Annotated in this window: 178 protein-coding genes (1 of these 178 cut by a window edge); 92 read left to right on the forward strand and 86 right to left on the reverse strand. The window is 66.8% G+C overall.

Annotated elements, in window-relative coordinates; translation table 11 throughout:
- The 8 genes from AC56LU_RS01265 to AC56LU_RS01300 all read left to right on the forward strand — a co-directional run.
- Positions 1-1,590, forward strand: partial view of an IlvD/Edd family dehydratase gene (locus AC56LU_RS01265; RefSeq protein ID WP_497173773.1) — the 3' portion only. Its footprint begins 153 nt before the window's first position; only the last 1,590 of its 1,743 coding nucleotides appear in the window; its start codon lies off the left edge, out of view; the stop codon is at positions 1,588-1,590.
- A 151-nt stretch (positions 1,591-1,741) separates the two neighbouring features.
- Positions 1,742-2,734, forward strand: a complete 993-nt coding sequence (gene araD1 / locus AC56LU_RS01270; protein ID WP_497173774.1) for an AraD1 family protein — start codon at positions 1,742-1,744, stop codon at positions 2,732-2,734.
- Positions 2,731-4,302: an aldehyde dehydrogenase (NADP(+)) gene (locus AC56LU_RS01275; RefSeq protein WP_497173775.1), complete on the forward strand. Its 1,572-nt coding sequence runs from the start codon at positions 2,731-2,733 to the stop codon at positions 4,300-4,302. The genes araD1 and AC56LU_RS01275 overlap by 4 nt, the downstream gene beginning before the upstream one ends.
- Before the next feature lie 34 nt (positions 4,303-4,336).
- A complete protein-coding gene (locus tag AC56LU_RS01280) occupies positions 4,337-5,119 on the forward strand; it encodes an SDR family NAD(P)-dependent oxidoreductase (RefSeq protein ID WP_497173776.1) in 783 nt (260 codons plus the stop codon).
- A 97-nt stretch (positions 5,120-5,216) separates the two neighbouring features.
- Positions 5,217-7,136 carry a glycoside hydrolase family 97 protein gene (locus tag AC56LU_RS01285; RefSeq protein ID WP_497173777.1) on the forward strand — a complete coding sequence of 640 codons (1,920 nt, stop codon included), beginning with the start codon at positions 5,217-5,219 and terminating at the stop codon, positions 7,134-7,136.
- A gap of 39 nt (positions 7,137-7,175) precedes the next feature.
- The gene (locus AC56LU_RS01290; RefSeq protein ID WP_497173778.1) at positions 7,176-8,723 is read left to right on the forward strand and encodes an alpha-N-arabinofuranosidase; all 1,548 of its coding nucleotides are present in this window, start codon (positions 7,176-7,178) and stop codon (positions 8,721-8,723) included.
- Between the two features lie 170 nt (positions 8,724-8,893).
- Positions 8,894-9,910, forward strand: coding sequence for an arabinan endo-1,5-alpha-L-arabinosidase (locus AC56LU_RS01295; protein WP_497173779.1), 1,017 nt, complete (start codon positions 8,894-8,896; stop codon positions 9,908-9,910).
- Complete coding sequence (locus tag AC56LU_RS01300) at positions 9,907-12,264, forward strand: beta-L-arabinofuranosidase domain-containing protein (protein WP_497173780.1); 2,358 nt, start codon at positions 9,907-9,909, stop codon at positions 12,262-12,264. The genes AC56LU_RS01295 and AC56LU_RS01300 overlap by 4 nt, the downstream gene beginning before the upstream one ends.
- Here AC56LU_RS01300 and AC56LU_RS01305 read toward each other — a convergent pair.
- Positions 12,261-13,163 (reverse strand): restriction endonuclease, encoded by a 903-nt coding sequence (locus AC56LU_RS01305; RefSeq protein ID WP_497173781.1) that lies wholly within the window; start codon positions 13,161-13,163, stop codon positions 12,261-12,263. The two genes, AC56LU_RS01300 and AC56LU_RS01305, sit on opposite strands and share 4 nt — an antisense overlap.
- Before the next feature lie 252 nt (positions 13,164-13,415).
- On the opposite strand from AC56LU_RS01305, the gene AC56LU_RS01310 reads away from it, so the two are divergent.
- The 8 genes from AC56LU_RS01310 (at position 13,416) to AC56LU_RS01345 (ending at position 23,289) form a co-directional block, all read left to right on the forward strand.
- On the forward strand, positions 13,416-14,378 hold the full coding sequence (locus AC56LU_RS01310; RefSeq protein ID WP_497173782.1) for an ABC transporter substrate-binding protein: 963 nt from the start codon (positions 13,416-13,418) through the stop codon (positions 14,376-14,378).
- A 7-nt stretch (positions 14,379-14,385) separates the two neighbouring features.
- Positions 14,386-15,909 carry a sugar ABC transporter ATP-binding protein gene (locus tag AC56LU_RS01315; protein ID WP_497173783.1) on the forward strand — a complete coding sequence of 508 codons (1,524 nt, stop codon included), beginning with the start codon at positions 14,386-14,388 and terminating at the stop codon, positions 15,907-15,909.
- Entirely contained in the window at positions 15,906-16,970 is a 1,065-nt protein-coding gene (locus tag AC56LU_RS01320) for an ABC transporter permease (protein ID WP_497173784.1), read from the forward strand. The genes AC56LU_RS01315 and AC56LU_RS01320 overlap by 4 nt, the downstream gene beginning before the upstream one ends.
- Positions 16,967-17,932: a galactofuranose ABC transporter, permease protein YjfF gene (yjfF, locus tag AC56LU_RS01325; RefSeq protein WP_497173785.1), complete on the forward strand. Its 966-nt coding sequence runs from the start codon at positions 16,967-16,969 to the stop codon at positions 17,930-17,932. Before AC56LU_RS01320 ends, yjfF begins: the two co-directional genes overlap by 4 nt.
- Positions 17,933-17,961: 29 nt before the next feature.
- Positions 17,962-18,918, forward strand: a complete 957-nt coding sequence (locus AC56LU_RS01330; protein ID WP_497173786.1) for a glycoside hydrolase family 43 protein — start codon at positions 17,962-17,964, stop codon at positions 18,916-18,918.
- 55 nt (positions 18,919-18,973) lie between these two features.
- Positions 18,974-19,915, forward strand: a complete 942-nt coding sequence (locus AC56LU_RS01335; RefSeq protein ID WP_497173787.1) for a LysR family transcriptional regulator — start codon at positions 18,974-18,976, stop codon at positions 19,913-19,915.
- Positions 19,916-19,931: 16 nt separating this feature from the next.
- The gene (locus tag AC56LU_RS01340; RefSeq protein ID WP_497173788.1) at positions 19,932-20,966 is read left to right on the forward strand and encodes a glycoside hydrolase family 43 protein; all 1,035 of its coding nucleotides are present in this window, start codon (positions 19,932-19,934) and stop codon (positions 20,964-20,966) included.
- Between the two features lie 118 nt (positions 20,967-21,084).
- A complete protein-coding gene (locus AC56LU_RS01345; protein ID WP_497173789.1) occupies positions 21,085-23,289 on the forward strand; it encodes an OsmC domain/YcaO domain-containing protein in 2,205 nt (734 codons plus the stop codon).
- 23 nt (positions 23,290-23,312) lie between these two features.
- On the opposite strand, the gene AC56LU_RS01350 is transcribed toward AC56LU_RS01345, so the two are convergent.
- From AC56LU_RS01350 to AC56LU_RS01360, 3 genes are all read right to left on the reverse strand, one after another.
- On the reverse strand, positions 23,313-24,071 hold the full coding sequence (locus AC56LU_RS01350) for a 3-keto-disaccharide hydrolase (RefSeq protein WP_497173790.1): 759 nt from the start codon (positions 24,069-24,071) through the stop codon (positions 23,313-23,315).
- A gap of 74 nt (positions 24,072-24,145) precedes the next feature.
- Positions 24,146-24,862, reverse strand: coding sequence for an EAL domain-containing protein (locus tag AC56LU_RS01355; protein WP_497174202.1), 717 nt, complete (start codon positions 24,860-24,862; stop codon positions 24,146-24,148).
- Positions 24,759-25,943, reverse strand: a complete 1,185-nt coding sequence (locus tag AC56LU_RS01360; RefSeq protein WP_497173791.1) for a diguanylate cyclase domain-containing protein — start codon at positions 25,941-25,943, stop codon at positions 24,759-24,761. The genes AC56LU_RS01355 and AC56LU_RS01360 overlap by 104 nt, the downstream gene beginning before the upstream one ends.
- Before the next feature lie 209 nt (positions 25,944-26,152).
- Here AC56LU_RS01360 and AC56LU_RS01365 point away from each other — a divergent pair, with 209 nt between their 5' ends.
- From AC56LU_RS01365 to AC56LU_RS01375, 3 genes are read left to right on the forward strand one after another with little or no spacing between them, the layout of a single operon-like run.
- Complete coding sequence (locus tag AC56LU_RS01365; protein ID WP_497173792.1) at positions 26,153-27,745, forward strand: glycoside hydrolase family 43 protein; 1,593 nt, start codon at positions 26,153-26,155, stop codon at positions 27,743-27,745.
- A gap of 40 nt (positions 27,746-27,785) precedes the next feature.
- Positions 27,786-30,065, forward strand: coding sequence for a glycoside hydrolase family 3 C-terminal domain-containing protein (locus tag AC56LU_RS01370; RefSeq protein WP_497173793.1), 2,280 nt, complete (start codon positions 27,786-27,788; stop codon positions 30,063-30,065).
- An 11-nt stretch (positions 30,066-30,076) separates the two neighbouring features.
- Positions 30,077-32,011 carry a hypothetical protein gene (locus tag AC56LU_RS01375; protein ID WP_497173794.1) on the forward strand — a complete coding sequence of 645 codons (1,935 nt, stop codon included), beginning with the start codon at positions 30,077-30,079 and terminating at the stop codon, positions 32,009-32,011.
- A gap of 244 nt (positions 32,012-32,255) precedes the next feature.
- Here the strand turns inward: AC56LU_RS01375 and AC56LU_RS01380 are convergent, their stop codons facing one another.
- Genes AC56LU_RS01380 through AC56LU_RS01390 form a run of 3 tightly spaced genes read right to left on the reverse strand, consistent with a single transcriptional unit; the run spans position 32,256 to position 36,012 of the window.
- A complete protein-coding gene (locus tag AC56LU_RS01380) occupies positions 32,256-33,614 on the reverse strand; it encodes an MFS transporter (RefSeq protein WP_497173795.1) in 1,359 nt (452 codons plus the stop codon).
- Positions 33,601-34,641 (reverse strand): glucokinase, encoded by a 1,041-nt coding sequence (locus AC56LU_RS01385; protein ID WP_497173796.1) that lies wholly within the window; start codon positions 34,639-34,641, stop codon positions 33,601-33,603. The genes AC56LU_RS01380 and AC56LU_RS01385 overlap by 14 nt, the downstream gene beginning before the upstream one ends.
- A gap of 36 nt (positions 34,642-34,677) precedes the next feature.
- Positions 34,678-36,012, reverse strand: coding sequence for a GH1 family beta-glucosidase (locus AC56LU_RS01390; RefSeq protein WP_497173797.1), 1,335 nt, complete (start codon positions 36,010-36,012; stop codon positions 34,678-34,680).
- 228 nt (positions 36,013-36,240) lie between these two features.
- Here AC56LU_RS01390 and AC56LU_RS01395 point away from each other — a divergent pair, with 228 nt between their 5' ends.
- Complete coding sequence (locus AC56LU_RS01395; protein ID WP_497173798.1) at positions 36,241-37,254, forward strand: LacI family DNA-binding transcriptional regulator; 1,014 nt, start codon at positions 36,241-36,243, stop codon at positions 37,252-37,254.
- 1 nt (position 37,255) lies between these two features.
- Here AC56LU_RS01395 and AC56LU_RS01400 read toward each other — a convergent pair whose 3' ends face one another.
- Positions 37,256-38,413 (reverse strand): endo-1,4-beta-xylanase, encoded by a 1,158-nt coding sequence (locus AC56LU_RS01400; protein ID WP_497173799.1) that lies wholly within the window; start codon positions 38,411-38,413, stop codon positions 37,256-37,258.
- Positions 38,414-38,624: 211 nt separating this feature from the next.
- Here AC56LU_RS01400 and AC56LU_RS01405 point away from each other — a divergent pair, with 211 nt between their 5' ends.
- From AC56LU_RS01405 to AC56LU_RS01445, 9 genes are all read left to right on the forward strand, one after another.
- On the forward strand, positions 38,625-39,758 hold the full coding sequence (locus AC56LU_RS01405; protein ID WP_497173800.1) for a LacI family DNA-binding transcriptional regulator: 1,134 nt from the start codon (positions 38,625-38,627) through the stop codon (positions 39,756-39,758).
- A 272-nt stretch (positions 39,759-40,030) separates the two neighbouring features.
- Complete coding sequence (locus tag AC56LU_RS01410) at positions 40,031-42,451, forward strand: glycoside hydrolase family 3 N-terminal domain-containing protein (RefSeq protein ID WP_497173801.1); 2,421 nt, start codon at positions 40,031-40,033, stop codon at positions 42,449-42,451.
- A gap of 14 nt (positions 42,452-42,465) precedes the next feature.
- Entirely contained in the window at positions 42,466-43,650 is a 1,185-nt protein-coding gene (locus tag AC56LU_RS01415; RefSeq protein WP_497173802.1) for a fumarylacetoacetate hydrolase family protein, read from the forward strand.
- Positions 43,651-43,675: 25 nt separating this feature from the next.
- Positions 43,676-44,467, forward strand: a complete 792-nt coding sequence (gene xylB, locus AC56LU_RS01420; RefSeq protein WP_497173803.1) for a D-xylose 1-dehydrogenase — start codon at positions 43,676-43,678, stop codon at positions 44,465-44,467.
- Positions 44,468-44,472: 5 nt separating this feature from the next.
- A complete protein-coding gene (locus AC56LU_RS01425) occupies positions 44,473-45,348 on the forward strand; it encodes an SMP-30/gluconolactonase/LRE family protein (protein WP_497174203.1) in 876 nt (291 codons plus the stop codon).
- 1 nt (position 45,349) lies between these two features.
- Entirely contained in the window at positions 45,350-47,137 is a 1,788-nt protein-coding gene (locus tag AC56LU_RS01430) for an IlvD/Edd family dehydratase (protein WP_497173804.1), read from the forward strand.
- A 32-nt stretch (positions 47,138-47,169) separates the two neighbouring features.
- A complete protein-coding gene (xylF, locus tag AC56LU_RS01435) occupies positions 47,170-48,180 on the forward strand; it encodes a D-xylose ABC transporter substrate-binding protein (RefSeq protein ID WP_497173805.1) in 1,011 nt (336 codons plus the stop codon).
- Between the two features lie 71 nt (positions 48,181-48,251).
- Positions 48,252-49,778, forward strand: a complete 1,527-nt coding sequence (gene xylG, locus AC56LU_RS01440; RefSeq protein WP_497173806.1) for a D-xylose ABC transporter ATP-binding protein — start codon at positions 48,252-48,254, stop codon at positions 49,776-49,778.
- Positions 49,775-50,989, forward strand: coding sequence for a sugar ABC transporter permease (locus AC56LU_RS01445; protein WP_497173807.1), 1,215 nt, complete (start codon positions 49,775-49,777; stop codon positions 50,987-50,989). The genes xylG and AC56LU_RS01445 overlap by 4 nt, the downstream gene beginning before the upstream one ends.
- Positions 50,990-51,069: 80 nt before the next feature.
- Here the strand turns inward: AC56LU_RS01445 and AC56LU_RS01450 are convergent, their stop codons facing one another.
- Together AC56LU_RS01450 and AC56LU_RS01455 are read right to left on the reverse strand one after the other, a co-directional pair.
- Positions 51,070-52,659, reverse strand: coding sequence for an aldehyde dehydrogenase (NADP(+)) (locus tag AC56LU_RS01450; protein ID WP_497173808.1), 1,590 nt, complete (start codon positions 52,657-52,659; stop codon positions 51,070-51,072).
- 117 nt (positions 52,660-52,776) lie between these two features.
- Complete coding sequence (locus AC56LU_RS01455; protein ID WP_497173809.1) at positions 52,777-55,845, reverse strand: TonB-dependent receptor; 3,069 nt, start codon at positions 55,843-55,845, stop codon at positions 52,777-52,779.
- Positions 55,846-56,313: 468 nt separating this feature from the next.
- On the opposite strand from AC56LU_RS01455, the gene AC56LU_RS01460 reads away from it, so the two are divergent.
- Genes AC56LU_RS01460 through AC56LU_RS01470 form a run of 3 tightly spaced genes read left to right on the forward strand, consistent with a single transcriptional unit; the run spans position 56,314 to position 61,979 of the window.
- Positions 56,314-57,981, forward strand: a complete 1,668-nt coding sequence (locus AC56LU_RS01460) for a DUF5597 domain-containing protein (protein WP_497173810.1) — start codon at positions 56,314-56,316, stop codon at positions 57,979-57,981.
- Between the two features lie 31 nt (positions 57,982-58,012).
- A complete protein-coding gene (locus AC56LU_RS01465; protein WP_497173811.1) occupies positions 58,013-60,892 on the forward strand; it encodes a glycoside hydrolase family 31 protein in 2,880 nt (959 codons plus the stop codon).
- Between the two features lie 7 nt (positions 60,893-60,899).
- Positions 60,900-61,979 (forward strand): SGNH/GDSL hydrolase family protein, encoded by a 1,080-nt coding sequence (locus AC56LU_RS01470; RefSeq protein WP_497173812.1) that lies wholly within the window; start codon positions 60,900-60,902, stop codon positions 61,977-61,979.
- 13 nt (positions 61,980-61,992) lie between these two features.
- On the opposite strand, the gene AC56LU_RS01475 is transcribed toward AC56LU_RS01470, so the two are convergent.
- Both AC56LU_RS01475 and AC56LU_RS01480 read right to left on the reverse strand, forming a co-directional pair.
- Positions 61,993-63,525 (reverse strand): tryptophan halogenase family protein, encoded by a 1,533-nt coding sequence (locus tag AC56LU_RS01475; RefSeq protein WP_497173813.1) that lies wholly within the window; start codon positions 63,523-63,525, stop codon positions 61,993-61,995.
- A 130-nt stretch (positions 63,526-63,655) separates the two neighbouring features.
- Positions 63,656-65,428, reverse strand: coding sequence for a glycoside hydrolase family 9 protein (locus tag AC56LU_RS01480; protein WP_497173814.1), 1,773 nt, complete (start codon positions 65,426-65,428; stop codon positions 63,656-63,658).
- 211 nt (positions 65,429-65,639) lie between these two features.
- Here AC56LU_RS01480 and AC56LU_RS01485 point away from each other — a divergent pair, with 211 nt between their 5' ends.
- The 4 genes from AC56LU_RS01485 to AC56LU_RS01500 all read left to right on the forward strand — a co-directional run bounded on the left by AC56LU_RS01485 (position 65,640) and on the right by AC56LU_RS01500 (position 68,526).
- Positions 65,640-65,840 carry a hypothetical protein gene (locus AC56LU_RS01485; protein WP_497173815.1) on the forward strand — a complete coding sequence of 67 codons (201 nt, stop codon included), beginning with the start codon at positions 65,640-65,642 and terminating at the stop codon, positions 65,838-65,840.
- A gap of 133 nt (positions 65,841-65,973) precedes the next feature.
- A complete protein-coding gene (locus tag AC56LU_RS01490) occupies positions 65,974-66,471 on the forward strand; it encodes a GNAT family N-acetyltransferase (protein WP_497173816.1) in 498 nt (165 codons plus the stop codon).
- 187 nt (positions 66,472-66,658) lie between these two features.
- The gene (locus tag AC56LU_RS01495) at positions 66,659-66,811 is read left to right on the forward strand and encodes a hypothetical protein (RefSeq protein WP_497173817.1); all 153 of its coding nucleotides are present in this window, start codon (positions 66,659-66,661) and stop codon (positions 66,809-66,811) included.
- Positions 66,812-66,903: 92 nt separating this feature from the next.
- Positions 66,904-68,526 (forward strand): phytoene desaturase family protein, encoded by a 1,623-nt coding sequence (locus AC56LU_RS01500; RefSeq protein WP_497173818.1) that lies wholly within the window; start codon positions 66,904-66,906, stop codon positions 68,524-68,526.
- On the opposite strand, the gene AC56LU_RS01505 is transcribed toward AC56LU_RS01500, so the two are convergent.
- The 4 genes from AC56LU_RS01505 to pelA all read right to left on the reverse strand — a co-directional run bounded on the left by AC56LU_RS01505 (position 68,523) and on the right by pelA (position 74,847).
- Positions 68,523-70,661, reverse strand: a complete 2,139-nt coding sequence (locus AC56LU_RS01505; RefSeq protein ID WP_497173819.1) for a hypothetical protein — start codon at positions 70,659-70,661, stop codon at positions 68,523-68,525. The two genes, AC56LU_RS01500 and AC56LU_RS01505, sit on opposite strands and share 4 nt — an antisense overlap.
- 73 nt (positions 70,662-70,734) lie before the next feature.
- Positions 70,735-72,093: an oligogalacturonate lyase family protein gene (locus tag AC56LU_RS01510; RefSeq protein WP_497173820.1), complete on the reverse strand. Its 1,359-nt coding sequence runs from the start codon at positions 72,091-72,093 to the stop codon at positions 70,735-70,737.
- Positions 72,090-73,508, reverse strand: coding sequence for a glycoside hydrolase family 88/105 protein (locus AC56LU_RS01515; RefSeq protein ID WP_497173821.1), 1,419 nt, complete (start codon positions 73,506-73,508; stop codon positions 72,090-72,092). Before AC56LU_RS01515 ends, AC56LU_RS01510 begins: the two co-directional genes overlap by 4 nt.
- Before the next feature lie 19 nt (positions 73,509-73,527).
- Positions 73,528-74,847 (reverse strand): pectate lyase, encoded by a 1,320-nt coding sequence (gene pelA / locus AC56LU_RS01520; protein ID WP_497173822.1) that lies wholly within the window; start codon positions 74,845-74,847, stop codon positions 73,528-73,530.
- Positions 74,848-75,057: 210 nt separating this feature from the next.
- Between pelA and AC56LU_RS01525 the strand changes: the two genes are divergently transcribed.
- Positions 75,058-77,349 (forward strand): hypothetical protein, encoded by a 2,292-nt coding sequence (locus AC56LU_RS01525; RefSeq protein WP_497173823.1) that lies wholly within the window; start codon positions 75,058-75,060, stop codon positions 77,347-77,349.
- 247 nt (positions 77,350-77,596) lie between these two features.
- On the opposite strand, the gene AC56LU_RS01530 is transcribed toward AC56LU_RS01525, so the two are convergent.
- The 3 genes from AC56LU_RS01530 to AC56LU_RS01540 all read right to left on the reverse strand — a co-directional run bounded on the left by AC56LU_RS01530 (position 77,597) and on the right by AC56LU_RS01540 (position 83,421).
- Positions 77,597-81,586, reverse strand: a complete 3,990-nt coding sequence (locus AC56LU_RS01530; RefSeq protein ID WP_497173824.1) for a TonB-dependent receptor — start codon at positions 81,584-81,586, stop codon at positions 77,597-77,599.
- Positions 81,587-81,842: 256 nt separating this feature from the next.
- A complete protein-coding gene (locus AC56LU_RS01535) occupies positions 81,843-82,838 on the reverse strand; it encodes a FecR family protein (protein WP_497173825.1) in 996 nt (331 codons plus the stop codon).
- Positions 82,825-83,421, reverse strand: coding sequence for an RNA polymerase sigma factor (locus AC56LU_RS01540; RefSeq protein WP_497173826.1), 597 nt, complete (start codon positions 83,419-83,421; stop codon positions 82,825-82,827). Before AC56LU_RS01540 ends, AC56LU_RS01535 begins: the two co-directional genes overlap by 14 nt.
- 189 nt (positions 83,422-83,610) lie before the next feature.
- Between AC56LU_RS01540 and AC56LU_RS01545 the strand changes: the two genes are divergently transcribed.
- The 7 genes from AC56LU_RS01545 (at position 83,611) to AC56LU_RS01575 (ending at position 93,640) form a co-directional block, all read left to right on the forward strand.
- On the forward strand, positions 83,611-86,979 hold the full coding sequence (locus AC56LU_RS01545) for a DUF4450 domain-containing protein (protein WP_497173827.1): 3,369 nt from the start codon (positions 83,611-83,613) through the stop codon (positions 86,977-86,979).
- Positions 86,980-87,092: 113 nt separating this feature from the next.
- A complete protein-coding gene (locus tag AC56LU_RS01550) occupies positions 87,093-87,461 on the forward strand; it encodes a DUF4398 domain-containing protein (protein ID WP_497173828.1) in 369 nt (122 codons plus the stop codon).
- A gap of 24 nt (positions 87,462-87,485) precedes the next feature.
- A complete protein-coding gene (locus AC56LU_RS01555; RefSeq protein ID WP_497173829.1) occupies positions 87,486-88,343 on the forward strand; it encodes an OmpA family protein in 858 nt (285 codons plus the stop codon).
- A 29-nt stretch (positions 88,344-88,372) separates the two neighbouring features.
- Complete coding sequence (locus tag AC56LU_RS01560; protein WP_497173830.1) at positions 88,373-89,251, forward strand: SMP-30/gluconolactonase/LRE family protein; 879 nt, start codon at positions 88,373-88,375, stop codon at positions 89,249-89,251.
- Between the two features lie 86 nt (positions 89,252-89,337).
- Positions 89,338-90,783 carry an NAD-dependent succinate-semialdehyde dehydrogenase gene (locus AC56LU_RS01565; RefSeq protein WP_497173831.1) on the forward strand — a complete coding sequence of 482 codons (1,446 nt, stop codon included), beginning with the start codon at positions 89,338-89,340 and terminating at the stop codon, positions 90,781-90,783.
- Positions 90,784-90,858: 75 nt separating this feature from the next.
- Positions 90,859-92,229 (forward strand): MBL fold metallo-hydrolase, encoded by a 1,371-nt coding sequence (locus AC56LU_RS01570; RefSeq protein ID WP_497173832.1) that lies wholly within the window; start codon positions 90,859-90,861, stop codon positions 92,227-92,229.
- Positions 92,230-92,323: 94 nt separating this feature from the next.
- Positions 92,324-93,640 (forward strand): MFS transporter, encoded by a 1,317-nt coding sequence (locus tag AC56LU_RS01575; RefSeq protein WP_497173833.1) that lies wholly within the window; start codon positions 92,324-92,326, stop codon positions 93,638-93,640.
- A gap of 17 nt (positions 93,641-93,657) precedes the next feature.
- On the opposite strand, the gene AC56LU_RS01580 is transcribed toward AC56LU_RS01575, so the two are convergent.
- Both AC56LU_RS01580 and AC56LU_RS01585 read right to left on the reverse strand, forming a co-directional pair.
- Positions 93,658-94,317: a trimeric intracellular cation channel family protein gene (locus AC56LU_RS01580; RefSeq protein ID WP_497173834.1), complete on the reverse strand. Its 660-nt coding sequence runs from the start codon at positions 94,315-94,317 to the stop codon at positions 93,658-93,660.
- 172 nt (positions 94,318-94,489) lie between these two features.
- Positions 94,490-95,608, reverse strand: coding sequence for an alpha/beta fold hydrolase (locus tag AC56LU_RS01585; RefSeq protein ID WP_497173835.1), 1,119 nt, complete (start codon positions 95,606-95,608; stop codon positions 94,490-94,492).
- Between the two features lie 146 nt (positions 95,609-95,754).
- On the opposite strand from AC56LU_RS01585, the gene AC56LU_RS01590 reads away from it, so the two are divergent.
- Positions 95,755-96,123 (forward strand): DUF2784 domain-containing protein, encoded by a 369-nt coding sequence (locus AC56LU_RS01590; RefSeq protein WP_497173836.1) that lies wholly within the window; start codon positions 95,755-95,757, stop codon positions 96,121-96,123.
- Positions 96,124-96,175: 52 nt separating this feature from the next.
- Here AC56LU_RS01590 and zwf read toward each other — a convergent pair whose 3' ends face one another.
- Positions 96,176-97,642 (reverse strand): glucose-6-phosphate dehydrogenase, encoded by a 1,467-nt coding sequence (gene zwf, locus AC56LU_RS01595; protein ID WP_497173837.1) that lies wholly within the window; start codon positions 97,640-97,642, stop codon positions 96,176-96,178.
- 457 nt (positions 97,643-98,099) lie between these two features.
- Between zwf and AC56LU_RS01600 the strand changes: the two genes are divergently transcribed.
- Complete coding sequence (locus tag AC56LU_RS01600) at positions 98,100-99,239, forward strand: MBL fold metallo-hydrolase (RefSeq protein ID WP_497173838.1); 1,140 nt, start codon at positions 98,100-98,102, stop codon at positions 99,237-99,239.
- Positions 99,240-99,257: 18 nt separating this feature from the next.
- Here AC56LU_RS01600 and AC56LU_RS01605 read toward each other — a convergent pair whose 3' ends face one another.
- From AC56LU_RS01605 to AC56LU_RS01615, 3 genes are all read right to left on the reverse strand, one after another.
- Positions 99,258-99,845 carry an SAM-dependent methyltransferase gene (locus tag AC56LU_RS01605; protein ID WP_497173839.1) on the reverse strand — a complete coding sequence of 196 codons (588 nt, stop codon included), beginning with the start codon at positions 99,843-99,845 and terminating at the stop codon, positions 99,258-99,260.
- Between the two features lie 29 nt (positions 99,846-99,874).
- Positions 99,875-101,278, reverse strand: a complete 1,404-nt coding sequence (locus tag AC56LU_RS01610; protein WP_497173840.1) for an APC family permease — start codon at positions 101,276-101,278, stop codon at positions 99,875-99,877.
- A 191-nt stretch (positions 101,279-101,469) separates the two neighbouring features.
- Entirely contained in the window at positions 101,470-102,366 is an 897-nt protein-coding gene (locus AC56LU_RS01615) for an alpha/beta fold hydrolase (protein WP_497173841.1), read from the reverse strand.
- Between the two features lie 197 nt (positions 102,367-102,563).
- Here AC56LU_RS01615 and AC56LU_RS01620 point away from each other — a divergent pair, with 197 nt between their 5' ends.
- Entirely contained in the window at positions 102,564-105,068 is a 2,505-nt protein-coding gene (locus AC56LU_RS01620) for a TonB-dependent receptor plug domain-containing protein (RefSeq protein WP_497173842.1), read from the forward strand.
- Positions 105,069-105,196: 128 nt separating this feature from the next.
- Here the strand turns inward: AC56LU_RS01620 and AC56LU_RS01625 are convergent, their stop codons facing one another.
- Genes AC56LU_RS01625 through AC56LU_RS01635 form a run of 3 tightly spaced genes read right to left on the reverse strand, consistent with a single transcriptional unit; the run spans position 105,197 to position 107,820 of the window.
- Positions 105,197-106,000, reverse strand: a complete 804-nt coding sequence (locus AC56LU_RS01625) for a hypothetical protein (protein WP_497173843.1) — start codon at positions 105,998-106,000, stop codon at positions 105,197-105,199.
- Between the two features lie 3 nt (positions 106,001-106,003).
- Positions 106,004-106,660: a hypothetical protein gene (locus AC56LU_RS01630; RefSeq protein WP_497173844.1), complete on the reverse strand. Its 657-nt coding sequence runs from the start codon at positions 106,658-106,660 to the stop codon at positions 106,004-106,006.
- Positions 106,657-107,820 (reverse strand): exo-alpha-sialidase, encoded by a 1,164-nt coding sequence (locus AC56LU_RS01635; RefSeq protein WP_497173845.1) that lies wholly within the window; start codon positions 107,818-107,820, stop codon positions 106,657-106,659. The genes AC56LU_RS01630 and AC56LU_RS01635 overlap by 4 nt, the downstream gene beginning before the upstream one ends.
- A gap of 267 nt (positions 107,821-108,087) precedes the next feature.
- Between AC56LU_RS01635 and AC56LU_RS01640 the strand changes: the two genes are divergently transcribed.
- The 3 genes from AC56LU_RS01640 (at position 108,088) to AC56LU_RS01650 (ending at position 112,134) form a co-directional block, all read left to right on the forward strand.
- On the forward strand, positions 108,088-109,227 hold the full coding sequence (locus AC56LU_RS01640) for a sensor histidine kinase (protein ID WP_497173846.1): 1,140 nt from the start codon (positions 108,088-108,090) through the stop codon (positions 109,225-109,227).
- A complete protein-coding gene (locus AC56LU_RS01645; RefSeq protein ID WP_497173847.1) occupies positions 109,224-110,015 on the forward strand; it encodes a LytR/AlgR family response regulator transcription factor in 792 nt (263 codons plus the stop codon). The genes AC56LU_RS01640 and AC56LU_RS01645 overlap by 4 nt, the downstream gene beginning before the upstream one ends.
- Positions 110,016-110,181: 166 nt before the next feature.
- Positions 110,182-112,134: a metallophosphoesterase family protein gene (locus AC56LU_RS01650; protein ID WP_497174204.1), complete on the forward strand. Its 1,953-nt coding sequence runs from the start codon at positions 110,182-110,184 to the stop codon at positions 112,132-112,134.
- A gap of 13 nt (positions 112,135-112,147) precedes the next feature.
- Here the strand turns inward: AC56LU_RS01650 and AC56LU_RS01655 are convergent, their stop codons facing one another.
- From AC56LU_RS01655 to AC56LU_RS01665, 3 genes are all read right to left on the reverse strand, one after another.
- A complete protein-coding gene (locus AC56LU_RS01655) occupies positions 112,148-112,711 on the reverse strand; it encodes a hypothetical protein (RefSeq protein ID WP_497173848.1) in 564 nt (187 codons plus the stop codon).
- Between the two features lie 134 nt (positions 112,712-112,845).
- Positions 112,846-113,403, reverse strand: coding sequence for a cysteine hydrolase family protein (locus AC56LU_RS01660; RefSeq protein WP_497173849.1), 558 nt, complete (start codon positions 113,401-113,403; stop codon positions 112,846-112,848).
- Positions 113,404-113,880: 477 nt separating this feature from the next.
- Entirely contained in the window at positions 113,881-114,582 is a 702-nt protein-coding gene (locus AC56LU_RS01665; protein WP_497173850.1) for a hypothetical protein, read from the reverse strand.
- A 236-nt stretch (positions 114,583-114,818) separates the two neighbouring features.
- Here AC56LU_RS01665 and AC56LU_RS01670 point away from each other — a divergent pair, with 236 nt between their 5' ends.
- Positions 114,819-115,619, forward strand: a complete 801-nt coding sequence (locus AC56LU_RS01670; RefSeq protein WP_497173851.1) for a ferritin-like domain-containing protein — start codon at positions 114,819-114,821, stop codon at positions 115,617-115,619.
- 7 nt (positions 115,620-115,626) lie between these two features.
- Entirely contained in the window at positions 115,627-118,014 is a 2,388-nt protein-coding gene (locus tag AC56LU_RS01675; protein ID WP_497173852.1) for a DNA polymerase II, read from the forward strand.
- A gap of 53 nt (positions 118,015-118,067) precedes the next feature.
- Here the strand turns inward: AC56LU_RS01675 and AC56LU_RS01680 are convergent, their stop codons facing one another.
- The 14 genes from AC56LU_RS01680 to AC56LU_RS01745 all read right to left on the reverse strand — a co-directional run bounded on the left by AC56LU_RS01680 (position 118,068) and on the right by AC56LU_RS01745 (position 132,689).
- Positions 118,068-119,573 (reverse strand): tripartite tricarboxylate transporter permease, encoded by a 1,506-nt coding sequence (locus AC56LU_RS01680; RefSeq protein WP_497173853.1) that lies wholly within the window; start codon positions 119,571-119,573, stop codon positions 118,068-118,070.
- A 3-nt stretch (positions 119,574-119,576) separates the two neighbouring features.
- Positions 119,577-120,053 (reverse strand): tripartite tricarboxylate transporter TctB family protein, encoded by a 477-nt coding sequence (locus AC56LU_RS01685; protein ID WP_497173854.1) that lies wholly within the window; start codon positions 120,051-120,053, stop codon positions 119,577-119,579.
- A 109-nt stretch (positions 120,054-120,162) separates the two neighbouring features.
- Complete coding sequence (locus AC56LU_RS01690; protein ID WP_497173855.1) at positions 120,163-121,149, reverse strand: tripartite tricarboxylate transporter substrate binding protein BugD; 987 nt, start codon at positions 121,147-121,149, stop codon at positions 120,163-120,165.
- Positions 121,150-121,448: 299 nt separating this feature from the next.
- Positions 121,449-123,770, reverse strand: coding sequence for a xanthine dehydrogenase family protein molybdopterin-binding subunit (locus AC56LU_RS01695; RefSeq protein ID WP_497173856.1), 2,322 nt, complete (start codon positions 123,768-123,770; stop codon positions 121,449-121,451).
- The gene (locus tag AC56LU_RS01700; protein ID WP_497173857.1) at positions 123,767-124,777 is read right to left on the reverse strand and encodes an FAD binding domain-containing protein; all 1,011 of its coding nucleotides are present in this window, start codon (positions 124,775-124,777) and stop codon (positions 123,767-123,769) included. The genes AC56LU_RS01695 and AC56LU_RS01700 overlap by 4 nt, the downstream gene beginning before the upstream one ends.
- Entirely contained in the window at positions 124,774-125,301 is a 528-nt protein-coding gene (locus AC56LU_RS01705; protein WP_497173858.1) for a (2Fe-2S)-binding protein, read from the reverse strand. Before AC56LU_RS01705 ends, AC56LU_RS01700 begins: the two co-directional genes overlap by 4 nt.
- Before the next feature lie 97 nt (positions 125,302-125,398).
- Positions 125,399-126,187 carry a DUF2145 domain-containing protein gene (locus AC56LU_RS01710; RefSeq protein ID WP_497173859.1) on the reverse strand — a complete coding sequence of 263 codons (789 nt, stop codon included), beginning with the start codon at positions 126,185-126,187 and terminating at the stop codon, positions 125,399-125,401.
- The gene (locus AC56LU_RS01715) at positions 126,187-126,600 is read right to left on the reverse strand and encodes a hypothetical protein (protein WP_497173860.1); all 414 of its coding nucleotides are present in this window, start codon (positions 126,598-126,600) and stop codon (positions 126,187-126,189) included. The genes AC56LU_RS01710 and AC56LU_RS01715 overlap by 1 nt, the downstream gene beginning before the upstream one ends.
- 121 nt (positions 126,601-126,721) lie before the next feature.
- Positions 126,722-127,858, reverse strand: a complete 1,137-nt coding sequence (locus AC56LU_RS01720; RefSeq protein ID WP_497173861.1) for a GGDEF domain-containing protein — start codon at positions 127,856-127,858, stop codon at positions 126,722-126,724.
- A 108-nt stretch (positions 127,859-127,966) separates the two neighbouring features.
- Positions 127,967-128,875: a formyltetrahydrofolate deformylase gene (purU, locus tag AC56LU_RS01725; RefSeq protein WP_497173862.1), complete on the reverse strand. Its 909-nt coding sequence runs from the start codon at positions 128,873-128,875 to the stop codon at positions 127,967-127,969.
- A gap of 271 nt (positions 128,876-129,146) precedes the next feature.
- Positions 129,147-129,386, reverse strand: coding sequence for a hypothetical protein (locus tag AC56LU_RS01730; RefSeq protein ID WP_497173863.1), 240 nt, complete (start codon positions 129,384-129,386; stop codon positions 129,147-129,149).
- 622 nt (positions 129,387-130,008) lie between these two features.
- Positions 130,009-130,440 carry a hypothetical protein gene (locus AC56LU_RS01735; protein WP_497173864.1) on the reverse strand — a complete coding sequence of 144 codons (432 nt, stop codon included), beginning with the start codon at positions 130,438-130,440 and terminating at the stop codon, positions 130,009-130,011.
- A 303-nt stretch (positions 130,441-130,743) separates the two neighbouring features.
- A complete protein-coding gene (locus AC56LU_RS01740; RefSeq protein ID WP_497173865.1) occupies positions 130,744-131,490 on the reverse strand; it encodes a LytR/AlgR family response regulator transcription factor in 747 nt (248 codons plus the stop codon).
- Entirely contained in the window at positions 131,487-132,689 is a 1,203-nt protein-coding gene (locus tag AC56LU_RS01745; RefSeq protein ID WP_497173866.1) for a sensor histidine kinase, read from the reverse strand. The genes AC56LU_RS01740 and AC56LU_RS01745 overlap by 4 nt, the downstream gene beginning before the upstream one ends.
- Positions 132,690-132,845: 156 nt before the next feature.
- Here AC56LU_RS01745 and AC56LU_RS01750 point away from each other — a divergent pair, with 156 nt between their 5' ends.
- Positions 132,846-133,382 carry a GNAT family N-acetyltransferase gene (locus AC56LU_RS01750; protein WP_497173867.1) on the forward strand — a complete coding sequence of 179 codons (537 nt, stop codon included), beginning with the start codon at positions 132,846-132,848 and terminating at the stop codon, positions 133,380-133,382.
- On the opposite strand, the gene AC56LU_RS01755 is transcribed toward AC56LU_RS01750, so the two are convergent.
- From AC56LU_RS01755 to AC56LU_RS01765, 3 genes are all read right to left on the reverse strand, one after another.
- Positions 133,348-133,812 (reverse strand): hypothetical protein, encoded by a 465-nt coding sequence (locus tag AC56LU_RS01755; protein ID WP_497173868.1) that lies wholly within the window; start codon positions 133,810-133,812, stop codon positions 133,348-133,350. The two genes, AC56LU_RS01750 and AC56LU_RS01755, sit on opposite strands and share 35 nt — an antisense overlap.
- A gap of 41 nt (positions 133,813-133,853) precedes the next feature.
- Positions 133,854-135,743 carry a putative bifunctional diguanylate cyclase/phosphodiesterase gene (locus tag AC56LU_RS01760; RefSeq protein WP_497173869.1) on the reverse strand — a complete coding sequence of 630 codons (1,890 nt, stop codon included), beginning with the start codon at positions 135,741-135,743 and terminating at the stop codon, positions 133,854-133,856.
- A gap of 115 nt (positions 135,744-135,858) precedes the next feature.
- Positions 135,859-136,380 (reverse strand): ankyrin repeat domain-containing protein, encoded by a 522-nt coding sequence (locus AC56LU_RS01765; protein ID WP_497173870.1) that lies wholly within the window; start codon positions 136,378-136,380, stop codon positions 135,859-135,861.
- A gap of 237 nt (positions 136,381-136,617) precedes the next feature.
- On the opposite strand from AC56LU_RS01765, the gene AC56LU_RS01770 reads away from it, so the two are divergent.
- The 3 genes from AC56LU_RS01770 (at position 136,618) to AC56LU_RS01780 (ending at position 138,747) form a co-directional block, all read left to right on the forward strand.
- Positions 136,618-137,319, forward strand: a complete 702-nt coding sequence (locus AC56LU_RS01770; protein ID WP_497173871.1) for a pirin family protein — start codon at positions 136,618-136,620, stop codon at positions 137,317-137,319.
- A 16-nt stretch (positions 137,320-137,335) separates the two neighbouring features.
- A complete protein-coding gene (locus AC56LU_RS01775) occupies positions 137,336-137,719 on the forward strand; it encodes an OsmC family protein (RefSeq protein WP_497173872.1) in 384 nt (127 codons plus the stop codon).
- A gap of 86 nt (positions 137,720-137,805) precedes the next feature.
- Positions 137,806-138,747 carry a class I SAM-dependent methyltransferase gene (locus AC56LU_RS01780; protein WP_497173873.1) on the forward strand — a complete coding sequence of 314 codons (942 nt, stop codon included), beginning with the start codon at positions 137,806-137,808 and terminating at the stop codon, positions 138,745-138,747.
- On the opposite strand, the gene AC56LU_RS01785 is transcribed toward AC56LU_RS01780, so the two are convergent.
- The gene (locus tag AC56LU_RS01785) at positions 138,726-139,694 is read right to left on the reverse strand and encodes a LysR substrate-binding domain-containing protein (protein WP_497173874.1); all 969 of its coding nucleotides are present in this window, start codon (positions 139,692-139,694) and stop codon (positions 138,726-138,728) included. The two genes, AC56LU_RS01780 and AC56LU_RS01785, sit on opposite strands and share 22 nt — an antisense overlap.
- Before the next feature lie 160 nt (positions 139,695-139,854).
- Between AC56LU_RS01785 and AC56LU_RS01790 the strand changes: the two genes are divergently transcribed.
- Both AC56LU_RS01790 and AC56LU_RS01795 read left to right on the forward strand, forming a co-directional pair.
- Positions 139,855-140,457: a DedA family protein gene (locus AC56LU_RS01790; protein WP_497173875.1), complete on the forward strand. Its 603-nt coding sequence runs from the start codon at positions 139,855-139,857 to the stop codon at positions 140,455-140,457.
- 99 nt (positions 140,458-140,556) lie between these two features.
- On the forward strand, positions 140,557-141,660 hold the full coding sequence (locus AC56LU_RS01795) for a hypothetical protein (protein ID WP_497173876.1): 1,104 nt from the start codon (positions 140,557-140,559) through the stop codon (positions 141,658-141,660).
- A gap of 12 nt (positions 141,661-141,672) precedes the next feature.
- On the opposite strand, the gene AC56LU_RS01800 is transcribed toward AC56LU_RS01795, so the two are convergent.
- From AC56LU_RS01800 to AC56LU_RS01820, 5 genes are all read right to left on the reverse strand, one after another.
- Complete coding sequence (locus AC56LU_RS01800) at positions 141,673-144,741, reverse strand: hybrid sensor histidine kinase/response regulator (protein WP_497173877.1); 3,069 nt, start codon at positions 144,739-144,741, stop codon at positions 141,673-141,675.
- Positions 144,742-144,807: 66 nt separating this feature from the next.
- Entirely contained in the window at positions 144,808-145,764 is a 957-nt protein-coding gene (locus tag AC56LU_RS01805) for a diguanylate cyclase (protein WP_497173878.1), read from the reverse strand.
- On the reverse strand, positions 145,761-149,318 hold the full coding sequence (locus AC56LU_RS01810) for a hybrid sensor histidine kinase/response regulator family protein (RefSeq protein WP_497173879.1): 3,558 nt from the start codon (positions 149,316-149,318) through the stop codon (positions 145,761-145,763). Before AC56LU_RS01810 ends, AC56LU_RS01805 begins: the two co-directional genes overlap by 4 nt.
- Positions 149,315-150,703: an oxygenase MpaB family protein gene (locus tag AC56LU_RS01815; RefSeq protein ID WP_497173880.1), complete on the reverse strand. Its 1,389-nt coding sequence runs from the start codon at positions 150,701-150,703 to the stop codon at positions 149,315-149,317. The genes AC56LU_RS01810 and AC56LU_RS01815 overlap by 4 nt, the downstream gene beginning before the upstream one ends.
- Positions 150,704-150,769: 66 nt before the next feature.
- Complete coding sequence (locus AC56LU_RS01820; RefSeq protein ID WP_497173881.1) at positions 150,770-153,070, reverse strand: TonB-dependent receptor; 2,301 nt, start codon at positions 153,068-153,070, stop codon at positions 150,770-150,772.
- A 282-nt stretch (positions 153,071-153,352) separates the two neighbouring features.
- Between AC56LU_RS01820 and AC56LU_RS01825 the strand changes: the two genes are divergently transcribed.
- The 5 genes from AC56LU_RS01825 to AC56LU_RS01845 all read left to right on the forward strand — a co-directional run bounded on the left by AC56LU_RS01825 (position 153,353) and on the right by AC56LU_RS01845 (position 158,607).
- A complete protein-coding gene (locus AC56LU_RS01825) occupies positions 153,353-154,660 on the forward strand; it encodes an extracellular solute-binding protein (RefSeq protein ID WP_497173882.1) in 1,308 nt (435 codons plus the stop codon).
- 9 nt (positions 154,661-154,669) lie between these two features.
- Positions 154,670-155,551, forward strand: coding sequence for a carbohydrate ABC transporter permease (locus AC56LU_RS01830; protein ID WP_497173883.1), 882 nt, complete (start codon positions 154,670-154,672; stop codon positions 155,549-155,551).
- Entirely contained in the window at positions 155,548-156,381 is an 834-nt protein-coding gene (locus tag AC56LU_RS01835; protein ID WP_497173884.1) for a carbohydrate ABC transporter permease, read from the forward strand. The genes AC56LU_RS01830 and AC56LU_RS01835 overlap by 4 nt, the downstream gene beginning before the upstream one ends.
- 25 nt (positions 156,382-156,406) lie before the next feature.
- A complete protein-coding gene (locus AC56LU_RS01840) occupies positions 156,407-157,522 on the forward strand; it encodes an ABC transporter ATP-binding protein (protein WP_497173885.1) in 1,116 nt (371 codons plus the stop codon).
- A gap of 110 nt (positions 157,523-157,632) precedes the next feature.
- Positions 157,633-158,607, forward strand: coding sequence for a glycoside hydrolase family 43 protein (locus AC56LU_RS01845; protein ID WP_497173886.1), 975 nt, complete (start codon positions 157,633-157,635; stop codon positions 158,605-158,607).
- Here the strand turns inward: AC56LU_RS01845 and AC56LU_RS01850 are convergent.
- The 5 genes from AC56LU_RS01850 to AC56LU_RS01870 are packed head-to-tail and all read right to left on the reverse strand — an operon-like array spanning position 158,570 to position 166,170.
- A complete protein-coding gene (locus tag AC56LU_RS01850) occupies positions 158,570-160,456 on the reverse strand; it encodes a sensor histidine kinase (protein ID WP_497173887.1) in 1,887 nt (628 codons plus the stop codon). The two genes, AC56LU_RS01845 and AC56LU_RS01850, sit on opposite strands and share 38 nt — an antisense overlap.
- Before the next feature lie 51 nt (positions 160,457-160,507).
- A complete protein-coding gene (locus AC56LU_RS01855) occupies positions 160,508-163,000 on the reverse strand; it encodes a sensor domain-containing protein (protein WP_497173888.1) in 2,493 nt (830 codons plus the stop codon).
- Positions 163,001-163,057: 57 nt separating this feature from the next.
- Positions 163,058-163,723 (reverse strand): uridine kinase, encoded by a 666-nt coding sequence (gene udk, locus AC56LU_RS01860; protein ID WP_497173889.1) that lies wholly within the window; start codon positions 163,721-163,723, stop codon positions 163,058-163,060.
- Between the two features lie 52 nt (positions 163,724-163,775).
- Positions 163,776-165,575 carry a glutathione-regulated potassium-efflux system protein KefC gene (gene kefC / locus AC56LU_RS01865; RefSeq protein WP_497173890.1) on the reverse strand — a complete coding sequence of 600 codons (1,800 nt, stop codon included), beginning with the start codon at positions 165,573-165,575 and terminating at the stop codon, positions 163,776-163,778.
- Positions 165,565-166,170 carry an NAD(P)H-dependent oxidoreductase gene (locus tag AC56LU_RS01870; RefSeq protein ID WP_497173891.1) on the reverse strand — a complete coding sequence of 202 codons (606 nt, stop codon included), beginning with the start codon at positions 166,168-166,170 and terminating at the stop codon, positions 165,565-165,567. The genes kefC and AC56LU_RS01870 overlap by 11 nt, the downstream gene beginning before the upstream one ends.
- 158 nt (positions 166,171-166,328) lie before the next feature.
- Here AC56LU_RS01870 and AC56LU_RS01875 point away from each other — a divergent pair, with 158 nt between their 5' ends.
- The 3 genes from AC56LU_RS01875 (at position 166,329) to AC56LU_RS01885 (ending at position 170,486) form a co-directional block, all read left to right on the forward strand.
- Positions 166,329-169,205 carry a PAS domain-containing hybrid sensor histidine kinase/response regulator family protein gene (locus AC56LU_RS01875; RefSeq protein WP_497173892.1) on the forward strand — a complete coding sequence of 959 codons (2,877 nt, stop codon included), beginning with the start codon at positions 166,329-166,331 and terminating at the stop codon, positions 169,203-169,205.
- Positions 169,206-169,323: 118 nt separating this feature from the next.
- A complete protein-coding gene (locus AC56LU_RS01880) occupies positions 169,324-169,713 on the forward strand; it encodes a hypothetical protein (RefSeq protein ID WP_497173893.1) in 390 nt (129 codons plus the stop codon).
- 113 nt (positions 169,714-169,826) lie between these two features.
- The gene (locus tag AC56LU_RS01885; protein ID WP_497173894.1) at positions 169,827-170,486 is read left to right on the forward strand and encodes a TetR/AcrR family transcriptional regulator; all 660 of its coding nucleotides are present in this window, start codon (positions 169,827-169,829) and stop codon (positions 170,484-170,486) included.
- On the opposite strand, the gene AC56LU_RS01890 is transcribed toward AC56LU_RS01885, so the two are convergent.
- From AC56LU_RS01890 to AC56LU_RS01910, 5 genes are all read right to left on the reverse strand, one after another.
- The gene (locus tag AC56LU_RS01890; protein ID WP_497173895.1) at positions 170,483-170,989 is read right to left on the reverse strand and encodes an outer membrane beta-barrel protein; all 507 of its coding nucleotides are present in this window, start codon (positions 170,987-170,989) and stop codon (positions 170,483-170,485) included. The genes AC56LU_RS01885 and AC56LU_RS01890 overlap by 4 nt on opposite strands.
- A 395-nt stretch (positions 170,990-171,384) precedes the next feature.
- Positions 171,385-172,809 carry a dihydrolipoyl dehydrogenase gene (gene lpdA / locus AC56LU_RS01895; protein WP_497173896.1) on the reverse strand — a complete coding sequence of 475 codons (1,425 nt, stop codon included), beginning with the start codon at positions 172,807-172,809 and terminating at the stop codon, positions 171,385-171,387.
- Between the two features lie 4 nt (positions 172,810-172,813).
- The gene (locus AC56LU_RS01900; RefSeq protein WP_497173897.1) at positions 172,814-174,166 is read right to left on the reverse strand and encodes a dihydrolipoamide acetyltransferase family protein; all 1,353 of its coding nucleotides are present in this window, start codon (positions 174,164-174,166) and stop codon (positions 172,814-172,816) included.
- Between the two features lies 1 nt (position 174,167).
- Entirely contained in the window at positions 174,168-175,181 is a 1,014-nt protein-coding gene (locus tag AC56LU_RS01905; protein WP_497174205.1) for an alpha-ketoacid dehydrogenase subunit beta, read from the reverse strand.
- Between the two features lie 44 nt (positions 175,182-175,225).
- Positions 175,226-176,458, reverse strand: coding sequence for a 3-methyl-2-oxobutanoate dehydrogenase (2-methylpropanoyl-transferring) subunit alpha (locus AC56LU_RS01910; RefSeq protein ID WP_497173898.1), 1,233 nt, complete (start codon positions 176,456-176,458; stop codon positions 175,226-175,228).
- Between the two features lie 196 nt (positions 176,459-176,654).
- Here AC56LU_RS01910 and AC56LU_RS01915 point away from each other — a divergent pair, with 196 nt between their 5' ends.
- Positions 176,655-178,247 (forward strand): EAL domain-containing protein, encoded by a 1,593-nt coding sequence (locus AC56LU_RS01915; RefSeq protein ID WP_497173899.1) that lies wholly within the window; start codon positions 176,655-176,657, stop codon positions 178,245-178,247.
- 66 nt (positions 178,248-178,313) lie between these two features.
- On the opposite strand, the gene AC56LU_RS01920 is transcribed toward AC56LU_RS01915, so the two are convergent.
- The 5 genes from AC56LU_RS01920 to AC56LU_RS01940 form a co-directional block, all read right to left on the reverse strand.
- Entirely contained in the window at positions 178,314-180,209 is a 1,896-nt protein-coding gene (locus tag AC56LU_RS01920) for a CocE/NonD family hydrolase (protein ID WP_497173900.1), read from the reverse strand.
- A 149-nt stretch (positions 180,210-180,358) separates the two neighbouring features.
- Positions 180,359-181,741: an amino acid permease gene (locus AC56LU_RS01925; RefSeq protein WP_497173901.1), complete on the reverse strand. Its 1,383-nt coding sequence runs from the start codon at positions 181,739-181,741 to the stop codon at positions 180,359-180,361.
- Between the two features lie 415 nt (positions 181,742-182,156).
- A complete protein-coding gene (locus tag AC56LU_RS01930; RefSeq protein ID WP_497173902.1) occupies positions 182,157-184,994 on the reverse strand; it encodes a M16 family metallopeptidase in 2,838 nt (945 codons plus the stop codon).
- Positions 184,995-185,099: 105 nt separating this feature from the next.
- The gene (locus AC56LU_RS01935; RefSeq protein ID WP_497173903.1) at positions 185,100-185,465 is read right to left on the reverse strand and encodes a hypothetical protein; all 366 of its coding nucleotides are present in this window, start codon (positions 185,463-185,465) and stop codon (positions 185,100-185,102) included.
- Between the two features lie 98 nt (positions 185,466-185,563).
- Positions 185,564-186,733 carry a DUF3616 domain-containing protein gene (locus tag AC56LU_RS01940; protein WP_497173904.1) on the reverse strand — a complete coding sequence of 390 codons (1,170 nt, stop codon included), beginning with the start codon at positions 186,731-186,733 and terminating at the stop codon, positions 185,564-185,566.
- A gap of 161 nt (positions 186,734-186,894) precedes the next feature.
- Between AC56LU_RS01940 and AC56LU_RS01945 the strand changes: the two genes are divergently transcribed.
- Genes AC56LU_RS01945 through AC56LU_RS01955 form a run of 3 tightly spaced genes read left to right on the forward strand, consistent with a single transcriptional unit; the run spans position 186,895 to position 192,151 of the window.
- Positions 186,895-189,606 (forward strand): TonB-dependent receptor, encoded by a 2,712-nt coding sequence (locus tag AC56LU_RS01945; protein ID WP_497173905.1) that lies wholly within the window; start codon positions 186,895-186,897, stop codon positions 189,604-189,606.
- A 35-nt stretch (positions 189,607-189,641) separates the two neighbouring features.
- Positions 189,642-190,346 carry a PepSY domain-containing protein gene (locus AC56LU_RS01950; RefSeq protein WP_497173906.1) on the forward strand — a complete coding sequence of 235 codons (705 nt, stop codon included), beginning with the start codon at positions 189,642-189,644 and terminating at the stop codon, positions 190,344-190,346.
- A complete protein-coding gene (locus AC56LU_RS01955; protein ID WP_497173907.1) occupies positions 190,331-192,151 on the forward strand; it encodes a 2Fe-2S iron-sulfur cluster-binding protein in 1,821 nt (606 codons plus the stop codon). Before AC56LU_RS01950 ends, AC56LU_RS01955 begins: the two co-directional genes overlap by 16 nt.
- 32 nt (positions 192,152-192,183) lie before the next feature.
- Here the strand turns inward: AC56LU_RS01955 and AC56LU_RS01960 are convergent, their stop codons facing one another.
- The 12 genes from AC56LU_RS01960 to hmgA all read right to left on the reverse strand — a co-directional run bounded on the left by AC56LU_RS01960 (position 192,184) and on the right by hmgA (position 204,792).
- The gene (locus AC56LU_RS01960) at positions 192,184-192,546 is read right to left on the reverse strand and encodes a copper-binding protein (RefSeq protein ID WP_497173908.1); all 363 of its coding nucleotides are present in this window, start codon (positions 192,544-192,546) and stop codon (positions 192,184-192,186) included.
- A 55-nt stretch (positions 192,547-192,601) separates the two neighbouring features.
- Positions 192,602-193,993, reverse strand: a complete 1,392-nt coding sequence (locus tag AC56LU_RS01965) for a multicopper oxidase family protein (protein WP_497173909.1) — start codon at positions 193,991-193,993, stop codon at positions 192,602-192,604.
- 15 nt (positions 193,994-194,008) lie between these two features.
- Positions 194,009-195,442, reverse strand: coding sequence for a TolC family protein (locus AC56LU_RS01970; protein ID WP_497173910.1), 1,434 nt, complete (start codon positions 195,440-195,442; stop codon positions 194,009-194,011).
- Positions 195,443-195,456: 14 nt separating this feature from the next.
- Positions 195,457-195,780 (reverse strand): hypothetical protein, encoded by a 324-nt coding sequence (locus AC56LU_RS01975; protein ID WP_497173911.1) that lies wholly within the window; start codon positions 195,778-195,780, stop codon positions 195,457-195,459.
- Between the two features lie 106 nt (positions 195,781-195,886).
- On the reverse strand, positions 195,887-196,303 hold the full coding sequence (locus AC56LU_RS01980) for a hypothetical protein (RefSeq protein ID WP_497173912.1): 417 nt from the start codon (positions 196,301-196,303) through the stop codon (positions 195,887-195,889).
- 106 nt (positions 196,304-196,409) lie between these two features.
- A complete protein-coding gene (locus AC56LU_RS01985) occupies positions 196,410-197,432 on the reverse strand; it encodes an amidohydrolase family protein (protein ID WP_497173913.1) in 1,023 nt (340 codons plus the stop codon).
- A 188-nt stretch (positions 197,433-197,620) separates the two neighbouring features.
- Positions 197,621-198,031, reverse strand: a complete 411-nt coding sequence (locus tag AC56LU_RS01990; RefSeq protein WP_497173914.1) for a secondary thiamine-phosphate synthase enzyme YjbQ — start codon at positions 198,029-198,031, stop codon at positions 197,621-197,623.
- 21 nt (positions 198,032-198,052) lie between these two features.
- Positions 198,053-200,356, reverse strand: coding sequence for a putative bifunctional diguanylate cyclase/phosphodiesterase (locus tag AC56LU_RS01995; RefSeq protein ID WP_497173915.1), 2,304 nt, complete (start codon positions 200,354-200,356; stop codon positions 198,053-198,055).
- A gap of 117 nt (positions 200,357-200,473) precedes the next feature.
- Positions 200,474-201,175: an MBL fold metallo-hydrolase gene (locus AC56LU_RS02000; protein ID WP_497173916.1), complete on the reverse strand. Its 702-nt coding sequence runs from the start codon at positions 201,173-201,175 to the stop codon at positions 200,474-200,476.
- 40 nt (positions 201,176-201,215) lie between these two features.
- The gene (locus tag AC56LU_RS02005) at positions 201,216-202,025 is read right to left on the reverse strand and encodes a redoxin family protein (protein WP_497173917.1); all 810 of its coding nucleotides are present in this window, start codon (positions 202,023-202,025) and stop codon (positions 201,216-201,218) included.
- Entirely contained in the window at positions 202,025-203,353 is a 1,329-nt protein-coding gene (locus AC56LU_RS02010; RefSeq protein WP_497173918.1) for a hemolysin family protein, read from the reverse strand. The genes AC56LU_RS02005 and AC56LU_RS02010 overlap by 1 nt, the downstream gene beginning before the upstream one ends.
- Before the next feature lie 131 nt (positions 203,354-203,484).
- Positions 203,485-204,792 (reverse strand): homogentisate 1,2-dioxygenase, encoded by a 1,308-nt coding sequence (hmgA, locus tag AC56LU_RS02015; protein WP_497173919.1) that lies wholly within the window; start codon positions 204,790-204,792, stop codon positions 203,485-203,487.
- A gap of 139 nt (positions 204,793-204,931) precedes the next feature.
- Between hmgA and AC56LU_RS02020 the strand changes: the two genes are divergently transcribed.
- The 4 genes from AC56LU_RS02020 to AC56LU_RS02035 all read left to right on the forward strand — a co-directional run bounded on the left by AC56LU_RS02020 (position 204,932) and on the right by AC56LU_RS02035 (position 208,163).
- A complete protein-coding gene (locus AC56LU_RS02020; RefSeq protein WP_497173920.1) occupies positions 204,932-205,849 on the forward strand; it encodes a LysR family transcriptional regulator in 918 nt (305 codons plus the stop codon).
- A 74-nt stretch (positions 205,850-205,923) separates the two neighbouring features.
- Positions 205,924-207,012 (forward strand): 4-hydroxyphenylpyruvate dioxygenase, encoded by a 1,089-nt coding sequence (gene hppD / locus AC56LU_RS02025; protein ID WP_497173921.1) that lies wholly within the window; start codon positions 205,924-205,926, stop codon positions 207,010-207,012.
- Positions 207,013-207,085: 73 nt separating this feature from the next.
- Positions 207,086-207,433, forward strand: a complete 348-nt coding sequence (locus tag AC56LU_RS02030; protein ID WP_497173922.1) for a CidA/LrgA family protein — start codon at positions 207,086-207,088, stop codon at positions 207,431-207,433.
- Complete coding sequence (locus tag AC56LU_RS02035; protein ID WP_497173923.1) at positions 207,426-208,163, forward strand: LrgB family protein; 738 nt, start codon at positions 207,426-207,428, stop codon at positions 208,161-208,163. Before AC56LU_RS02030 ends, AC56LU_RS02035 begins: the two co-directional genes overlap by 8 nt.
- A 72-nt stretch (positions 208,164-208,235) precedes the next feature.
- Here AC56LU_RS02035 and AC56LU_RS02040 read toward each other — a convergent pair whose 3' ends face one another.
- The gene (locus AC56LU_RS02040; protein ID WP_497173924.1) at positions 208,236-208,832 is read right to left on the reverse strand and encodes a hemerythrin domain-containing protein; all 597 of its coding nucleotides are present in this window, start codon (positions 208,830-208,832) and stop codon (positions 208,236-208,238) included.
- 352 nt (positions 208,833-209,184) lie between these two features.
- On the opposite strand from AC56LU_RS02040, the gene AC56LU_RS02045 reads away from it, so the two are divergent.
- From AC56LU_RS02045 to AC56LU_RS02060, 4 genes are all read left to right on the forward strand, one after another.
- On the forward strand, positions 209,185-210,219 hold the full coding sequence (locus tag AC56LU_RS02045) for a manganese catalase family protein (protein WP_497173925.1): 1,035 nt from the start codon (positions 209,185-209,187) through the stop codon (positions 210,217-210,219).
- A gap of 63 nt (positions 210,220-210,282) precedes the next feature.
- On the forward strand, positions 210,283-211,206 hold the full coding sequence (locus tag AC56LU_RS02050; protein WP_497173926.1) for a ZIP family metal transporter: 924 nt from the start codon (positions 210,283-210,285) through the stop codon (positions 211,204-211,206).
- A 79-nt stretch (positions 211,207-211,285) separates the two neighbouring features.
- Positions 211,286-211,882: a TetR/AcrR family transcriptional regulator gene (locus tag AC56LU_RS02055; RefSeq protein ID WP_497173927.1), complete on the forward strand. Its 597-nt coding sequence runs from the start codon at positions 211,286-211,288 to the stop codon at positions 211,880-211,882.
- A gap of 102 nt (positions 211,883-211,984) precedes the next feature.
- Entirely contained in the window at positions 211,985-212,683 is a 699-nt protein-coding gene (locus AC56LU_RS02060; RefSeq protein WP_497173928.1) for an SDR family oxidoreductase, read from the forward strand.
- 74 nt (positions 212,684-212,757) lie between these two features.
- Here the strand turns inward: AC56LU_RS02060 and AC56LU_RS02065 are convergent, their stop codons facing one another.
- Positions 212,758-214,098, reverse strand: a complete 1,341-nt coding sequence (locus tag AC56LU_RS02065; RefSeq protein ID WP_497173929.1) for an MFS transporter — start codon at positions 214,096-214,098, stop codon at positions 212,758-212,760.
- A 181-nt stretch (positions 214,099-214,279) separates the two neighbouring features.
- On the opposite strand from AC56LU_RS02065, the gene cyoA reads away from it, so the two are divergent.
- Genes cyoA through AC56LU_RS02110 form a run of 9 tightly spaced genes read left to right on the forward strand, consistent with a single transcriptional unit; the run spans position 214,280 to position 222,187 of the window.
- Entirely contained in the window at positions 214,280-215,332 is a 1,053-nt protein-coding gene (gene cyoA, locus AC56LU_RS02070; protein ID WP_497173930.1) for a ubiquinol oxidase subunit II, read from the forward strand.
- 2 nt (positions 215,333-215,334) lie between these two features.
- Complete coding sequence (gene cyoB / locus AC56LU_RS02075; protein ID WP_497173931.1) at positions 215,335-217,338, forward strand: cytochrome o ubiquinol oxidase subunit I; 2,004 nt, start codon at positions 215,335-215,337, stop codon at positions 217,336-217,338.
- On the forward strand, positions 217,331-217,969 hold the full coding sequence (gene cyoC, locus AC56LU_RS02080) for a cytochrome o ubiquinol oxidase subunit III (protein ID WP_497173932.1): 639 nt from the start codon (positions 217,331-217,333) through the stop codon (positions 217,967-217,969). Before cyoB ends, cyoC begins: the two co-directional genes overlap by 8 nt.
- Complete coding sequence (gene cyoD, locus AC56LU_RS02085; protein WP_497173933.1) at positions 217,966-218,367, forward strand: cytochrome o ubiquinol oxidase subunit IV; 402 nt, start codon at positions 217,966-217,968, stop codon at positions 218,365-218,367. Before cyoC ends, cyoD begins: the two co-directional genes overlap by 4 nt.
- A gap of 20 nt (positions 218,368-218,387) precedes the next feature.
- The gene (locus AC56LU_RS02090; RefSeq protein ID WP_497173934.1) at positions 218,388-219,212 is read left to right on the forward strand and encodes an SURF1 family protein; all 825 of its coding nucleotides are present in this window, start codon (positions 218,388-218,390) and stop codon (positions 219,210-219,212) included.
- 15 nt (positions 219,213-219,227) lie between these two features.
- The gene (locus tag AC56LU_RS02095; RefSeq protein WP_497173935.1) at positions 219,228-220,568 is read left to right on the forward strand and encodes an ATP-binding protein; all 1,341 of its coding nucleotides are present in this window, start codon (positions 219,228-219,230) and stop codon (positions 220,566-220,568) included.
- On the forward strand, positions 220,565-221,119 hold the full coding sequence (locus AC56LU_RS02100; RefSeq protein ID WP_497173936.1) for a response regulator transcription factor: 555 nt from the start codon (positions 220,565-220,567) through the stop codon (positions 221,117-221,119). Before AC56LU_RS02095 ends, AC56LU_RS02100 begins: the two co-directional genes overlap by 4 nt.
- 11 nt (positions 221,120-221,130) lie before the next feature.
- Positions 221,131-221,526 (forward strand): c-type cytochrome, encoded by a 396-nt coding sequence (locus tag AC56LU_RS02105; protein WP_497173937.1) that lies wholly within the window; start codon positions 221,131-221,133, stop codon positions 221,524-221,526.
- A 4-nt stretch (positions 221,527-221,530) separates the two neighbouring features.
- Entirely contained in the window at positions 221,531-222,187 is a 657-nt protein-coding gene (locus tag AC56LU_RS02110; protein ID WP_497173938.1) for an MOSC domain-containing protein, read from the forward strand.
- 5 nt (positions 222,188-222,192) lie between these two features.
- On the opposite strand, the gene AC56LU_RS02115 is transcribed toward AC56LU_RS02110, so the two are convergent.
- Both AC56LU_RS02115 and AC56LU_RS02120 read right to left on the reverse strand, forming a co-directional pair.
- Positions 222,193-223,080, reverse strand: coding sequence for an RNA polymerase sigma-70 factor (locus tag AC56LU_RS02115; RefSeq protein WP_497173939.1), 888 nt, complete (start codon positions 223,078-223,080; stop codon positions 222,193-222,195).
- 29 nt (positions 223,081-223,109) lie between these two features.
- Entirely contained in the window at positions 223,110-223,574 is a 465-nt protein-coding gene (locus AC56LU_RS02120; protein ID WP_497173940.1) for a carboxymuconolactone decarboxylase family protein, read from the reverse strand.
- Positions 223,575-223,796: 222 nt separating this feature from the next.
- Here AC56LU_RS02120 and AC56LU_RS02125 point away from each other — a divergent pair, with 222 nt between their 5' ends.
- From AC56LU_RS02125 to AC56LU_RS02145, 5 genes are all read left to right on the forward strand, one after another.
- Positions 223,797-224,234: an acetyltransferase gene (locus AC56LU_RS02125; protein ID WP_497173941.1), complete on the forward strand. Its 438-nt coding sequence runs from the start codon at positions 223,797-223,799 to the stop codon at positions 224,232-224,234.
- A 312-nt stretch (positions 224,235-224,546) separates the two neighbouring features.
- The gene (locus AC56LU_RS02130; protein ID WP_497173942.1) at positions 224,547-225,656 is read left to right on the forward strand and encodes a hypothetical protein; all 1,110 of its coding nucleotides are present in this window, start codon (positions 224,547-224,549) and stop codon (positions 225,654-225,656) included.
- A complete protein-coding gene (locus AC56LU_RS02135) occupies positions 225,649-226,872 on the forward strand; it encodes a cation:proton antiporter domain-containing protein (RefSeq protein ID WP_497173943.1) in 1,224 nt (407 codons plus the stop codon). The genes AC56LU_RS02130 and AC56LU_RS02135 overlap by 8 nt, the downstream gene beginning before the upstream one ends.
- Positions 226,869-228,044, forward strand: coding sequence for a YbdK family carboxylate-amine ligase (locus tag AC56LU_RS02140; RefSeq protein ID WP_497173944.1), 1,176 nt, complete (start codon positions 226,869-226,871; stop codon positions 228,042-228,044). Before AC56LU_RS02135 ends, AC56LU_RS02140 begins: the two co-directional genes overlap by 4 nt.
- A gap of 126 nt (positions 228,045-228,170) precedes the next feature.
- Positions 228,171-230,099, forward strand: a complete 1,929-nt coding sequence (locus tag AC56LU_RS02145; protein WP_497173945.1) for a PAS domain-containing hybrid sensor histidine kinase/response regulator — start codon at positions 228,171-228,173, stop codon at positions 230,097-230,099.
- Between the two features lie 15 nt (positions 230,100-230,114).
- Here the strand turns inward: AC56LU_RS02145 and AC56LU_RS02150 are convergent, their stop codons facing one another.
- Positions 230,115-230,603, reverse strand: a complete 489-nt coding sequence (locus AC56LU_RS02150) for a MarR family winged helix-turn-helix transcriptional regulator (protein ID WP_497173946.1) — start codon at positions 230,601-230,603, stop codon at positions 230,115-230,117.
- Positions 230,604-230,686 lie beyond the last annotated feature (83 nt).

A 230,686-nucleotide genomic window follows, 5' to 3' on the forward strand; every position in this document is an offset into this window, starting at 1 on the left:
TGGTCCGAACTGACCCCCTGCAACGCCCACTTCCGCAAGCTGGCCGAACACGTCAAGCGCGGCATCCTGGAGGCCGGCGGTTTCCCGGTCGAGTTCCCAGTGTTCTCGAACGGCGAATCGAACCTGCGCCCGACCGCCATGCTGACCCGTAACCTGGCCAGCATGGACGTCGAAGAATCCATCCGCGGCAACCCGATGGACGCGGTGGTGCTGCTGGTGGGCTGCGACAAGACGACCCCGGCGCTCCTGATGGGCGCGGCCAGCGTCGACCTGCCGACCATTGTCGTCACCGGCGGTCCGATGCTCAACGGTAAACTGAACGGCAAGGACATCGGTTCCGGCACCGCCGTCTGGCAGCTGCACGAGCAGGCCAAGGGCGGCCAGATCACGATGCACGATTTTCTCGCCGCCGAAGCCGGCCACTCGCGCTCGGCCGGCACCTGCAACACCATGGGCACGGCCTCCACCATGGCCTGCATGGCCGAGTCGCTCGGCACCTCGCTGCCGCACAATGCCGCCATTCCCGCGGTCGATGCGCGCCGCTACGTGCTGGCCCATATGTCGGGCATCCGCATCGTCGAGATGGTGCACGAAGACCTGCGCCTGTCGAAAATCCTCAAGCGCGAGAATTTCGAGAACGCGATCCGCGTCAACGCCGCCATCGGCGGCTCGACCAACGCCGTGATCCACCTGAAGGCGATCGCCGGCCGCATGGGCGTGCCGCTCGAGCTGGAAGACTGGACCACGATCGGCAAGGGCACCCCGACCATCGTCGACCTGCTCCCGTCGGGCAAGTACCTGATGGAGGAGTTCTATTACGCGGGCGGCCTGCCGGGCGTGATCCGGCGCCTGGGCGAAGGTGGCCTGCTGGCCAACAAGGACGCGCTCACCGTCAACGGCAAGACCCTGTGGGAGAACTGCCAGGACGCGCCGATCTACAACGATGAAGTGATCCGCAAGCTCGACACCCCGCTGATCGCGGACGGCGGTATCCGCATCCTGCGCGGCAACCTGGCGCCGCGTGGCGCCGTGCTCAAGCCGTCGGCGGCGTCCCCGCACCTGATGCAGCACCGCGGCCGCGCAGTCGTGTTCGAGGACTTCGACCACTACAAGCAGCGCATCAACGACCCGGACCTGGACGTGGACGCCAATTCTATCCTGGTGATGAAGAACTGCGGCCCCAAGGGTTACCCGGGCATGGCCGAAGTCGGCAACATGGGCCTGCCGCCCAAGCTGCTGGCCCAGGGCATCACCGACATGGTGCGCATCTCGGACGCGCGCATGAGCGGCACCGCCTACGGCACCGTGGTGCTGCACGTGGCCCCGGAAGCGATGGCCGGCGGGCCGCTGGGCATCGTGCAGGATGGCGACTGGATCCAGCTCGACTGCGCCGGCGGCGGACTGAATCTCGAGCTGTCGGATGACGAGATCCGCGCCCGCCTGGCCGATCGCGCCGAGAAGACCAAGCCGGTACAGCATAGCGGTTACCAGCGGCTGTACCTGGACCATGTGCTGCAGGCGGACGAGGGCTGCGATTTCGATTTCCTGATCGGCTGCCGTGGGTCGGCGGTGCCGAAGCATTCGCATTGATTCATACGTGATTTGAACGCGTGGGCGGGGAACCCGCCCACCCTACCAATGCCACGATCCCGTAGGGTGGGCGGGTCTCCCGCCCACGCGTTCAATCGGTGCCTGAATACACGCACCGTCATTCGACTATAAATAATTGGGAGACCGGGCCATGCTGCTCGTACAATTCACCACCGAATCGCAAGAACGCCGCATCGGCATCCTGCACGACAACATCATCCGCGTCGTGAATGGCTACGCCACGACGCTCGACCTGGCGCGCGCCGCCATCGCCACCAAGTCCAGCCTGGCCCAGTTGGCCGACGCGGCCGCCGGCAGCGAACACCTCAACTACGACGACGTGGCGCAGGCCGGCCGCATCCTGGCGCCGCTCGACCACCCGGACGCCGCCCACTGCTACGTCACCGGCACCGGCCTGACCCACCTGGGCAGCGCCGACACGCGCGACGCCATGCACAAGAAGATCGGCGGCGACGTCGAGTCCCTGAGCGACTCGATGAAGATGTTCCGGATGGGCGTCGAAGGCGGCAAGCCGGCCCCGGGCACCCCCGGCGTGCAGCCGGAATGGTTCTACAAGGGCGACGGCTCGATCGTGCGCGCCACCGGCCAGGACATCGAGATGCCCGACTTCGCGCTCGACGGCGGCGAAGAGCCGGAGATCGCGGGCCTGTACCTGATCGGCGACGACGGCCAGCCCTACCGCCTCGGTTTCGCGATCGGCAACGAGTTTTCCGACCACGTCACCGAGCGTCAGAACTACCTCTACCTGGCCCACTCGAAACTGCGCAACTGCGGCCTCGGCCCGGCGCTGCTGGTGGGCGAACTCCCGAGCCACGTGGCGGGCACCTCGCGCATCCTCGACAAAGAGGGCAAGGTACGCTGGGAGAAGGCTTTTGTCAGCGGCGAGCAGAACATGTCGCACAGCATCGAGAATCTCGAATACCACCACTTCAAGTATGGCCTGTTCACCCGTCCGGGCGACGTCCACATCCACTTCTTCGGTACCGCCACCCTGAGCGTGGCCGACAATATCACGGTGGAGGCCGGCGAGAGCTTCGAAGTCGAGGCGCCGCAATTCGGCCCGGCGCTGCGCAACCGCCTGGCGGTCAACGCCACGTCGTTTGCGAAAGTGAAAGCGCTATGAGCATCACCGGCGAAGCCATCATCGGCGGCGTCCAGGAACGCGGCGCCGCAGGCTCTTTCAAGGCCTGGGACCCCACCAGGCGCGACTACCTGGAGCCGAGCTTCCACATGGTGGACGCGCGCCAGATCGACCGCGCGTGCACCCTCGCCGGCGAGGCCTTCGACATCTTCCGCAAGACCAGCGACCAGCAGCGCGCGCAGTTCCTCGACACGGTGGCCGAGCAGATCCTGGCGCTGGGCGACGAACTGGTCGAGCGCGCAATGGCGGAATCCGGCCTGCCGCGCGCCCGCCTGGAAGGCGAGCGCGGACGCACGGTCGGCCAGCTGCGCATGTTCGCCGAGCTGCTGCGCGAAGGCTCGTGGGTCGATGCGCGCCTCGACACGCCGCTGCCGGAGCGCACGCCGCCGCGCCCGGACCTGCGCTACTGCTTGACTGGCGTCGGCCCGGTGGCCGTGTTCGCCGCATCGAACTTTCCGCTGGCCTTCTCGGTGGCCGGCGGCGACACCGCATCCGCCTTTGCTGCCGGCTGCCCGGTGGTCCTGAAGGCCCACTCGGCCCATCCCGGCACCTCGGAACTGGTGGCGCGCGCCGTCGTCAAGGCGGTGCAGCAGTGCGCGCTGCCGCCTGGCGTGTTCGCGCTGCTGACCGGCACCGGCAACGGCATCGGCCAGACCCTGGTCGCCCACCCGGCCATCCAGGCGGTGGGTTTTACCGGATCGCGCTCGGGCGGCACCGCGCTCATGGCAGTAGCGGCGGCGCGCAAGCAGCCGATTCCTGTGTACGCGGAAATGAGCAGCATTAACCCGCTGTTCATCATGCCGCACGCGCTGGCCAAGCGCGGCGCCGAGATCGGCAAGGGCTTCGCCGCCTCGCTGACAATGGGCGTGGGCCAGTTCTGCACCAATCCCGGACTGGTGCTGGCAGTGGACGGCCCCGGGCTGGACGCATTCTGCAGCGCCGCCAGCGAAGCGCTGGCGGCCACCCAGGCGGCGGTCATGCTGTCCCAGGGCATCGCCGAGAGCTACCGCCAGAGCGTCGCGACGCTGCACGGCCACGAAGCGGTCACCACCCTGGCCCGCGTCGAGCACGGCGAAGGCAAGGGCGGCGCAGCCTTCTTCCGAACCAGCGCCGAGCACTTCCTGACGCGCCACGAGCTGCATGCCGAGGTCTTCGGCCCGGCCTCGGTGCTGGTGGTGTGCAAGGACGTCGGCCAGCTGCGCGAGGTCACCGAACTGCTGGAAGGCCAGCTCACCGCCACGCTGCAGATCGACCCGGACGACTACGATGCGGCCGAGGTCCTGCTGCCGGCGCTGGAGCGCAAGGTGGGCCGCATCCTGGCGAACGGTTTCCCGACCGGCGTCGAGGTGTCGAGCGCCATGGTCCATGGCGGGCCGTTCCCGGCCACCGCCGACGGCCGCAGCACCTCGGTGGGGACCGGCGCGGTTCAGCGCTTCCTGCGCCCGGTCTGCTACCAGAACCTGCCCCAGCGCCTCCTGCCCGAGCCGCTGCGCGACGGGAATCCGCTTGGCATATGGCGCCGCAAAGACGGCGCATTGACCAAGGAATAAGCGGGCATCACAATAAGAACGGATGGAGACAGGTATGAACCAGTTGGCGACGCATCAAAAGACGACCTATCCCAGCCTGCGGGGCAGGCGGGTATTCGTGACGGGCGGCGGCACCGGCATCGGCGAAGCGATCGTGCGCGCGTTCGTGGAGCAGGGCGCGGTGGTGGCCTTCGTCGACATTGCACGCGAAGCCAGCGAAGCGCTGTGCACCACCCTGGCCAATGCCGGCCACCAGGCGCCGGTGTTCCGCCATTGCGACATCACCGACATTCCCGCGCTGCAGCGCACGATGGCCGAGCTGGCCGAACAGCTGGGCGACTTCGAGGTGCTGGTCAATAACGCCGCCAACGACCAGCGCCATGACATCGCGGACGTCTCGCTCGACTACTGGAACGAGCGCATCGCCATCAACCAGCGTCCGATGTTCTTCACCGCGCAGGCGGTCCTGCCGGGCATGAAGAAACAGGGCGTCGGCTCGATCATCAACTTCTCGTCGATGTCCTGGCATGCCAAGGGCGCCGGCTACCCGGTCTACGCCACCACCAAGGCGGCCGTGATCGGCCTGACCCGCAGCCTGGCACGCGACCTCGGCCCCTTCGGCGTGCGCGTCAATACCGTCACGCCGGGCTGGGTCATGACCCAGCGCCAGATCGACTTGTGGGTGGACGAGGCGGCCGAGCTCGAGATCAAGAAGGCCCAATGCCTGCCGGGCAAGCTGATGCCGGAGGATATCGCGCAGATGGTGCTGTTCCTGGGCGCCGACGACAGCAAGATGTGCACGGCGCAGGATTTCGTTGTCGACGCGGGCTGGACCTGATCGGTAGCGGCTGGGTGCCGCGACCATCGTTTTGACCTCCACACTATGATCCGTCGTCCGGGCGCAGGCCGGGACGACGGAATAACGGGATCCTGTTATGACCGCCTTGACCCGCACCACCCTGGCGCTCGTCGCCATCTTCAGCACCCAGGCCCAGGCCGCCGCCTTGCGCAGCCCCGACGGCCACATCGCCGTCACCGTCAGCGCCAGCCCGTCCGGCACGCTCAGCTACGCGATCGCCCGCGACGGCAAGCCCGTCATCCTCCCGTCGCCCCTCGGTCTGCAACTGCAGGGCGCGAACCTCGCCACCGGCTTGAGGATCGCATCGGCCTCGCCGGTCAAGCCCGTGCGCGACAAGTACGAACTCCTCACCGGCAAGAAGCGCCACATCAGCTACGCCGCCAACGAGCAGGTCTACACCGTCCGCAACGCCCAGGGCCAGTCCATGGACCTGGCCTTCCGGGTATCGAACGACGGCGTCGCCTTCCGCTACCGGATAGCCGACGCCTCGCTGCCGCACAAGAAGTTCCTGTCCGAGGCGACCGGCTTCAGCTTCGACCAGTCCGCCAAGGCCTGGCTGCAGCCGATGGCGGTCGCCCAGACCGGCTGGTCGAACACCAACCCGTCCTACGAAGAGCACTACCAGCGTGAGATCGCGGTCGGCACCAGGTCGCCGCTGCCGGCCGGCTGGGTATTCCCGGCCCTGTTCCGCACCGGCGACACCTGGGTTGCGCTGACCGAGGCGAACATGGACGGCAGCTTCCACGCTTCGCGCCTCGACGCCGACTCAAGCGGAGGTCGCTACAAGCTTGCCCCGCCAGCCGCGGCCGAAGTCTTCACCAATGGCGGGCTGCTGGCGGAAAGCAAGGGCGAACTGCTGACGCCCTGGCGCGTCATCGCACTGGGTTCCTTGCGCACGCTCGTGGAATCCACGCTCGGCACCGACCTGGCCGCTCCCGCCATCGCTGTCGAGAAGGCGCGCATCCAGCCCGGCCATGCCTCGTGGAGCTGGGCGCTGCTGAAAGACGACGGCACCGTCTTCGACGTCCAGAAGAAGTTCATCGACTACGCCGCCGACATGCGCTGGGAGTACACCCTGGTGGATGCCGACTGGGACCGCAAGATCGGCGACGCGAAGATGCGCGAACTGGTCGCCTATGGCGCGAAGAAGAATATCGGCATCCTGGTCTGGTACAACTCCTCCGGCGACTGGAACAAGACGCCGTACAGCCCGAAGAGCGCCTTGCTCACGGTTGAGGCGCGCACGCGCGAATTCACGAAGCTGCGCGAGATGGGCGTCAAGGGCGTCAAGATCGACTTCTTCGCCGGCGACGGCCAGTCGATGATCGCCTATTACGTCGACCTGCTGAACGATGCCGCCAAGGCGGGCCTCCTGGTGAACTTCCACGGCGCCACGCTGCCGCGCGGCTGGTCGCGCACCTACCCGAACCTGATGACCGTCGAAGCGGTGCGCGGCTTCGAGTTCACCACTTTCGAGCAGGCCGACCAGGATGCCGTCGCGCCCCATGCCGCGATGCTGCCGTTCACGCGCAACCTGTTCGACCCGATGGACTTCACGCCGACGGTCTTTGGCGACATCCCGAAGATCCAGCGCAAGACCCGCAACGGCTTCGAACTGGCCGAGTCGGTGCTGTTCCTGTCCGGGATCCAGCACTTTGCCGAGACGCCGGAAGGCATGGCCACCGCGCCGGCCTATGTGAAAAGCTTCCTGCAGGACCTGCCGCGCAGCTGGGATGAAACCCGTTTCGTCGACGGCTATCCCGGCCGCTACGCCGTGATCGCGCGCAGGGCAGGGCAGACGTGGTATGTCGCAGGCCTGAACGCCGACGACACCGACAGGCCGCTCGAGCTCGACCTGTCCTTCGTGGGCAAGCGCAGCGGCACGCTCATTGCCGACGGCGAGGGCGAGCGCGCATTCGCCGAATCCGCACTCAAGGGCGGCAAGCACAGGATCAGCATCAAAGCAAAAGGCGGCTTCGTCGCCGTATTCAAATAATAGTCTAGCAAAAACAACAGTCAAACCAGGAGACAAGTAGTGAAAGCATTCAAGCCCACCATCCTCGCCCTCGGCCTCGCCCTGGCATCGAGCGCCGCCTTCGCCCAGGTGAACGTGACCATCGACGCCACCACACCCGGCCCGGTCATCAACAAGAACGTCTACGGCCAGTTCGCCGAACACCTCGGCACCGGCATCTACGAAGGCCTGTGGGTCGGTCCGGACTCGAAGATCCCGAACACGCGCGGCTGGCGCAACGACGTGGTCGGCGCCCTGAAGGAGCTGAAGGTGCCGCTGGTACGCTGGCCCGGCGGCTGCTTCGCCGACGAATACCACTGGCGCGACGGCATCGGCGCGCGCAACAAGCGCCCGGTGAAGGTCAACACCCACTGGGGCGGCGTGGCCGAGGACAATGCGGTCGGCACCCACGAGTTCTTCGACCTGGTCGATATCCTGGGTACCGAAGCCTACGTGAACGGCAACCTCGGCTCGGGCACTCCGCAGGAGATGGCCGAGTGGCTCGAGTACATGACTTCCGACACCAAGTCGACGCTGGCCGAGCAGCGCCGCAAGAACGGCCGCAAGGAGCCGTACAAAGTCGCCTTCTTCGGCATCGGCAACGAAGCCTGGGGCTGCGGCGGCAACATGAAGCCGGAGTACTACGCCAACCTGTACAACCACTACGCCACCTTCCTCAAGACCCCGCCGAATGCGCGTCCGAAGATGGTCGCCAGCGGCGGCCACAGCGACGACACCACCTGGACCGACGTCCTGAGCAAGGAAGCGGCCAAGGGTACCGACGGCATCAGCTTCCACTTCTACACGCTGCCGACCGGCGACTGGGACAAGAAGGGCGCCGCCATCGGCTTCAACGAATCCGAATGGTTCAAGACCCTGCAGCAGACCATGCGCATGGATGGCTTCATCCGCCGCAACGTCGCCGTCCTCGACAAGAACGATCCGCAGAAGAAGATCGGCTTCTACGTCGACGAATGGGGCACCTGGTACGACGTCGAGCCGGGCACCAACCCGGGCTTCCTGTTCCAGCGTAACACCCTGCGCGACGCGGTCGTGGCGGCGCTCAACTTCAACATCTTCCATGCCCACGCCGAGCGTGTGCGCATGACGATGATCGCGCAGATGGTCAACGTGCTGCAGGCGATGATCATCACCGACAAGGACAAGATGCTGCTGACCCCGACCTACCACGCGTACAAGATGTACATCCCGTTCCAGGACGCGACCTCGCTGCCGACCGCCGTCAACAACGACGTGGCCTACTCGATGGACAACAAGAGCATCCCGGGGATCAGCGCCTCGAGCGCGCGCGGCAAGGACGGCAAGGTCTATGTGGCCCTGGTGAACACCAACCCGCGCCAGGCCAGCGACGTGACGGTCGACCTGAAGGGCCAGGCCGCGACCGGCGCCACCGGCCAGGTCCTGACCGCCGAGGCGATGGATGCGCACAACACGTTCGAGAAGCCACAGGCCATCAAGCCGGCGCCGTACAGCGCCAAGGCCGTCAACGGCAAGCTGACGCTGAAGGTGCCGGCGAAGTCCGTAGTGGTCGTATCCGTCGAGGCATAAGGCTCTTCGTAGGGTGGGCGGGTCTCCCGCCCACGCGTTCAAAGCTCGGTCGCGGACCCGCGGGCATGTGGCGGCCTGCACATGACCGTCGAACGCGTGGGGTGATCCGGGCCAGTGGCCCGGATCACGAGCCGCCCACCCTACGGATCGCGACTATTCAGGAGCTCGCAATGTCCGTATTTTCCCGTTTTTCCGCCTGCGCGCTCGCGCTAGCGGCCGCTCTGCCATCCTTCGCCGCCCCCGTCGAAGTCCACGACCCCGTCATGGCCAAGGAAGGCAGCAAGTACTACCTCTTCAGCACCGGCCCCGGCATCACCTTCTACAGCTCGACCGACATGAAGTCGTGGAAACCGGAAGGCCGCGTCTTCCCCGGCGAGCCCACCTGGGCGAAAAAGGCCGCACCGACCTTCAACGACCACATCTGGGCGCCGGACATCTATCACCATAACGGCAAGTACTACCTCTACTACTCGGTCTCCGGCTTCGGCCTGAACACCTCCGGCATCGGCGTGACCACCAACATCACGCTCGACCCGCGCGCGCCCGGCTATCGGTGGGAAGACCAGGGCATGGTGCTGCAGTCGGTGCCCGGCCGCGACCTGTGGAACGCGATCGACTCGCACGTGATCGACGACGAGCAGGGCACGCCCTGGATGTCCTTCGGCTCCTTCTGGAGCGGGCTGAAACTGGTCAAGCTCGACGCCAGCCGCACGAAACTGGCCGAGCCGCAGGAATGGCACACCATCGCCCGCCGCGAGCGACCAGCCTTCACGCCCGACCTGCAAGGCGGCCCGGCCGCGATCGAGGCGCCTTTCATCATGCGCAAGAACGGCTGGTACTATCTGTTCGCCTCCTGGGACCTGTGCTGCAAGGGCAAGGACAGCACCTACAAGGTGGTGGTCGGCCGCGCGAAAGCCATCACCGGGCCCTACCTCGACCGCCAGGGCGTGGACATGGCCAAGGGCGGGGGCTCGCTCGTCATCCAGGGTGATCGCGATTGGAAGGGCCTGGGCCACAACAGCGCCTACACCTTCGACGGCAAGGACTATATGGTGCTGCACGCCTACGAGACCGCCGACAAGTACAAGCAGAAGCTGAAGGTACTGCCGATGAAGTGGGATGGGGACGGCTGGCCGCTCGTCGAGCAGGCTGAGCTCAACCGTTACCAGAGCGTGCGCCTGCCATGAAGCGTCAACTCGCCGCGCTCGCCTTGCTGGTCTCATCTGCCTGGGCGCAGGCGGCCGAGCTGTTTCCGCTGGCCGACGTCCGCCTCAAGCCCGGCCCCTTCCTCGACGCCCAGACCACCGACCTCAATTACATGATGGCGATGGAGCCGGACCGGCTGCTGGCGCCTTTCCTGCGCGAAGCCGGGTTGGAGCCACGCCGGCCCAGCTATGGCAATTGGGAATCGACGGGACTGGACGGCCACATGGGCGGCCACTATCTGTCGGCGCTGGCCCTCATGCATGCCGCGACCGGCGACCAGGAGACCCTGCGCCGCCTGAACTACTTCGTGGCGGAGCTCAAGCGCGCGCAGGCCGCCAACGGCGACGGCTACCTGGGCGGCATCCCCGGCGGCCGCCAGGCCTGGCGCGACATCGCGGACGGCAAGCTGGCGGCCGACAATTTCTCGGTCAACGGCAAGTGGGTCCCCTGGTACAACCTGCACAAGGTGTACGCGGGCCTGCGCGACGCTTACCGCTACGCCGGCAACGAGGATGCACGCGCGATGCTGATTGCCCTGTCCGACTGGGCGCTGCGCCTGACGTCCCACCTGAGCGACGAGCAGATGCAGCAGATGCTGCGCAGCGAGCATGGCGGCATGAACGAGATCCTGGCCGACGTGGCGCAGATGACGGGCGACGATAAATACCTCGAGCTGGCGCTGCGCTTCTCGCACCAGGCAGTGCTGCAGCCGCTGGCGCAAGGGCAGGACAAGCTCACCGGCCTGCATGCGAACACGCAGATCCCCAAGGTGATCGGCTTCAAGCGCATCGCCGACATGACTGGACGGCAGGACCTCGACCAGGCCGCCAGCTTCTTCTGGCAGACCGTGGTTGACCGCCGCTCGGTGGCCATTGGCGGCAACAGCGTCAAGGAGCACTTCCACGACACTGAGAACTTTGAGTCGATGGTGGGCGAGGTCGAGGGGCCGGAGACCTGCAACACTTACAATATGCTCAAGCTGACCGGCATGCTGTTCCAGTCAAGGCAGAAGGGCGGCTACGGCGACTACTACGAGCGCGCGCTGTACAACCACATCCTGTCCTCGCAGCGCCCGGGCGGCGGCTTCGTCTACTTCACGCCGATGCGGCCGAACCACTACCGCGTGTATTCGCAGGTGGACAAGGGCATGTGGTGCTGCGTCGGCTCGGGGATCGAGAGCCACGCCAAATACGGTGAATTCATCTATGCGCACGAGGGCGATGCGCTGTTCGTGAACCTGTTCATCCCGTCGACGCTGCACTGGCGTGAGAAGGGCGTGCGCATTAGCCAATCCACACGCTTCCCGGATGAGGGCAGTACGCGACTGACGGTCGATACGCCCGAAGGTAGGGCAACTGAGTTCACGATGAAAATCCGCTATCCGGGCTGGGTCGCCGCCGGGAAAATGACGGTCAAGGTCAACGGCAGGGCGGTGAAACTCGATGCCGCGCCCGGTGGCTACGTGAGCGTGGCGCGCGCCTGGAAGAAGGGCGACCGCGTGGACGTCCAGCTGCCGATGACGACGCGCCTCGAGCAGATGCCGGACAAGTCGAATTACTACGCCGTGCTGCACGGCCCGATCGTGCTGGCCGCAAAGACGCGCCTGTTCGGCGACGAGCAGCTGAACTTCCTGGCCGACGAGTCGCGCATGGGCCATATCGCGAGCGGGCCGGTGTGCCCGTTGGAGGCGGCGCCGATGCTGGTGAGTGACTCCCTTGACTTCCTGCGCCGCTTCAAGCCGGTGAAAGGCAAGCCGCTGACCTTCACGGCGCCGGGGCTGGTGCGCGGCGCCGCGGGTAGTGCTACCGAGTTCATCCCCTTCTTCCGCCTGCACGAGTCGCGCTACACGATGTACTGGCAGCATGCGACGCCGGCCAATTTCGAGCGCATGCGGGCCGAGAATGCTGCCCTCGAAGCGGACCGGCTGGCGCTGGATGCCCGTACCATCGACCAGGTGGCGCCGGGTGAGCAGCAGCCTGAGTCGGACCACTTCTTCAAGGGCGAGGGCATTGCCGCAGGCGTGAACGGGGGACGGCACTGGCGCCATGCCACAAAGTGGTTCAGCTATGAGCTGAAGGACCCGAAAGGGGAGGCGAAGCTGCTGCGGCTGACCTTTGCCAGGGCCGATGCCGGACGGCGCTTCGATATCGAGGTCAATGGCGTGCTGCTGGCCGAAGTGGCGCTGGCCGGCGATGCCGCCCAGGACTTCTACACGGTTGACTACCCCCTGCCGGCGGCCGTCGTCGCCTCGCAACCGTCCACGCTGTCGGTGCGCTTTGTTGCGAAGCCAGGCTCGCTGGCGGGCGGACTTTACGGGCTGCGCCTGCTGCGCTAGGCACGCATCGCCAAGGTGTTCTTGCAGCGCGGGTAGTGGACGCAGCCCCAGAAAGGCCCGCGCTTGCTGTCGCGCGCGAGCATCTTCACGCCGCAGGAAGCACAGGTCGGCGTACGGTAATCGCCCTCGAATGCAAAGTCGAGCAAGGCCTGTTGCTTCTCGGCCGGCAATTGGAGAATCTTGCCCGCGAATGCGTCGCCGTCGAGCAGCTGGATCGGGTTTGCCGTTCCGAATTGCAGGGCATCCGGCGAGTAGCTCCCGGTCGTGATGAAGATGCCCCGGCTGACCTTTTCGTGAACCATGACGCCGAGCAGTTCACGGATTTCCTTGACCCCAACCGCTTGGGTGTTCCAGGCCTTGCACTGGACAATCGCCAGCGGCCTGTCGGGATCGTGCTTGAACAGTTTGACGTCGATGCCGCCATCCGGGCCGGCCGCCAGGGTCCTTGCCTGGAAACCGACCGCCGCATAGTAGCGGGCGCACAGGAGTTCGAAGCGCTTCCATTCGAGCATGCGCAGCGCCTCGGTTGACCATGCCTGCGGCCGTGCCGCGGGGCCGTCACGCCGCGCCACGACCGGTAAGCTGTCCGTCACCGCCACTATAGGCAAAACCCGTGCGCGCGCATGTTGGCGGCCGGAGCGCAGCTTCCGCCCGTGTTCCGGTCGCTTGGTCGGTTTGCGCAGCGCCGCCATCAGCGCCGTGAAGCCCAGGGCGACGAGGACGATCCAGGAAACCGGTTCGCACAGCCCCTTCAAGCCCGCGAGCGGATTGCGGTCGGGAAGAAAGCCCGGCAGTACCCAGCGGACCCCGGCAAAGCCGCCTATGGCGAGCACTGCGCTGAACTGCCAGGGCAGCGCGACCAGGTCCTTTGCTAGCGCTTTGTTTCCAGGATTTCCCATCACAGGCCTTATGTTGTCACATGGCAATAATGCTAGCCGACCCTGGGGACAGTGTCGCTATAAAGCTGTGTAGAGCGGTATTCCCATGCGACATGCGTAAAAAGTGTCGCGCTGAGCCGACGTTGCCCGCGTTGACTCAACGCCGTTGAGCCAAGTGATATCGATCTGCATATTGCTTTCTTCAAAAATTTGATTGGATTAGCATCGCGCTTGGCATTAGCATTGTGCTACAACAATACCGGAGACAAGGTAATGACCCTCACCCGCAGAACCCTCCTGGGTACGGCCGCCGCCATGGCGCTGGCCGCCGCCATCCCCGCCCACGCCCAGAAACCCCTCACCATCGGCTTCTCCCAGGTCGGGGCCGAATCCGAATGGCGCACCGCCAACACCGCCTCGATCAAGAGTGCCGCCAAGGCCGCCGGCGTCAACCTGAAGTTCGCCGACGCCCAGCAGCGCCAGGAAAACCAGGTCAAGGCCATCCGCTCCTTCATCGCCCAGCGCGTCGACGTGATCGCCTTCTCGCCGGTCGTCGAATCCGGCTGGGACACCGTGCTGCGCGAGGCAAAGAATGCGAAGATCCCGGTCATCCTGACCGACCGCGCCGTCAAGGTCAGCGACCCGTCGCTCTACGTCAGCTTCATCGGTTCCGATTTCGTGGAAGAGGGCCGCCGCGCCGCGCGCTGGCTGGTCGAGCACCAGAAGAAGAACCCGAACCGCAGCTACAACATCGTCGAGCTGCAGGGCACGGTGGGCTCGGCGCCGGCCATCGACCGCAAGGCGGGCTTCGCCGAAGTCATCAAGGACTATCCGAAGCTGAAGATCATCCGTTCGCAGACCGGCGACTTCACCCGCGCCAAGGGCAAGGAGGTGATGGAAGCCTTCCTCAAGTCCGACCGCAAGAACATCAACGTGCTGTACGCGCACAACGACGACATGGCCATCGGTGCGATCCAGGCCATCGAGGAAGCGGGCCTCAAGCCCGGCAAGGACATCCTGGTGGTGTCGATCGATGGCGTGCGGGGCGCGTTCGAAGCCATGTTGCAGGGTAAGCTCAACGTCACCGTGGAGTGCAATCCGCTGCTCGGACCGCAGCTGATCCAGACCGCGCAGGCGGTCAAGGCGGGCAAGCCTGTGCCGAAGCGTATTACCGTGAACGAGGGTGTGTTCCCCGCTGAAGTCGCGGCCAAGGAATTCCCGAACCGTAAATACTGAGGCGCCCATGCTCGCCTCGACCACCGTGGCCCCGGTCCTGGAAGTGACCGGCATCCACAAGCAATTCCCGGGCGTGAAGGCACTGTCGGATGCGGGCCTGCGCCTGTTCCCCGGCGAAGTCCACACGCTGATGGGCCAGAACGGCGCCGGCAAGTCGACCCTCATCAAGGTCCTCACCGGCGTGTACACGCCCGAGCGCGGCAGCATCACGCTTAGCGGCCGCGCCATCGCGCCCACCTCCACCCAGGATGCGCAGCAGCTCGGCATCAGCACCGTGTACCAGGAGGTGAACCTGTGCCCGAACCTGTCGGTCGCCGAGAACATCTTCATCGGCCGCTATCCGCGCCGCTTTGGGATGATCGATTGGCGTGGCATGCGCCGCCAGGCCGTCGAATTGCTGAAGCGCCTCCAGATCGACGTCGACGTCGGCCAGCCGCTCTCGAACTATCCGCTCGCCATCCAGCAGATGGTGGCGATCGCGCGCGCGCTGAATATTTCAAGCAAGGTGCTGATCCTCGACGAACCCACCTCCAGCCTGGACGAAAACGAAGTCCAGCTGCTGTTCTCGGTGCTGCGTTCGCTGCGCGAGCAGGGCATGGCGATCCTGTTCGTTACCCACTTCCTCGACCAGACCTATGCCATTTCCGACCGCATTACCGTAATGCGCAACGGCGAGCGCGAAGGCGAGTACCTGTGCAGCGAGCTGTCGCGCCTGGCCCTGGTCAACAAGATGATCGGTGCGCCGGCGGAAGCGGCCGAGCATACCGGTAGCGAGTGTACCCCAGCAAGCGAGCAGTCCGAAACCCTGCTGCGCACGCAGGGACTGGCGCGCAAGGGCGTGCTGGCGCCGATCGACCTCGAGATCCGCAAGGGAGAATTGCTCGGCCTGGCCGGCCTGCTCGGTTCGGGACGGACCGAAACCGCACGCCTGCTGTTCGGCGCCGACAAGGCCGACAGCGGCGCCGTCGAGATCGGGGGGCGAAGCCGCAGCTTCGCCACCCCGCGCGATGCGATTGCCGAGGGCATCGGCTTCTGCTCCGAAGACCGCAAGCACGAAGGTGCGATCCTGGACCTGTCGGTACGCGAGAACCTGATCCTGGCGCTGCAGGCGCGCCAGGGCTTGCTGCGCGCGATTCCGATGCGGCGCCAGCAGGAACTCGCTACCCACTACGTGAAACAACTGGGGATCAAGACCGCCAGCATCGAGACGCCGATCGGCACCCTCTCGGGCGGCAACCAGCAGAAGGTCTTGCTGGCGCGCTGGCTGGCCACCGAGCCGAAGCTGATGATCCTCGACGAACCGACGCGCGGCATCGACGTGCGCGCCAAGCAGGAAATCATGGATTACGTTACTACCTTGTGCCGCAAGGGCATGTCGATTCTGTTCATCTCGTCCGAACTGCCCGAAGTGCTGCGCGTGAGCGACCGCATCGTGGTCATGCGCGACCGCAAGGCCTGCGGCGAGTACCGCCGCGGTGAGCTCGACGACAGCTCGGTGCTGCACGTGATCGCCGGGGAGGGCAGCGCATGAACGTCGCGGTCAAAGAGACGGTGCTGAAGCCGGCGGAGCCGGCCCGGCCTTCGATCTTCCAGCACGCGCTGTTCCGGCCGATGGCCGCGCTGCTGCTCCTGCTGCTGATCGACTTCGCCCTGATTCCCGGGTTCTTCCACCTGGAGATCAAGGACGGCCACCTGTACGGCAGCCTGGTCGACATCGTCAATCGCGCCGCGCCCCTGATGCTGGCCGCGATCGGCATGACCCTGGTGATCGCCACGCGCGGCATCGACATCTCGGTCGGCGCCGTGGTGGCGCTGTCCGGCACGGTCGCCTCGATGCTTATCGGCGGCACCATGGTGATCAACAACGGCGTGCCCGAATACGTGGCGCAGACGCCGATGGCACTGGCGCTGCTGGCCGCTCTTGGAGCAGCGCTCCTGTGCGGCCTGTGGAACGGCGCCCTGGTGGCGGGCCTTGGCCTGCAGCCGATCGTCGCCACCCTGATCCTGATGGTGGCGGGGCGCGGCCTGGCCCAGTTGCTGACCGACGGGCAGATCGTCACGGTCTACTACCAGCCCTTCTTCTTCCTGGGCAGCGGTTACCTGCTCGGGCTGCCGTTCGCGCTGTTCGTCGTGATCGCGGTGTTCGCGGTCACCAGCTTCCTGCTGCGCCACACCGCGCTCGGCCTGTTCATCCAGGCGGTCGGCGTGAATCCGGTGGCGGCGCGCCTGGCCGGTATCCGCACCGCGGCCCTGGTCGTGTTCGTGTACGTGTTCAGCGCGGTCTGCGCCGGCATGGCCGGACTGATGATCAGCTCCAACGTGAAAAGCGCGGACGCCAACAATGCCGGGCTGATGCTGGAGCTGGACGCCATCCTGGCGGTGACGCTGGGCGGCACCTCGCTCGCCGGCGGCAAGTTCTCGCTGGCGGGCAGCATCATCGGTGCGCTCATCATCCAGACGCTCACCTACACCATCTATTCGCTGGGCGTGCCGCCCGAGGTCAACATGGTCGTCAAGTCGGTCGTGGTCTTCCTGGTCTGTATTTCGCAGTCGGACCAGTTCAAGTCGCTGTGGAAGCGGAGGGCGGCATGAAGCACATCACTGCTGCGCCGTGGTTCACTTCCGCGGCAACGGTCGTGCTGCTGGTGGCGATGCTGCTGGCCGGCGGCCAGGCCTACGACGGCTTCCTGTCGCTGCAGGTGATGCTCAACCTGCTGATCGACAACGCTTTTCTGCTGGTGATCGCCATCGGCATGGGCTTCGTGATCCTCTCCGGCGGCATCGACCTGTCGGTGGGGGCGGTGCTCGCCCTTGCCACCATGGTTGCGGCCTGGCTGCTGCAGGTGGCGCACTGGCCGCCCGTGGCGGTGATCGCGACCGTGCTGCTGGGCGGCGCGCTGTTCGGCGGCGCGATGGGCGCCATCATCCATTTCTTCCGCCTGCAGCCTTTCATCGTCACGCTGGCCGGCATGTTCCTGGCGCGCGGCCTGTGCTACCTGATCAGCATCGAGTCGATCACCATCGAGGACCCGCTGTTCGTCGCAATGTCCCAGACCCAGTTGCCCTTCCTGGGCGGCTTCCTGTCGCCGGGCGCGCTGGTGGCGCTGGGGATGCTGGCGCTGGCGGTCTGGATCGCGCACTACTCGTCCTTCGGGCGCGCCGTGTACGCCGTCGGCGGCAACGAGCAGTCGGCCGCGATGATGGGCCTGGGCGTGGGCCGGACCAAAGTGGGGGTGTATGCCTTCAGCGGCTTCTGCGCGGCGCTGGCCGGCCTGCTGTTCTCGTTCTACATGCTGTCGGGGTACGGCCTGCACGCGCAGGGCACCGAGCTCGACGCCATCGCGGCGGTGGTCATCGGCGGCACCCTGCTTACCGGCGGCTATGGTTACGTGCTGGGCGCGCTGTCGGGCGTGCTGGTGCTCGGCACCATCCAGACCCTGATCGCCTTCGACGGCACCCTCAGTTCGTGGTGGACCAAGATCGTCATCGGCGCGCTGCTGTTCGTGTTCTGCGTAGTGCAGCGGCTGATGGGCTTCCGTCAGAAGCAAAGCTAATAAATCAATAAGATATATAAGGAGACGTGATGAATAAGTGCAAGGCGCTGGCGCTAGCATTGGCCGCAGGATTGAGCATGCCGGCCCTGGCGGCCAACCCCATCGTGAAAGACATCTTCACCGCCGACCCGGCCGCGCTGGTCGACAACGGCCGCGTCTACCTTTACGTGGGCAAGGACGAAGCCCCGGAGGGCGGCAAGGAGTACATCATGAACGAGTGGCGCGTGTACTCGAGCTGCGACATGAAGAAGTGGACCGACCACGGCTCGCCGCTGCGCTACAGCACCTTCAAGTGGGCGGGACGCGACGCCTGGGCCTCCGACATCGTCAAGCGCAACGGCAAGTACTACTTCTACTCCACGGTGGATCACGGCGCCCTCAAGAGCAAGGCCATCGGCGTGGCGGTGTCCAGCAGCCCCACCGGGCCCTTCGTCGATGCGCGCGGTACTGCCCTCATCACCAACGACATGACGAAGGAAACCGACATCCCCTGGGACGACATCGATCCGGCGGTCTTCATCGACGACGACGGCCAGGCCTATCTGTACTGGGGCAACACGGTGATGAAGTACGCCAGGCTCAAGCCCAATATGATCGAGCTCGATGGCCCGATCCACACCGTGGGCCTGGACAACTTCGTCGAGGCGGCCTACCTGCACAAGCACAAGGGCAGCTATTACCTCTCGTATTCGCGCAAGTTCCCGGAAGAGACCGTGGTCATGCGCGGCCCGACGGCCACCGGCCCCTGGTCCTTCGGCGGCGTGATCATGGAGAAGAACAGCAACGTCAACACCATCCACCAGGCCATCGTCGAATTCAACGGCAAGTCCTACATCTTCTACCACAACGGCAAGCTGCCGACCGGCGGCGAGTTCCGCCGTTCGGTCGCCGTGGAAGAGCTGCGCTATGCCCCGGACGGCAAGATCCTGCCGGTTGCCCAGACCGCCGAGGGGCCGGCTGCGAACCCGTCGCCGGGCTGCAAGTGATAAGCGCCCATCGGTATTCCTCTGGAATCGATATCGGAAATGATATGATTTCCTGATGGATACGACTAACCCGAACTGGTTCCTGAAAGCGCGTCTGAAGACGCGCCAGCTGCTGCTCCTGATCGCGCTGGACGACTACCGCAACATCCACCGCGCGGCCGAGGAACTCCACATGACGCAGCCGGCCGCGTCCAAGCAGATCAAGGACCTCGAAGAGATGCTCGACGTGCGCCTGTTCGAGCGGCTGCCGCGCGGGATGGAGCCGACCATCTACGGCGAGACCATGATCCGCCACGCGCGCATGGCGCTCACCAGCCTGGCGCTGGCGCACGACGACCTGCTGGCGCTGAAAGCCGGCCTGTCCGGCCAGGTGGAAGTGGGCGTCATCATGTCGCCCGCGATGGCGCTGCTGCCGCGGGCGATCGCGCGCATCAAGGAACAGGCGCCGCTGCTGCGCATCGGCGTGCACCTGGAACCCAGCAACGTCCTGCTCGACAAGCTCCAGCGCGGGACGCTCGACTTCATGATCGGCCGCATCCTGGAGAAGGAAGATTCGAGCGGCCTGGTGTACGAAGAGCTGACCGAGGAACCCGCCTGCGCGGTGGTGCGCCCCGGCCATGCGCTGCTCGAGGCCAGGGACCTGAGCTTGAAGGACATCGCCGACAAGCCCTGGATCCTGCCGCCGCCCGGCAGCATCCTGCGCCACCGCTTCGACATGATGTTCCGCCGCGCCGGCCTGCAGCCCCCGGCCAACGTGGTCGACACCACCGCGCTGCTGCTCATCACGGCGCTGCTGCAACAGACCGATTCGCTGCACGTGATGCCGCAGGAAGTGGCGCAGTACTACGCGTCGCTGAACGTGATGCGCATCCTGCCGATCGAGCTGCCCTGCACGATGGACGCCTTCGGCATCATCCGCCAGCAGGACCACCTGATGTCGCCGGGCGCGGACCTGCTGCTGCGGCAGGTGAGGCTGGCGGCATCCGAGATCTACTGAACAAAGGACCTCGAACATGATCACCGCCCGCCGGCTCACGCCCGCACTGTCGTTTGCACTGTCGTTCGCGCTGGCCTTGCCCGCCGCCGCTGCGACCCCGGAATTCGCCAACCCCCTGGTGCTGCAGCGCGCCGACCCGCACGTCAGCCTGCATACGGACGGCTATTACTACTACACGGCCACGGTGCCCGAGTACGACCGGATCGAACTGCGCCGCACCCGCACGCTGAACGAGCTGGGCAAGGCCGAGGCCAAGGTGGTCTGGCGCAAGCACGCCAGCGGCCCGATGAGCCGTCACATCTGGGCGCCGGAGCTGCACCACATCGACGGCAAGTGGTACCTGTATTTCACTGCCGGGCGCGAGGACGCGCCCTTCGACATCCGCCTGTACGTACTCGAAAACGCTTCCGCCAATCCGCTCGAGGGCGCGTGGGTCGAACGCGGGCAGCTCAAGACCGGCTGGGAATCCTTCGCCCTCGACGCCACGGTCTTCACGGTGAAAGGCCGGCGCTACCTGGCCTGGACCCAGCGCCCGCCCACGGCGACCAAGCACATGACGGCGGTGTACATCGCCGCCATGGACACGCCGCTGTCGATCCGCGGCCCGGCGACGATGCTGACCACGCCCGACTATCCATGGGAGAAGATGACGCACGAGGTCAACGAGGCGCCGGCGGTATTGGTGCGCAAGGGCCGCGTCTTCATGACCTATTCGGCCAGCGCGACCGACGCCAGCTACAGCCTGGGGATGCTGACCGCTCCCGAATCGGCCAACCTGCTGGATACGGCGGCATGGACGAAGTCCAGGCTGCCGGTGTTCCAGACCAGCGCGGCGACCGGACAGTATGGCCCCGGCCATAACTCGTTCACGACCACGCCGGACGGCAAGCACGACATCCTGGTCTACCACGCGCGCAACTACCGCGAGATCAAGGGCGATTCCCTGTTCGACCCGAACCGCCATACGCGGGCCCAGCCCATCATGTGGCGGCCGGACGGCACGCCCGATTTCGGGGTGCCCGTCGCAGACCAGGCCGTGGCGCAGCCCTGATCGCGGCTTTCCTTGCGAATTGCGGGCACGCATCGCGGTCTGCTGTTACACTCCCGTCGATCGATTTACCGAGCCCTGTCCTGACAGGGCTTTCTGTTTTGTATATTGGAATTCTCCCATGGAAATTAAAGTCAACTTCCTCGACAAGCTGCGCCTGGAAGCCAAGTTCGATGACTTCACGGTCATCGCCGACCAGCCCATCCGCTATAAAGGCGACGGCTCGGCGCCGGGCCCCTTCGATTACTTCCTGGCCTCGTCGGCCCTGTGCGCGGCGTATTTCGTGAAGTTGTACTGCAATACCCGTAATATTCCGACCGAAAATATTCGCCTGTCGCAGAATAATATCGTCGACCCGGAAAACCGCTACCAGCAGATCTTCAAGATCCAGGTCGAGCTGCCGGCGGATATTTCGGATAAAGACCGCCAGGGCATCCTGCGCTCGATCGAGCGCTGCACCGTGAAAAAAGTGGTACAGGCCGGGCCCGAGTTCGTGATCGAGGAAGTCGATAACCTCGACGCCGACGCCCAGGCGCTGCTGACCCTGCAGCCGGACGCGCATGCCGCCACCTACATCACCGGCAAGGACCTGCCGCTGGAGCAGACCATCGCGAACATGTCGGGCATGCTGGCGTCCTGGGGCATCAAGATCGAAATCGCGTCGTGGCGCAATATCGTGCCGAATGTCTGGTCGCTGCATATCCGCGATGCGCACTCGCCGATGTGTTTCACCAACGGCAAGGGCGCGACCAAGGAAAGCGCACTGGCCTCGGCCCTGGGCGAATACATCGAGCGCCTGAACAATAATCACTTCTATGCCGGCGCCTACTGGGGCGAGGACATCGCCAATGCGGACTTCGTGCATTATCCGAACGAGCGCTGGTTCAAGATCGGTGCGGACGATGCGGTGCCAAGCGGGGTCCTGGACGAGTACTGCCTGGACATCTACGATCCCGACGGCGAACTGCGCGGTTCGCACCTGGTCGATACCAATTCCGGAAATCGCGAGCGCGGCATCGTTTGCTTGCCCTTCGTGCGCGAGTCCGATGGGGAGACCGTGTATTTCCCGTCCAACCTGATCGAAAACCTGTACGCCAGTAACGGCATGAGCGCCGGGAACACCCTGGCCGAGGCCCAGGTGCAATGCCTGTCCGAGATCTTCGAGCGGGCCGTCAAGCGCGAGATCCTGGAAGGCGAAATGGCCTTGCCCGACGTGCCCCAGGAAGTGCTGGCGAAGTACCCGGGCATCCTGGCCGGCATCCAGGCCCTCGAAGAGCAGGGATTCCCGGTGCTGGTCAAGGATGCGTCGCTGGGCGGCACCTACCCGGTGATGTGCGTGACCCTGATGAATCCGCGCACCGGCGGCGTATTCGCCTCGTTCGGCGCGCACCCGAGCTTCGAGGTGGCGCTGGAACGCAGCCTCACCGAACTGCTGCAGGGCCGCAGCTTCGAAGGCCTGAACGACCTGCCGGCGCCCACCTTCGCCAGCGAGGCCGTCACCGAACCCTATAACTTCGTCGAGCACTTCATCGATTCCAGCGGGGTGGTGTCGTGGCGCTTCTTCAGCGCCAGGACCGACATCGAGTTCGTCGAGTGGGACTTTTCGGCGCAAGGCGAGAACGCCAATGCCGAGGAAGCCGCGACCCTGCTCGGGATCCTGGCGGAGCTGGGCAAGGACGTCTATACGGCCGTCTACGACCAGCTGGGCGCGGTGGCCTGCCGCATCCTGGTGCCGGGGTATTCCGAGGTGTATCCGGTGGAGGACCTGGTCTGGGACAACACCAACAAATCGCTGTTGTTCCGCGAAGATATCCTCAACCTGCACCGCCTCGACGACGCCGCCCTCGAGGCGCTGCTCGATCGGCTCGAGAACAATGAGCTGGACGAGTACTCCGACATCGCCAGCCTGATCGGCATCGAGTTCGACGAGAACACCGACTGGGGCCAGCTCACCGTGCTCGAGCTGCGGCTGCTGATCAACCTGGCCCTGCAGCGCTTCGAGGACGCGCACGAACTGGTCGGCGCCTTCCTGCAGTACAACGACAATACCGTCGAGCGCCGCCTGTTCTACCAGGCGATGAACGTGGTGCTGGAAGTGACGCTCGACGACGATCTGGAGCTCGGCGATTACGTCGCCAACTTCCGCCGCATGTATGGCGATGCGCGCATGGATGCGGTGCTCGGCTCGGTGGATGGCAGCGTGCGCTTCTATGGCCTCACGCCGACCAGCATGGGGCTGGAAGGACTGGACCGGCACCACCGTCTGCTGGACAGCTACAAGAAGCTGCATGCGGCGCGCGCCAGCGCCGCGGCGAAACTCCGCTGAAACTCAGCTGAAACTCAGCTAACTCAGAGCGGCCGCACCCAGATATTCCGGAAGCTGACCGGATCGCCGTGATCCTGCAGCTTGATCGGTGCGGCGCCGTGCTTGCGGTATGCGGGTTTGCCCGCATACACCGTCTCGCCCTGCATTGCGACATGGTGCTGCACCAGCACGCCGTTGTGCAGCGCGGTCACATACGCCGGCGAGAGCAGCGCGCCATCGGCGGCAAAACGCGGCGCGGTCCAGATAACGTCATAGGTCTGCCACTGGCCGGCCGCGGCGCAGGCGTTCACCAGGGGGATGTTCTGCTTGTAGATGCTCGCCGCCTGGCCGTTGGCATAGGTCTTGTTGGCGGCGCAGTCGAGGATCTGAATCTCGTAGCCGCTGCCGCTGCCGGTCGACGCGAGGAACAGGCCGCTGTTACCCCGGGCCTGGCCGCTGCCGGTCAGCGTTGCCGGCACCCGCCATTCGAGGTGAATCTGGTAGTCGGTGAACAGGCGCCTGGTCTGGATATCGCCACTGCCGCCACGCACGGTGAACACGCCGTCCGCCACGGTCCATCCGGCCGGCTGGTCGGGAGAGGCTGCCGACACCCACTCGCGCAGATCCTGTCCCGCGAACAGCACGATCGCGTCCGAGGGCGCGCCCGCTGGGGAGCCGGGCATCACGCGCCTGGGCTCCGGCGCCCATATTTCCGTGTCTTTGGGTTCCGCCTTGGGCGCGTCCTGGGCGGCCGCGGGCAGCAGCATCGACAATCCGACCATCATCACACTTGCTCTTGCCATCATCGCCGGTTCCATTGGAGAAGGGGCAATGAGCATACCATGCTGGACGCGTAGCCTGATCGACCCGCACCTCGTCAATGAACCAGGTCGGTCGACGGCGCCTCCGCGCGCGCGCGGCCCTGCCAGCAACGCAGCAATCGCTCGGCATCCTCGGCCGGTTGTGCACTACCGAAGTACCATCCCTGGACGCAAAACGCTCCATGGCGGCGCAACCACTCCAGATCTCTTTCTCTCTCGAGTCCCTCGCACAAGAGTTCTGCACCGGATACCCGTGCCACGCCCTGGATCAGGAGGAAGAGACTCGCCGTCGTTTCGCTATCCGCAACGCCGTGCACGAAGCGCCTGTCCACCTTCAACCGGTCGAAGTGCAAGCTGGCGATCGCATCCAGGTTCGAATAGCCGATATCGAAATCGTCTATCGCAATACGGAGGCCCAGGGCGCGCAAGGCATCGATGGATTTGTGCAGCGCACGCGGGGCTTCCAGCAGATGCCCCTCCGTAATCTCGACTTCAAGCATGTCGCCCGGGACAAGATGCTCGGAAAGAAGTCTCGCAATCTCTCCCGGCAAGCGCGGATTGACCAGCGACGCACGGGACAGGTTGAGCGAAATCGGGACCTCCAGCAAACCCGCATCCTTCCAGCTGCGCATCCGCTTGCACACCAGGCCTGCAATGCGCATGTCGAGATCATAGGAGTGACCACTGCTCTCGGCCAGGGCGACAACGGTTTGCGTCGGGACCTGGCCGAGCTCCGGATGCGTCCAGCGCGCCAGTGACTCGAAGCCGATCAGGCGGTCCTCGGCAAAGTTCACCTGGGGGCTGGTAATACACGCGCAGTTCCCCGCCCCCAGGACAGCCGTCGAGTAGTTGTATCAGCGCCTGCAGCATGCGCGAACGATCGCGCAGGGCGTCGGTGTATTCGCGCATTGCCGAGGTCCCGTGCAATGCGCCGATCATGCCGCTGGCCGTCTCGGCCATATCGAACAAGGCGCCTGCGTTCTGCTGGGTAGGCAGGAGCTCGCGGACCATCCCGATACGGGCGGCGAGCGTATGTGAACGGCCCTCGGGTAGAACGACAGGCGCGTCGATCGTTTGTTGGAGGGCCGACAAACGCTCGCCCGATATCGGCCCCGGCACCGTAAAACCGAAGCGGTCGGCGCCGAAGTGGCCAACCAGTTCGCTCTCCTTGGCCCAGCCCTGCAATCGCTGCGCAATCATCGACAGGAAGCGGTCTCCGGTATCGCGCCCGAAGATTTCATTAATTTGGTGGAAGCATGCCAGGTTGATATACCCAACCAGGATTTCGGAACCCATGGGCGAGGCCACGATTTCCTGTGTCTGTTGAACCAGGGCCGCGCGATTGTGCATCCCGGTCGCCGGATCACAGTAGTGCAGTTCGAGGGTGTCGACGACCAGCTTGGCGAGTCCCTGCAGCAGGAGACGCTGCGATTCGTCCAGGCCGCCCGGGACGCCGGCCATGATCCACAGCGTGCCGAGCACATAGCCGCGCCTGCTGAAAAGCGTCGCGGCGGCGTAGTGCCGCATTTCGGGAAACTGTTTGGAAGGGAACTGTGGCGCAGCCGATAGATCGGGAATTTCGAAGAACGCTTCCTGCGCGTCGACCGCGTGGGCGCAGATCGAGGCATCGCGATCGAAGCGTTGCGGCGGCACGCCGGCGCCGGTGACCACCGCGACGTAGCTGCGGTAGACCAGGGAAACCCCGCCGATGTCGGACCCTGCAGCCTTGACCGCCAGCTGCGCTAAAAAGCGCAGCTTGGGATCGGCATCGTCGTGTGCAATGCGGTAACACGACATCTCCTGCGCACGCAGCTCGGCCGTGTCCTGGCTGCCGGAAGGCGGTTTCGGATCCATTTCAGGCTCCCATGTTGTCTCCAAAGGCTACGCCGAATTATCGGCAAGCGCAACGAGAATGCCTCGCCAGAAATGTGGCTGAAGCATGATGGCTGCAGCGTTGCGCCGCTGCGTGCCCGGAGGAACACGCCGGCTACGCCTTTTTGTTGATCAATAACATTGAGTAACCTATACTGATTGCGCTAACATTCTAAAACCAAGGGGCTTTGATGTCGCGTCGATCTGTATTGATGGTGGGTGTGCTCGGTATTCTGTTGTCGTATGGCGCCGCGGCCGGCGAGTACCGCAACCCGGTCGTTCCGGGCTTCAACCCCGACCCGAGCATCTGCCGCGACGGCGGCGATTACTACCTGGCGACCAGTACGTTCGAGTACTTCCCCGGGGTGCCGATCTACCACAGCAAGGACCTGGTCAACTGGCGCCTGTTGGGCCATGCGCTCGACCGGCCCAGCCAGCTGCCGCTCGCGGGCCAGAAAAGCTCGCAAGGGATCTTCGCGCCGACCCTGCGCTGCGGGAACGGCCGCTTCTACATGATCACCACCAACGTCACGGGCGGGGGCAACTTCATCGTCCATGCCACCAACCCGGCGGGACCGTGGTCGGAGCCGGTCTGGATCAAGGACGTGCAGGGCATCGACCCTTCGCTGTTCTTCGACGACGACGGCAAGGTCTATCTCACCTACCAGGACGGCGGCGAGCGCGGCGGCATCGGCCAGGTCGAGATCGACGTCGCCACCGGCCAGCTCAAGGGCAAGCCGCGCCGCATCTGGAACGGCACCGGGGGCGTCTGGCCCGAGGGGCCGCACCTGTACAAGGTCAACGGCTGGTACTACCTGCTGCACGCGGAAGGCGGCACCTCCTACGGCCATGTGGTCATCCTGGCGCGCTCGCGCTCCCCATGGGGACCGTTCGAGGGCGCGCCCGGCAACCCGATCCTGACGCACCGCGACCGCCCGGACCTGCTGCTGCAGGCGCTCGGCCACGCCGACCTGGTGCAAACGCCCGCCGGCGACTGGTTCATGGTGCTGCTGGGCGTGCGCCACCTGAACAACAAGCACCACCTGGGCCGCGAAACCCTGCTGGCGCCGGTCGAATGGACGAAGGATGGCTGGCTCCGGATCAATGGCGGCGCGCCGCTGACGGAAAAGATGGCGGCGGCCGGTCTGCCGGCGCCGCACCCGTGGCCGGCGCTGCCAGCGCGCGACGATTTTTCGGCGCCCAAGCTGGGCGGCGAATGGATCTTCCTGCGCGGGCCGGCCCGCGAGCTGTGGTCGCTGTCCGAACGCGCGGGGCACCTGCGCCTGAAAGGCAGCAAATTGTCGCTGGCCGACATCGGCACCCCAAGCTTCGTGGGCAAGCGCCAGGCGCACCTCGACATGCGCGCGTCCACGCTGCTCGACTTCACGCCGCGTGCAGCCGGCCAGCAGGCCGGGCTCGCGCTGCGCATGAACGAGGACAACCATTACCAGCTGCTCATTGTCGGCACCGGTAAGGGCCGCGCGATCCGGCTCGTCACGCGCGTCAAAGGCGTGAACACGGTGCTGCGCGAAGCCCCCCTGGGCGCGGGCAAGGTGGAGCTCATCGTGCGCGGCGCGCCCGATCGCTATGTATTCGGCTACAGCATCGGCGGGCGCGAGGTCGCGGACTTCGGCAGCGCGCCGACCGGCCCGCTCAGTTCCGAGGACGCCGGCGGCTTCACCGGCGTGGTACTGGGCATGGTGGCGCACGGGGCCGGCAGTGCCCCCATGCCGCCCGCGGATTTCGACTGGTTCGACTATCGGCCTGTCGAGAACAGCAAATAAGCAGCACGCAGCACACAACAAAAATCAATCTGGAGACAATATGCATCGCAAGAACCCCGCCGTCGCCGCTGCGCGTACGGCCCTCGTCGTGGCGCTCGCCGCCGCGCTTGTTACCGCTTTCCCGCTGTTCACGCCCGCTGCCTTCGCCGCCGCCGAACCGGCCGAACCGGCGCAGAAACCCTGGCTGGACCGTTCGCTGGACGCCGACCAACGCGCCCGTCTGGCGGTGCAGGCCATGACACAGCAGGAGAAGCTGCGCTGGGTCATGGGCTATTTCGGCCACGACTTCGGCAAGAGCAAGAAGCATCCCGACGCGCTGCCGCAGTCGGCCGGTTATATCCCCGGCACCCCGCGCCTGGGCTTGCCGGCACTGTTCGAGACCGATGCCGGCCAGGGCGTGGCCTCGCAATCCGGCCCGAACATGCGCGAGCGTACCGCCTTGCCCTCGGGCCTGGCCACGGCCTCGACCTGGGATCCGAAGGTGGCTTACGCGGGCGGCGCCATGATCGGCTCGGAGGCGCGCGCTTCCGGCTTCAACGTCATGCTGGCCGGCGGCGTGAACCTGCAGCGCGAGCCGCGCAACGGCCGCAACTTCGAATACGCCGGCGAAGACCCGCTGCTGGCCGGCAGCATGATCGGCCAGGCGATCAAGGGCGTGGAGTCGAACAGGATCATCTCGACGCTCAAGCATTTCGTGCTGAACGACCAGGAAACCGGCCGCAACGAGCTCGATGCACGCATCGACAAGGCGGCGCTGCGCATGTCCGACCTGCTGGCGATGGAGCTGGCGCTCGAGCAGTCCGACGCCGGCTCGGTGATGTGCGCCTACAACCGCCTGAACGGACCGTACACCTGCGAACATCCCTGGCTGCTGAACGAGGTGCTCAAGCGCGACTGGGGCTTCCGCGGCTTCGTGATGTCCGACTGGGGCGCGACCCACAGCACCGTGGCCGCCGCCAACGGTGGTCTCGACCAGCAGTCCGGCAATGAATTCGACAAGTCGCAGTACTTCGGCGGTGCGCTGGAAGAAGCCATCGAGGCTGGCGCCGTGCCGCAGGCGCGCCTGGACGACATGGTCACCCGCATCCTGCGTACCATGTTCGCCAAGGGCGTGGTCGACAATCCGGTCAAGCCCGACGGCGCCATCGACTACGCCGCCAACGGCGCGGTCAGCCGCCAGACGGCGGAAGAGGGCATGGTCCTGCTGAAAAACGCGGGCCGCGTCCTGCCGCTCGCCAGGACCGTGCGCAGCATCGCCGTGATCGGCGGGCATGCGGACGTCGGCGTGCTGTCGGGCGGCGGCTCGTCGCAGGTTTACCCACGCGGCGGGATCGCGGTCAAGGGCCTGCTGCCGGCCACCTGGCCGGGCCCGGTGGTGTATTACCCGTCCTCGCCGCTGCGCGCGATCCAGGCCGGGGCGCCGAACGCGAAAGTCGTGTTCGACGACGGCCGTGACCCGGCCCGCGCCGCGCGCGTGGCAGCGGGGGCCGACGTCGCCCTGGTGTTTGCCAACCAGTGGATCGGCGAAGCCAACGATGCCCCGACCCTTGCCCTGCCGGATGGCCAGGACGCGCTGATCGAGCAGGTAGCCGGCGCCAACCCGCGCACGGTGGTCGTGCTGCAGAACGGCGGGCCGGTCGCGATGCCGTGGCTGGCGCGCGTTCCGGCGGTGCTGGAAGCCTGGTATCCGGGCACCAGCGGCGGCGAGGCGATCGCCAATGTGCTGTTCGGCGTGGTCAACCCGTCCGGCCACCTGCCGGCCACCTTCCCGGCGTCGGAGCAGCAGCTGCCGCGACCGCAACTGGACGGCGACCCGAAGAACCCCGAGCTGCGCTTCACCGTCGACTACCACGAGGGCGCGGCGGTCGGCTACAAATGGTTCGACCTGAAGGGCCACACGCCGCTGTTCCCGTTCGGGCACGGCCTGTCCTACACCACGTTTGCGTATTCCGGCCTGTCCGGGCAGGTCAAGGATGGCCGCCTGCACGTGCGCTTCAAGGTCACCAACACCGGCAACCTGGCCGGCAAGGACGTGCCGCAGGTGTACGCTTCCCCGCTGTCCGGCAAGTGGGAGGCGCCGAAGCGCCTGGCCGCCTGGAGCAAGGTCGCGCTGCAGCCGGGCGAGAGCAGGGAGGTCGAGGTCGCGGTGGAGCCGCGCGTGCTGGCCATGTTCGACGAAAAGTCGCGCACCTGGCGCCGGCCAAAAGGCAAGGTCAAGCTGATGCTGGCCGAAGACGCTTCCGGCCTGAACGCCACCAGCGTGACCGTCGATCTGCCGGCCAGTACCTTGGACGCCCGCGGCCGCCCGCGCGCACGCTGAGCGGGGGAGCCATGCGACAACTCATCATCCCGGCCGCCTTGCTGGCGCTGGCGGCGCCAGGCCTGGCTGCGCAGACACCGGCTCTGCAACTGGACAGCCTGTTCCAGGACCACATGGTCTTGCCGCGCGACGGCGCGGTCGTGTCGGGCAGTGCGCGCCCGCGCGAGGCGGTCACGGTGACCGGCTTCGGCGGCGCCTGGAACACCACCGCCGATGCGGCCGGCCGCTTCAGCGTCACCCTGCCGAAGCTGCCCGCGGGACGCACCGGTACGCTTGCCGTGTCGAGCGCCGGCGGCGGGGGCGTCACGCTGGGCGACGTCGTCACGGGCGACGTCTTCCTGTGCTCCGGCCAGTCGAACATGCAGCTGACGGTCAACCGCGCCCTGAACGCCGACACGGTCATCGCTGCCTCGGCCAACCCGTCGGCCAACCCGGACCTGCGCATGGCGACGGTTGCCGTCGACCCCCAGCCGGCGCCGCGCGAACGCCTGGGCCAGCCGGTCGCCTGGCAGGCCGCTTCGCCCCAGACCCTGGGAAACTGGTCGGCGACCTGCTATTTCTTCGGCAAGGAGCTGCAGCGCAGCCTCAAGCTGCCGATCGGCCTGGTGCATGCCTCGCTGGGCGGCTCGAACCTGACGGCCTGGCTCTCGCCCGCAGCCTCGCTGCCGGACTACGCAAGGCAGCAGGAACTGCTCAAACTCTACGCCAGCGATCCGGCCAGGGCCAGCATCGCGTTCGGCAAGGAGGTCGAGCACTGGTGGCAGGCCTCCGGCGGTCCGGGGCAGCCCTGGACAGCGACGCCGGCGGAGCTGGCATCGTGGAAGCCGGGTGCGGATGTGGCGAAGAATTGGGAAAACTGGGGCGTGCCGGAGCTCTCTACCTATGACGGCAGCATCTGGTACGCTGCCACCGCCAGCCTCAGCGCAGCGCAGGCCGCGCAGTCCGCGACCCTCGAGCTCGGGCTGGTTGACGAAGTCGATACCACCTGGGTGAACGGCAAGCCGGTGGGCTTCACGGCGGGCGCGGGCACGGCGCGCGCCTATCCGCTGGCGGCCGGCACGCTCAAGCCGGGTCCCAATACGGTCGTGCTCAATGTCCTGGACTTGTGGAGCTACGGCGGCATGTATGGCGACGCGCCGCGCCGCTTGCGCCTCGCCGACGGCAGCCTGGTCCCCTTGACTGGCTGGCGCTGGCAGATGCCCCCGAGCGCGAACCGGTATCCGCCGCGTGCCCCCTGGGATGCGATGGCCGGGGTCAGCGTGCTGTACAACGGCATGATCGCGCCGCTGGGGCGTTTCCCCTTCAAGGGCGCGCTCTGGTACCAGGGCGAGAGCAATGTCGGTTCGCCTTACCAGGCTTTGCTGGCGCGCCTGTTCAAGGACTGGCGCGGCCAGTTCGGCAGCAACATGGCCTTCGGCGTGGTGCAGCTGGCGAACTTCGGCACGCGCCCGACGCAGCCGGTCGAATCAAGCTGGGCACGCCTGCGGGAGGACCAGCGCCGTGCCGTGCTGGCGGATGCGAACGCCGTGCTGGCGACCGCCATCGACCTGGGCGACCCGAGCGATATCCACCCCGCCAACAAGCAGGGCGTCGGCGAACGCCTCGCGCGCGGCTTCGCGGTCCGCCTGTACGGCCAGCCGGGCAGCGCGTCGGGCCCGATGGTGAAGTCGGCTACGATGAAGGGAGATGCCGTGGTGCTGGATTTCGACGGCGTTGAAGGCCCGATCGTGGCCTACGGCGCCGCGGGGCCGATCGGCTTCGAGGTCTGCACCGATGGCGGCTGCCGCTGGACCGAAGCCCGTATCTCCGGCGTGCAGGTCGTGCTGCCGGCGGCGAATGATGCGAAGAAGATCCGCTACTGCTGGGGTGACGCGCCGACCTGCACGCTGTACGACGCCAAGTCAAGCTTGCCCGCCGTACCCTTCGAGATGGATGTAAGGCGCTGATACCAAAAAAGGCGGGCCCGCAAGCTAATGCCAGTCATTAAAGCCACCGCTCATCCGTAGGGTGGGCGGGTCCCCCGCCCACGCGGTCAAATCACAGTACTGCAGCCTGTGTAGCTGTTCATATCGCAACTATCGCCGCGTGGGCGTTTGTAGTTCGGCCACTGGCCGAAACAACCCCGCCCACCCTGCAATTCTGGCTAACCAGTGACTGGCATTCGGCCCGCAGGCCCGGCTGTCGCGCCGTTCAGGCGGCGGGGTGGGGCGAGGCGGGGGCATTAGCGCCATCTCCCGCCTTGACGCTCGGCTTGCTGCCGTCGTCATGGTGGAAAGGCGCGAACCACGTGGCCAGGAAGGACGGGATGGTGGCGATCATCACGAACACGAAATAGCTGACATAGCCCAGCATCTCCTGCAGGTGGCCGCTGATCACCCCCGTCACCATGCCGCACAGGCCCATCAGGCCGGTGCCGAAGGCGTAGTGGGTGGTGGTGTACTTGCCCGGTGCGAGCTGCTGCATCAGGTAGATCATGAAGCCGACGGCGCCGAAGCCGAAGAAGAACTTTTCGACGACCACTCCCAAGGTAATGGCCAGCAGGCTCGTGGGCAGGTAAATGCTCATCAGGAGGAAGGTCGCGTTCGGGATGTTCACCGCGCAGCACAGCACGAACAGCGTCGCCTTCAGGCCGCGCCGCGCCACATACCAGCCGCCCAGCAGGGAGCCGAGCAGCACGGCGGCCAGGCCGTAGGTGCCGTAGATCAGTCCCAGCATCTCGTTCGACAGTCCCAGCCCGCCCTTCGAGGCCGGATCGACCATGAAGAAGGGCCCGATCTTCTCGAGGAAGCCGATGCTGAGCCGGAACAGGAAGGCGAACGCGATCATCTTCCACACGTCGCGCTTCTGGAACAGGGTGACGAAGGCATCGAGCAGGATGCGGCCGGCGTCGCGCACGCTGGACGGCGTGTCGGCCGCGCGTGCGCCTTCGGGCATGACCCGGGTGTGCCACAGCGCCATCAGGAGCGTGAGGCCGGCCACCAGGAAGAAGATGATGCGCCAGGACTCGACCCATTCGGGGCCGAACACCTTCGGGTCATGGCCGAATACATGGGTGTGCAGGTAGCCGCTGAGGTAGACCATGCCGCCCGCGGCGACGATCGGGCCGATGTTCCACGACAGGCTCTGGATGCCGCAATACAGGGATTGCGCACGCGAGTCGAGCGAGGTGACGTAGACCCCGTCGCTGGCGATGTCCTGGGTGGCGCCGATGAAGGAAAGTGCAAAGAACATCGCCATCAGGATGCCCATGTAGCCGGGCAGTCCCAGCGCCAGGCCGACACCGGCGAAGCCGAGGCCGATCGCCACCTGGGCGCACAGCACGAAGAACTTCTTGGTGCGGTACATCTCGACGAAGGGCGCGAACAGCGGCTTGACGGTATAGGCCAGGATCAGCAGGCTCGAATACTGCGCCGCCCGGCCATTGTCCATGCCGAGGTTCTTGAACATGATGGCGGTGACGCTGGTGAGCATCACATAGCCGAGCGCCATCGTGAAGTAGCCGGTCGGCACCCACAGCAGCGGGTGGCGGCTGCGTTCAAGCGTGGCCATGGCGCACCTCCAATGCCGCTTGTGGCGTGCCGGTGGCAACGTGCTGCGTCTCCAGGTGCTCGGCCAGCATGGCGGCGGCGCCGCCCAGGGCCGGGTAGGGCGCGTGGATCACGAAGCAGGGAATGCGCGCCGCGAAGTTCGAGAAGCGTCCCTTGTTCTCGAAGCGGGCGCGGAACGACGAGCGGGCGAACCATTCGCCCAGGCGCGGCACCACGCCGCCGCCGATATAGATGCCGCCGCGCGCGCACAGCGTCACCGCCAGGTTGGCCGCCACGGTGCCGAGCATGGCGCAGAAGGTGTCGAGGGTGTCGACGCACAGCGGGTCGCTGCCCGCCAGGGCGCGCTCGACGATGACGGCCGGCTCGAGTGTCGCGGCCTGGATGCCGGCGCGCGCCCCCAGGGCTTCGTGGATCAGCGCCAGGCCGGGGCCCGACACCAGGCGCTCGGCCGAGACGTGCTCCCAGCGCTGCCAGCAATACGCCAGGATATCCTGCTCGCAGCGGTCGCCCGGCGAAAAGGCCACGTGGCCGCCTTCGCTTTGCAGGACGGTCCAGCGTCCGTGCGTGGGCAGCAGCGCCGCCACACCGAGGCCGGTGCCGGCGCCGACCAGGCCGATCACGCCGTCGAGCGCCGGCGCGCCGCCGCCCACCTGCACCAGCTCGGAGGCGGCCAGCTGCGGCAGCGCCATCGCCAGCGCGGCGAAATCGTTCACCGCCAGCAGGGTGTCCAGTCCCAGTTCGGCGCGCGCCGCCTGCAGCGAGAATTCCCAGCAATGGTTGGTCATCTTGACATGGTCGCCCTCGACCGGATTGGCGATGGCGATGACGGCGTGGCGTACGCGGTGGGCGCTCCCCGCGTGGCGCGCCAGGTAGGCGCGCGCAGCGTCCTGGAAACGCGGATAATCGGCGCAGGCCAGGGTGTCGGCCGCGTCGATCCATCCCGGACCGCGCTCCAGGGCGAAGCGCGCATTGGTGCCGCCGATGTCGGCAAGCAGGCGCGGGCCGTCCCGGTACTGTTCTTCACTCATGTGTCTCCTCCGTCTATTTTTGTGTGCCCGCCTGCTTCAGGCCGCCCGGCGCTGCCCGTGCTGGACCGCGACGAAGTCGCGGTACCAATGCGCGCTGGCCTTCGGCGTGCGCTGCTGCGTCGCATAGTCGACGTAGAAGATGCCGAAGCGTTTCGCATAGCCCGAGTTCCACTCGAAGTTGTCCATCAGGCTCCACATGAAATAGCCGCGTACGTCGACGCCGCCGTCCATGGCGTCCTTCAGGGCCTGCAGATGCTGCTCGACGAAGCGGATGCGCAGCGCATCGTTCACTTGCCCGCCATCGAGGCGGTCCGGCGAGGCCATGCCGTTCTCGGTAATGTAAATCGGCGGCAGAGTATATTCGCCCTTGAGCTTGAGCAGCAACTCGGTCAAGCCCTGCGGGTAGATCTCCCAGCCCATGTCGGTGGTGCCCAGCAGCGCCGGTGCGGTGCGCGGCGGCGTCTCGGCGCTGGCGTAGTGGCGGAAGTAGTAGTTCACGCCCAGGAAGTCGAGCGGCCCCTGGATGATCGCGAGGTCGCCGTCCGCAAGCTGCGGGGCGTCGGCGCCGTACGCCCGCAGCGCCAGCTCAGGGTAGCTGCCCTTGAAGATCGGGTCCATGAACCACTGCACCGAACGCGCCCATTCCAGTTCGGCCAGTGCGCGGTCCGCGTCGCTGCCGGTGGCCGGGTCCGAGGTCCACTGGTTCAGCACGATGCCGAGCCTGGCGCGCGGATTCAGCGCGCGCATGGCGCGCATTGCCAGGCCGTGCGACAGCAGCAAGTGGTGCGATACCTGGACCGCCTGCTTCGCATCGGTCACGCCGGGCGCGAACTGGGAGTTCCCGTAGCCGAGGTTGGCGGTGCACCACGGTTCGTTATGGGTGGCGATGCTGGCCAGCCGGTTGCCGAAGCGGCGCGTGACTTCCGCGGCATAGTCGGCGAAGCGATAGGCGGTCTCGCGCGCCAGCCAGCCGCCCTTGTCCTGCAGGCCCTGCGGCAGGTCCCAATGGTAGAGGGTCAGGTGGGCGGCGATGCCTTTTTCTTCCAGGGCGTCCAGCAGGCGCGCGTAGAAATCGAAGCCTTGCTCGTTCCAGGCGCCCTGGCCGTCGGGCTGCACCCGCGCCCAGGCCATCGAGAAGCGGTAGGCATCCACGCCCAGGCCGGCCATGAGGGCGACGTCCTCGCGGTAGCGGTGATAGTGGTCGCAGGCGACGTCGCCGTTGCTGCCATCCTTGATGTTGGCGGGGTTGTGCGAGAAGGTGTCCCAGATCGAGGGACCCTTGCCGTCGGCGTCGGCGGCGCCCTCGATCTGGAAGGCGCTGGTGGCGACACCCCAGGTAAAGTCACGGGGGAAGTGCGTGGAATCGGTCATGGCGGATGGGTGTGGACTTGGCGGCGGAGGCCCGCCGGCGCCTGTGCAGCCGGCTGGAACCAGTGTATGAAATCGATTTCATAATATGCGTGCACCAAGCCGGGTGTCAACGACATTTTGGCGGCGGGCCGCGCCGCCGGGCCCACCCCGAGGCCCTTGCTGCTGCTATACTGGCAACTTTCCTTCCCCGGCCGCGCTTCCGAACCGCCGTTCAAGCCCTTTCCACGCATGAGAAAAGCATCCGACAGGCCGACGGCCACCGTCCATGAAGTCGCCCGCGTCGCGGGGGTGTCGGCGGCCACCGTTTCGCGCCTGTTGAACGGCACCGCCAAGGTGTCCGACGACAAGCGCCAGGCGATCGAAGAGGCGATCGAAAGGCTGAACTACAAGCCGAACGTGCTGGCCCAGAACCTGAAGACCGGCAGTTCGCGCACCATCGGCATCCTGACCCAGTCGCTGGTGTCGGGCTATTTTGCCGACGCGATGGCCGGGGTCGACGATGCCCTGCAGGGCACCGGTTATGCGCCGCTGATCGTGTCGGGGCACTGGCATGCCGACGAGGAAGCGGAGCGGATCGAGCTCCTGATCGCGCGCCGCGTGGACGGTCTGGTGATCTTGAGCGGCAAACTGCAGGACGCCCAGATCCTGGCGCTGTCGGAGCAGGTGCCGATCGTCGCCTTCGGGCGCGACCTGCAGGGGCCGCGCACCTACGCCTTTTGCCTGGATAACTACCGCGGGGCCTGCGACGCGGTCGAACACCTCGTCGCCCATGGCCACCGCGACATCGCCTTCATTGCCGGGCCTTCCGACCACCGGGATGCCGAGTCGCGTCTGGCCGGTTACCGCGACACCCTCGCGAAACACGGCATCAAGCCGCAGCGCAAGCTGGTGCTGCCCGGCGATTTTTCGGAGGCCGGCGGCCTGCGCGCGGTGGAACGCCTGCTCGCCTCGGGCCAGCACTTCACGGCCATCTTCGCGGCTAACGACTTGACCGCGTACGGCGCCCGGCTGGCCTTGTTCCGGCGCGGGATCGCGGTGCCGGACCAGGTGTCCGTGGTCGGCTTCGACGACCTGCACAGCTCGGCGTACACGACGCCGCCGCTCACCACCGTGCGCCAGCCGTTGTTCGACGTCGGGCAGCGCCTGGGCCGGGCGATCCTGCGCATGATCCGCCAGCAGCCGCTGGAGCTGGAAGTGCCGGAGCCGAGCCTGGTGGTGCGGGAGTCGGTGCGCGCGGTCTAGGTCAGCCCTGGCGCGCCGGCATCGTCCGCATGGCGTCCGCGATCGCCTGGCGCAGCGGCTTGGCGCGCAGCTGGGCGTCATAGGGCAGTGGACGCTGCGCCAGCTTATCCTTGCGCGGCGCCTCGTCCCAGGTCTGCAGCCAGCTGATATGGTCGGCCATTCCCCACAGCAGGAAGTCGCGCAGGCGCGGATAGGACAGGGTCACGTCGAGGAACTCACGCGCCGCGGCCGCCACGCCGGCGTCGCGCCTGGCGATGTCGGCAGGCATGCTGCGGTCATTGACATCGAATTCGGTGATCAACAGGTCGTAGCCCATGCCGGTCGCTTCGTCCAGGAAGCGGCGCCACTCCTGCATGTCTTCGCGGCCGCGCTTCTTGCTCTCGTCCCAGGAGCCGATATGGGCCTGCAGGCCGAGCGCGTGGACCGGGGTGCCGCGGCGCTTGAGCTCGGCCAGCAAGGCCAGCACGCCGGCGCGATGCCTGGCGCTGCCGCTGTCTTCGCGCATGTAGTCGTTGTAGACCAGCTGGGCGTGCGGCGCGTATTCATGGGCGAGGCGGAAGGCCAGGTCGATCTGGTCGATCGCCCCCGTCGACCCGCCGTTGACGCCCGAGCCGGAGAATGCGCGCGTCAGCACGTTCTGGCGCAGCTTGCCGTCCGTATGGTCGACCGCTTCGTTGACCACGTCCCAGCTGTCGATCCGCTTGCCATAGTGCTCGCACACTTCCTTGACGTGCTTGCGCATCACGCGTTCGGCGCGCGCCTTGTCGCCGCCGAAATCCTCCTTGGCCAGCCAGGCCGGCAGCCATCTCTCGGTCTGCCAGAACAGGTTGTGGCCGCGCATCGCCATGCCCGACTTCTCGGCCCAGGCCAGCATCGCGTCGGCCGGCCCGAAACGCAACGCGCCGCGCGCCGGTTCGAGAGCCTGCCACTTCATCTCGTTCTCGGCGACGATGATGTTGCACTCGCGTTCGACCAGGGCGCGGTAGGCCGGGTTGCCGAACTGCTTGCTGCCGCTGCCGACCGCGGTGCCGAAGCGCAGGCCCTTGCGCTTGGCGATGTCTTTCAGGGCTTCTTCGCCGCCGGCGGCAAAGGCCGGCAGTCCGGATGGGAGGAGGGCGGCGCCCGCGAGGGCGTGCAGCAGGGTGCGGCGTGTCGTCATGGTGTTGTTTGTCTCCGGGTTGGGTTGTTGTTTGATCTTTGTTCGAATGTTAGCGCAATCTTCCCGGATTTGAAATCGATTTCGCGAGATTCGGAAAGCTCTTCCTCGGCGGAGGGGCGGCGCTCTCCACCTCGTGCAGATATGCTAAGATAGCGCAAACAACAGGGTTCAACGTCCAATCAGGGGTTCGCCAGACATGAGTAAAGCCAACATGAAAGCCATCCAGGAGGACGTGGAACGCCGCGGGCAGCCGACCATGGCCGATGTCGCGAAGCTGGCCGGCGTCTCGCCGATGACGGTATCGCGCGTCATGAACAGCAAGGGGCTGGTGCGCGAGAGCACCCGTCGCAAGGTCGCCGAGGCGGTGGCGGCCCTCAACTACACCCCCAACCAGGAGGCGCGCAACCTGGCCGGCTCGAAGCCGATCCGGGTCGGTTTCTTGTACAGCAACCCCAGTGCCGCCTACCTCAGCGAATTCCTGGTCGGTCTGCTCAGCCAGTCCGGCCTGAACAACGTCCAGCTGTTCGTCGAGAAATGCGAAGCCGGCCTGCACGAAGAAGAGCAGGTCAGGCGCCTGATAGAGAACGGCCTGGACGGCATCATCCTGCCGCCGCCGCTGTGCGACAGCGAGGCGGTGATCGCCAGCGTGGCCGAGGCCGCGATCCCGGCCGTGGTGGTGGCCTGCGGTGCGCCGGACGAGCGCGTTGGCGCGGTCAGCATCGACGATTTCGATGCCGCCTACCAGATGACGCGCCACCTGATCGCCCTCGGCCACCAGCGCATCGGCTTCGTGGTCGGCCATCCGAACCAGACCGCAAGCGCGCGCCGCCTGGCCGGCTACCGCGCGGCGGTGGAAGAAAAGAGCGCCGACAGGTCCGAAGAACTGGTGGCGCCGGGCATGTTCACCTACCGTTCCGGGCTGGACGCGGCCGAGCACCTGCTCGCCCTCGAACTGCGCCCGACCGCTATCTTCGCCAGCAACGACGACATGGCAGCCGCCGCCGTCGCCGTCGCCCACCGCCTCGGGCTCGACGTGCCGGGCGACCTCACCGTCACCGGCTTCGACGATTCCGCACTGGCCACGACCATCTGGCCCGAGCTCACCACCGTGCGCCAGCCGATCGCCGAGATGGCGCGCGAAGCCGTGCAGTCGCTGGTGCGCCGCGTGCGTGCGCTGCGCGAAGGCGAGGAGGCGGCGCCGGAGCGTGTGCCGATGCGATTCGAACTGGTGCGCCGGCAGTCCGATGCCGCTCCCCGCACCCGCCCGCCGGCACGCCTGCCGGCGCCCAAGTCGGGTGCGAAATCCGCGCCGGCCGGCGCCAGGCGCGGCCACGCCGCGCGCTGAGCCCGGCCACACCGTCCACCCGGGTTGTCCCGCTCGTCCACCCGGCGGGCCCAGTTTCGCCGTTTCATGGCACGCGCGGGACATTCGTCCACTATTTGATTGACAGCCAATAATTCCGCCGTTTAGACTGCAATGGTTGCGGTAACATTTTTGTTATGCGAATGTTCGATCGAGCATCGCAACGCCGCGCGACGCGCGGGTACCCGTAGACCACGGGCGGGGATAAGAACAGGCTATTACAAGCTAATAACAAGCAGCGGGAGACGGATTCGATGGGTATCAAACGCAGGGAATTTCTGGCGTCGGTCGGCAGTGTGGCCGGTATCGCCGGGTTGGGCAGCATGCCTGCGATCGCCACGGCGGCGCAGGGCGCCGGCGGTCGGGTGCCGCTCTACAAGCAGGCCGGCCCACCGGTCGACGCGCGTGTCGAGGACCTGCTCGGGCGCATGACGCTCGACGAGAAGATCGCCCAGATGCAGTGCCTGTGGCAGAAGAAGCCGGGCGTGCAGAACCCTGACACCAGTTTTTCGATCGAGAAGGCGGTGGCGGCGTATCCGCACGGGATGGGCATGTTAGCGCGCCCGTCCGACCGCCTGCGAGGCAAGGTCGCCAACGTGGCCGGCAACGCCGGCGACACCGCCAACCGCGGCCCGCGCGAGACCGCCGAGTATGTCAACGCGGTGCAGAAATGGGCCATGGAGCGCACCCGCCTGGGCATTCCGGTGCTGATGCACGAGGAAGCGCTGCATGGCTACACCGCGCGCGAAGCCACCAGCTTCCCACAGGCGATCGGCCTGGCGTCGAGTTTCGATCCGGCCTTGGTGACCCAGGTATTCTCGGTGGCGGCGCGCGAGATGCAGGCACGCGGCGCCAACCTGGCGCTGGCGCCGGTGGTGGACATCGCACGCGATCCGCGCTGGGGCCGTATCGAGGAAACCTACGGCGAAGACCCGCACCTGTGCGGCGTGATGGGCAAGGCCGCCGTGATCGGCTTTTCCGGAGAGACGCTGCCGCTGGCTCCCGGCAAGGTGCACGCGACACTCAAGCACATGACCGGCCACGGGCAGCCGGAGAGCGGCACCAATACCGCTCCCGCCAACGTCGGCGAGCGCGCCCTGCGCGAAGACTTCTTCCCGCCGTTCGAGAAAATCATCCGCGAAACCAGGATCGCGGCCGTGATGCCCTCGTATAACGAGATCGACGGCGTGCCTTCGCACGCTAACCGCTGGCTCCTGACCGACGTGCTGCGCAAGGAGTGGGGCTTCAAGGGCGTTATCGTGTCGGACTACATGGCCGTCAACGAACTGAGCACCCGCCACAGCCTGGTCGCCACGCCGAAGGAAGCGGCGCTGCGCGCCGTCAAGGCCGGGGTCGACGTCGAAACCCCGGATCCGCTGGGGTTCCTGACCCTGGCCGAACTGGTCCGCGAGAACAAGATCTCGGTGAAGGAGATCGATGCCGCCGTGCGACGCATCCTGAAGCTGAAATTCGACGCCGGGCTGTTCGAAAATCCGTATGCCGACGCCGCCCAGGCCGATGCCCGTACCGCCACGCCGGATGCGATCGCGCTGGCGCGCGAGGCGGCCCGCCGCAGCGCCGTGCTGCTCAAGAACAAGGTGGACGACAAAGGCGTGGGCATTCTACCGCTGCAGGCCAAGCGCGTCGGCAAGATGCTGCTGATCGGCGCCCACGCCAAGGACACGCCGATCGGCGGCTATTCGGACATCCCGCGCCACGTGGTATCGGTGTACGAGGGCTTGCAGAAGGAAGCACAGGCCCAGGGCTTCACGCTGGCCTATGCCGAGGGCGTGCGCCTGACCGAGGAGCGCATCTGGGGCAAGGACGAGATCGCGTTCACCAGGCCGGAAGTCAATGCGCGCCTGATTGCCGAGGCGGTGGAGGCGGCAAGAATGGCCGACACCATCGTCATGGTCCTGGGCGACAACGAGATGACCTCGCGCGAAGCCTGGGCCGACAACCACCTGGGCGACCGTACCACGCTCGACCTGCTGGGCCAGCAGAACGACCTGGCGCGCGCCATCTTCGCACTGAACAAGCCCACCGTGGTGCTGCTGTTGAATGGGCGCCCGTTGTCGACGACGCTGCTGGCCGAACGCGCCGACGCATTGCTCGAATGCTGGTACCTGGGCCAGGAAACCGGCCACGCGGTGGCCGACCTGCTGTTCGGCCGCGCCAACCCGGGCGGCAAGCTGCCGGTGTCGATCGCGCGCAACGTGGGGCAGCTGCCGATGCACTACAACCGCAAGCCGAGCAGCCGCCGCGGCTACATCGATGGCGTGACAACGCCACTGTACCCGTTTGGCTACGGCCTGTCGTACACCCGCTTCGAGATCTCGGCGCCCAAGCTGGCGCAGGCGCGCATCGGCGTCAACGGCAGCACCCGGGTGCAGGTCGATGTGCGCAACGTCGGCAGCCGGCGCGGCGACGAAGTGGTGCAGCTGTACATCCGCGACGACGTCAGTTCGGTCACCCGGCCGCTGCTGGAACTGAAGGGCTTCCAGCGCGTGACCCTGGAACCGGGCGAAAGCCGCAGCCTCGGCTTCGACATCAAGCCGAGCGACCTGTGGTTCTTTAACACCGACATGAAGCGCGTCGTCGAGCCGGGCACGTTCTCGGTCTTCGTCGGACCGAACAGTGTCGACCTCAAAAAGGCGACCCTGACGGTTGCATAACAAGGAGAGACACCATGACAACGCAAACCAATTTCCTGCCGGCCGACCTGGACGACGCCTTGCTGGTCGGCCGCGTGTGGCGCCCAGCCCCGGTCGACGGGCCTGCCGTGGTGGCGGTGCGCCGCGGCCGCGTGGTCGACATCACGCAGCACGCCGCGACGGTCTCGGAGCTGTTCGAGCGCGACGATCTGCTGGCGATCGTGCGCAAGGCCGAAGGCGAAGACCTGGGCAGCGCGCTCGAGCTGGTACAGGCCGCAGGGCATGACGACCGGGGTCGACCAAGCCTGCTTGCCCCCTGCGACCTGCAGGCGATCAAGGCCTGCGGCGTGACCTTCGCGGTCAGCCTGCTGGAGCGGGTGATCGAGGAGCAGGCCAAGGGCGACCCAATGCGCGCCGGCGCCCTGCGCGAGCAGCTGCAGGCCACGATCGGCAGCAACCTGTCGCAGCTCGAACCCGGGTCCGAGGCGGCGCTGCGCCTGAAGGAAGAATTGAGTGAACGCGGCCTGTGGTCGCAGTACATGGAAGTGGGCATCGGCCCTTACGCCGAAGTGTTCACCAAGTCGCAGCCGATGTCGGCGGTGGGACACGGGGCCGAAGTGGGCCTGCATCCGGCCTCGCACTGGAACAATCCCGAGCCGGAAATCGTGCTGGCGGTGAACAGCCGCGGCCTGGTCGTCGGCGGGGCGCTCGGCAACGACGTCAACCTGCGCGACATCGAAGGCCGCAGCGCCCTGTTGCTGGGCAAGGCCAAGGACAACAACGGCTCCTGCGCGATCGGTCCCTTCATCCGGCTGTTCGACGACGGTTTTTCGCTCGACACCCTGCGCCAGGCCGAAGTGCGGATGCTGATCGAAGGGCCGGACGACGGTTTCGAGCTGGAAGGCAGCAGCCGCATGCGCGAGATCAGCCGCGATCCGCTCGACCTGGTGGGCCAGACCTGCGGCGCCCACCACCAGTATCCGGACGGCTTCATGCTCTTCCTCGGCACGATGTTCTCGCCGATCAAGGACCGCGATGCCCCGGGCAAGGGATTCACCCACCACCTCGGGGACCGCGTCAGCATTTCGACGCCCTCGCTCGGCACCCTGGTCAACACGGTGCAGCGCAGCGATGGCATCGACCCCTGGACCTTTGGCGTGCGCGCCCTTTACAACAACCTGGCGCGGCGCGGCCTGCTGGCTGCGGCTGGCGGCCAATAGGACGCCCTTAGCTTACGAGATGCTCATGTCTGACAATAAGAAACAAGAATTCGCCTACGCCATCTACCCTGACCTGCAGGGCCAGCGCGTCGTCGTTACCGGCGGCGGCAGCGGCATCGGCGCCGAGCTCACGGTCGCCTTCGCCGGCCAGGGCGCGCGCGTGGTCTTCCTCGACATCGCCGATGAAGCCTCGCGCGAACTCGAGGAGCGCTTGGCCGATTCAATCCATCCGCCGAAATACGTCCACTGCGACCTGACCGACCTGGACGCGCTGAAGACCGTCTTCGCCGGCATCGAGGAAGAACTCGGCGGCGTCGACATCCTGCTCAACAACGCGGCCAATGACGACCGCCACGAGATCGAAGACGTCACCCCCGAATACTGGGACAGCCGCATGAACGTCAACCTGCGCCACAAGTTCTTCTGCACCCAGGCCGTGCTGCCGGGGATGAAGGAACGCGGCCATGGCGTGGTGCTGAACTTCGGCTCGATCTCCTGGCACCTGCCGCACACCCAGCTGCATCTGTACATGACGGCCAAGGCCGGCATCGAGGGCATGACCCGCGCGCTGGCGCGGGATGTCGGCAAATTCGGCATCCGCGCCAATACCGTGGTGCCGGGCGCGGTGCGCACGCCGCGCCAGCAGGCGCTGTGGCACAACCCGGACGAGGAAGCGCGCATCCTGGCCGGGCAGTGCCTGCCCGAGCGCGTGGAGATGCAGGACGTGGCTGCGCTGGCGCTGTTCCTGGCCTCGAACAACGCGCGCCACTGCAGCGGACGCGAATACTTCGTCGACGCCGGCTGGTACGGGGCATGAGCACGATGCAAGCCATGCAACCCATGTGCCTGTGGCCGGTCGAAGCCACGCTGGGCGAGGGCGTGCTGTGGGACGCCGCCGGTGGCCGGGTCTGGTTCGTCGACATCAAGGGCCGCCGCATCCATTGCTGCGCCCCTGACGGCAGCGCACGCCGCAGCTGGGACGCGCCGGGGCAGGTGAGCTTCATCGTGCGCGCCGAAGACGGTACGCTGGTCTGCTCGCTGGACGATGGGCTGTACCTGTTCGACGAGGAGACCGGCGCATTCTCGCCCCTGGCACGCGTGGAAGCCGAGCTGCCGGGCAACCGCTTCAACGACGGTCACGTCGACGCCCAGGGAACGCTGTGGTTTGGTTCGATGGACGACGCGGAAGAGCAGTCCAGCGGCGCCCTGTACCGCTTCGATGGCGGACTGGTCGACCGGATGGACGAGGGTTACATCATCACCAATGGCCCGGCCGTCAGCCCTGACGGGCGGACCCTGTACCACACCGACACGCTGGCGAAGCGCATCTACGCCTTCGACCTGCTGCCGTCCGGCGCCTTGTCGAACAAGCGACTCTTCGTGGAACTGAAGGACGGCGGTTATCCGGACGGGATGGCGGTGGACGCGGAAGGCCACCTGTGGGTGGCCACCTTCGGCGGCTGGCGCATCGACCGCTTCGATGCCGCCGGCATCAAGGTGGGCGAGGTGCGCTTTCCCTGTGCTAACGTCACCAAGCTGGCCTTCGGTGGAGATGACTTGCGCACGGTGTACGCCACCACGGCAAGAAAAGGATTGACCCCGGCCCAGCTGGCCGAGCAGCCGCTGGCCGGCGGCCTGTTCATCTTCCGCGTGGAGAAACCGGGAATGCCGCAGCGTGCGCTGCGACTGGAGGACTAAGATGAATCAAGATAACAAGCAAAACCCGCGCCGCTTCCGCTCCCAGGACTGGTTCGATAATGAAGACCGCATCGACATGACCGCGCTCTACCTGGAGCGCTTCATGAACTACGGGATCACGCCGGACGAACTGCGCTCCGGCAAACCGATCATCGGCATCGCCCAGAGCGGCAGCGATATCGCGCCCTGCAACCGCATCCACCTCGAACTGGCCAAGCGCGTGCGCGACGGGATCCGCGACGCCGGCGGCATCCCGATGGAATTCCCGCTGCACCCGATCTTCGAGAACTGCCGCCGCCCGACGGCGGCGCTGGACCGCAACCTGGCCTACCTGGGCCTGGTCGAGATCCTGCACGGTTATCCGATCGATGCGGTGGTGCTCACTACCGGCTGCGACAAGACCACACCGGCCCAGCTGATGGCAGCAAGCACCGTCGACATCCCGGCCATCGTGCTCTCTGGCGGCCCGATGCTGGACGGCTGGTTCGAAGGTGAACTGGTGGGTTCCGGCGCGGCGATCTGGAAAGGGCGCCGGCGCCTGGCGGCCGGCGAGATCGATGAAGACAAGTTCATCCAGATCGCCACCGCTTCCGCGCCGTCTGCCGGCCACTGCAATACCATGGGCACCGCGTCGACGATGAATGCGGTGGCCGAGGCGCTCGGCATGTCGCTCACCGGCTGCTCGGCGATTCCCGCACCCTACCGCGAGCGTGGACAGATGGCCTACGAGACCGGCCGCCGCATCGTGGCGATGGCGCATGAAGACCTGCGCCCCTCTGCCATCCTGACGCGCGACGCGTTCCTGGACGCGATCGTGGTGAACGCCGCGATCGGCGGCTCGAGCAACGCCCAACCGCACATCGTGGCCATGGCGCGCCATGCCGGCGTCGACATCACCCCTGGCGACTGGATGGAATACGGCTACGACGTGCCGCTGCTGCTCAACATGCAGCCGGCCGGAAAATACCTGGGCGAGCGCTTCCACCGCGCCGGCGGCGTCCCGGCCATCATGTGGGAGCTCGAGCAGCAGGGACTGCTGCGCTCGAAGCGCCCGAGCGTGACCGGCGCCACCATGGCCGAGAACCTCGCTGGCAAGGAAAGCGCGGACCGCGAGATGATTCGCCCGTTTGCCGATCCGCTCAAGCACAGCGCCGGCTTCCTGGTGTTGAAGGGGAACCTGTTCGACTTCGCGATCATGAAGACCAGCGTGATTTCCCCAAGCTTCCGCGAGCGCTACCTCTCCGAACCGGGTTCGGAGAACCGCTTCGAGTGCCGCGTGGTCGTGTTCGACGGCTCGGACGACTACCACCACCGGATCAACGACCCCTCCTTGGGGATCGACGAGCGCACCATGCTGGTGATCCGCGGTTCCGGCCCCCTGGGCTGGCCCGGTTCGGCCGAGGTTGTCAACATGCAGCCGCCCGATGCCTTGATCAAGCGCGGCATCATGGCGCTGCCGACCCTGGGCGACGGCCGCCAGTCCGGCACCTCGGACAGCCCGTCGATCCTGAACGCCTCGCCCGAGAGCGCCGCCGGCGGCAACCTGGCGCTGCTTCGCACCGGCGACGTCGTACGCGTGGACCTGAACACGGGACGCTGCGACGTCCTGATCCCGGACGCGGAGCTGGAAGCGCGCCGCAAGGACGATCCGCCGCCCATCCCGGCGGACCAGACGCCGTGGCAGCAGATCTACCGTGCCACCGTTGGCCAGTTGCACACCGGCGCCTGCATGGAACTGGCGCTGCCTTACCGGGGCGTCGGCCACGATATGCCGCGCCATAATCACTGAACACAAAAAAAGATTAAATAGGAGACGTAACAATGAAAAAGATGATCAAGGCTGTCAGCCTGGCCTGCGCAATGCTCTTCACCGGCGGAGTGGGGGTCGCGCACGCGGACGCCCAGAACCCCAAGATCGGCTTCTCGATCGACGACCTGCGACTGGAGCGCTGGGCACGCGACCGCGACTACTTCGTGGCGGCGGCCGACAAGCTCGGCGCCAAGGTCTACGTGCAATCGGCCGACGCCAGCGAGCAACGCCAGATCGCCCAGATCGAGAACCTGATCTCGCGCGGCGTGGACGTGCTGGTGATCGTGCCCTACAACGCGACGGTGCTGAACAACGCCATCCGCGAAGCCAAGAAGGCGAAGATCAAGGTGGTCTCCTACGACCGCCTGATCCTGAATGCGGATGTCGATGCCTATGTCTCCTTCGACAACAAGGCGGTCGGCGAGCTGCAGGCGCAGTCGCTGGTGACCCTGAAACCGAAGGGCAACTACTACCTGCTGGGCGGGGCACCGACCGACAACAACGCCAAGATCCTGCGCGAAGGCCAGATGAAGGTGCTGCAACCGCTGGTCGATAAGGGCGACATCAAGATCGTGGGCAAGCAGTGGGTCAAGGACTGGAGCGCGTCCGAAGCAATGGCCATCGTGGAGAACGCGCTGACCGCAAGCGGCAACAAGATCGACGCCGTGGTTGCCTCGAACGACGGCACCGCCGGCGGCGCGATCCAGGCCCTCGCGGCCCAGAAGCTGGCCGGCAAGGTGGTCGTGTCGGGCCAGGATGCCGACCTGGCGGCAGTGCGCCGCGTCATCGCCGGTACCCAGACCATGACGGTGTACAAGCCGCTGCGCGCCCTGGCGTCGAATGCGGCCAGCGTGGCGGTGCAGCTGGTGCGCAACCAGAAGCCGGCCTACAACGCCCAGCTGCACAACGGCTTCAAGAACGTCAGCAGCCTTCTGCTCAAGCCAGTCCTGCTGAACAAGTCGAACGTGGAGGTGCTGGTCAAGGACGGTTTCTACACGCAGGCGCAGCTGGCCGGCAAATAATCTGCCCGCGACGCAGCGGCAATCCGCGCCGCCACCGCACCGTGGCGGCGCGCACTTGAAGCGAACCCTCAATGTCACCCTATCTGCTCCAAATGAAGGGCATCGCGAAGCGATTCGACGGTGTCCCTGCGCTCGACGGGATCGATCTCGCGATCCGCCCCGGCGAGTGCATCGGCCTGTGCGGCGAGAACGGCGCCGGCAAGTCCACCCTGATGAAGGTACTGTCGGCGGTCTACCCGCACGGCGACTGGGACGGCGAGATCGTGCTGGACGGCGAACCGCTGCGGGCGCGCTCGGTGCGCGAGACCGAAGCCGCCGGCATCATCATCATTCACCAGGAACTGATGCTGGTGCCCGAGCTGTCGGTGGCCGAAAACATCTTCCTCGGTAACGAGATCACCTTGCCGGGCGGCCGCCTGGATTATCCCGCCATGAACCGCCGCGCCGAGGAGATCCTGCGCGAGCTGAAGCTTCCCGACGTAAACGTGGTGCTGCCGGTGAAGAACTACGGCGGCGGCCACCAGCAGCTGATCGAGATCGGCAAGGCCCTGAACAAGCAGGCGCGCCTGCTGATCCTGGACGAACCCTCGGCCTCGCTGACGGCCAGCGAGATCGCGGTGCTGCTGGAGATCATCCGCGACCTCAAGGCGAAGGGCGTAGCCTGCGTCTATATCTCGCACAAGCTGGAAGAAGTGGCGGCGATCTGCGACACCATCGTGGTGATCCGCGACGGCAAGCACATCGCCACCACCCCCATGCAGCAGATGAACGTCGACAGTATCATCGCCCAGATGTGCGGGCGCGAGATGAGCCAGCTGTATCCGTCCCTCCCGCACGAGGTGGGCGAGGTGGTGATGGAAGCGCGCCACATCACCTGCCGCGATCCGGACCAGCCGCAGCGCAAGAAGGTCGATGACGTCTCCTTCCAGCTGCGCCGCGGGGAGATCCTCGGCATCGCCGGCCTGGTGGGGGCCGGGCGCACCGAACTGGTGAGCGCGATCTACGGTTCCTACCCCGGCGAATACGAGGGCGAAGTGTGGCTGGAGGGGAAGCGCGTCGATACCTCGACGCCGCTCAGGGCGATCCAGGCCGGCTTTGCGCTGGTGCCGGAAGACCGCAAGCAGCACGGCATCGTGCGCGACCTGTCGGTTGGCGAAAACATCACGCTGTCGGTGCTGCACCGCTTCTCGAAGCTGTCGCGGATCGACGACGGCCTGGAGGCGCGCGAAGTGGACCAGCAGATCCGGCGCCTGGCCCTCAAGACCGCCAGCCCGGCGCTGCCGATCACGGCGCTCTCCGGCGGCAACCAGCAAAAGGCGGTGCTGGCCAAGATGCTGCTGACCGGCCCGAAGGTGCTGATCCTCGACGAGCCGACCCGCGGCGTCGACGTCGGCGCCAAGTTCGAAATCTACAAACTGATGCTCGAGCTGGCGGCGCAAGGCATTTCGATCATCATGGTGTCCTCGGAACTGGCCGAAGTGCTGGGCATCTCCGACCGGGTGCTGGTGATGGGCGAGGGCAAGCTGCGGGGCGACTTCATTAATCAAGGCCTGACCCAGGAAATGGTGCTGGCCGCTGCAATCGGACAGGTGAAATGATGCTAGACAAAATGAGCGCGCCAGCCGCGGCCCAGGGCGGGACCGCGCGCGCGGCAGCGGCAACGGTGAACAACACCATCAACCTCAGACAGATCTTCACGCAGTACAAGATCCTGGCCCTGCTGGTCGCGATCGCCATCATCTGGGCCTTCTTCAGCTGGAAGACCGACGGCGGCTTTACCTCGGCGCGCAACCTGTCCAACCTGATGCGCCAGATGTCGGTCACCGGCATCCTCGCCTGCGGCATGGTGTTCGTCATCATCGCGGGCGAGATCGACCTGTCGGTGGGCTCGCTGCTAGGCCTGCTGGGTGGGATGGCGGCCGTGCTCGATGTCACCCACCACCTGCCGCTGCCGATCTCGATGGCGATCGTGCTGGCCAGCGGCATGCTGCTCGGTTTTCTCAACGGCTGGCTGACGGCGTACGCGGGCATTCCCTCGTTCATTGTGGGGCTGGGCGGCATGCTGGCCTACCGCGGCGTGGTGCTGGGCATCACCGACGGCACCACCATCGCGCCGATCTCGCCGGAGTTCGAGCAGCTTGGCCAGGCCTACCTGCCGCCAGGGTTCGGCGTGGCCCTGGGGCTGGCGCTGTTCGTACTGGCTGCGGTGCTGGCCTGGCGCCAGCGTGCGACGCAGGCCCGCCACCAGCTGCCTGTGCTGCCGCTCTGGCGCAGCGTCGGACGGGTGGCCATCATCGGCGCAGTGCTGGCCGGCTTCATCGCGACCCTGAACAGCTACGAAGGCATTCCGCTGCCGGTGCTGATCCTCCTGGTGCTGCTGGGCGTATTCAGCTACATCGCCCGCCAGACCGTGTTCGGCCGCCGCATCTACGCTGTCGGCAGCAATATGGAAGCGACGCGTCTATCGGGCATCAACGTACGCGCCGTGAGGCTGTGGATCTTCGGCCTGATGGGCCTGATGTGCGCACTGGCGGGCCTGCTCAACACCGCCCGCCTGTCGGCGGGGTCGCCGTCTGCCGGCATGTCGGCGGAACTGGACGTGATCGCCGCCTGCTTCATCGGCGGCACCTCGATGCGCGGCGGCGCCGGCACCGTGCACGGCGCGCTGGTCGGGGCGCTGGTGATGGCCAGCCTGGACAACGGCATGTCGATGCTGGACGTGGATACCTACTGGCAGATGATCGTCAAGGGACTGATCCTGACGCTGGCGGTGTGGCTGGATGTGGCCACCCGCAGCGGCCGTCGCTGAGTCAACTGGCGCCGCGGCGCCGGTTGTACACGAAAAAGCCAGGCGCACGCGCCTGGCTTTTCGATTTTGCCGCGCTGTTCTCAGCCGGCAGTCGTCAAGACACCGTCGATCACGCGCGCCAGGCCCATTGGGTTGTCTTCGCGCAGGGCTTGCGGCAGGAGTTCCGCCGGCACCGCCTGGTAGCATACCGGGCGCAGGAAACGGTCGATGGCGGTCGCCCCGACCGAGGTCGTGCGGCTATCCGAGGTGGCGGGGAAGGGGCCGCCGTGCACCATCGCGTGCGACACCTCGACGCCGGTCGGGAAGCCATTGAACAGGATACGGCCCGCCTTGCGCTCCAGCAGGGGCAGCAGGCCGGCAGCCAACCGGTTGTCCGCCGCCGTCGCATGCACGGTCGCCGTCAGCTGGCCTTCCACGCGCCCTGCCACCGCCAGCAGCTCCGCTTCATCGCGGCAGCGCACCAACACCGCCGCCGGGCCGAAGATCTCTTCTTCCAGCGCCGCCGTAGCGAGGAAGGTGGCGGCATCGCAGCCGTACAGGGCCGGCTGCGCGGCGCAGGCCAGGCTTTCCGGCTCGGCCGCAGCGCCGCGCGCCAGCACTTGCAGGCCGGCGATCGTGGAGCGGCGTTCGATCGCCTCCACATAGGCCTTGTGGATGCCGGGGGTCAGCATGGTGCCGGCCGTCTTGTGCTGCAGGGCTTCGGCCGCCGCCACCGAGAAGGCATTGAACGCTTCGCCTTCCAGCCCGATCACCAGGCCCGGGTTGGTGCAGAACTGCCCCACGCCGAGCGTGAGCGAGTCGACAAAGCCCTGTCCCAGCTTGGCGGCGCCGTCTTCGAGCGCGCCCGGCAGCAGGAAAAAGGGATTGATGCTGCTCATCTCCGCATAGACGGGGATCGGTTCCGGGCGTGCCGCCGCGATCCGCATCAGCGACAGGCCGCCCTGGCGCGAGCCGGTGAAGCCGACCGCCTTGATCGCCGGATGCGCGACCAGCGCGGCGCCGATGGTCCTGCCTTCGCCGATCAGCATCGAGAACACGCCTTCCGGCATGTCGCACTCGATCGCCGCCTGCTGCACCGCGCGTGCCACCAGTTCCGAAGTGCCGAGGTGGGCATTGTGTGCCTTGACCACCACCGGGCAGCCCGCCGCCAGGCTTGACGCGGTATCGCCGCCGGCCACCGAGAAGGCGAGCGGGAAGTTGCTGGCGCCAAAGACCGCGACAGGGCCCAGCGGGATCTTGTGCATGCGCAGGTCGGGGCGCGGCGGGGTGCGTTCCGGCAGGGCGGAATCGAGGGTCGCCGCCAGGAAGTGGCCGTCGCGGACCACCTTGGCGAACAGGCGCAGCTGGTTGACGGTGCGCATGCGTTCGCCTTCCAGGCGCGCCTGCGGCAGGCCCGTTTCGAGGCCGGCGCGCTCGATGAGGGCAGGGCCGAGATCGAGGATGCGCGCGGCGATGGTGTCGAGGAAGACGGCGCGCCGCTCCAGCGGCAGGGCGCGGTAGCTGTCGAAGGCTTGCTCTGCCAGTTCGCAGGCCGCCGCCAGCTCCGCGCCGGAGGCCAGGCCGAAGCCCGGTTCGAGGGTGGCATGGCGCGCCGGGTCGATGGCATGGACGCTGCCGGCCGCGCCGCGCACGCTTTGCCTGCCGATGATCATGTCGCCCTGGATATGCATGGAATGCTCCTTGTCTGAAATGGGTGTGGGAACGGAGGAGAAAAAAAAGCCGCGGACCGCAATGCGGAACCGCGACTTCAGGAGAGACGAAATGCTTACCGAATCAACAAGCGTGGCTTAGAACGAGTACGCCGCCTGGAGCGTATAGCGCGGACCGCTCATGAACAGCTGGCGGGTGAACATGCCGGCGTGCTGCTGCATGACCTGGCGCGTCTTTTCGTTGTTCAGGTTCTGGGCTGCCAGGCCGATACGGAACCTGTCTGTGAAGTCATAGAAGATCGAGCCGTCCAGCTGGCCGTAATCGTCTTGCCACAGCGGCAGGCCGTAGGCCTGGTCGTTGTTCGGCGTCGGGATCAGGAAACGCGGGCCGGAGTCCGGGTTCGTGTTCAGGCCATTGTTGCCGCGGCTGCCCCAGGTGTTGACGGCGACCAGGTAACGCGAGCGCCAGTTGTACGCAAGGCGCATCGACAGCCCGCGCTTTTCGTACATGAGCGCGAAGTTGACCGTGTGACGCGACAGGCCTTGCAGCGGCGTGTTGCCGAACGGACGTCCGTCGGTGTCGCAGCCGTTGATCGACAGGTTCATGTTCGACGCGTCGCTACCCGCGCAGAACGCCGCCGGCACCGGTTTGTCCAGCTTGCGCTCGCTGGACACATAGGTCCAGCTGGCCTGGGTACCGATACCGCGCAGCCACTCAGGCACGAAGTCGTAGTACTGCTGGTGCGCGATCTCGAAGCCGCGGGCGAAGCCGTGGGCGCCGTTGATCGGATGCGTGACCGCGAAGGTCTGGTCCTTGCCGTTGACATCCTTCACCGTGTACCCGTAGGTGGTGTTCACGATGATGTCCTTGATGTCCTTGTTGAACGCCGCCAGCGTCAGCGAACCGGCCTTGGCGAAGTACCACTCGGCGGTCAGGTCGACGTTGGTCGCCGTGGTCGGCTTCAGGAGCGGGTTGCCGTCGCTGCTACCGGTCAGGTTGTTACCACTGAATACGACGCGCTGGTCCTGGAGCGTGGTCGGATCCTTGATCGTCAGCTGGTTCGCCGGCGAGGTCAGGGTGGTCAGCGACTGCAGCTGGTTGAAGTCCGGGCGCGCCATCGACTTGGCCACGGCGAAGCGGAACTGCAGCTGGTCGCTGACCTTCATGCGCAGGTTCAGGCTCGGCAGCCAGTGGTGGTACGAGGTATCGGTGCTGCGCGGGGTCTCGAACTTGGCGATGTTGACCAGCGTGTTCACGCCTTCCACCGGCACGTCGCCCGGAATGCTGACGTTCGTCGGGTCATACGCGATGTAGCCGTTGGTCGTGTTCTTCGTCCCCACGTAACGGACGCCGATGTTGCCGTCGATCGGATATTTCAGGTTGTCGAAGCCGAAGCGCAGCTGCGTGTAGGCGGACTGGGTTTTCTCGGTCTGGGTGTTGAGCGCCGATGGCGTGTCGAAGGTCGACGGCTTCCACGCGTCGCAGGTACCCCAGCCCTGGGCGGCCTTCTGTTCCTCGCACAGGATGGTATGGTAGTTGTGCAGCTTGGTCCAGCCGGTCGGGAAATCGCGTGCCAGCGCATCGGTCGGATACAGCATTGCCGGGACCGACACCTTGCCGTCGAAGAAGTTCGGAATCTGTGCCAGCTCGACGCCGCCCGCGAAGCGCGGATCGCTCAGGCGTGCGACTCCGGGGATCTGCCATCCTTCCATCCACGGGAAGGTGATGGACGACCAGTTGTAGAACTTCTGGGCCTTGCGGTTTTCGGCGTCGCGGTCCGCCATGCGCACGCCGAAGCGGATGTCGCGCAGCACCGGGTCGTCGAAGGAAAGCTTGAAGTCGCTGCGCCAGGCTTTCTGGGTGGCCTTGGCGCGGTCCAGCGCTTCCTGGGTGTAGGCCCAGTAGTAGTTCTTCGGGTCAGCCATGAACTGCGCCGAGCCGAGGCCGATCTGCGGGACGCTGCCGGTGAGGTCGATCGACTGGTTCGGCAGGATGAACCCGGTCGATACGTCGGCATCGAAGCCCTGCGTGGTGGAGCGGACGTGCTGGAAATCGTTGGTCCAGGTCAGGTCCGGCGTCACCTTCCATTGCACGTTCAACGCGAGGTCGCGCGTGCCAGAGGTACGCTGGTTGATGCGGCGCGAGCTGTTGAACGGCGAGCCGCCGTAGGTCGGGTTCGAGATCGTGCCGCTCTGGAAGGCGCCATTGCTGTCATAGACGACATCGGCGCCGGCCACCTGCTGGTACCACTTGTCTTCGGAGGATGCCACCACGCGCTCGCTCAGGTCTTCCTCGTACTCCGTCTTGAAGTAGGTCAGCGCAGCGGTGATGTCGCGGTTCGGACGCCACTGGAAGGCGGCATAGTCGCCGCGGCGAACGCGCTCGAACTCCTGCGAACGCAGGCCGCCGCCAAGCGGCAGCCATTTCGTCAGCTCGCGCTTGTACTGGGCCGGATTGCGTGAATTAACATGCGGGAAGTACGGATCGATGCCGATGGCGTCGGTACGGGTCGGGTTTTTCGCATAGGCGAAGTTGACCAGGGCGCCGAACTCACCGATCGGGGAGTACCAGCGGTTCGACAGCAGCACGGTGCCGGTCGGACCCTTGGCCTTGTTCAGCTCCGAATAGGTTTGCGACGCGCCCAGCGAGCCTTTGAAGCCCTTGAAGTCGAAGGGCATGGCGGTGCGCAGGTTGACCAGGCCCGCGAGCGCGCCTTCGATCTGCTCGGCGGACGGATTCTTGTAGACGTCGACGCCGGCCATCAGTTCCGGTGGCACGTCGGTGAAGCCGAGAGAGCGGCCGCCGCCGGCCGAGAATGCGTCGCGTCCGTTGACTTCCGAACGCACGTAGGTCAGGCCTCGCACGGACACGCCGGAACCTTCGACCGCCTGGCGGTTCGGGTCGCCCGGCATGTTGCGGTCCATGGTGATACCGGCAATGCGCTGCAGCACCTCGGTAACCGAGCGGTCCGGGAGCTTGCCGATGTCTTCGGCAACGATCGAATCGACCAGCTCGTCCGAATTCTGCTTGAGTTGTTGGGCCGACTGGAGCGCCGCACGCTGGCCGGACACCTTGACGACCTGTGTCGCCGGGACGACGGGCTCCTCGGCGGTGGTACTGGCGGTCTGGGCCCATGCAGCGCCGCTATACAGGACGGCTACCTGCGCAACCGCCGCGGCGATCGCAGTTTTCTGGAACTTCTTCACGTTGTCTCCTGATGTCATTGATTTTTTTATCAAACAGTTGATGCCGCGCCAGAACCGCATTCCAGCTTCGCTAACACTGTTTGTTAGACGCTACCATAAATTGGTAATCAGCTCATTACAAATTCCTAAATTTTTGTCGTTCCACAACACTTACTCCGGAAAACCATGCTGATGGAGATGATGGCCATGACGGCCTCATGTCCCCGTCGTCGGATTTGTGGAGGACTGCCGAAGTACGGGCACATTGCGGTGTCTGGGCCGCCGCATGTCTACAGTACGCAATACCTTTCAGAAGGTCAAGAAATCGATTTCATAGCATACTTTTTTGGGTGGGAAATAAGCGACGCAGTTCGCGGATTGAGTATGTTAGCGTGAACATAGTTCTTGCCAAGCGTTCCTGGCCTCGCTTAGGATGCTTGACAAATTGCTGACGCAAATAACAACTAGCCGGAGACAGGAACAGTGAGCATGCATCGACCTTGCAAGGCCGCCCTCGCGGCGCTGATGGGGACCCTGGCACTGGCGCATGCCACCGCCGCGGCCCCTTCCCCGGAACTGCCGCGCCTCGTCGAGCGCGACGGCCGGCACGCCCTGATGGTCGACGGCGCACCTTTCCTGGTGCTGGGAGGCCAGGCCCACAACTCGAGCAACTACCCGGCGGCGCTGCCCAAGGTCTGGGCCGCACTCAAGGATGCGCATGCGAATACGCTGGCGATCCCGGTCGCATGGGAACAGGTCGAGCCCGAGGAAGGCAAGTTCGACTTCGCTTACGTGGACACCCTGGTTGCCCAGGCCAGGGCGCATGGCAAGCACCTGGTGCTGCTGTGGTTCGGCACCTGGAAGAACACCGGCCCGGCCTATACGCCGGAATGGGTGAAGTTCGACAACCGGCGCTTTCCGCGCATGCTCGACCGGGACGGCAAGCCCAGCTACTGCCTGTCGCCCTTCGGCGAAGCCACCCTCGCGGCCGACAGGAAAGCGTTCGTGGCCTTGATGCGGCATATCCGCAAGATCGACGCCAACAAACGCACCGTGATCATGGTGCAGGTCGAGAACGAGGTCGGCACCTACGGCCTGGTGCGCGACTATGGCGCCCGCGCCGAGGCCGCGTTCCGCCAGGCGGTACCAGGCGCGGTACTGGCAGGCCAGCCGGCACCGGCTGGCCGCCCTGGACCGGGCAGCTGGAGCGAGGTGTACGGCGACTATGCCGAGCAGTATTTCCATAGCTGGGCGATCGCCAGCTATATCGAGGAAATCGCAAAGGCCGGTCGCGCGGTCTACGACCTGCCGATGTTCGTCAACAATGCGCTGCGCGAGCCCGGCCAGCCTGGCCAGCCGGCCACCCCGTGGAAGGGAGACTTTGCGAGCGGCGGCCCAACCTGGGACGTGCTCGGCATCTACAAGGCGGCCGCGCCCCACATCGATTTTGCCGCGCCCGACATCTACATGCCGGAATCCGGCAAGGTGAGCGCCGTACTGGCCGGCTTCCAGCGTCCCGACAACCCCCTGCTGGTGGCCGAGATGGGTAATGCGGCCGGCTACGCGCGCTACGTCTGGCAGATCGTCGGCCGGGGCGCGCTTGGCGTAGTCCCCTTCGGCATCGACTATGCCAGCTACAGCAACTACCCGCTCGGCTCGAAGTACACCGACCGCCGCATGGTCGAGCCTTTCGCCCAGGTGTACGCCGCCCTGGCGCCAATGTCGCGCCTGTGGGCGCGCTGGGCCTTCGAAGGCCGCACGCGCGGGGTGGCGGAAGGTGACGATCGGGGGCCCCAAGCGATTGCCCTCGATGGCTGGAAGGCCACCGTCTCGTTCCGTGAATTCCAGTTCGGCGAGCGCCAATACCTGCGCGACAAGAACGAATACGCCGAGGGCACCGAACTGCCGGGCGGCGGCGTGGCGATCGCCCAGCTCGGTCCCGGCGAATTCGTGCTGGTCGGCCAGCGTGCGCGCATCAAGCTTTCCCCTGACGGCGACAAGCCCGCCATGTATGCGCGGGTGGAGGAGGGACGCTTCGACGCTGCCGGCAAGTGGATCATGGAACGCAACTGGAACGGCGACCAGACCGATTACGGCCTGAACCTCCCGAACACGCCGACCGTGCTGAAGGTCAGCATGCGCAGCTACGCATATTAAGCAGACAAACAACAAGACCAGGAGACCCGCAATGCAAATCACCCGAATGGCGAGCGCCGCGCTGCTGCTCTGCGCAGCCACCCAGGCCCTCGCCGGCAGCTACCAGAAAACCGCCACCGGTGTCGAAGTCAGGCCGGACGCGGGCGCCGCGAAGCTGGTGCGCCTTAACCTGATGAGCGACAACATCATCCAGGTGCTGAAGTTCGATGCCCCCGGCAAGGCGCTCACGCCTTCCTTGATGACCGTGGCCACGCCTTGCGCCTGCAGCTTCAGCGTGAACGGCACCCGGGCTGGCAAGGACGAGGCGGTGCTGCTCAAGGCGGGCAAGATCTCGGCGACTGTCTCGCTCAAGGACGGGCGGGTCTCCTTTTTCGATGCGGCGGGCAATCCCATCCTGCGGCAGGACGCAGAGCACATGAAGCCGGTAACGGTCGGCGGCAAGCCCTTCCTCGCCATCACGCAGGGCTTCAACCACGGCACGCGCGACGCCTACTACGGCCTGGGCCAGCACCAGAACTCGCAGATGAACTACAACGGCGAAGACGTGCTGCTGGCCCAGCACAACATGATCGCCTCGGTGCCCTTCGTGGTCTCGGACAAGAACTATGGCCTGCTGTGGGATAACAACAGCATCTCGCGCTTCGGCGATCCGACGCCCTATGCGTGGATGTCGCGCGACCTGACCCTGCTCGATGCCGGGGGCAAGCCCGGCGGGCTCACGGCCCGCTACTACATCGATGGCAAGCTGGCGCTGACCCGGCAGGAAAAGGACATCGCCTACCAGTACCTGAAGGACGTCGCGGAGAACTGGCCGAAGGAGCTGCCGCCGCTCAAGGAGCTCAAGGACGCCCGGGTGGTCTGGGAAGGCAGCATGGTGAGCGACAAGCCGGGCGTGCACAAGATGCAGCTGTATTCGTCCGACTACGCGCGGCTCTCGATCGACGGCACGCAGGTGATGGACGTCTGGCGCATGGGCTGGAACCCCTGGTACCACAATTTCGCAGTGAAGTTCGAGAAGAACAAGCCGGTCAAGCTGCACCTGGACTGGAAGGTCTCCAGCGGCATGATCGCCATCACCCACAACAACCCGCTGCCGCAGCCCGAGCGCCATTCGCTCACCATGTCCTCGGAAATCGCCGAGGCGATCAACTACTATGTCATCAGCGCCGACAGCATGGACCGGGTGATCGCCGGCTACCGCCACCTTACCGGCCAGCAGCCGATGATGCCGAAGTGGGCCTACGGTTTCTGGCAGTCGCGCCAGCGCTACGAGACCCAACAGCAGCTGCTCGACACCGTGGCGGAATACCGCAAGCGCGGCTGGCCGCTGGATAACATCGTGCAGGACTGGTTCTACTGGCCGCAGGACGGCTGGGGCTCGCACGACTGGGACAAGACCCGTTTCCCGGACCCGAAAGGCATGGTCGACGCCGTCCACAAGCAGAATGCCCGCATCATGCTCTCGATCTGGGGCAAGTTCTACGCCAATACCGACAACTACAAGGAACTCGCGGCCAAGGGCCATATGTGGACGAAGAACGTCGAGAACGGCGACCTGGACTGGGTCGGCCCCGGCTACAAGAACAGCCACTACGACCCGTACACCAGGGAAGCGCGCGACATCTACTACCGCCAGATGAAGCACAAGCTGGTCGACCTCGGCTTCGACGCCTGGTGGATGGACAATACCGAGCCGGACATCCTGTCGAATGCGCGGCTCGAGGACTTCAAGCAGCTGATCGGCCCGACCGTCTACGGCGCCGGCGAGATCACCTTCAACCCCTACAGCCTGGTGCACTCGCAGGGCTTCGCCGAGAACCTCCGGCGCGACCAGCCGGACAAGCGCCAGTTCATCCTGTCGCGCTCCGGTTTCGCCGGCATCCAGCGCAATTCGGTGGCGGTGTGGAGCGGCGACACGGTCGGCCGCTGGAACAACCTGGCCGACCAGATCGCGTCCGGCGTGAACTTCTCGATGTCGGGCATCCCGAACTGGACCCACGACATCGGCGGCTATGCCCAGGAGACCCGCTACCAAGCCGGCGATGTCGGCTCGGCACAGGAGAACCGCAGTACCGGCACAAGCCAGGCCAATCCGGAAGACATGAAGGAGTGGCGCGAGCTGAACCTGCGCTGGTTCCAGTTCGGCGCCTTCTCGCCGCTGTTCCGCTCGCACGGCGAGGTGGTCAAGCGCGAGATCTACAACATTGCAGCCGGCGACGACACGATGCGCGACGCCATGGTCGACTACCTGAAGCTGCGCTATCGCCTGATGCCCTACATTTACACGATGGCGGCCGACACCCACTACCACTCGGGCACGATGATGCGCGGCCTGGTGATGGACTTCCCGCACGACGACCGGGTCAAGAACATCAAGGACCAGTACATGTTCGGCCCGAGCCTGATGGTTGCCCCGGTCACTGTGTACGGCGCGCGCTCGCGCCAAGTCTACCTGCCGCTGGGCAGCGACTGGCTTGATTTCGATACGGGCGAACGCTTCAAGGGCGGCAACACCATCACCGTGCAGGCGCCGCGCGAGCGCATCCCGCTGTTCCTGCGTGCCGGCGCCTTGATTGCGACCGGCCCTGTGACCCAGTACGTGGACGAGAAGCCGGATGCGCCGCTGGTGCTGCAGGTGGTGGCCGGGGCGGACGGCCAGTCCAGCCTGTACGAGGACGACGGTGTAAGCAATGCCTACGCGCGCGGCGAATACAGCCGCATCCCGTTCAGCTACGACGACCGCAAGGGCACCGTGACGATCGGCGCGCGCCAGGGCAAGTACCAGGGCATGCCTGTGCAACGCGAATTCCGGGTGCGCGTGCTGCGCCCGGGCACCGCTGCCAGCAAGGACCTGGACGCCTACGACAAGTCGGTCAGCTATGATGGCCGTCCAGTCACGATCAAGCTGTAAGCCTACGATGAAATTCCTGACGCCTTCTCTCATTCTGGCCGGCCTGCTGCACGCCGGCCTGGCCCTGGCCGCCACGCCTGTCTCGCCGGACGATGCAAAGCTGCAGTACGCCGGCCGCATCGACTTCTCGACGCCAGCCGCGCCGGTGATCTCCTGGCCGAACACCTCGATTGCCGGGCGTTTTACCGGCACCTCGCTGGCCATCAAGCTGGACGACCAGCGCGGCCGGAATTACTTCAACGTGTTCCTGGACGGCGACTTGTCCGCACCGCTGGTCGTGGAAGCCAGGCAGGGCGAGGCGACTTATGTGGTGGCGCAGAAGCTCGCCCCCGGCAGCCACAGCTTCCTGATCACCAAGCGCACCGAGGGCGAGGAGGGCGCGACCGTGTTCCGCGGCCTGGAGCTGGACGATGGCGCCCAGCTTCTGCCTCCTGCGCCGCGCTTGACGCGCCGGATCGAATTCTTCGGCGACTCGATCACGAGCGGCATGGGCAACGAGGGTGCGCTGAACGGCCGCGACGATGCGGGCAAGGACAAGAACAGTTTCCTGTCCTACGCGGCGATCACCGCCCGGCAGCTGAACGCGGAGGCGCACATGACCTCGCAGAGCGGCATCGGCGTGATGATCAGCTGGTTCCCGTTCACCATGCCGGATTTCTACGACCAGCTCAGCGCAGTCGGCAACAACGACAGCCAGTGGGATTTCAAGCGCTGGACGCCGGACGTGGTGGTGGTCAACCTGCTGCAGAACGACAGCTGGCTGATCGGCCGCGACCACATGCTGCAGCCTGAGCCGAACGACGCCCAGCGCGTCGATGCGTACAGGAACTTCGTGCAGCGCATCCGCCGCCTCTATCCGCAGGCCTACATCGTGTGCGCGCTCGGCAGCATGGACGCGACCCGGCCCGGTTCGCCGTGGCCGGGCTACGTGACGGCCGCCGTGCAGCAGATGCGCACGGGCGGCGACAAGCGGATCGATACGCTGTTCTTCGACTACACTGGCTACGGGCAGCATCCGAGGGTGCATCACCACATGGCGAACGCCGCCAGGCTGAGCGCCCTGGTGCGGGCCAGGATGGGCTGGTAGACCTGGAATCCGCTCAGGCGGCGCGCGGGCTTGCCGCCCCGAGCTGGCTTGTGATGAAGGCGTCATGGGTCGGCATCCGCGCCACGGCCTGCACAATCATGTCGCGCACGCCGGCGAAATGCCCATGTACTTCGCGGATGTCCACCCCATCCACGAAGGGATCGTAGCGCTTCGGCACCGCGCCCAGCCCCATCAGCATGGCCACGAATGAAGGCTCGGCGAAGCCGTCGCGGTCCAGGATCGCGACCCGCCCGGTCTCGCGGAACAGCTCGATCTGGTGGCGCAGCGAATCCGGGATCGGCATGTTGGCGCAGTAGCGCCAGAATTCCGAGTCGTCGCGCTTCGTCAGTTTGTAGTGCAGGACGATGAAATCGCGTACCGATTCGTAGCGCACGCCCATGTAGCGGTTGAACTCGTTCGCCAGTTCGGGGCGACATTCCCGGTCCGGAAACAGCTCGACCAGCTTGCCGACCGCGGTCTCGATCAGGCTGATGCTGGTCGATTCCAGCGGCTCGACGAAGCCGGCGGACAAGCCCACCGCGACGCAGTTCTTGATCCATGACTTGCGCCTGCGGCCGGTGACAAAGCGCAGCTGGCGCGGCTCGTCGAGCGCGGCGCCGTCGAGGGAGCCGAGCAGTAGCTCGCGTGCCCGCGCGTCGCTGGTGAAGGCGTTGCTGTAGACATGGCCGTTGCCGGTGCGGTGCTGTAGCGGGATGCGCCAGACCCAGCCCGCTTCCTTCGCCGTGGAGCGGGTATAGGGCGTCAGTGCTGCCGCGCTGGCGCAGGGCACGGCGAGCGCGCTGTTGCAGGGCAGCTGCTCGCTCCAGTCATCGTAGCCAGCCTTTAATGCCCCCTCGATCAGCAAGCCCCGGAATCCCGAGCAATCGACGAACAGGTCGCCCTCGACCCGGCGTCCGTCGCGCAGCTTGACCGCCGTGATGAAGCCGCTCTCCGGGTGCTGCTCCACTTCCACCACCGTACCCTCGATGCGCTGCGCGCCGTGCGCCACGGCGTAGTCGCGCAGGTATTCCGCGTACAGGCCGGCGTCGAAATGAAAGCCGTAGGAATACGCGGTGGTGATCGACGGCGTGCCCTCGTGCGGCGGCACGAACTTGTTGTTTCGCGCCATGATCGACGATACCGACCAGTTCTCCAGCGCCGGCATGTCCTTGAACTGCGTGGACATGCGCAGCCAGAACAAGTGGGAAGGGTGCCTGTCGAGCGAGGGACCGAAATCGCCGAATCCGTGGAAGAAGCGGTTGCCGAGGTGGCCCCAGTCCTTGAACTCGATGCCGAGCTTGTAGCTGGCCTTGGTACGCCGCACGAAGTCGTCGGGGTCGAGGCCCAGCGCGGCATTGTAGTAGCGGATGGTCGGCAAGGTCGCCTCGCCGACCCCGATGGTGCCGATGTCGGGCGACTCCACCAGGATCACCTCACAGGGTGCGTCGAGGCGGCGCGCCAGGCGCTGGGCCAGCGGGGCGGCCGTCATCCAGCCGGCGGTGCCCCCTCCCACGATCACGATCCGGCGGATTGGCTTGTCATTCATATTGTCTCCTGTTCTTGTACCTGCCTTGTGCACCCGCAGTGGGCGTCAATACCACAGGAAGTGTAGAGCAGGTTCGGATTGCCAGGCAATAAGAATGTTTGCGCCTAACAATCCGTGTTCGCCCGTGGCCTCAGCGCTGCAGCGAGGACAGTGCCGCCGCCACGTACACCAGCGGCGCATTCCAGTTGATGGCGATCTCGTTGCTGGCATAGCTGCACACGTGGTCCAGGTAGGACAGCGCCGGCAGCTTCGAGGGATAGCTCACAGGGCAATCCTTGGCGTCCTGCTGGCCCGGGTTGGGTCCGCCGGCGAGCATGCCCGGCACCGGGGCGGGGATGCCGTCGGCCTCGGAAGGACGGTGGTGCGGATGCATCGGCGAGCGCGCGCCAAAGCCGGTCACGAAGGACATGCCCGGTCCGTTGCGCCCGAGGACATGGTCGAGTGCCGACTGCGCCGCATCCAGGTAGTCCGGGCGCGGCTCCACGCGGTAGGCGGCCACCAGCATCATGGCCTGGTTCAGGATGACCGCGCTGCTGCCCCAGACGAAGTTCTTGGGTTCCATGCTGACGCGGTAGGGCGAGGCGCGCCAGCGCGCCGCCAGCGTGTCGGCCGTTGCAAGCAGCGCCTTGCGGGCCGGCGCTGCATCCATGCCCTTGGGCAGGCGCGCGCCGTGCTGGGCCAGCGAGATCCAGCCGAGCATGCCGACGTCGGCCCAGCCGGGTTCCGTGGCGCCCGGTTTTACCGCAATGGCGCCCAGCGCGCGTGCGCGGTAGGCCTCCTTGCCGGTGGCGATCAGGAGCTCGCTGGCGGCCCAGGCGAATTCGTCGTCCACGCGCTCGTCGCCGTAGGCGCCGGTCTGGATGTCGGCCGGCTGCCGGTACAGCACGTTCGGATTCGCCTCGGCCCAGCGCCAGGCTTTCTCGGCGGCGGCCAGGTAGCGTGCCGACCTTGGCAAGCCCGGTCCCGGCTGCAGGCTGTCGAAAGGCGCCAGCACCCGGCTCGCGGCGGCCATCACGGCGGCAAAATCGAGCGTGGCGGCGGTGGACTTCTGCACCACGTAGCGCGGCGCGGTGGCCTGGTCGGGCATCACCATGCCATCGAAGACCTTGTTGGTCAGCTTGTGGTAGACCCCGCCGTCATCCCGGTCCTGCATGCTCAGCATCCACTCCAGGTTCCACAGCGTTTCGTTGAGGATGTCGGGCATGCCGTTGCCGCTTTCCGGCAGGTTCAGCGGCAGTTTGTCGAACCAGTCCGGGAAATGCTCGTAGGCGGCCAGCAGGGTATAGGTGGTGATGCCGGAGTTGACGATGTACTTGTTGTAATCGCCGGCGTCGTACCAGCCTTTCGGACTGGAGATCACGGTGCCGGCCGGGCGCTTGCCCGACGCGGCCGATGGATGCACCAGCACGCGGGTGTCGGGATGGCCGAGCGGCCGCGCGTATGGCCCGGCCACGGCCGCCGTGAGGGCGACGCCGCTGCGGTTCAGGGTGTAGTTGCGGATGGCGGCGGCATTGAGCTCGCGATACACGTCGGGCTGGATGGCGAAGGGCGCCGAATCGGGCAGGCCCGCGCTGCGGAGTCGGTAGTTGCCGGGCGTGCGCAGGGCCGAAAAATCGGCCACGCGCACGCGTTCGCCCGAGGCCTCCCAGGTGGCGCCGGCGGCCATGCTGCCCTCGAACACCGGCTTGCCGGTGGCGGCATCGACGACGCTGAAGCCTGCCTGGGCCTCGCCCGGCACCACTGCCAGCTTCTGCGCGCCGGGCAGGAAGCCAACCTGGTTGAGCTTGATGGCGCGCGTCTCGGCGCCGGCCGCCGGCGCCGCACCGGCACCCCCGGTCAACAGGAGTGCGGCGCAGGCGGCGAGGCAGCAACGGGTGCCGGGCAGGTACGCGGATGGGTGCATGCAGTCTCCAGAGTTGTTATCGCGCGCAGCGTACGTTCGCGCTCGCGCTGTTGGAATTGGATGGTGGAGTGAAATCGATTTCATCTTAACGTCCAGTATCCACCAGAGTCAACGATCACGTTGCCGGCATGATGCGCACGTTCTGCGTTTGCAGCCAGGGCAGCCTGGGAGTATGCTGGAATTACACAAGAGCTTGGAAGTGGAGACAATCATGAAACTTCGGCCGCCATCATTGCATCTACCTGCACAGTTCCACGGTCCCGTGCGCTTCGGCCGCCGCTGGCGCAACCACGAATTGCCACTGCGCCTCATCCAGCTGGCCCTGTTCGTCGTGCTGGCAGCGGTCGCCGCGAAGACGATCGCCACCGGCGTCGCCCTGGCAATCAAGGCGGTCGCCGGGCTCGTGTCCTAGCGACGCGCGCTGCTCGCCGATGCCGTTGCAGCGCCGGTCCATGCGGAGCGGCGCCCGCGATACCGTTCGCGGCCGCATCTGCTGCGTCCGCATCTGCTGCGTCTATACTGGCGCCACCTTCAACGACTTTGCCGTGGCTGCCTTGACTCGCGTCCCGCTTCAGATCCGGCCCGCTGCCGCCGCCGACCAGGACTTCTTCGCCGACCTGTACCGCTCGACCCGCCCGGACCTGCTGGCGCTCCTCGCCGACCCCCGCTATATCGACGCGATCGTCGCCATGCAGGGGGCGGCGCAGGTGGCCGGGTACCGCAACAGTTATCCCGACGCGCAGTACCAGGTGCTGGAGCTGGACGGCTTGTGCGCCGGCCGGCTGGTTACGGCCGCCGTCGACGGGAACTTGCGGGTCGTCGATATCGCCGTCATCCCCTGGGCGCGCCGGCGCGGCGTGGCCGGCGAGGCGCTGCGCCGGGTGCAGGCGCAGGCCGCGCGGGAAGGATGCGACGTGACGCTGGCGGTACGCAGGGACAACGCCGGCGCAATCCGTTTGTATGCGGCGCTGGGCTTCGTGGTCGAGGACGAAGATGCCGTGAAATCCCAACTGCGCTGGCGCGCGGCCTCGCCCGGGCCCTGATGAACTGGATCGCGCCAAACACCAGGACGGCGTAGTGCGCATGTCCGATATTGCCGCCGATGATAATGCGCGAGGTGTAAGATATTGGTTTTGTGTATCGCTGAGATCAGATCTTGCAATTGGACTTATGTCTTTCGCACCCCTACACTGGTTCCATTGCCTAATGCTTGAGACGAAAGGAACCGACATGAGCACCGCCACCATCCCCAATACTGTTTTCGCCCGCCCGGCAGCCCCACGCGCCTTCGACTTCTGGCGCTCGCGTTTCGGCGCGCAGCTGCGCCGCGCCATCGAGCGCTCGGGTGAGTCCTATCTGGTGATGGGTTCGCGCTACCTGTAAAAGAGCAAGACCTCGCGACATTGCGAGGTGCACCAGCCCAGCCCTTGGGACATAATGCGCGTTGGATGTGACTACTGCGGAGGAGCAGGCAGATGCGCGACGCGATCATCATCGGGGGCGGCCATAACGGCCTGGTGTGCGCCTTTTACCTGGCCCGGGCCGGCCTGAAGGTCACCGTGCTGGAACGGCGCGGGGTGATCGGCGGCGCCGCCGTCACCGAGGAGTTTCACCCGGGTTTCCGCAACTCGGTCGCGGCCTACACGGTCTCGCTGCTCAACCCGAAGGTGATCGCCGACATGCACCTGGCCGGTCACGGCTTGCGCATCGTCGAGCGGCCGCTCTCCAATTTCCTTCCGCTCGACGACCGCAACTACCTGAAGCTCGGCGCCGGCAAGACCGAATCCGAGGTCGCCCGTTTCTCGCAACGCGACGCCGGCCGGCTCGCGGCCTACACCCGCCACCTCGACAGCGCCGCCGACCTGCTGCGCGAACTGGTGCTGCAAACGCCGCCAAACCGAGTGCAGGGCAGCTGGCTCACCGCACTGCCCGAACTCATCAAGGCCGGCAAGCTCGGCAAGCGCATGGCCGCGCGGTCGCTGTCTACCCAGCGCGAACTGCTCGACCTGTTCACCAAGTCGGCCGGCGACTACCTCGACGGCTGGTTCGAGAGCGCACCGATCAAGGCGGCCTATGGTTTCGACAGCGTGGTGGGTAATTACGCCAGCCCGTACACCCCCGGCTCCGCCTACGTGCTGCTGCACCACGTGTTCGGTGAAGTGAATGGCAAGAAGGGCGCCTGGGGCCACGCCATCGGCGGCATGGGAGCGATCACGCAGGCCATGGCCAAGGCCGCCCAAGCGCATGGCGTGGAGATCCGCCTTGGGTGCGCGGTAGACGAGGTGCTGCTCGAGCATGGCCGGGCCAGCGGCGTGGTGACCAGCAAAGGCGAGCGCCTCGATGCGCGGGTCGTGGTGTCGAACCTGAATCCACGCCTTTTGTATACCCGGCTGGTCGATCCGGCTGCGTTGCCCGAGGACTTCCTGCGCCGCATGCAGGCCTGGCGCTGCGGTTCCGGCACCTTCCGCATGAACGTGGCGCTGTCGGAACTGCCGAGCTTCAGCTGCCTGCCCGGCACCAAAGCAGCCGAGCACCATGGCAGCGGCATCATCATCGCCCCCAGCCTGCATTACATGGAACGGGCCTACATGGATGCGCGCACCCATGGCTGGTCGCGTGAACCGATCGTCGAAGTGCTCATTCCGTCCACGCTCGACCCGACCCTGGCGCCCGAAGGGCAACATGTGGCCAGCCTGTTCTGCCAGCACGTGGCGCCCCAGTTGCCCGACGGCGCGAGCTGGGACGAGCACCGCGAACAGGTGGCCGACCTGATGATCGAGACGGTCGACCGCTACGCGCCCAACTTCAGGCGCTCCGTGCTCGGCCGCCAGATCATGAGCCCGCTTGACCTGGAGCGTACCTTCGGCCTGGTGGGCGGCGACATCTTCCACGGCGCGCTGGGACTCGACCAGCTGTTCGCGGCCCGACCCATGCTGGGCCATGCCGATTACCGCGGGCCGGTCGCCGGCCTGTACACCTGTGGTTCGGGCACCCATCCGGGCGGCGGCGTCACGGGCGCGCCGGGGCACAACGCGGCGCACGAGGTGCTGCGCGATTTCGCGCGCGGGCGCCAGGAGCTCAAGGCAGCTTCCCTTTAAGGCAGTGCCTTGAACCCTTCCGCACGCACCACCCAGCTGCCGTCCGTCGGGAAACCGGGCGCCGGCCGGTCCGGTGCGCCGTCCCAGCCGCCGGCCATCAAGGCCACCGCGGCCAGCAGTGCGCCGTTGCCCGGCAGGTAAACGGGCAGCCTGAAGTTCTGGTTATGACCGGCGCGCGAATAGCCGTTGTTCGGACCATCGGTCTTGAGCAGCACGTTCACCGCGGCTTGCGTCTCGCCCAGCCGCGCCGCCGTCATCGCGATCATCGGATAATCCCAGCCCCAGATCTTGGTCTTCCAGTCCCAGCCCGCCAGCACCGAATGCAGGGTGCGGCGCATGGTCTCGACGTCGACGCCGTCGCCGGGCAACTGGCCCAGGGCCATCAGGAAGGAGGGGTGGTCGTGGCGGCTGTCGATGTTCTCCCAGGTGTCCGGGTGCGATTCCAGCGCCACGTATTTGCCATCCTTCTGCGGCAGGGCCGCCAGGTGAGTGCGCCGATGTTCCCAGCCGGGTTCGCGCCCCAGGCCGAGGCGCTCGCGCCACTGCTGCGCGATTTCCAGCCCGCGCGCCCAGTAACTCAGTTCGTAGGCCGGATTCATGCTGGTGGACTGGTCGTGGATCTCCTGCGCGATCCACAGCGGCGGCCCGAGCACGTAGCGCTTGTTCGCGTCGTCCCAGTGCAGCATGGACGCCATCGCATCCGCGGTCTCGAACACCAGTTCGCGGTAACGCTCGAGGGTGGCCGGCGTGGGGGCGGCACGGTACATCAGTTCGGCCAGGTGAATCGGGTGCGGCTGGTTCCACACGATCAGCGGATTGCCGCCGGGGCTCTCGCGCCCGCCCGGGCCGGTCATCTTCATCCAGCGCGCACCGCGCAGGCCGCGTTCCTGCGCGACCGCACGCGCCGCAGGCAGCGTGCGCTGGAACCAGCCGAGCGTGCGCGCGGTGAATGCGGGCCGGCCCCACAGGGCGAAGTGCGCGGTATGCCACCACACCATCTCGGTATGGTGCTTGCCGTACCAGGTGGACGTCGTCAAGCCGCTTTCGGAGGCCGGCAGCGTGTCGCCCATCTGGATCGCCATCAGGTACTGCGACAGCACCACGCGGCGTTCGAGCTCGTGCGCGCGCGGATCAGTGCTGCCGCTGAAGTCGATGGCGGCGCCGCTGCGCCAGAAGGCGGGCCAATGCGCGTCGGCGTCCTTGAACACGGCGGCCGTGTCGCGGACCGGCGCGATGCCGTCCTGGACGAAGGCGACGGTGAGTTCGAGCGTGTCGCCGGCGCGCGGGGCGATCTCGAACACGTGCGGGGCCGGCCGGGTGATCGTCAGCGCGCCGCGGCTGGTCAGCGTTATCGCATAGCGAGAGGCGTCGCGCCGGTGCTCGACGACGAGTCGCCGGCCACCTTGTTCCAGTACGGTGCTGCGATGTGCGCCCGGCTGCGAAAAATCGAGCGGCGGATTGTGGTGGGTCGCCGCCTTGCCGTAGCCATGGGGCAGGGCGATCCGCACCGCGACCCGGCCGCTGGCCAATAGCGGCGAACGGATCTTCAGCGCCAGGGTATCGCTGCCGGGGCTGACGGCGCTGTCGACGCCGAGCGGCTGTCCCAGCAGCCTGGCGCGGCTGTGGAGACGGCCCTTCCACAGGTCGAGGCGCTGGTCGACGGCCGCGATATCCTCCGGTGCGATGGCACGCGCCCCCGGGCCGGTGAGCACGAAGCCGATCCGCGGCAGCGGCTGGGTATGCGGATTCTCGCGCAGCCACTGGCCGGCAGGCGACTTGGCGTCGGTCGGGTAGCCGAGGGTGCGGCCGTGGGCCGTGTAGTCGCGGTTGGCATCACGCAGCCGGTAGCCGCGCGGGTTGGGGTCTTCGTGCCACGACCAGCGCGCCTGGGTCTCGAGCGGAATGCCCTTGGCGTGGTAGTGGTCCGGCAGGGTCTGCAGGCCGGTGACGTCTGCCGTGAAGGCGAAGCGCCCGTTGCCCAAGGAGAGCGGCGCCAGCGGATCGATGGCTTCCAGCCGCGGGGCGTGGCGGCTGACGACGGCCTCGCGGTCGATCGGCTTTACCGGCGACGCGGCGGCGGCGGCGCTGGCGATGGCGGCGCACAGGAAAAGATGGGCGGGGAAGGGCAGGCGCAAGGCAGGCTCCGTTGGTGGAGGAGGTTGATCGGGCAAGTGTAGCCGAAACGGCTTGCCCGGAACCCCCTTGTCGCTATGCGCCGGACGGCCTTGCGTCGACCGCATACACGTGCTGCGCCCCATGCATGTTCGAGGCGAACACCAGCCATTTGCCGTCCGGCGTGAAGCGCAGGTTCGGCTCGAGGCGGTAGTCGTGGGCAGCCATGTCGACCAGCCGGGTTGGCTTGAACTTCTCGATGGTGATCAAGCTGTCGTCGTAGGACGCCAGGTCGGCATCGACGATGTCTTCCCCCTGCAGCAGCGAGATCCACTTGCCGTCCGGGGCATGGGCCACCATGTCGGCGTCGCCCCCATCGCTGGCGAAGGTCTTGTTGTCGGGCGCGATATTGAAGTGCACGCCCCAGTCGTTGGCCTCCAGGCGCTTCCACACCCGCCGGCCGGTGGCCAGTTCCAGGCCGGCCACCCAGAACACCTGGCCGCGCGGGGTCTGCAGGTCGTACCACAGCCATTTGCCGTCATGGCTGAAGAACTCGTGGCCCCAGATCTCGAAGTTCATGGTGCGGGTATGGACGCTTTTCAAGCCGCCGCCATCGGACTGGATCAGCTTGATGCGGTCGACCCGGTGCCACGGACCTTCCATGCAGAAGCGGATCAGCTTCGGGTCGGTCGGTGAAAACTGCGCATGGCCGATCCATTCCTCGGTCTTGTAGAGCACCTTGCGGGCGCCGCTCTTCAGGTCGATGGTGAACAGCTCGGCCGGCACCCGCGCCGACCAGCGTTCCAGCATGCGCACGCCCTTGGCCTTGGCGAAGTTGAGCGGCTTGCCGTCGGGGCCGAGGGCGGCATACTCGGTGTTGCCGAATTTGGCGATGCTGGCCGCATCCTTCGGCTGCAGCGGCTTGGCGCCATAGGACACCTGTCCCAGCAGCAGGCTGTCGTCGGCATTCGAGGCGGTGATGCCGCCGGCTGCGATGCGGGCCAGCTTGCGCACCTTCTTCGTGTCGACGTGGACGGCGTAGATGGTCTTCGGGCGGTCGGCCGCTTCGCCCGGGCCCGGTTCGGTCACCGAATACACCGCCTCGCGCGTGGTGCGCAGCATGAACAGCAGGTCGTTCTCGCGGCCCGGCGCCAGCAGCGTGGTCTTCCAGTCCGCCAGGCGCACGCCCATGATGCCGGACGGCGACTTGATGACCATGACGTCGCCCTCGGGCGTGTATGCGTGGCGGTAGAAGTACAGCACGCCGGAGCCGGCTTCTTCCGAAATGCGCACGATGCGGCGGCCGGTCTTCGGGTCGGTGAATTGCTTCGGGATCGGTCCGCTGAATGGTGCTGGCGCGACGGGCGCGGGCGCCTGCGCGCGGGCTTGCGACATTGCCAGCGGCAGCAGCGCGGACGCGCCCCACAGGCCCTTCAATACGGTGCGGCGGCTCATTTGCTGCTCCTTGCGGGGGTTGCCAGTTTGGCGGGGTCATAGGCCAGCGCCCGGGTCGCGCGCATTTCCTGTTCGCGGCGCGCTTTCTCCAGGTCGCCGACGATGGTTCTCGGCGGTGGCGGGGTGGGTGTGGTGGCGGCGATGGTCGCGTCGTCGTCGCGCGGCACGGCGGGTTCGGGCAGCGACTGCGCCGGGCCGTGCAGGTCCATCACCTCCAGCCCGGCCAGCAGGTAGGCGCCGGTGGCATAGGGACCGACATCGCCGGCCTCGGTCGGCACCGGACGGTCGCCGGTCTTCTGGGCCGCGCCGACCAGGCCGTTCGGCAGCACCTGGCGGTTGAGCGCCGCCCAGCCGCGCGTGACCGCCGGCTGGTAGGCCTGCCGGTCCAGCAAGCCGTGGTTGATGCCCCAGGCCAGCGCGTAGACGAAGAAGCCGGAGCCCGAGGTTTCCGGTTCGGGGAAGCTCTTCGGGTCGTTCATGTCGCTGCGCCACAGGCCATCCGGCTGCTGCAGTTCGACGACGCGGCTGGCCATCTTGCGGAAGATGTCGAGGTAGAATGCGCGGCCCTCGAAGTTGGCGGGCATGGCTTCCAGGGTGCGCGCCAGGCCGCCCATCACCCAGCCGTTGCCGCGGGCCCAGTAGACCGGCTTGCCGCCGGCGCCGAAATGGTCCTGGTTCTTGAAGCGCTCGTCGCGCAGGAACAGGCGGTCCTGTTCGACCCACAGGCGGGCCGCAGTGCGCCGCCATTCCTTGTCCATCGCGCGCAGGTATGTGAGGTCGCCGCTCAAGCTCGACTGGCGCGCCAGCACCGGCGGGGCCATGAACAGCGCGTCGCACCACCACCAGACCAGGGTCTCGGTTTCCTGCGGCCGGTTCAGGTGCGGCAGCATGAAGTCCAGCCGCTGCTGCAGCGGCATGATCACGCCCTGCTGGCCGCGCCGGGCATATAGTTCCTGGTACAGGTCGCCGATGGCGACATCGTCGGCATTGAGCAGGGTGCGCTCGGCCCGCGCCCCGCGCAGCGCGTAGTTGTAGTGGTCGGCCACGGCACTGAGGAAGCGCAGCACCTCGCGGTTCTGCGTCACCCGCGCCAGCCTGGCTGCACCGACGTAAAAGGTGGCGGCCACCCAGTTGGACGAGATCTCGGACAGGTTCGACCCGGTCGCCATCTGGATCGGGCGCCGGCTCATGTCGGCGATCTGCGACATGGCGACGTAGTCGAGGGCCGCGAGCACCGAGGCGCGGGCCGGCAGCGCCGTGGCCACGAAGTCCAGGTTCGGCCGGGGCGGCGCGGTGAGCCAGCTGGCCTCGATGCCAGCCACGGGCGTGTTGACGTCAGATGCGCTCGAGGGCGCGGCCAGCAGGCAGGCAATGGCGCCCAGCAGGGCGCCATTGCGTAAAACAGAGAAATTCATGGGTAGGTGTCCTGTTCGTTTATTGCGCGCCCGCCGTGCCGGCCAGCTTGCGTTTCCACTGGTCGTAGGCGTCGATCGCCTTCTGCGGCGCATTGCTCCACCACGAATAGCCGTTGCGGCGGCCTTTCGAGATGAAATTGACGTCGTCGTGGATCGACTTGTCGCGGTCGCCGAAGATCGGCTTGCCGGTCTGGATATCGTAGTTGCGCGACCAGATCGGGCCCGCGCCCGGCCTGTCGATCAGCTTGCGGCCTTCTTCTTCGCTGACCTTGGTGAAGGCCTTGCCATAGACCGCGCTCTCCTTGAGCCAGGCGATGCCGGCCTCGATCGCGGCGCGGATCTCCGGCGTCTGTTCCGGCTGGCGCATCAGGAACATCAACACCTCGGCGCTTTCGGCGCTGGCCAGCGAGCGCGGCTCGTAGTTGCGCGCGGAGATCGGCTTGAGGGTGATGGCGTCGACCTGCTGCGGCCAGACCGTCTTCTTCCCGTTGACCACCACCTGGGCGTCGAGGATCGGCCGAATCGCACGCGCACTTGCCGCCCCGGCCTGCTGGCGCAAGTCCTTGGCCACGAAGGCGAAGTCCGGATGGCCTTCGGCGATGTCTTCGAGGACCATGGCCGCTTCGGCGACGGCGTTGTCGTTGAAGGTGATCCCGTCGTGGAAGCCGCCTTCGAGCGGAAAGTTCTGCGGCCAGCCGCCGTTCGGATACTGCGCCATCAAGAGGTAGCCGATGGCCTTGATGATGCTGGCGCGCCAGGCGTCGCCTTCCTTGCCCGGCGCCTGCGCCTGCACCCGGCCCAGGAAGCGCATCTCGGTGGTGGTCGCGCCGTTGTCGAGCGTGCCCACGAAGGTCCAGAAGCGGTCTTGCGGCGTGTCGAAGTTGCCGGGTTCGCCCTGCATGGTTTCGGCGTCGTTGGCGTAGCGCTGGCCGCGCAGGCGCGGCGGCTTGCTGCGGTCCTGGTTCTTGCTCCAGCCGCCGGACGGGGTCTGGAAGCTGACGATGGTGTCGGCGATGGCGCGCGCCTCCGGCGAGGCGTACCAGGCGGCGTCTTTATTCAGCGGCATCTTGCCGCTGCCCGCGAGCGGAGCGGGAGGCGCCGTTTCGCCGGCCTTGAGTTCGGCGGCCAGGGTGTCGCGGTCGAACTGGCGTTGTTTCTGGGAACGGGCGATGTACTCGGCCCAGGCGGCGCGCTGGGCGGCCGGCAGTTCTGCCAGGCGCTCGGGGGTGACCTGGAGCGCGGGGGTATTGGTGCCGATGACCGTGGCGAATGCAGGCGCGGCGAGCGCGGCGACGAAATACGCGGCGCCGATCAGGGCCGTTCCTCGGGAAATCTTCATGCTGTCTCCATCGTTGGTGTTATCGGAACTAGGCTGCCCCGTAAACCTTAAGACTGCCGGCAGGCCGATTTCCTCAAGCCGAAAGGGCAAAAACCGGAAACGCGCACGCCGATGATTAATTCGAATCGCCGGCCCTGCAAAGCGTCGCTTTTTGTCCTGCCCTATGGTTGAATCCGAAGGTTTTTTCCTGCACAAGAGAGGTTCACCGTCATGGCTCCGATTCTGTTTTCGCGCCGCCGCATGATGCTCGCCACGGCCGCAGCCGGGACCGCACTGGCCTTGCCAGGTACAGCCCCTGCGGCCGACCGGATCGACCGCAAGGCCCTGGTCCGGCGCCATAATCCGGTGCTGCGCGCGGTCGACCCGTCTGCGCCCCTCATGCTGGGCAATGGGAACATCGGCTTCACGGCCGACATCACCGGCCTGCAGACCTTTACCGAGCCCTACAGCAAGATCGCGCCGCTCTTGATAGAAGCCCAGTGGGCCTGGCACAGCTTCCCGAATCCGAAGGGCTACACCGTAGCGGACACCCAGGTCGAGATTCCGGTGGCGGGCCACACCCGCCGCTATGGCTACATCAAGGACTGGGCGGACGCCGCGAAGAACCCGGCGGTGGCCTGGATCCGCGAGAATCCGCACCGTTTCTCGCTGGGCCGCCTGGCGCTCGACCTGCGCGCGCGCGACGGTTCGCCGGCGCGCTTCGCGGATATCGGGCAAGCTTACCAGAGCCTCGACCTGTGGACCGGTACCCTGACCAGCCGCTTCGTCTACGACGGCGAGGCGGTCACGGTGCTCACGCGGGTCCTGCCGGACCAGGATACCATCGTGGCCGAGGTGCGCTCCCTGCTCGTGGCGCAGGGACGCCTGGGCGTGGCGGTACGCTTCCCGGGTGTGTCGAAGACGCTCAATCCCGATCCTTCGGACTGGACCAATCCCGGCGCGCACGCCACCGCGGAACTGTCGCGCAAGCCCGGCGAGCTGCGTCTGCGGCGCCAGGTCGACGCCACCATCTATCACGCGGCCATCGGTGCGCCGGGCGCCGCGATCGTGCAAACGGATAGTCACGCGTACCGGATCGGCAGCAAGGCCGCGACCTTGACCGTGATGCTGCAGTTGTCGCCGAAGGCCGGGGCCGCGCTGCCCAGCCCGATACGGGCAGCTGCGGCCGTGGCACGCCACTGGAACCGGTACTGGCTCGATGGTGGCATGGTCGACTTCTCCGGCTCCCAGGATCCGCGCGCATTCGAGCTGGAACGGCGCGTCATCCTGTCGCAATACCTGATGGCGGTGAACGCCGCCGGCAGCTTCGCGCCGCAGGAAGAAGGTCTGTTCTCGAACAGCTGGAACGGCAAGTCGCACCTCGAGATGCACCCCTGGCACGCGGCCCACTTCGCGCTGTGGGGCCGGCCGCAGCTGCTGGAGCGCAGCCTGGGCTGGTATGTGGGGCACCTGGTGAAGGCAAAGGCGCGCGCGGCGGAGCAGGGCGTGCAGGGGGCCTGGTGGCCGAAGATGATCGGTCCGGACGGCGTCGACAGCCCGTCCAAGGTCTCGCCCTTCATCATGTGGCAGCAGCCGCACCCGATCTACATGAGCGAACTGCTGTGGCGTGCAGGCGGCGGCAAACCTGGCCAAATGCGGGTGTTGAAGGCCTACGGCGAACTGGTCGAGGAGACCGCGAACCTGCTGGCCTCGTTCCCGCAGCTTGATCCAGCCACCGGCAAGCTCCGTCTCGGTCCGCCGATCATCCCGGTGCAGGAAAACTTCGCGCCGATGAGCACCTTCGATCCGGCCTTCGAAATCGCCTACTACCGCTGGGGCATCGAGACGGCCCAGGCGTGGCGCGAGCGCGCCGGCAAGCCGCGGCGTGCCGACTGGGATGCGCTGCTCGTCAAATGGCCGGCGCTGCCCGAGAAGGACGGCCTGTACCTGCCGGTGCGCTCGGAGCCCGATTTCTGGACGAAGGCGGCCGGCAGTTGCAAGTCGAACGCGCTCGACGACAGTTGCCAGAACCGCGACCACATGTCGTTCCTGATGCCGCTCGGCTGGCTGCCCGGCCGCGACGTCGACAAGGCCATCATGCGCGCCACCCTGGACCGCATGAAGCGCGACTGGGACCTGCGCCAGACCTGGGGCTGGGATTATCCGATGATGGCCATGACCGCCGCCCGCCTGGGCGCGCCGGAAGAGGCGATCGACTGGCTGTTTTTTGATGCGAAGAACAACCGGTTCGGCAGCAGCGGCATGACCCCGCGCGTGCACCTGGACGCGCACGCCGCCCATTTCGTGCCGGCGGCAACCGGGGCCGGCGTCCAACAGGCCGCTGCCGGCCCTGATGGCCCCGGCTACCAGCGCGCGGCGGAGACCTACTTCCCCTCGAACGGCGGTTTGCTGCTGGCGGTTGCGCTCATGGCGGGTGGCTGGGACGGCCGGCGTGGCGTGGCGCCCGGGTTCCCCAAAACCGGCTGGAAGCTCAAGGTCGAAGGCATTCTGCCGTCCTTGTGACCCGTAGGGTGGGCGGCTCCACCCGGCGGTGTGATCTGCCTGCGGCGCTCCCGCCGCCCACGCGTTCAAACAGTCCTTGAGTAATCGTCGGATCTGTTCACAAGGGAGTTGAACGCGTGGGCGGCAGTGAGACAGCGGGTCATTCATGTTCCAGAGTGGAGCCGCCCACCCTACGACACCCGGCAGCGCAAATAGAAAAGCCGCCATTCCCGCTTCCACGGGAATGGCGGTTTTCGCATGACGCCCTTTACATCGTCCGGAAATTCACCCCGAACATGATGCGGCGGCCCGAATACGCGAAGTCCAGGATGTTCGGCGTGCCGTCGGCGAAGGGCGCGTACGGGCCCTGGCTGTGCGACACGGTCGCGTTGCCGATGTTGCGGCCTTCGACGAATACCTCGACCATCGGCGAGTACCGGTACGAGATCTTGGCGTCAATGAAGCGGGTGGCATCGGTGAAGTTCGGCGAACCCGGGTTGTAGGTGGTGCTGGTGCGCCCGCCCCCCACGTTCGGGTAGTTGTACATGCTGGTCGTCTTGCCGCAGGCGGCGATGCAGTTGAAGTAGGAGCCCACGGCCTGCAGGGCGATGCGGGCCGACAGCCTGCCGTCGTCGTACCACAGCGCGGCGTTGTAGGTGTACTTCGGCTCGTTCTGCGGCGGCAGCGGGGTGCCGGTCAGGAGGTCGACGATGTTCGCCTTCGAGGTGGACGAATGCATCTTCGAGTAGTTCGCATCGAAGCCGGTGTAGCGCAGCAGCCAGGGCAGGAAGGTGAACGCCGTCTTGCCGCTGAACTCGACGCCGCGGCGGCCCGTCGTGGCGCCGTTCATCCAGGTGGAGTAGTCGAACAGCTGGCCGGCCAGCGTCTCGCCGGTAACGGGATTGACCATGTCCGAGTTGGCGAACAGCGGCGATTGCGACACGCCCTGGGCGATCGCGCCGCCGATCTTGCCGTCCTGGCGGAAGGCCGTCGCGGTCAGCATCGTGTCGCGGTTCGGATACCACTCGACGGACAGGTTCTGGTTGAAGTTCTTCTGCGCGGCCAGTTCCGGATTGCCGACCGTGCCCGAGCACGACTGCCCGTCTTCGCCCAGGTCGGCCGCTACCTGGTCATAGGTGCAGGAACCCGATGCCAGCAGGCGCGAGACCGGCGGCCGGGCCACCGTCTTGGCGGCGCTGTAGCGCAGCACCAGCTTGTCCGGCACCAGCCAGGTGGCCAGGTTCAGGCTCGGCAGGAGGTCGCTGGTCTGGGCACTGATGGCCGTGGCTTGCTGCACCCTCATCCTGGTGGTACCGCCCACCGCATCCGGGAAGTTCGGGTCGAAGCTGTCCGTCTTCATGATGGCCGTGAAGCTCATCATGCCGGTGCCATGCACCTTGGTACGCACGTAGCGCACGCCCACGTTGCCTTCCAGTTCCAGGCCGAAGGGCAGCGAACGGTCCGTGAAGGGCAGGTGATCCAGGCCGAAGTCGCCCATCAGGTAGAAGGCGTCGGTGCGTTCCTTCAGGTGGTTGGCCGGCTGCGCGTACACCTTGCCGTCGCTGGCGGTGCAGAATTTCACGCAGTTGAAGTTGGTGTTGCCGACCTGGGAGATGGCGAACAGTTTTTCCACGTCGATCTGGGTCCAGTTGTCGATCAGGCCGGCGGGACGGTCCTTGGCGCCGTGGAAGAACTGTGTCGGCGTGGCTTTCAGCGTCATGACCTGGTTCAGCATGTCGACGAACTGTGGGATCGTGTAGACCATCGCGCCGTCCAGCGACTGGCGGATGTCGCCCTTCGGGATCCAGCCATAGACGCACTTGTTGCCGCCCGGCGCCAGCGAGCCCGGCGTGTCGGCGCAGCCGTACATGGTGCTGCGCAGGGTCGGCGATGGCATCACGATCGGCGGCACATAACCCGGTGTGCCGAAGGTGCCTTGCGGATCGCGCAGGTTGTAGCCGCCGTTGTTCAGGTTCCAGTTGTCGTTGCGCGTGTCGCGCATGTTGTAGCCGGCCTTGAAGCGCTTGAAGAGCGGGACGGCGTCCGGCGTGTTCCAGGTCGCGTCGACCTTCGCGGTACGCTCCGAGGTGTGGTACTCGGTCGGCACCCAGGTCAGGTTCGGCGACGAGGTGCCGGCATTCTGCTGGGCGGCCGTGTAGGCGGGCGCGGTGTTGGTCGTGTACACGGACGGCAGCACGGCGCCGCTGGCGCCGCGCGGGAACAGCGCGGCGAAGCGCGAGGAATCGGCGGCGGTGATCGGATTGACGTTCGGGAAGCTGTAGGTCCACAGGCCGTTCGGCATCACGCTCATCGAGCCGGTGCCGTAGTAGTCGTTCAGCGTGAGGTCCTTGACGCCCTTCTTGAAATCGGACTGGGCGTCGCCCGCGAAGAAGTCGACATTGAAGCCGCCGCGCTTGAAGTTGCCGCCCAGTTGCAGGTAGCGCGCCGTGGTCTCGCCGATGCCATGGCTCTGGTTGGTCTTCGCCACGCCATTGCTGTTGGTATTGTTGAAGGTGTACGAGGTCAGGTGGTGGTTGGCGTCGACCACGGCGGAACCGGGCTGCACGTTGCTGGTGCCGTTCTGCACCGACATATTACCCAGCGAGAAAGCCAGCGTATTGATGTCGTTGTGGCGCTTGTTGTAGCTGCCTTTCCCGAACACGGTCAGTTCGTCGGTCACCTTGAAGTCGGCGCGCAGGTCGAGGTTCTTGCGGCGGTCGATCTCGCGCCGCACCACGTAGCGCGGGCCGGACGGGGTGTAGTCGTTCCACTGGTTCAGGCAGGTATTGAGCTCGTTGGTACGCTGGTTCTGGGCCGCGGTGCGCGCCGAGGACGAAATCTGGTTCAGCTGGGCGCTTGATATCGGCGCGAAGATCGCGCGGCATTCATCCTTGCTCTGCGCCCCGGCCGAGCGGGTGACCATTTCCAGCGGCGTGGCCGAGTTGAAGAAGCCGCCGCCCGTCAATGCCGAGCGCACCAGCGGCGTGGTGCTGGTGGCATCGGCCGTGTTGACGGTGCCCGGCTGGTAGCTGAAGGTCTTCTCCGGCGAGTTGTCGAAGTCGAACAGCCGGTAGTATCCCTGCCAGCCATTGTTGCCGCCACCCGACACCTCGGTCTTGTGGCCTTCGTTGTCCAGGGTGGTGGTCGATGCGTTGAGCAGCAGGCCCAGGCGCCCCTTCATGTACTTGTTCGCCAGGATCAGGTTGGCGTCCGGCTGCCATTTCTTGTTCAGGCTGTTCTGGCTGCCCGCGACACGGAGCGAGGCGAACGGCTTCTTGAAATCGAGGCCGGTACGGGTCTTGATCTGGATGCCGCCGCCCAGCGAACCCTCGGTCATGTCGGCGGTCGAGCCTTTGACGACGTCGACGCTCTTGATCAGGTCCGCCGACAGCTGGCGGAATTCGACGGCGCGGCCGTCGCCGCCGCCGGCCATGTCGCTGCCGCCGGCCGACTGCACGGCCTGGCCGTCCAGTTCGACGCGGGTCAGGTCCGGACCGTTGCCGCGCACCGATACGGTGACGCCTTCACCGAAGTCGCCGCGGTCCAGCGCGATGCCGGCGATGCGTGAGATCGCTTCGCCGACGTTACGGTCCGGCAGGCTGCCGACGTCTTCGGCGACGATCGAATCGATTGCGGTGGCGGCGTTCTTCTTGCGGTCGATGCTCGACTGCTGCGATGCGCGGGTCGCCACCACCTTCACTTGCTGCACGCCGTCGTCGCCCTTCTGGCCGGCCGGCTGGGCCGTCGCTTCCGGTGTCCGCACTTGCGCGCCGGGCGCCTGTTCCTGCTCCTGGGCATGCGCCAGCGGTGCGCCCATCATGAGTACGGCCGCCGAGACCGCGACGCATGTCGCCTTGCGCCGGCCAGGGAAATTATTTTTCGTCATTGTCTCTTCCGATATTTTCGAATCGTTGGGGTGTTTCCCTGGTGATCCCGGCGGTCGCGCCAGGATCACCACGGTGCCACCGGAGCTGACTCGTCCGACCAGATTAGTGCACGCCAGCAGTCGATCGACCGCCTCGGAGATGACGAATGTGCCGTTCAGCGCCTCAAGGGCCACACCATCGAGGATGTCCGCTGAAGTCAATATGTTGATGCCGGCCTGGCGCGCGAATTCCGGAATCGAATCGGTCGCCGGGCCTGCAGGAATATTGAATGGCCGCGGTAGTTCCTGGGCGATCGTGGCGCCCGGATGCGCAGCCATGCTCACGGCCAGGATGATGCCGGCCGCGTTGGCGTATGGGTGCATGGAATGCATGCACGTCTCCTCTAATCTATTGTCGGAACTATGTTGCTCCGTATTTGTAAAGACTGCCGGCGACGGCAGCTTCCTCAGGCTGTTTTCTTCTACACCCCAAATGCTCAAAAAAATGACCGAACCGGCATGTTCCGCTAAATATCAAGGCATACCGCGCGCGGCGGTAATTACTCAGGAAGATGAGTGAAACCGGCATGAAAAAATCCGGATGCGCCTTTGCAGGCGGTCCGGATCGTGGGCAGGCGGGCGGCCAGGATCAGATCCCGTCCACACCCTCGCCGGTCTTGCGGCCGATGAAAATCGTGTCCGCCGTGATGGCGATCGGCACATCCAGCACCGTGCTGACATCCTGCGCGAACAGTTCGGGGGCATCCAGCTTGTACTGGCCGAACAGGCGCTTGTCCCTGAGCGCGGCATCGACGATGACGATGGTCTTCGGGCTGTAGCGGTTGAAATCGGCCACCGCGTCATTGAGGGTCTGGTTCTTCAGAATCACTTTGCCTTCTCTCCATGCCAGTTTGCGGTTGACTTCGACCGGTTGGCGGCTCACGGAGATCGTGCTCGCGTCCTGCGCCAGGAAGGCGCGGTCGCCGCCGGTCAAGAAGCGCCGCTGCGCGTCCCGGCCCTTGCCCCAGACCTCGACCTTGCCTTCGGTGACCAGCACCTCGGTGCCGTTCGCGAAGCGCCGCACCGAAAACGCGGTGCCCACCGCCTTGATGCGCGCCTCGCCGGCTTCGACCACGAAGGGCTTGGTCTTGTCCTTGGCCACTTCGAACCAGGCTTCGCCCTTGCGCAGGTTGACCGTGCGCTGGCTCTTGGTGAACGCGACTTCGATCTGGCTGCCGCTGTTGATCGTGGCGACCGACTTGTCCTGCAAGGGCACCTTGCGGAACTCGCCTTTCGCGGTCGTCAGGACCTGGTCGTCGCGCAGGGCGGAAACGCCCAGGGTGCCGATTGCCGCCACCAGGCAGGCAGCCATGGCGCCGTATCTGAGCCTACCCTGCAGCGAGCCTCGCAGCCACCCGCGCCGGCTCGCCGGCTGCACGCTCGCCGCAGGCTGCCTGGTCTCCAGCGGTTGCGGGCCCGTGGCCAGGTTGATCGCATTGTAGATCGCCATGGCGCGCGCGTAGGCGCCCTGGTGCCGCACGTCGGCCGCCCACCATGCGTCGAATTGCGCGCTTTCAGGCGCGCTCAGGCCGCGCGCAAACTTGCGCGCCACCCACTCGAAGGCTTCGTTATCAATCGTTGACATTGCTTCTCTTGTTGCCGCTCTTGTTGGTACGTTTCCTCGGGATCGATGTGGCGTCGCCGGTGTCCTGGCTCAAGCCGTGCCTGGCAATCATTTCCGACATCAGGCGCATCCCTTTCATCATTTCGTGTTCCACCACGCCGTCGGTCAGTCCCAGGCTGTCCGCCGTTTCCTGCTGCGACAGGCCGTGGATCCTGCGGGCCCGGAACACGGCCTTGCAGCGGTCCGGCAGCTGGCCGACCAGCCCGATCACCCATTTCAGCTCCGAGCGGGCAAAGACGACCCGTTCCGGGGAGGGCGCCGAATCCGCGATGTCCAGGTCTTCGAGATTGGCCATGGCCTCGATCCTGACGACCGCGTCGCGCTTGATGCGGTCGAGGACCAGGTTTTTCGCCGTGCGAAAAACGAAGGGTTTCGGGTCGCGTATGCCGTCCAGGGTGGCCATCGACAGGATCCGGTAACAGGTTTCCTGCACGACGTCGTCGATTTCCGCGGGGCCGCTGCAGACGCGGCGCAGCATCCGGCGTAGTTCGGCCTCGTGCGGCAGAAAATGTATTGTCAGCCAATCAACTACTTCAGTATCCATAGCTCGCCTGTTCATGCTCCACCCTTGTTAAGACGAGCCTGAAAAGTTTTTCCTCAAGATAGTGGAGTTTATTTTTTACTTACTCAAGCCGATGAGAATTTCCGGCCCAAGGAGGATTGTTGGAGACGCGTTCTTTATATTATCTGCCGGAATAACGCTGGAAAGACGATCAATATGAAGAACTGTTGCATGCCGGTTTTGGCCGCGACTCTGCCCGCAGCCTTGCTCGCGGCGCTCGGGACGATGGTCGCAGGCGCGCCGGCGGCTGCGGCCGAGACCTACAAGCCGGGTGTCGCGGTGGCGCGCCCGAACCTCGCCGGCGAGGTGGCGCGTCCGCTGCGCTACCGGCCCGAGGGCGAGGATTTCGTCATCGAGAATGGCGCCGAGTTCTTCAACCGGCCCCTGTATGGCGGCAATACCGGCTTTCGCGTCGATGGCGGCGACCGGCCGGAGTTCTCGCTCTACCTGCCGGGACGGGGCGGCAACCTCCGCCTCGGCGTCAAGACCGCGGCTGGCGTGGTCTGGCTGCACGCGGCGCGCGGCATCGTGGCGCGCTACCGTCCGGGCGAACTGCACTACGAGATCGCCGATCCGCTGCTTGGCGCGGGCGGGCGCATCCACCTGGCCGCCATCGCCTACGCCGACAGCGAGGGGCTCGGCATCCAGGTGCGCGGCCAGTCGCTGCCGGATTCAAGCGAGCTGGTCTTCGCCTTCGCTCCCGGCAACGGCGCACTGGGCCGCCGCGGCGGCGACATCGGCACCGAAACGGTCCCGATCAGCGAGTATTTCCAGTTTGCGCCGACGGATGCGAAGGGCAGCAGCGTCAACCTGCACGCGCAGGGTTTCACCGTGGCGACCGACAAGGCAGCCATCACGGCGACGGCGGCGCAGCAGGTCGCGGTGCACCGTGCCGACGCCGCCAGGTGGGACGACCTGGGCGCCTTGCTGGTGCCAGGCGCCGGCCGCGATGGCCAGGTCGCCGTGGGCCGCCTGCGGCTGGCGCATGAACCGGTGCACCTGGCCTTCCAGGTCACCCGGAACCAGAAGGCGGCGGAACTGGCGGTGTACCGCGAGGCAGGCAGCACCCTGGATTCCCGTCCGACCTCGGCGCCCGACCTCACGCCCGCCTTCCGTCCGGACGAACTGGCCGCGCGCTTCGCCCAGGCCGGCGCCCACTTCGCGCAGTTGCGCGGCCGGGTGCGCATCGATACGCCGGACCCCTACATCGACGCGGCCATGGGGGCGCTCAATGTCGCCGCGGATGCGGTCTGGGACGAAGAGCAGGGCGCCATCATGCATGGCGCGATCGCCTGGCGCACCAAGCTGCTCGGCTGGCGCGGGCCGTACGCGCTCGATGCGCTGGGCTGGCACGAACGCGCGCGCCGCAACTTCGACGAATGGACCGCGCGCCAGAACACCGCGCCCATTCCCGCGCGCCTGCCGCCCGCCGACCGCGACGCCAACCTGGCGCGCAACGAGGCCGGGCTGCACAGCAACGGCGACATGAGCCGCTCGCACTACGACATGAACATCGGCTTCATCGACGCGCTGCTGCGCCACCTGCTGTGGACCGGTGACCGTGCCTATGCCAGCGCCGTGTGGCCGGTGCTGGAGCGCCACCTGGCCTGGGAGCGGCGCCTGTTCCGGCGCGAGGTCGGTCCAGGCAAGCTGCCGCTGTACGAGGGCTATGCCGCGATCTGGGCCAGCGACGACTTGTACTACAACGGCGGCGGCGCCACCCATACATCGGCCTACAACGCCTGGCACAACCACATGGCCGCCCGGATTGCCGCCCTGATCGGCAAGGACCCGGCGCCGTACCAGGCGGAGGCCGATCGGATCCGGCGCGCCATGCGCAACTACCTGTGGATGCCGGCGCGCGGCGCCTTCGCCGAATACCGCGACCTGCTCGGCGGCCAGCTGCTGCACCCCAGCTACGGCCTGTGGAGCTACTACCATGCCCTCGACTCGGAGGTGCCTGGCCGCCTGGACGGCGCGCGCATGGTGCTCGACCTCGAGCGGCAGCGCCGGTCAATCCCGATCCAGGGACTTGGCGTGCCCGCCGACCGGCCCTACCGGGTGCTGCCCAGCACCGACTGGATGCCGTATTCCTGGTCGATCAACAACGTGGTGATGGGCGAGGTGCTGCACACTGCGCTCGCCACCTGGCAGGCGGGGCGCGTCGATACCGCCTTCGAGCTGGCCAAGGGGGCGCTGCTGGCCAGCCTGTACATGGGTATCTCGCCGGGGAACATCGGCAGCATGAACTATCTCGACGTCTATCGCCGCGAGGCCCAGCGCGATTTCGCCGACGGCTCGGGCGTGATGGCGCGCGCCCTGGTGGAAGGGCTGTTCGGCGTGCGGCCGGATGCACTCAGTGGCACGCTGCGCGTGCGCCCCGGCTTCCCGCGCGAATGGGGCCATGCGAGCCTGCGGCATCCGGGCGTATCGGTGGCGTTCCGCCGCGACGGGGCGGACGAGCGCTGGACCGTCGAGCAGCCGGCCGCGGTGTTCGGGCGCCTGGTGCTGGAACTGCCGGCGGCGCGCGAGGAGGTGGCGGCGGTGCTGGCGGACGGCCGGCCGGTGCGCTGGAGCGCAGGCGCCGACGAAGCGTTTGCGCCGCGCCTGCGCGTCGAATTGCCGTTCGGGCGCAAGCTCGAACTCACGATCCGCTGGCGCGGGCGGCCGGTCGGCACGCATGCGCAGGCGGTGGCGCCGGCTCGCGACGGTCTGCGCCGCATGAAGCAGGGCGCCTTCACGTGGTGGCAGGCGCCGGAAGCGCCGCAGGCTGTTGCCGAGGCGGCGTGCCGCCCCCAGGCGGCGGCCTGGACCCTGGGCGCCACGGTCACGCCGCGCCACGTCGACCTGACGCCCTGGTTCAACGACCGCGTCACCGAACTCTTCAAACCCGGCAAGTACCTTGGGCCGCGCTCCCCCTACGTGTCGCTGTCGCTGCCGGCGCAAGGCATCGGCGCCTGGGCCGGGCACGTCAACGCCATGCCCGCCATCGACGATGCCGGCCTGCGCGCCCTTGGCGGTACCCTGCGCCTGCCCAAGGGCCTGAGCTTTGCCACGCCCGCCGGCCCGCAGGCCGCCAACGTGCTGTTCACCTCGCAGTGGGACAACTATCCGAAGCAGGGCGTGATTCCGCTGCAGGGCAAGGCCGGGCGCATGTTCCTCTTGATGGCCGGCTCCAGCAACGCCATGCAGAGCCGGATCGACAACGGCGAGGTGCTCGTCACCTATCTCGATGGCACCCAGGACCGCCTGGCCCTGCACAATCCGGTCAGCTGGTGGCCGATCGAGCAGGATTACCTGGTCGACGATTACCAGTTCCCGTATTGCGGCCGCCTGCCGGTGCGGGTCGACTTGAAGACGGCCAGGGTAAGGGTGCTGGATCCGGCGACGTTGCCGCAGGCGCTGCAGGGGAAGATCGACGGCGGCTCGGCCACCGTGCTCGAGATGGCCCTCGACCGCCGCAAATCCTTGAAGAGCATCGCGCTGCGCACGCTGGCCAACGATGTCGTGATCGGCCTGATGGGGGTAACGCTCGACTGAGCGGCGCCGCCCGAACGGGTGAGCTCGAAGCGTCGTCCCTTGGTCCAATTGAGGCGCCGTCCTTTTTTGATGATGATGGAAATCCGAGACCGAGAATTCTGCGGAGGTACCACATGATGCTCCCTCATCGTTTCCATCAACCGGCCAGGGCGCTGGCGGCATGCGCGCTGCTGGCCTTGTCCGGCTGTGCGAGCAAGGAACTGAACCGCCAGCTCGCCAACACGCGCGAAGCCGTCGACCAGGCGCAGATTGCGGGCGCGGCCGAAGTCGCGCCTGCCGAGTTCCAGGCCGCGAGCGACAAGCTGCAGCTTGCCGAGACCGCCGCCAACGACCGGAAGAAGAAGGAGGCGATGCGCCTGGCCGAGCAAGCACAGGTCGACGCCAACCTGGCGCGCGCCAGGACCGATTCGGCCCAGGCCAGCGTGGCTGCCGCCGAAATGGCGAAGAGCAACCGCATCTTGAGCGGGGCGTACAACCGCTAACCCGATAACCAGCAGAGGTGAGTGATGAAACACATGATCCATTCGACCACCGGTGTGCTGCTTGCCGGGCTGATCGCGACAGGCTGTTCGACCGCGCCGCCGGCCGACAAGGTGGCGGCCGCGGATGCCGCGCTCGGCGCTGCCGCGCAGGCGGTCAACCAGGCTTCAGGCAACCCGCATGTAGCCAAATATGCATCGAGCGAACTGGAGCGCGCCAACACCTCGCTCGAGAAGGCGAAGGAAGCCTGGGAGCGCAAGGAAGACTTGCCGGACACCACGCAATTCGCCTACATCGCCAAGCAGCGCGCGGCAACGGCCGAAGAACTGGCCAACGCCCGCGCCGCGGAAGAGGCGGTGACGCTGGCGGCCCTGGAACGCGACCGTGCCGTGCAGGTCGCGGCCGCGCAAGCGCCCGCACGCCGGGCCGGTGACCCGGCCGCCCAGCCACCACGTGCCCAGCAGATAGCGCAGGCGGCCGCGGGATTCGCGGTCGGCTCGGCCAGGCTCCCGGCCACGGCCAGCCCCTTGCTCGACGGCGTGGTCAGCAACCTCAAGGAACATCCCGATCGCGTGATCGTGATCGCGGGCCATGCGGACAACACCGGCAATGCCCGCTACAACGACGCGCTGGCCATAAAACGTGCCGAGGCTGTGCGCACCGCCCTGCTCAAGCGCGGCGTCGATCCGGCGCGGATCGCGATCCGCTCCTTCGGCGAATCCAATCCGGTGGCGAGCAACGACAATGTCGCCGGGCGCCAGGAGAACCGGCGTGTGGATGCGATCATTACCGAGGCGGACCCGCAAATGGTGGGATCGACGCAAGGCCGGACCTCGACCACGCAGAGCGGCAGCGACGAACCCAAGAAGAAACCGAAGCGTTGAGGCAGGGCCGGCGGCGCTACAATGCGCCCATGGTCAAGTCGATAACACCTCAATGCATCTGGGACGTGGGCGCCCACCTGGGCGAGGGCGCGCTCTGGCATGCGGCCACGCGCTCGGTCTATTTCGTCGACATCAAGGGCCGGCGCATCCACCGCTGCGCGGCAGACGGCAACGGGCGACGCAGCTGGGACGCTCCGGGCCAGCCCGGCTTCGTCGTTCCGGCCAGCGACGGCAGCCTGGTGTGTGCGCTGGAAGACGGCCTGTATCGCTTCAGCGAGGCGAGTGGCGCGTTCACGCCCCTGCGCACGATCGAGGATGCGCTGCCGGGCAACCGTTTCAATGACGGCCACGTGGATGGCTCCGGCAACCTGTGGTTCGGTTCGATGGACGATGGCCAGGTCCAGCCCTCCGGCGCCCTGTACCGGCTCGACCGGCATGGCGTCCTGGCGCGCCTTGATGACGGCTACGTCATCACCAACGGCCCGGCCATCAGCCCGGACGGCAAGACGCTGTACCACACCGATACGCCCCTGCGCCGCGTCTACGCCTTCGACCTGCGCCCGGACGGCTTCCTGGCCGCCAAGCGCGTGTTCCTGCAACTGCCGGAAGGCAGCCGGCCGGACGGCATGGCGGTGGACGCGGAGGGCCACCTGTGGATCGCCCTGTTCGGCGCCGGGCGTATCGAGCGCTATACGGCGGCGGGGCGGCTGGTCGACAGCGTGCGCTTCCCCTGCACGAACATCACCAAGCTGGCCTTTGGCGGAGACGACCTGTGCACCGCCTATGTCACCACGGCCTGGAAGGGGCTGTCGTTGGCGCAGCGTGCCGAGCAGCCGCTGGCAGGCGCGCTGTTCGCGTTCCGGGTCGCTACGCCGGGCTTGCCGCCTGCGGTGTTCAGGCTCGATTGAGCGCGATAGGTGCTCAGCCTGCACGGCACCCGAACTAGGGTTATCATCATGTTTTGCGATTCACCCAACACAGGACTAGAGGCTCCATGACGACTTCCAGCTACCCAGACACCCGACTCCTCATCGCCAACGAATGGCAAGACGCCACGGGCGGCAAGACGATCCCGGTGGTGAATCCCGCCACCGGCCAGCCGATCGGCAGCGTCGCCCACGCCAGCATCGCCGACCTGGACCGCGCCCTGGCCGCCGCCCAGAAGGGCTTCGAGACCTGGCGCGCCGTGCCGGCCGCCGAGCGCGCCGCCACCATGCGCCGCGCCGCCAACCTGCTGCGCGAGCGCGCCGGCGACATCGCGCGCCTGCTGACCCAGGAGCAGGGCAAGCCGCTGGCCGAAGCGAAGATGGAAGCCATGGCCGGCGCCGAGATCATCGACTGGTTCGCCGCCGAAGGCATGCGCGTCTATGGCCGCATCGTCCCGTCGCGCAATCCGGCCGCCCAGCAGCTGGTGCTGAAGGAGCCGGTCGGCCCGGTTGCCGCCTTCACGCCGTGGAACTTCCCGATCAACCAGATCGTCCGCAAGCTGGCCGCGGCCCTCGCGACCGGCTGTTCGTTCCTGTGCAAGGCGCCTGAAGAGACCCCGGCTTCGCCGGCCGCGCTGTTCCAGTGCTTCGTCGACGCCGGCGTGCCGCCGGGCGTGGTGGGCCTGGTGTTCGGCGACCCGGCCGAGATTTCCGCCTACCTGATCCCGCATCCGGTCATCCGCAAGGTCACCTTCACCGGCTCGACCCCGGTCGGCAAGCAGCTGGCCGCCCTGGCCGGCGCTCACATGAAGCGCGCGACCATGGAGCTGGGCGGCCACGCGCCGGTGATCATCGCCGAGGACGCCGACGTGGCGCTCGCGGTGAAGGCCGCCGGCGCCGCCAAGTTCCGCAATGCCGGCCAGGTGTGCATCTCGCCGACCCGCTTCCTGGTGCACAACGCGATCAAGGACGAATTCACCCGCGCGCTGGTGGCGCACGCCGAAGGCCTCAAGATCGGCGACGGCCTGGCGGAAGGCACGACCCTGGGGCCGCTGGCCAACCCGCGCCGCCTGACGGCGATGGCGCAGGTGGTCGAGGATGCGCGCGCCAAGGGCGCGACCGTCGCCTTTGGCGGCCACCGCGTCGGCGACGCCGGCAACTTCTTCGCGCCGACCATCCTGGCCGACGTGCCGCTGGAGGCGAGCGTGTTCAACGACGAGCCTTTCGGTCCGGTGGCGGGCATCCGCGGCTTCGACAGCCTGGAAGACGCCATCGCCGAAGCCAACCGCCTGCCGTACGGCCTGGCCGGCTACGCTTTCACCCGCTCGATCAAGAACGCCCAGCTCCTGATGAACCGCGTGGAAGTGGGCATGCTGTGGATTAACCAGCCGGCCACCCCGAGCGCCGAGCTGCCGTTCGGCGGCATCAAGGATTCGGGCTACGGCTCGGAAGGCGGCCCGGAGGCGCTGGAGTCCTACCTGAACACCAAGGCGGTGTCGATGGTCGGCGTGTAAGGCTGGACCTTGTTCGAAGGCCCCTGGTTTCGCCAGGGGCTTTTTTATTTGTTGAATGTTCTATGAGGGGCGCGCGTGGACCAGACTGGCCTGACCATATCGAGAATCCTGCATGCGGGGTATGTGTTCGCGTGCGAGGATAGCCGGATCGCGTTCGACACGATCTTCGAGAATCCCTTCAGCCGCAATTGCCACGCCTTTCCCGACGTGCGCTTCGACGAGGCGGCGATCCGCACCGAGCGCTTCGATGCGGTGTTCATCTCGCACTTCCACGACGACCACTGCTCGCTCGAGAGCCTGGACCTGCTGGCGCGCGACACCCCGCTGTATATCTACTGCGTGTTCGACGAGCTGTTCGATATGGTGCGCCAACTGGGCTTTACCGGCGTACACCGCCTGCAGCTGAATGTGCCGGTGGAGGTCGGGCCGTTCCAGGTGATTCCGCGCGAGGCCATGGATGCGGATGTCGATTCGATGTTCCAGGTGAAGGCCGGCGGGATGAACGTGCTGAACGTGGTCGACTCCTGGATCGACGACGGCACGCTGGCCCAGCTGGTACGTGAAGGCCCGTGGGACATGGTGTTGTGGCCGTTCCAGACCATGCGCGAGATCGAGGTGCTGGCGCCGACCCGTGCCGCCGCCTCGGACTCCTCCTTGCCCTCGCTGCCGGAAGAATGGATCGCCCAGCTCCGGGCGCTCGACCCGCGCTACGTGGTGCCGAGCTCCTGCCAGTTCCGGCAGGAGCCGTGGTCCTGGTATAAGCGCGCTTTTTTCCCGATCTCGTACGCCCGGTTCGCGCAGGAAGTCGGGGCGGCGCTGCCGCGGGCGCAGGTCGTGCGCCTGGATCCCTCGGTGTCGGTGCGGCTGGGTGCCGGCGGGCTGCAGCCTGCGGCGCCCCTGGCCTGGGTCATCCCGGTCGGCGAGCAGGATGTGGATTATGCCTACCAAGGCAATGCGGCTCCCCCGCCGACGGCGGACATCGCACGCCACTTCGCGCCGCTCACGCAAGCCCAGGCCGCACGCGTGATGCACTATTGCGCGGTGCAGCTGCCGCAGAAGTATGCGGAGATGGAGGACGAGTCGGAATATTTCGACCAGCCCCGCGTCTGGCAGCTTTCGGTGTATGACGATGCGGGTGCGGTACAGTGTTTCCGCTACCGCCTGGAGCCCGGCCGGGCCGGGCTGGCCGACGCCGACGCCGGCCCCCTCGGATGGACCACGGAGATCCCGGCCGCCAAGCTGTATGCGGCGCTGGAGCTGGGCGAGTCGCTCACCTCAATGTACATGCGCATCAACGAGGCCCGCTTCGAACCAAGGGTGGAAGCGGCGCTCGCGCAGGCAGACGTGGTCGACGATCCCCTGATCCGCTGCCTGTTCAGCGACAGTTTCGGCGCCTACCAGGCGGCCCAGCTACGCCGCCTTCTCGCGCGCCAGGCCGCAAACTGATCCAGTTCATGCGTGCTTGTGTATTCCAATGCACTGTTGGTCGCAGTTCTTTCCTTCAAACTAAGGCTCAAGGCGAATTGTTGAGGAGAAAAGGATGTCGGGTCCGGGCGCGACGGTAGAGCAGGCAATCCAGGTCGCGGGTGTGGGCCGCTTCCAGTATCGCCTGTTCGCCATTTTCGGGCTGGTCTGGATGGCCGACGCGATGCAGGTGCTGTCGATCGGCTTCAGTGCGCCCTCCATCGCCAGGACCTTCGGGGTCACGCTGCCCGAGGCACTGCAGACCGGCACCTGGTTCTTCGTCGGCATGCTGGTCGGCGCCTTCGCCTTCGGCCGCCTGGCCGACCGCATCGGGCGCCGGCCGGTCTTGATGACGGCAGTGCTGCTCGACGCCTGCTTCGGCGTGGCGTCGAGCTTCGCGCCCGACCTGGGCTGGCTGCTGGTGCTGCGCTTCCTCACCGGCATCGGCGTGGGCGGCACGCTGCCGGTGGATTACACGATGATGGCCGAATTCCTGCCCAGCGACCGGCGCGGCCGCTGGCTGGTGCTGCTCGAATCCTTCTGGGCGGTCGGCACCATCCTGCTGGCGATCCTGGCCCTGGTGGCGCTGCGCTCCGGAGACGACGCCTGGCGCGTGATCTTCCTGGTCACCGGGCTGCCGGCCCTGGTCGGCGTGGTGCTGCGCCTGTTCGTACCGGAGTCGCCCATGTACCTGAACCGCAGCGGCAAGGGCGAGCAGGCGCGCGCCGTGCTGGCGCGCGTGGCGAAGGTGAACGGGCGCCAGGTGGAGATCCCCGCACTGCAGCCCGATACCGCGCCCGGGCAGCCGCTGGGCGCGCTGTTCGCCGGGCCGCTGCGCCGCCGCAGCCTGGCTTTGCTGGTGGCCTGGATGCTGATCTCGGTCGCCTATTACGGCGTGTTCGTCTACCTGCCGGTCAAACTGGGCAGCGAGGGCTTCGGTTTCATGCGCGGCCAGGAATTTTTGATCCTGCTGGCGCTGGTGCAGCTGCCCGGGTTTGCGCTGGCGGCTTATGGCGTGGAGCGCTGGGGCCGCAAGCCGACCCTGGTCGGTTTCCTGTTGTTGAGCGCCGCAGGCTGCATGGCCTACAGCCTGGGCAACGCCACCTGGCTGGTGGTCGGGTCGACCCTGTTGATGAGTTTCGCGATGCTGGGCACCTGGGGCGCGCTCTACGCGTTCACGCCCGAGGTGTATCCGACCGACCTGCGCGCCAGCGGGATGGGACTGGCGGGGGCGGTGGCGCGCTTCGGCGGCCTGTTTGCTCCAAGCATCGTGGCGCCGGTGATGGCGACGCACTTCACGCTGGCGCTGGCGATGCTCGCAGGCTTTCTCCTGATCGGGGCGGTGGCGATCGGGTGCGTCGACGTGGAGTCGCGCAGGCGCGCGCTTGACTAAGCCATGCGCCGCAAGGCTCAGCGGTACTCGCCGCGCTTCTGGTCGCCGGTCTCGTCCTCGGCGTGCTCGGCGTGGCTGGCGGTAGGCAGGTGCCAGCCGAAACGGATCGCGGCCAGGCGCAGGCCGAAGCACAGGGCCGCGCCGGCGCAGGCAGTCGCGGTGGTGGGTAGTTGCAGGGCGTCGCCGGCCACCACGACCCCGGCCCCCGCCAGGGCGGCCACGGCATAGATGTCGGAGCGGAATACGGCGGGCACCTCGTTGAGCAGCACATCGCGCGCGACGCCGCCGCCGATGCCGGTCAGCATGCCGAGCAGGGCGGCAGCCCACGGCTCCATGCCGAACACCAGGGCCTTCTGGGCGCCGGCCACGCAGAACAGCGCCAGGCCGGCGCCGTCGAAGATGAGCACCGCGTTGCGCAGCCGGTTGATGATGGGATACCAGAAGAAGATGAGCAGGCCGGCCAGGATCGACACCGCCAGGTAGCGCCAGTCGCTGATCGCGGCCGGCGGCGTGGCGCCGATCAGGAGGTCGCGCACGATGCCGCCCGAATTGGCGGCGACGAACGACAGGACCAGCACGCCGAAGATGTCGAGCCGGCGCCGGGCGCCGGCGGTGGCGCCGCTGAGGGCGAACACGAAGGTGCCGATCAGGTCGAGCGTCAGCACCAGGGTTTTCATGGCGGCTCCCATGTCGAGAGCGAGTACGGCAAACACGGCAATCCTTGATTGAATGTGGGCGGGGAACGCCCGGCATGGTACCGCAGATGGCGGCATGCTGCCGCCGGCGGTCGAGCCCGTCAATCAAGTCTAGCGCATGTGCTCGCGCTGGCCAGCCTGGCGCCGGTCCCTGTCAGCTGGGCATGTCGTCCAGCCAGCGGAAGATTTCTGGCCAGATGCGCGTGTGCGCGCTGTTCCCGACCAGCACGCCCACGTGCTGCAGGTTCACGCCGATGTCGCCTGTGTAGTGCAGCAGGCATTTGCGTGCGCTCCCTGCTGCTTCATGGAAGGGACGCAGGGCAGCCTCCGGGATGACCTTGCTGCGCGGATCGATGACGCTGACCAGCGGCGCGCGCAGGTCTTGCGGGCCGATGTTGCGTCCGCCGATGTTCAGCGTGCCCTGCATGAATTCGTCGTTGCGGTAGAGCTGCTCGACCAGTTCGGTGAACAGCCGGCCCGGCAGGGCGAACTCGTCGTGGGTCCAGCGCTCCACGCGCATGTGGGTCGTCATGGCCTGCGGGTTGCCGAGCGACTGGTAACGGTCCAGGATGCGTTCCCACTGGAAGGCTTGCGGCTCGGCGATCGCGCTCATCAGGTTCAGGAATGCCCCCGGCACCTGGCGGAAGGCGTCCGCGATCGGGCGCGCATGCGGGGTCGAGTCGATCAGCGGCGTGAAGCAGCAGGAACGCTTTTCGAAGTGCAGCGGCGATTCGAGCAGGATCGTCGCCTCGACCTGCCCGGGGTGCAGGCAGCTGTAGATGGCCGCCAGGATGCCGCCCAGCGAATGGCCGGCGACGGTGAGTGTTTCCTTGCCGCTGTCGGCGGCGATGGCGCGCTGGCAGGCGGACAGCAGGCGGTCGCCGTAGTCGTCGAGGCCGAAATCGGCCTCATTGCCGTCGTCGTCGGCGCCTTTGTCGGGCAGCGGCGTCCACTCGGCCTGGTAGACCTGGTAGCCCTGTTCCATGAAGCGCCGCACCACACTGATCTCGGGCGCCAGGTCCCAGATGTAGGAGCGCTTGATGGGCGCCGGAACGAGCAGCACCGTGCGGCCGCCGGCGTCGCCACCGAAGCGGCGCAGGTTCAGGCCCGGTTCGCTGTGGAGGATGGTGAATGGTGTTTCTTGCGGGCCGTAGCCGACGCGCTCCAACAGCTTGCCGCGCGCCTGGCGGCTGCGGTCCATGTTCCTGAGCGCGTTCGCGGTGAGGGTTGCGAACGAGGGCAGTGCAAAAAAGGGCGGGGTCGGTGCGTACATGAGGATTTTCAGGCTCATCGGGTTTGGAGACGGACTACTTTACGCTGCCCGGGACCCCGCTTCAATCGTGCACGGGTCAAATGGCGTGCGTATTTGCGCCGTATTAAACTGGCGGCAAGGATCGTTTCTTGAAGGACCTTTCAAGCATGCTGATTCGTTTCCTCGCCGATGCCGTATTGCTCGTGCACCTGGCGTTCATCGTGTTCGTCGTGTTCGGCGCGCTGCTGGTGGCGCGCTGGCCGCGCCTGCTGCCGCTGCACCTGGCCGCGGCGGCCTGGGGCGTCGGCATCGAAGTGCTGGGCGCCATCTGCCCGCTGACCCATGTGGAGAACCGCATGCGCGCGCTTGCGGGCGAATCCGGCTATGGCGGCGGCTTCATCGACCATTATCTGTTGCCGTTGATCTATCCTGGGGAGATGACGCGCGGGCTGCAATATGGGCTTGCTGCCGGTGTGCTCATCATCAACGCCGTACTCTATGCCTGGATCTTTCAAAGACGGCGCATGCTCCCGTAGGGTGGTCGGCTCACTGCCGACCGCGGGTTCAGCTCCGGCACCCTACGGAGTGTCACTCCACCCAGGCGAAGCCGTCGCGCGCCAGCAGCGCGAAGGACTCCGCCGGTCCCCAGGAACCGGCCGCATACGGATGCGGCTTTTCGCCCAGCGTGCCCCAGCCTTCGATGATCGGGTCGGCCCAGGCCCAGGCCGCTTCGAGTTCGTCGCGGCGCATGAAGTGGGTCAGGCGGCCGCGCACGACGTCGATCAACAGGCGCTCGTAGGCTTCGGCGCGGCGCTGCTGGAAGGCCGACTGCAGGTCGAGGTTCAAGGCCACCTGCTGCATCTGCATGCCGCTGCCGGGTTCCTTGGCCATGATCTGCAGCTTGATCGCTTCTTCGGGCTGCAGCTCGATCACCAGGCGGTTGGCGACGCCGCCCGGCGCGCCGGGGAACAGCGGGAAGGGCGGATTGGCGAACTCGACCACGATCTTGGAGGAGCGGCGCGCCATGCGCTTGCCGGTGCGCAGGTAGAACGGCACCTTGGACCAGCGCCAGGTGTCGATGTGGGCGCGCAGGGCGACGAAGGTCTCGGTCTTGCTGTCCGCGGGGACGTTCTTTTCCTCCATGTAACCGTTCACTTCCTGGTTACCGCTGACGCCGTGCACGTATTGCCCGCGCACCGTATCGCGCGCAATATCAGCCAGGCTGAAGCGGCGCAGCGAGCGCAGCACCTTCAGCTTTTCGTCGCGCACCGCGTCCGGCGACAGCGAGGTCGGCGGTTCCATGGCGACGATGCACAGCAGCTGCAGCAAGTGATTCTGCACCATGTCGCGCATGGCGCCGGTGCTGTCGTAGAAGCCGGCGCGGCTACCGACGCCGACTTCCTCGGCCACCGTGATCTGCACGCTGGAGATGTTCGGTGCACGCCACAACGGTTCCAGGATCGAGTTGCCGAAGCGCAGCACCATCAGGTTCTGCACGGTCTCCTTGCCCAGGTAATGGTCGATGCGATAGATCTGCGATTCGGCGAAATGCTTGCCGACCGCTTCGTTGATGTCGATGGCGGAGGCGAGGTCGTGCCCCAGCGGCTTTTCCAGTACCACCCGGGACTGGGCGTCGACCAGGCCGGCGCTTGCCAGCTTGTCGCAGATGGTGGTGAACAGGGCCGGCGCGGTGGACAGGTAGAACACGCGCTGCGCACCCGGATGCGCGGCCCTGGCCAGGGCGCCGAAGTCGGGCGCCTGCTGGACGTCGAGCAGGACGTACTCGAGCAGCTGCAGGAAGCCGTCCCAGGTCTTGTCGTTGAAGTTGTTGCTGGCGATGAAGGAGCGCGAGTTGGCTTCGACATGGGCGAGATAGGCGTCGCGGCCGAGTTCCTGGCGCCCGGTCGAAATGATACGGGTCTGGGCCGGCAGGTTGCCGTGCAGGTAGGCCATGTAGAGCGCCGGCAGGAGCTTGCGCATCGCCAGGTCGCCCATGCCCCCGAAGATGATCATGTCGAGGGGGAGACCGGTATCAGTGTCTGTCGAAGAAGTCATATCGCTAGCCAAATAAGTGGCTACCAGGGTAGCCGGATAAGTGAAAGAGTCGCGCCGAGGCCGGGCTGGTCCGCCGTCGCCGCCCCTGATACGGTAGCAGAACGACAGCAGATGCGCACGAGACGTCCCGCTTGTGGCCAGACGGGAGCACCCGGGGCGCGGATAGGCCGCGGGCGCCGCCAGCGTGTGCGCTGGGTCCAATAGCTTACATGCTGGGCAATAATTAGGAAATGACAAAATACGCCGAATGGCTCGCGTCCAGGACGTGATGGACCGGTTGCCGAGCTGCCGCGGTTTGGCAGGGTGGCGGCATGTGCAAATAATATTTGCATCTTCGTCAATCCATGCGAATATTATTTTCGTCACGCGCCCTGTGCCCGACACTCTATCGGCAGCGCCGGCCGTGCTTGCCATGCCTTGCCTTATACTGGCCGCTTTCCACCGTCCAGCATCCTCCATGCACCATCCTGCCCGCATTGCCGTGCTCAGTGCCGTCCTTGCCGCCGCCGCGCTCGCCGGCTGCGCGAACGTCAATCCGTACTACGACGCCGGCAAGCCGCACCACCGGCCAGAAGGTTTCGCCAACAACTATCCACCCAACCCGGCCTACCAGCGCCCCAAGGCCGGCTTCTTCGAAGGCTGGGCCGGGCGCATCAAGAACTGGACGTCGGATGGCGCCGAGCGCGCCCCGCTGGCGCCGGTCGGAACGGTGCGGCCCGACCTGGCCTGGCTGCACGCGAACAAGGCCGAGCCGGCCCTGACCTGGATCGGCCACGCGTCTTTCCTGCTGCAGACCGGCAACGGGGTGAACATCCTCACCGACCCGGTCTTCGACGAGCGTGCCTCGCCCGTATCGTTCGCCGGCCCGAAACGGCTGCAGCCGCCCGGCCTGGCACTGGACGAGCTGCCGCACATCGATGCAGTGCTCATCAGCCATTCGCACTACGACCACCTGTCGCTCGATTCGCTGCGCGCCCTGTACCGCCAGAAGGGCGGGCCGCCGATGCTGCTCGCTCCACTCGGCATCGACCTGTGGCTGGCGAAGCATGTCACCGATGGCGACCGCTCGCGCATCACCCGGCTCGACTGGTGGGACAAGGCCAGCCTGCGCGGCCTGGAACTGCAGTTGCTGCCGGTGCACCATTGGTCGGCGCGCGGCCTGTACGACCGCAACCAGACCCTGTGGGGCGCGTGGGCGGTAACGCGGCCGGGCTTCTCGTTCTTTTTCTCGGGCGACCTCGGCTATTCGAAGGACATCCAGGACATCGCCGCGCGCTTCGCGGGCGGCTTCGACCTGGCGGCGATCGGCATCGGCGCCTACCAGCCGGTCTGGTACCGCAATTCGCACGTCAGTCCGGACGAAGCCGTGCGCATGCACCGCGAACTGCGCGTGCGGCACAGCGTCGGCATGCACTGGGGCACCTTCCCGATGGGCCAGGAGCGTATCGACCAGGCCCCGCGCGACCTGGCCACGGCGCGCCAGGCGCAGGGCGTGTCGGAGGAGGCTTTCCGCGTGCTGCGCATCGGCGAGACGCTGCGGGTGCCGCCGCGCGCCGCCGCCGGCAGCCCGGCTGCGACAGGCGCGCCAGCCCCCTGAGTGGGCGCGCGGGCGCGTTCAAGCCTTCAGCGCGCGCTTGTTGGCCTCGGTAATGGTCCAGAAGTAGATCGTGCGGCCGTCGATCTCGTCTTTCTTCTCGGCCGGCCAGTCCGGCCCCATGTCGAAGGCATGCGACACCACCCGCGTGCCGACCTTCAGTTGCTGCCACAGGCGCGGGCGCAGCTTCACGTTCACCGAGGGCAGCAGGTAGAGCGTGACCACCGTCGCCGGCGACACGTCGGCCTGGAACAGATCGCCGACCTTGAAGGCGACCCGGTCGGCGACGCCGGCAGACTTGGCATTTTCTTTGGCCTCGGCGATGCGCACCGGGTTGAGGTCGATGCCGGTGCCGCGCGCCCCACGCTTCTTGGCGGCGGTCACCACGATGCGGCCGTCGCCACAACCGAGGTCGTACAGCACGTCGTTCTTGCCGACCCGGCCCATATCGAGCATGCGGTCGACCACGTCCTGGGGCGTGGGCACGTAGGGCACGTCCAGGCGCGCGGGTTCGGCTTCCTGCGCCAGCAGCGAGCGGGCCGGCAGCAGGATGGAGCCCGCGGCGGCGGCGGTCAACAGCAGGGTACGGCGGCGTTCGTCAGGTTTCATGTACGCTCCTTGGAGATGGCTTGCAGGTGTTAAAAGACGGATGGGTTCTCGCCGCCATCTTTCCGGTCGAGGAAGAGCAGCAACAGCGATCCGCTGGCGAGGACGGCGACGCCGATCCAGGCCGCGTTCAGCCCGCCGAGCGACTGGCTGGCGACGTACGACAGGCTGGACCAGAGCATGTAGGCGCAACTTGCGCAGAACAACAGGGGCAGCAGGGGATACAGGGGCACGCGGAAGGGACGCGGCAGGTCGGGCTCGCGCCGGCGCAGCACGAACAGCGACGCGCCGCTGAGCAGGAAGAACAGCCAGAACACCGGCGCCGTGAATTCGACCATGGCCTTGAAACCACTGCCGAACGCTACCCCGAGGCCGACCAGCAGCAGCGCCGCGCCGCCCTGGATCGACATGGCCACTGCCGGGGTGCCGTTTTCGCCATTCCACTGGGCGAGGCGGCTCAGCACGCGCCAGTCGCGTCCCATCGCATAGCCGGTGCGGGCGCCGACGATCATGGTGGCATTGATGGAGGTCAGGGCCGAAATCGCCACCAGCAACGAGATCACTTTTTCGCCCGGCGCGCCGAAGGCCAGGCCCATGACATCGGCCGCCATGGTCTCGGACTGCGCCATCCCCCGCATGCCGAGGGTCTGCAGGAAGGCCCACGTGACCATCAGGTAGAGAAGCGTGATGATCAGGATCGACAAGGTGAGCGCGCGCACCATGCCGGCGGCGCCGCCGCGCACCTCGGCGCTGATGTAGGCGGCCTCGTTCCAGCCGCCGTAGGTCAGCAGCACGAACACCATGGCCATGCCGAAGGACAGCGGCGCGGCCGCCTCGACCTGCGCCGGCACGGGCGCCGGATCGGTGAAGAAGGCCGCGGCCAGGCTCAGGAGCAACAGCCCGCCGATCTCCGCCAATGTCAGCCACATCTGGGCGCCCGCACCGGTGCGCAGCCCCCGCAGGTTCACCAGCGACAGCACCACGATCACCGTGCACGCGTAGGCGGTGGCGCCCCAGCCTGCCGGCAGCATGGTGAGCGGCACTGCCTGCTGCATGTAGTCGCCGAAGACGAAGGCCAGCAGCGCGATCGAGCCGGTGGTGATCACGGCGAAGCGCGCCCAGCCGAACAGGAAGGCGGTGGCGCGGCCATACGCGCGGTGCAGGAAATGGTAGTCGCCGCCAGGATGCGGGTAGGCGGTCGTCAGTTCGGAATAACACAGGGCGCCGACCAGCGAGATCAGGCCGCCGAGGATCCACATCGCAAACATCCAGTCGGCACTGCCGCTGAGTCCGGCGACGATGGCGGGCGACTTGAAGATGCCGGTGCCGATCACCACGCCGACGATGAGGGCAATTGCTTGACGTACACCAAGCAAGCGGCGCGGCCCGGCGCCGTCGCCGGCCGCTGCCAACAAGTCCTCGTCTGGGCGGTCCATTTGGTGCCGATCAAAGCGTTAAAAGGAACTTTGCCGGCGGGGAGAAATATCGATCCGTGAAGGAAGGAACAGGACCATCGCGCCGGGGGACGGGTCCTGCGGCGACCGATTATAGGGAAGCGACATCGGGCGTGGCGCGCGGCTGAACTGCCTGGCTTTTCGCCGCGCGGTGGGCCCTGTCGACCGCGCGTTCAACCAGCAAGCAGGAAGGGCAGCGCGCGCCCCAGCAGCGCCTCGGGCGCTTCTTCCGGAATGTAGTGGCCGCAGGGCAGGGCTTCGCCTTCCACGGCGTCCGCCACCTTGCGCCATTCGTGCAGCGGGTCGAAGCAGCGCTGCACCACACCCTGTTCGCCCCACAAGGCGAGTAGTGGCGTCTGGATGCGGCGGCCGCCATCGCGGTCGAGGCGGTCGTGCTCCAGGTCGATGCCGGCCGCCGCCCGGTAATCCTCGCAGATGCCGTGGGCGGCGCCGGGCAGGGCCAGGCAGCGCGCGTACTCCGCCAGCGCGCGCGGGTCGAACGGCGCCAGGCCCGCGCTGCGGCGGCCCATCACGTCGCGCAGGTAGGCGGCAGGATCGGTTTCGATCAGCCGCTCGGGCAGCGGCGCCGGCTGGATCAGGAAGAACCAGTGCCAGTAAGCGCGTGCAAACGCCTCGCCGGTCCCTTCGTACATCGCCAGGGTCGGCGCGATGTCGAGCAGCACGGCGCGTTCGACCGCCTGCGGGTGGTCGGCCATCAAGCGGTGCGCGACCCGTGCGCCGCGGTCGTGCGCCATGACCCGAAAGCGTTCGAAACCGAGCCGGCGCATGACGGCCAGCATGTCGGCGGCCATGCTGCGCTTGCTGTAGTTGGCGTGGTCGGGGCTGCCTGCGGGCTTGGACGAATCGCCGTAGCCGCGCAGGTCGCAGGCGACCAGCGTGAAGTGCTGCGCCAGGCTTGGCGCCACCTTGTGCCAGATCGCATGGGTCTGCGGGTGGCCGTGCAGCAGCAGGAGAGGCGGTCCCGAGCCGCCGAGCACGCCGGCAATGCCCACGCCGGCCGTGGTGTCGACCCGGATCGGGCGGAAGCCGGGAAACAAGGAGTCATGCATAGAATGTTCCGAGAGCAATCGAGGCGAAAAGTGTAGCAGCTGTCTGCATCCGATCCTTACGCCAGCCTGACGCGGACTCGGCTGTTGTAAATATGCCCAAATGCAAGCTTTGCGAATTGACATCCTATTGTGTGCCCAGCAGTATCAAATGGCGCTTCAACCACTCCGGCGCGGACAACAACAAGAGGAATCCCAAGATGCAGAAACACGTAACGCAAAAGACGGTCCTTGCCCTTGCCATCGCTTCGCTGTTCTCCGGCGCCCACGCACAGGATGCCGCAAGCAGCGCCCCCGCCGCCACCGACCCGGCGGCTTCCGCCACCGTGGTGGTCACCGGCACCCGCGTCGCCAACCGTACCGCCCTCGACACCGCTGCGCCGGTCGACATCGTTTCGTCGGAGACCCTGAAGAATGTCGGCACGACCGAACTGAACCAGGCCCTGTCGATCGCGCTGCCGTCGCTGAACTTCCCGCGCCCGGCCATCACCGACGGCACCGACACCATCCGTCCGGCCACCCTGCGCGGCATGGCGCCGGACCAGACCCTGGTGCTGGTCAACTCGAAGCGCCGCCACGCGTCCGCGCTGGTCAACGTCAACGGCTCGATCGGCCGCGGCTCGGCGGCGGTGGACATGAACACCATCCCGACCGCCATCGTGAAAAGCGTCGAGGTGCTGCGCGACGGCGCGGCCGCGCAATATGGCTCGGACGCCATCTCGGGCGTGGTCAACCTGCGCCTGCGCACCGACCGCACCGGCGGCGAGGCAAGCGTCACCTATGGCGCGCGCAAGACCGAGTACGAGCTCTGGAACGATGTGGCCCCAGCCGGCGCTACCTGGTCCGCGCCGGCCAAGCGCGAGCGCACCGACGGCCAGACCGCCACCGTCAGCCTGTGGAAGGGGCTGGAACTGGGCGCGGACGGCCACCTCACCCTGGCCGCAGAATACAAGAAGCAGGAGCGCACCGAGCGCAGCGGCTACGACATGCGCCAGCAGTATCCACGCCTGGCGAACGGCGCGTTCGACCCGCGCGAACTCACCATCAACCGCTTCAATGCCTGGTACGGCGAACCGGAGATGGAGCAGGTGACCTTCTTCGCCAATGCCGGCATGAACCTGGGCGATGGCGTCAAGCTGTATGGCTGGGCCAGCGGCCAGAACCGCTTTGCCCGTTCCGGCGGCTTCTTCCGTCCGGCCCAGGATGCGCGCAACATCCTGTCGATCTACCCGGATGGCTTCCTGCCGATCATCGCGCCGACGGTGAACGATTTTTCCGCCACCGGCGGCGCCACCTGGACCGCCGGCAGCTGGGACATGGACGCCTCGCTCGGCTACGGCCGCAACAGGATGGCCTACGACATCGAGAACACCCTGAACCGATCCATCGGCCCCAGCAGCAAGCGCGAGTTCTACGCCGGTGGTTATTCGTACGACCAGCTGGTGTTCAACCTGACCGGGGTGCGCAGCCTGGATGTCGGCGGCTTCTCTTCGCCGCTCAACATCGCGGTCGGTACCGAGGCGCGCCGCGAGGGATACAAGCTGTTCGCGGGCGAGCCCGATTCGTGGCGCGCGGGTCCCGAGATCCTGCCGAACGGCACGCCGGCGGCGCCGGGCGCCCAGGTGTTCCCGGGCTTCCGTCCGACCAACGAAGTCGATTCGCACCGCAGCGCGATCGGCGCCTTCGTCGACCTCGAAGCGAACATCACGCCCCAGTTCCTGGCCTCGGTCGCGCTGCGCGGCGAGCACTACACCGACTTCGGCAACAGCCTGGCCGGCAAACTCTCGGGCCGCTACGACTTCAGCAAGACCTTCGCGCTGCGCGGCGCCATCCAGAACGGCTTCCGCGCGCCGTCGCCGCAGCAGCAGAACTTCACCGCCACCTCGACCAACTTCATCAACGGCGTGCCCTTCGAGATCACCACCTTCCGCCCGACCGACCGGGTGGCGGTGGCGCTCGGCGCCAAGCCGCTCGAGGCGGAAGAATCGGTGAATGCCTCGCTCGGCGCGGTGCTGCGCTTCGACCCGTTCAGCATCACGATCGACGCCTACCGCATCGACATCGACGACCGCATCATCCTGTCCGAGAACCTCACCCAGGCCAACGTCCGCAACTACATCATCTCGCAGGGCATTACCGGCGTCGGTGGCGGGCGCTTCTTCATGAACGGCGTCGATACCCGCACCCAGGGCGTGGACGTGGTGGTGAGCTGGCCGATGCGCACCGCGAATGCCGGCAGCTACGACTTCACGCTGGCCGCCAACTTCACCGACACCGACGTGACCAAGGTGCCGGCGACGGCCCAGCTGGCCGCATTGAACCCGGCGCCGGTGCTGTTCGACCGCCTCAACGTGCTGTCGCTGGAGAAAGGCCAGCCGGAGAACAAGATCAGCGCCAACGTGAACTGGAAACTGGGCCAGTGGGGGGCGACCTTCCGCGCGACCCGCTACGGCAAGACGCTCTCGCCGGGCACCACGGCGGCGCTGGACTTCTGGATGGACCCGAAGACGCTGGTGGACCTCGAGGCGCGCTACGCGTTCACGCCGAAACTGAGCCTGGCGCTGGGCGCGGATAACCTGTTCGACCAGTATCCGGAGACCCAGCCGCCGGCGCTGAACACCACCGGCAATACGCCGTTCGCCAATTACGCGCCGTTCGGGCGTGGCGGGCGCTTCGTCTATGCCCGTATGAACTACGGCTTCTGAGTAGCCGACGGTTTTCGTAGGGTGGGCGGGTCTCCCGCCCACGCGTTGATAGTTGGAAGATGAAGCTACGCACGGGCAGATCTGGCCCGGTTTGAACGTGTGGGCGGCAAAGCCGCCCACGCGACGGGTTAGTTGATTACCGCACCCGCACCGGCGCTGAGCAGCCAGCCCGACATCAACAGGAACAGCATCCACAGCGCGAACAGCTTCGACAGCCGGCGGATGTCGGCCGCGTTCTCGAACAGCGTCGGACGGTTGTAGGCCACGCCCGCGAAGTAGGCGCCGAACACGGTCGCCATGTAGTGCACGGCGCCGAACATCTCGCCCAGCTCGCCCTTGCGCGGATGCTCGATCAGGAGGTGCGACAGCGCGACCAGCACCAGGTAGACGACCGAGGCGGACAGCGGCGGCAGGTACAGGCCCATTTTTTCGACCCAGCTTCCTACGCCCGGCTTGAAGCGCGCCACCAGCGGCAGGATCAGGTTGTGGGTAATGCCCGCGATGAAGATCAGCTTCAGCAGCACGTTCTTGTGCAGGCTGCCGTCGCCGACGGCAAGGTTGTGGATGTTGGTTTCGCCCTGGCGGTTATTCTGCAGGAAGAACTCCGACGACTGCACGTCGAGTATGCGCTGGAACCAGCTGATCTCTTCCAGTGCCGCGAGCGCGCACAGCAGGCTCAGGCCGCCCAGGGCCAGCAATTCGAGCACCCCGCGGTCGCTGCGTTTCAGGCGCTCGGTGAACGCGAAGCCGAGCAGGCCGGCGAGGGCGCTGAAGCAGAGGAACTGCATCCATTCGACGATGCCGTCTTCGACCAGCAGGCGGTCCAGCTTGGCCGGTTCGCCCGACCAGGCCAGTGCGAGCGCCAGCACGAACGCATTGATGACGATCCCGGTGGCGATGACGGGATGGAGAAACCACTTCTTGTTTGCCACGGACTACTCCTTGATGGGTGAAAACGATTCGCCGCCCCGGCGCAGCAGGGCCCGCACGGCGAAGGATAGCAGCGAAACCAGGGCCCAGCACCACAGCAGCGGGTCGACCAGGGCGTCCCACAGGTTCCCGCTCGGCAGCCGCGCGAGCGCGAACAGCAGCAGGGCGCCGAGGATGGCGCCGGCCTGGATGCTGGCGCGCCCGCGCATGGCCGCCAGCGCACAGGCGCCGGCCAGCAGCACCGCGCACAGCGCCGCACCCGGACCGAAGCCGGCGTAATAATAGCCGCCCGCGAGCAGGCCGAAGGCATCCAGGTACAGCGCGACGCCGGCCACGGCCACCGCGGCCGCCAGGGCCGGCGGCAGCAGGGTCGCCCGCTGGGGCGACCCTGCTGCGCCTTGCCGGCGCGACACCAGCCTGGCCAGGCACAGGCCGGCCAGCAGTGCGCTCGGGTACTGGAAGGCCAGGCCCAGGTGCCAGGCCGGCGATGCCGGTCCCGGCAGCGCCATCGCCAGCAGGCAGGCGCCAAGGATGACGGCCGGCGCGCGCCGCGGCAGGCGCCAGGTCGCGGGCCACAAGCCGGTGACCAGGGCCGCCAGCACCAGCGCCCAGGCGAGGCGGGCATACACGAATTGCAGCGACAGTTCGGGCAAATGCATCATATGCTCTCCTCGATGTCGATGCGGTAGCGATGGTGCGCGATCGCCCGGCGCTGCCAGGTATAGGTAATGTGCAGTTCCTTCCCGACCTGCTGCATGGTCGGATAGGAGAATTCGTCGCCCACACCGCCGCTGGCCACGTCGGCCACGGTGGTCCAGCGATGGCCGTCTTTCGAGCGCGACAGGCGCAGCAGGCTGCGCGAGCCGCCGCCTTCGCGGATGTGGTTGTGCAGCATCAGGAACTCGCCATTGGCCAGGCGCAGCACGGCCATCGAGGTGTTCTCGTTGTTCAGATCGAGCGCCGGCAGGTCTTCCCAGCTGGCGCCGCCGTCACGGCTGAGCGCATGCTGGACCCGGTGCTCGTCGCTGGCGTCGCGCATCCAGGCGCGTACTTCCTTGCTGGAGACCGGCACGATCGCCGGCTGCAGCGTGGTGGTGCGGCTGCCGATGCGTCCCAGGCCGGTGGGCTCGCCGTCGGGACCGAAGGCCATCATCATCGGGTACTTGATGCCGATCTCGAAGTAGACCGGCAGCCACCAGCCGCCGTCGACCAGGCCGACCGCATTGGTGCGCACCAGCACGCTGGTATTGAACAGCGGCGACATCGGCAGCACGCGCCGCATCTCGAACGTGGCCCCCGCGTCGGTGGACACCAGGTGCGCGACGCGCGCGGCCGCCCATCCGCCCAGGCCGGTGGCGACCACGTACAAGTGGATCCTGCCGTCGGGACCGGTCCAGGCGACCGGGTTGCCGACGCGGCGCACGCCGTAGCCCAGCGCCTGGCCCAGCGTCTCACGGCTGGCTACTTCCCAGGGCCGGCCCCATGCACCGTCCTGCCACTGGGCGGCATAGACCTTGACGTCCGGCCCGCTTTCGCGGCTGCCGGCCCACCAGAAGGTCAGCATGCGGTCGCCCGGCAGGGTCGCGAGCGCACTGGCGTGGGCCGAAGGTGTATCGCGCGGCATCGGGACGAACGAACGCGACAGTTCGGTGAGCGTCGCGCGTCCCGGTTGGACCGACTGCAGCGTGGAAGGGGCGGCGGCGGCGCGCGCACTGCGGGCCCAGCGCACGGTCTCGGCGGCGGCAATGGCCAGGACCACGGCCACGCAGGCAATCGCGGTACGGCTGCGCGCTCGACCGCGCGCTTGGGTGGACGATTCCATAAACTCCCGGCGGGCCGGATGAGTCCGGTCCGTGACTAGATGACAGTGGAGGAAGCTGGGCTGTTACCGAGCAAAGGCGCTATCCTACAGGAAAGAGGCGTAGCTGACATGCCCCTCGCGCCTATCCGCGCCGGCGGAAGCATCGTTCGGTCGACTTCCACGCCGGTTCACGGTAGCGGCATGCGGGTTCATCGCGCCAGGCTTGCCGGGCCGGCAAGGGCTCGGCAGAATGCAGGCTATCTTGACAACTCATCGGAGCGAGGCAGCATGACCAGCCTGATCCATCCTGCGGCGCCCGCAACGCCCGCAACGCCCGCAACGCCCAATTCCCCGCTGCATCCGCCAGAAACCTTCGGCGCCAGGCTGTGGCGCGACCTGCGGATGGCCTTCGTGTCCGGCGCGTTCGCGGCGCTGATCATCACGCTGGTGATCGGCCGGCCGGAAACCTTGTACGAGCAGCTCCTGTATTCCTGCTTCATCTCGGTGCTGGGCTTCGCCATCGTCGACACGGCGCGCCTGCTGTTGTGGCCGGCGCCGCTGGCCGGGCGCCGCCAATGGCTGGCGCTGGCCGGCATCGCCGCCGTGGGCGCGCCGCTGGCCCACTTCTCCGGCGTGCAGGTGATCGGCCGCCTGCTCGACCACAACCCTCCCGGCCTGGTCGCCTACGCAACCCTGCCGCGCCTCAGCCTCGCCGCACTGACCTTCCTGCTGCTGTGCGCGGGGATGATACTGGTGGTGCACCGCGAGGGCTTACGGCAGGCCAGGGAGGAACACCAGGCTGCCCGCCTCCGCGCGGAAACCGTCGAGCGCCAGGCCTTGCAGGCCCAGCTGCGCCTGCTGCAGGCCCAGATCGAGCCGCACATGCTGTTCAACACCCTGGCCAACCTGCAGGGGCTGATCGCACTCGACCCGGAGCGTGCCAACACCATGCTCGACCAGCTGATCCAATACCTGCGCGCCACGCTGGGCGCCTCGCGTGCGGAAAGCACCACGCTTGGCGAGGAATTCGCCGCGATGGAGGCTTACCTCGGCCTGATGGGCGTGCGCATGGGCGAGCGGCTGCGCTACCAGCTGGCGCTGCCGGCCGAATTGCGCCGGCTGAAACTGCCGCCGATGCTGCTGCAGCCCCTGGTCGAGAACGCGATCGTGCACGGCCTGGAGCCGAAGATCGAGGGCGGCGACGTGCGGATCTCGGCCCAGGCGCGCGACGGACTGCTTGCCATCGAGGTGGCCGACACCGGCCTGGGCCCGGCCGCCGGCTCCCAGTGCGCGGGCGGCGGTGTCGGCATCGGCACCACGCGCGAGCGCCTGCGCGTGCTGTACGGCGAGCGTGCATCCATCGTCCTCGCGCCGGCGACGCCGCAGGGCACGCTGGTCCGCCTCACTTTACCCCTGGAGAACGTATGACTGTCCGTGCCCTGATTGCAGAAGACGAACCGATCCTGGCCGCGACCCTGGCCCGCCTGCTGGCGAAGCTCTGGCCGGAACTGGAGCTTGTCGCCACGGCAAGCAACGGCGTGGCCGCCGTCGAGCAGGCGCTGGCGACCAGGCCCGATGTCCTGTTCATGGACATCAAGATGCCCGGCCAGACCGGCATCGAGGCGGCCGAGGAACTGGCCGAGCGCTGGGAAGGCCCGGCGCCGTTCCCGCACGTGGTGTTCGTGACCGCCTACGACGACTACGCGGTGCAGGCCTTCGAGCAGGCCGCCGCCGATTACGTGCTGAAACCGGTGAACGAGGCGCGCCTGGCGCGCACGGTCGAGCGCCTGCAGGGGCTGCTGGCGCGGCGCCAGGGACAGGACGGCGCCGATCCCCTGGCCGAACTGGTGACCCGGCTGCAGGCACTGGTGCCGCCGGCAGCGGCTCCGGAACGCCTCGAGATCGTGCGCGCGGCGGTCGGCAACATGGTGCGCATGATCCCGGTGGCCGACGTGGTGTTCTTCCAGGCGACCGACAAGTACGTCTGCGTGGTCACCGCCGACAGCGAAGCGCTGATCCGGGTGCCGCTCAGGGACCTGCTGCCGCAGCTGGACCCGGTGCGCTTCCGCCAGGTCAACCGCAGCACGGTGGTGAACATGGCATGCGTCGAGAGCGCCGGGCGCGACACGATGGGCAAAGTGACGCTGAAGCTGCGCGGCCGCCCCGATAAACCGCGCGTCAGCCCGGTGTACGCGCACCTGTTCCGGCAGATGTGAGCCGCCGATGTGAGCCGCCGATGTGATCGATGAGTGACCGATGAGTGACCGATGAGTGGGCGATGCGTGCTCGAGCGCTTCGGTGTGTCTGCTACACTGGTCCGTTCATCCAACCAGCATCGTGCACCGATTGATCCACACTCCCGTCCCCGAGGGCCTGCCGCCCGTGCTTGCCGGCCCCGTCCTGCGCCGCCTCGAGCCGGGCCGGCTGGTGCTGTGGCTGGTCGGCAGCGCCCCGCTGGAACTGACCCTGGAGCTGGCGCCGAAAGGGAATGCGCCGCGGCGCCTGGCCCTGGATGCGCACAGCTGCCGTGTGCTGCGCGTCGGCCGTCACGCCTGTGTGCACCTGCTCGATGTCGCGCTGCCCGAGCCGCTCCCGCAAGACACGATCATCGAGTACGACCTGCTCGTCACCGATGCCGACGGCAATCAGGCCGGCATCGCACAGTGGGCGCCGCACCTGCTGCATGAAGGTGCGGCTCGGCCGAGCATGGTGCTGCGCAGCCGCAGCGACAACATCCTGTTTGGTTCCTGCCGCAAGCCCCATCATCCCGCGCCCGACGGACTGGCGCGCGCCGACGCCTTGTTGGCCGAACAGGTCGAACGGGCCGACGAGCGCCCCGCCATGCTCATGCTGTGCGGCGACCAGGTGTATGCCGACGACGTGGCGGGCCCCACGCTGGCGGCGATCCACGCGCTGATCCGGCGCCTGGGCCTGTATGCCGAATGCCTGGAAGGCGCGGTGGTCGCCGACAGCGAGGCGCTGTACGGCCATCCGGCCAGTTATTACCGGCGCGAAGAGCTGCTGCCTGCGTTCAGGTCCAACGATGCGCTGCGCGACCGCTTCTTCGGCGGCACCGAAAAGCCGATCTTCACCACGGCCAATGCCCACAACCACCTGGTGACCCTGGCCGAGGTGATGGCCATGTACCTGCTGGTCTGGTCGCCCGTTCCATGGCAGCTGGTGGCGGATGCGCCGCCGCCCGTGCTGGACCCCCGGCATGCGCAGCGCTGGCGGCGCGAGTCGGCCGCGCTGGCGGGCTTTTGCCGTGACCTGCCGCAGGCCGCCCGGCTGCTGGCGCACGTGCAGACCCTGATGATCTTCGACGACCACGACATCACCGACGACTGGAACCTGTCGGCCAAATGGGAAACCACGGTCTACGAGCACCCGTTTTCGCGCCGCATCGTGGGCAACGCCCTGATCGCCTACATGCTGTGCCAGGCCTGGGGCAACCGCCCGGATGTGTTCGACGTGGCCTTGGACGAGATGGCGCAGCTGGCCGCCACCGCCGCCATCGACGACCGGCTGGACGCACCAAGGCAGGACGCGCTGGTCAAGCGCCTGTTTTCGTTCCGCCAGTGGGACTTCGTGCTACGTACGACGCCCACGGTCATCGTGCTCGATACCCGCACCCGGCGCTGGCGCAACCGGCGCCGGCCCGGCCATCCGTCGGGCCTGATGGACTGGGAATCGCTGACCGAGCTGCAGCACGAACTGCTGGACGAATCGGCCGCCGTCATCGTCTCGCCGACGCCGATGTTCGGGGTCAAGCTGATCGAGGTAGTGCAACGGGTGGCCACCTTCGGCGGCCTGGCCCTGACGGTCGACGCCGAGAACTGGATGGCGCATCGCGGTGCGGCCAGCTGCATACTGAATATTTTCGGCCATGCGCGCACCCCGGGCAACTACGTGGTCCTGTCGGGCGATGTGCATTACTCGTTCGCTTACGACGTCGAGGTGCGCGAGGTGCGCGACGCCGGCCGCCGGCCGCATGTGTGGCAGATCACCAGCAGCGGCATCAAGAACGAATTCCCGCGCCGCCTGCTCGACTGGCTCGACCGCCTCAATCGCTGGCTGTATTCTCCGCGCTCGCCGCTGAACTGGTTCACGCAGCGCCGCGATCTCGCCCTCACGCCCTACCTGCCCGACGCGCGCCAGCATGGTGAACGCGTCTGGAACGGCGCCGGCATCGGCCAGGTGTGGCTCGACGCGCAAGGGCGGCCGGTACGCATCATGCAGCACAATGCCGACGGCAGGCCATCGACCCGCTTCCTGGCGCCGGAGCAGGAAGCACCCGTGGCGGAGGCTGCCGAGCAGCCTGCGGGCAAGCACTGATCCGATCGACGCCCTAGGGCAGGCCGGCGCCGCGCGCACGGCCGCCGCGCGTCAACCGCAACACCGCGCCCAGCAGCAGGTGCAGCGCGAACGAGCAGGCCGCGATGACGCTCGCAATCAGCACCGGCAGCACCGCCCCGAAAGTCAGCGTCAGGCCGAGCGCGAAGCCCAGCACGTATTCGGCGCGCCAGGCGTGCACGACCATGGCCGCGGCAAAGGCGCCGAAGAAGATCCAGTCGACCAGCGCATGGCCGAAGCTGAAGGCAAGGGCCAGCGCCGCGCCCCACAGCAGCGCGACGGCGAAGCGGGCCTGGGTGAGCATGCGAAAGCGCTCGCGGCTGCCGGCCTGCACCAGGCTCGCGCCGCGCCGCTGGATGCGTCCCACCAGGAACCACACCAGCAGCGGCACCACCAGCAGGCCCCACCAGTTGGAGATGGCCGGGAGCTCGGGATTGTTCAGCAGGTGGTGGGCCGGTACACCGCCGTGGGTGGTTTCCCACCCCAGGTGGAGAACTTCAGCGAAGAGGGCGGTGCTGGCAAGGATGAGGCGGGAGTGCAGGTCGGGACGGGCGAACATGGCGCGGTTCCTTTGCGGTGGGCCTGGCGATGGGTGATGAGTCCGGGATGACCATGGTAGCAAGCCTCTACCCGTTGCCACAATGTCACATGGGTAGGCTGTGGCGGCGCGGCCTCAATTGTGATCGACTGAGCTCAGTTGAGCGAACGCAGGACGTCTGCTACCGTGACTACGGCGGCATACTCTCCGGCAAGGTTCGCCAGCGACATGGCGTGCACTTGGTCGGCGCTGCGCGCCACGCCGGCGTGGTCAAGCCGGGCAAACGTGAAGCAGGCATCGGCGGCCACGCTCACGTCGAATCCCAGGTTGCCTGCGCTGCGCACGCTGCACTCGACCGAGATGTTGGTGCTGACGCCTGCCACCACCAGCCGCCCGATCCCGCGCACCCGCAGCCATCGTTCGAGCCCGGACTGGATGAAGGCGTCCGGCACGTTCTTCTCGACCACGTGTTCGCCCTGGCGTGGCGCGAAGGCCGGCTGGAACAGGGCGCCCGGCTGGCCGGGTGCGAATCCCGACCCTGGCGAACGCGAGATGTGGCGCACGTGGACGACCGGGGCGCCACGGCTGCGCCAGGCGTCGAGCAGGGCGGCGAGGCGGGCTTCAGCCATGGGGTTGTTGCGTGCACCCGCGCCCGGGCTGGCCATGCACTGCTGCATGTCGATGATGATCAGAGCAGGGAGGTCAAAACGCATGGCGGAAAGAGGGAGTCCTTGGAGCACACATCATAATCCAGGCGAAGGGGGGGAGCCCGCGGCTCCCGGGCAGCCATGTCGATCAGGATGGGATCGGTTACGATACATTCACCCTCAGTCAGGGCGTATTGCGAGTCTCGCGAGGGCGAACAAACTGACTCCCGAAGCCACGCCAAAGACAATCAAACCCAGGCAGTTCCAAGTCCAGCTCCACCAGAACCAGCACTTGAACTCCGGATCAGGTTCCCTGTTCGCAGCAGCATCCCGGCGCTTGAGCTCACGATTCTGTGCCAACAACATACTTATCGCAGCGATTACCAGGCCCAGGACGAATAGACTGACTGGAGCCACGGCCCTACCTGGATGAATCTTGTTATCGACAAGAGCGGAGGCAAGCGCGAAAACAGTGGCGATCCCACCAGTATGCACTGCAATGAGGAAACTCCGGGTAGAGTCCGCGAGCACACGTGAGCGCGCTTAATGATCACCTGGATCGGCCTGAAGCGCTTTCCCTCCCTCTCTTGAAGCGTCCGCCGCTCCCGCACCTGCCTGTGCCGCAAGCGCAGGTACCGCTTCTCGCGTTGTCGGCGGTGTTGGAACCGTCAAGCTGTTTTGGTCGACGGGACGAAGTTCTGCTTGCTCATGAAGCTCGGCGAGGCGCCGCAAGGTGCCGAAGTAAAAGAAGTCAAAGACGAGCAGGGCGACCAGACCCAAGAGCAAACACGACGAGCTCGTATAAGCCGTTGCTTGAGGGGGCTTTACCCAGGCCACGACTGACAGGAGAACCACGGAAAGGATATCGACGATCAGCCAACCCATGCGACGCGTCCTGTCCGGCCCCGCGAAGCCCGAAATGCACAACCACAGTGCACCGGCAAGGAACATACCTGCAAACGAAACGGCGGACGCGAAACCATGTTCGGTGGCAGCCGTCGCGATACTCACAGCCAGAAGCAAATAGATGAATAGACTGAGGCACAGGTCGATGTGAAGCTTGTTCTTGGCGCCCTGAAAGTGGACATAGTCGTCAATTGCCAACTTAAGACCGAATATGGCTTGGGCAAGTAACAGCACTCTGTAATCGCCTGTGGCGTCACCGATCTTTCCGCCCCAGATAGAAACAGTGACGAACAGGATCGCCACATAGATCACGGTGTAGACCGCAAGCGGATGGTTCACGGCATGCCCTTGAGGTTGAAATTCAACCGCTTAAGTAGATTTCTACCGGATGGTCTGAATGATAATACAGTGTGCCGCCTCGTCAAGCGTTCCGGTTGATCCTTCGCAGGATGCCGCCCTCACCTCTCAGGTGAACAGTGGGAGCGCGTCCGGACTAGCTTGGTCAAGGGGTTAGCGAGTCCCTGCGCGAGGGAGTTTGTTACACTAACGCCTTTGATCTGACCGAAAGCTGAACGATGGCGCAACCGCTGGAGCTTCGCGCATGCGCTCTGCAATCCCTGCTGGAACCCGATCCCGCCGCCAAGACCGCGGGTGTGGCGGCCCTGGTCGCAGCGCAGCGCGACGGCGACTGGCGGGTGGACCCCGATGCGGCGCTTGCTGTGCCGGATTGCATTCCCGGCCGACCCGCCCGTCCCGAACTGGTGCCGCCGCGGCAGGTCGGGCAGCGCTCGATGGCGACCGTCACAGGCCGCGCCATGCTGGTCCACGCGCTGGCCCACATCGAGTTCAACGCCGTCAACCTGGCGCTCGACGCGCTGTGGCGCTTCCCCGGCATGCCCCGGGATTACTACACCGACTGGCTGCGCGTCGCAGGCGAGGAAGCCCGGCATTTCACCATGCTGAGCGGCCACCTGGCCACGCTCGGCCATGCGTATGGCGACTTTCCGGGCCACGACAGCCTGTGGGAGATGGTCGAGAAGACCCGCGGCGACGCGCTCGCGCGCATGGCGCTGGTGCCGCGCACGCTGGAGGCGCGCGGGCTAGATGCGATACCGCCGCTGCGCGCCAAGCTGGCCCAGGCCGGCGACCTGGAAGCCGCCGCCATCCTCGACGTGCTGCTGCGCGACGAAGTTGGGCATGTCGAGATCGGCAACCGCTGGTACCTGTACCTGTGCGGCCTGCGCGGACTGGAGCCGGTCTCCACCTACGCCGAGCTGGCGCTGCGCTACAAGGCGCCGGTGCCGAAGGGCCCGTTCAACATCGAGGCGCGGCGCCAGGCGGGCTTCAGCGAAGCGGAGCTGGCGCGCTTCACCTAGGCAAGGCATGGATACCTCAGGCTTGCAGGGCTTCCTGCTGACCCGGCACTGGCGCGATACTGACGCCGGCACCGAGGTCGAATTCTGGATCGCCACCGGGAACGGGCCGCGTCGCGTGCGCCTGGCGCCCCAGGCGCCGGTCGCCTTCCTGCCTGTCGAACAGCGCGCCGCCGCCGAACTGGTGCTGCACGGCGAGAGGAAGGGATCGGGACCGGGGGGCTGGGAACTGCGCGAACTGTCGCTGTGCGATTTCCAGCACCGTCCCGTGCTCGGGCTGTACTGCCGCCACTACCGCCAGCTGCTGCGCCTGGAGAAGCGCCTGCGCGAGTTCGGCGTCGACGTATATGAAGCCGACGTACGGCCGCCCGATCGCTACCTGATGGAGCGTTTCATCACCGCGCCGGTACTGGTGCACGGCACGCCGGACCCGCAGGATCCGACCCTGATCGTGGACGCCCAGCTCAAGCCCGACGGCGACTACCGCCCGCAGTTGCGCATGGTCTCGCTCGACATCGAGACCAACCAGCACGGCGAGCTGTATTGCATCGGCATGGAGGGCTGCGGCCAGCGCCAGGTGTACATGCTGGGCGCGCCGAACGGACCCGACAGGGAGCTCGGCCTCACCCTCGAGTACTGCGCCAGCCGCGCGGAGCTGCTGGACCGCTTCGAGGAGTGGATGCGCCGCCACGACCCCGACGCCATCATCGGCTGGAACGTGATCCAGTTCGACATGCGCATGCTGGCGCAGGCGGCCGAGCGCCTGGGCCGCCCGTTGCGCCTGGGCCGCGACGGCAGCGCCATCGAAACCCGCGAGCACGGGCGCTCGGAGCATTTCTTCGTGTCGATCGCGGGACGCCTGGTCATCGACGGGATCGAGGCGCTGCGCTCGGCGACCTACAGCTTTCCTTCCTTCAGCCTGGAGTCGGTGTCGCAGACCTTGCTGGGCGAAGGCAAGGCGATCGACAATCCGTACAGCCGGATGGACGAGATCAACCGCATGTTCGCGGAAGACAAACCGGCGCTGGCCTTCTACAACCTGAAGGATTGCGAACTCGTCACCCGCATCTTCGAGAAAACCGAACTCCCGCGCTTCCTGCTGGAGCGCGCCAGCGTCACCGGCCTGGCGGTGGATCGCATGGGCGGCTCGGTGGCGGCCTTCGAGCACCGCTACATGCCGCTGATGCACCGCCAGGGTTTCGTGGCGCCCAACATCGGCGACGTCGCCGCCGCCGACAGTCCCGGCGGCTTCGTGATGGACTCGCGCTCCGGCCTGTACGACTCGGTAGTGGTGCTTGACTACAAAAGCTTGTACCCGTCGATCATCCGCACCTTCCTGATCGACCCGGTCGGCCTGGTGGCCGGCCTGGCCGAAACCGAGGAAAACACCGTGCCCGGTTTCCGCGGCGGGCGCTTCTCGCGCACCCGCCACTGCCTGCCGGGCATCGTGCGCCATGTGTGGGAAGGGCGTGAGGCGGCCAAGCGCGAACGCAATGCGCCGCTGTCGCAGTCGCTCAAGATCATCATGAACGCCTTCTATGGCGTGCTGGGCACCACGGCCTGCCGCTTCTTCGATCCGCGCCTGGCCTCGTCGATCACGATGCGCGGGCACGAGATCATGCACCGCACCCGCGCCCTGATCGAGGCGCAGGGGTACCAGGTGATTTACGGCGACACCGACTCCACCTTCGTCTGGCTCGGCGCTCCGCATGGCCAGGAGGACGCCGAGCGCATCGGCCACGCGCTGGTGGAGCACGTGAATACATGGTGGCGCGCGCACCTGCGCGACGAGTACGGCCTGGATTGCGCACTGGAGCTGGAGTTCGACACCCACTACCGGCGCTTCCTGATGCCGACCGTGCGCGGCTCCGACGAAGGCAGCAAGAAGCGCTATGCGGGACTGGTGACCAACGCGTCGGGCAGCGAGGAGATGGTGTTCAAGGGGCTGGAGACGGTGCGCACCGACTGGTCGCCGCTGGCGCAGCAATTCCAGCAGGAGCTGTACCTGCGCATCTTCAAGCGCGAGCCTTACGAGGCCTGGATGGCGGACTACGTGCAGCGCACCTTGCGCGGTGAGCTGGACGAGCTGCTCATCTACCGCAAGCGCCTGCGCCGCCCGCTCGACGAATACGAACGCAATGTGCCGCCGCATGTGCGCGCAGCGCGTATGGCGGATGCCTTCCACACCGGCCAGGGGCGGCCGGCGCAATACCGCAGGGGAGGGTGGATCCGCTATGTGATGACGACGGCGGGTCCGGAACCGCTGGAATTACAGCGCTCGCCGATCGACTACGAGCATTACCTGACGAAGCAGCTGGAGCCGATCGCCGATGCGATCCTGCCCTTCCTGGGCGATAGCTTCACGCGCCTGACCAGCCCGCAGGGCGCGCTGTTCTAGTAGCGTGGGCGGGAGACCCGCCCACGCTACCGAAATCATGCCAGGCCGACCAATCAATCGTCTTCCTGGAACGCCTCTTGACGCTTCTTGCGCAGCGACGGCAACAACACCACGCAGAGCGCGATCGCCGCCATGGCCAGCATGGTCGCGCTGATAGGGCTGCGCACGAATACCATCGGGTCGCTGTGCGAGAGCAGCAGTGCGCGGCGCAGGTACTCTTCCATCATCGGCCCGATGATGTAGCCGAGCAGCATCGGCGCCGGTTCCGCGCCGAGCTTGGCGCAGATGTAGCCGAACAGTCCGAACAAGGCCATCAGCCAGATGTCGAACTCGTTGTTGTTCAGGCTGAACACCCCGATCGCGCAGAACATCAGGATCGCCGGATACAGGCGGTGGTAGGGCACCAGGATCATCTTGACCCACAGGCCGATCATCGGCAGGTTCAGCACCACCAGGAACAGGTTACCGAACCACATCGACACGATCAGGCCCCAGAACAGCGTCGGCTGCTCGGTCATGACGGCCGGGCCGGGCTGGATACCCTGGATGATCATCGCGCCGATCATCAGCGCCATCACCGGGTTGGACGGGATGCCGAGCGTAAGCATCGGGATGAACGAGGTCTGGGCGCCGGCATTGTTGGCCGCTTCCGGCGCCGCCACGCCTTCGATCGCGCCCTTGCCGAATTCGCTGGCGTTGGGCGAGATCTTCTTTTCGATCGAGTAGGCCGAGAACGAGGCCAGCATCGCGCCGCCGCCCGGCAGGATGCCCAGCGCCGAACCGAGGAAGGTGCCGCGCAGGACCGGCGCCACGATGCGCTTGAGGTCGTCCTTGGTCAACATCAGGCCCTGGACCTTCTTCATCAGGAGGTTGCGGTCCTCGCCGTGTTCCAGGTTGCGGATGATTTCGCCGATGCCGAACATGCCCATGGCGACGATCACGAAGTTGATGCCGTCCGCCAGTTCGGGCACGTCGAAGGTGTAGCGCTGCGAGCCCGAGTTGACGTCGGTGCCGATCAGGCCGAGCAGCAGGCCGAGGATCACCATGCCGATCGCGTTGAGCAGCGAGCCGCTGGCCAGCACCACCGAGGCGACCAGGCCGAGCACCATCAGCGAGAAGTACTCGGCGGGGCCGAACTTCAGTGCCAGTTCCGCCAGCGGAGGAGCAAACAGGGCCAGCAGGATGGTGGCGACGGTGCCGGCGAAGAAGGACGACAGCGCCGCAGTGGCGAGCGCCTTGCCGGCGTTGCCCTTGCGCGCCATCTGGTAGCCGTCCAGCGCTGTCACGACCGAGGACGATTCGCCGGGCAGGTTGACCAGGATCGCGGTGGTCGAGCCGCCGTACTGGGCCCCGTAGTAGATACCGGACAGCATGATGAGCGCCGACACCGGCGGCAGGCCGAAGGTGGCCGGCAGCAGCATGGCGATGGTGGCGATCGGGCCCAGGCCCGGCAGCACGCCCACGGCGGTGCCGACGAATACGCCCACCAGGCAGTAGAACAGGTTGGTCAGGGTGAAGGCCGTCTCGAGACCCAGTCCCAGGTTGGTAAAGATCTCCATGTCTTACGCCCCTCCCAGCCATGGGCCGATGATCGGCATCGGCAGTCCGAGCAGTTTCACGAACAGCAGCACGGCGAAGATTGCGAGCCCGATGGCGAGCAGCAGCGCGCTCTTGATCTCGAACTGCTTGCTGGCGAAGGAGCTGAGCAGTACCAGCACGAAGGCGGCCGCGGGCAGGCCGGCGCCGCGCATCAGGACGCCGAACAGGATCACCGCGCCGAGGATGATGACGATGTCCCTGATGTGGAAGGTGCCGATCGCGTCATGCGCCTCGGAGCGGCGGCCGATGAAGGCGCGGATGATGCCGGCGAGTCCGACGAGCGCCAGCAGGCCCCCGAGGATGGTCGGGAAATAGGCCGGGCCCATGCGGCCGGCGGTGCCCATCTCGTTGTCCCCGATGAGGTAGATGGCGGCGAGGCCGAAAAACAGGAAGATGATGCCGATCCAGAAATTCTTCGGATGGCGGACGATGGAAGCCACTGCGAACCCCTTGTTGCTTGTTATTCGTTAGGTGTCGGCAGGCCGCGCGGGTTCCGGACGCTGGACGTCGGGCGCCGCGCAGCCTGCCGCTGCATCGATTGCGGCGGGATCAGTCGGCGTACTGGCCGGCCTTGGTGATGATCGGGCCCCAGCGCTCGATTTCCGACTTGACGTGGGCGCGCAGGGCTTCCGGACGGGCGCGGCTGTCCGCCACCGGCTCGGTGCCGAGGTCGGCGAAGCGCTGCTTGACGGTCGGGTCTTTCAGCGCCGCGCGCAGGGCGTTCGACAGGGTGTCGATGACCGGCTTCGGCGTGCCCTTCGGCGCGTACATGCCGTGCCACACCGCCACCTCGAAGCCCGGCAGGCCGGCTTCGTTCATGGTCGGTACATTCGGCATCGAGGCCAGGCGCGCCTTGGTGGTCACGCCATAGACCTTCACCTTGCCGCCCTTGATCTGGCTGGTGGTGTTGGTGGTCTGGTCGCACATCAGGTCGACCTGGCCGCCCAGCATGTCGTTCATGGCCGGACCGGTGCCCTTGTAGGGCACGGTGGTCAGGTCGACACCGATGGCGGTCTGGAACAGCATGCCGCACAGGTGCGAGGCCGAGCCCAGGCCGGCGTTGGCGTAGGTGACCTTGTCCTTGTTGGCCTTCACGTAGGCCAGCAGTTCCTTGAAGTCCTTGGCCGGGAAGTTGGCCTTGGCGATCAGGGTCATGGGCACGTCGGTGACCAGGCCGATCGGCTCGAAACTGTCCATCGCGTTGTAGCTCAGCTTGCGATACAGGGCCGGCGCGGTGGAGTGGCCGATGTGGTGCAGGAAGATGGTGTAGCCGTCCGGCGTTGCCTTGGCCACGCGCGCCGCACCGATGGTGCCGCCGGCGCCGCCGACGTTCTCGACGATGATCTGCTGCTTGAGGGTGTTGCCCATCGACTGCGCCACCAGGCGCGCCACGGTGTCGGTCGGCCCGCCGGCGGCGAAGGGCACGATCATCGTGATGGTCTTGGTCGGGTAGTTCTGCGCTGAAGCGCTGGTGGAGACTGCGGCTGCGCCCAGCAGGGCAATCGCCGCGACGGTGCGCAGGAATGTCGTTTTCATCGGTGTCGTCCTCTAACCTCGGTTTTTATCTCGGTTTATCAGTGTGGCGCTGCATGAAAGCCGTGCATACGCAGGACTGGTTTTACCAGCAAATAGATAGATTTGCAACTACGTGGAAACCCGTATGGCATATCGGAAAAGATGCTGAACAGCGCCGGAAATGGCGAAGCCGTGCGGCCCGTGGGTATCAGGCCCGCCGCCGGCGCGCGGTCACCTACGGACCACGCTGTTGAAAAAAACATACGCGCGCCACGCACTTCGCGTGACTGTTGACTGGCGCCATGCCCGGCCCGTGGAAACTAGCTCACCTGGGGCGGGTCCGCCAACGGAATCTCGTGCTCGCCCAGCAGCAGCTTGTCCGGCGTGATCGGCGTGCCGCGCAAGCGCCTGCCAGTGGCATGGAAGATCGCATTGCTGATCGCCGCCGACACCGACACCAGGCCGATTTCGCCCACCCCCTTGGCGCCGAGCTGCTGGCTGACGATGCGGTCATCCTCGTCGGCGAAGATCACCTCGATGTCGTGGACGTCGGCGTTGGTCGCCACGTGGTACTCGGCGTAGTTGTGGTTCATGAAGCGGCCGAAGCGGTGGTCGGTGAAGCTCTCCTCGTGCAGCGCCTGGCTGATGCCCCAGACTACGCCGCCGCTGACCTGGCTGGCGGCGGTCTTGGCGTTGATGATGCGGCCCGCCGCCACGGCATTCACAACCCGCGTCACCCGGACGATGCCGAGCTTTTCGTTGACCCGTACCTCGCAGAACACCGCCGAGTGAACGGCGCGGGTGTATTTGCGCTGGCGGAGCATCGACGGCTTCATGAAGAATTTTTCTTCCACGCGGTCGACACCAGCCGCTGCCAGCACCTCGCGCAGCGCGACGGCTGTTTCGGGACGCTTGCGCAGCTGGACCGCGCCGTCGGCGAATTCGAGGTCTTGCGGCCGCGCCTTGGCCAGCGGCGAGCCGGGCATGCCCTTGGCCAGCTTGATCAGGTGCTGTTTGAGCTTGTCGCAGGCGCCGTGCACGCCGCTGCCCACCGTGGCCACGTGCGACGAACCGCCTTCGACCGGTGCGAAGGGCAGGGTCGAGTCGCCCAGCTGGAAGGTAACGCGTTCCAGCGGCAGGCCCAGGCTTTCCGCGGCGATCATCGACATCACCGTATAGGTGCCGGTGCCGATGTCCGAGGCGGCGCTGCTCACCACCAGCCGCCCATCCGCATGGAACACGGCGCTGACCCGCGCGATCATCACCAGCGAATCCCACATGCCGGTCGCCATGCCCCAGCCGACCAGTTCCTCGCCCTCGCGCATCGAACGCGGCTCGACCGGCCGATCTTTCCAGCCGAAGCGCGCCGCGCCCTTGTCGTAGCACTGGCTCAGCTCCTTGCTGGAATAGGGCTTGTCCTCGAGCGGATTGCGGTCGGCATAGTTGATGCGCCTGAACTCGAGCGGGTCCATCCTGAGCTTGTACGCCAGTTCGTCCATCGCCACTTCCAGGGCGTGCATGCCGTGGGCGGCGCCGGGCGCGCGCATGTCGATCGGCGAATGGCGGTCGTGCGCCACGACCTGGTAGCCGAGCTTGATGTTGTCGCACGCGTACAGCTGCCCCGACCAGTTGACCACCACCTCGACATAATCTTCCAGGCGCGAGGTCTCCTGCACCGCCTCATGCACGATGGCCTGCAGCTTGCCCTCCAGGTTGGCGGCCAGCTTGACCCGCTGCCAGGTCTCGGGCCGGTGGCCGAAGCTGAACATCTGCTGGCGCGTCAGCACCACCCGCACCGAGCATTTCAGCTTGAGCGCCGCCATCACGGCCAGCGTCAGTTGGTATTGCGGGCGCAGGCCGGAACCGAAGGCGCCGCCCACGTAGGGGTTGCGCACCGTGACCTTTTCTTTCTTGATGCCGAAGGCGCGCGACACGTACCAGCGGTTGTTCTGCGAACTCTGGGTTTTCTCGTAGATGGTCAGGTGGCCATCCTCGCCAACCACGACGGTGCTGGCGTGCATTTCCATCGGATTGTGGTGCTCGACGCCGTGGTAGAACTGGGAGTCGATCTTCACCTCGGCCGCCTCGTATGCCTTGTCGGCGTCACCGGTCGAGCTGGGTGGCGTGAAGCCGGCCTTCATCGCGCGCGGCTTGTAGGCCTGGCCGAGCGATGCCAGCAGGTCGGTTTCGTGGGCTTCCTGCTCGTAGTCGACGCGCACCAGCTGGGCCGCGTGGCGCGCCGCCTCGAAGGTGTCGGCCACCACCAGGGCGACCGGCTGGCCGCTGTAGAAGATGCGGTCGCTGAACAGGGGCCGGAACGGCGAGCCGGCCGGCGCCGTCATGTCCTTGTATGCCAGGTCCCAGGAGTGGACCTTGGGGCGGTTCAGGTGGGTGAGCACCTCCACCACGCCGGGCACGGCCAGCGCCGCGCGGGTCTCGATGGACGTGATGCGGCCGCGCGCGACGGTGCCGCTCACCACCACGCCGTAGCGCAGTCCTTCGGCCTCGTGTTCGGCGGCGTATCGGGCCTGGCCGGTCACCTTGGCGTGGCCGTCCACGCGCGACACCGCCATGCCGGTACGTACCCGGCCGGTGCCCTCGGGCGCCGTGGGTGTGCGCAGTTCTGGAATCAGGTCTGTCATCGCTGTTTTCCTTTCGCATGCTCGGTGCCGCGCGCGGCGGTCGTCAAGGCCTGTTCGATGGCGTTGCGCGCCAGCGTGAGCTTGTAGTCGTTCTGGCCGTACCCGCGCGCGCCGTGCAGCACGATGTCGGCTGCCGCGCCGAAGGCGTCGAGGCCGGGCGTCTTCCCGACCAGCGCCTCCTCGGCTTCCTCGACCCGCCAGGGCTTGTGGGCGACCCCGCCCAGCGCGATGCGGGCCGCACGGATCGTGCCGCCTTCCAGGTCGAGCGCCGCCGCCACCGACACCAGGGCGAACGCATACGACAGGCGTTCGCGCACCTTCAGGTAGGTGGAGTGGGCGGCGAAGCGGCTGGCGTCCGGCAAGCCGATGTGGGTGACCAGTTCGCCGGGCGCCAATGTGTTGTCGAGGTCCGGGCGGTCGCCCGGCAGGCGGTGGAAGTCGGCGAATGGGATCGTGCGTTCGCCGTCTTGCGAGCGAACGTGCACGGTCGCGTCCAACGCCCGCAGCGCCACGCACATGTCGGACGGGTGGGTGGCAATGCAGTGTTCGCTGGTGCCGAGGATCGCATGCAGGCGGTTCAGGCCGTCCTTCGCGGGACAGCCGCTGCCCGGCTCGCGCTTGTTGCAGGGCGTGCCGACATCATAGAAGTAATAGCAGCGGGTGCGCTGCAGCAGGTTGCCGCCGTTGGTGGCCATGTTGCGCAGCTGCGGCGAGGCGCCGGCCAGGATCGCAGCGCTCAGCAGCGGATAGCGTTCGCGCACCAGCGGGTGGTAGGCGGTGTCGGCGTTGCGGGCCAGCGCGCCCAGGTGCAGGCCGCCACCCGGCAGTTCCTCGATTGCGTCGAGTCCGAGCCGGTTGATGTCCACGAGCGCGTCCGGCTGCATGACACCTTCCTTGATCAGGTCGAGCAGGTTGGTGCCGCCGGCGATGGCGCGCGCGCCCGGCGTGGCCAGGCAGGCCAGCGCGGCGTCGATGTCCCCGGCCTGGGTAAAGGTGAACGGGTTCATGCGAGCACCGGACCGGTCGTGAACGGTTTTCCGCCTTCACCGGGCGTGCCGTCGATACCCATCACCTGCGTCACCGCCTGGGTGATCTGCGGATACGCCCCGCAGCGGCACAGGTTGCCGCTCATGAGTTCGCGCACGTCGTCGACGGTCCTGGCCTGGCCTTCCGCGATCAGCCCGGCCGCGGAACACAGCTGGCCGGGTGTGCAGTAGCCGCACTGGAAGGCGTCGCAATCGATGAAGGCCTGCTGCAGGGGATGCAGGTCCCCGCCCTCGGCCAGGCCCTCGACCGTGGTGAGCTCGCGGCCGTCGTGCATCACCGCCAGGGTCAGGCAGGAATTGATGCGCTTGCCGTCCAGCAGGACGGTACAGGCGCCGCACTGGCCGTGGTCGCAGCCCTTCTTGGTGCCGGTGAGTCCCGCGCGTTCGCGCAGCAGGTCGAGCAGCGTCACCCAGGATGCGACCCTGAACTGCCGGTCTTCTCCATTGATGCGCAGCCGGATCGGGTATTCCTGGTGGTGGTCCATGGCCGTCCTTCCGTGAAATCCTTGCGAAGCTGCTACCTTAGCCGCCAGCCGGATCTCCTTCGGTTAGTTCACACACTTAGCATCGCAAGCGGGCGCGTCACTCCACGCCCAGGATCCTGGCTTGCGGGTCCACCATGCGCACCATCCGCACGACGGCGTCGGTGGTGACGGTGTCGATCTGCCCGGCCATGCGCCGCTCGAAGGGGTGATCGTCGAAGGCGACGTTGGCGCGGAACATGCGCGCGCCGAGGCGAACCGCTGCCGGAACCTCGACGGTGGGTGGCTGGAAGCCGATCGAGCGCAGCCATTTCTGGGCTTCGCCGCGCGTCTCGACCTGGCCGGGCGGGGCCGCGGCGGCGGCCACGGTCTCGAGCACCCACTGGTTCGAGTTCTGGTACTTCGTCGAGTACACGTAAGACAGCATGTTGTACCTGGCCTCGTGCAAGCGCAGGGGAGTGCGCGTGGCCGCCAGCGCGGCCAGCCGCGCCTGCAGCGCCGGCCCGGGGATCAGCAGCTGGGCTTCGTGCCGGTACAGGTCGGTCATGAAGAAGTTGCCCATGCCTTCGTCATACAGGCCGGATGCCGCACTGCCGCAGTCGTTCAGTTCGTGCACGACGGTCCAGCGCCCCTTCGGATGGTCGCGCACCGCGATGCCCATGTGCGAGTAGCGCAGGCCGTAGCGGCTCAGGTCCTGGCCGGCCCGCGATACCAGCGCGGCCCGGGCGCCGCTGGCGTCGAGTGCCTCCACCGTGCGCTGTGCCAGATCCATCGAAAGCACAAGCTCGTGCGGGGCGAGCGGGCGTTCCTCGCAGGGCTGGCCGGCGCGGGCCGGAACACTGGCGGCCAGCAGGGCCAGGATGACCGCGGCGAGCAGGCGTCGTGTCATCAGCTTGCCCTCGAATGGTGCAGCAAGGCCTTGCCTGCTTCGTTCGGGAGGAAAGCCAAGGCCTTGCCCGACATGACCAGGACGTAGCCGGTGGACGCCGTTACCACCTCGAGTGCGGTGCCTGCCGCAACAGACAGGCCGCGCGCGGCGCGGCCGGACAGCCGTACCGTGGCGCGGCTGGCGTCCACGGCGCTTTCGAGTACCACTTCGATACCGTCGCCGACTGTCCGGACGCTGGCGACGACGACGCTGCCGGCGGCGGCGAGGGTCAGGATGGAGCCGCCGACGACTACGCCGGACAGGTTGGCGCTGGCGTTCGACAGCTCGGATTGGCCGGCGTGGCCTGCAGCCTGGCCTGCTCCGCAGGCGAGCGCCAGAACGGTGGCGAGGAGGAGTCGCTTGGATGAGTGCATGATGTTCTCCGTATGAAGGTGAACGCATCATGCGCAGCCAGTATCATCCGTGCAAGGACAGGAAGCGGAGTAGCATCGGCTTGCCGATTCGGTAGCGGTTGGCGATACCGCGTGCCGAAACCTAGGCGGCCAACGGTTCCGCCGCCTCGACCCGGTCGCGGCCATTGCGCTTGGCCGCGTACATGCGCTTGTCCGCGGCGTCGATGAGAAGCGACAGCGAGGTAACGCCGGCGCCGTCTGCGGCCACCCCGAAACTGGCGGTCGCGTGGACCGGCGTGCCGCCCGGGACGGTCTGGACCGGGCTGGCGCCGAAGTGCGTGCGCAGCCATTCGGCCACCCGGACCGCCTCGTCCAGCCCGGTGTCGGGCAGCACCAGCAGGAACTCTTCGCCGCCGTAGCGCACCGCGCTGTCGATGCCCTCGCGCGCCACCGCCTGCAGCAGTCCTGCGAATTGCAGCAGCACAGTGTCGCCGGCGGCATGGCCGTGGGTATCGTTGATCGCCTTGAAGTTGTCGATGTCGCACAGGACCACGGCCACGGGCCCGGTGGTTGTGTCCATCAGCCGTTCGTACAGGTAGCGGCGGTTGTAGCAGCCGCTCAGGTGGTCGCGCTCGGCCGCGTGCTGCAGCACCCGCTGGGCGCGGTATTCCTCGCGCACCACGACGTTATAGCGGCGCGCGGCGAGCGCGCCGAAGGTGTTCACCAGGGCCAGCAGCATGCCCATGGTCAGCAGGTCGGCGAAGCCCATGCCGGCGTAGGCCAGCGTCAGCACCAGGAAGCCGGCGGTTGCCGTCGCGGCGATGGCCAGGGCGTAGGCGTGGCGGTTCGGGATGTACAGGTAGATCACCAGCAGCATGATTCCAAGCGACATCGCGTGCCAGTGAAACTCGCCAGGACGGTGCACCGCGATGAACATGAAGCAGGCCAGGGCCACGGTTTCGGCGATGCTGGCCGCCAGGCGGGTCGCGCCGATCGAGAGCGGCCGCCGCCAGGCCAGCCAGGCGCAGCTGCCGGCGGTCACCGCTACCAGCAGGCGCGCGCCCAGCAGCAGTGCCGTGTCGGGGACCATGCCCAACGCCGCCAGGTCGGTGGCGAAAAAGCCGAGGAAATACAGGCTGCAGAAAAGCAGCGTAAAGGCAAGCTCGGCGCGGGTGCGGCCGAGGTGGTGGGCGAGGTAGGCCGATTCGGTGGCGCGCTGCTGGAACTCGGCGCTGAGCGGGGCAATGGTCAGGGCGTCGGGACGGATGGGACGAAGCACGGTGTTCTTTTCCGGAGTGCAAACTGCATCCCGGATTATTGCATTCGCAAGACGCACAAATGCTCACCGAATGTAACCATACGGCAGCTTTGTCAGAGCGCAGCGATGTCAGGGCCCGCGGAAAACGATCGTCTTGTTCCCGTGCAAGAACACCCGGCGTTCGATGTGGAATTTCACTGCCCCTGCCAGCGCCATGCACTCGTTGTCGCGCCCGACGCGCACCAGCTGTTCCGGCCTGAAGTTGTGGTCGACGCGGGTGACCATCTGCTCGATGATCGGGCCTTCATCCAGGTCCGGGGTCACGTAGTGGGCGGTTGCGCCGATCAGCTTGACGCCGCGGTCGAAGGCCTGGTGATAGGGCTTGGCGCCCTTGAAGCCGGGCAGGAAGGAGTGGTGGATGTTGATGCAGCGGCCTGCCAGGCGGCGCGCCAGCTCGTCCGACAGGATCTGCATGTAGCGCGCCAGGATCACCAGCTCGGCGCGGGTCTCCTCGACCACCTCCAGCAGCCGGGCTTCCTGCTGCGCCTTGTTTTCTTTGGTCACCGGCAAGAAGATGAAGCGGATGCCTTCGCGCTCGACCATGGGGCGCAGGTCGAGGTGGTTCGAGACCACGGCCGTGATCTGCATATTGAGTTCGCCGTTGCGCCGGCGGTACAGCAGGTCGTCCAGGCAATGGTCGTCCTTGGACACCATGATGACCGTTTTTACCGGCACCAGCGGGTCGTGGATCTGCCACTGCATCTCGAGCCTGGCCGCGCAGCCGGCGGCGAATTGCTCGCGGATGGCGTCGATGGCGGGCGAGCCCGCCTGCAGCCGGAACACCGCGCGCATGTAGAAACGCTCGGTGGAATCGTCGTCGAACTGCTCCAGCGCGCAGATGTAGCAGTCGCGCTCGGCCAGGAAGGTGGCCACCGCGGCCACGATGCCGATGCCGGCGCGGCAGCTGGCGTTGAGAATGTATTCGGTCGGCGCGTGCGGCGGCCGGGCGCCTTCATTTGGGGTCGAGTTCGAGGTCATGCAGTCGTCTTGTGGTTGCTGGTCGGTTGGATGCCTGCGCATTTGCAGGTGGCGTGGAAGGCGTTGCGATGGATGACCGCAGGCCCGGGCGCCGCCGTGCAAGCCTCGTGGACGAGGCAGACGTTGCTATTCTAGCAGCATGTCCGATGCGCGCCCTGGCGTCAAGGCGTGCACGATACGGAACAAGCGCAGGGCGCGACGAACGGCCTGCGCCATCGCATTAGACGCCTGCGTGACTCCACGCCGCAGCGTGGATGTCCTGCCGATTTGCCTAAGCGCGGCTTGCCGGATCCGCCCGCCGTTCAGGAGGATCACCTTCCTCGAAGCCTGCCACGAACAACATCAGCAAGTCCCCGGCGACTTTCTCGTCGCCCGCTTCCAGCAATTCATTCGCGATCCTGGTCAGCTCGATCGGGCTGGGGGCAAGGTCCAGCTTATCGATGGCATGTCTTGTCACCTTGCCGAGCTGGAACGCCAACTCGGCAGTCATGGTTTTTTCTGTGGCACTCATTCACACTCTTTCATCCTGGGTCTGCGCTTATGCGCACGAAGGCGCGTCGCAGTCGAACCTGCTCGCCGGACGGAGCATAGCAGGTTGCAGTCAAGGCAGGCCACGGGTGTGGTGAACGGCTGAAAACGACCCAAAGCCGACCCTAATCGGCTGTCGCAAGAACTTTGCAGCTCTTGAGCCATAACCATGCGCAAATACCCCCCGCTCCAGCTGTGAAGCCGGCTCCGCCAGCGATTGCAATAGATATTGCTCGGACCGGAGCGCTGTCTCCTAGCAACGCATTGAGAATGAAATGCGTGGCGATAAACATCGCTGCCATGATCGACCCAATTTTGCCCACCCGCCATCCGACGTAGCGCCATCGTTCCGTCCACAGGGCCCACATGACTCCTACCGCTACCAATGGGCTAATGACAGCGCAAAGTAAGAAGCCTAAAAAGAGCGAAAAGGTAAACGGCATACTTAACTCCACTGTTGACTACTTCGACCGCCAGAACGTGCGCTTCTGGCCGAGGCAGGCCGTTCAGCTCAGCATATCAGCTCGTCAGGGCGGAAAAACCGCTGACTGTCACATGGGGCAGGAACCGAACCATAGCGCGCATGCGCGAATCACGTATCGAGATCAGTCGACAATCTCGACATTGGCATCAAGCCAAACCGTTGGCTTAGCTCCCAATATAGAGACAGGATTTGGGCTCAGACTGAACTCGATCGACTTGGTGGAACCCTTCACTCGCACTTCTGCCCGCGAATCGGCCAATGGTTGTGGCCCACATATATCCGGACAGCCGGGGACGGCGTCTGGTGGAACTACGCCTACGTACGCGTGCACAAAGCTGCCGGTCTTTGGCGACACCGCCTTTACTCCCGATATCGATACAGGCAATTTCTGTCCGTCCTTCACCATGCTGCAGCCTTGAATCTCCGCACCGTAAAAGCGCGCAGCATGGCCTTCATCGGCATAGACAGGAATCGTCCCGCTGACCTCGCATAGTTCAGTAATCCTGAATACCGTTCCATCTGCTGCCTCAACCAATTGAACCTTGACAGTCATCCTGGCTTTGCGCAGCAGAGGAGGTTGTGCCGGCGGAGGAGGGATTGCTAGCGCCAGCGATGTACTTGCGAACAGCAAGCTCGCTAATGCGCAATTCCGAGATATAACCCGCGGTAAAGCTGCTGAGAGCCTGTAGTGTTGCACTCGCAGTCGCAATACGTATTTGCTCATTTGTTTGTCACTTCTCTGATCTGTATTGGCCACTACGCGATGTCCGCTCCGGGGCCGGTAGCGAACCGTCGAAAACGTTCAATGCATAAACATGTTCCCGCATCGAAAGACCCCACGGGTTCGCCGGCGCCCTCAATCCCTGAACAAGTGCGTGAATGTCCGGCTCACCGGCAGCTTTTCGTCGCAGCCGCGCAGCAGCACCTGCATGCGCTCCGCGTCCAGCCTCTCGACCGCGGCGATGGCACGAACATTCACCAGCGTCGCCCGGTGGATCTGCCAAAAGCGCTCGCCGTCCAGCCCGCCCAGCAGGTCCTTCAGTGGAATCCGCACCAGGGCCTCGGAACCGGCCAGCACCACCCGCGTGTATTTGGTGTCCGACTGGAAGAACAGCACGTCGTCGACATCGATCAGGCGAATCTGCTTGCCGACCGTGGCTTTGATCCACTTCATCTTCTCGCTGCGGGCGCCAGGCAGGGCGGTCTTCAGGTGGCGCAGCAGGTCGCCCAGGTCGGCCGGGGGGTTGTTCAGCTTGGCGCGGATGCGCGCCAGCGCCCGTTCCATGCGGTCGGGCTGCACCGGCTTGAGCAGGTAGTCGACCGCGCCGGCATCGAACGCCTCGACGGCGTACTGGTCGTAGGCGGTGACGAACACCACGTGGGCGCTGTCGCCGATGCGCTCGGCGACTTCCAGTCCCGACAGGCCCGGCATGCGGATGTCCAGGAACACCACCTCCGGCGCGTGCTCGAGGAAGGCATCCCAGGCGTCATTGCCGTTTTCGGCCAACGCCACCACCCGGGCCTCGGGCCAGCTCGATGCGAGCAGCCCGGCCAGGCGTTCGCGCATGAGCGGCTCGTCTTCGGCGATCATCACCCGGGTCATGCCGCCTCCGTGACGGCGAGCGGGATGCTCAGTTCGGCCACCAGTCCGGGCTCGGCCTCGCGCAGCTCCAGGCTGGCCTCGTCGCCGTAGGCCAGCTGCAGGCGCCGCCGTACATTGTCCAGGCCCGCACCGCTTCCCGGCGTGGCGCTCATGCCGACGCCGCTGTCCTGCACGCGGATGCGCACCTTGCCGCCATCGCTTTCGGCCGCGACGCGGATCTCGCCGCCGCGCAGCGAAGGCTCGATGCCGTGCTTGATCGCGTTTTCCACCAGGGTCAGCACCAGCATGCTCGGTACTTCGATCGATGCGAGTGCGTCGGGCAGCGCGATGTCGAATCGCAGCCGCGCACCCATGCGGGCCTGCATCACGCGCAGGTAGGACTCGACCGTGCCGAATTCGCTCTTCAAGCTGAGCTGCGCGCTGCGCATGTCGCTGAAGCTGGCGCGCAGGAAGGCGATCAGGTCGGCCGTCAGGGCGGCGGCGCGCGGGGCGCCGTCGGCGGCCAGCTGCTGCACCGCACCGAGGGTGTTGAACAGGAAATGCGGCTCGATCTGCGCGCGCAGCATGCGCAGTTTCGATTCAGCCAGCTCGCGCGCCAGCCGTTCGCGTTCGGCGTCGCGCTGGAGCTGCTCCATGAGCACCGCATGTTGGCGGCGGCGGTAGAGTCCCAGCATCGCCAGCGGTACGGCAGCGAGGACGCCGATGAGGGCCACTATCGGCACAGTGCGGGCAAGTTTCGGCAGCTGTTCCGCCAAGGGGCGCGCGTCGCCGAGGGCGATGCCGATAAACGCGCCCAGCACGCCGCATAGCAACCCAATGAAGAACCGACGGCCGTTCTTGGACGCCGCGCCGGAATTGAACCAGACACCGACACAGCCGGCGAGCAGGCCGAAGCCCATCATGTTGGCGGCGACGATCGGCGCGATCCAGCTGCCCTTGTCGAGGACCAGCTCCAGCAGGACGCCTGCCAGCGTGAAGCCGGCGGCAAATGCGGCGAGCGTCAGCCACAGGCGCCGGCCGCGATAGGTCAGCGAAAACGCGCGCAACTGCTGGCGCTCGACCGGCGACAGCGCCGCAATGTTGTTCGCCATCTTGCGCCGGTAGCCCGGCGCCACCCGGGCTGCGAGTTCCGGCCGCTCCATGATGGCCAGGTGTTCCCGTTCGAGGTCGTCGTACCAGTCAATGATCTTGCGCCACATCGTGCTCTCCTTGTGTTCAATATAAGGCAATGTGGCTAGTCTAGGAAAGGCCCCGGGCCCGGCAAAGCACCAGGCGACGAACGACGAACCAGTGGCGACGGGTGACGATGGCGGGGCGCAGCGTGCTACCATCCGTCCCTTTGTCCGGTCCGTTCCATGCAGCCCGCATATCCCCACTACATCCGTCCCATGCGCGCGGACGACCTCGATGCCGTCCTTGCGGTGCAGGCGGCCTGTTATCCGCCCGCGATGCAGGAAGCGGCGGGCGTGGTGCTGGCGCGCATGGAAGCTGCAGGCGACACCTGCGTGGTTGTGGAAGACGTATCGGGCGTGTGCGGCTACCTGTTCGCCTACCCGAGCCGGTTGGGGAATGTAACGCCGTTGGGGGCGGAGTTCGAGGTGGCGGGAGATGCCGACACGCTCTACCTGCACGATTTGTCGGTGGCGCCGCGTGCGCACGGCCGCGGCCTGGCGCGCAGGCTGGCCGGCTGCCTGCTGGCGCAGGCGCGCGGCTTGCCCTGGTCGGCGCTGGTGTCGGTGCAGGAGAGCGCCGGTTTCTGGACGGCGCTCGGCTACGAGAAGAAAGCACCGGACTGCCCGGAGGCGCGCGTCGCCCTGGCGGGCTATCCGGGTGACGCTTGCTACATGGTGCGCGCGCTTATTGCACCCGGCGCACCTTCGCCGAGCTGTTAGTGCCCGCGACCTTCAAGAACAGGGTGCCGAACACGTTGCGCTCGATCGTGACCTTCTGATCGCGAACGCGCGGCAGCACAGCTTCGCTGCCGTCGACGATGCGCCAAACCTGGCCGTTGGCGAGGCGGATCTGGGAGCCCGGCCCCCAGCCCTGGAACTCGCCCGCGATGGTGCTGGTGATCGAGCTCGGCTCCGCTTCGCGCTGCTTCTTGACTTCGATGCCGAAGTTGTCTTCCTTGCGCGCCGCCACGGCGCTTGCCGCCTGCGGCGCTGTGCCGACCTGGATCGCGTCGTAGCAGGCCAGGCGCGCGCCGGTGTCGAGCAGGGCGCGGCACTTGAGTACAGCCTGGTCCGACATACCGGCATCCGCCAGGGCGGCGCCGGACAGCAGCAGGAGGGGCAGGGCGAACAGCTGGGGCAGTGCTTTCATTGTCATCCTTCGGGTTGTTTACACATGTTACGTGCGCTGGATTATATCGGCACGGCGGCGTAACCCCGGATGAATGCGGCACAATCTTCCCCGGCCAGCGGCCGCGAATAGTAGTAGCCCTGGATCTGGTCGCAGTCCGCCTTGCGCAGTTCGGCGACCTGGCCGACGGTCTCAACCCCCTCGGCGATCACCGACAGCTGCAGCCGGTGCGCCATCGCGACGATGGCCTGCACGATGGCGGCCGATTCGGCGCTATGCGCCATGTCCTGCACAAAGGACTTGTCGATCTTGAGTTTGTCGATCGGCAGGCGGCGCAGGTAGGCGAAACTCGAGTAGCCGGTGCCGAAATCGTCGATGCTCAGCATGACGCCCAGCTCGCCCAGCCCGCGCATCACGACCACGCTGCGTTCCGGATCGGCCATCGACACGCTTTCGGTCAATTCCAGTTCGAGCAGCGCCGGTGACAGTCCTGACTCCTGCAGCTGCCCGCCGATCATGGCGATCACGTCGCTCTGCAGGAACTGGCGTGCCGACAGGTTGACCGCCACCGGCGCCAGCGGCAGGCCTTGCGCGCGCCAGGCAAGCAGCTGGGTGACCGCGCTGCGCAGGACGAACTCGCCGATCGGCACGATCATCCCGCTTTCCTCGGCGATCGGGATGAATTCGTCGGGCGGAATGACGCCGTATTCCGGATGGCGCCAGCGCACCAGCGCCTCGAAGCCGGCCAGCAGGCCGCTGCGCAGGTCGACCTTGGGCTGGTATTGGACGAACAGCTCGTCCTGGTCGATGGCGCGCCGCAAGTGGCTCTCCAGGGTGAAGCGGCGGCCGTGCTCGGTGCGCAGTTCGGGCGTGAAGCGGACAATGGCGCCGCGGCCCTGGCCCTTCGCGTGACGCATGGCGGTGACGGCGTTGTTGAGCAGGGCGTCGGCATCGTTCCCGTCCTGCGGCAAGGACGTGGTGCCGATGCTGCAGGTGAGCGCGATCTCGCCGTCGGGCGTCGGGATCGCCCGGTTGGCGGCCGCCATGATGCGGTCCAGCGCAGGGTCGAGGGAATCGGCCGGCCCGGCGCGCTCGCCGCGCGCATGCAGCAGCAGCAGGAATTCGTCGCTGCCGGCGCGCGCCAGCATGTCGCCTTCGCGAAGCAGCGCCTGCAGGCTGGTGGCCAGGCCCACCAGGATCTCGTCGCCCGCGCGGTGGCCCAGTGTTTCATTGAAGCGCTTGAAGCGGTCGATGTTGATGCAGGCGACCAGGGCCGGTGTACCGTCCGCATGCCAGTTGGCGACACTGTGCTGGATGGCGCGCAGCATCGCCTGGCGGTTGGGCAGGCCGGTGAGCAGGTCGTGGGCGACCAACCAGGCCAGGTCGCCGGAACCCGGGGCGTGGTCGTCCCGCGCCTGCGGGGCATCCTGCAGCTGTTCGCTCAGTGTCTGCGCAGCCATGGCGAGCTGGCGGTGGTAGACCAGTTGCTCGACCATGCGCGCCAGGTCGCGCAGCGCGTCCAGGTCGGCCGCGGCCAGCTTGCGCGGCTTGCGGTCGATGACGCACAGGGTGCCGATCTTCTTGCGCTCGACCGAATACAGCTGCACGCCGGCGTAGAAGCGCAGGTGCATGGACCCGGTGACCAGTGGATTGTCGACGAAGCGCGCGTCCTGCGCCGCGTCGGGCACCACCAGCGGCTCGTCTGCCAGGATGGCGTGGCCGCAGAACGAGATCTCGCGCGGGGTCTCGCACGCGTCCAGCCCGGTGCGCGACTTGAACCACTGGCGGTCCTTGTCGACCAGCGACACCAGCGCGATCGGCACCCCGAGCAGGCGCGCGGCCGTGCGGGTGACGCGGTCGAAGCTTTCCTCGGGAGCGCTGCCGAGCAGCCGGGTCGCGTGCAGCGCGGCGAGGCGTTGTGCTTCATCCAGTGGAATGCGGGGTCTTTCCATTGTGTCTGCCTTGGTGAACCGATGGGTTCGTCCACGAGTTACGTCAGAACCATTACGCCAGAACGAGTGAGAGTTTGCAATCTTTCCGAATTCAAACGAACGGCTGTAAATATCCTCATGCCAGGCCAGCCAGCAGGGCGGCCGTGTCGGGCGCACCCATGCGCCGGGCCGCCGCCAGGGCCGTGACGCCTTCCGCGTCCGGCACTTGCGGATCGGCGCCGTGTGCCAGCAGAAGCCGGGCGATGTCGGCGCGGTTGAACATGGCCGCGAACATCAAGGCGCGCTTGCCGTTCGGCCCGGCCGTGCCGACCTGCGCGCCGTGCTCCAGCAGCAGCTTGGCCACCGCCAGGTCGCCCTTGAAGGCGGCACCGCCTAGCGGGGTCTGGCCGGCGTCGTTCATCAGTTCGGGGTCGGCTCCGTGCTCGAGCAGCACGCGTGCGGTGTCCGTATGGCCGTGGTAGCAGGCCAGCATGAGCAGGCTGTCGCCGCGCTCGTTGCGCAAATTTGGCGGCAGGCCCTGTGCCAGCAGCCCGGCCAGCGCTGCGGTGTCTCCGGCGCGCGCATGCTGGAACACCCTGCGCACGAAGGCTAGCGTAGCTTCGTCGAGCGTGTTCGGGTCGGGAGGGGCGGATTGCATCGGCGGCTCCGTGAATGGCGGTGGGAAGATTAGAGCATATGGCGACCAATCCCGTTGTACGCCCAAGCTGCCGATGTTCGAAAATTTCGACCATTCGACGGCAAATTACTCGTTTTTCATTCCAGGAACCGACGCGCATAATGACTCCATCGCATCGAGCACAAGCGAATTGCGGCCAGCCGGGAACGAAGGCGGCGATCGAGACGCTCGATGATTACCCATCACAAGGAGAACACCATGTCGAATGTACGTAAAAGCAATGAACGCGGCGCCGCCAGCTTCGGCTGGCTGAAATCCCAACACAGCTTCTCGTTCGGCCACTACCACGACCCGAAGCACATGGGTTTCGGCCCGCTGCGCGTCATCAACGAAGACCACGTCTCGCCGGGCCGCGGCTTCGAGTCGCACGGCCACCGCAACATGGAAATCATCTCCTACGTGCTGGCGGGCGCGCTGGAACACCAGGACAGCATGGGCAACGGCTCGGTGCTGCGCTATGGCGACGTGCAGCGCATGAGTGCGGGCAGCGGCGTGGTGCACAGCGAGTTCAACCACTCGAAGGAAGAGGGCGTGCACTTCCTGCAGATCTGGATCGAGCCGAACACCACGGGCGAGCCGCCGGGCTACGAGGAAAAGCATTTCGATGCAGCATCGAAGCAGGGCCGGCTGCGCCTGATCGCGTCGAACGACGGCCGCGAGGGTTCGGTATCGATGCGCCAGGATGCGTCGATCTACGCCACGATCATGAATGGCGACGATGCGCTGACGCACGGGCTGGCCGCGGGGCGCCAGGCCTACGTCCACGTGATCCGCGGCCGTGCCACGGTAAACGGCGTACAGTTGCAGGGTGGCGATGCGCTCAAGGTCACCGAGGAAGACAAGCTGCGCCTCGAAGGGGCCGAAGCGGCCGAGATCCTGGTCTTCGACCTGCCACGCTGACAAGGAGGGTGTCACCATGGAAGTGCACGCACAAAAAGGAAACGGCAAGCTGCAGCAGGTGATCACGATCGGCAGGCACGCCTTGCTGAGCGACGCCCCGGAAGCGCTTGGGGGAGAGGATACCGGTCCGGAGCCACACGACCTGCTGGCGGCGGCGCTGGCCGCCTGCACCACGCTGACGGTGACGATGTACGCGCGGCGCAAGGGCATGCTGCTGGACGACGTACGGGTGCGGATCACCCACGGACCACAGGACGGCGGCTACGCCTTGCAGCGCCACATCGACTACGTCGGGGCGCTGGGCCAGGAAGACCGCCAGCGCCTGACGGACATCGCGAACAAATGTCCGGTGCACAAGACCTTATCTGGCACGATCCGCATCGACACCGTGGCATCCTGAGGGGCGCGCGCACGATTGGCAGCGCGGTGCACGGCAGCGGCGATTGGCATACTATCGCCCCTGTCAGCAGGTTGAGGGAGGCCGCCATGCCCGATTCGTCCCGTCCGCTCCTGGTAAAACGCGATCACTGCCCCGGTTGCCGGCGCACGTCCGCCCGGACCTTGTTCCGCGAGCCGCTGGACAGTCCCGGCATCACCCGCTACATGCAGGCGCACTACGGGCGCCGGGTGGAGCGCGACTTCGCCGGCTACGACTACGAACTGGCGCAGTGCGCGCACTGCGGCCTGGCCTTCCAGGCCCAGGTGCCGGCGCCCGCGCTGCTCGAGGAAATCTACGACCACTGGCTGCCTGCCACCGAGCGCGAGGCGGTGGCGGCGCGTTGGGGCCTGGACGACTACCGCTACCTGGCCGAGCAGGTGCAATTCATGCTCGACCACTTCCGGCTGCGGCCCAGCGCCATCAAGGCGCTCGACTTCGGCTTCGGCTGGGCCGAATGGGCGAAGATGGCTTGCGCCCATGGTGTCGACGTCTGCGGTGCGGAACTCTCCCAGGTGCGCATCGACTATGCGAAGTCGGTCGGCATCCCGGTGGTCGATTCCTCGAGCCTGCCGCACAACGAATTTCACTTCATCAATACCGAACAGGTGTTCGAGCACCTGCTCGAGCCCGGCGACATGCTGGGACGCCTCGCCAGGGCCCTGCGGCCGGGCGGCCTGGTGAAAATCAGCGTGCCCAATTCCGCCAGGTCGATCCGCAAGCTGCTCGGCGCCCGGGATTTCGGCGCCCTGAGCGAAGGCGACATCATGGCCATCGCCCCGTTCGAGCACATCAACGCCTTCACGGTCGATTCGCTGGGCGCACTCGGGCGCGAGGCCGGACTGGTGCCGCTGCGGCCCTCGCTGCGCAAGCTGTATCACGCCAGCAGCGGCTGGATGGAACCGAAGGCGGCGCTCAAGACCCTGGCGCGCCCGGTCTACCGCCACCTGTACCCGAAAAGCACCTTCGTCTATTTCGCGCGCCCGGCCTGAGCCTGCCGCGCCCAGCCGGCCCGCTCGGCCTCGTGGCAATGGCGCGTGATCATGCGTGCGAACGGCGGCTGCTCGCGCATGCGCTTGAGCCACCAGGCCAGCGCGGCGCCGTCTTCGCCGCTGCGCCAGGCGAGGTAGAAGCTTTCTTCCGGCTTCGGTTCGAGCACCTCCTTTTCGACCAGCAGCCCGGCCTCGATCGCGGGCCGCGCCCAGGCTTCGGGCAGGAATCCGACACCGATGCCGCGCAGCTGGAAGGCGTACTTGGTCTCCATGTCCGGCACCGCCAGCATGTCCTGGCCGAACAGCAGGCCCACGGTGCGCGGCCCGAGCTGGCGCGCCGAGTCCGACACCGCCACCGCGCGGTGGTCCAGCAGGTCGGCCTTTTCCAGCGCACGGTCGATCGCGGCCAGCGGATGCCCCGGCGCCACCGCGAACACGAAGCGGCTGGTGCCGATCGGCTCGGCGGTATAGCCGCCGCCCGAAGGGCCTTCGCCGGCCGCGCCCACCAGCAGGTCGACCCGGCGGTCGAGCAGCGCGTCCCAGGTGCCGGACAGCACCTCGGTCACCAGGCGCAGCCGGGTCTGGTCGGCCACCGCATAGAAGGCTTCGATATCCGCTTGAAGGCCGCTGGGGGTGAGCATCGAGTCCATGCCGATCGACAGCTCGGTTTCCCAGCCGGAGGCGACGCGGCGTACCCGCGATTCCAGGTCGCCGGCGGCGCGCAGCAGGTAGCGTCCCTCCTTGAGCAGCTCCTTCCCGGCCGGGGTCAGGGACACCTTGGGGCCGAAGCGGTCGAACAGGCGCACGCCGAGGTCGTCCTCGAGCTTGGAGACGGTGTAGGAAATGGTGGAGGGAACGCGGAACAGCTCCTTCGCGGCGCCCGCGAACGAGCCCTTGCGGGCGATGGTTTCGACGATTTCGAGTGCATCCAGGCTGAGCTTCAGCAATTGCGGTCCTTGGTCCGTGATTGGAATTTCAACAAACAATCTCCGCATGGTACCGGAGAGGGGCCAGGGCCGCCATGGCCGGTGCCGCGATAACAGGCGGGCGCGGGCATTCATGACAACGTGATAGGGTGTCGTTTACACAATTAATGGCGCTCCCTCCATGTTCGAGTTCATCACCAACTTCCTTGAAAAGAGCGGCTACATCGGCGTATTTCTCCTGATGGCCTTGGAGAACATCTTCCCGCCGATCCCGTCCGAGCTGATCATGCCGTTTGCCGGCTTCGTCGTCGCACGGGGCGACCTCAGCCTGGTCGGCGTACTGGTCGCCGGCACCGCCGGATCGATCGCCGGCGCCTTGCCCTGGTACTGGGGCGCCCGCAAGTACGGCAAGGAGCGCCTGAAGGCCTTTGCCGACCGCCATGCGCGCTGGATGACCGTCACCGGTGAAGACATCGACAAGGCCATTGCCGCTTTTGATCGCCACGGACGCTCGGTGGTGCTGTTCGGACGCCTGATCCCGGCCATCCGCACCCTGATTTCGGTACCTGCCGGGCTTGCCTGCATGTCGTGGGCGCAGTTCTTGTTGTATTCGACGATCGGCTCGCTGGCCTGGACTGGCGTGCTGACCGGCGCTGGGTTTGTGCTTGAGAGCAATTTCGAGCAGGTGGGCAAGTATGTCGATCCGGTGTCGAAGGGCATCTTCGGCATCCTGCTGGCCTGGTACATCTACCGCGTGATCACGCACCGACCGGCCAAGGCCTGAGGGTGCCCAAACGCGGTGTGGCGTACATGCCGCACCGCAGCACGCATGATCCCGGCGATTGGGCTACACTCGGCATGGTCGAAAGCAGGCCTTGCCCCCATGAAGAACCAGTTGTTGGAAGATATTGACGACAGCATGTCCCGGGTCCCGGTCCCCCCGGTGCGCCGGGTGCAGTCCGTCGCGCCGCCGCAGGGAACACAGCAGCATGCCCGGGCGGTGGATGCACCGGGGGCGCAGTCCGGTGTCACGGACGCGCCGGCCCGCCAGCGCAGCGGCGTCTGGCGCCAGCGCGCGCCCTCGGCGCCGCCACGACACGCTGCCTGGATGCCGCGGCCGGCTGTTCCGCCGCAGCCGCCGCCTTCGCCCGCGCCCGAAACGCCGCGTGCGCCTCCGGCGACTGCTCCCGACATCGCGTCATTCTCCAGCCGCGAACCGGATTGGTCGATACCCCTACAGCCCGAAACGCCGCCCTGGACCGAACGGTGGGGGCGCAAGGCGCTGGGCTGGACCGCCGGCCTCGGCGCCGCCGTGGCGATCGCCGCGGGCGCAGCGTGGATGGTCCACGAGACCCGGGTGGAATCCTCGCTGGCGGTAGTTGCCGACCATACCCAGGCGCCGGCGAACCCGGCCCCGCCCGCAGTGCTCGCCGCAGCGCCCTTGCCGGAGCCCGAAGCGGAAGCCGTGGCGCCGCCGCTCAGGCTGCTCCCGGCCGAACCGGTGGCGGCAACATCCGTGAGGGCGACTCTTGATGATGCCGACGTCGCCGGCGAGGCGACTGGCGCTGCTGCAGCGCAGGAGGCGGACGACCGGTTGGACGCGGCAACGGCAAGCGCGCTCGCGGCCGCCACTGCCGCCGCTGCGCCGCCGCCCGCAAAGCAGGCGGTGAAGCAGGCGGTGAAGCCGCCCGTGGCGAAACGGTCCCAGGAGCGGCGCGTTGCCGCCGCGCCCGTCAAAGCCCGCCGCGCCGAAGCGAAGAAGCCAGCGCCCAAGGCCGCAGCCAGGCCCGCACCGCAGCCTACCCGTGAGCGCGTGTTGGCGCGGGCGCCCGTGCTTCCCACTCGCAGTGTCTCGGCCGAGGAGCCCGATCCGGAAAGCCCGCTGGCCGAAACCCTGCGCATGTGCCGCGCGGCCGGCTACCACGCCACGGCCTGCCTCAAGCGCGGCTGCGAAGCCACCCGCTTCGGCCTGGTCTGCCGCGGCTGAGCGGCGCCGGCATCAACCGGCGTCCGACGCCGCCTCTGTTGCAGGCGCCAGCAGCAACGCGAGGCTGGCCAGCGGCGCCAGCGCGGCGCCGTACTCGATGTCTGCCACCGCACGGCGCAGCGCGGCCAGCGGTGCGGCAAACTCGCGCGCTTGGCCACCGGCTGCCAGCAACGACTCGAGCTGGGCCATCGCGTCCTCGGCGCGCGCATCGTCGGTCCGCAGGTAGTGTTCAAGGCGGCGCAGGACGGCCGCCAGCGTGCCCGGGCCGGCCGGCGCCGCCAATGCCGGCGAGGCCACCCGCGCCAGGCCGGCCAGCACCGTGTCGGTGGCCGCCACCAGCGCCGGCACCTGTATCCCGAGCCGCTCGAGCTGGCCGCTGCGCAGGTCCTGCTCGATGCGGCTGGCCAGGCCCGCGAGTTCGACCGCCCCCACGTAGGCCGCGCCCGACTTGAGGTTGTGCGCCAGCGACTGCAGGCGCGGATAGTCGCCCGCGGCCAGCGACTCGCGCATGATGCCGGGCGCCTGCCCGTATTCGCGCACGAAGCTGCCGGCGCGTTTCTGCAGGCGGCTGCGATTGCCTTCCACGCTCTCCAGCGCCAGGCGCCAGTCGATGCCCGGCAGCGCGGGCAGGGCGGGGTCGGCGGGCGAGAAGGGGGACGGCCCGGGCGATGCGGCGGCGGACGGCGGCGGCAGCGGGCGGCCCGCCAGGCGCGCCGGATCGATCCACTTCAGCAGGGTGCAGAACAGCAGGTCCGGATCGATCGGCTTGGTGACGTGGTCGTTCATTCCGGCCAGGCGGCTCAAGGCGCGGTCGCTGGGCAGGGCATGCGCGGTCATGGCCACGATCGGCAGCGCGCGCAGGCGCGCATCGGCGCGGATTTCGCGCGTCGCGCCAAGGCCGTCCATTTCGGGCATCTGGATGTCCATCAGCACCAGGTCGTAGTCGCCTGCTTGCGCCATGCGCACCGCTTCCAGGCCGTTGAAGGCGACGTCGACCCGCATGCGCGCGGCCGCCATGAAATCGAGCGCGACTTCGCGGTTGTTGGCATTGTCCTCCGCCAGCAGGATGCGCGCGCCGTCCAGGCGCGGCAGCTCGGCCATGACGGGAACCCTGCCGTGGCCGGCCCCGGCCTGCCCGGCCACCTGATTGTCGTGGACACCGAGCGGCACGGTGAAGCTGAAGCGGCTGCCGGCACCCGGCGTGCTGCTGACCGAGATGTCGCCGCCCATCAGCTCGACGAGGCGGCGCGAGATCGACAGGCCCAGTCCGGTGCCGCCGTACTTGCGGGTGGTCGAGCTGTCGGCCTGGCTGAACGGCTGGAACAGGCGCGCGATCTGCTCGGGCGTCATGCCGATGCCGGTGTCGGTGACCGAGAAGGCCAGGCCGACCTGCTGCCCGCCGGCCGTTACCGACTCGCTTTTCACCGCCTCGACCGCGACCACGATCTCGCCCCGTTCGGTGAACTTGACCGCGTTGCCGGTCAGGTTGATCAAGACCTGGCCCAGGCGCAGCGGGTCGCCCACCAGGTGCTGCGGCACCCCCGGGCCGACCCGGAAGACCAGTTCGATGCCCTTGGATTCCAGCTTCACGTCCGTCAGGCTGGCCAGCTGCTCGAGCACGTCGTCCAGCGCGAAGGGCACCGACTCGATGGCGAGCTTGCCTGCTTCGATGCGCGAGAAGTCGAGGATGTCGTTGATGATGCCCATCAGGTGCTCGCTCGCGCCCAGGATCTTGTCGAGGTAGTTGCGCAGCGCCGGCGCAGGGTCGCGCATCATGGCCAGCCTGCTCATGCCGATGATGGCGTTCATCGGGGTGCGGATCTCGTGGCTCATGTTGGCCAGGAATTCCGACTTCATGCGGGTGCTTTCTTCGGCCCGCAGCATGGCGGTTTGCATGGCCTTGGTGCGCAGGCCGAGGATGCGCATGAAGATCAGCATGTCGAAGGTGCTGCCGAACACCAGCGCGTGCATGGTCCAGAAGTTGGCCGGCAGCTTGCCGTTGATGAGCTGCGCGGTCACGAAAGCCGCCGCGAACGCGACCGCCCAGCCGACCAGGAAGTAGCTGCCGACCAGGTCGCCCGCACGGGCGCGGCGGAAGGCGCCGGGCAGGCCGCACAGCATCGGCAGGATGCCCAGGGTGCCGACGATCAGGACCAGGCGCTGGTGGTCGATCAGGCCGGTGGCGAAGCCCACGGCCGTCACCACGCACAGGCCGGCGAGCAGCTTCATCAGCCGGCTGAAGATGCGGTCCCGGCCGGGGCGTGCCAGCGACTGCTCGACGAACAGGTAGGCCCCGCAGGACGCCATGATGGAGGCAATGCCGGCGCCGTGCTCCAGCATCCAGGCGTTGCCGGGCCACAGGTACTGCCCGGCGGTGCCGAACCAGCAGGCCGAATACAGGGTGACGCCGCCCGCCTGCAGGGCGTACTTGCCGAACAATGGCTCGCGCAGTGACAGCCACTGGGCGATCGCGTACAGGAACAGGGTGATGCGCAGGCCATGCAGCAGTCCCTGCAGGATCTGCTCGCCCAGCGCGTCCGACAGCACGGCGTGCGGCTGCATGAAGCTGACCGGCAGGATCTTCGGGCCATTCGAGGCGACCCGCATCAGCACCGTGTAGTCCTGGCCCGGCTCCAGGCGCAGCACGGCGCTAGGGACCCGGCCCTTCAGGCTGTCGCCGGCCGGCCGCTGCATCCGGCCCATGCTGGCGACCAGGCGCAAACCCTGCGCCCCCGCCAGGTGGACGTCGACCTCGTCCAGCAGGGCGAAGTCGACCTGCATCACCCAGCCATTGGTGGCGTCCGGCGCTACCGATACCGGGATGCGCACCCAGGTCGTGCCGGGCTGCATGCCGAGGGTGGCGTAGGCCGTGCCCGGCCGTGTGAACTCGCCGCTGCGCGCCAGGGCGCCGGCCGCATCGAGTTTGCCGCCCGGGTCGGGCAGGATGCGGACCGCGGGCCAGGCCTCGGCGCGCTCGGCGTCGCGGGTCAGCATCACGGTGCTTGCCTGCGCAGGCAATGCGGCAAGACCGGCCAGTACCGCCAGGAGGCTGAATGCGGCCGCGCGCCATGCGTATTGCATGAAGCGGGCCAAGGCGAGGCTAAGAGTAGGCAAGAGCGGGAACATGCAGGCTTTCAGTGGAGCGCGTTACTGCGACGCATGGCGCAGTGCGCGACCGGCGGCCATTTCCGTGCCGGCCGCGCGCCAGGCGACGCGGTTGCGGCCGGCCTGCTTCGCGCGGTACAGCTCGGCGTCCGCCGCTTCGAACAGTTCGGAGGCGCCTTCCGTGCTGCCCGGCTCGAGGGTGGCGCCGCCGACGCTGGCAGTCAACACCGGGGCCGCGTCCGAGGCTTCGTGCGCGATCATCAGGCCGGCGACGGCATTGCGCAGCTGCTCCACGACCTGGAGCGCTTCAGGCGCGCCGGTTTCGGGCAGCAGCAGCACCAGCTCCTCGCCGCCATAGCGCGCCGCCAGGTCGGCGGGGCGCCGCATGGCGCTTCCTGCCAGCCGCGCCACTGCGCGCAGTGCGCGGTCGCCGGCCGGGTGGCCGTAGCGGTCGTTGTATTGCTTGAAGGCGTCGATGTCGAGCAGGGCCAGGGACAGCGGGCGCTGGGCGCGGCGCGCCCGTTGCCATTCCAGTTCGTAGACCTCGTCGAAGCGGCGCCGGTTGGCCAGCTCGGTCAGCCCGTCGATGTTGGCGAGGCGCTCCAGCATCCTGCGCTGGCGCACCACCTGCAGGTGCAGGGCGACCCGCGCCATCACCACGGTCTGGTTGAATGGCTTGGTGATGTAGTCCGAGGCGCCCATCTTGAGGCCGTTGGCTTCGTCCTCGGGCCGGTCCAGGCCCGAGATGAAGATCACGGCGATCTGTTCGGTGAGCGGATCGGCGCGCAGGCGGCGCAGCACCTCGTAGCCGTCCATGTCCGGCATCATCACGTCGAGCAGGATCAGGTCGGGCAGGTGGCGCATCGCGCGTTCCAGGGTCTGGGCGCCGTTCTTGGCCAGCAGCACCGTGTATTCCGGTTTGAGCAGCTCGCCCAGCACGTCCCGGTTCACCGCGTCGTCGTCGGCGACCAGCACCTTTTGCATCTCGACCCCATTCATGCCACGTCCTCCAGGTTCAGTTCAAGGCCGGCGGCCAGCGCCGCCAGCGGCGCCAAAGCGGCCTCGTATTCCAGGTCGTGCACCGCGCGCCGCAGCGCGTCCAGCAGCGGGCCATGGACGCCTTCCGGCAGCACGGCCTCCAGCTGGGCCAGCGCATCCTCGGCGCGCGCGTCGTCGGCCTCGAGATGCGCGCGCAGGCGTGCCATCAGCGCGGACAGCGCGGCCGGATCCGCGTGCCGCGGCCGGGCCGCCCCGGCCAGCTGTGCCAGCGCTGCCAGCACGGTCTCGGCGGCGGCGACCAGGCCGGGCACCTGGGTTGCGAGGCGCCCGGCCTGGCCGTTGCGCAAGTCTTGTTCGAGCCGGTGCGCGGCCGCCGCGAGCTCGAACGCGCCCACATAGGCCGCGCTCGATTTCAGGTTGTGCGCCAGCGACTGCAGGCTCGCGTGGTCGGCGCCGCCCAGGGCCTCGCGCAGGATGCGCGGGGCATCGGCGTATTCGCGCACGAAGCTGCTGGCGCGCTTTTCCAGGCGGCTGCGCTGGCCGTCCACCTTGTCCAGCGCCTGGCGCCAGTCCAGGCCGGGGACGGTAGGCAGCGCCGCCAGCGGCGCCGTCGCCGACGCGGCGGCCGCCGGCTGCCCGGCGCCGTGGAGCGGGACCGGCGCCGGCACGGACCGGCCGGCGAGGCGCGCCGGGTCGATCCACTTGAGCAGGGTGCAGAACAGCAGGTCCGGATCGATCGGTTTGGTGACATGGTCGACCATGCCGGCTTCCAGGCTCTTGAGGCGGTCGTCCGGCAGGGCGTGCGCGGTCATGGCCACGACCGGTAACGCGTGCAGGCGCGGGTCCTTGCGGATCGCGCGGGTGGCGTCCAGCCCGTCGAGCCCGGGCATCTGGATGTCCATGAGCACCAGGTCGTAGTCGCCCGCCAGGGCCATGCGCACCGCGTCGACGCCGTTGAAGGCGACGTCCACCTGCATGCGCGCCGCGGCCATGAAGTCGAGCGCCACTTCGCGGTTGTTGGCATTGTCCTCGGCCAGCAGGATGCGCGCGCCGTCCAGGCGCGGGATGTCCGCCAGCGAAGACAGCGCGAGCGGCGCAGAGGCGGGGTCCGCCGGCGCCAGTTGGGGATGCAGCGCCTGCAGCATGCTGTGATACAGCAGCGCGGGGCTGACCGGCTTGTGCAGGAAAGCGTCGACCGGCAGCTCGCCTTTCTGTTCCAGCACGGTGTCGCGGGAGGACACCGACACCATCAGGATGCCAGGGGGCGGCTTGGCGCCGGCGCCGCGCGCCGCCTGGTGGATGCGGCGGATCGTTTCGACCCCGTCCAGGCCCGGCATCGCATAGTCCATCAGCACGACGCCGTAGGGCCGGCCGTCGGCCTCGCCCTGCGCCAGCACGGCCAGGCATTCCTCGCCCGACGCCACGGTGTCGGCCAGCACGCCCAGGCCGTCGAGCATCTCGGCCAGCGCCGCGCGCGCCGTGGCGCTGTCGTCCACTACCAGCGCGCGCACACCCGGCAGCGTGGCCTTGCGCATTGCCGCGCCGTCCTGGCCGGCGTCCCCATTGTCGTGCACATCGAGCGGCACCGTGAACGCGAAGCGGCTGCCGGCGCCCGGGGTGCTGGCGGCGGCGATCCGTCCGCCCATCAGCGCGACCAGCTGGTGCGAAATCGAGAGGCCCAGGCCGGTGCCGCCATACTTGCGGGTGGTCGAGCTGTCGGCCTGGCTGAAGGACTGGAACAGGCGGCCGACTTGCTCGGCCGACATGCCGATGCCGGTGTCGGTCACCGAGAACTCGAGCGTCACGCGCCCTGCCTGCCGTTCGAGCAGTGAGACCGCGACCACGATCTCGCCGCGCTCGGTGAATTTGACCGCATTGCCGGCCAGGTTGACCAGCACCTGGCCGAGGCGCAGCGGGTCGCCCACCAGCCGCTGCGGTACGCCTGCGCCGACCCGGAAAATCAGCTCCACGCCCTTGGCGTCGCTCCTCAAGCCGGTCACGCTCGACAGGTGGTCCAGCATCTCGTCCAGGTCGAATGCGACCTTTTCGATCGTCAGCTTGCCGGCTTCCATCTTGGCATGGTCGAGGATGTCGTTGATCAGGCCCAGCAGGTGTTCGCCGGCGCCCAGGATCTTGCTCAGGTAGTTGCGCAGCCTGGGCGGCGCTTCGCCCATCAGGGCCAGGCGGCTCATGCCGATGATGGCGTTCATCGGGGTACGGATTTCGTGGCTCATGTTGGCCAGGAATTCCGACTTGGTGCGCGCTTCGGCCTCGGCGCGCAGCATCGCGACCTGCATCGCCTTGCCGCGCAGGCCGAGGATGCGCAGGAACAGCAGGATGTCGATGGTCACCCCCAGCTGCAGCGAATGCATGGTCCAGAAATTGGCCGGCAACTGGCCCATCGCCAGCATGCCCTGGACCACGGCGCCGCCGGCGCTGAAGAACCAGCTGAACAGGAAGTAGATGCCGATCTGGTCGCCGGCGCGCATGCGGCGCCAGGCGCCGGGCAGGCCCAGGAACATCGGCGCTGCGCCCACCGTCATGGTGAATCCGATCAGGAAGCGGTGGTCGAGCAGGCCCAGGCCCCACAGCAGGGCGGCCAGCAGGCACAATGCGGCGCCGCCCTTCATCATGCGGCTGAACCAGCGGTCCTTGCCGGGCCGCGCCAGGATCTGCTCGACGAACAGATAGGCGCCGGCTGAAGCGATCTGCGACGAGATGCCCATCACGTGCCTGCTGAACCATTCGTGGCCGCGCCACAGGAACTGCTCGCCCAGGCCGAACCAGACCAGGGAATACACGGTGATGCCGCCGACGTACATCGCGTACTTGCCGAACAAAGGCTCGCGCAGGGTGATCCACTGGCCGAAGCTGTAGGCCACCAGGCAGATGGCGATGCCGAACAGCAGGCCCTGCAGCATCTGTTCGCCCAGAGCGCTGCGGTTGTAGGCGTCCGGCTGCATGATGGCGATCGGAGCGATGCGCGGCCCCTTGGCATTGATCCGCAGCAGCAGCGTGTAGTCGCTGCCGGGCCGCAGCCTGACGGCGACCGCGGGGACCCGGCCCTTGAGCGCGCCTTCTTCCGTCAGGCGCCGGCCGCTGCTGGCAAGCTTGCGCACGCGGCCGCGCTCTTCCAGGTAGAACTCGACGTAGTCGAGGATGCCGAAATCGACTTGCACCACCCAGTCCTCCGGCGCATCCGCGGCCACCCGCAGCGGGATACGGACCCAATGCGGTTCCTGGATCAGCTTGAGAACGCCGGGCGCGGTGCCCGGGCGTACGTAGCGACGCCCGGCAGCCAGCGCGGCCGCGGCGTCGAGCCGGCTGCCTTCGTCGACCAGTACCGTCGTTGCGGGCCAGGCATCGATGCTGGCCGTATGGCGCCCGAGCTCGATATGCCCGACGGCCGCCGTGCGGGGACCCTGGTAAGCCAGGACCAGCACGATCGCCAGCAGCGCAGGCAGGACGAGGAACATGATCTTGCGCCAGGCGCCGGATGCGGCATTCCCCGATGCGGGAGGCGTCGCGTGCAGCGGGTCGGACGGATCGATCATGTGGGCTCCCGGTCGGGCCGGCCTGGGCCGGCATGGGTGGAATGACCGGCAAGGCGTGACTCGATCCGGTTCAGCCAGCGCGGCGCGCGCGGATCGTGCCACCAGCCGGCGAGGGTGTCCGCGACCTGGCCGAGCAGGGCGTCGGGCAGGCGCAGCGGGCGGGTCTGGTCCATCAGGAAGCGCGTGACCAGCCGGTATCCCGCGGCGCGCGTCAGCATGCGGGTGATCGAGAAGCCCGGGACGAACAGGCGCACCACGCCGTCGAAGGCGCGGACGGCGTTCAGGCCGAGCGCGAACAGCAGGCGCGGCAGCAGGGATACGCGCCCATTCAGGCCGAGGTCGGCGCTGGCGTCCTTGCCGCACAGGCGCCGCGTCAGCAGGGTCGGAAACGGCTTGAGCACGCGCAGCGGGATCTGGTTCTCCATTTCGCGCATCAAGGCAGCGGCAAGCAGCGGACGCGGGTCGGGCTGGGGGCGACCCATGCGGCCGCGTGCCTGGATGTCGGCGAAGCGCGCTTCGGCTTCGAGCATGGTCGAAGCCATCAGTTCCCGTTCGATGCCGAGCAGATGGCCGAGCACGTTCCAGGCGTGCAGGTAAGCCTCCTCATCGGCGCGGTCCAGTCCCAGGCCGAGCAAGCGCAAGCCGCGCAGGAAGACGTAACTGAAGGTCAGCAGGGTGTAGGCCAGTTCTTCCTGGTTGCAGGGCAGGCCGTCGCGCGCGCTGTTCCAGCCCTGGGCGTACAGCAGGTGCGCCATGCCGCCGCCGGCCGGGGCGAGCGAGGGCAGCGTCGGCAAGCCCGCCTCGGGAGCGGGCGGAGCGCCGCGCAGGATCAGGTGCCGGATGGTGGCGTGGATCAGGCGCACCTTGAGCGCTTGCGCCACACCGCCCCCAAGGGGCGAACCCAGGCCGCCGCGCATCATGACCGGGAAGATCATGGCGGCGGTGGAGCGGATCCGGTAGTCGGTATGCTGTTCCAGCTGGCCGGCCGCGTGCAGCACCGCCGACAGGTCGGGCAACACGTAGCATTCCGGCAGGCTGGCGCAGAACAGCAGGGTGCAGGACAGCATGCTCATGTCCATGAACAGCGTCTCGGCGCGGGCGATCTTCGCAGCGTCGGCCCAGTCGGGCAGCGCCGCGCAGTGCGCCAGGTAATCCTTCAATGCGGCGGCGACGTGCGGATCGGTGTCCGGCCCCGCTTCCCAGCCTGCCAGGCCGCCGTTGCTTTCCCAGCGCACGAGCTCGCGGTTGATCGCGGCCACCCTGCCTGCCATTTCGTGGGCGGCGCCGGCGCCCGCCAGCATGCGCACCACGGCGTCGTCGGCTGGGGGATCGGCCCGCATCGAGGGGGACAGCAGGGACATCGGGGGCACGGCGTCGCGCTTCATTTCAGCCTCCAGCAAGATTGGACGGTCGAGACAGGAAAAAGCCGGGTCACAGCCCGGCTACTTGGATCAGAAACGCATATCGAAGCGCAGGTCGGCGGTTCGCGGCGCGGTCGGCGTGGTCATGCCGAAGCTGTCGATGATCGACGGCCGCACCTCGTTCTCGATGTTGCGCACGCGCGCCAGCAGGCTCCAGCTGCTGCCGGCCGGCGCCCAGGCCAGGGTCGCGTCGGTACTGGTGTGCGAAGGCACACGGTAGGTCAGCAGCTGGCTCGGGACCGCCAGCACGTAGTCGCCGCTAGCGCGTGCGAACACGCCGCCGGTGAGTCGGCCGCTGGCAAGCGCCACGTGCTGCTGGTAGCCGAGCGTGAAGACATGGCTCGGCGCGCGGTCAAGCTTGCGGCCGGCCCAGGACACCGCCGGCGTCGCCATGTAGCTCACGTAGCGGGCGTCGAGCAGGGTCAGGCCGGCATTCAGGCGGCCGCCGCTGCCGACCCGCAGCTCGCCGTCCAGTTCGATGCCGCGGCTGCGCGCCGCGCCGGCATTGCGGGTCAGCAGGCGCGGCGCGCCCGCCACGATCGCGTTGCCGGTCAGTTGCAGGTTGGTGTAGTCGTAGTGGAAGGCAGCAGCGTTCGCCATCAGGCGACCGCCCATCAAGCGCGCTTTCAGTCCGGCTTCCCAGGCGCGCAGTTCTTCCGGCTGGTAGTACAGGAACTCGGGCGTGACCGCGGCGGCCACCGGGCAGGGAATGCCGAGCGCGGTCGTGCCGGCCACGCAGCCGTCGTTGAAGGCGCCGGCCTTGTAGCCGGTGGCCAGGCTGAGATAGGCCAGGGTGCCGGGGGCCAGGTCGAACTCCGCCCCCAGGCGCCAGGTGGTGCGGCTGGTACTCAGCGCGGCTGCGTTCAGCAGGCGGCGGTCGGTGGCCGGATTGAAGGCCGGGCCCTGCTGGAAGTCGGTCGATCCCACGCGCTCCTTGTCGTCGTGGGTGCGGCGCGCGCCGGCAGTCAGGCGCAGGCTTTCACCGGCGCGCCAGGTCAGCTGGCCGAACACGGCGCGGCTACGCGCCTCCGTCACCAGCGGGAAGGCGTAATACGGCGGCAGGCCGACCGGACGCAGGCCCTGGAAGGCATAGCGGGTATCGGATTCTTCGGTGAAGTAATACAGGCCGCCCTGGGCGCTGAGCGCGCCATCGCCCTTGGTGGCGATGCGCAGCTCGTGCGAATCCTGGGTATTGGCGCCCTCATAGCCGTTGATGACGCCGAGCGCGAGCGCGGGCGTGAGCCGGTAGTAGTAGTTGTTGACCATCTTCTGGTCGAGTTCGCGGTGCGAACCGAGGTAGTAGACGGTTGCCGCGCCCAGGTTCCAGCTCAGGTCCGCCAGCAGGCCGCGTGCGCGGCGGTCCTGCATGCCCTGCACCGGGGCAATGTTCGGCGGACGGAAGCCATTGGTCAGGCGCGCGTCGGTGCTGCCGTCGCGCCATGCCGGCGCGCCGGCGGAGACGCCGGTATAGAAATTGGTGTCGGGGACGATGCGGTCGTTGTTGTCGCTGACTTCACTGTGGTCGTAGCGCACCAGCAGCGCGGCGTCGCGGCCGATCGCGAGCTTCGCGCTCAGGCGCGCGTCGCGGTCGTCGCGGTCCATGCCGGGCGTGAACGGGGTACCCTGGCCGTTGCGCAGGAACGGGTCCTGCATGCGGGTGCCGAGGGCGGCCCGCAGGGCCAGCGCAGCGTTCACCGGAACGTTGATCACGGCCTCGATCTTGCGGTGGCCGTAGGTGCCTGCTTCCAGCGCGACGCGTCCTTCCAGCTGCGCGGTCGGCGCATGCGAGATCACGTTGACCAGGCCGGCGGTGGTGTTGCGGCCGTACAGGGTGCCCTGCGGACCGCGCAGCACTTCGATGCGGTCGACGTCGAGGAAGTTGGCGGTCTGGCCGGCCGGGCGCGCGATGTACACGCCGTCCTGCATGAAGGCAGCCGAGGGATCGCCCTTGTCGGTGGTGTCGTTGTTGCTGATGCCGCGGATGGTCACGCGCAGGCCGGAAAAGGCCTGGTCGACATACACGTTCGGCAAGCGGGCGCCAAGCGCCGCCGGATTGTCGGCGCCGATCTGCAGCAGCTGCTCTCCGCTGAGAACGCTGATGGCGACCGGCGTGCGCGACGCGGTGGACACGGTGCGCTGGGCGGTGACCAAGACCTCAGGCACGGCATTGTCCTGTTCCTGGTTCTGTTCCTGGTGCTGTTTCTGGTTCTGTTCCTGGATGTGCGGCGCTTCCTGCGCCTGAGCGGCGTGGGCAGGGCCCATGCTCATTGCGATACCCGATACTGCGACGGCCAGCAGCTTTCGCGCCGGACGGACCTGCCTTGCTTTCATGTGACCACTCCCGATGTTCTTGTCGTGCCCAGTGCGGGCAGCATCCGGTTATGTTTTATTTTTGCAACGGTAATTGCGTTGCCGGATGCCGTGCCGCAGTCTAGCAGGTAGTGATGACGGGCAATAGTCCTACAAAAACAATAGCGACAAAATAATACCTTGTAACAACATTTTGTTGGTGAAGTGGCAATTCCTCGTAGACTGAAAGACAGCCCTGATCGATAATTATTTGCTAAGATGGCGAATGAAGAGATTCCACCCGGAACGACCCAGGAGACAGGCTTGACCCGATCGATGGCGCGTCTTGCCGCCGTGGCAAATGCGGCAATGCTGGTTCCCATGCTGTGCGTGCCCATCGCCGCCTTCGCGCAGACCGAGGTGCGCATGTGGACGCTGCTCAGCGGCGGCGACGGTGCGCGCATGGCGGCGCTGGTCGACCGCTTCAATGCCAGCCAGCGCGAGGTGCGCGTGACCAGCACCACGCTGAAATGGGGCGAACCCTTCTACACCAAGCTGATTACCGCGTCGGTGGTCGGCGCCGGCCCCGATATCGCCACCGTCCACCTGTCGCGCATGACCAATCTGGCCGGCGGCGGCGTCCTGCGTCCGATCGCCCCGGGCGAACTGCGCGATGCGGGCCTGGACCCGGCCGACTTCTATCCGCGCCAGTGGGAGAAATCCCGGCATGCCGGCAAGACCTACGCGATTCCGCTCGACCTGCATCCGCTGGTCCTGTACTACAACAAGACGCTGGTTGGCCGGGCCGGACTGCTCGGCGCCGACGGCGGGTTGACGCCCATCGAAGGCATCGATGCGCTCAGCGCTGCCTTCCGCGCGGTGCGCCAGGCCACCGGGCGCCCCGGCATGACGATGGAAAGCAACCAGAGCTCGTATGCGGTCTACCGCCTGTGGCTGACCATGCTGGCGCAGCGCAATGCGCCCCTGATCCGGAACGGGCGCTTTGCCTATGGGACGGCCGGCGTGGATTCGCTGGCACGGATCAGCAGCTGGTTCGCCAGTGGCCATGCGCAGGCGGGCCTGAGCTACGCGGCATCGACCAGCCAGTTCATCGGCGGGAATGCCGGCTTCATGATCAACGGCGTGTGGGAAGTGCCGGAAATGCAGCGCGCCACCGCCAATCGCACCCTGGGCTTCGAGTATGGCATCGTGCCGATGCCGCGCATGTACGCCAACCGGAGCGTGTGGGCCGACTCGCACGCCTTTGCCCTCCCCGCCAACGAGGGCAGGCCGATGCCGCCCCGGAAGCTGCGCGCGGTGATGCGCTTCATCGCTTTCGTGAGCAAGCATTCGTTCGGCTGGGCCGAGGGCGGCCACGTGCTGGCCTACCGTCCGGCGGCCGAGTCGCCCGCCACGCTGGCCCTGATGCCGAACCGGCTATATGCCGACGTGCCGCGCCACGTGGTCTACGCGCCGGACGCCTGGTACATGGGTGCGGCCGGCCCGCTGGAGGCGATGGCCTCGAAGTACCTGCCGGCGGCGCTGTCGTCGCAGCTGACCCCGGGCCAGGCACTGCGCATGTTCGAGCTTGAAGCGGCGCTGCTGCTGCGCAAGCGCGCGCCGCGCTACTAAGGAGAGCATATGGCGGATAAGCATCGGAACGGAGGGAGGGATGAGGCGCTGCCGGCGCTGATGCTGCTGGCGCCATTCGGCATCGCCTTCGGCCTGTTCTTCCTGCTGCCGACGCTGCAGACCTTCACCATGAGCCTGACCGAGAGCAGCCTGACGCGCACCAACGGTTTCATCGGCCTCGCCAACTACGCCACGCTGCTGCGGGACCCGTCGTTCTGGTCGGCGCTCGGGAATACCTTCTATTTCGCGCTGCTGACGGTGATTCCGCTGACAGCGCTGGGCCTGCTCATGGCCCTGCTGGTCGACCATTTCACCCGCGCCAGCGCCTGGCTGCAGGGCGCCTTCTTCCTGCCCTATGTGCTGCCGATCTCGGTGATGACGCTGATCGCGGACTGGATGCTGCAGCCGTCCACCGGCGTGGTCAACCAGCTGCTGGGCCTCGAGCGCGCCTGGCTGGCCGACGTCACCTGGGCCCTGCCGTCGGTGGCGATTGCCACCGTGTGGTGGACGGTCGGCTTCAACATGCTGATGTTCCTGGCGGGGCTGCGCAACGTTCCGGCCGACCTGTACGAGGCCGCCGCCCTGGACGGGGCGCGCGGCTTCACGCTGTTCCGCAGCATTACCTGGCCGGCCATGCGCCCGGTGGTCTGGCTGGCCCTGGTACTGCAGCTGATCGCTTCGATGAAGGTGTTCGGCCAGACCTATATCCTGACCGCGGGCGGGCCGTTCAACACCACCCGGATGACCCTGCACTACATGGTTGAAACCGCCTTCACTCAGAGCGACGCCGGCTACGCGGCCGCAATCGCGATGGCCTTCGTTGCGGTCGTCATCGCGCTCTCGCTGGCCCAGGCCGGGCTGGCGCGCTTGCTCGCGAGAGGCGCCAGATGAGGGCGCGCACCAGTCTGGCCTGGAGCGCCGCCGGCGCGGTGACGGCCTTGCTGCTGGCCGTGCTGTGGGTGGCGCCGCTGCTGTGGGCGGCCAGCACCGCGCTGCGGCCCGAGCACGAAACCGTGTCCGCGGTGTTCCACTGGCTGCCGCAACAGTGGACCGTGGCAGCCTTTGCCAAGGTGCTGGGCGCGGGCCGGGTCGGGCGCTGGATGTTCAACAGCGCGCTGGTTGCGCTGCTGGTCACCGTGCTCACCATGGCCCTGTCGCTGACCGCGGCCTACGCGTTCTCGCAGCTGCGTTTCCGCGGCCGCGGCCTGGTGTTCGGGCTCACCATGCTGGCCTTCCTGGTGCCCTTCGAAGCACTGCTGGTGCCGCTGTTTCGCATCATGAACCAGCTCGGGCTGATCAACAGTTACGCCGGCATCGTGCTGCCGCAGGTGGTGGCGCCGGTCGTCATCTACGTGTTCAAGGGCTTCTTCGACGCGGTGCCGGCCGACTTCCGCGAAGCCGCGGTGATGGATGGCGCCGGGCCGCTGCGCATCCTGTGGAACGTCTACCTGCCGGTGTCGGGGAATATCGTGTGGGCGATGGCGATCGTTACTTTCATCGCCGCCTGGAACAACTTCTTGTGGCCCTTCATCATCGTCACCGAGAGCGACATGATGACGATTCCGCTCGGCCTGACCCAGACCCAGGACGCCTATGGCGTGATCTACGCGCAGCTGATGGCGGGAGCGCTGATCGGCGCACTGCCGGTTGCGCTGGCCTATGTGCTGTTCCAGCGCCGCGTGACCCACGGCTTCCTGGCCGCCACCGGGCTGAAGGGCTAACATTGCGGTAAAAAGCGGAGACTCGATGGCATCAGTGCACCTGCAAGGCATCACCAAACACTACGACGGCAACCCCGTCATCAATGGCATCGACCTCGACATCGCGGACGGCGAGTTCGTGGTGCTGGTCGGACCCTCGGGCTGCGGGAAGTCGACCCTGCTGCGCATCGTCGCCGGACTGGAAGACGTCAGCGCGGGCACCGTGGAGATCGGCGGCCGGGTCTGCAACGACGTGGCGCCGGCGGAGCGCGGCATCGCGATGGTGTTCCAGAGCTATGCCTTGTACCCGCACATGACGGTGGCGGAGAACATGGGCTTCGCCCTGAAGCTGGCCAAGGTCCCGCGCGCCGAGATCACCGAGCGGGTCGGGCACGCCGCCCAGATCCTGCAGATCGGCCACCTGCTGGAGCGGCGCCCCAAGGCGCTCTCTGGCGGCCAGCGCCAGCGCGTGGCGATCGGGCGCGCCATCGTGCGCCAGCCCGAGGTGTTCCTGTTCGACGAGCCGCTGTCGAACCTGGACGCCGCGCTGCGCGGCCAGACCCGGGTCGAGCTGGCGCGCCTGCACCGGGAGCTCGGGGCGACCATGATCTACGTGACCCACGACCAGGTCGAGGCCATGACCCTGGGCCAGAAGATCGTGGTGGTCAACGGCGGGCGCATCGAGCAGGCCGGCGCCCCGCTCGAATTGTACGAGCGGCCGGCCAACCGCTTCGTGGCCGGCTTCCTGGGTTCGCCGCGCATGAACTTCCTGCCCGGGATGCTGGCGGGTGAAGAGGGACCGGCGGTGCACGTGCGCCTGGCCGGCGGCTACATCGTGTACGTGGCCGCGGATGCCGGGCGCGCCGCGCCCGGCGCCGGGGTGACGCTGGGGGTGCGGCCCGAGCACCTGCGGGTGGAAGAAAGAGAGGGTGGGGATCGCGCCACCGGCTTCCCGGCCACGGTGACCCTGGTCGAATACCTGGGCGATTCGACCATCGTGTACGCCCAGGTTGACGGGGGGCCCGAGATGGTCTCGCTCACGTGCCGCCTTGACGAGGTTTGCCCGGAGCCGGGCGAGCGCGTGATGCTCGGCTTCGACCCCGGTCATGGCCACCTGTTCGATGCCGATGGCGCCGCGCTGCCGCGCGCGTCGATGCCGTAGTGAATAGCGGTGTGTCTTGACCCTTTCTCAAGTGCGCCATGCAGGGGTGATTTCGTTTAGCTTTTGTCTTGAATGCGCAAAGGTGGATGCGCAGAAGCAGGAGCGAACACATGATCAAGACCTACAGCAATCCGGTGTATCCGGACATCATGGCGGACCCCTTCGTGCTGCGGCACGAAGGCCGCTACTACGCCTACGGCACCGCCCCCGACGGTCCCGGAGGCGGGCGCTTCCCGGTGCTGGTGTCGAACGACATGGTCGACTGGCACCGCGCGGGCTACGCCATCTCGGCGCCGGCCGAGGCCGGCAACGACCATTTCTGGGCGCCCGAGGTGGCCTTCAGCGAGGGCAGGTTCTGGATGTACTACTCGCGTGGCGACCAGGAGGGCAAGCACCAGAAACTGCGGGTGGCGGTGTCCGACAACCCCATCGGCCCCTTCGTCGACCAGGGTAAGCTCCTGGTGCCGCACCTGCAGTTCTCGATCGACGCCCATCCTTTCCGTGACCGCGACGGCCAGTGGTACCTGTACTACTGCGTCGATTTCCTGGATCAGGAGGACGACCACCGGATCGGCACCGGCATCGTGGTCGACCGCCTGGTGGCGATGGACCGCCTGGCGGGAGAGCCGCGCACGGTGGCGCGCCCGCACGCGGACTGGCACCTGTTCAGGCAGGGGCGCGCGATGTACGACGCGGTATACGACTGGCATACGGTGGAAGGCGCATCGGTGCTGGTCCACGGCGGGAAGTACTACTGCTTCTACAGCGGCGGCGCCTGGGAGAAGGAAAACTATGGGGTCAGCTACGTGGTGGCGGACCATCCGCTGGGGCCGTTCAGCCGGCCGGAAGGAAGCAACGAAGCGCTCCTGATGCGTTCGCGGCCCGGCAGCGTCATCGGCCCCGGCCACAATTCCTTCACCACCTCGCCGGACGGCAGCCAGGACTGGGTCGTGTACCACGCCTGGGACCCCGCCATGACCGGGCGCCGCATGTGCATCGACCGGCTGGTGTGGGAGGGAGGCCGGCCGGCCACGGCCGGGCCGACCTTCACCCGCCAGACGGCGCCGGCGGGGTTGGTGATGTAGCAGGCAGGGTGGCCCCAGGCGGAATGAGCGGCAGCGACACGGTGAAGGTGCTGCCCATCCCCTGGCCGTCGCTGCTGACTGCCAGTGTGCCCTCGTGCAGCGTAACGAGCTGCCTCGACAAGGCGAGGCCGACGCCGAGGCCGCCCGCGCTCAGGTCGGTCTTGCGTGTCTCCTGGGTGAACAGCTCGAACGCATGCGCCATCAGGTCGGCGGACATGCCGATGCCGTGGTCGCGTACCGTCAGCAGCGCGCGCCCGCCGTTCGACGTCAGCGCCAGTTCGATGCGGCCGCCGTCCGGGGTGTACTTCGCCGCGTTGTCCAGCAAGTTGGCGACCACCTGCACCAGCCGGGTCCGGTCGCCCAGCACCATGAGCGGCGCGCCGCCGATCGCCCGTGCCAGCAAATGCCTTTTCGCGTTCACCAGGGGCAAGACCTGCTCGACGGCTTCCGCGATCACTTCCTGCAGGCCGGTAGGCACCCGTTCCAGCTCGACCTGGCCGCGGGTGACCCGCGATACGTCGAGCAAATCGTCGATCATGTCGGTCATGTGGCGGGTCTGGCGGCGGATCATTTCGCCGTAGCGCTTCTGCTGCTCCGCATCCGGAGGCGCCATCACCAGCAGTTCGGCGGCTACCGCGATCGGCGCCAGCGGGTTGCGCAGTTCATGGGCCAGGGTGGCCAAAAATTCGTCCTTGCGGCGTGCGGCCAGCCGCATCGCGGCTTCGTTGGCGCGCAGCTTGCCGAGCAGCGATTGCAGCGCGATGCGCAACATGCGGATTTCGCGGTAACCGCCGCCGGCATCGCCGATCGCCTCCAGTTCGCCGGCTTCGATGCGGCGCGCCGATTCCGCCAGTTCGCCCAGCGGCCACGCGATGCGCCGCGCCAGCAAGGCGGCCAGGCCGGCCGCGAGCAACGCGATGCCCAGCCCGATCGCGAAGACCTGGCTGCGGAACTGCGCGATCGGCGCATACGCCTGGCCGACTTCCTGGCGCACCAGCACGGTCCAGTTCAGGCCGGGCGAGAAACTGTGCCCCTGGCTCCTGCTGTAGCCGACCAGGTAGCGCTTGCCGTCGCCGAAGCCCTGCACCGCATAGCCGCTTCCAGCCGGCCACACGGGCGCGTCGCCACCGTCCACCTGCCGGGGCGACAGTTCGGTGCCGACCAGGTGCTTCGGACCGATGATCACCCGCATGTCCTGTCCTACGACCAGCGCTTCGATATGGCGGCGGGTGAGCAGCGGCAGCACGACCGACTGCCTGATCTCGCTGGCCCAATCGATGCTGAGGTGCGCCCCCAGTACACCGGCGACGCGCCCGGAGGCGTCGTGGTAGGGGAAGGCGATATCGATGAAACGCAAGGGTTCGGCCCCTGCCGGCTGGAGCAGCTTGCTGAGCATGAGCGCCTCGTGGACGTCGGTCAGGTGCCGGCCGTCGAGTGCATTCCTGAACCACGGACGTCCGGCGACGTCGGCGCCTTCGAGCAGGCGGTTGGCGGAGACCAGCACCCGCCCGGTCGCATCGGTCAGGCCGAGCCAGGCATAGTAGGGATAGGTCTTCTGCATGGCTTCGAGCACCCGCCGCCTGGCGGCCGGATCGGCGCCCGGGCCGGCCAGCCCGGCCTGCGCCGACAACAGCCGGACTTCCCGGTAACGCTCGAACAGGGTGCGGTCCAGCTTGTCGGTGGTTTGCAGCGCGATCTCGGCGAACTGGTGTCCAAGCTCGTCCTCCGAGCGCTCGGTGGCCAGCCGGTTCAGTATCAGGGCCAGCACCACGACGATGGCCAGCGCCAGCCCTGCGAACAGCAGCATCAGTTGGGTCGAAATCCTGGTGCTGCGTGTGTGGGTCGTCATGGCGGCATCTTACCCTGTCTGACTTGCTGCGTGGAAAAGTGGCACGCCGCGTCAACCGGCCGGCGCCGGCCCGCCGAAGCATGCGCGCAGCTGCGCCAGCGGCATCGGCCGCGCCAGGTGGTAGCCCTGGGCCTGGTCGCAGCGCGCCGCGCGCAGGAATTCCAGCACCTCGGCGGTCTCGACCCCTTCGGCCACCACCGCCATGCCGAGCGCGTGCGCCATGTCGACGAAGGCCTTGACGAAATCGACGGTGGTCACGTTATCGTCCTGCTGCATGACGAAGGAGCGGTCCAGCTTGAGGACGTCGATCGGGAAGCGGCGCAGGTAGGCCAGGCTCGAATAGCCGGTGCCGAAGTCGTCCACCGCCAGCTGGATGCCGAGCGACTTCAGTTCGCGCAGCATCGAGGCGGTGTGCTCGATGTCCTCGATCAGCGCGCTTTCGGTCAGTTCCAGCTCCAGGCAGTCGGGCGGCAGGCCGGTGCGGACCAGCGACTCGCGTACCTCGTCGGCGAAGCCGGCCTGGGCCAGCTGGCGCGCAGACACGTTGACCGACACCACCAGCTTGCGGCCGCAATCGTTCATCAAGCCACGCGTGCGGGCACATGCTTCTTCCAGCACCCAGCGCCCGATTGCATTGATGAGTCCAGTCTCCTCGGCGATGCCGATGAACTGCTGCGGCGGCACGCGGCCCCGTTCCGGGTGGTTCCAGCGGATCAGCGCTTCCATGCCGACCAGGCGCATTCCGTCGAGCGCATAGCGCGGCTGGTAGTGCAGTTCGAATTCGCCGCGCGCCAGGGCCGGGCGCAGCGACAACTCGAGCGCCATGCGCTCCTGCGTCGCCACCGTCATCTCCGGCTCGAACACGCGGTAGCGGTTGCGGCCCGCGCCCTTGGCCCGGTACATCGCCGTGTCGGCGGCCTGGAACAGCACTTCGCGGGTCTGCGCATCCTGCGGGTACATGCTGATGCCGATCGAGGCGCCGATGATCACGTCGATGCCGCCGACCTTCACCGGCGCCGTGAGCACGTCGAGCAGTTTGTCGGCGATGACCGCGGCGGCCTTCCGACCGCTGGCGCAGTGGGCCGCCACCACGAATTCGTCGCCGCCGAGGCGCGCGATGATGTCGGTGGGGCGGATCACCTTGCGCAGGCGCGCCGCCACCTCGCACAGCAGCACGTCACCCATCTCGTGGCCGAAGGAATCGTTGACTTCCTTGAAACGGTCGAGGTCGAGGAACATCACCGCCACCGACGACCCGTAAGGGCAGGCGTCGAGCATCTGCTGCACGCGCTCGCCCAGCAGGGCGCGGTTCGGCAGGCCGGTCAGGGTGTCGTGGGTGGCCAGGTGGTGCAACTGGCGTTCGGCCTCGGCGCGGTCGCTCAGGTCGCGGATCACGGCCAGGAAGAATTCCTCGCCCTCGTCGTCGAAGCGCGAAATCTGCACTTCGGCGGGGAACACGCTGCCGTCCTTGCAGCGCTTCTCCAGGCGTAGCAGCTGGGCATGCCCCGCACGCAGGCCGGCCAGCATGGTGCGACCTTCGTCGAAGCCGAAGTTCACGTCGGTGGCGAGCATGCCGGCGAACTCCTGACGGCTGTAGCCGAAGCGCGCGCAGGCCTGGTCGTTCACCGAGACCACGCGTAGTCCGCCGTCGACGATCATGACGCTGTCGCCGGCCTGGTTGAACAGATTGCGGAAGCGCTGCTCGCTCTTGCGCAGCCGTTGTTCGGCCTCGCGCCTGGCGGTAATCTCGTGGAAGTACACCGAGATACCGTCGGCAAGCGGGTATACGCGTACCTCCAGCCACACCTGGCGCGGCTCCCAGAAGGTCTCGAAGCTGTCCGGCTGGCGCGTCGCCATTGCGCGCTGGTAGTGTTGCAACGTGGGCGAATGGTGCAGGTCCGGCGCCATCGCCAGCAGCGGATGGCCGATCGCATCGGCCACCTTCACGCCGACGAAGTCACCCGCTTTCTGGTTGGCATAGGTCAGGCGCCAGCCGCTGTCGATGGCGAAGAAGGCGTCGCCAATACTCTCGAGCATATTGTTGAGCGCGGCTTCCGAGCGCAGCAAGGCGCGCTGCGCGACGTATTGGCCGGTAACGTCGCGCGCGGTCACGAAGGTGCGCTGGTGTTGCTCCAACCAGCAAGCGGCGACCGACAACAGGATTTCGCGGCCTTCGCGATGCCGCAGCCGCGCGACGAATTCGGAACGTTCGGGATGATGACTGCGCAGGCCGTCCTGGATGGCGAGGGCTTCCTCGTGCTGCTCCGGATGAATCAGGTCGTTGAAGTGCAGGCCGGCCAGCTCGCCCGGGTCGTAGCCGAGCAGGGTGCGCGATGCGGCGTTCACGCGCAGGACGCGGCCGTCGGGATCGAACACGGCCATCAGGTCGAGCGCGTTGTCGATCAGGGCCGCGTTCTCTTCGGCGAGCACAGCGCGCCCGTCCGGTGAGGAGGTGGAAATGTCCAAGGTAGTCACGAATGTCGCGGCGTAGCCGCTGCTGGTGGAGGCGGACAGCTGGCGGTCCGCGGAGACCAGTATAGCCATTTCTACCTGGAAACAGAGCGTTGCGCGACGAAATTACTACACTTGTATAGACAAGTTTCAGTCTGCGCGCCGGTCCGCGAGTCGGCGCTCGGCCAACTGGCCGATGACGCTGGCCACCTTGGTCGTGATCATATCGACCGCCGGCCCATTGGCGCCATGCGGCAAGATGACATCCGCGTCGCGCTTGGTGGGCTCGATGAACTGCCTGTGCATCGGGCGTACCGTTTCGAGGTACTGGGCCACGATGCTCTCCATCGAACGGCCGCGTTCGGAGATATCCCGTTGCATGCGGCGGATGAAGCGGACATCGGCAGCCGTATCGACGAAGATCTTCAGCGACATCATCTTGCGCAAATCCGCGTCATACAGGGCAAACAGGCCTTCGATCACGATGACCGGCGCCGGTTTGACGGGAATGGTTTTATTCGAACGGTTGTCGATCGTGAAGTCGTACACGGGCATCTCGATCGTCTCGCCGTTGCACAAGGCCCGGACATGCCGTACCAGCAGGGGCCAGTCGAAGGCCTGCGGGTGGTCGTAGTTCTGCTTGCGCCGGACCTCGGGGCTGAGGTCGGACTGGTCGCGGTAGTAATCGTCCTGCATCACGACCGACACCATGTCGGCGCCGAACGATGCCAGCACCTGCTGGGTCACCGTCGACTTGCCGCTGCCGCTGCCGCCGGCGACACCAATAACAAAAGGTTGGTAGGAAATCTCATTCATCCCCGAATGATACCGGAGTGGCGGCCGGACCGACAGGGTCCGGGGGGACTTCTCACGCGTCCGCGTCGTCCGGATCGCGGCGCAGGGCGACGAAGTCGCGCTCGAACATGGCATGCAGTTCTTCGCGCGCGCGGCGCGCCATCGAGGCGTACTGCTCCCGGTCCTTGTAATACGGGTACACATCGAGCACGCTCTTGAGATTGTGCTCGCGGAAGCGCATCGCAGCCTGGCGGGCGAGATAGGCGCCGAAGCCGAGTTCTTCCAGCGTGCGCCGGCCCAGCATCAGCGCCGATTCGAAGGTCTCGCGCTCGATCACGGTCACGCCCAGGTCCATCAGTTCGTAATAATGGGTGACGTTGCGGGCGCGCGCCAGGATTGGCAGGCCGGGGAAGGCCGCGCGCACCGCCGCCGCCAGCTTCAGGCTGTCGTCGATGCCGTCCACCGCCAGCACCAGGGCGCGCGCGTGGGCCGCGCCGGCCGCGTGCAGCAGGTCGGCACGGGTGGCGTCGCCGTAGAACACCTTGAAGCCGAATTCGCGCAGGGTGTCGATCTGGTCGGGGTCATGGTCGAGCATGGTCAGCGGCACCTGGTTGGCGTGCAGCAGGCGGCCGACGATCTGGCCGAAGCGCCCGAATCCGGCGATGATCACGTGGCCCTGGTTGGCGTCGATGGGGTCGGCCGCGCGCTTGTGCCGGCGCTGCCAGCGCGGCTCGAGCACGCGGTCGTACAGCATCAGGAGCAGCGGGGTGGCCATCATCGACAGCGCGACCACGACCACCAGCATCGAGGCGGTCTCCGGCGCGAAGACCCTGGCTGCGGCGGCTGCCCCGAACACCACGAAGGCGAACTCGCCGCCCTGCGACAGCAGGAAGGCGAACAGGACGCGCTGGCGCCCCGTCATGCCGAAGAAGCGCGCCATCAGCCACAACAGCCCCAGCTTGATGGACAGGAAGGTGGCCGCCATCAGGACGATGCGCCAGGGCTGGGCCAGCAGCACGCCGAAGTCGACCGACATGCCGACCGCGATGAAGAACAGCCCGAGCAACAGTCCCTTGAACGGCTCCAGGTCGGCCTCGAGCGCGTGGCGGTATTCGGAATCGGCCAGCAGCACGCCGGCCATGAAGGCGCCGAGGGCCATCGACAAGCCGCTCGAGGCCATCAGGAGCGAGATCGCGATGATCAGGAGCAGGGCGAAGGCGGTAAAGATCTCGCGCATGCCGGTGCGGGCGATGAAGCGCAGCAGCGGGCGGATCAGGAAGCGCCCGGCCAGCACCAGGGCGGCGATCACGGCGGCAGCCTTGAGCACGCCCGCCCAGCCGCTGTCCGGGTGCGAATCGGCCACGCCCAGCAGCGGCACGACGGCAATCATCGGGATCGCGGCGATGTCCTGGAACAGCAGGATCGAGAAGCCGGCCTGGCCGGCCGGGGTCGGGAGCAGGTTCCGTTCCTGCATGGTGGTGAGCGCGATCGCGGTCGAGGACAGCGACAGGCCCAGCGCTGCAATCAGCGCGATCTTCCAGCCGATGCCGGCCAGGATCGCCGCGAGCACGAGCGCCGCCGTCACGCCAAACACCTGCACGCTGCCCCAGCCGAAGATCGAGCGGCGCAGCGCCCACAGGCGGCGCGGCTCGAGTTCGAGGCCGATCACGAACAGCAGCAGCACCACGCCGAATTCCGAGAAGTGCAGGATGTCCTCGACCTCGCCGATCAGGCCGATGCCCCAGGGGCCGATGGCGATCCCGGCCAGCAGGTAGCCCAGCACCGCGCCCAGGCCGAGGCGCTTGGCGACCGGTACCGCGATCACGGCGGCCGCCAGGTAGACCATGGCGTTGAGAAGCAGATCATGTTCCATCATCGACTCCTTTGGCCGCTCCCGCATCGAGGTCGATGCCGGCATGGCGCGCTACCTGCGTCCGCAGCGCGTCGGCATGGCGCCGGGCAGCCTCGGGAGCTGCGGAATCGTGGTTCGCATCGGCAGCCGATTCGGCGCCGTAGAACACGTGCGGCGCCAGCCAGTCCATGCCGCATGTCTTCACGGTCTGTTCGAGCGGCGCCAGGAAGTCTTCCAGCGGACGGCCGTGCCGGCCGCCGGGCCGGTAGTCGCCGGCGGCGCCGGCGCAGGCCACCGCGGCAAAGGCGGTCTTGCCCTCCAGGCGCCCGGATTGATGCGCCGCCCAGGCGGGCGTGAACACGCTGTCGAACCATTCCTTGAGCAGGGCCGGCATCGCGTACCAGCCGAGCTGGAACACGAACACGAGCAGCGGTGCGGCCTTGACCAGCTCGCGCTCGCGGCGCACGTCGATGTAGAAGTCGGGATACAGCTGGTACAGGTCCTGGACCCGTACTCCGGGCAGGCTGGCGACGGCGTCGGCCACCCGGCGGCTGATGCGCGAGCGGTGCAGCGACGGGTCGGCGTAAACGACCAGGGCGCGGAGGTCGGTGCTCATGAATGGTTCCTGGCGTGCCGGCGGTGAGTGATGCCGGAATTGTACATTGCAAGAATGAAACTGTTGTGTCATCGCTGCGTAATGACATGACACATTCGTGTTTCGCTGTTTGTCCTTAGATATTACAATTGCTTTCCTACAAATGGAAACGGACCAGCATGGTGCACGCGGCAGTGGCAACCCGCCGGCCTTTCGCTCAGGGCGGAAGCGAACTCGGCAAACTCATCGACGCATTCGACTGGCGTGCCACCAGCCTCGGACCGGTGGCGCAATGGCCGGCGGTGCTGCGCAACACGGTCGAGCTGATCCTGCGCTCGCCGGCGCCGATGGTCACCATGTGGGGCCGCGAGGGCCTCATGATCTACAACGACGGCTACGCCCGCATCGCCGCCGAGCGCCATCCGCAGCAGCTCGGGGCACCGGTGCGCGAGAGCTGGCCCGACGAAGCCGACTTCAACGACAACGTGATGCGGGTCTGCATGGCGGGCGGCACGCTGTCCTACCAGGACGCCGAGCTGCGGCTGTGCCGCCACGGCACGCCCGAGCAGGTCTGGCTGAGCCTGGACTATTCGCCGATCGTGGCCGACGACGGCGGCGTCGCCGGCGTGCTGGCACTGGTGGTGGAGACCACCGAGAAGGTGCGCGCCCAGCGCTACCTCGCCGGGGAAGGGGAACGGCTGCGCGCCATGTTCGCCCAGGCGCCCGGCTTCATGGCCATGCTTGCCAGCCCCGAGCACCGCTACGAACTGGTCAACCAGGCCTATCTCGGGCTGGTCGAGCGCGCCGACATCGTGGGCCGCAGCGTGCGCGAGGTGCTGCCCGAGATTGCCACGCAAGGCTTCCTGGCCCTGCTCGACCAGGTGTACGCCACCGGAGAGCCGCACACCGGCGCCGGCGCCGAGGTGTGGCTGCTGGGTGCGGACGGCGTCAGCCGCCAGCACTACCTCGACTTCGTGTTCCAGCCGGTGCGCGACGAGTCGGCCGCGGTGATCGGCATCTTCGTACAGGGCAACGACGTCAGCGAGCGTGTGCGCGCCGAGCGCGCCATGCGTGAAAGCGAGGCGCGCTTCCGCAGCTTCGCCCAGGCCATGCCGGCCCAGGTCTGGGCCGCCGACGCCGACGGGCGGCTCGACTGGTTCAACGAAAGGATCTACGCCTACAGCGGCTACCGTTACGACGAGCTGCTCGGCGACGGCTGGGGGCGGATGGTGCACCCGGGCGACCTGCACACGGTGCGCACCCGCTGGACCGAAGCAGTGGCCACCGGCGCCGTGTTCGAGGCCGAGGTGCGCCTGCGCCGCGCCGACGGCAGCTACCGCTGGCACCTGAACCGCGCGCTGCCCCTGCGTGGCGACGACGGACAGTTCAATGGCCAGATCGTCGGCTGGGTCGGCACCAATACCGACATCGAGGAACAGAAGAACACCGCGCAGCGCTACGCCGCGCTCAGCGCCGACCTGCAGGGCCAGGTGGCGCTGCGCACGGCCGAGCGCGACCGCATGTGGCGGCTCTCGAAAGACATCCTGCTGGTATGCGCTTTCGACGGCCGGGTGGAGGCGGTCAGCCCGGCCCTCGGCGCGCTGCTGGGTTGGCAGGAGACCGACATCCTGGGCAAGAACTTCCTCGAGCTGGTCCACCCCGAGGACCGCCCGGCGACCATCGCCCAGATGGCGGCCCTTGGCCGCGGCGACACCGTGAACACGTTCGAGAACCGCTATCGGCGCAAGGACGGCGGCTGGCGCCTGCTGTCGTGGACGGCGGCCCCGGACGAACGCTTCGTGCACGCGATCGGACGCGACGTCACGGCCGAGCGCGAACAGCGCGAGACCATCCGCCGCACCGAACTCGCGCTGCAGCAGTCGCAGAAGATGGAAACCATCGGCAAACTGACCGGCGGGGTGGCCCACGACTTCAACAACCTGCTGCAGATCATTTCCGGCAACCTGCAACTATTGCAGATGTCGGCGATGGCACGCGACCCGGCGAATGCCGGCTGCGCGCGCTGGATCGAGAGCGCGCGCTCTGCGGTCGACAAGGGCGCCAAGCTGGCCAGCCACCTGCTCGCCTTCGGGCGCCGCCAGCCGCTCGAACCCAGGGTGGTCGGGATCGGCCGCGTGGTGGCCGGCATGGAAGACCTGCTGCGCCGTTCGCTGGGCGAAGAGATCGAGATCGAGATGGTGGTGTCGGGCGGCTTGTGGAACACGGCGGTGGACGTGGCCCAGGTCGAGAATGCGCTGCTGAACCTGGCCATCAACGCGCGTGACGCGATGAGCGGATCCATGCTCGGGCGGGGCCGGATGACGATCGAGGCCACGAATGCCGTGCTCGACGACCTGTACTGCCGCGGCCACGGCGACGTGAACCCGGGCCAGTACGTGCTGCTTGCGGTGACCGACACCGGCTGCGGCATGCCGCCGGAAGTGGCTAGCCGCGCCTTCGAGCCCTTTTACTCGACCAAGGAAGAAGGCAAGGGCACCGGCCTGGGCCTGTCGATGGTGTATGGCTTCGTCAAGCAGTCCGGCGGCCACGTCAAGATCTACAGCGAAGTGGGGCAGGGCAGCACCGTCAAGCTCTACCTGCCGCGCTCGGCCGCAGCCGAGGAGCCGGCCGGCCCGGCCGAGCCACAGGCGGCCGACGGCGGGACCGAAACCATCCTGGTGGCCGAGGACGACGAAGCGGTGCGCGCCACCGCGGTCGAGATGCTGACCAGCCTGGGATACCGGGTGCTGCAGGCGCCGGATGCCGCCAGCGCGCTGACGGTGATCGAGAGCGGGGTGCCGATCGACCTGCTGTTCACCGACGTGGTCATGCCGGGGCGGCTGCGCAGCCCCGAACTGGCGCGCATCGCGCGCGCGCGCCTGCCGAAGCTGGCGGTGCTGTTCACCTCGGGCTATACCGAAAACGCCATCGTGCATGGCGGTCGCCTCGATCCGGGCGTGGAACTGCTGGGCAAGCCTTACACCCGGGAACGGCTGGCGCGCCGCATCCGCCAGGTGCTGGACAAGCAGAAACACATCAGCGGCGCGCCAGGCTGAGGACCGGCCTGGCGCGGCAGGGCGCCGTCCTACAGGCTGCTTCGGCCGGAGACTATGCGTGCGCGGCCCGCGCAGGATTATCATGACTCCATCGAACTATTTGCCACAGGAGGCCAGCATGTCGATGCAAAGCGAAAGCAAGGACGCCAAGGGGCGCAACTACGACCAGGCAACCCGCGACGGCAGCAGCAGCGCCGGCTCGATGGGCAGCGGCGGCACCGGCGACATCGGGGCCATGGGAGGCGCCGGCCAGGGCAGCCAGCAGTCGGCCAGCCGGACCGACGACCTGCTGGCAGGCGACACCACCGACCAGGAGGCCGAGCAGGCCTTCAGCGGCGGCAGCCAGGGCGGGCAGATCCAGACCGGGATGGAAGGGATCGGCAAGCAGGACGGGGGCGCCGGCGGGAGTCGACAATCGGCCCCGCCGCCGGCCCGGCAAGGCAACATGCCGACCGACAAGACCGATGCCGACCAATACGACCAGGGTAGCGCGCCGCGCGAACGCTGAGCGTTGCCAAGGCCGGACCGGCGCTCGCCGGTTCGGCGATGCGCGCCGCAGCCTGGGCGCGACCCTTCGCATGGTCAACATGGCGGCGACAAGTTTCTGTGTAGAATGTCGCCATGAAAGCAGAGCTCACCCCACCCCGTTCCTACCGCGGGCTGTCGCAGGAAGAACGGCGCGCCGACCGCCGCGCACGCCTGATGGCCGCCGCGATTGCCGTCTATGGCGAGCGCGGTTATCACCAGGCCACCGTCAAGGCGGTCTGCGAGGAAGCCGGCCTGACCGAGCGCTATTTCTACGAATCCTTCCCCAACAGCGAAGCGCTGCTGATTGACTCGTTCAATGCGGTGACTTACTCGGTGCTGGGCGAGATCACCCGCGCCGCCAGGGAAGCGGGGCGCGGACGCATCGCACGCTCGCGCGCCATGCTGCACGCCTACTTTGCCGCGCTACAGCGCGAGCCGCGCTCGGCCCGGGTGTTCCTGGTCGAGATCCGCGGCGTCAGCCGCGCGGTGGACCACGCCTTCGACGCGGCGCTGCGCGCGATCGGGCGCGAGGTTGCGCGTATCGTGGCCCCGCCAGGCGCGCCGGATGACGAACTGCTGCAGGCCGGCGTGGTCGGCGGGGTGATCCATATCGCGCTGCGCTGGATCGACATGGGCTACACGCCAGGCATCGACAGCGTGGTTGATTCGGCGCTGCGGCTGGGCGCGGTGTTATCGACTCGCCATGAAAAAAGCCCGGCCGGGGCCGGGCGTGAAACCGACAGCGCGGCTTAGAACTGGAAGGCCACGCCTGCGCTCAGGTTGGTCGCGTCACTGGCGGGCTTCTGCACCTCGAGGCGGGCCGACACTGCCGGGGTGAAGGCGTAACTGACGCCGACGCCGTACAGGGCCTTGGTGTCCGATTCCTTGGCGCTGAAGCCGCCGGCGCTGCCCTTCACTTCGAGGCGGTTCAGGCCCAGTCGGCCGTACACGCTGAGGCTGTCAGCGACCGGCAGGCTGCCGACCACCGACAGCGCCAGCTGGTCGGCGCGCACATTGGTGTCGATGCCGCTGAAGCGGATATCCTTGTCCGCCAGACGACGGTAGCCGCCTTCGACCGCGAAGTTCTGGTGGAAGTTGTAGCCGACAAAGGCGCCGACGCTGGTGTCGCGGCCGGAGACGTCGTCGATCCTGGTGCGGCCGATGTCGGCGCCGGCATAGAAGGTATTCGGTTGCGCGGCGAAGCTTGCCGACGACGCGAGAATCAGGGCAGTGGCAGCTGCAATTTTCTTGAACATATTATGTGCCTCTTTTCTTTCCGGTGATGCGCTGGGGCTAATTCCCGAGCGCGGTGCGATTATTGCAGCTGGGATACGTTAATCGCAATCTTTCACGTGGTACAAAAGTGCAAATATTGTTTGCAATTGTAACGATATATGCATATATCGTTTGCCTATAAGTGGATCTTGGCAAAGGATAATAGGTAAAGCCACGTAGGGTGGGCGGCTTCACCATGGGAAGCAGCACATCGCCAACGCAAATGCCGCCCACGCGTTCAACTCCCGCTGGAACGGATGCGGCGACTATTCTCCTTGGATTTGAACGCGTGGGCGGCGTCCGAGGCGCAGGCATGATCACCTGCGAGGGTGAAGCCGCCCACCCTACGCGTATCGAGGGTGGGCGCCTGAGGGGCTTAGATATGCAGCGCGTGTCCCAGCGCCCGCAAGGCCGCTTCCTGGACGGCTTCGCCCAGGGTCGGATGCGCATGGATGGTGCCGGCGATGTCTTCCAGCTGGGCGCCCAGTTCGATCGACTGCGTGAAGCCGGCCGCCAGTTCCGACACGGCGCCGCCCACGGCCTGCCAGCCGATGATGCGGTGGTCGCTCTTGCGCGCCACCACGCGCACGAAACCGTCCGTGCTTTCGATGGTCATCGCGCGGCCGTTGGCGCTGAACGGGAAGTTGGCGGTGACGATCTCGATGCCGGCCTTGTCGGCATCCAGCGGCGACATGCCCACCACGACGATCTCCGGATCGGTGAAGCACACCGCCGGAATCGCCGCGGGCGCGAAGTGGCGGCGCTTGCCGGACACGATCTCGGCCACCATCTCGCCCTGTGCCATCGCGCGGTGCGCCAGCATCGGTTCGCCGGCCAGGTCGCCGATCGCCCACACGTTGCGCATCGAGGTGCGGCACTGGTCGTCGACCCGGATCGCGCGGCCATCCATGTCCAGCATCAGGTTTTCCAGGCCCCAGCCGACCGTCCGCGGCTTGCGCCCGACCGCCACCAGCACGCGGTCCGCTTCCAGCAGGGCTTCGACGCCGGAGGCGTCGCGCACGCGCACCCGCTGGCCATCCTCGTCCATCCCCAGCACCGAGGTGGCCAGGCGCAGTTCCACGCCGAGCCGGCTCAGTGCCGCCGCCACCGGTTTCACGAGATCGGCATCGTAGGCCGGCAGGATACGGTCGGCCGCTTCCACCACCGTCACCTGGCTGCCCAGTTTGCGGTAGGCGGTGCCCAGTTCCAGGCCGATGTAGCCGGCGCCGACCACCACCAGCCGTTGCGGGATGTCGCCCGGCGACAGCGCCTCGGTCGAGGAAATGACCGGACCGCCGAAGGGCATGAAGGGCAGTTCGACCGGCACCGAACCGGCTGCCAGCAGCATATGCTCGCAGCGAATGCGCACCGATGCTTCCGCTTCGCCTTCCGCGCGCACCTCGACCGTCTTGCCGTCCAGGATGGTGGCCCAGCCGTTCACCAGCTTGACGCCGTTCTTCTTGAGCAGGCCACCGACGCCGCCGGTGAGCTTCTTGACGATGCCGTCCTTCCAGGCCACCGTCCGCTCCAGGTCGATGCGCGGCTCGACCGCGGCCGCGGCCGTGCCGAAGCTGATCCCCAGCGGCGAAGTCTCGGCCGCATAGCTGCGCGCCTTGCAGAACTCGTCGGCGGCGTGGATCAGGGCCTTCGAGGGGATGCAGCCGATGTTTAGGCAGGTGCCGCCCGGCGTGGCGCCTTCGACCAGGATGGTCGGCACGCCCAGCTGGCCGGCGCGGATGCCGGCCACGTAGCCGCCCGGGCCACCGCCGATGATGAGTAAAGTAGTGTGTAGTGTCTCCATGCCTTTACTCCACGAAGATGGTCGCCGGGGTTTCGAGGTAGCCCCGGATCGCCTGGATGAACTTGGCCGCCACCTGGCCGTCGATGACCCGGTGATCGAAAGACGAGGACAGGTTCATCATCTTGCGCGCCACCATGGCGCCGTCGCGGATGACCGGACGGTCGACGATGCGGTTGGTGCCGATGATCGCCACTTCCGGCCGGTTGATGACCGGGGTGGTGACGATGCCGCCCAGCGGGCCCAGGCTGGTGATGGTGATGGTGGAACCCGTGAGCTCGTCGCGCGTCGCTTTCCCGGTGCGCGCGGCCTCCGCCAGGCGCGCCACCTCGGCGGCGCTGTCCCAGGGAGTGCGCGCCTCGGCGTGGCGAACCACCGGCACCATCAGCCCGGCCTCGGTCTGGGCCGCGATGCCCAGGTGGACCGGCTCGTACTGGGTGAGCAGGTTGTTGGCGTCGTCGTAGCGCGCGTTCATCATCGGGTATTGGCGCAGCGCCAGCACCACGGCGCGCATCAGGAGCGGCAGCAGGGTCAGCTTGCCGCGCTCGGCGCCGTACCTGGCGTTGAGCTGGGCACGCAGCAGTTCCAGTTCGGTGACGTCGATCTCTTCGACATACGTGAAGTGCGGGATCTGGCGCTTGGCTTCCTGCATCTTCTCGGCGATCTTGCGGCGCAGGCCGATCACCGGCGTCGCCAATTCGCCTTCGCGTTTCGCATAGCGATTGTCGCCGCCCGCGCCCTGGCTGCCGCCGCGGCGGCCCGCCACGTGGGCGTCGAGGTCGGCGTGGGTGATGCGTCCCGCAGGGCCGCTGCCGTGCACGAACTGCAGCTCGATGCCGAGGTCCCAGGCGCGCTGGCGCACGGCCGGCGCGGCCACCGGCTTTTCACCGTCGGCGCGCATCGGCGCCGGGCCGTTCTGGTAACCGCGCGACTGCGGCGCCGGGGCCTTCGGTGGCGGCGGGGCAGGGGGTGCCGGCGCCTTCGCCGATGCGCCGGAGGACGCTTCGGCGTGGGCCACCGCCGCCAGCTGCGGATCGCCGACTTCCTCGGCCGGGGCGGTCGCCGCGGCGGATTTCACCGGTTCCTGTTTCGCTTTCTCACCCGAGAAATTACCGGCGCCTTCGACCTCGAGGCGGATCAGTTCCGCGCCCACGGCCAGCGCCTGGCCGACCGCGCCGCCCAGGCTGGTGATGGTGCCCGCGACCGGCGAGGGGATCTCGACGGTGGCCTTGTCGGTCATGACGTCGGCCAGCACCTGGTCTTCCTTGACCGTATCGCCCGGCTGTACGTGCCAGGCGACCACTTCGACTTCGGCGATGCCTTCGCCCAGGTCCGGCATTTTAATGACGTGAATGCCCATCTTATTTACCCTCCAGCGCACGTTTCAGGGCCGCGCCGACACGGTCGGGCCCCGGGAAGTAAGCCCATTCCTGCGCATGCGGATACGGGGTGTCCCAGCCAGTGACGCGCTCGATCGGCGCCTCCAGCTGGTAGAAGCAGTGTTCCTGCACCAGCGCCGCCAGTTCGGCGCCGAAGCCGCTGGTGCGGGTGGCCTCGTGCACGATCACGCAGCGCCCGGTCTTCTTGACCGAGTTGACGATGGTCTCGAGGTCGAGCGGCCAGATGCTGCGCAGGTCGATGACCTCGGCGTCGATGCCGCTTTCACGTGCGGCCGCTTCCGACACCCATACCATGGTGCCGTAGGCCAGCACCGTCACGTCATTGCCCGGACGTACGATGGACGCCTTGTCGAGGTCGACCTTGTAGTAGCCGGTCGGCACGTTGCCGAGCGCGTGGCCGGACCACGCCACCACCGGACGGTCGTGATGGCCGTCGAACGGCCCGTTGTACAGGCGCTTGGGTTCGAGGAAGATCACCGGATCGTCGTTCTCGATCGAGGCGATCAGGAGACCTTTTGCATCGTAGGGATTGGACGGCATCACCGTGCGCAGGCCGCACACGTGGGTGAAGAAGGCTTCCGGGCTCTGGCTGTGGGTCTGGCCGCCGTAGATGCCGCCGCCGCAAGGCATGCGGATCACCATCGACGAGGTGAACTCGCCCGCCGAGCGGTAGCGCAGGCGCGCCGCCTCGGACACGATCTGGTCGGTCGCCGGATAGAAATAGTCGGCGAACTGGATCTCGATGACCGGGCGCAGGCCGTAGGCCGCCATGCCCACCGCGGTGCCGACGATGCCGCCTTCGGAAATCGGCGCGTCGAACACGCGCGACTTGCCGTACTTGGCCTGCAGGCCGTCGGTCACGCGGAACACGCCGCCGAAGAAGCCGACGTCCTGGCCGAACACGACCACGTTGGGGTCGCGCTCCATCATCACATCCATGGCCGAGCGCAGCGCCTGGATCATGGTCATCGGCATGGTGGCCGTGTCCTTGTCTACTGCTTGATCGTCACGCGCCATGCTCATACTCCCAGTTCCTGTCGCTGCCGGCGCAGGTGCTCCGGCATGTCCTTGTACACGTCCTCGAACATCGTCGCGGCGCTCGGGGCGCGTTCGTCGCCCAGGATGCCGTGGGACTCGGCCTCTTTCTGGGCCGCGAGGATTTCCGCTTCGAGCTCGGCCTGCACGGCTTCGTGCTCGGCATCGGACCACCAGCCCTGCTTGGTCAGGTACTGGCGCAGGCGCACGATCGGGTCGCCCAGCGGGAAGTGCTGGACGTCGTCCGCCGGGCGGTAGCGCGAAGGGTCGTCCGAGGTCGAGTGCGGACCGGCACGGTAGGTGACCCATTCGATCAGGGTCGGTCCCAGGTTGGAACGCGCGCGTTCGGCGGCCCAGCGCGAGGCGCTCAGGACCGCCAGGAAATCGTTGCCGTCCACGCGCAGCGACGCGATGCCGCTGCCGATGCCGCGGGTGGCGAAGGTGACGCTCTCGCCGCCGGCAATCGCCTGGAAGGTCGAGATCGCCCACTGGTTGTTGACCACGTTGAGGATGACCGGCGCGCGGTACACGTGGGCGAAGGTGAGGGCGGTGGAGAAATCGGATTCGGCGGTGGCGCCGTCGCCGATCCAGGCCGACGCGATCTTGGTATCGCCCTTGATGGCCGAGGCCATGGCCCAGCCCACCGCTTGCGGGTACTGGGTGGCCAGGTTGCCGGAAATGGTGAAGAAGCCGGCGCGGCGCACCGAGTACATCACCGGCAGCTGGCGGCCCTTGAGCGGATCGCGCTCGTTGGACAGCAGCTGGCAGATCATCTCGACCAGCGGCACCTGCTTGGCGAACAGCAGGCTTTGCTGGCGGTAGGTCGGGAAATGCATGTCGCCGTCTTCCAGGGCCAGCGCCTGGGCGGTGCCGATGGCTTCCTCGCCGAGCGAGAGCATATAGAAGGACATTTTCTTCTGGCGCTGGGCGATGACCATGCGCGCGTCGAAGATGCGGGTCTTCATCATGGTGCGCAGGCCGAAGCGCAGCAGTTCGGGTGCGACCTCGGGCGCCCAGGGACCGACGGCGTCGCCGTTCTCGTCCAGGACACGGATCAGGCCGGTCGCGATGTCGCTCGTGTCGAGCGGCGCCACATCGATGGGCGGACGCCGGACGGATCCGGCAGGACTCAATTGCAAATACGAAAAATCGGTCTTGCAGCCCGGGCGGCCGGTAGGCTCCGGTACATGCAGCGACAGAGGCTTACTCTGACTCATAAACGCTTCCCCTTTGTAAGGTGACTTGCGGCAAGCATGATACGGCCAAGCGCCGCGCACACGAAGGCTTTGGCGAACTATTTTCATATTGCTATGCAGCATAGCGGCGCCGGCGACCCTGCGGATTTGCGCGCCGCGCGCGGCGTCTGTAGTATGGACCGGCGCAGCACCCTGTTCATGCCCGTTCGCAGGAATCATGAAAAAAACTGCCGTCGTGCTCTTGACGCTGCTGGTCGCCGGCGCCGGGATCGGCCTGCCGATCTCGCTGGCGATCGAGGAATCCGAGCGTCAGGCGTTCAAGGCCGAAAGTGCGCACGCGCTGGGGTTTGCCCGCGACGTCGTGCTGCGCACAAACGAGACCGCCCGGCAGGTGCGTGCCGCCGCTGAGCGGCTCGCTGCGCATGGGGCCGCGCCATGCGCGCCCGCCAGCATCGACGACATGCGCGAGATCGACCTGGGTTCGAGCTACATCCAGGCCATCGGCTACGTCGAGGGCGACCGCATGCTGTGCTCGTCGATCGTGGGTACGGCCCGCGTGCTCGAACTGGGTCCGCCCGATTACGCCAGTCCGATGGGCGCCATCGTGCGCAAGGACGTGCGTTTTCCGTTCGCGCCGCAGCAAACCTTCCTGGTGCTCCAGTACGGACATGTTGCCGGCATCCTGCATTCACAATTGGCCATCGACACGGCCCGGAGCGAGCCGGACGTGTCGCTGGCTGTCGTATCGCTGGATTTTTCGGAACCGGTCAGTGTTCGCGGCCGAGTCGATCCCGCATGGCTGAAGCGCCTAGGAAACGAGCACGAGCGGGTGTTCGTGGATGCCGGCCAGATCGTCGCCGTGGTGCGTTCGCCGGAATACCGCGTGGCCGGCATCGCCGCGGTGCCGCTGCGCTACATGAAGGTCCGCTCGCAAGAAGCAGAGGGGCGCCTGGTGCCTGCCGGCCTGGCGGCCGGCATCGCACTGACCCTCGCCATCCTGTACCTTGCGCGCCAGCAGATGGCCTTGCCGAAGGCCGTCAAGGCTGCCCTGCGGCGCAAGGAGTTCTTCCTCGAGTACCAGCCGGTGGTCGAACTGTGCAGCGGGCGCTGGATCGGGGTCGAGGCGCTGGTGCGCTGGCGCCGCCCTACCGGCGAGATCGTGATGCCGGACCTGTTCGTCCCGATCGCCGAGCACAACGGCATGATCGGCAAGCTCACGCAGCAGGTGCTGCAGCTGATGTGCCGCGATACCGGTTTCTACCTGGAGGCGCACCCGCAATTTCATATCGGCATCAATGTCGCGGCGGCCGACTTCCATTCGCCCGGCTTCCTCGACAGCCTGCAGCGCATGCTCCGCCACATGGGGGCGAGTCCATCCAGCATCATCATCGAAGTCACGGAACGCGGGCTGCTCGACCCGTTTGTCGCGCGCGAGACCTCGGGCATGCTGCGGCGCCTGGGTTTCGCGATCGCGATCGACGATTTCGGCACCGGCTACTCGAGCCTGTCCTACCTCGAAACACTGGAACTCGATTACCTGAAGATCGACCGCAGCTTCATCGAGGCGATCGGCACCGGTGCGCCGACCAGCCAGGTGGTCGGGCACATCATCCACATGGCCAGGGACCTTGGCTTGCAGATGATCGCGGAAGGGGTGGAAAGCCAGGCCCAGGCGGACTTCCTGCTCGGGCACGGGGTGCAGTATGCGCAGGGATGGCTGTTCGGGCGGCCGATGCCGTTTGTCGACATCGTGCGCCGGATGGAGGAGGGGGCGCAGCAGGAAGCGGCGGCGCTGGACGCCACCGGATAGGCCAGGGGCCGTGCGCCGGCATGCCTGCCGGCGCACGGTTCGCGGGCGGTCCGGGTCAGTGCACGATCAGCGCACGACCGGCAGCTCGATATAACTCTGGTTGCCCGCGTCGTGGTGCAGCGCATTATCCGCGATGACCCCGGCCTTCTCGGTCTCGTTCGGCCCACCGGTATTCAGGTTGCGCACGAATTTCGGGAAGTTCGACGAGGTCACCTCGACCCGGATGCGGTGGCCCGCGCCGAACTGGATCGCGGTGGCGATCGGGGTCGGGCGGATGGTCACCACCTGGCCTGGGCTCATCATCTCGGGCTTATCGAAACCATTGCGGTAGCGGGCGCGGAAGATGGTGTCGCCGATGATCCAGGCGGTGCCGTCCGGTGCCACGTCGACCAGCTTGACGGCGAAGTCGGTGTCCTTCGCGCTCGACGAGACTTTCAGCACCGCGTCGACGAAGCCGGCCACGCTGACCGCTTTCGGCAGCGGGTCGCTGGTGTAGACCAGCACGTCGGCGCGCGCCTCGACCGGGCGCTGATCAAACGCGCCGGGCACGACGATGCCGCCGTTGCAGCAGTCGCCGCCACCGATGGTCTGCACCGGGTTCATCGGGTCGTAGCGGTAGCGGTCGGCAGCTTCGTTCGCTGCCGGCGCTTCAGGCAGCAGGCGGCCGTCGCCATGCAGCGAGTTGGCACGGCCGCCGGAGCGCAGGTACAGGCGCATCGGCTTGGCCCTTTCCGGCGGCCAGGTGCCGGCGTTCCGCCACTGGTTGGCGCCCATCTCGAAGTAGCGCACGTGCGGCGTGGTCGACGGGAAGGCCTTGGTGTCGCCCTTGAGCCAGCGGTCGAACCAGCCGTAGATGGCGCCGTCGACGTCGAAGCTGGTGTCGCCCATGGCGCGCTCGCCGATGGTCGTGTTCGGGCCGAGCCGGGAAAACGCGCAGTGCACGTTCGGCGCCACCACCGCGTACTGGTTGGCGCTGGCTTCCTTGTCGGTGCCGGCCGCGCGTGCATGGTTGAACAGTTCGAGGTTGGGGCCGATCGAGACGTCGTACCAGCTGTTGAACCAGAGCGCGGGCACGCCCCAGCCCATGCCTTCGTGGTACAGGCCGCCCTTGCGCCAGCCAGGGTCGGCCGGACCGCGGGCGATCAGCTGCTCGAAGGTGCCGGCCGGTTCGCCCAGCGAGGACAGCAGCTGGTCGACCGGCAGGTGCTTGATCTGCTTGTTCCAGTCGACCTTCGGCTTGGCCGGGTCCAGGTCGTTGTAGGCCTCGATGCGCGCGCGCATCTTCTCGTCCGTGAGCGAGGCCGGCAGCTCGGCGCGCAGCGGATTGTCGACGCCATACAGCCACACGAAGAACAGGTTGCGCGGCACGCCGCCGGTGTACCAGTTGCCCTGTTCCTGGAAGCGCCCCACCTTGCCGATGCCGGCGCCGGAGGCCATCGGCACCATGGCCGCGTGCGCCGGGTGGTTCAGGCCGGCCAGGGCCAGCTGCCATTCGGCCGACGAGGAGCAACCCAGGGTGCCGACCTTGCCGTTGGACCAGTCCTGCTGGGCGATCCAGCTCAGGGTGTCGTAGCCGTCGGTCTGCGGGTTACCCAGGATTTCCCATTTACCCTGCGAGAAATAGCGGCCGCGTTCGTTCTGGACGATGAAGACATAGCCACGCTTGACCGATTCCATCACGTAGCGCAGGGTGCCGCCCTTGAGCTTGCCCTCGTTGTAGGGCGTCTTCCACAGGATGACGGGAAGCTTGCCCTTGGCGTTCTTCGGCATGTAGATGTCGGTCGATAGCCCGACGCCGTCGCGCATGCGCACCATCACGCTCAGGCGCGACGTGGCGATCTGCGCCAGTTCCTTGTCCAGGGCTTCCTGACTGTACTTGGTATAGTCCTGCGCTGCGACGAACGTACTGGCGTCGGCTGCGAACAGGGCAACGGCGACAACACTGGCGACAATCTTTTTCAAGCTGACTCCTCCGGCTGATGGTGATCGGCAACCGGGCGGCTGATGGCCGGCCCGGGGATGGAGTCATACTTTATCAAGCGCTCGGTTGTTGAGCTAGCGCAAGATGACAATTTGTCTTGCCTGGTATGAAACCTCGCCAGGCTGTCGCTTTATGGCGTCTTTACGAGGGTCGTGGCGGCGCTGCCGCTGCCAGTGCGCAGGCGCAGGCGGTAGCCGAAGGCCAGCAAGGCAAGCCAGGCGGGAATCAGCCAGACCGACATGCGCAGTCCCGGCGTCAGGTACATCACCACCACGATGCCCAGCAGGAAAACCAGGCACAGGTAGTTCGTGAGCGGGAACAAGGGGCTGGGGAAGGCGGTGGCCTGGCTGGCAGCCGCCTTGGCGCGGCGGAAGCGCAGGTGGCTCCAGCACACCATGCCCCAGTTGATGACCAGCGCGGCCACGGCCAGGCCCATCAGCATGCCGAAGGCATCCCGGGGAATGAAATAATTGATGCAGATGCAGATGCCCGTGGCGATCGCCGACACCGCGAGGGCCGCGAGGGGCACGCCGCGTGTCGACACCTTGAGCAGGGCGCGCGGGGCGTTGCCCTGTTCGGCCAGGCCGAACAGCATGCGGCTGTTGGCGTACACGCAGCCGTTATATACCGACAGCGCGGCCGTCAGTACCACCAGGTTCAGGATGTTGGCCACGACATTGCTGTCCAGGGCTGCGAAGATCAGCACGAAGGGGCTGCCGCCGGTGACGACTTTCTGCCACGGATACAGCATCAGGAGCACGGCGAGCGCGCCCACATAGAAAATGGCGATGCGCCAGATGGCCTGGTTGATGGCGCGCGGGATGGTGCGGCCGGGATTGTCCGCTTCGGCGGCGGTGATGCCGATCATCTCCAGGCCGCCGAAGGAGAACATGATCACCGCCATCGACAGCGCCAGGCCGGCGAAGCCGTTCGGGAAGAAACCGCCGTGCTGCCACAGGTTGGCCACGCCGGCCTGCGGGCCCGCGGTGTCGCTGATCAAGAGGTAGGTTCCGAACAGGATCATGCCGACCACCGCCGCCACCTTGACGATCGAGAACCAGAATTCGAGCTCGCCGAAGGCCTTCACGTTCATCAGGCTCAGCAGGTTGACGAGGACGAAAAAGGCGAGCGCCGACACCCAGGTGGGGATCTCGGGAAACCAGTACTGGACGTAGATGCCGAGTGCGGAGAGCTCGGCCATGCTGACGAGGATGTACATCACCCAGTAATTCCAGCCGGAGACGAAGCCGGCCATCGGGCTGCCGTACTTGCTGGCGAAATAGCCGAACGAGCCGGCGACCGGCTCGTCGACGATCATCTCGCCGAGTTGGCGCATGATGAGAAAGGCGATCAGCCCGGCAATGGCATAGCCGAGCAGGGCGGAGGGGCCGGCTTGCTGGATGGTCTGGGCGACGCCCAGGAACAAGCCGGTACCGATGGCGCCGCCGAGGGCGATCAGCTGGATGTGGCGGTTCTTTAAGCCACGTTTGAGTTCATGCTTCGCGTCGTCCATCGTCGGCCCTAAGGAAAGTGTTGCCTTAAAGCCAGCGATTCTACTGCAAGGAAGGCGCGCCGGGCGAATCGTGTTGGATCAGCATCGAATCGTAGGGTGGGCGGGTCACCCGCCCACGTGTTCAGCCAGTGCAAGCGTTACGGCAAAGCGTCCGATGGTTGAACGCGCGGTCGGCGGAGCCGACCACCCTACGAAACATCAGAAGCGGCGATAGCCGCCGCGGCCCATAGGGAAACGTTGTGCGGTCTTGCCGCCGAACTTCTTCCAGAGCAGGCCTGCAATGGCCATCAGGATCATCTTGCGCATGCTGTTCTCCATTCGTAAAAAGGTCGCCGCGCAGCGCGCGGCCTTGCAGCTACCTTAACAAAAACGGCGAATAGCGGGCGCATGCCTGCACCAGCCGCGTGGTTGGCGATCAGCGGGCGATCAGCACCGGCTCCTCGAAGCCCAGTTCCTTCATCCGCGGCAGCTGGGTCTTGGCGTCGCCCACCACCAGCCACACCATCTTCGACGGGTCGAGATATTTTTGCGACAGGGCTTGCACCTGCGGCAGGGTCATCCCCTTGACGATCCGTTCCCGGTCCTTGACGTAATCGGCGCGCCAGCCGTACTTGCTGATGTTGTCGAGCATGTCCAGCTTGGCCGCCGCGGTCTCGAAGGCCCGCGCATTGCTCTTGACCAGGAAGTTCCTGGTGGTTTCCAGGTCGGCCGCCGAGTAGGTGGGGGCGTAGTCCTGCAGGATCTGCTTCACCAGCTGGGTTGACTCGAGCGTGACATTGCTGCGCACGCCGCTGGAAATGATGAAGGGGCCGGCCGCCTTGCTGCCGCTGAAGCCCGAGCGGATGCCGTAGGTATAGCCCTTGCCTTCACGCAGTTCCTGCGTCAGGCGTGATGCAAACCCGCCGCCGCCCAGGATGTAATTGGTCACGGTGGCCGGGTAATAGTCCGGATCGGTCGCCGCCAGCGCGCGGTAGCCGATGTGCAGCACCGATTGCTTGGCGTCGGGCACGTCGACGAAATACACCTTGGCGGGCGCCTGGCCGCTTGCCGGCGTCGCCGCGGGCAAACTTACCTGCCTGGCTTTCCACTCGCGGCCGAGTCCGGCCAGCGGGCGGGTCACGGCCGCTTTCGGCAGCGCGCCGATCACGTGCATGCGCGCGTTCGACGGCGACAGCTTGGTGCGGTAATAGGCCTTCAGGTCGTCGATGCCGATCGCATTCACGCTGGCGGCGGTGCCGAGGATGTTGCGCGAACGCGGGTCGTCCTTGCCGTAGATGAGCTTGTTGAAGTTGCTGCTGGCCAGCGCGTTCGGATCGGCTTCCTGCTGGCGAATCTGGCTCAGTACGCTCTGCTTGACCAGGGCGAATTCCTTCTCGTCCCAGCGCGGCTCCAGCAGGATTTCCCGGACCAGGTCGAGGGTGGCGTCGTAATTGCGGGCAAGGGTCGTCACGGCGATGCGCACGTCTTCCTGGCGCGCAAACACATTGATGCTCGCGCCCAGCCCCTGGATGGCTTCCTCCAGCTCTTGCGGGGTCTTGCGCGCGGTTCCCTGCGTCATCATGCGCGCCATCAGGTTGGCCACGCCCACCTTCTCGGGCTGGTCGAGCAGCAGGCCGCCGTCGATCGCGATATCGAACTGCACCAGCGGCACCTCGCGGTTCTCGATGCCGAGCACGCGCATGCCGTTCGGCAGCGTCGCATTCCACACCTGCGGCACTTTCACCTCCGGCGCGGCGCCGTATGGCGGCTCCTTGCTGCGGTCGAAGGAGGAGGCGGTGCGGGTGTACTCGGCATTCTTGCTGGCGTCGACCGCAGTTTCGGCGCCTTGCACCACCTGCTCTTCGACCACGTCGGCTTTCGACGAGCCGCTCAGCGTGAGCGCCAATTTGCCTTTCGGGACGAAACTGGTGGCAACGTACGGCTTGCCCTTGATATAGGTGTCGTACACGCGTCGCACATCGGCGGCGCTGACTGCCAGTGTCTTCCTGACGCTTTCCTCGACATAGCCCGGATTGCCGGTCAGGTAGTTGTATTCGGCCAGCAGGGCCGATTTGCCGAGCACGCTGGACACCGAACTGTAGAAGCGGGTCTCGAGGCCGGCCTTGATGCGGTTCAGGTCGCGCTCCGGGATGCCTTCGCGTTCGAACTTGGCGAATGCCGCGTCGATCGCGCTCGCCACCTGGTCGAGCGGCTTGCCCTCGAAGGCGCGCACGCGCAGCATGAACTGGCCGGCGATCTCGGCCGACTGGTTGCTGATCTGGACATTTGGCGCCAGCTTGCCGTCTTCGACCAGCACCTGGTAGAAGGGTGCGCGCTTGGTCTGCGACAGGTACTCGGCCAGGACTTCCAGCGCATAGGCGTCCGGGTGCAGGTCCTCGACGGTCGGCCAGGCCATGTTCAGCTCGGGCAGCTTGGCGAAATTGTCCTCGTGGGCCAGCTTGACGGTCCGTTCCAGCTTCCCCGGGCGCTTGGCCAGCGGCTTCATCGGCGCGCCGCGCTTGATCTCGGCGAAGTATTTCTCCACCCATTTGCGGGCCTGGGCCGGGTCGAAATCGCCGGCGATCACCAGGGTCACGTTGTTCGGCACGTACCACAGGCGGAAGAATTCCTTGACGTCGTCGAGGGTGGCGTTCTGCAGGTCGTCGAGCGAACCGATCACCTGCCAGTTGTACGGATGATCGAGCGGGTACAAGGCCTTGTTGATCACGTAGCGGGTGTGGCCATAGGGGGCGTTGTCGACGCCCTGGCGCTTCTCGTTCTTGACGACCTGCTTTTCCTTGGCCAGCACCGGGTCGGTGACGGTATTGATGAACCAGCCCAGCTTGTCCGCCTCGGCCCAGATCATCTTCTCGAGCGCGTCCTTGGGGACGGTCTGCAGGTAGTTGGTGCGGTCCGTTGATGTCGAACCGTTGGCGCCGGAGCCGCCGATGCGGGCGCTCATCTTGTCAAGGCCGCCCTTGCCCAGGTGTTCGGATTCCAGGAACAGCAGGTGCTCGAACAGGTGGGCGAAGCCGGTGCGTCCGGCTTTTTCGCGTGCCGAGCCCACGTGGGCGGTCAGGTTGACGGCCACCACCGGATCGGAACGGTCGACGTGCAGGATCACATCGAGGCCGTTGGGCAGAGTAAACTTCTGGTAGTCCACTTTCAGCCCGGCCGCCGGCGCGGCCGTGGTGGTCTTGGCAGCCTGTGCCGGAGTCAGGACGGCCGAGCCGAAACACGCGGCCAGCAACAAGGGCAGGGGAGACATCTTCATGCGGGAGATCCTTGGAATGTTTCGACGCCGGCAACACGGCGGCGTGTGTCGGATAGTATTGCAATTTCCTGATTGCTACAACGTGGCGAGCGCGCCATCGCCTTTTTAGCCGGGCATGACCATGAAGGCGAATACGCCCCCGGCCGAGGCGCCGACCATCAGCAGCAGGAAGCCCGACATGCGCGCCAGCGAGCCCAGGCGGCGGCCTTGCGGACGGCTGCGCAGCAGGTAGAGCGGGATGCCGAGCGGGGAGATGCCCACCACCGCAGAGCTCATCCAGCGCGAGCGGCGGAAGCTGCGCGCTTCGCTGTCCAGGCGGTACCAGTAGTAGGGCAGGAAGTTCAGCAGGAAGGCGGACAGCAGTGCCCACCAGGCCGGCATCCGGACATGCTGGGCGCCATACAAGGCATCGGCCATGCCGCAGGCGAACATGAGCGCGAGCAGTGCGCGCAGGGTATTCTTGGGAGTCATTGCACTGAATTCGAAGCGAGGGCGCGAGAATAGCACCCGCACCGGGGCACGAAATTCAACAAAAATCACGGGCGTGCGGAAATTTTCAGAAATCTGCGCTATTTTGCAGGCTTGGCGGTTTTGCTTGCCTTGCCGCGCTCCCGGGGCGGCAGCGTAAAGACGTCCGCCACCAGGGTGCTGTCGCCGATCTGCCGGCCGGGCGAAGCGGAGTCGTGCACCACCAGCAGCGCGTCGGCGCCGTCGCGGTCGACCGCATACAGGGCGATGCCTTCCGGATGGTCGACCCCACGGCCGAAAGGCAGCTCGAGGACCCGTTCCAGTTCCTCGGCGGCCACCACGCATTCCTTGCCGGGCACGGCGGCGCCGCGCCAGCGGAACAGGCTCACCGGGCCGTCCAGGTCCATGGTCGGTCCGGCCAGTATCAGGATGTCCTTGCCCTGCACGCACAGGTCGCGGATCCCGAGTCCGCCCAGGTCGAGGAAGTGCTTGGCGTAGAGGCGGCCATCGTCATGCACCGGCGCCAGGCGCAGCCGTCCGGGCTGCTCGTCGTCCACGAGCGCCACTTCCACCACCATTGCCCAGCCGCGCAGCACCGGGCCGCGCAGGCCGAGCAGCAGGTGCTTGCCGGCCACCGCCACGCCTTCGATGTCGAAGCCGTTGTCCTTGCCGGGGACGGCGAGGAAGGGGCCGAGGTGCTCGTCCTGGCGCAGCAGGGCGGTCAGTTCGTTGCCGTGCTCATCGCCGCGCAGCAGGGCGGCGCTGCGCGTCTTGCCCTTGTGGCTGGCTTCCTTTTCCAGGGTATAGCCGTCGCCGTCCGGCACCACCGGGATGCGCGCCAGCAGGTAGCGGTTGCCGTCGGCGCTCACGCTGGCCAGGCGCTTGTGGGCCTTCTTCACGCCCTCGTCGCCCTTGGGCTGCTTGCGCCGCAGGCTGTGCGAACCGGCCAGCCACAGGTACTTGCCGTCGCAGGCCAGGCCCTCGATGTCGGCTTCGTTGATATCGTCCTGCGTCTCGCCGTGCGCCGGCAGCGGCAGGTCGAGGAAGTCGTGCAGCGCGTACTGGCGGTGCTCGCCGGCGAAGCTGCTGCGCCCCGTGCTGTCCTTCTCGCACACGGTCAAGCGCTCGAGGCTGACCGATTCGTCGTTGGCGAGCCACAGCGAGCTGCCCATGCGCAGGGCCACAGACAGGCCGTCGCGCAATTCCTTGCCGTAGCAAAGCTCGTCGCGCTCAGGATGGAATTCGAGGAGAACGATGTTGGAGGGATGCATGCGGGTCACCGGGCAGCGTGCGATAGTGCCGGGCAACAATAGCATGCGAACGCCGCGTGTGGCGCTCAGCAGTGTGTCCACCGCTATATTGACGCCACTTTATATCTCACGTGCAATAAAATGAGTCGTGCGTCGTCAAAAAAATGAAACCCGGAGGGTAAATGGCTTACAAGTACATCCCAGCAACCACTGCCGCGCTTGCACTGATGCTGGTGCAGCAGGGCGCGCACGCACAGCAGGCAGCGACGACTGGCGGCCCATCCTCGGGTCCGGGGATGGAACGGGTCCAGGTCACGGGCAGCCGGATCAACCTGCGGCAGGAGCAGATTTCGGGCGTGGGCCCAGTGACGGTGATCGATGCCGACGCCATCCAGCGTTCCGGAGCGATTTCGATCGAGACCCTGCTGCAGCGGCTGCCGTCATCCGCCGGCGCCGCGGGCAGCCAGTCGAGCGCCTACTGGACCAGCAACGGCTACGGGACCACACAGGTCAACTTGCGCGGCCTCGGCATCGACCGCACACTGGTCCTGCTCAACGGGCGCCGCGTCGTCTCCGGCGGGACGGGGGCCAACAGCGCCGTCGACCTGAACATGATTCCGGTGGCGATGATCGAGCGCATCGAAGTGCTCAAGGACGGCGCCTCGGCGATCTACGGCGCCGACGCGGTCGCCGGTGTCGTGAACATCATCACCAAGCAGGCTTTCGATGGCGTGGACGCGGCGGTCCGTTACGGCAAGACCGATCGCGGCGACGGCGCCGAGAAAGCGGTCGACCTGGTGTGGGGCATGCGCGGCGAGCGGGGCTCGCTGGTCTCCTCCCTGAACTACGCCGAAAGCGAAGCGGTCAACCTGGCCTCGCGTGCGCCCTGCGCGCTGTTCGAGGAAGACGGAGAACTGGTCTGCTCGGGCAGTTCGTCGACCATCGGCGGCCGCGCCCGCCTGGCGGATGGCCGCCGCGTCAACTTCAACCAGGATCCCAACGGCGATCCGCGCGGCTACGAGACCTACAGCGCGGCCAGGCATGCCTACAACGGCAACCCCTTTCTCAACGCGGTCAACCCGATCAAGCGGATCGGCGTCAGCGCTTTCGGCAAGCTGCGCCTCAACCAGCAGGTCGACCTGTTCACCGAACTGATGTTCACGAACCGCAAGTCCCGACAGCTGGCAACGCCGGGCACCATCGGTGCTTATCGGCCGATCAACATCGCGGCGAACCACCCGACCAATCCGACCGGCCAGAACCTGACGCTGGAGCGGCGCCGCGTGGCGGAGGCCGGTCCGCGCCACTTCTTCCAGGAGACCAACACTGTCCGCGTGGTCGCCGGGCTCCAGGGCCAGCTGGCCGATTCCTGGGACTGGTCGGCATCGCTGAACTGGGGCCGCAACACCGGTGTCGACGGGATGACCAACATCATCAACCTCGACCGCGTCGATGCGAGCCTGAATGCCGCCACCTGCGGTACAAGCCCGACGGCCGCGCCTTGCGGCAACTACCTAGGCTATGGCAAGCTCAGCCCGGCGGTCCTCGACTACATCCACTTCACCACGCGCGACCACGGCGGCAACGACCAGAAGAGTTTCAACGCCAGCATCAGCGGCGAGCTGTTTTCGCTGCCGGCCGGTCCGGTCGGATTCGCCTCGGGCTTCGAATACCGCCGCGAGCAGGGCTGGCGCGATCCGGACAGCCTGATCGTCGCGGGCGCCGCCAACACGCCCGCCATGGATCCGATCGCCGGCGAATACAGCGCGCGCGAGATCTTCGCCGAGCTGTCCGTGCCGCTGCTGGCGAAGCTGCCGCTGGTGCAGGCCCTGAACCTGAATGCCGCGGCGCGCTACTCCGATTACAGCCTGTTCGGCTCCCAGGGCACCTACAAGCTGGGCCTGGACTGGCAGCTCATCCCGTCGCTGAAACTGCGTGCGAACCGCTCCACGGCATTCCGTGTCCCCAACGTTCCCGAGCTGTTCGGCGGCGTGTCGGAGGGGAACCTCACGACCACCGACCCATGCAACAACTGGAATACCTTGGACCCGAATTCGGCGGTCTACAAGAACTGCCAGGCGTCCGGCGTGCCGGTGGGCTTCCGCCAGTTCGGTCCGTCGATCCTGACCACCGGCGGGGGCAATCCGAAGCTGGCGCCGGAAGAAGCCGACACCTTCACGGTGGGCGCGGTATGGACGCCCGTAAAATCGCTGACCCTGACGCTCGACTACTTCAAGATCGACATCGATAATGCGATCGAAACCGTGCCGGGGTCGACCAAGCTGGCGGTGTGCTACAACACGCCGGGGCTGGACCACATTTTCTGCAACCCATCGAGCTTCACGCGCGATCCGCGTACCGGGGAAATCAACTTCCTGTCGTCGCAGCCGGCCAATGCGGCCCAGCAGCGGGTGTCGGGGATCGACCTTGGCGCCTTGCTCGACTTCTCGCTGTTCGGCTGGACCTCGTCGCTGCAGGCCGATGTCTCGCGCCTGAACCGGTTCGATGTCGCGCCTTTCCCAGGCGGCGAGCTGATCGAGTATGCGGGCAAGATCACCGGTGGCCGCGGCAGCTACGCGCAGTGGCGCTCCAGCGCGAGCCTGACGATGGTACAGGGGCCATGGTCGGGTTCGTACACGGTCCAGCACATCGGCAAGGCCGAGGATATCAACGCCGCACCGGAAGATATCGGCGCGCGCGCACCGAGCGTCCTCTATCACAACGCCAGTGTCAAATACGCCTTCGGCAAGGCGATGGCGATTTCCTTCGGGGTCGACAACCTGTTCGACAAGCGCCCGCCGTACATCCAGAGCTGGACCGACGGTAATACCGACACGATGACCTACGACCTGCTGGGGCGTCGCTGGCACGTCCGCCTGGGTTACAGGTTCTGAGCTCCGGCCGGGTAACTCATCACACTGTCAATACTATGCAATCAGCTTTCTGGGTGCGCCGCGCGCACAAATGGATCGGTCTGGTCATCGGGGTGCAGGCCCTGTTGTGGATGATCAGCGGCCTCTACATGGTCGTGGTGCCGCTCGATGTGGTCCATGGCGACCATCTGGCGCACGTGCCGACCGAACAGCTGGCGCCGTCCAGCGCACGCATCACGCAGGCGCAGCTCCATGCGGACCATCCGGGCATCACGTCGGTCCGCATGAAGCGCCTGCTCGGCCGGGAAGTCTACGAAATCAGGCAGGGCAAGACGACGAGCCTGGTCGATACGGCGAGCGGCAAGACCATCAGTCCGCTCGACCGGGACAATATCGCAGCGCTGGCCGACGCCGCCTACGTGGGGGAGGGCAGCATCCGCGGCATCGAGTGGGTTACCAGGGCGCCGCAAGAGATCGGCGCGCGGCCGGCGCCGCTGTGGGCCGTCCATTACGACGAGCCCGGCAAGAGCACGCTGTATTTCTCGCCCTATTCGGGCGACCTGGTCGCTCGGCGCCATGAGCTGTGGCGCTGGTTCGACTTCCTCTGGATGTTCCATATCATGGACTATGAAGAACGCGAGAACGTCAACAATACGCTGCTGCGGGTCGCGTCGATCAGCGGCCTTGCGTTTGCGTTGAGCGGCGTGTGGCTGCTGTTCTACAGTTTCCAGCGGAGGAAAACGGCATGCGTCTCTGGATGAGAAAGCTGCACAAGTGGGTCGGACTGGTCATCGGGATCCAGTTCCTGCTGTGGATGTCGAGCGGCGTGATGATGAGCCTGCTTGATGCCGACAAGGTGCAGGGACGCGAGTTCCGCATCAAGCCGCCGGCGCCCGCCGGCTGGCCGGCCGCGGCGCTTGGTCCCGATGCCGTTCTCGCCGCAAGCGCCGACCAGGTCATGGCGATCACATCGGGCTGGCTGCTCGACCGCCCGGTGTACCGCCTGCAGAACGACAAGCGCAGCTGGCTGGTCGGCGCCGCCGACGGCCGTATCGTGGCGGTCGACGCGCCGCTGGCGCAGGCGATCGCGCAGGCGTCCTATGCGGGTCCCGGCAAACCGGCAAGCCCGCGCCTGCTGAACTACACGCTGGAGACGCGTGCGCACAAGGAGCCGGTGTGGCGGGTCGACTTCGCCGACGCCGACGACACCTCGGTATACGTATCCAGCGTGTCCGGCAATGTGCTCGAGCACCGCAACAGCACCTGGCGGCTGTTCGACATCTTCTGGATGCTCCACATCATGGATTACAGCGAGCGCATCGACTTCAACAATTCGCTGCTGGTGTCGAGTGCGATCGGCGGCCTGTGGATGGCGTTGACGGGCGTCTGGCTCCTGTTCGCGAGCGTACGCCTTGCCGAGTTCGTGCCGGGGCGCTGGCGCCGGCGCCGCAGCGTGAACCTGCTCGGCGACGATGGCCGCGTGGCGCGCTCGATCGATGCGGCCGAGGGCGACACCGTGTTCCGGGCACTGGCGCGCTCGGGCCTGCAGCTGCCGTCGAACTGCGGCGGCGGGCAAAGCTGCGGACTGTGCGAAGTCCGCTGCGTCGGCCAGGCGCCCGCGCCCACGGCGGCCGACCGGGCCTTGCTGTCGCCGCGGAAGCTGGAGGCAGGTTACCGGCTGGCCTGCAACCTTCCGGTGAAACGCAGCCTCGACATCGCGGTGGCGGACACCGCCGCGCTGCAGGAGGAGCATGCCGCCACGGTCACCGGGATCAAGGCGCTGACCCCGTTCCTGCGCGAGATCACGCTGCGGCCGCAGCGTTCGATCCGTTGTCGTCCCGGCGCCTATGTGCAGGTGCATGTGCCGGCCTATGCGCGCGAGGCCGGCCAGATCGACATCCCGGAGCATCACCGCGAGGACTGGCGCGCGCTGGGTGACCTGGGCGGCCCGGCGCAACTGCGCAACGATGCACCGGTGCGCCGCTGCTACTCGATCTCGGTTCCGGTCGAGCAGATGGACGGCCAGCTGTCCTTCCTCGTGCGCTTCATGCCTGGAGAACGGCCGGGCCGGGGATGCGGCTACATGTACACGCTCAGGGAAGGCGACGAAGTCCGCTTCAGCGGGCCGTTCGGCGACTTCGCGCTCAAGCCCGGCAGCCGCGAGAAGGTATTCATCGGCGGCGGGGCCGGCATGGCGCCGCTGCGCGCCATGATCCATGAACTCCTCAACAAGGGCGCCGGGGAGCCGCTGCATTTCTGGTACGGTGCGCGCAGCCGGCGTGATGCGCCCTATGTCGAGGAGATGGAAGCGTTCGCCAGGCGGCATCCCAACTTCCGCTGGCAGCTGGTGCTGTCGGAGGCGGCAGCTGAAAGCGGCGAAGGAGGAGAACAGGCGCGCCTCGTGCACGAGGCGGTCCGCGACGGCCTGCTGCGCGGGCGCGGCGACATCGCGTCGCTCGACTTCTACGTGTGCGGCCCGCCGGCAATGCTCGACGCCACCCGCAGGATGCTGCGCGAGATCGGCGTGGACGATACGCAGGTCGCGTTCGACGATTTCAAGGTCTGATTCCCGCCGCGGCGGGAATCAGGGAAGAAAGCTTACAGCGCCTTCTGCAACTGCACGATCGTCACCGCGCCGTTGACGCGATCGGCGGCGAACCGGACCTTGTCGCCGACCTTGACCTGGTCGAGCATCGCCGCATCCTTCACGCGCAGCACCATGGTCATCGCGGCCATGCCGAGGTTCTTGATCTCGCCGTGGCGCAAGGTGATCTTGCCGGTCTCCTTGTCGATCTTCTTCACTTCGCCATCGGTCAGTTCTGCCGCGGGAGCCGCTTCATGGCCGGCGTGGCCGGCATGGGCGCCGTGCGCGCCGTGTCCAGCATGGCCGTCCTGCGCGGATGCGATGGCGCTTGCTGCGCTCAGCACGATGGCCAGGGTCAGGGTCGAGAATGCGTTCATGGTGTTTCCTTTCGTTGAGTCGGTTCAGTTGTAGTGCTTGGAAATCCTGGGCTGGTCAGTGGTGCCCCTGGTGGCCCCTGGGTTTGCGGACCGTGACTTCGACCTCGGGCGTTTTTGCCGCGGGCATCGACCGGCCGCCCGCATCCTGGCTGCGCACCGCAGCCGGCGCCTCACCCTTCCATTCGTAGGCCACCGTTCCTGCCGGGTGCTTGTACCAGCCCGGGTCCTTGTAGTCGCCGGCCTTCTGGTCCTTGCGCACCTTCAGCACCGTGAACATGCCGCCCATCTCGACGCCGCCGAAGGGGCCCTGGCCGGTCATCATCGGCAGCGTGTTGTCCGGCAGCGGCATTTCCATGTCGCCCATCGAACCGCCTTTCTCGCCCATGACCATGTAGTCCGGCACCAGCTTCGTGATCTTTTCGGCGACGCCGCGGTGGTCGACGCCGATCAGGGTCGGGACGTCGTGGCCCATGGCGTTCATGGTGTGGTGCGACTTGTGGCAGTGGAAGGCCCAGTCGCCCGGCTCGTCGGCGATGAACTCGATCGCGCGCATCTGGCCCACCGCCACGTCGGTGGTCACTTCCGGCCAGCGCGACTCCGGGCGGGTCCAGCCGCCGTCGGTGCCGGTCACTTCGAACTCGTGCCCGTGCAGGTGGATCGGGTGGTTCGTCATGGTCAGGTTGCCGGTGCGGATGCGCACGCGGTCGCCCTGGCGCACGTTCATCGTGTCGATGCCCGGGAAGACGCGGCTGTTGAAGGTCCAGATATTAAAGTCCAGCATCTCGTTCACGCGCGGCGTATAGCTGCCCGGCTCGATGTCGTAGGCGTTCAGCAGGAAGACGAAATCGCGGTCGACCCGGTGGTGGGCCGGATTCTTCGGGTGCGTGACCCAGAAGCCCATCATGCCCATCGCCATCTGGACCATCTCGTCCGCGTGCGGGTGATACATGAAGGTTCCCGGCCGGCGCGCGACAAACTCATAGACAAAGGTTTTTCCGGGCTGGATGCCGGGCTGGGTCAGGCCCGTCACGCCGTCCATGCCGTTCGGCAGGCGCTGGCCATGCCAGTGGATGCTGGTATGTTCCGGAAGCTTGTTGGTCACGAAGATCCGGACACGGTCGCCCTCGACCACTTCGATGGTCGGGCCCGGGCTCTGGCCGTTGTAGCCCCACAGGTTCGCCTTCATGCCCGGTGCGATCTCGCGCACCACGGGTTCGGCGATCAGGTGGAACTCCTTGACGCCATTGTTCATGCGCCAGGGCAGCGACCAGCCATTCAGGGTGACGACCGGGTGGTAGGGGCGGCCGTTGGGCGGCGGCGGCGGCGGTTGCGTCGCTGCGGATGTCATGATGGGCGCTTCCGGCAGCGTGGCCGCGCCGGCGCGGCTCACCAGGCCGGCGCCAACCAGTGCGGCGGCGCCAGTGAAGAAATCTCGACGAGAACTCATTGCTTGTTTCCTTGTTTAGTGTGCCGGGGCAGCGGCTTGCGCGCTGGCGCCGCCAGCCATGCCGACCGTGGCGCCGCCGCTGCCGTTGATGGCAGCCTGCAGGTCGGTGTCGGCGATCCAGTAGTCGCGCTGCGCCTCGATGGCCGCGTTCACGCCGCTGATTTGCGCGCGTGCGTCGGCCAGCAGTTCGAAGACGCTCATCAGCATCCCGTTGTAGCGCAGCAGGGTCTCTTCCGAGATCTTCTTGCGCAGCGGGACGATTTCGTCGCGGTAGTGCCTGGCCACGTCGTAGCTGGTGCGGTAGGCGGAATACGCTTCCCGCACCTGGGATCGGGCCGTGATCGCGGTATCGGCGGTGCGATGCACCGACTGCATGTAGAGCGCCTCGGCTTTTGCGATGCGGGCTCCGCCCCAGTCGAACAGCGGCAAGGCAAGCTCGATCTCGTAGCCGTTCTCGCGTGGCTCGCCGGATTTGCTCGAGTTCACGTAACCGCCTTCGAGCACGTTGACAAAGCCGGTTGCCTTCGACAGGCCCAGCGCGCGGGCGGTCGCTTCTGTGCTCAGCTTCGCCAGCCGGACGTCGAGACGCTGCTGCATCGCGAGCGACTCGATATTGCCGGGCTCGCGCGGTGCGCCTGGCAGATCGGGAAGCCTGTCGGGCAGCTGGAATGCCGTATCCGCTCCCCAGACGCCCATCAGCCTCGCCAGCTGCTCGCGCGCCGCCGTCGCATTGTGGCGCGAGCGCGCCAGCTGCGCACTCGCTTCGGCGGAGAATGCCTGTTCGCGCGCCTGGTCGAGGGCGCTCAGGTTGCCGACTTTCGCCATGCGCGTGGCCAGTTCGGCGCTCGCCTGGGCCGCTTCGCGCACCTGCTCCGCGTAGCGGGCCGTCTGCGCGGCCGCGACCGCATTGAACCAGGCCTTGCGCGTGTCCGCAGCCGTGCGCACCGCCTCGGTAGCGGCAACCAGCTTCGCACTGTCGAAGCGGCGCCCTTCGATGTCCCGGCGCAGCGGGATCGTGAGGAGCCCGACCAGGTCGAACATGACGCTGCGTTCGATCTCGGTTTCGCCGCCGCCCGAGGTGCGGCCAAAGCTGAAGGAGGGATTCGCCATGCGGCCGGCCTGTACCAGGTCGGCTTCGGCAACGCCCAGTTCGGCAAGCGAAGCACGCAGGCCGCGGTTGTTCAGCAGGGCGACGCGCACGGCACTGTCGGCGGACAGCGGCTGCCTGAGCAGCGCAGACAGCTCGGCCTGGGCCCCGGTTTCCGCAGTGGTGCCGCGCGGAAGGCGGATGTCCTGGCCGATCCGCTCGGTGGTCATGGACGACACGGCGTCGAGGCCGCCGTCCCTGGAAAAGCTGGCGCAACCGCCCAGGGTGAGGGCGATGGCGCCGATCGCGATACTGCGAAGGGCCGGGCCGCGAAAGGCTGGGTGTGATTGTCTTGTTCTCATGGGTCGGCTCCGGCTCAGTGATGCTGGTGGTGGCCCTTGGCGGGAGCGGCCGGCGCCGCCTTGCGCGGCGCATCCTGGACAGGGGCGGGGTGACTGCCGTGGCCAGCGTGGCCTGCCTGGCCCGCCACAACATCGTTGGCAGCGCGCCACGCCTTGTCCGGCGGCTGCGCGCCGTTCGCGGGCGGCGGCTGGTGTTCGGTCAGCACGGATGCATACACCGTCGCAGGAACGGCAGCGGACGGATCGGTCGGGTCGGGTGACCGGGCCGCTTGCTGGGCCTGGGCGCCAAGCGCAGCAACGGACAGGGCGGAAAGAGCCGCCCAGAGCTTGAGTTTCATTGTTCAATCCTCGAAATCGGTCAGGAGGTACGCAGGCGCACCAAACTCCAAGACGCATCGCAGGCGCGGCGATGTGCCGGCGCGAAGGCTTGGTCGACTAAGCGGATTACTGCCGTGGAGGTCGTTGCGGGCCGTCGGGGATGAAACCGCCGGCCAGCTCGGCGGAAGCGACAAGGACCGCTTCCGATCCATCGAAGCGGGGAACGGAGAGCGAAGAAGAGGGCGGCGCAACGGCGCCGATACAGAATGCCGAGCATGCACTGCAAGACGAGTGCGAAAGCTTTTCGATCCCGCTATCGGAAGAGTCGCCTTGCGCCGGGGCGTCGGCAGGGTCCATGGCGTGCATGCCATGGTGCGCGTGCGGATCGTCGGCCGCGGCGTGCGCCGCGTGCTTGGCCGCCGGCGCCGGGCTGGATTGTTGCTGAACCGGCGCGCAGGACATGTTGACGGACGCAGCCACCGCATGCAGCGGAAGCGCGGCCATCAGCAGCCATACCAGCAATGTCGTGAGCAGACGGTTCATAGGTGCGGCGAGTATAGCACGACGGTTTTCGCGTTGTAACAGGTTCAAGCCCGGGCAAAGCGTTCCGGCATCGGTGAATTTGTAGCCGAATGTAAGTGTGGCCGGGCTAGCGCAGGTAGGAGGCGACGTTGCCCGCAATGCGCCCGAGCTCCGCCTCGGTCAGCGGCAGCGCGCGGAACGCCGCCCAGGCCTCGCGCGGTTTCATGTTGGTGGGCGTGGCCGCATCCGACCCGTACAGGATCTTGTCGATGCCCACCATGCGGATGCGCTCGACCATCTCGCGCGCGTGAAGCGGCGACATGTCCGGGGTGGCGATGGAGGCGACGTCGAAATACAGGCTGCGGGTGTTCGGGTCCTTGCGCGCCGCCGCCTCCGCGAACACCCGCATCACTTCGTTGGACGGCGGGTCGTCGTAGCCGGGGCCGGCACCGGCGAAATGCGCGACCTGCACCACGATGCCGGTCGCTTCCGGCATCAAGTGTTCCATGAAGGCGCGCGCCTGCGCTTCGCCGTAGGGGCGCTTGAGCGAGATCGAGGCGCGCATGTGGACCGCGATCGCCATGCCGTGCCGGTTGGCGGCGCGGAATACCTCGCGCAGGCGGGCGGCGTGCTCGGGCTTTTCCAGCTGCACGTCGGAATTCCCGAAGTGCATCTTGATCCCGGTGCGCAGCTGCGGGTGCGCCGCGCAGCGCTCCAGTTCGGCCAGTGCGTAGTCCTTGAGCGGGTTGAAGCCGCAGAAGGCGCGCAGGCGGTCTGGATACCTGGCCACCTGGGCGGCGGTCCAGTCGTTCTCCGCCTTCACCTTGCCGTATTCGTCCTCGACCACGCGCGCGGGCCGGCCGTACATATAAGCGGTCGACATGACGGCGGCGCGGTGGATGCCGGCGCTGTCCAGCAGGGCGATCAGTTCGGTCACCGGGATCTCGCGCAGCGCGTCCGGGCCGGGCTTGGGCGCGATGAGGGCAATGATGGCGGGGCTGAACAGGTGCTGGTGGTGGTCGGCGGCGGCGACGAGCGGAGCCGGCGCCGCCGGGACGGCCGTGCCGGCCAGGTTGGCGCAAGCCGTGACGAGCGGCAGGACAAGCAGCAGGGCTGCCGTGCGGCGCAGCGTGGCGAACGGGCGGGACATGACATACCTCGGGAGGATCGACGAGGCCTCAGACTAGCGGGTGGCGCCCGCGCTGTCCACGACAAATGGATACATATATCGGCCGGAATCTCGGGGCCGTTTTCTCTGCGCCACGCGGGTGCAGCGTCACGACCTGCATGCAGTGTAATGAAAGACGCGGCTCCGGACATCCCCCACGGCGGGGGTAATCATAGAACGGTCACCACCACGCGCCGCAGGTGCGGGGCGGTGCGGTGTTCGTACAGGTAGATGCCTTGCCAGGTCCCGAGCAGGAGGCGGCCGTCGCCGACCGGAACGCCCAGGGACGACCCGGTGAGCATGTTGCGCACGTGGGCCGCCATGTCGTCCGGACCCTCGGCATCGTGGCGGTAAGCCGGGTCGCCGTCGGGCGCCAGGCGCGCCAGCACGGTCTCGAGGTCGCGCCGTACATCGGGGTCGGCGTTCTCGGTGATCAGGAGCGAACAGCTGGTGTGCTGCACGAAGACGTGGGCCAGGCCGCATTGCACGCCGGAGGCGCGCACAACATCGGCCACGGCGGTGGTGAGGTCGCGCGTGCCGCGCCCTGCTGTCTGGATCTCGAGGATGGTCTGGTATGCCATATCCGGCACAGCCTAACAGAATCAGGCAGCGCGCGCGGACGCCAGGCCGGACAGGGCCGCCAGCAGGTCGTCCAGCGGCGCCGGGCGCGAGAACAGGAAGCCCTGCATGCAGGGGCTGCCGTTATCGGACAGGAAGGCGGCCTGCTGCGCAGTCTCGATGCCGTCGGCCACCACGCGCAGGCCGAGGTGCTCGGCCATCGCCAGGATCGACTGCACGATGGCGGTGCCGTTGACGTCGTTCGGGGTGTCGCGGATGAAGCTCTTGTCGATCTTGAGCTCGTACAGCGGCATCTTCTTCAGGTAGGCCAGGTTCGAGTAGCCGGTGCCGAAGTCGTCGACCGAGAAGCGGATGCCGAGCCGGGCCAGCTCGTGCATGCGGGCGATGGTCTGGTCCAGGTTCGACACCAGCAGGCCCTCGGTGACTTCGAAGATCAGCTGTCCGGCCGGCGCGCCGGTCTCGCGCAGCACCTGGGCGACCGACTCGACGAAATCCGGCTGGCGGAACTGCGCCGGGCTGACGTTGATCGACAGCGGCAGCGGATGGCCGGCCGCATCCAGGCGCAGCCAGGCCTCGCAGGCCTGGCGCAGCACCCAGTTCCCGAGCGGGACGATCAGGCCGGAAGACTCGGCGATCGGAATGAACACGTCCGGCGGCACCAGCACGCCGTCGGCGCGGCGCCAGCGCATCAGGAGTTCGGCTCCGACCGGCTGCTGGGCGTGGTCGACCTGCAGCTGCAGGTGCATGGCCAGCTCGCCGTTCTCGAGCGCCATGGCGAGATCGCGCTCCAGGGTCAGCTTGCGTTCGGCGTCGGCCAGCATGGTGGTCTCGAACAGGGCCACGCCGTTGCGGCCCGCAGCCTTGGCCTGGTACATCGCGGTGTCGGCTTCGCGCAGCAGGTCGTGGGCGGTCTGGCCGGCGCGCAGCGGCAGGGCCACGCCGACGCTGCCCGAGGAGCGATAGGTGTGCTCGCCGATCGTGGCTTCCTCGCCCAGCGCCGCCAGCACCTTGTAGGCCACCTTCATCGCCGCCGTGGTGGCGGCTTCGGCGTCGTCGCCAAGATCGTTCAACAGGATGACGAACTCGTCGCCGCCCAGGCGCGCCACGGTGTCGCGCCCGCGCACCGCCGAGACCAGGCGCCCCGCGGCGTGGCGCAGCAGGGCGTCGCCGGTGGCATGGCCCCTGGCGTCGTTGACGTACTTGAAGTTGTCGAGGTCGATGTACAGCACCGCGCCGAGGGTGCCGCCGGCGTCGCGCGCGGCCACCAGCGCGTCGAGGCGTTCGGTGAACAGGCGGCGGTTGGGCAGGCCGGTGAGCACGTCGTAGAAGGCCAGGTTGTGGATCGCCTTGGCCGAGTTGCGGCGTTCGGTGATGTCGCGTCCGACCACGACCCAGTGCGTATGGCGTCCGCCCTCGCTGGCGAAGGGCACCATTTCCATCTCCGCCCAGAAGGCGTCGCCGCCCTTGGTGTAGTTGAGCAGCTCGGCCTTGACCGGTTCGTTGCGCGCTACGGCGCGCTGGATGCGGGCCATCTCGTCCGGATCGGTTTCCGGGCCGTGCAGCAGGCGCATGCTTTGCCCGATGATCTCGTCGCGGCGGTAGCCGGTGCGGCGCTCGAAGGCTTCGTTGGCGAAGATGATCGGCTGCGGCGCGCCCGGCGTATCGACCGCGTGCGCGATCAGGACCATGTCGTTCAGGCGCGCCACCGCGGCCGAGGTCAGGCGCAGCTCGGCATTCAGCTCGTACAGCCTGGCCTGCTTGTGCTCGAGGGATTCGGCGAAGCCCTGCACCTCGCCCAGGGTCTGGGACAGGCCCTTGACCAGGTTGCCGCAGGTGATGGTGATGACGGCGCCGACGAACAGGTAGTTGAGCGTGACCACCAGCGAGGACAGCAGTTCGTTCCCGCCCAGCCCCCTAACGACCAGCTGCGCGTGCCCGCTCAGGCCGAGGCCGAGGATGGTGGCCGCGCTCAGGACCAGGGCGCCAAGCGCATGGCGGGTGCCGAGCAGCACCACCGCCAGCACTGGCAGACCCATGAGGTAAATCTGGCTGGCCGCGCCGACGCCGATCATCAGGAAGACCCCGGCCAGAAAGAGCACCGCCAGGAAGTTCAACACCCGCAGCGTATAAGGCAGGCGATCGAACCACCAGATGGCGAGCAGCCAGGCCAGCGCTACGGTGTCCATCACCGCGATCTGCCACATGCCGTCGGCCACCGCCAGGAGCGAGCTGGGCACCGGGGTGACGAAGCCGAGCAGCAGCACGGCCGACATCAGCTTGGAGAAAATGCGTGCGCGCCAGTGCGCGAGATCGTAGAACTGTTTCATGCACCCGGCTCGTACGCACTGAAATGTTTCTCCAGGGTACTATATCTTGTATAAATGCAAGATTATACCGAAGGTGGCGACGGCGCGTCAGGCAGGTGGCATTTCAGTGTTGCAGATTTACACGCTGTGGGACAGGCCCAGCTTGCGATTGGCCGGCACCGCCACGTCCATCAGCTTTGGGCGCGGCAGGTCGAGGGCGGCCATCAGGGCGACGAAATCGTCGCGCGAGCGGCCGGCCAGGCGCGCGTTGTGGCGCTTTTCCCAGCCGATGCTCGATACCGATTGGCCACGATAGTCGTGGCCGGGCCAGACGCGGACGGCATCGTCCAAGGTAAAGAGCTTGCCGGTGACGCTGTCGTACAGGGCCTCCGCGCTGCCGCCCTGGAAGTCGGTGCGCCCGCAGCCGCCGACCAGCAGGGTGTCGCCGCTGAACAGGTTGCCGCGCCACAGGTAGCACATGCTGCCCGCGGTGTGGCCCGGGGTGTGGATCACCGCGATGTGCTCGCGCGCGCCGAACCTGATCAGGTCGCCGTCCTGCAGCTGGATTTCGGCCGGCGGGATGCCGCAGCCGCTCGGCACGCAGGCCTTGGCGCCGGTGAGGGCGCGCAGCTTGCCGGCCGAGGTGACGTGGTCGGCGTGGGCGTGGGTCTCGAGCACGTGGGTCAGGCGCAGGCCGAGGCGTTCGATGTGGTCGAGGTCGCGCTGCCAGTGGCGGTCGACCGGGTCGATGATCACCGCATCCTGGCAGTCCGGCGCGGACAGGATGTAGGTATACGTCGAGGATTCGGCGTCGAACAGCTGGATCGGGTTGACTTGCATGGGCTCTCCTGGATGCGGCGATGTTGTACCACAGGGGAGCTCATTGCGCCAGTGTCGCCATCTTGTCGCGCAGGCTCGCTTCCGACAGCTCGCCCACATGGCGGGCACGCAGCACCCCGCGCGCATCGTAGAACAGCGTGGTCGGGAAGCCCACCGAGCCGGTGCGCGCCCCCAGCTGTCCGGCCGGGTCGAGCAGCACGTTCTCCATGCGCAGTCCCTGCGCCGCCAGGAAGCTTGCGACCTGCGCCGCCGATTCGCCCTGGTTCACGAACACGAAGCCGACGTCGGGCCGCTTCGCCTGCATCGCCGCCAGCGCCGGCATCTCGCGCCGGCACGGCGGGCACCAGGTGGCCCACAGGTTCACCACCAGTGGCTTGCCCTGGAAATCGCGCAGCGCTGTTTCGGCGCCGTCCAGGCGGCGCACGCTCAGTTCGGGCAGGGGTGCATGCGGCGGCGCGAAGGCCTGCAGCATCAGGGTGCCGCCCAGCCACAGGCCGATGCCGGCCAGGCTGGCGACCAGCAGGGGACGGCGCAGCAGGGGATGGCGGCGGGTCAGCTCGGCGCCGATCACGCAGGCGACCAGCAGGCCGGCCGTGGAGTCGAAGCCGCCGTCGCGGAAGTCGAGCGCGGTCCAGGGCTGCTGCGCGAACAGGTCGTGGTGGCGCAGCACGAACACCGCGCGCGCGCTGACGAATCCGGCGAGCACCATCTTCCACAGGATCGGGCCGGCATCGAGGCCGCGGCGGCGGTAGCGCCCGGCCAGCAGATTGGCCAGCACGATGCCGCCCAGGACCAGCAGCACCGCGGTGGGAAGGACCAGGGGACCGAGAGTAACGACGTCCAGGGGCATCAATCGCGCTCGGGCTCGGGTTCCACCGGATGGTAGCGCGACACCATGATGCGGTCGATGCGGTTGCCGTCCATGTCCATGACCTCGAAGCGGAAGCCTGCCCAGTCGACGATGTCGGAGGGCTTGGGGATGTAGCCCAGCTGGTAGAGCATGAAGCCGGCCAGCGTATGGTAGGCGCCTTCGTCTTCGCCGGGGAAGATCTGCGCGGTCTCGAGCAGGTCGCGGAAGCGGTCGAGCGAGACGCCGCCGTCGAGCAGCCAGCTGCCGTCGTTGCGCTGCACGGCGTCGGCGTCGTGCTCTTCGCCGGCCACGGAGACGTCGCCGACCAGGGCGCTCATCACGTCGCTCAGCGTAACCATGCCCTGGATGTCGCCGTATTCGTCGACGATCAGGGCCAGCTCGGCGCGGTTCTTCTTGAACATCTCGAGCAGGGCCATGGCGCTCACGGTTTCGGGGACATACAGCAGCTCCTGCACCGCGCCCTCGAGGTCGATGGCGTCCAGCTGGCCGGTGCGCACTGCCTGCGCGAACAGGTCGCGCGCCATCACGTAGCCGAGGATGTGCGAACGGTCGCCGCGGCAGACCGGGAAGCGGCCGTAGGGATTGGCCGCGATGGTCTCGAGGTTGTGGGTGCGCCCGTCTTCGAGGTCGATGATCACCAGGTCGACCCGCGGCGTCATCAGGGACTTCAGGTGCTGGTCGTCGAGGCGCAGGGCGCGCTGCACGATGTCGTATTCGGTCTTCTCGAAAACGCCGGTGTCGGCGCCTTCCTTGATCATGCCGGCGATGTCTTCTTCGGTAGGGGCTTCTTCCCTGGCCGCCTTGATGCCGAGCACGCGCACGATGGCATTGGTGGCCAGCGACAGGAACTTCACGAAAGGCGACATCAGCACCGACAGCGTGCGCAGCGGCGGGGCGATCAGGGTCGCCGTCGCGTCGGGGAAGGCCATGGCGATGCGCTTGGGGACCAGTTCGCCGAAGATGATCGACGCGATGGTAATGAAGATGACCACCAGGCCGAGCGCGATCTCGCGCGCATACGGCGCGAGCAGCGGCACGGTTTGCAGTTCGGGGGTGAGGTGGCTGACCAGCGAGGCTTCGCCGAAGGCACCGTTGAAAATGCCGATCAGGGTGATCCCGACCTGCACGGTGGAGAGGAAGTGGCTGGGGTCGTCCGCCAGCTCGAGCGCGGCGCGCGCCCCGCGGCTGCCTTCTTCCGCGCGCCGCTCGAGGCGCATGCGCTTGGCCGAGACCAGTGCCAACTCGCTCATGGCGAACACTCCGTTCATCAGGATGAGGAAGGAGATGATCAATATGTCGGTCAACACTGGCGCGGGGCCTCCGTCGGACGTTCCGGGCCGCGACCGGGCACGCGCGAAAGCGGCGTACGCCACATCATCGCATGGCGGGTGGCATGTCCGCCACACGAATTGTCAGGCTGGCATCTTCGCCGCTGTCCTTACGGGCTTGGGCGGAAGTGCTTGCCGATGCCCGCCCAGCACTGCTGGTAGTCCGGCTGCAGCTGGGGCGAGGCCAGCGCGTGCGCGGTCGGCACCAGCACATGACGGGTCTCGAACATGAAGGCCATGGTGTCGAGCACCTTGTGCGGCCGGCCGGTGTCGGCGCTGCTGGCCTTCTCGAAGGTAGCGGCATCCGGACCGTGCCCGCTCATGCAGTTGTGCAGGCTGGCGCCGCCCGGCACGAAGCCCTCGGCCTTGGCGTCGTAGGCGCCGTGGATCAGGCCCATGAACTCGCTGGCGACGTTGCGGTGGAACCAGGGCGGACGGAAGGTGTCTTCGCCCACCAGCCAGCGCGGCGGGAAGATCACGAAGTCGAGCGTGTCCACCCCGGGGGTGTCACTGGGCGCCTGCAGCACCAGGAAGATCGACGGGTCGGGGTGGTCGTAGCTGATCGAGCCGATGGCATTGAAATGGCGCAGGTCGTATTTATAGGGCGCGTAGTTGCCGTGCCAGGCGACCACGTCGAGCGGCGAGTGGCCGATGCGAGCGCGCCACAGGCCGCCGCAGAACTTGGCCACCAGTTCGAACTCGCCCTCGATGTCCTCGAAGCGCGCGCATGGGGTCAGGAAGTCGCGCGGGTTGGCCAGGCCGTTCGATCCGATCGGTCCCATGTCGGGCAGCTGCAGCAGGGCGCCGAAGTTCTCGCAGATGTAGCCGCGCGCCGCGCCGTCGGGCAGCGCGACGCTGAAGCGCACCCCGCGCGGGATCACCGCGATTTCCTGGGGTTCGAGCTCGATCAGGCCGAGTTCGGTGGCGATGCTGAGGCGCCCCTGCTGGGGGACCACCAGCAGCTCGCCGTCCGCGCTGTAGAAATAGCGGCCTTCCATGTCCCTGTTGGCGGCGTACAGGTGGACCGCGCAGCCGCTCATCGCTTCGGGGGAGCCGTTACCGGCCATGGTCACCCAGCCGTCGATGAAGTCGGTCGGGGCATCGGGCAGGGGCAGGGGGCTCCAGCGCAACTGGTTGGGCGGGGCCGGGGTGTCGAAGCGGCTGACGATCCGTCCAGTATCGATCCGGCTGAAGCTTCCGTGCACGGCAGCCGGGCGGATCCGGTACAGCCAGGAGCGACGGTTGTGGCTGCGCGGGGCGGTAAAGGCGGTGCCGGAAATCTGTTCGGCGTACAGGCCGTAGGCCACGCGTTGCGGCGAATTGCGGTGCTGCGGCAGGGCCCCCGGCAGGGCTTCGGTGGCGAATTCGTTGCCGAATCCGCTCATGTAGGTGGATGCTTGCTCGAGCGTGTGGCGCATGTTTATCTCCTCGGCGCTACTCTAGAAGAATTCAGCATGTTTTACGAGATGAATAGAAAAATGTAGACTATTCATCAGCTAAATATTGCTGTTCGCGCGCACCCGGTGCGCCCACAATGCAGCCCAGGCAAAGGAAGCCATGATCGAACCGCACACCATCGACCTGAACTTGCTGACGGTATTCCAGGAAGTCTACCGGGAGCGCCAGATTTCCGCGGCCGCCAGGCGGCTGGGACTGAGCCAGTCGGCGGTGAGCAACGCGCTGGCGCGCCTGCGGCGAAGTTTCGGCGACGAGTTGTTCGTTCGCACCGCCCTGGGGATGCAGCCGACGCCGCTGGCGACACAGATGGCCGAGCCGATCGGCGTGGCGATGGCGCAGGTGGCGCTGGCGCTGAACCAGCGCAGCCGCTTCGACCCGGCCACCAGCAGCCGGCGCTTCGTGCTGGCGATGACGGACGTGGGGGAGATCTACTTCATGCCGGCGCTGATCGAGCGCTGCAAGCTGCTGGCGCCGCAGGTCGAGATCAGCTCGGTGCGCGCCGGCCTGCTGCCGCTGAAAGAGGAAATGGAAGGCGGACGGGTGGACCTGGCGGTGGGGCCTTTCGAAGACATCTCGGAAGCGCTGTACCAGCGCCAGCTGTTCCGCCAGCCCTACGTGACGATGATGCGCAAGGGCCATCCGTTGGGGAAGGGCGCGCTGACGCTGGCGCGCTTCGTGAGTGCCGAGCACATGCTGGTCGATGCGAACGAAAGCCCGTACGACCGCATCAACGCGCTGCTGGCGCGCGCCGGCGTCGGGTCCACGGCGGGCCCCCCGGTGCGCTTCCGGGTGCCGCACTTCACTGCGGTGCCCTACATGGTGAGCAGCTCCGACCTGGTGGTCACGGTGCCGCAGAAGCTGGCCGAACGCGCCGCGCTGCCGTTCGGGCTGGAATGGATTACGCCGCCACTGGAGCTGCCGGCGCTGCAGACGAACGTGTTCTGGCACCGCCGCTACAACCAGGACCCGGGCAACCAGTGGCTGCGCGGCTTGCTGGCGGAAGTATTTGCAGAATGAGTGCGTTTAACGCTGTGACGGCCGTGGAGACGGCCGCTGAATGATCACCGAACAACGACAGAAGGAAGAGAAAAATGGCAGACCTGTTTGAGAACCCCATGGGCCTGATGGGCTTCGAGTTCGTCGAGTTCGCGTCGCCGACGCCCGGCGTGCTCGAGCCCGTGTTCGAAGCACTGGGCTTCAGCAAGGTGGCGGTGCACCGCTCGAAGCAAGTGAGCCTGTACCGCCAGGGCGACATCAACTTCATCATCAACAACGAGCCGAAAAGCTACGCCGCCTACTTCGCCGCCGAGCACGGCCCCGCCGCCTGCGGCATGGCCTTCCGCGTGAAGGATTCGCACAAGGCCTATGCGCGCGCGCTGGAACTGGGCGCGCAGGCGGTCGAGATCCCGACCGGCCCGATGGAGCTGCGCCTCCCGGCCATCAAGGGCATCGGCGGCGCGCCGCTGTACCTGATCGACCGTTTTGAAGACGGCAAGTCGATCTATGACATCGACTTCGCATTCCTGGAAGGCGTCGAGCGCCATCCGCCAGGCCACGGCCTGAAAGTGATCGACCACCTGACCCACAACGTCTACCGCGGCCGCATGGCATTCTGGGCCGGCTTCTACGAGAAGCTGTTCAACTTCCGCGAGATCCGCTACTTCGACATCAAGGGCGAATACACCGGCCTGACCTCGAAAGCCATGACCGCGCCGGACGGCAAGATCCGCATCCCGCTCAACGAAGAAGGCAAGGCCGGCGGCGGCCAGATCGAGGAATTCCTCATGCAATTCAACGGCGAGGGCATCCAGCACATCGCGCTGCTTACCGACGACCTGATTAAGTCGGTGGACAGCCTGCGCGCCGCCGGCGTGCCGCTCATGAAAGCGCCGCCCGCGACCTATTACGAGATGCTCGAAGGCCGCATTCCGGGCCACGGCGAAAACGCCGCCGAACTTCAGACCCGCGGGCTGCTGCTCGATGGCGCCGTCACCGACGGCAAACCGCGCCTGCTGCTGCAGATCTTTTCCGAGACCCAGCTGGGACCGGTGTTCTTCGAGTTCATCCAGCGCAAGGGCGATGACGGTTTCGGCGAGGGCAATTTCAAGGCGCTGTTCGAGTCGATCGAACGGGATCAGCTGCGGCGCGGGGCGATCGCGGGCGCGACCGCCGAGGCTTGAAATTCCGGCGTGTCACGGCACACGCCGCGAAACAGTTTGCTATCCTGAGCGCTTTGCCCCGTCCTAGCGCCTCATGCTCGCCGCCTTCACGATCCTGCTGCTGTTCCAGTGCCTCGGCGAAGGCCTCGTCTTCCTGTTGAAGCTGCCGATCCCCGGCCCGGTCGCCGGCATGCTGCTCCTGATGGCGGCCTTGCTGGCTTGGCCGCCGCTGGAAAAGCGCATCGAGGACGCGGCCAACACCCTGCTGTCGCACCTGTCGCTGCTGTTCGTCCCGGCCGGTGTCGGCATTTATGCGTCCGCAGCCAGCGGCAATGGCCACTGGTTGGCGATCCTGGCATCGCTGTTCGCGAGCACCGTGCTGACGCTGGCGGTCACCGGCCTGCTCCTGCGTGGCCTGGAAAAAAAGGACGGCGATGCCTGAGCTGAACCAGCTGAGCCAGTTCTGGGTCTATTTGTCCGCCTCGCCGCTGCTGGGCCTGACGATGACCTTGTGCGCCTACCTGCTTGCACACCGCATCGCCGCCTTGTTCAAGGGGGCGCCGCTGGCCAATCCGGTCGCGATAGCGCTGGTCCTGGTGGTCCTGGTGCTGTGGCTGTCCGGCATGTCCTACCAGCGCTACTTTGCCGGGGCCCAGTTCGTCCACTTCCTGCTCGGCCCGGCCACCGTGGCCCTGGCGCTGCCCCTGGTGCGCCAGCTGCCGCGCCTGCGCCGCGCCGTCCTGCCCTTGGGCGCGGCGCTGCTGCTCGGCTGCGTCACCGCGATCGTCTCCAGCGTCGGCGTCGCGCTGCTGCTGGGCGCCGGCCCGCAACTTGCCGCCACCCTCGGCCCGAAATCGGCCACCTCGCCGATCGCGATGGCGGTCTCGGAGCGGCTGGGCGGCATTCCGGCCCTCACCGCCGGCATGGTGATCGCCACCGGCATCTTCGGCGCCGTCTTCGGCCCGTGGCTGTTCGACTGCCTGCGCATCACCGCGCCCGCGGCGCGCGGCTTTGCCCTCGGCCTGGCCTCGCACGGCATCGGCACCGCGCGCGCCTTCCAGTCCAGCGCCGAAATGGGCGCGTTTGCCGGCCTGGCGATGGGCCTGAACGGGGCGCTGACGGCACTGATCGCACCAATGCTGGTGCCGGCGGTGCTGCGCTTTCTGGCGTGAACGCGTTCGCGGCATGAAAAAGCCGGCCGCTGGCTGAACCAGGCGGCCGGCTTGCTTGCGTCCGTTGCGGAATCAGGCCGGGTTCGCCTTCCAGGTCTTCTTCGGTCCGACGGCCTTGACCGCGAATAGCGCGCTCGCCAGGCCGACCACCAGGGCGGCGCCGCTGCCGCCGAAGCCGACCGCGTGTTCCTTGGCCAGCTTGCCGGCTTTCGGGCCCACCAGTTCCATGCGGCGGCGCGTCATCCTGGCGCCCATGTCGGTCAGCATGTCGCGGCTCAGCTTGGCCTCGGCATGCGGCAGCAGGGTGGTTTCCTCGTCGGCCACATGGTGCATCACGTCGCGCATCAGTTCCATCACCAGCTTGTCGTGGCGCGGGTCGGAGCCGCTGGTACGGCGCAGCTCGGCGATCATGCGGCGCATTTCCATGTGCTCGGGCTCGGCCTTGTGCATGAAGGGCTCGCCCGAATCGCGCTGGCGCATCACCGGGTAGAAGATCTCTTCCTCGAGCGTTGCATGGATTTCCAGCGCGTCGCAGATGGTGTCGGCCAGCGCCTTCTTGACGCGCGGCGACTTGTCCTTTTCATACTGGTGGAAAGTGACCATCACGTGCGAATGGTCGAAGCGGATCATATTGGTAATGGTCGGGCTCAGCTTATTCAGGTTAAACATTGGTACCTCCTATGGTCATATAGCTAACATGGTAGTGCCGCGTTGCTCGTCTTTACTGTAGGCGTACGTGCCGCGCCCCTGTCGGCAAGGAACGCAGAGTAGCGGGCGTCCATGCCCTCAACCTCCCAAGCTAACCGAAAGTGGCCCAAAAAATACTCTTATTTATCAATTCCAACATTTCCATCAAGTTCATTAATTGTCGCTCCAGTCCTACAACTGTACGCGCGAACCCCTGATCCCCACTGCCGGGTCATGCTGCCAACATGAGATATACGGTTACCGGTCACGGCCGGTGCCATTGGACGGCGACGCCCTTGCGCGCCAAATGACTCATCACCGGAGGAATTTGTCCATGTTTGCACACAATAAACGCCTGCAATATACGGTCCGCGTCAGCGAACCGAATCCAGCCCTTGCCAACCTGATGCTGGAACAGTTCGGGGGGCCGCAGGGCGAGCTGGCCGCGGCCATGCGCTACTTCACCCAGGCCGTATCGGAAGACGATCCAGGCCGCAAGGACATGCTGTTCGACATCGCCACCGAGGAACTCAGCCACCTCGAGGTGATCGGCCACATCGTCGCCATGCTGAACAAGGGCGCCAAGGGCCGCCTGGCCGAAGCGGTCGACAGCGAAGCCGACATGTTCAAGGCCATTACCGGCGCCGGCAACGACAGCCACATCACACAGGTGCTGTACGGCGGCGGAACGCCGCTGGTGAATTCGGCCGGCGTACCCTGGACCGCGGCCTACATCGACTCGATCACCGAGCCGACCGCCGACCTGCGCTCGAACATCGCGGCCGAGGCGCGCGCCAAGATCGTCTACGAACGCCTGATCGCGCTGACCGACGACCCGGGCGTGAAAGAGGCGCTGGGCTTCCTGATGACGCGCGAAGTGGCGCACCAGAAGTCGTTCGAAAAGGCGCTGTACGCCATCGAGCCGAACTTCCCATCAGGAAAAATGCCGGCCGATCCGCGCTTTGCGAGCGTGTACTACAACATGTCGCAGGGCCCGGGCGAGATGCGCGGGCCCTGGAACCAGGGCGCCGACTGGGACTTCGTTACCGACCGCGAGAAGCAGATGGCGGTCGACGGCGGCTCGGGCGAGGCCGAAGTGGCGCTGCCGAGCGCGGACATCGACATCCTGAAACAGATGGCGATGCGCACCATGTCCGACCCGATGTCCTCGCCGCGCACCGGTGCCGAACTCGGGATGAGCATGCAGTCGGCCGGCGGTGGTACGATGGCGGGACAATCGGGGAATGCGTCCGGCGGTTCCATGGGCAGCGCCCAGGTCGGTTCCAAGGGCGGACCGCTCGACGACACCGGCATGAGCAAGCCCCAGGACAAGGGCACGGCCAAGGGCGTGAAGGCCATGAAGAAGTAAGCAGCGGCGCGGCCACGGCAGGGGCTTGCCTCCGTGGCCGTGCGGCTTCTCCACAAGGTTTGCATGGATACGAATGCAGAAAAAGCGCACGACACCTGGCTCGCCGCAGCCCGTACGCTGCTGCGCACGCTGAGTTTCCGCCACATCGTCGGCCTGGCCATCTGCAGCGTCGGCTGTGTCTTGCTGCTCGGCAGCCTGGTCGAGCAGATCATGGGCGCCAATCCCAAGATGCACCGCGCGCTGCTGGGCGGCGCAACCGCTGCGGCGGCCACCGCGCTCGGCACGCTGCCGGTCCTGTTTGCACAAAATTTCTCACGACGCAGCTTCGATTGCTTCCTCGGTTTCGGCGCCGGCGTGATGCTGGGCGCCACTGCGTTCTCGCTGGTGATCCCGGCGATTGCCGCGGCCAAGGCCGCCGGCGCCGGCAGCTGGGAAGCGAGCCTGATGGCCGGAGCCGGCATCATGGCGGGGGCGGGCGCCATCCTGCTATTGGGGCGCGCCGTGCAGTCCGAGGGCATCCTGGCGGAGGGCGACGCCGGCAAGTCGGTGCGCCGCGCCTGGCTGTTCGTGTGGGCCGTGGCCCTGCACAACCTGCCCGAAGGGATGGCGATCGGCGTCGGCTATGCCGGCATCGACATCGAAAAGGCCAATGCGCTGGCCACCGGCATCTCGATCCAGGACGTGCCGGAAGGCCTGGTGGTGGCGCTGGCCCTGCGCACGGTGGGCTATGGCCGCCTGACTTCGGTCGGGCTGGGCGTCGTGTCGGGGCTGATCGAGCCGGTAGCGGCGGCCTTCGGTGTGGCGCTGATCGGGATTGCGGCAGGCCTGCTGCCGTTTGCGCTGGCCGCGGCCGGCGGGGCCATGCTGTTCGTGATCGTGAATGACGTCATCCCCGAATACCGGCAGAACGGCAACGGCACTTTCGCCAGCATCGCGCTGATATTCGGCTTCATCCTGATGACGGTGCTCGACACGGCCTTGGCCTGAGTGCCTATCACCTTCGCGGCGCTTGACAAAGAAAATATGATGGACGTAATATGATATTCATCATATTTCGGAGTGCGCCATGAGCAGCTCAGCCAAATCCAGCAAGCGCGAGCAGTCCCACCACCGGATCGTCGAGGCCGCCAGCCATGCGGTGCGGCGGTATGGCTACGCCGGTGTCGGCGTGGCTGAGGTGATGAGAGAGGCCGGCCTGACCCACGGCGGCTTCTATGCCCACTTTGACTCGCGCGACGCACTGCTGGTCGAGGCGATCGAGCATGCCGGCGCGATCAGCAGCGCGGTGCTGGACGAGCGCATCGCCGCCCGCACCCGCGAAACAGGGGATCCGCTGGGCGCCCTGATCGAGCTCTACCTCTCCGACGAGCATCTGGCGCATCCCGAGCATGGCTGCGTGGTCGGCGCGCTGGCCAGCGAGATGCCGCGCCAGGCAGACGCGGTGCGCGCGGCCTCCAGCCAGCGTGTCGACCGGTTGGTGCGGCGCGTCGCCCTTGCACTGCCGGAAGGCGCAGACCCGGCCCTGGCCGGCGTGATTGCCGGCGCGCTGGTCGGTAACCTGCAGCTGGCGCGGGTGCATGGCGATCATCCGGAGGGCAGGGCGGCGTTGGCGGCTGCGCGCCGGACGCTGCGTACCCTGTTTGCGCCTGCACGAACTGATTGAGTTTCTCCACAGTCGGCCGTAGCCGATTCTTGCCTGTCCTAAAATATGATGTTCGTCATATGACGCCAATCATATTTCCAATGCTACCTGAAAGGAAATCCCATGAACATCCAGGACGCCACTGTCCTCGTCACCGGCGCCAATCGCGGTCTCGGCGCCGAATTCGCGCGCCAGGCGCTTGCCCGCGGCGCGAAGAAAGTCTATGCCGCCGCACGCGACCCGGAGACCGTCAAGCTCGGCGGTGTCGTTCCCGTCAGGCTGGACGTGACGGACGCCGCTGCGGTGGCCGCGCTGGCGGCAAGCTTGGGCGACGTCGACCTGGTGATCAACAATGCCGGGGTGGCGAGCACGGGCGGAATCATGGACGCGAACAGCGCCGGGTCACTGCGCTGGATGCTGGAAACGAACGTGTTCGGCATCCTGCACACGAGCCAGGCCTTCGCGCCGGTACTGGAAAGGAATGGCGGCGGCGCGTTCGTGAATGTGCTGTCGGTGGCGAGCTGGAAGAGCAACCCTGTGCTGGCGGCCTACGCGGTGACCAAGGCAGCGGCCTGGAACCTGAGCAACGGCCTGCGCGACGCCTTGCGGACGCAGGGCACGCAGGTGCTGGGCGTGCACGTGGGGCTGATCGATACCGACCTGGCGCGCGGCTTCGACCTTCCCAAGCTGACGCCCGGCACCGTGGTCGAACGGACGTTCGCCGCTCTCGAAGCAGGGGCCAGCGAGGTGCTGGTGGATGAGATCACCCGCGCAGTCAAGGCAGGGCTGGTCGCCGAGCCGCCGCTCTACACGCTGCCATAAGACTGGTCGGACAATGAACAACGCCCCGGGCGCCAGGCGCCGCGGGGCGTTGTCGTTTGCGGACGAAGGTCTGCTCAGTCGCGGATTTCCAGCGCGCGGTTCAGGCTCAGCGCCGCCAGCGAACCGACCGCACCCGACAGCAGGTACAGGCTGACGTAGCCGAGGCCGAAGTGGGCCGACAGTCCCAGTGCGACCAGCGGGGCGAAGGCCGCGCCAACCAGCCAGGCCAGGTCCGAGGTCAAGGCCGCGCCGGTGTAGCGGTACTGCTGCTTGAAGTTGGCGGTGACGGCGCCGGCAGCCTGGCCATACGACAGGCCCAGCAGGGCGAAGCCGACCAGGATGAAGGTGTTCTGGCCGGTGATGCCGCCGTCCATCAGCGAGGGCACGGCGAGCGAGAACAGGCCGATCAGGACGGCCAGGGTGCCGAGGGTGGTGCGGCGGCCGAGGCGGTCGGCGATCAGGCCGGAGGCCAGGATGCCCAGCACCGCGACGCCGGCGCCCCACATCTGGACGTGCAGGAACTCGTCCATCGGGCGGGTATCGTAGAGCTGGATCCAGGACAGTGGGAACACGGTCACCAGATGGAACAGCGCGTAGCTGGCCAGCGCGGCGAGGGCGCCGATGGCAATGTTGCTGCCTTGCGACTTGACCAGCTCGCCGACCGGGGCCGGGTCGAGTTCATGCGCATCGAGCAGGCGCGAGTACTCGCTGGTCGACACCAGGCGCAGCCTGGCGAACAGGGCCACGACGTTGATGGTGAAGGCGCAGAAGAACGGATAGCGCCAGCCCCAGACCAGGAAGTCGTCCTGCGACAGGTTGGTCAGCAGGTAGGCGAACAGGCCGGCGGCGATCAGGAAGCCGACCGGGGCAGCCAGCTGGCCCAGCATGGCGTACCAGCCGCGCTTGCCCTCCGGCGCGCTCAGCGCCAGCAGCGAAGGCAGGCCGTCCCAGGAGCCGCCCTGGGCGATGCCCTGGCCGATGCGCATCAGGGACAGGATCACCACGGCCGCCATCCCGATCCTGTCATAGGAAGGCAGGAAGGAAATCACGACGGTGCAGGTGCCCATCATGAGGAGGGCGATGGTCAGCTTGATTTCGCGGCTGAAGCGCGTCTGCAGCCACATGAACACCACGGTGCCGAGCGGGCGCGCGATGAATGCGAACGAAAAAACGATAAACGAGTACAGTGTCGCTTCGAGCCGGTCAGCCCACGGGAAAAAAACCGCGGGAAACACTAATACTGAAGCAATCGCATAGACGAAGAATTCGAAATATTCGGAGGCGCGGCCAATGACCACGCCTACGGCAATTTCTCCCGGGTGGATCTCGCCGTCCCGGGCGTTGATGTTACGAGCCCCGCTGGTAGGGTGGCTGATGGGAGCGGCACCTGCGCCGCCGTACGTCGTGCTTTGCATATCTTCGTCTCCTGAGGTCAGCTGGCCTCGACAGCCTGAAATCGCGCCCTTGTTCTCTTGTTGTTACGGCAGTGCCGTAATTGCAATATAGCAAGGGTGGGACAAAGTGTCCAATGGTTGCCGTAGGCCGTTGGCGTTACAGTAGCATGTTCTTATTCCCATGTAACGTTAGATACCTAGCATGATTCCTAAAATTGTCCGCCGCGGACTCCCATTACTTCTGCTTGCACTGCTGTCTGGCTGCAACACAGTCGTGATGAATCCCACCGGCGATATTGCAAAGCAGCAGGCGGATCTGATCACGATCTCGGTCCTGCTGATGTTGATCATCATCGTCCCGGTGATGATCCTGACGGTCCTGTTCGCCTGGCGTTACCGCAAGAACGCCAATGCGAAATACGAGCCGGACTGGGACCACTCGACCAAGCTCGAGCTCGTGATCTGGGGCGCTCCGCTCCTGATCATCATTGTGCTCGGCCTGATCACCTGGGTCTCGACCCACAAGCTGGACCCGTACCGTCCGCTCGACCGCATCGATGAACACCGCCCGATCCCGGCCTCCACCAAGCCGCTCGAAGTGCAGGTCGTCGCGCTCGACTGGAAGTGGCTGTTCATCTATCCGGAGCAGGGCATCGCCTCGGTCAATGAGCTGGTGACGCCGATCGACACCCCGATCCGTTTCAAGATCACGTCGTCGACCGTGATGAACACCTTCTATATCCCGACGCTGGCCGGCATGATCTACGCCATGCCTGGCATGGAGACGACCCTGAACGCGGTGCTGAACAAGACCGGCGACTACAAGGGTTTGTCCGCCAACTTCAGCGGCGAAGGTTTCTCGCACATGGGCTTTGCCTACAAGGGCGTGAGCGCGGGCGACTTCGACGCCTGGGTCCAGAAGATGAAGACCAATCCGGGCGTACTGAACCGTGCCGACTACCTGAGCCTCGAAAAGCCGTCCGTGCGCGAGCCGGTACGCTACTACGGCCAGGTGGAAACCGCGCTGTTCAACCGCATCCTGAACCGCTGCGTGGCCGAGGGCAACGTCTGCATGAACGAGCAGATGGCCCAGGATCACAAGCGCAACCAGGTCGCCGCCGCAGCCAAGCGCCTGTCGCAGCAGGGCAGTGTCGCCCAGCTGGCGGAGGCGGAGATGTGCGTGACGCCGGAAGCCGGTGGTCCGGCGCCCGGCACGCAGCTCAGCCGTACCTCTAACAATTCTGTGAAGAAGTAACCATGCAAGACTCTCTCGACCTGACGAAGCTACTCTTCGGTCGGCTCAGCTGGGACGCGATTCCGTTCCACGATCCGATCCTGCTCGCGACCTTCGCCGGCGTGATCGTCGGTGGCGGGGCCCTGGTGGCCCTGATCACCTACTTCCGCCAGTGGGGCAACCTGTGGACCAACTGGATCACCAGTATCGACCACAAGAAAATCGGCATCATGTACATGATCCTCGGGGTCATCATGCTGCTGCGCGGCTTTGCCGACGCGCTGATGATGCGCGCCCAGCAGGCATTCGCATTCGGCTCCAACCACGGCTTCCTGCCGCCGGACCACTACGACCAGATCTTCACCGCCCACGGCGTGATCATGATCTTCTTCGTGGCGATGCCGCTGGTGACGGGCCTGATGAACTACGTGGTGCCGCTGCAGATCGGCGCGCGCGACGTTGCCTTCCCGTTCCTGAACAACTTCTCGTTCTGGATGACCACGATGGGCGCGGTGCTGGTCATGGCCTCGCTGTTCGTGGGTGAATTCGCGCGTACCGGCTGGCTGGCCTATCCGCCGCTGTCGGGCATTCTCGCCAGTCCCGGGGTCGGCGTCGACTATTACATCTGGTCGCTGCAGATCGCCGGCGTCGGTACGCTGCTGTCCGGCGTGAACCTGATCGTCACCATCGTCAAGATGCGCGCGCCGGGCATGGGCCTGATGAAGATGCCGGTGTTCGTCTGGACCTCGCTGTGCACCAACATCCTGATCGTGATCACCTTCCCGATCCTGACCGCCGTGCTGGCCATGCTGGGCATGGACCGCCTGTTCGACACCGCCTTCTTCACGAACGACCGTGGCGGCAACGCGATGATGTACGTGAACCTGATCTGGATCTGGGGCCACCCGGAGGTGTACATCCTGATCCTGCCGGCCTTCGGCATCTTCTCGGAAGTCGTCTCGACCTTCTGCGGCAAGCGCCTGTTCGGCTATACCTCGATGGTCTATGCGACCTGCGTCATCATGGTCCTGTCCTACCTGGTCTGGCTGCACCACTTCTTCACCATGGGCAGCGGCGCGAGCGTCAACTCGTTCTTCGGCATCACCACGATGATCATCTCGATCCCGACCGGCGCGAAGATCTTCAACTGGCTGTTCACGATGTACCGCGGCCGCATCCGCTTCGAACTGCCGATGATGTGGACCGTGTCGTTCATGCTGACCTTCGTCATCGGCGGCATGACCGGCGTGATGCTGGCGATCCCGGCGGCCGACTTCGTGCTGCACAACTCGCTGTTCCTGATCGCCCACTTCCACAACGTGATCATCGGCGGCGTCGTGTTCGGCCTGTTCGCCGGCTTCAACTACTGGGCGCCGAAGATGTTCGGCGTGAAGCTCAACCAGTTCTGGGGCCATGTGTCGTTCTGGCTGTGGTCGATCGGTTTCTGGGTCGCCTTCACTCCGCCGTACATCCTGGGCTTCATGGGCTACACCCGCCGCGTGAGCCATTTCGAGGATGCCTCGGTCCAGTGGCTGTTCCAGATCTCGCTGGCTGGCACCCTGATGATCGCCGGCGGTATCGGCGCGCTGCTGCTGCAATGCTTCTTCACCTGGAAAGACCGTGCCAAGCTGCGCGACGTCACCGGCGATCCGTGGGATGGCCGCACCCTGGAGTGGTCGACCTCGTCGCCGCCGCCGGACTACAACTTCGCGTTCACTCCGGTGGTGCACGACAACGACACCTTCGCCGACATGAAGAAGAACGGCTACCAGCGTCCGCTGAAGGACTTCGTGCCGATCCACATGCCCAAGAACACCTGGGCCGGCTTTGGCATCTCGGTATTGTCGGCCGTGCTCGGTTTCGCGATCATCTGGCACATGTGGCTGCTGGTCGGCGTGTCCTTCGTCGTCCTGATGGCCGCGATCATCATCCACACGTTTAACTACAAGCGCGATTTCTACATCCCTGCGGAAGAAGTCGCCCGCACCGAAGAATCGCACACCCGTCTGCTGAAGAGCTATGTCTGACATTAAATCCACCATGAACGGCGGCCTGACCGCCGACGAGGTGACCGCGCGCTACATGGTGCGCGAGCACCATCCGGAGCACGGCACGCTGCTGGGCTTCTGGATCTACCTGATGAGCGATTGCCTCATCTTCGCGTCCCTGTTCGCGACCTATGCGGTGCTGGGCCGTAACTACGCCGGCGGTCCGACCGGCGCCGAGCTGTTCGACCTGACGCTGATCGCCATTAACACGGGCTTCCTGCTGCTATCGTCGATCACCTTCGGCGTCGCGATGATCTCCGCCCAGGCCAAGAAGCTGGGCGCGACCCTGCTCTGGATGGGCATCACCGGCCTGCTGGGCGTGGCCTTCCTGTCGCTGGAGCTCTATGAGTTCTACCACCTGATCCACCTGGGTGCGGGTCCGCAGCGCAGCGGCTTCCTGACCGCGTTCTTCGCGCTGGTCGGCACCCACGGCCTGCACGTGCTGTTCGGCTCGATCTGGCTGGTGACCCTGATGGTGCAGCTGGCCAAGCACGGGATCAACACCGAGAACTTCCGCCGCCTGCAGTGCCTGTCGCTGTTCTGGCACTTCCTGGACGTCGTCTGGATCGGCGTGTTCACCTTTGTCTACCTGATGGGAGTGCTGCCATGAGCGACCACATCCACCACCACGAGCACGACCACGACGGTCACACCAGCTTCGTTACGCATTATTCGATGAAGGATTACGCGATCGGCTTCGCGCTGTCGCTGGTCCTGACCGCGATCCCGTTCTGGCTCGTCATGGGCAACGTGCTGCCGTCCGAGACGACCAAGTACGTGATCATGGGCTTCGCGGCCGTCCAGTTCGTCGTGCAGATGATCTACTTCCTGCACATGAACTCGAAGTCGGAAGGCGGCTGGAACATGATGGCGCTGATCCTGACCGCGGTCCTGCTGGTCATCGTGCTGGCCGGCTCGATCTGGGTCATGGCGCACATGAACGCCAACATGATGCCGGCCATGGGTGGGGCAAGCGACACCACCCACGGCATGCACGACACGCAGTAAGCAGTAATCCGGTAGTCAACATGGAGAATCGGCGCGACCAGCCAGCGGGACCGGCCCCACATCCGCCGCGCAGCGCATTCGCGCGGCGGATGCTGGTGGCGGCGGCCCTGCTGCTGGTCGCGCTTTTTCTCGGGCTCGGCACCTGGCAGATGCTTCGCCTGCAGTGGAAGCTCGACCTGATCGCGCGCGTCGATGCGCGTGTCAACGCCGCCCCGGCGGCGGCGCCTCCCGCGGCGCGCTGGGCGCAGGTGTCCAGGGAATCCGACGAATACCGGCACGTACGCCTTGCCGGGCACTACCTCTACGACTTCACCACCCCCGTCCAGGCGCTGTCCGAACTGGGTGCCGGTTTCTGGCTGCTCACGCCTCTCTGCACCACCGAGGGCAGCATTGTCTTCATCAACCGCGGCTTCATTCCGGCCGCCGACAACAAGCCCGGCACCTATCCCTCCCGTCGCGCCGGCGCCAATCCCTGCGCCGCCGCGGGGGAGCGGGTCGAGATCACCGGCCTGCTGCGCATCAGCGAACCGGGCGGCGGCTTCCTGCGCGAGAACGACCCGGCGAACAACCGCTGGTACTCGCGCGACGTGCAGGCCCTTGCGGCTGCACGCGGCCTGGCTGGGGATGCGCCGAATGATGCTCCTGCGGTCGCACCGTTCTTCGTGGACGCCGGCAAGGGGCGGGATCCGGCCGGGGCGCCCGAGCGGGCGGTGGGCGGCCTGACCGTCGTCTCCTTCGTCAACAATCACCTCGTCTATGCCCTTACCTGGTATGCGCTGGCCCTGATGGTGCTAGGTGCATGGTGGTGGGTCGGCCGTCATGGCAGTAAAATGCGCGACGACTGACAACCCAGGGACGGCATGATCCAGAACCCCCTCGATTTCTTCGCCAAGGCGGGCCGCAGCTCGCCCCAGGCGGCCGCGGCCAACGTCGAATTCGCCGCCGGCCACAAGAACATGCTGCAGCTGATCGAGCTGCGCTGGATCGCCGTGATCGGCCAGGTGACGACCATCGCCGCGGCCATCCTGATCTTCGGCATCGATCTGCCGCTGGTGCACATGCTGCAGGTGCTGGCCTGCCTGATCGCCTTCAACGTCGCCAGTCACCTGCGCTGGCACGAGCGGCGGCCGGTGTCGAACGGCGAGATGTTCATGGCCCTGCTGGTGGACGTGGCCAGCCTGACCGTGCTCCTCTATCTCTCCGGCGGCATCACCAACCCCTTCGCTTTCCTCTACCTGCTGCAGGTGATCCTGTCGGCGGTGCTGCTGGAGGTGATGTGGACCTGGACCATCGTCCTGATCACCATCGCCTGCATGGCCGGCCTGGCCATGTATGCGCAGCCGCTGGCGCTGCCCTTCGACCATGCGCGCGGCATCTCCAGCCTGTACATCCAGGGCCTGCTGGTCTGCTTTGCGCTGAATGCCGCGCTGCTGGTGATGTTCATCTCGCGCATCTCCGACACCCTGCGCGACAAGGCCGCCCAGCTGGCGCGCTTGCGCCAGCATGCGGTGGAGGAAGAACACATCGTGCGTATGGGCCTGCTCGCCTCGGGCGCCGCGCACGAGCTGGGCACGCCGCTGGCCACGGTCTCGGTGATCCTGGGCGACTGGAAGCGCATGCCGCAGTTCCGCAACGATCCCGGCTTGCTGGAAGAGATCGCGGAGATGCAGACCCAGCTCCAGCGCTGCAAGACGATCGTCAGCGGCATCCTTCTGTCGGCCGGCGAGGCGCGCGGCGAATCGGCGGTGCGCACCACCGTGCGCAGCTTCCTCGACGGCGTGGTGACGGGCTGGCGTACCAGCCGGCAGGCGCCAGGCTTCCAGTACAATGACCGCATCCTGGAAGACCGCCCGGTCGCGTCCGACTCGGCGCTGAAGCAGACCATCGACAACCTGCTCGACAACGCGCTCGAGGCCTCGCCGGACTGGGTCGGGCTGGATGCGTGGATCGAGGACGAAACACTCCATGTTTCCGTGACCGACCGCGGTCCGGGCTTCGCGCCGGGCATGCTGGGCCAGATCGGCAAGCCCTACCAGTCCACCAAGACGCAGCCGGGTCATGGCCTGGGGCTGTTCCTGGCCGTGAACGTGGTGCGCAAGCTGGGCGGCTCGGTGACGGCGGTCAACCGGCAGGAGGGCGGGGCCCAGGTAACGCTCACGCTCCCGCTGTCGAGCATCGAACTGGAAAAGGAAGGCAGTTGACCGATCACATCGCCGAGAGCACCGAGCGCCTGTTGCTCATCATTGAAGACGACGAAGCCTTCGCCCGCACCCTGAGCCGCTCCTTCGAACGGCGCGGCTACCGCGTGCTGGTCGCCTCCAGCCAGGAGGACGCCGGCGCGCTGCTGGGCGCGCATTCGCCGCGCTACGCCGTGGTAGACCTCAAGCTCAAGGGAAACAGCTCCGGGCTGGCCTGCGTGCAACTGCTGCACGAGCACGACCCGGACATGCTGATCGTGGTGCTGACCGGGTTCGCCAGCATCGCCACTGCCGTGGAAGCGATCAAGCTGGGCGCCGTCCAGTACCTGGCCAAGCCGTCCAACACCGACGACATCGAAGCCGCCTTCGGGCACGTGGCCGGCAACACCGAGGTCGAGGTCACCAACCGCTCCACCTCGATCAAGACGCTCGAATGGGAGCGCATCCACGCGGTGCTGGCCGAGACCGACTTCAATATCTCGGAAGCGGCGCGCCGCCTCGGGCTGCACCGGCGCACCCTGGCCCGCAAGCTGGAAAAGCAGCGGGTGAAATAGGAGGGGGGGACATGCGCTTCGTGACCCTTGGCCTGGTTCTTTGTTTCGCTGCGCACGGCGCGCAGGCCGCCGATCCGATGGCGGCGGGGCGCGCCGCGTTCAAGCGCTGCGCCAACTGCCACCAGGTCGGGCCGGGGGCGCGCAGCAATTTCGGCCCGCAACTGAATGGCATCGTCGGCCGCCGCGCCGGTTCGGTGCCTGATTTCGCCTATTCGCCGGCCATGAAGCGGGCCGGCTTCGTGTGGGACGAGAAGCGCCTGGCCGCATTCCTGCGCGACCCCGACGCCGTGGTCCCCGGGAACCGCATGCGCTACTGGGGATTGATGAGCGAGCGCCAGCTGCGCGAGTTGGTGGGCTACCTGCGTTCGATGCCCGCGGCAGGCGCGCCGGCGCCGGCGCGACGCTAGGCCGATGATCGGCAAGGTGCTCGCCCTGGCGTTGCGCGCAGCGCGTACGCCGACGCCGGCGCGGGTCGACGCCGTCACCGCCCTTGCCGGGCTTGGGCTGGAGGGTGACCGCCATTGCGACGCCCGGTCGCCGCGCCAGGTGTTGCTGGCCGGCGTGTCCGCCTACGACACACTCGCGCTGCCCCCGTTCGCCCTGCGAGAAAACCTGCTGCTCGACATCGATACCGCCAGCCTGGAATCGGGCACGCTACTGCGCATCGGGCGCGACGCAGTATTCCGCCTCAGCTTCCAGTGCGAAGCCTGCGGCGACCTCGAAATCCACCGGCCCGGACTGGCGCGCACGCTAGGCCGGCGCCGCGGCGTGCTGGCCCGGGTCGTGGCGGGCGGCGTGATCGGCAGCGGCGATCCGGTCGAGGTCCTCGAGCGGCGGATGCCCGCGATGGCGGAAGACTGGCGCGACCGCGTCGTGCAGGTACTCGCTGCGACGCCGCCAGGGATGGTGCTCGAGTACGGCGACCTGGCCCGCCTGGCGGGGATCCAGTCGAGCTACTGCCGCGCGATCCCGCGCTTGCTGGCAGCACGCGGCTTGACAGGGAAGGCAGTGCCGGCACGTTCCAGCTGCGGCGCGCCGCGCTGGGACGGTGCCGGTTTGTTCGACTAGCGGCATCACGGCACTTGTGGTACCGACGCCAGCTTGTCCGGGTTGCGCATGACAAAGACCGCGACGATACGTTCGTTGTCGACGATGAAGGACTGCACCGATTCGAGTTTTCCCTGCACGTAGCGCAGCAAGCCGGGTTCGCCATTGACAAGGGCATGCCTGTAGCTCACTTGCTCCGGATGCTTGTGCTCCAGCGCCCAGAACACACCGGCAACCCGGCCCGCGCCTTCCAGGATACGCATGAAGGAGCTGACCTTGCCGCCGCCGTCGGCGACCAGTTGCACATCGTCGGACATCAGCACGCGCATGTCGGCAAGCCTGCCCTGGCTTGCCGCCTGCATGAACTTGCCCAGTACTTCCCGGTGCTTGTCCTTCGGTACGTCGAAACGCGGACGTTCCTGCCGAACCCGCGCCAATGCCCGGTGCACGAGCTGGCGGCAGGCTGGTTCGGACTTGTCGACCACCTCGGCAATCTCGGCGTAATCGGCATCGAATACCTGGCGCATCAGGAATGCCGCACGCTCTTCGGGCGACAGGCGTTCCAGGAGCCACATCATGGCAACCGACACGTCATTGGCCAGTTCAAGCGCGCTCTCCGGGGTATGCTCGTCAAGCTCCACCAGGGGTTCCGGCAACCACCAGCCGATATAGGCTTCGCGGTCGACCTTGGCCGTGCGCAGGCGGTCGATTGCCAGCCGCGTCGTCACCGTGACCAGCCACGCCTCCGGGGACACGATCTGTTCCCTTGGCGTCCCATGCCAGCGCAGCCACGCGTCTTGCACGATATCCTCGGCATCCGCGCGGATACCCAGCATGCGATAGGCGATCGAAAACAGCCTTGGACGCAGAGAATTGAATAAAGCTTCCGTTCGAGCATGGGTCCGGTCGGTCATGATGGCGCTGCTTCGTCCGGGTGTCCGGTTCAGAAGCCTGGCGCAGGCTGCTCCGGGATCTGGTTGCGCAGCGAGATGTTCAGTATGTTCCAGCCGCGAATGGCGGCGACGCCGTAGCTGAGTTCCGCAATCTCGGTCTGATTGAAGTGTTCGGACAGTTCGCGGTAAGCGGCATCGGTCGTGTCGTGCTGCGGCAGCGCGTTGAGCGCATCCGCCCAGCCGAGGGCGGCGCGCTCGCGTGCACTGAAGAACGGCGCCTCGCGCCAGCCGGCAATGGCATTCAGGTGACGCGGATCCGCTCCCTGCTTGAGCAGGAAGCGCCAGTGCATGTCGACGCACACGCCGCAGCCGTTCACTTGCGACACCCGCAGGTTGACCAGCTCGAACAGTCGCTCGCCGATCGCGCCCTGGCTCACCGACTTGGACAGGTTGATCATCGCATGCAGTGATGCCGGCGCGAGGGAGAAGAATGGAAGACGGGCAGTGTGGGACATGTTGACCTCTCATGGTAATTGAGAGCGCACCATGCGCACTCATACCCTGTTAGACGGGCGCAACCAGCATTCTGTGACAAAACGCACGAAGTTTTTGCGTCAGCCGCCCAGCTTACCGAGAACCTGCCCCAGTGCTTTCCCCATTGGTAGCACCATGCCCCGATTTTAACCATTGGATCAAGCCTTGAGGCACAATTACGTTTTAGACAAGAACGCGTCGCCATGACTCACATCCGCCTATCGACCGAATCCGATACCGCCGCGCTGGCAGAGATCTGGCGCGCCAGCGTACGCGCCACCCATGACTTCCTGTCGGAGTCCGACTTCCGCGCGATCGACACCCTGGTGGCCGAGCACTATCTGCCCGCCACGCGGGTCTGGGTGGCGCTCGACGAAGCGGGCAGGGCGCGCGGTTTCCTGGGCCTGAGCGGGTCCCATGTCGACGCGCTGTTCATCGATCCGGCCAGCCGCGGGCAAGGCATCGGCAGCAGGCTGCTGACGCACGCGCAAACCCTCGCCGGCCCCTTGACGGTGGACGTAAACGAGCAGAACATGCAGGCAGTCGGCTTCTACCGCCATGCGGGATTCGCGGCGACGGGGCGTTCGCCGCAGGACGACGCCGGCCGACCCTATCCGCTGCTCCACATGCGCCAGGAGTAATCGGGCGCCCGCGCGGCCCGGGATAAATACATTTGCACAAATTCGGTTGCCTTCGCAATACTTTTAGTCCATCATAACCGGGTGGTGCCAACCAGCAACGGCAGGGCACCCGATCAGCGATGAGGCGGTTGAGTCCGTTTCTTTTCGTCCCCCGGCTGGGGCCGGGGGACTCCCCCGCATCGTGCCGGGGGAATTTTTTCGGTGCCGCGGCCCAGCCTGCCGCGGCTGGCGCGGTCCATGTGATGCTTGCGCCTGCCGGCCCACCGCCAGGCCGAAGCTCCGGCTTCGCCCGCGCGACCCACCGGAGGAACCTTGAACGCACACTATTCTCCGACGACCGCCATGCCCCGGATCGTCATTCCCCGCATCGACATGCCGTTCTTGCCCGGCTACGCCATGGCGCCTGTCCTCGCCGGCCTGCTCGCCCTTGGCATGTTGCACGCACCCCGGGCGCAAGCTGCCGAGCGCAGGACCGCGCCGCCGGCCGTGGCCGAGTTCAGTCGCCTGAGCGGTTCTCACGCCGGCGCCTGCACGGCGGCGGTCGACCCGAGCCTGGCCGCCATGGGCACGCCCACGCTGCGCCACTGCGCGTGGAGCCAGCACCTCGAGATGCTGTACTGGCAGGACGTCCCCGCCAATCCCAACACCTGCATGCCGGCGCCCGCCATCGCCTGGCATCGCCTGGGGACCGGCGTGCGCGCCGTGCTCCGTCCGTGGAGCGCGGCCTGGAGCGGCCAGTCGCTGCTGGTCCAGACCGGCGACACCGTGCAGGCCGGCATGGTGTGGCGCCAGGAAGGCGGGCAGTGGTCGGTGGTACTGTGGCGCTGGCGGCCGTCCGCGCGCATCCCGACCCGCAACTGGCAGGCTGGCCACTGGAAGAATATCGCAGCGGCGCTGCGCGCCGTGGACGCCGCCAATCCGGCGCCAGGCCGCACGCCGCTGATGACCGCCTGGCTCGACGCCACCAACGGCAAGCCGCGCATGCTGGCTGGCGATACCTGGCGCTGGGTCAGCGAAGGCGCCTGCCTCGACCTGCGCACGACCAGCCTCGGCCAGGCGCAGATGCACCTGCCGTACTCGCGCGACGACGCGCGGCTGGAGCAGCGCAGCGCAATGCAGGTGCTGCTGGCGCGCCGCTTCCCGGCCGCCGAGTGGTTGCGCAACTTCAGCCTGATCGAGCCGGCCATTTCCGGCGACCGCACCGGCGCCAAGTTCCTCGCGGTGTGGAAAGAGGGCGCCACGGTCACCGGTCAGTTGTGGATGCCGATGCGCGGTGACGGCGGCATCGTGCGTGCCCGCCTGTCCAGCGATGTCGCCGGGGGCAGTCCCGCCGCGCTGCAGGAGGCGGCCAAGGCCCGCGCCGTCCTCACCGAACGCGAGCTGAGCAGGCTCGCCCATGCCTGGGAGGCGCGCCATGAATGAGGATCTTTCCACGCCCCTGTGGCTGCTGTCGCCGCTGGCAGTACTGGGCGCCGGCCTGATGCTGGCACTGGTGCTGGGCATGCTGCTCCAGCGCTTCAAGGTGCCCAAGCTGTACGGCGCGGTGATCGCCGGCCTGCTGCTGGGCGCCAGCGGCGGCAACCTGATCGACCGTCCGCTGCTGGCCCAGTTCCAGGAACTGCTCAACGCCGCCTCGGCGCTGGTGCTGTTCGAGGTCGGCCGCAAGATGGACCTGGCCTGGTTGCTGCGCAGCGGCCGCCAGGGCGGCAGCCTGTTGCTCGCGACCCTGGCGCGCCTGGTGGCGGTGGCGCTCACGCTGGGCCTGCTCGGCCTGCCGTGGGGCGCCGCCATCTTCATCGCCTCGATTTTGATCGCGGTGAACCCGGTGATCGTCAACTCCATGGTGGCCGACGAGAACGCGAGCGGCACCAGCACCTTCGCCACCGCCAATATGGTCGGGCTGAGCAGCCTGGTGGCGCTGCTGGTGCTGGCGGTGACCATGGCCTGGACCCGCAGCCACGGCGTCGACGCCAGCGGCAGCTTTGGCGACGAACTGCTGCGCCAGGGCGGCAAGCTGGTGCTGGGCGCGGCGATCGCGCTGCTGTCCTATGGCCTGTATGCCGCGGCGACCCGCCTGTGCAAGGTGCCGGCGACCATGCGTCCCGGCATGCTTCTGGGCGCGCTGCTGATCGACCTGGGCCTGTGCTCGATCTCGGCGGCGAGCTCGCTGCTGTCCCTGCTGTTGATGGGATTGCTGCTGCGGAATGCCGAACGGCGCGACAACGTGTTCCAGGCCCAGCTCCAGACCGCCCAGGACATCGGCTATGTGCTGCTGTTCCTGATGTCGGCCGCGCTGGTGGACCTGCAGCAGCTGGCGCAGGGCTGGGCGCTGTTTGGCGCGCTGGCCGTGTTCGCGGTGCGCATCGGCGCCACCCGCCTGGCCCTGATGCCGGCCAGCGCCTGGGACCGCACCAAGAAGCATGCGATGGCGCTGTCGATGTGCTCGCTGGTCAGCTATGGCGGCCTGGTGGTCGATACCACCCTCAACGCGTATACCGGGCTGGACCCGGAGTCCACCGCGCTGATGGGCGCGCTGCTGGCCCTGAACGTGCTGCTGGCGCCGGGCCTGACCTGGCTCGGCCTGCGCATGGCCGGCGAAACCTATCAACGAGTGAACCCTGACGGAGGCCGCGAATGAGCGCACCAATCGACAAGGACGAGGCGCAGGCCCTGGCCGCCTCCGGCAAGGGCCCGGCCTTCCTGCCCGACTTCAAGCCGTCCACCCTGGGCACCATGGGCATCGAGCTGGAGCTGATGGTGCTCGACCGGCTCACCTATGACCTGTTCCCGGCCGCGCCCGACATCCTGCGCATCCTCGACAAGCACGACAAACCCTGGGTGCACACACCCGAGATCACGACCTCGATGCTGGAGGTGGCGACCTCGATCCTGCAGTCCTTCGGCGAAGCCAGGGAACAGCTGGAACACATCCGCAGCACGGTGCAGCGCGCCGCCTTCGAGGTCGGCGCCTCGGTCTCGGGCGGCGGCGCCCATCCGTTCCAGCGCTGGAGCGAGCAACGCATCTATCCGAAGGAGCGCTATTTCGAGTCCGAGCGCAAGTACGGCTACCTGGCCAAGCTGTTCACCGTGTTCGGCATGCACGTGCACATCGGCGCCGGCAGCGCGGACGAGGCGATCCGCCTGTGCGCCTGGCTGACCCAGCGCGCGCCGCTGTTCATCGCGCTGTCGAGCAATTCGATCTGCTGGCAAGGCGAGGTGTCCGGTTTCTGCAGCTCGCGCAGCAACGTGGTCGGCGCCTTCCCGATGAGCGGGATCCAGCCGCACGAGTTCCGCAGCTGGCAGGATTTCCGCGATTATTTCGACCGCCTGGCCGGTTTCGGCATCGTCAACAGCATCAAGGATTTTTATTGGGACGTGCGCCCCAAGCCGGAATACGGCACCATCGAGCTGCGCGTGCTGGACACACCACTGCGGCCCGAATATGCGGCGGCGCTGGCCTGCTATGCGCGCGAGCTGTGCCTGGAGTTCGCCAGCCAGCCGGGCGCCTGGCCGTCCAACGGCAGCCGCGAGCTGTACACTTGGAACCGCTTCAATGCCGCCCGCGACGGCGTCGACGGCAGCTGGATCGATCCGGAAACCGGGGTGGCAACGCCGGTGGCCGAGGTCATCCGCGCCGACCTGGAGCGCCTGGCCCGGCGCTCGACCGATCCCGGATTCGGCGAAGCCTGCGTGGTGATCGAAGGGCTGATGAAGGAAGGCGGGCAGGCCGGCCTGCTGCGCCGCCACCTGGCCCTCGGGGGCGGCATGAACGACCTGGCGCGGGTCGCGAGCGAGATGTTCGAGCGCTGAGCATCCGGCAAGGGACGAATCAGCTTGTTGCATGCCAGGCAAGGCCGTACACTGCGGGATTCACGGGTGTAGCGCGATGCCGGGCATCGTGCCTTGACACCGCCCTTCCAATCAGCCGACCGACCCATGCATTCTCCCATCCCGTCCACGGTGCCCGACTTCCACGCCATTTTTGCCGCCACGGCAAGTGCTTACCTGATCCTCGATCCCGATTTCTTCATCGTGGAAGTCAACGACGCTTACCTGCTGGCGACCCAGCGCACCCGCGACGAGCTGGTGGGCGGCTACATCTTCGACGTGTTTCCGGATAATCCGGACGACCGGGAGGTCGACGGGGTGAACATCCTGGGCGCCTCGCTGGACCGGGTGCGGCGCACGGGCAAGGTCGACAATGTCGGCTTGCTGCGCTACGACATCCCGATCGCGGGCCCGGAGCATGGCCGCTTCGAGCGGCGCTACTGGAGTCCCATCAACACGCCCGTGTTCGACGCCGAGGCTCGCCTGACGCATATCATCCACCACGCCGTGGACGTCACCGCCAGGATCGCGTCCGAAATCGCCGTGCGCGAAAGCGAGCGGCGCTACCGGGCGCTGACCGGAGCCACCTCCGACGTGATCTACCGGATGACGCCGGACTGGTCGCACATGCACGAACTGGATGGCCGGGGCTTCTTGAAAGACACGGATTCCCTAGGCGAATACCACATCGAGGATTACGTCCCCACTGAAGACCAGGCGCTCGCGCGCCAGGCCATCGACGAGGCAATCCGCAACAAGACCACCTTCGCGCTCGAGCACCGCGTCCTGCGCGCCGACCGCAGCCATGGCTGGACCTATTCGCGGGCGGTGCCGCTGCTGGACCCAGCGGGCGAGATCGAGGAGTGGATCGGTTCGGCCAGCGACATCACCGAGCGCAAGCTGGCGGAACAGCAGCTCAGGGACGCCGACCGCCGCAAGGACGAATTCCTGGCGATGCTGGCGCACGAGCTGCGCAACCCCCTCGCACCGATCTGCTCGGCCGCCCAGCTGCTGCAGCTGGACAGCCTGGATATGGCACGCCGGCGGCATGCCAGCACGATCATCGCGCGCCAGGCGGCGCACATGACCGCCCTGATCGACGACCTGCTGGACGTCTCGCGCGTTACCCGAGGCCTGGTGCAGCTCGACATGCATCCGCTCGACATCAGGCAGGTGCTGGCCGACGCGGTGGAACAGGTGGCGCCCCTGGTCCAGTCGCGGCACCACCGTCTCGACATCCAGCTGGCGCCGGAGCGCATGACCGTGTCGGGAGACAAGAAGCGCCTGGTGCAGGCGGTGGCCAACCTGCTCAACAATGCGGCCAAATTCACGCCCGAGAGCGGGAATATCCGCTTGCACACCGAGGTACGCGGGGCGCAGGTCGTCATCGGCGTGCACGACGACGGCATCGGCATGGCGCCGGAAACCGTGGAACATGCGTTCGAACTGTTCATCCAGGCCGCGCGCAGTTCAGACCGCGCAACCGGTGGCCTGGGCCTGGGACTGGCGCTGGTCAAGAGCCTGGTCGAGCTGCACGGCGGGACGGCGCAGTGCGCCAGCGCCGGGTTGGGGCAGGGCAGCAGCTTCACCCTGCGCCTGCCGCTTGCCCCCGAGCACCCTGAGGGGACGGCCCCGCGCCATCCGGCAGCGTTCGAGCACGAGGGGCGCCAGGGTTTGCGCATCATGGTGGTCGACGATAATGTCGACGCCGCGACAACGCTCTGCATGCTGCTCGAGACGATCGGCCACGAGGTCGTGGTCGAACACGACGCGGCCAGCGCATTGGCGCGGGCGCGGGACGGGCGAACGCAGGTGTTCCTGCTCGATATCGGACTGCCCGACATGGATGGGCATGCCCTGGCGCAGCGTTTGCGCGCACAGCCGGACAGCGCGGGCGCGCTGCTGGTGGCCGTCTCGGGCTATGGGCAGGAAGGCGACCGGCAGCAGTCGCTCGCAAGCGGCTTCGACCATCACCTCACCAAGCCTGTCGATCTGGAACAGTTGGGCGACATCCTCGCCCGCACCGGCAAAGGCTGAGCGGGCGCGCCCCCGTCAGAGCTGGGCCAGCGGCTGGCGCCCGGCTTCCTCGTCCACGTCCAGCTGGGCAATCAGGCGGTCGAGGTTCTGTTCCAGCTGCAGCAGGGTGGCCGGATCGAGGCTGGCCAGCGCGTCGGGCAGCACCCCGGCGAAGGGCATCGGGGCCCGTTTCAGGATATCGCGCCCGGCGGGCTGGACCTGCAGCGCGACGTTGCGCCGGTCCGCGCCTTCGCGGCTGGCAGTCACGAAGCCGCGATCGACCAGCACACGCACCAGGTTGCTGGCGGTCGACTGGTGAATGTCGAGTTCGCGCGCCAGCCCGGTGGCGCCGATGCCGGGATGGCGCTCGATGACCGACAGCGCCCACAACTGGGCGCCGCCCAGGCCGGCTTCGCGCTCGACCTGGCGGAAATGGGTCTTGACTGCGTTGAAAACGATACGGAACTGTCTCAGCACGCGCAGCGGCTGCTCGTTCTCGGAGTGGGTGGCAGGATTCTCTGGCATGGCGCGATCATAGCGGAAATTCGCGTCTGTTGTTACCTGCGGGACAGGCAGGCCGGGCCTTTGCGCGTGCGAAACGTGGCGCG

Source organism: Telluria sp. PB2R4, from assembly GCF_059685695.1.

Bases quoted from the DNA above. Each gene is read 5' to 3' on its own strand.
- AC56LU_RS01300 (WP_497173780.1), top strand. From the start codon at position 9,907: ATGAAGCGTCAACTCGCCGCGCTCGCCTTGCTGGTCTCATCTGCCTGG.
- AC56LU_RS01460 (WP_497173810.1), top strand. From the start codon at position 56,314: ATGCATCGACCTTGCAAGGCCGCCCTCGCGGCGCTGATGGGGACCCTG.
- AC56LU_RS01915 (WP_497173899.1), top strand. From the start codon at position 176,655: ATGAAAAAAACTGCCGTCGTGCTCTTGACGCTGCTGGTCGCCGGCGCC.
- AC56LU_RS01705 (WP_497173858.1), bottom strand. From the start codon at position 125,301: ATGGACCACCACCAGGAATACCCGATCCGGCTGCGCATCAATGGAGAA.
- AC56LU_RS01885 (WP_497173894.1), top strand. From the start codon at position 169,827: ATGAAAGCAGAGCTCACCCCACCCCGTTCCTACCGCGGGCTGTCGCAG.
- AC56LU_RS01755 (WP_497173868.1), bottom strand. From the start codon at position 133,812: ATGAAAGCACTGCCCCAGCTGTTCGCCCTGCCCCTCCTGCTGCTGTCC.
- AC56LU_RS02090 (WP_497173934.1), top strand. From the start codon at position 218,388: ATGGAGAATCGGCGCGACCAGCCAGCGGGACCGGCCCCACATCCGCCG.
- AC56LU_RS01950 (WP_497173906.1), top strand. From the start codon at position 189,642: ATGCAATCAGCTTTCTGGGTGCGCCGCGCGCACAAATGGATCGGTCTG.
- AC56LU_RS01280 (WP_497173776.1), top strand. From the start codon at position 4,337: ATGAACCAGTTGGCGACGCATCAAAAGACGACCTATCCCAGCCTGCGG.
- AC56LU_RS01275 (WP_497173775.1), top strand. From the start codon at position 2,731: ATGAGCATCACCGGCGAAGCCATCATCGGCGGCGTCCAGGAACGCGGC.
- AC56LU_RS01425 (WP_497174203.1), top strand. From the start codon at position 44,473: ATGCAAGCCATGCAACCCATGTGCCTGTGGCCGGTCGAAGCCACGCTG.
- AC56LU_RS01315 (WP_497173783.1), top strand. From the start codon at position 14,386: ATGCTCGCCTCGACCACCGTGGCCCCGGTCCTGGAAGTGACCGGCATC.
- AC56LU_RS01930 (WP_497173902.1), bottom strand. From the start codon at position 184,994: ATGAAGATGTCTCCCCTGCCCTTGTTGCTGGCCGCGTGTTTCGGCTCG.
- AC56LU_RS01385 (WP_497173796.1), bottom strand. From the start codon at position 34,641: ATGAGTGAAGAACAGTACCGGGACGGCCCGCGCCTGCTTGCCGACATC.
- AC56LU_RS01590 (WP_497173836.1), top strand. From the start codon at position 95,755: ATGCTGATTCGTTTCCTCGCCGATGCCGTATTGCTCGTGCACCTGGCG.
- AC56LU_RS02020 (WP_497173920.1), top strand. From the start codon at position 204,932: ATGATCGAACCGCACACCATCGACCTGAACTTGCTGACGGTATTCCAG.
- AC56LU_RS01960 (WP_497173908.1), bottom strand. From the start codon at position 192,546: ATGAACGCATTCTCGACCCTGACCCTGGCCATCGTGCTGAGCGCAGCA.
- AC56LU_RS01770 (WP_497173871.1), top strand. From the start codon at position 136,618: ATGTCGAATGTACGTAAAAGCAATGAACGCGGCGCCGCCAGCTTCGGC.
- AC56LU_RS01830 (WP_497173883.1), top strand. From the start codon at position 154,670: ATGGCGGATAAGCATCGGAACGGAGGGAGGGATGAGGCGCTGCCGGCG.
- AC56LU_RS01610 (WP_497173840.1), bottom strand. From the start codon at position 101,278: ATGGACCGCCCAGACGAGGACTTGTTGGCAGCGGCCGGCGACGGCGCC.
- AC56LU_RS01620 (WP_497173842.1), top strand. From the start codon at position 102,564: ATGCAGAAACACGTAACGCAAAAGACGGTCCTTGCCCTTGCCATCGCT.
- AC56LU_RS02105 (WP_497173937.1), top strand. From the start codon at position 221,131: ATGCGCTTCGTGACCCTTGGCCTGGTTCTTTGTTTCGCTGCGCACGGC.
- AC56LU_RS01360 (WP_497173791.1), bottom strand. From the start codon at position 25,943: ATGGATCCGAAACCGCCTTCCGGCAGCCAGGACACGGCCGAGCTGCGT.
- AC56LU_RS01835 (WP_497173884.1), top strand. From the start codon at position 155,548: ATGAGGGCGCGCACCAGTCTGGCCTGGAGCGCCGCCGGCGCGGTGACG.
- AC56LU_RS01670 (WP_497173851.1), top strand. From the start codon at position 114,819: ATGGCGCAACCGCTGGAGCTTCGCGCATGCGCTCTGCAATCCCTGCTG.
- AC56LU_RS01430 (WP_497173804.1), top strand. From the start codon at position 45,350: ATGAATCAAGATAACAAGCAAAACCCGCGCCGCTTCCGCTCCCAGGAC.
- AC56LU_RS01555 (WP_497173829.1), top strand. From the start codon at position 87,486: ATGAAACACATGATCCATTCGACCACCGGTGTGCTGCTTGCCGGGCTG.
- AC56LU_RS01470 (WP_497173812.1), top strand. From the start codon at position 60,900: ATGAAATTCCTGACGCCTTCTCTCATTCTGGCCGGCCTGCTGCACGCC.
- AC56LU_RS01820 (WP_497173881.1), bottom strand. From the start codon at position 153,070: ATGAAAGCAAGGCAGGTCCGTCCGGCGCGAAAGCTGCTGGCCGTCGCA.
- AC56LU_RS01640 (WP_497173846.1), top strand. From the start codon at position 108,088: ATGACCAGCCTGATCCATCCTGCGGCGCCCGCAACGCCCGCAACGCCC.
- AC56LU_RS01645 (WP_497173847.1), top strand. From the start codon at position 109,224: ATGACTGTCCGTGCCCTGATTGCAGAAGACGAACCGATCCTGGCCGCG.
- AC56LU_RS01465 (WP_497173811.1), top strand. From the start codon at position 58,013: ATGCAAATCACCCGAATGGCGAGCGCCGCGCTGCTGCTCTGCGCAGCC.
- kefC (WP_497173890.1), bottom strand. From the start codon at position 165,575: ATGGAACATGATCTGCTTCTCAACGCCATGGTCTACCTGGCGGCCGCC.
- zwf (WP_497173837.1), bottom strand. From the start codon at position 97,642: ATGACTTCTTCGACAGACACTGATACCGGTCTCCCCCTCGACATGATC.
- AC56LU_RS01840 (WP_497173885.1), top strand. From the start codon at position 156,407: ATGGCATCAGTGCACCTGCAAGGCATCACCAAACACTACGACGGCAAC.
- AC56LU_RS01730 (WP_497173863.1), bottom strand. From the start codon at position 129,386: ATGAGTGCCACAGAAAAAACCATGACTGCCGAGTTGGCGTTCCAGCTC.
- AC56LU_RS01660 (WP_497173849.1), bottom strand. From the start codon at position 113,403: ATGCGTTTTGACCTCCCTGCTCTGATCATCATCGACATGCAGCAGTGC.
- AC56LU_RS02050 (WP_497173926.1), top strand. From the start codon at position 210,283: ATGGATACGAATGCAGAAAAAGCGCACGACACCTGGCTCGCCGCAGCC.
- lpdA (WP_497173896.1), bottom strand. From the start codon at position 172,809: ATGGAGACACTACACACTACTTTACTCATCATCGGCGGTGGCCCGGGC.
- AC56LU_RS02140 (WP_497173944.1), top strand. From the start codon at position 226,869: ATGAGCGCACCAATCGACAAGGACGAGGCGCAGGCCCTGGCCGCCTCC.
- AC56LU_RS02035 (WP_497173923.1), top strand. From the start codon at position 207,426: ATGCCTGAGCTGAACCAGCTGAGCCAGTTCTGGGTCTATTTGTCCGCC.
- AC56LU_RS01405 (WP_497173800.1), top strand. From the start codon at position 38,625: ATGAAAGCCATCCAGGAGGACGTGGAACGCCGCGGGCAGCCGACCATG.
- AC56LU_RS01925 (WP_497173901.1), bottom strand. From the start codon at position 181,741: ATGGACGACGCGAAGCATGAACTCAAACGTGGCTTAAAGAACCGCCAC.
- AC56LU_RS02045 (WP_497173925.1), top strand. From the start codon at position 209,185: ATGTTTGCACACAATAAACGCCTGCAATATACGGTCCGCGTCAGCGAA.
- AC56LU_RS01495 (WP_497173817.1), top strand. From the start codon at position 66,659: ATGAGCACCGCCACCATCCCCAATACTGTTTTCGCCCGCCCGGCAGCC.
- AC56LU_RS01995 (WP_497173915.1), bottom strand. From the start codon at position 200,356: ATGAAACAGTTCTACGATCTCGCGCACTGGCGCGCACGCATTTTCTCC.
- AC56LU_RS02005 (WP_497173917.1), bottom strand. From the start codon at position 202,025: ATGCCCCTGGACGTCGTTACTCTCGGTCCCCTGGTCCTTCCCACCGCG.
- AC56LU_RS01395 (WP_497173798.1), top strand. From the start codon at position 36,241: ATGAGAAAAGCATCCGACAGGCCGACGGCCACCGTCCATGAAGTCGCC.
- AC56LU_RS01390 (WP_497173797.1), bottom strand. From the start codon at position 36,012: ATGACCGATTCCACGCACTTCCCCCGTGACTTTACCTGGGGTGTCGCC.
- AC56LU_RS02115 (WP_497173939.1), bottom strand. From the start codon at position 223,080: ATGACCGACCGGACCCATGCTCGAACGGAAGCTTTATTCAATTCTCTG.
- AC56LU_RS01815 (WP_497173880.1), bottom strand. From the start codon at position 150,703: ATGAAGCGCGACGCCGTGCCCCCGATGTCCCTGCTGTCCCCCTCGATG.
- hppD (WP_497173921.1), top strand. From the start codon at position 205,924: ATGGCAGACCTGTTTGAGAACCCCATGGGCCTGATGGGCTTCGAGTTC.
- AC56LU_RS01810 (WP_497173879.1), bottom strand. From the start codon at position 149,318: ATGATCGATCCGTCCGACCCGCTGCACGCGACGCCTCCCGCATCGGGG.
- AC56LU_RS01410 (WP_497173801.1), top strand. From the start codon at position 40,031: ATGGGTATCAAACGCAGGGAATTTCTGGCGTCGGTCGGCAGTGTGGCC.
- AC56LU_RS01330 (WP_497173786.1), top strand. From the start codon at position 17,962: ATGAATAAGTGCAAGGCGCTGGCGCTAGCATTGGCCGCAGGATTGAGC.
- AC56LU_RS01565 (WP_497173831.1), top strand. From the start codon at position 89,338: ATGACGACTTCCAGCTACCCAGACACCCGACTCCTCATCGCCAACGAA.
- AC56LU_RS02065 (WP_497173929.1), bottom strand. From the start codon at position 214,098: ATGCAAAGCACGACGTACGGCGGCGCAGGTGCCGCTCCCATCAGCCAC.
- AC56LU_RS01485 (WP_497173815.1), top strand. From the start codon at position 65,640: ATGAAACTTCGGCCGCCATCATTGCATCTACCTGCACAGTTCCACGGT.
- AC56LU_RS01365 (WP_497173792.1), top strand. From the start codon at position 26,153: ATGTCGCGTCGATCTGTATTGATGGTGGGTGTGCTCGGTATTCTGTTG.
- cyoD (WP_497173933.1), top strand. From the start codon at position 217,966: ATGAGCGACCACATCCACCACCACGAGCACGACCACGACGGTCACACC.
- AC56LU_RS01350 (WP_497173790.1), bottom strand. From the start codon at position 24,071: ATGGCAAGAGCAAGTGTGATGATGGTCGGATTGTCGATGCTGCTGCCC.
- AC56LU_RS01675 (WP_497173852.1), top strand. From the start codon at position 115,627: ATGGATACCTCAGGCTTGCAGGGCTTCCTGCTGACCCGGCACTGGCGC.
- AC56LU_RS01545 (WP_497173827.1), top strand. From the start codon at position 83,611: ATGCCGGTTTTGGCCGCGACTCTGCCCGCAGCCTTGCTCGCGGCGCTC.
- AC56LU_RS01295 (WP_497173779.1), top strand. From the start codon at position 8,894: ATGTCCGTATTTTCCCGTTTTTCCGCCTGCGCGCTCGCGCTAGCGGCC.
- AC56LU_RS01975 (WP_497173911.1), bottom strand. From the start codon at position 195,780: ATGAAACTCAAGCTCTGGGCGGCTCTTTCCGCCCTGTCCGTTGCTGCG.
- AC56LU_RS01500 (WP_497173818.1), top strand. From the start codon at position 66,904: ATGCGCGACGCGATCATCATCGGGGGCGGCCATAACGGCCTGGTGTGC.
- AC56LU_RS01480 (WP_497173814.1), bottom strand. From the start codon at position 65,428: ATGCACCCATCCGCGTACCTGCCCGGCACCCGTTGCTGCCTCGCCGCC.
- AC56LU_RS01715 (WP_497173860.1), bottom strand. From the start codon at position 126,600: ATGCACTCATCCAAGCGACTCCTCCTCGCCACCGTTCTGGCGCTCGCC.
- AC56LU_RS01855 (WP_497173888.1), bottom strand. From the start codon at position 163,000: ATGGCTATACTGGTCTCCGCGGACCGCCAGCTGTCCGCCTCCACCAGC.
- AC56LU_RS01880 (WP_497173893.1), top strand. From the start codon at position 169,324: ATGTCGATGCAAAGCGAAAGCAAGGACGCCAAGGGGCGCAACTACGAC.
- AC56LU_RS02135 (WP_497173943.1), top strand. From the start codon at position 225,649: ATGAATGAGGATCTTTCCACGCCCCTGTGGCTGCTGTCGCCGCTGGCA.
- AC56LU_RS01955 (WP_497173907.1), top strand. From the start codon at position 190,331: ATGCGTCTCTGGATGAGAAAGCTGCACAAGTGGGTCGGACTGGTCATC.
- AC56LU_RS01970 (WP_497173910.1), bottom strand. From the start codon at position 195,442: ATGAGAACAAGACAATCACACCCAGCCTTTCGCGGCCCGGCCCTTCGC.
- AC56LU_RS01940 (WP_497173904.1), bottom strand. From the start codon at position 186,733: ATGCATCCCTCCAACATCGTTCTCCTCGAATTCCATCCTGAGCGCGAC.
- xylB (WP_497173803.1), top strand. From the start codon at position 43,676: ATGTCTGACAATAAGAAACAAGAATTCGCCTACGCCATCTACCCTGAC.
- AC56LU_RS01905 (WP_497174205.1), bottom strand. From the start codon at position 175,181: ATGCCGATGACCATGATCCAGGCGCTGCGCTCGGCCATGGATGTGATG.
- AC56LU_RS02040 (WP_497173924.1), bottom strand. From the start codon at position 208,832: ATGTTTAACCTGAATAAGCTGAGCCCGACCATTACCAATATGATCCGC.
- AC56LU_RS01375 (WP_497173794.1), top strand. From the start codon at position 30,077: ATGCGACAACTCATCATCCCGGCCGCCTTGCTGGCGCTGGCGGCGCCA.
- AC56LU_RS01525 (WP_497173823.1), top strand. From the start codon at position 75,058: ATGGCTCCGATTCTGTTTTCGCGCCGCCGCATGATGCTCGCCACGGCC.
- AC56LU_RS01285 (WP_497173777.1), top strand. From the start codon at position 5,217: ATGACCGCCTTGACCCGCACCACCCTGGCGCTCGTCGCCATCTTCAGC.
- AC56LU_RS01445 (WP_497173807.1), top strand. From the start codon at position 49,775: ATGATGCTAGACAAAATGAGCGCGCCAGCCGCGGCCCAGGGCGGGACC.
- AC56LU_RS01530 (WP_497173824.1), bottom strand. From the start codon at position 81,586: ATGCATTCCATGCACCCATACGCCAACGCGGCCGGCATCATCCTGGCC.
- AC56LU_RS01605 (WP_497173839.1), bottom strand. From the start codon at position 99,845: ATGAAACCTGACGAACGCCGCCGTACCCTGCTGTTGACCGCCGCCGCC.
- udk (WP_497173889.1), bottom strand. From the start codon at position 163,723: ATGAATGAGATTTCCTACCAACCTTTTGTTATTGGTGTCGCCGGCGGC.
- AC56LU_RS01540 (WP_497173826.1), bottom strand. From the start codon at position 83,421: ATGGATACTGAAGTAGTTGATTGGCTGACAATACATTTTCTGCCGCAC.
- AC56LU_RS01515 (WP_497173821.1), bottom strand. From the start codon at position 73,508: ATGAATTTCTCTGTTTTACGCAATGGCGCCCTGCTGGGCGCCATTGCC.
- AC56LU_RS01600 (WP_497173838.1), top strand. From the start codon at position 98,100: ATGCACCATCCTGCCCGCATTGCCGTGCTCAGTGCCGTCCTTGCCGCC.
- AC56LU_RS02030 (WP_497173922.1), top strand. From the start codon at position 207,086: ATGCTCGCCGCCTTCACGATCCTGCTGCTGTTCCAGTGCCTCGGCGAA.
- AC56LU_RS01380 (WP_497173795.1), bottom strand. From the start codon at position 33,614: ATGGCCACGCTTGAACGCAGCCGCCACCCGCTGCTGTGGGTGCCGACC.
- AC56LU_RS01575 (WP_497173833.1), top strand. From the start codon at position 92,324: ATGTCGGGTCCGGGCGCGACGGTAGAGCAGGCAATCCAGGTCGCGGGT.
- AC56LU_RS01935 (WP_497173903.1), bottom strand. From the start codon at position 185,465: ATGACTCCCAAGAATACCCTGCGCGCACTGCTCGCGCTCATGTTCGCC.
- AC56LU_RS01870 (WP_497173891.1), bottom strand. From the start codon at position 166,170: ATGAGCACCGACCTCCGCGCCCTGGTCGTTTACGCCGACCCGTCGCTG.
- AC56LU_RS01690 (WP_497173855.1), bottom strand. From the start codon at position 121,149: ATGAAAACGACATTCCTGCGCACCGTCGCGGCGATTGCCCTGCTGGGC.
- AC56LU_RS01910 (WP_497173898.1), bottom strand. From the start codon at position 176,458: ATGAGTCAGAGTAAGCCTCTGTCGCTGCATGTACCGGAGCCTACCGGC.
- cyoC (WP_497173932.1), top strand. From the start codon at position 217,331: ATGTCTGACATTAAATCCACCATGAACGGCGGCCTGACCGCCGACGAG.
- AC56LU_RS01655 (WP_497173848.1), bottom strand. From the start codon at position 112,711: ATGTTCGCCCGTCCCGACCTGCACTCCCGCCTCATCCTTGCCAGCACC.
- AC56LU_RS01630 (WP_497173844.1), bottom strand. From the start codon at position 106,660: ATGATGCATTTGCCCGAACTGTCGCTGCAATTCGTGTATGCCCGCCTC.
- AC56LU_RS01760 (WP_497173869.1), bottom strand. From the start codon at position 135,743: ATGGAAAGACCCCGCATTCCACTGGATGAAGCACAACGCCTCGCCGCG.
- AC56LU_RS01370 (WP_497173793.1), top strand. From the start codon at position 27,786: ATGCATCGCAAGAACCCCGCCGTCGCCGCTGCGCGTACGGCCCTCGTC.
- AC56LU_RS01740 (WP_497173865.1), bottom strand. From the start codon at position 131,490: ATGACCCGGGTGATGATCGCCGAAGACGAGCCGCTCATGCGCGAACGC.
- AC56LU_RS02110 (WP_497173938.1), top strand. From the start codon at position 221,531: ATGATCGGCAAGGTGCTCGCCCTGGCGTTGCGCGCAGCGCGTACGCCG.
- AC56LU_RS01765 (WP_497173870.1), bottom strand. From the start codon at position 136,380: ATGCAATCCGCCCCTCCCGACCCGAACACGCTCGACGAAGCTACGCTA.
- AC56LU_RS02145 (WP_497173945.1), top strand. From the start codon at position 228,171: ATGCATTCTCCCATCCCGTCCACGGTGCCCGACTTCCACGCCATTTTT.
- AC56LU_RS01780 (WP_497173873.1), top strand. From the start codon at position 137,806: ATGCCCGATTCGTCCCGTCCGCTCCTGGTAAAACGCGATCACTGCCCC.
- AC56LU_RS01560 (WP_497173830.1), top strand. From the start codon at position 88,373: ATGGTCAAGTCGATAACACCTCAATGCATCTGGGACGTGGGCGCCCAC.
- hmgA (WP_497173919.1), bottom strand. From the start codon at position 204,792: ATGCGCCACACGCTCGAGCAAGCATCCACCTACATGAGCGGATTCGGC.
- AC56LU_RS01985 (WP_497173913.1), bottom strand. From the start codon at position 197,432: ATGTCCCGCCCGTTCGCCACGCTGCGCCGCACGGCAGCCCTGCTGCTT.
- AC56LU_RS02125 (WP_497173941.1), top strand. From the start codon at position 223,797: ATGACTCACATCCGCCTATCGACCGAATCCGATACCGCCGCGCTGGCA.
- AC56LU_RS01305 (WP_497173781.1), bottom strand. From the start codon at position 13,163: ATGGGAAATCCTGGAAACAAAGCGCTAGCAAAGGACCTGGTCGCGCTG.
- AC56LU_RS01890 (WP_497173895.1), bottom strand. From the start codon at position 170,989: ATGTTCAAGAAAATTGCAGCTGCCACTGCCCTGATTCTCGCGTCGTCG.
- AC56LU_RS02000 (WP_497173916.1), bottom strand. From the start codon at position 201,175: ATGCAAGTCAACCCGATCCAGCTGTTCGACGCCGAATCCTCGACGTAT.
- AC56LU_RS01965 (WP_497173909.1), bottom strand. From the start codon at position 193,993: ATGAGTTCTCGTCGAGATTTCTTCACTGGCGCCGCCGCACTGGTTGGC.
- AC56LU_RS01805 (WP_497173878.1), bottom strand. From the start codon at position 145,764: ATGAATGGGGTCGAGATGCAAAAGGTGCTGGTCGCCGACGACGACGCG.
- AC56LU_RS01415 (WP_497173802.1), top strand. From the start codon at position 42,466: ATGACAACGCAAACCAATTTCCTGCCGGCCGACCTGGACGACGCCTTG.
- AC56LU_RS01800 (WP_497173877.1), bottom strand. From the start codon at position 144,741: ATGCAATACGCATGGCGCGCGGCCGCATTCAGCCTCCTGGCGGTACTG.
- AC56LU_RS01475 (WP_497173813.1), bottom strand. From the start codon at position 63,525: ATGAATGACAAGCCAATCCGCCGGATCGTGATCGTGGGAGGGGGCACC.
- AC56LU_RS01990 (WP_497173914.1), bottom strand. From the start codon at position 198,031: ATGGCATACCAGACCATCCTCGAGATCCAGACAGCAGGGCGCGGCACG.
- xylF (WP_497173805.1), top strand. From the start codon at position 47,170: ATGAAAAAGATGATCAAGGCTGTCAGCCTGGCCTGCGCAATGCTCTTC.
- AC56LU_RS01400 (WP_497173799.1), bottom strand. From the start codon at position 38,413: ATGACGACACGCCGCACCCTGCTGCACGCCCTCGCGGGCGCCGCCCTC.
- AC56LU_RS01680 (WP_497173853.1), bottom strand. From the start codon at position 119,573: ATGGAGATCTTTACCAACCTGGGACTGGGTCTCGAGACGGCCTTCACC.
- AC56LU_RS01580 (WP_497173834.1), bottom strand. From the start codon at position 94,317: ATGAAAACCCTGGTGCTGACGCTCGACCTGATCGGCACCTTCGTGTTC.
- AC56LU_RS01875 (WP_497173892.1), top strand. From the start codon at position 166,329: ATGGTGCACGCGGCAGTGGCAACCCGCCGGCCTTTCGCTCAGGGCGGA.
- AC56LU_RS02060 (WP_497173928.1), top strand. From the start codon at position 211,985: ATGAACATCCAGGACGCCACTGTCCTCGTCACCGGCGCCAATCGCGGT.
- AC56LU_RS01510 (WP_497173820.1), bottom strand. From the start codon at position 72,093: ATGAGCCGCCGCACCGTATTGAAGGGCCTGTGGGGCGCGTCCGCGCTG.
- AC56LU_RS02150 (WP_497173946.1), bottom strand. From the start codon at position 230,603: ATGCCAGAGAATCCTGCCACCCACTCCGAGAACGAGCAGCCGCTGCGC.
- cyoB (WP_497173931.1), top strand. From the start codon at position 215,335: ATGCAAGACTCTCTCGACCTGACGAAGCTACTCTTCGGTCGGCTCAGC.
- AC56LU_RS01790 (WP_497173875.1), top strand. From the start codon at position 139,855: ATGTTCGAGTTCATCACCAACTTCCTTGAAAAGAGCGGCTACATCGGC.
- AC56LU_RS01450 (WP_497173808.1), bottom strand. From the start codon at position 52,659: ATGCATATCCAGGGCGACATGATCATCGGCAGGCAAAGCGTGCGCGGC.
- AC56LU_RS02120 (WP_497173940.1), bottom strand. From the start codon at position 223,574: ATGTCCCACACTGCCCGTCTTCCATTCTTCTCCCTCGCGCCGGCATCA.
- AC56LU_RS01750 (WP_497173867.1), top strand. From the start codon at position 132,846: ATGCAGCCCGCATATCCCCACTACATCCGTCCCATGCGCGCGGACGAC.
- AC56LU_RS01735 (WP_497173864.1), bottom strand. From the start codon at position 130,440: ATGACTGTCAAGGTTCAATTGGTTGAGGCAGCAGATGGAACGGTATTC.
- xylG (WP_497173806.1), top strand. From the start codon at position 48,252: ATGTCACCCTATCTGCTCCAAATGAAGGGCATCGCGAAGCGATTCGAC.
- purU (WP_497173862.1), bottom strand. From the start codon at position 128,875: ATGACCTCGAACTCGACCCCAAATGAAGGCGCCCGGCCGCCGCACGCG.
- AC56LU_RS01695 (WP_497173856.1), bottom strand. From the start codon at position 123,770: ATGACAGACCTGATTCCAGAACTGCGCACACCCACGGCGCCCGAGGGC.
- AC56LU_RS02055 (WP_497173927.1), top strand. From the start codon at position 211,286: ATGAGCAGCTCAGCCAAATCCAGCAAGCGCGAGCAGTCCCACCACCGG.
- AC56LU_RS01310 (WP_497173782.1), top strand. From the start codon at position 13,416: ATGACCCTCACCCGCAGAACCCTCCTGGGTACGGCCGCCGCCATGGCG.
- cyoA (WP_497173930.1), top strand. From the start codon at position 214,280: ATGATTCCTAAAATTGTCCGCCGCGGACTCCCATTACTTCTGCTTGCA.
- AC56LU_RS01700 (WP_497173857.1), bottom strand. From the start codon at position 124,777: ATGAACCCGTTCACCTTTACCCAGGCCGGGGACATCGACGCCGCGCTG.
- AC56LU_RS01980 (WP_497173912.1), bottom strand. From the start codon at position 196,303: ATGAACCGTCTGCTCACGACATTGCTGGTATGGCTGCTGATGGCCGCG.
- AC56LU_RS01850 (WP_497173887.1), bottom strand. From the start codon at position 160,456: ATGACGACCCACACACGCAGCACCAGGATTTCGACCCAACTGATGCTG.
- AC56LU_RS01320 (WP_497173784.1), top strand. From the start codon at position 15,906: ATGAACGTCGCGGTCAAAGAGACGGTGCTGAAGCCGGCGGAGCCGGCC.
- araD1 (WP_497173774.1), top strand. From the start codon at position 1,742: ATGCTGCTCGTACAATTCACCACCGAATCGCAAGAACGCCGCATCGGC.
- AC56LU_RS01615 (WP_497173841.1), bottom strand. From the start codon at position 102,366: ATGCATGACTCCTTGTTTCCCGGCTTCCGCCCGATCCGGGTCGACACC.
- AC56LU_RS01845 (WP_497173886.1), top strand. From the start codon at position 157,633: ATGATCAAGACCTACAGCAATCCGGTGTATCCGGACATCATGGCGGAC.
- AC56LU_RS01345 (WP_497173789.1), top strand. From the start codon at position 21,085: ATGGAAATTAAAGTCAACTTCCTCGACAAGCTGCGCCTGGAAGCCAAG.
- AC56LU_RS01340 (WP_497173788.1), top strand. From the start codon at position 19,932: ATGATCACCGCCCGCCGGCTCACGCCCGCACTGTCGTTTGCACTGTCG.
- AC56LU_RS01635 (WP_497173845.1), bottom strand. From the start codon at position 107,820: ATGGAATCGTCCACCCAAGCGCGCGGTCGAGCGCGCAGCCGTACCGCG.
- yjfF (WP_497173785.1), top strand. From the start codon at position 16,967: ATGAAGCACATCACTGCTGCGCCGTGGTTCACTTCCGCGGCAACGGTC.
- AC56LU_RS01535 (WP_497173825.1), bottom strand. From the start codon at position 82,838: ATGTCAACGATTGATAACGAAGCCTTCGAGTGGGTGGCGCGCAAGTTT.
- AC56LU_RS01550 (WP_497173828.1), top strand. From the start codon at position 87,093: ATGATGCTCCCTCATCGTTTCCATCAACCGGCCAGGGCGCTGGCGGCA.
- pelA (WP_497173822.1), bottom strand. From the start codon at position 74,847: ATGAAGATTTCCCGAGGAACGGCCCTGATCGGCGCCGCGTATTTCGTC.
- AC56LU_RS01775 (WP_497173872.1), top strand. From the start codon at position 137,336: ATGGAAGTGCACGCACAAAAAGGAAACGGCAAGCTGCAGCAGGTGATC.
- AC56LU_RS01745 (WP_497173866.1), bottom strand. From the start codon at position 132,689: ATGTGGCGCAAGATCATTGACTGGTACGACGACCTCGAACGGGAACAC.
- AC56LU_RS01335 (WP_497173787.1), top strand. From the start codon at position 18,974: ATGGATACGACTAACCCGAACTGGTTCCTGAAAGCGCGTCTGAAGACG.
- AC56LU_RS01710 (WP_497173859.1), bottom strand. From the start codon at position 126,187: ATGACACGACGCCTGCTCGCCGCGGTCATCCTGGCCCTGCTGGCCGCC.
- AC56LU_RS01945 (WP_497173905.1), top strand. From the start codon at position 186,895: ATGGCTTACAAGTACATCCCAGCAACCACTGCCGCGCTTGCACTGATG.
- AC56LU_RS01900 (WP_497173897.1), bottom strand. From the start codon at position 174,166: ATGGGCATTCACGTCATTAAAATGCCGGACCTGGGCGAAGGCATCGCC.
- AC56LU_RS01795 (WP_497173876.1), top strand. From the start codon at position 140,557: ATGAAGAACCAGTTGTTGGAAGATATTGACGACAGCATGTCCCGGGTC.
- AC56LU_RS01585 (WP_497173835.1), bottom strand. From the start codon at position 95,608: ATGTACGCACCGACCCCGCCCTTTTTTGCACTGCCCTCGTTCGCAACC.
- AC56LU_RS02095 (WP_497173935.1), top strand. From the start codon at position 219,228: ATGATCCAGAACCCCCTCGATTTCTTCGCCAAGGCGGGCCGCAGCTCG.